This is a genomic window from Microbacterium enclense, from assembly GCF_001456955.1.
GTDB classification, from domain to species: Bacteria; Actinomycetota; Actinomycetes; order Actinomycetales; family Microbacteriaceae; genus Microbacterium; species Microbacterium enclense.
On record NZ_KQ758471.1, the window covers coordinates 153918 to 340703 of the forward strand.

177 protein-coding genes, 4 tRNA genes, 5 pseudogenes and 2 riboswitches (1 of these 188 cut by a window edge) are annotated in these 186786 nt (G+C 70.8%); of the genes and pseudogenes, 85 read left to right on the forward strand and 101 right to left on the reverse strand.

Translation table 11 applies throughout. The features are described 5' to 3' along the window. Positions 1–830 carry the 3' end of a transglutaminase TgpA family protein gene (locus AS029_RS10815; protein ID WP_058232609.1) on the forward strand. It extends 1474 nt beyond the left edge of the window, so the window shows 830 of its 2304 coding nt (coding positions 1475–2304); its start codon lies beyond the left edge, outside the window; the stop codon is at positions 828–830. A gap of 55 nt (positions 831–885) precedes the next feature. On the opposite strand, the gene AS029_RS10820 is transcribed toward AS029_RS10815, so the two are convergent. The 4 genes from AS029_RS10820 to AS029_RS10835 form a co-directional block, all read right to left on the reverse strand. Continuing rightward, positions 886–977: transfer RNA gene (locus AS029_RS10820), tRNA-Ser, on the reverse strand. A gap of 58 nt (positions 978–1035) precedes the next feature. After that, a complete protein-coding gene (locus AS029_RS10825) occupies positions 1036–1512 on the reverse strand; it encodes an NUDIX hydrolase (protein WP_058232610.1) in 477 nt (158 codons plus the stop codon). Between the two features lie 162 nt (positions 1513–1674). Next, positions 1675–2247 (reverse strand): GNAT family N-acetyltransferase, encoded by a 573-nt coding sequence (locus tag AS029_RS10830; RefSeq protein ID WP_058232611.1) that lies wholly within the window; start codon positions 2245–2247, stop codon positions 1675–1677. Continuing rightward, positions 2244–2615, reverse strand: coding sequence for a MerR family transcriptional regulator (locus AS029_RS10835; protein ID WP_058232612.1), 372 nt, complete (start codon positions 2613–2615; stop codon positions 2244–2246). The genes AS029_RS10830 and AS029_RS10835 overlap by 4 nt, the downstream gene beginning before the upstream one ends. Before the next feature lie 118 nt (positions 2616–2733). Here AS029_RS10835 and AS029_RS10840 point away from each other — a divergent pair, with 118 nt between their 5' ends. Next, positions 2734–4227 (forward strand): SulP family inorganic anion transporter, encoded by a 1494-nt coding sequence (locus AS029_RS10840; RefSeq protein WP_058232613.1) that lies wholly within the window; start codon positions 2734–2736, stop codon positions 4225–4227. A gap of 168 nt (positions 4228–4395) precedes the next feature. On the opposite strand, the gene AS029_RS10845 is transcribed toward AS029_RS10840, so the two are convergent. Beyond that, complete coding sequence (locus tag AS029_RS10845) at positions 4396–5331, reverse strand: AraC family transcriptional regulator (RefSeq protein ID WP_058232614.1); 936 nt, start codon at positions 5329–5331, stop codon at positions 4396–4398. 416 nt (positions 5332–5747) lie between these two features. Here AS029_RS10845 and AS029_RS10850 point away from each other — a divergent pair, with 416 nt between their 5' ends. Beyond that, complete coding sequence (locus tag AS029_RS10850; protein WP_074615932.1) at positions 5748–6104, forward strand: hypothetical protein; 357 nt, start codon at positions 5748–5750, stop codon at positions 6102–6104. Between the two features lie 93 nt (positions 6105–6197). On the opposite strand, the gene AS029_RS10855 is transcribed toward AS029_RS10850, so the two are convergent. Then, positions 6198–6650 (reverse strand): MarR family transcriptional regulator, encoded by a 453-nt coding sequence (locus AS029_RS10855; protein WP_058232616.1) that lies wholly within the window; start codon positions 6648–6650, stop codon positions 6198–6200. 270 nt (positions 6651–6920) lie between these two features. Here AS029_RS10855 and AS029_RS10860 point away from each other — a divergent pair, with 270 nt between their 5' ends. The 7 genes from AS029_RS10860 to AS029_RS10890 all read left to right on the forward strand — a co-directional run bounded on the left by AS029_RS10860 (position 6921) and on the right by AS029_RS10890 (position 11617). Further along, complete coding sequence (locus tag AS029_RS10860) at positions 6921–7736, forward strand: hypothetical protein (protein WP_058232617.1); 816 nt, start codon at positions 6921–6923, stop codon at positions 7734–7736. After that, on the forward strand, positions 7714–8127 hold the full coding sequence (locus AS029_RS10865) for a phage holin family protein (protein WP_058232618.1): 414 nt from the start codon (positions 7714–7716) through the stop codon (positions 8125–8127). The genes AS029_RS10860 and AS029_RS10865 overlap by 23 nt, the downstream gene beginning before the upstream one ends. Continuing rightward, positions 8124–8687 carry a DUF3618 domain-containing protein gene (locus tag AS029_RS10870; protein ID WP_058232619.1) on the forward strand — a complete coding sequence of 188 codons (564 nt, stop codon included), beginning with the start codon at positions 8124–8126 and terminating at the stop codon, positions 8685–8687. Before AS029_RS10865 ends, AS029_RS10870 begins: the two co-directional genes overlap by 4 nt. 185 nt (positions 8688–8872) lie before the next feature. Further along, positions 8873–9058 (forward strand): hypothetical protein, encoded by a 186-nt coding sequence (locus AS029_RS10875; RefSeq protein WP_058232620.1) that lies wholly within the window; start codon positions 8873–8875, stop codon positions 9056–9058. A 204-nt stretch (positions 9059–9262) separates the two neighbouring features. Further along, positions 9263–10459 (forward strand): glycosyltransferase, encoded by a 1197-nt coding sequence (locus AS029_RS10880; protein ID WP_058232621.1) that lies wholly within the window; start codon positions 9263–9265, stop codon positions 10457–10459. Between the two features lie 104 nt (positions 10460–10563). After that, the gene (locus AS029_RS10885) at positions 10564–11403 is read left to right on the forward strand and encodes an SDR family oxidoreductase (RefSeq protein ID WP_058232622.1); all 840 of its coding nucleotides are present in this window, start codon (positions 10564–10566) and stop codon (positions 11401–11403) included. A gap of 22 nt (positions 11404–11425) precedes the next feature. Beyond that, positions 11426–11617, forward strand: coding sequence for a DUF2795 domain-containing protein (locus tag AS029_RS10890; RefSeq protein ID WP_058232623.1), 192 nt, complete (start codon positions 11426–11428; stop codon positions 11615–11617). Between the two features lie 57 nt (positions 11618–11674). Here AS029_RS10890 and AS029_RS10895 read toward each other — a convergent pair whose 3' ends face one another. Continuing rightward, on the reverse strand, positions 11675–12007 hold the full coding sequence (locus tag AS029_RS10895) for a hypothetical protein (RefSeq protein WP_058232624.1): 333 nt from the start codon (positions 12005–12007) through the stop codon (positions 11675–11677). 191 nt (positions 12008–12198) lie between these two features. Between AS029_RS10895 and AS029_RS10900 the strand changes: the two genes are divergently transcribed. The 3 genes and pseudogenes from AS029_RS10900 to AS029_RS10910 all read left to right on the forward strand — a co-directional run bounded on the left by AS029_RS10900 (position 12199) and on the right by AS029_RS10910 (position 15294). After that, positions 12199–13293: a type III polyketide synthase gene (locus tag AS029_RS10900; protein WP_058232625.1), complete on the forward strand. Its 1095-nt coding sequence runs from the start codon at positions 12199–12201 to the stop codon at positions 13291–13293. Positions 13294–13295: 2 nt separating this feature from the next. Next, positions 13296–13997 (forward strand): annotated as a pseudogene (locus AS029_RS10905) (methyltransferase domain-containing protein); the annotation flags it as partial. Between the two features lie 169 nt (positions 13998–14166). Further along, on the forward strand, positions 14167–15294 hold the full coding sequence (locus AS029_RS10910) for an FAD-dependent oxidoreductase (RefSeq protein ID WP_228375933.1): 1128 nt from the start codon (positions 14167–14169) through the stop codon (positions 15292–15294). Positions 15295–15308: 14 nt separating this feature from the next. On the opposite strand, the gene AS029_RS10915 is transcribed toward AS029_RS10910, so the two are convergent. The 5 genes from AS029_RS10915 to AS029_RS10935 form a co-directional block, all read right to left on the reverse strand. Next, on the reverse strand, positions 15309–17567 hold the full coding sequence (locus tag AS029_RS10915) for a discoidin domain-containing protein (protein ID WP_058232627.1): 2259 nt from the start codon (positions 17565–17567) through the stop codon (positions 15309–15311). Positions 17568–17738: 171 nt separating this feature from the next. After that, a complete protein-coding gene (locus AS029_RS10920; protein ID WP_058232628.1) occupies positions 17739–18578 on the reverse strand; it encodes a UbiA family prenyltransferase in 840 nt (279 codons plus the stop codon). Between the two features lie 106 nt (positions 18579–18684). Beyond that, complete coding sequence (locus AS029_RS10925; protein ID WP_058232629.1) at positions 18685–19245, reverse strand: hypothetical protein; 561 nt, start codon at positions 19243–19245, stop codon at positions 18685–18687. A 14-nt stretch (positions 19246–19259) separates the two neighbouring features. Next, the gene (locus AS029_RS10930) at positions 19260–20408 is read right to left on the reverse strand and encodes a zinc-dependent alcohol dehydrogenase (RefSeq protein WP_058232630.1); all 1149 of its coding nucleotides are present in this window, start codon (positions 20406–20408) and stop codon (positions 19260–19262) included. Positions 20409–20431: 23 nt separating this feature from the next. Next, positions 20432–21193 (reverse strand): MBL fold metallo-hydrolase, encoded by a 762-nt coding sequence (locus AS029_RS10935; RefSeq protein ID WP_058232631.1) that lies wholly within the window; start codon positions 21191–21193, stop codon positions 20432–20434. A gap of 234 nt (positions 21194–21427) precedes the next feature. On the opposite strand from AS029_RS10935, the gene AS029_RS10940 reads away from it, so the two are divergent. Then, positions 21428–22345: an SDR family NAD(P)-dependent oxidoreductase gene (locus AS029_RS10940; RefSeq protein WP_058232632.1), complete on the forward strand. Its 918-nt coding sequence runs from the start codon at positions 21428–21430 to the stop codon at positions 22343–22345. A gap of 67 nt (positions 22346–22412) precedes the next feature. Here the strand turns inward: AS029_RS10940 and AS029_RS10945 are convergent, their stop codons facing one another. Together AS029_RS10945 and AS029_RS10950 are read right to left on the reverse strand one after the other, a co-directional pair. Then, entirely contained in the window at positions 22413–22958 is a 546-nt protein-coding gene (locus tag AS029_RS10945; protein ID WP_228375934.1) for a DUF2231 domain-containing protein, read from the reverse strand. 17 nt (positions 22959–22975) lie between these two features. Then, complete coding sequence (locus AS029_RS10950) at positions 22976–23857, reverse strand: manganese catalase (RefSeq protein WP_058232633.1); 882 nt, start codon at positions 23855–23857, stop codon at positions 22976–22978. Positions 23858–24111: 254 nt separating this feature from the next. Between AS029_RS10950 and AS029_RS10955 the strand changes: the two genes are divergently transcribed. The 4 genes from AS029_RS10955 (at position 24112) to AS029_RS10970 (ending at position 26960) form a co-directional block, all read left to right on the forward strand. Further along, the gene (locus AS029_RS10955; RefSeq protein ID WP_058232634.1) at positions 24112–24567 is read left to right on the forward strand and encodes an Hsp20/alpha crystallin family protein; all 456 of its coding nucleotides are present in this window, start codon (positions 24112–24114) and stop codon (positions 24565–24567) included. Between the two features lie 109 nt (positions 24568–24676). Then, positions 24677–25723 (forward strand): iron-containing redox enzyme family protein, encoded by a 1047-nt coding sequence (locus AS029_RS10960; RefSeq protein ID WP_228375935.1) that lies wholly within the window; start codon positions 24677–24679, stop codon positions 25721–25723. Further along, positions 25720–25920: a CDGSH iron-sulfur domain-containing protein gene (locus tag AS029_RS10965; RefSeq protein ID WP_058232635.1), complete on the forward strand. Its 201-nt coding sequence runs from the start codon at positions 25720–25722 to the stop codon at positions 25918–25920. Before AS029_RS10960 ends, AS029_RS10965 begins: the two co-directional genes overlap by 4 nt. Continuing rightward, on the forward strand, positions 25920–26960 hold the full coding sequence (locus AS029_RS10970; RefSeq protein WP_074615921.1) for a glycosyltransferase family 2 protein: 1041 nt from the start codon (positions 25920–25922) through the stop codon (positions 26958–26960). The genes AS029_RS10965 and AS029_RS10970 overlap by 1 nt, the downstream gene beginning before the upstream one ends. 64 nt (positions 26961–27024) lie before the next feature. On the opposite strand, the gene AS029_RS10975 is transcribed toward AS029_RS10970, so the two are convergent. Continuing rightward, positions 27025–27384, reverse strand: coding sequence for a hypothetical protein (locus AS029_RS10975; protein WP_058232636.1), 360 nt, complete (start codon positions 27382–27384; stop codon positions 27025–27027). A 179-nt stretch (positions 27385–27563) separates the two neighbouring features. Here AS029_RS10975 and AS029_RS10980 point away from each other — a divergent pair, with 179 nt between their 5' ends. From AS029_RS10980 to AS029_RS10995, 4 genes are all read left to right on the forward strand, one after another. Next, complete coding sequence (locus AS029_RS10980; protein WP_058232637.1) at positions 27564–28496, forward strand: helix-turn-helix transcriptional regulator; 933 nt, start codon at positions 27564–27566, stop codon at positions 28494–28496. A 109-nt stretch (positions 28497–28605) separates the two neighbouring features. Continuing rightward, positions 28606–28932 (forward strand): DUF7882 family protein, encoded by a 327-nt coding sequence (locus AS029_RS10985; RefSeq protein WP_058232638.1) that lies wholly within the window; start codon positions 28606–28608, stop codon positions 28930–28932. Between the two features lie 69 nt (positions 28933–29001). Next, complete coding sequence (locus tag AS029_RS10990; RefSeq protein ID WP_058232639.1) at positions 29002–30210, forward strand: NAD(P)/FAD-dependent oxidoreductase; 1209 nt, start codon at positions 29002–29004, stop codon at positions 30208–30210. Between the two features lie 260 nt (positions 30211–30470). Next, positions 30471–30923 (forward strand): SRPBCC family protein, encoded by a 453-nt coding sequence (locus tag AS029_RS10995; RefSeq protein ID WP_058232640.1) that lies wholly within the window; start codon positions 30471–30473, stop codon positions 30921–30923. Between the two features lie 151 nt (positions 30924–31074). Here AS029_RS10995 and AS029_RS11000 read toward each other — a convergent pair whose 3' ends face one another. After that, a complete protein-coding gene (locus tag AS029_RS11000) occupies positions 31075–32067 on the reverse strand; it encodes an aldo/keto reductase (RefSeq protein WP_058232641.1) in 993 nt (330 codons plus the stop codon). Between the two features lie 152 nt (positions 32068–32219). Here AS029_RS11000 and AS029_RS11005 point away from each other — a divergent pair, with 152 nt between their 5' ends. The 3 genes from AS029_RS11005 (at position 32220) to AS029_RS11015 (ending at position 33664) form a co-directional block, all read left to right on the forward strand. Then, entirely contained in the window at positions 32220–32690 is a 471-nt protein-coding gene (locus AS029_RS11005; RefSeq protein WP_058232642.1) for a hypothetical protein, read from the forward strand. A gap of 213 nt (positions 32691–32903) precedes the next feature. Then, positions 32904–33212 (forward strand): hypothetical protein, encoded by a 309-nt coding sequence (locus tag AS029_RS11010; RefSeq protein WP_139168092.1) that lies wholly within the window; start codon positions 32904–32906, stop codon positions 33210–33212. A 62-nt stretch (positions 33213–33274) separates the two neighbouring features. Further along, positions 33275–33664 carry a GNAT family N-acetyltransferase gene (locus tag AS029_RS11015; protein WP_228375936.1) on the forward strand — a complete coding sequence of 130 codons (390 nt, stop codon included), beginning with the start codon at positions 33275–33277 and terminating at the stop codon, positions 33662–33664. Here AS029_RS11015 and AS029_RS11020 read toward each other — a convergent pair. After that, a complete protein-coding gene (locus AS029_RS11020; RefSeq protein WP_058232644.1) occupies positions 33638–35071 on the reverse strand; it encodes a PepSY-associated TM helix domain-containing protein in 1434 nt (477 codons plus the stop codon). The two genes, AS029_RS11015 and AS029_RS11020, sit on opposite strands and share 27 nt — an antisense overlap. Positions 35072–35327: 256 nt before the next feature. Then, positions 35328–35921: a hypothetical protein gene (locus AS029_RS11025; RefSeq protein ID WP_058232645.1), complete on the reverse strand. Its 594-nt coding sequence runs from the start codon at positions 35919–35921 to the stop codon at positions 35328–35330. A gap of 86 nt (positions 35922–36007) precedes the next feature. Here AS029_RS11025 and AS029_RS11030 point away from each other — a divergent pair, with 86 nt between their 5' ends. Then, a complete protein-coding gene (locus AS029_RS11030) occupies positions 36008–37012 on the forward strand; it encodes an epimerase (RefSeq protein WP_058232646.1) in 1005 nt (334 codons plus the stop codon). A gap of 181 nt (positions 37013–37193) precedes the next feature. On the opposite strand, the gene AS029_RS17630 is transcribed toward AS029_RS11030, so the two are convergent. Next, positions 37194–37352 (reverse strand): hypothetical protein, encoded by a 159-nt coding sequence (locus tag AS029_RS17630; protein WP_167345260.1) that lies wholly within the window; start codon positions 37350–37352, stop codon positions 37194–37196. A gap of 139 nt (positions 37353–37491) precedes the next feature. Between AS029_RS17630 and AS029_RS11035 the strand changes: the two genes are divergently transcribed. Beyond that, positions 37492–37752 carry a hypothetical protein gene (locus tag AS029_RS11035; protein WP_058232647.1) on the forward strand — a complete coding sequence of 87 codons (261 nt, stop codon included), beginning with the start codon at positions 37492–37494 and terminating at the stop codon, positions 37750–37752. Positions 37753–37756: 4 nt separating this feature from the next. Here the strand turns inward: AS029_RS11035 and AS029_RS11040 are convergent, their stop codons facing one another. Next, a complete protein-coding gene (locus AS029_RS11040; protein ID WP_058232648.1) occupies positions 37757–38686 on the reverse strand; it encodes a helix-turn-helix transcriptional regulator in 930 nt (309 codons plus the stop codon). An 88-nt stretch (positions 38687–38774) separates the two neighbouring features. Here AS029_RS11040 and AS029_RS11045 point away from each other — a divergent pair, with 88 nt between their 5' ends. Next, a complete protein-coding gene (locus tag AS029_RS11045; protein ID WP_058232649.1) occupies positions 38775–39236 on the forward strand; it encodes a GNAT family N-acetyltransferase in 462 nt (153 codons plus the stop codon). A gap of 156 nt (positions 39237–39392) precedes the next feature. On the opposite strand, the gene AS029_RS11050 is transcribed toward AS029_RS11045, so the two are convergent. The 6 genes from AS029_RS11050 to AS029_RS17910 form a co-directional block, all read right to left on the reverse strand. Further along, positions 39393–40286, reverse strand: a complete 894-nt coding sequence (locus AS029_RS11050) for an SDR family oxidoreductase (protein WP_058232650.1) — start codon at positions 40284–40286, stop codon at positions 39393–39395. 55 nt (positions 40287–40341) lie between these two features. Then, positions 40342–42150, reverse strand: a complete 1809-nt coding sequence (locus tag AS029_RS11055; protein WP_175456655.1) for a glycoside hydrolase family 15 protein — start codon at positions 42148–42150, stop codon at positions 40342–40344. Between the two features lie 148 nt (positions 42151–42298). Continuing rightward, the gene (locus tag AS029_RS11060; protein ID WP_139168093.1) at positions 42299–42742 is read right to left on the reverse strand and encodes a hypothetical protein; all 444 of its coding nucleotides are present in this window, start codon (positions 42740–42742) and stop codon (positions 42299–42301) included. A 20-nt stretch (positions 42743–42762) separates the two neighbouring features. Continuing rightward, positions 42763–43305 carry a hypothetical protein gene (locus AS029_RS11065; protein ID WP_058232652.1) on the reverse strand — a complete coding sequence of 181 codons (543 nt, stop codon included), beginning with the start codon at positions 43303–43305 and terminating at the stop codon, positions 42763–42765. Continuing rightward, positions 43302–49706 (reverse strand): RHS repeat-associated core domain-containing protein, encoded by a 6405-nt coding sequence (locus tag AS029_RS11070; protein WP_058232653.1) that lies wholly within the window; start codon positions 49704–49706, stop codon positions 43302–43304. Before AS029_RS11070 ends, AS029_RS11065 begins: the two co-directional genes overlap by 4 nt. Continuing rightward, a complete protein-coding gene (locus AS029_RS17910) occupies positions 49703–50320 on the reverse strand; it encodes a hypothetical protein (protein ID WP_228375937.1) in 618 nt (205 codons plus the stop codon). Before AS029_RS17910 ends, AS029_RS11070 begins: the two co-directional genes overlap by 4 nt. Before the next feature lie 208 nt (positions 50321–50528). On the opposite strand from AS029_RS17910, the gene AS029_RS11080 reads away from it, so the two are divergent. Beyond that, entirely contained in the window at positions 50529–51089 is a 561-nt protein-coding gene (locus AS029_RS11080; RefSeq protein WP_058232654.1) for a Dps family protein, read from the forward strand. A 151-nt stretch (positions 51090–51240) separates the two neighbouring features. Here AS029_RS11080 and AS029_RS11085 read toward each other — a convergent pair whose 3' ends face one another. From AS029_RS11085 to AS029_RS11095, 3 genes are all read right to left on the reverse strand, one after another. Further along, the gene (locus AS029_RS11085; protein WP_058232655.1) at positions 51241–51600 is read right to left on the reverse strand and encodes a hypothetical protein; all 360 of its coding nucleotides are present in this window, start codon (positions 51598–51600) and stop codon (positions 51241–51243) included. Positions 51601–51717: 117 nt separating this feature from the next. Further along, positions 51718–54312, reverse strand: a complete 2595-nt coding sequence (locus AS029_RS11090; protein WP_058232656.1) for a DEAD/DEAH box helicase — start codon at positions 54310–54312, stop codon at positions 51718–51720. Between the two features lie 169 nt (positions 54313–54481). Next, positions 54482–55249, reverse strand: coding sequence for a hypothetical protein (locus tag AS029_RS11095; protein WP_058232657.1), 768 nt, complete (start codon positions 55247–55249; stop codon positions 54482–54484). Positions 55250–55338: 89 nt separating this feature from the next. On the opposite strand from AS029_RS11095, the gene AS029_RS11100 reads away from it, so the two are divergent. The 3 genes from AS029_RS11100 (at position 55339) to AS029_RS11105 (ending at position 57095) form a co-directional block, all read left to right on the forward strand. Continuing rightward, positions 55339–56373, forward strand: coding sequence for an LLM class flavin-dependent oxidoreductase (locus tag AS029_RS11100; protein WP_058232658.1), 1035 nt, complete (start codon positions 55339–55341; stop codon positions 56371–56373). 96 nt (positions 56374–56469) lie between these two features. Continuing rightward, positions 56470–56619: a hypothetical protein gene (locus AS029_RS17635; RefSeq protein WP_167345261.1), complete on the forward strand. Its 150-nt coding sequence runs from the start codon at positions 56470–56472 to the stop codon at positions 56617–56619. After that, a complete protein-coding gene (locus AS029_RS11105; protein ID WP_074615922.1) occupies positions 56616–57095 on the forward strand; it encodes a GNAT family N-acetyltransferase in 480 nt (159 codons plus the stop codon). The genes AS029_RS17635 and AS029_RS11105 overlap by 4 nt, the downstream gene beginning before the upstream one ends. A 3-nt stretch (positions 57096–57098) precedes the next feature. On the opposite strand, the gene AS029_RS17640 is transcribed toward AS029_RS11105, so the two are convergent. Beyond that, complete coding sequence (locus tag AS029_RS17640; RefSeq protein ID WP_167345262.1) at positions 57099–57251, reverse strand: hypothetical protein; 153 nt, start codon at positions 57249–57251, stop codon at positions 57099–57101. A gap of 306 nt (positions 57252–57557) precedes the next feature. Between AS029_RS17640 and AS029_RS18040 the strand changes: the two genes are divergently transcribed. Then, complete coding sequence (locus tag AS029_RS18040; protein WP_074615923.1) at positions 57558–58391, forward strand: GNAT family N-acetyltransferase; 834 nt, start codon at positions 57558–57560, stop codon at positions 58389–58391. 4 nt (positions 58392–58395) lie between these two features. On the opposite strand, the gene yiaA is transcribed toward AS029_RS18040, so the two are convergent. From yiaA to glyA, 3 genes are all read right to left on the reverse strand, one after another. Then, positions 58396–58863, reverse strand: coding sequence for an inner membrane protein YiaA (gene yiaA, locus AS029_RS11115; RefSeq protein WP_058232780.1), 468 nt, complete (start codon positions 58861–58863; stop codon positions 58396–58398). Between the two features lie 196 nt (positions 58864–59059). Continuing rightward, complete coding sequence (locus AS029_RS11120; RefSeq protein WP_058232659.1) at positions 59060–60433, reverse strand: L-serine ammonia-lyase; 1374 nt, start codon at positions 60431–60433, stop codon at positions 59060–59062. Further along, positions 60433–61728 (reverse strand): serine hydroxymethyltransferase, encoded by a 1296-nt coding sequence (gene glyA, locus AS029_RS11125; RefSeq protein ID WP_058232660.1) that lies wholly within the window; start codon positions 61726–61728, stop codon positions 60433–60435. The genes AS029_RS11120 and glyA overlap by 1 nt, the downstream gene beginning before the upstream one ends. Before the next feature lie 52 nt (positions 61729–61780). Next, positions 61781–61868, reverse strand: a riboswitch (glycine riboswitch). A gap of 1 nt (position 61869) precedes the next feature. Beyond that, positions 61870–61967, reverse strand: a riboswitch (glycine riboswitch). 292 nt (positions 61968–62259) lie between these two features. On the opposite strand from glyA, the gene AS029_RS11130 reads away from it, so the two are divergent. The 5 genes from AS029_RS11130 to solA all read left to right on the forward strand — a co-directional run bounded on the left by AS029_RS11130 (position 62260) and on the right by solA (position 70252). Further along, a complete protein-coding gene (locus AS029_RS11130) occupies positions 62260–63333 on the forward strand; it encodes a quaternary amine ABC transporter ATP-binding protein (protein ID WP_058232661.1) in 1074 nt (357 codons plus the stop codon). After that, positions 63330–65417: an ABC transporter permease subunit gene (locus AS029_RS11135; protein ID WP_074615924.1), complete on the forward strand. Its 2088-nt coding sequence runs from the start codon at positions 63330–63332 to the stop codon at positions 65415–65417. Before AS029_RS11130 ends, AS029_RS11135 begins: the two co-directional genes overlap by 4 nt. 53 nt (positions 65418–65470) lie before the next feature. Next, positions 65471–66451: an ABC transporter substrate-binding protein gene (locus AS029_RS11140; protein ID WP_058232662.1), complete on the forward strand. Its 981-nt coding sequence runs from the start codon at positions 65471–65473 to the stop codon at positions 66449–66451. 107 nt (positions 66452–66558) lie between these two features. Continuing rightward, the gene (locus AS029_RS11145) at positions 66559–69051 is read left to right on the forward strand and encodes a GcvT family protein (protein WP_058232663.1); all 2493 of its coding nucleotides are present in this window, start codon (positions 66559–66561) and stop codon (positions 69049–69051) included. A gap of 34 nt (positions 69052–69085) precedes the next feature. Next, positions 69086–70252 carry an N-methyl-L-tryptophan oxidase gene (gene solA / locus AS029_RS11150; protein WP_058232664.1) on the forward strand — a complete coding sequence of 389 codons (1167 nt, stop codon included), beginning with the start codon at positions 69086–69088 and terminating at the stop codon, positions 70250–70252. A gap of 77 nt (positions 70253–70329) precedes the next feature. On the opposite strand, the gene AS029_RS11155 is transcribed toward solA, so the two are convergent. The 4 genes from AS029_RS11155 to AS029_RS11170 form a co-directional block, all read right to left on the reverse strand. Further along, positions 70330–70971, reverse strand: coding sequence for a GNAT family N-acetyltransferase (locus AS029_RS11155; protein ID WP_058232665.1), 642 nt, complete (start codon positions 70969–70971; stop codon positions 70330–70332). Positions 70972–71105: 134 nt separating this feature from the next. Continuing rightward, on the reverse strand, positions 71106–72185 hold the full coding sequence (locus AS029_RS11160; RefSeq protein WP_058232666.1) for an FAD-binding oxidoreductase: 1080 nt from the start codon (positions 72183–72185) through the stop codon (positions 71106–71108). After that, the gene (locus tag AS029_RS11165) at positions 72182–73459 is read right to left on the reverse strand and encodes an aromatic ring-hydroxylating oxygenase subunit alpha (protein ID WP_058232667.1); all 1278 of its coding nucleotides are present in this window, start codon (positions 73457–73459) and stop codon (positions 72182–72184) included. The genes AS029_RS11160 and AS029_RS11165 overlap by 4 nt, the downstream gene beginning before the upstream one ends. Positions 73460–73682: 223 nt before the next feature. Continuing rightward, complete coding sequence (locus tag AS029_RS11170; protein ID WP_058232668.1) at positions 73683–74477, reverse strand: IclR family transcriptional regulator; 795 nt, start codon at positions 74475–74477, stop codon at positions 73683–73685. A gap of 197 nt (positions 74478–74674) precedes the next feature. Here AS029_RS11170 and AS029_RS11175 point away from each other — a divergent pair, with 197 nt between their 5' ends. Continuing rightward, entirely contained in the window at positions 74675–75631 is a 957-nt protein-coding gene (locus tag AS029_RS11175; RefSeq protein ID WP_058232669.1) for an NAD-dependent epimerase/dehydratase family protein, read from the forward strand. Between the two features lie 51 nt (positions 75632–75682). On the opposite strand, the gene AS029_RS11180 is transcribed toward AS029_RS11175, so the two are convergent. Continuing rightward, complete coding sequence (locus AS029_RS11180) at positions 75683–76249, reverse strand: ribonuclease H family protein (RefSeq protein ID WP_058232670.1); 567 nt, start codon at positions 76247–76249, stop codon at positions 75683–75685. 164 nt (positions 76250–76413) lie between these two features. Here AS029_RS11180 and AS029_RS11185 point away from each other — a divergent pair, with 164 nt between their 5' ends. After that, the gene (locus tag AS029_RS11185; RefSeq protein WP_058232671.1) at positions 76414–76941 is read left to right on the forward strand and encodes a hypothetical protein; all 528 of its coding nucleotides are present in this window, start codon (positions 76414–76416) and stop codon (positions 76939–76941) included. A gap of 10 nt (positions 76942–76951) precedes the next feature. On the opposite strand, the gene gnd is transcribed toward AS029_RS11185, so the two are convergent. The 3 genes from gnd to AS029_RS11200 all read right to left on the reverse strand — a co-directional run bounded on the left by gnd (position 76952) and on the right by AS029_RS11200 (position 78863). Further along, positions 76952–78013 (reverse strand): phosphogluconate dehydrogenase (NAD(+)-dependent, decarboxylating), encoded by a 1062-nt coding sequence (gnd, locus tag AS029_RS11190; RefSeq protein WP_058232672.1) that lies wholly within the window; start codon positions 78011–78013, stop codon positions 76952–76954. Positions 78014–78098: 85 nt separating this feature from the next. Then, positions 78099–78599 carry a bifunctional nuclease family protein gene (locus AS029_RS11195; protein ID WP_058232781.1) on the reverse strand — a complete coding sequence of 167 codons (501 nt, stop codon included), beginning with the start codon at positions 78597–78599 and terminating at the stop codon, positions 78099–78101. A gap of 96 nt (positions 78600–78695) precedes the next feature. Continuing rightward, on the reverse strand, positions 78696–78863 hold the full coding sequence (locus AS029_RS11200) for a response regulator transcription factor (protein WP_414683040.1): 168 nt from the start codon (positions 78861–78863) through the stop codon (positions 78696–78698). A 17-nt stretch (positions 78864–78880) separates the two neighbouring features. On the opposite strand from AS029_RS11200, the pseudogene AS029_RS11205 reads away from it, so the two are divergent. Continuing rightward, positions 78881–79195, forward strand: a pseudogene (locus tag AS029_RS11205) (ABC transporter permease); the annotation flags it as partial. Positions 79196–79199: 4 nt separating this feature from the next. On the opposite strand, the gene AS029_RS11210 reads toward AS029_RS11205, so the two are convergent. After that, positions 79200–79559, reverse strand: coding sequence for a hypothetical protein (locus AS029_RS11210; protein WP_058232674.1), 360 nt, complete (start codon positions 79557–79559; stop codon positions 79200–79202). Between the two features lie 231 nt (positions 79560–79790). Here AS029_RS11210 and AS029_RS11215 point away from each other — a divergent pair, with 231 nt between their 5' ends. Together AS029_RS11215 and AS029_RS11220 are read left to right on the forward strand one after the other, a co-directional pair. Further along, the gene (locus AS029_RS11215; protein ID WP_058232675.1) at positions 79791–80072 is read left to right on the forward strand and encodes a metal-sensitive transcriptional regulator; all 282 of its coding nucleotides are present in this window, start codon (positions 79791–79793) and stop codon (positions 80070–80072) included. Between the two features lie 10 nt (positions 80073–80082). Next, positions 80083–80415, forward strand: coding sequence for a heavy-metal-associated domain-containing protein (locus AS029_RS11220; RefSeq protein ID WP_074615925.1), 333 nt, complete (start codon positions 80083–80085; stop codon positions 80413–80415). Between the two features lie 167 nt (positions 80416–80582). Here AS029_RS11220 and AS029_RS11225 read toward each other — a convergent pair whose 3' ends face one another. Together AS029_RS11225 and AS029_RS11230 are read right to left on the reverse strand one after the other, a co-directional pair. Next, on the reverse strand, positions 80583–80894 hold the full coding sequence (locus tag AS029_RS11225) for a hypothetical protein (RefSeq protein ID WP_058232676.1): 312 nt from the start codon (positions 80892–80894) through the stop codon (positions 80583–80585). Positions 80895–80994: 100 nt separating this feature from the next. Then, positions 80995–81540 carry a PadR family transcriptional regulator gene (locus AS029_RS11230; RefSeq protein ID WP_058232677.1) on the reverse strand — a complete coding sequence of 182 codons (546 nt, stop codon included), beginning with the start codon at positions 81538–81540 and terminating at the stop codon, positions 80995–80997. A 133-nt stretch (positions 81541–81673) separates the two neighbouring features. On the opposite strand from AS029_RS11230, the gene AS029_RS11235 reads away from it, so the two are divergent. The 4 genes from AS029_RS11235 to cydC are packed head-to-tail and all read left to right on the forward strand — an operon-like array spanning position 81674 to position 87551. Continuing rightward, positions 81674–83113, forward strand: coding sequence for a cytochrome ubiquinol oxidase subunit I (locus AS029_RS11235; protein ID WP_058232678.1), 1440 nt, complete (start codon positions 81674–81676; stop codon positions 83111–83113). Positions 83114–83122: 9 nt separating this feature from the next. After that, entirely contained in the window at positions 83123–84148 is a 1026-nt protein-coding gene (gene cydB / locus AS029_RS11240) for a cytochrome d ubiquinol oxidase subunit II (RefSeq protein WP_058232679.1), read from the forward strand. After that, the gene (cydD, locus tag AS029_RS11245) at positions 84145–85854 is read left to right on the forward strand and encodes a thiol reductant ABC exporter subunit CydD (RefSeq protein ID WP_082642272.1); all 1710 of its coding nucleotides are present in this window, start codon (positions 84145–84147) and stop codon (positions 85852–85854) included. The genes cydB and cydD overlap by 4 nt, the downstream gene beginning before the upstream one ends. Next, a complete protein-coding gene (gene cydC, locus AS029_RS11250; protein WP_058232783.1) occupies positions 85851–87551 on the forward strand; it encodes a thiol reductant ABC exporter subunit CydC in 1701 nt (566 codons plus the stop codon). The genes cydD and cydC overlap by 4 nt, the downstream gene beginning before the upstream one ends. Before the next feature lie 17 nt (positions 87552–87568). Here cydC and AS029_RS11255 read toward each other — a convergent pair whose 3' ends face one another. The 8 genes from AS029_RS11255 to AS029_RS11290 form a co-directional block, all read right to left on the reverse strand. Continuing rightward, positions 87569–87922 carry a VOC family protein gene (locus AS029_RS11255; RefSeq protein ID WP_058232680.1) on the reverse strand — a complete coding sequence of 118 codons (354 nt, stop codon included), beginning with the start codon at positions 87920–87922 and terminating at the stop codon, positions 87569–87571. A gap of 74 nt (positions 87923–87996) precedes the next feature. Continuing rightward, entirely contained in the window at positions 87997–88842 is an 846-nt protein-coding gene (locus AS029_RS11260) for a MerR family transcriptional regulator (protein ID WP_058232681.1), read from the reverse strand. An 80-nt stretch (positions 88843–88922) separates the two neighbouring features. Beyond that, positions 88923–89315, reverse strand: a complete 393-nt coding sequence (locus tag AS029_RS11265) for a hypothetical protein (protein ID WP_058232682.1) — start codon at positions 89313–89315, stop codon at positions 88923–88925. A 125-nt stretch (positions 89316–89440) separates the two neighbouring features. Then, positions 89441–90520 (reverse strand): sulfate/molybdate ABC transporter ATP-binding protein, encoded by a 1080-nt coding sequence (locus tag AS029_RS11270; RefSeq protein WP_228375938.1) that lies wholly within the window; start codon positions 90518–90520, stop codon positions 89441–89443. 65 nt (positions 90521–90585) lie between these two features. Further along, positions 90586–91365: a molybdate ABC transporter permease subunit gene (gene modB / locus AS029_RS11275; protein WP_058232684.1), complete on the reverse strand. Its 780-nt coding sequence runs from the start codon at positions 91363–91365 to the stop codon at positions 90586–90588. After that, a complete protein-coding gene (modA, locus tag AS029_RS11280; protein WP_058232685.1) occupies positions 91362–92120 on the reverse strand; it encodes a molybdate ABC transporter substrate-binding protein in 759 nt (252 codons plus the stop codon). Before modA ends, modB begins: the two co-directional genes overlap by 4 nt. Before the next feature lie 175 nt (positions 92121–92295). Beyond that, positions 92296–92691 carry a TOBE domain-containing protein gene (locus AS029_RS11285; RefSeq protein ID WP_058232686.1) on the reverse strand — a complete coding sequence of 132 codons (396 nt, stop codon included), beginning with the start codon at positions 92689–92691 and terminating at the stop codon, positions 92296–92298. 62 nt (positions 92692–92753) lie between these two features. Continuing rightward, the gene (locus tag AS029_RS11290; protein WP_058232687.1) at positions 92754–94025 is read right to left on the reverse strand and encodes a hypothetical protein; all 1272 of its coding nucleotides are present in this window, start codon (positions 94023–94025) and stop codon (positions 92754–92756) included. 483 nt (positions 94026–94508) lie between these two features. Here AS029_RS11290 and moaA point away from each other — a divergent pair, with 483 nt between their 5' ends. From moaA to AS029_RS11315, 5 genes and pseudogenes are all read left to right on the forward strand, one after another. Beyond that, positions 94509–95798 (forward strand): GTP 3',8-cyclase MoaA, encoded by a 1290-nt coding sequence (gene moaA, locus AS029_RS11295; protein ID WP_058232688.1) that lies wholly within the window; start codon positions 94509–94511, stop codon positions 95796–95798. Beyond that, on the forward strand, positions 95795–96565 hold the full coding sequence (locus AS029_RS11300; RefSeq protein WP_058232689.1) for a HesA/MoeB/ThiF family protein: 771 nt from the start codon (positions 95795–95797) through the stop codon (positions 96563–96565). The genes moaA and AS029_RS11300 overlap by 4 nt, the downstream gene beginning before the upstream one ends. Positions 96566–96704: 139 nt before the next feature. After that, complete coding sequence (locus tag AS029_RS11305) at positions 96705–97928, forward strand: molybdopterin molybdotransferase MoeA (RefSeq protein WP_058232690.1); 1224 nt, start codon at positions 96705–96707, stop codon at positions 97926–97928. Beyond that, positions 97925–98395, forward strand: a pseudogene (gene moaC / locus AS029_RS11310) (cyclic pyranopterin monophosphate synthase MoaC); the annotation flags it as partial. The gene AS029_RS11305 and the pseudogene moaC, both read left to right, overlap by 4 nt. An 89-nt stretch (positions 98396–98484) precedes the next feature. After that, positions 98485–98721 (forward strand): MoaD/ThiS family protein, encoded by a 237-nt coding sequence (locus AS029_RS11315; protein WP_058232692.1) that lies wholly within the window; start codon positions 98485–98487, stop codon positions 98719–98721. 116 nt (positions 98722–98837) lie between these two features. Here AS029_RS11315 and AS029_RS11320 read toward each other — a convergent pair whose 3' ends face one another. The 5 genes from AS029_RS11320 to AS029_RS11340 all read right to left on the reverse strand — a co-directional run bounded on the left by AS029_RS11320 (position 98838) and on the right by AS029_RS11340 (position 104303). Then, entirely contained in the window at positions 98838–100625 is a 1788-nt protein-coding gene (locus AS029_RS11320; protein ID WP_167345263.1) for a DUF262 domain-containing protein, read from the reverse strand. 60 nt (positions 100626–100685) lie between these two features. Beyond that, positions 100686–101048: a hypothetical protein gene (locus tag AS029_RS11325; protein WP_139168094.1), complete on the reverse strand. Its 363-nt coding sequence runs from the start codon at positions 101046–101048 to the stop codon at positions 100686–100688. 406 nt (positions 101049–101454) lie between these two features. Further along, complete coding sequence (locus AS029_RS11330; protein WP_058232695.1) at positions 101455–101883, reverse strand: molybdenum cofactor biosynthesis protein MoaE; 429 nt, start codon at positions 101881–101883, stop codon at positions 101455–101457. Then, positions 101880–102362 carry a MogA/MoaB family molybdenum cofactor biosynthesis protein gene (locus tag AS029_RS11335; protein ID WP_058232696.1) on the reverse strand — a complete coding sequence of 161 codons (483 nt, stop codon included), beginning with the start codon at positions 102360–102362 and terminating at the stop codon, positions 101880–101882. Before AS029_RS11335 ends, AS029_RS11330 begins: the two co-directional genes overlap by 4 nt. Before the next feature lie 336 nt (positions 102363–102698). Next, positions 102699–104303: an SDR family oxidoreductase gene (locus tag AS029_RS11340; protein ID WP_058232697.1), complete on the reverse strand. Its 1605-nt coding sequence runs from the start codon at positions 104301–104303 to the stop codon at positions 102699–102701. Positions 104304–104421: 118 nt separating this feature from the next. On the opposite strand from AS029_RS11340, the gene AS029_RS11345 reads away from it, so the two are divergent. After that, the gene (locus AS029_RS11345; protein ID WP_058232698.1) at positions 104422–105879 is read left to right on the forward strand and encodes an MFS transporter; all 1458 of its coding nucleotides are present in this window, start codon (positions 104422–104424) and stop codon (positions 105877–105879) included. Positions 105880–106151: 272 nt separating this feature from the next. On the opposite strand, the gene AS029_RS11350 is transcribed toward AS029_RS11345, so the two are convergent. The 3 genes from AS029_RS11350 to AS029_RS11360 form a co-directional block, all read right to left on the reverse strand. Continuing rightward, on the reverse strand, positions 106152–108167 hold the full coding sequence (locus AS029_RS11350) for a helicase HerA-like domain-containing protein (protein ID WP_058232699.1): 2016 nt from the start codon (positions 108165–108167) through the stop codon (positions 106152–106154). A gap of 10 nt (positions 108168–108177) precedes the next feature. Continuing rightward, complete coding sequence (locus AS029_RS11355) at positions 108178–108891, reverse strand: phosphatase PAP2 family protein (protein ID WP_058232700.1); 714 nt, start codon at positions 108889–108891, stop codon at positions 108178–108180. Positions 108892–109012: 121 nt separating this feature from the next. After that, positions 109013–110377 (reverse strand): multidrug effflux MFS transporter, encoded by a 1365-nt coding sequence (locus AS029_RS11360; RefSeq protein WP_175456656.1) that lies wholly within the window; start codon positions 110375–110377, stop codon positions 109013–109015. Positions 110378–110606: 229 nt separating this feature from the next. Between AS029_RS11360 and AS029_RS11365 the strand changes: the two genes are divergently transcribed. Then, positions 110607–111314, forward strand: coding sequence for a DUF3105 domain-containing protein (locus tag AS029_RS11365; protein WP_058232701.1), 708 nt, complete (start codon positions 110607–110609; stop codon positions 111312–111314). Continuing rightward, positions 111314–111985 carry a DUF305 domain-containing protein gene (locus tag AS029_RS11370; protein WP_058232702.1) on the forward strand — a complete coding sequence of 224 codons (672 nt, stop codon included), beginning with the start codon at positions 111314–111316 and terminating at the stop codon, positions 111983–111985. Before AS029_RS11365 ends, AS029_RS11370 begins: the two co-directional genes overlap by 1 nt. A gap of 583 nt (positions 111986–112568) precedes the next feature. Here AS029_RS11370 and AS029_RS11375 read toward each other — a convergent pair. From AS029_RS11375 to AS029_RS11385, 3 genes are all read right to left on the reverse strand, one after another. Further along, a complete protein-coding gene (locus AS029_RS11375) occupies positions 112569–113546 on the reverse strand; it encodes a carbohydrate ABC transporter permease (RefSeq protein WP_058232703.1) in 978 nt (325 codons plus the stop codon). Next, positions 113543–114895: a carbohydrate ABC transporter permease gene (locus AS029_RS11380; protein WP_082642273.1), complete on the reverse strand. Its 1353-nt coding sequence runs from the start codon at positions 114893–114895 to the stop codon at positions 113543–113545. Before AS029_RS11380 ends, AS029_RS11375 begins: the two co-directional genes overlap by 4 nt. 126 nt (positions 114896–115021) lie before the next feature. Then, a complete protein-coding gene (locus AS029_RS11385; RefSeq protein ID WP_058232704.1) occupies positions 115022–116353 on the reverse strand; it encodes an ABC transporter substrate-binding protein in 1332 nt (443 codons plus the stop codon). A 237-nt stretch (positions 116354–116590) separates the two neighbouring features. Here AS029_RS11385 and AS029_RS11390 point away from each other — a divergent pair, with 237 nt between their 5' ends. Next, entirely contained in the window at positions 116591–117601 is a 1011-nt protein-coding gene (locus AS029_RS11390; RefSeq protein ID WP_058232705.1) for a LacI family DNA-binding transcriptional regulator, read from the forward strand. Positions 117602–117766: 165 nt separating this feature from the next. On the opposite strand, the gene AS029_RS11395 is transcribed toward AS029_RS11390, so the two are convergent. The 5 genes from AS029_RS11395 to AS029_RS11415 form a co-directional block, all read right to left on the reverse strand. Next, positions 117767–122392 (reverse strand): ExeM/NucH family extracellular endonuclease, encoded by a 4626-nt coding sequence (locus AS029_RS11395; RefSeq protein ID WP_228375939.1) that lies wholly within the window; start codon positions 122390–122392, stop codon positions 117767–117769. A 370-nt stretch (positions 122393–122762) separates the two neighbouring features. Then, positions 122763–123149 carry a 50S ribosomal protein L7/L12 gene (gene rplL / locus AS029_RS11400; protein ID WP_058232706.1) on the reverse strand — a complete coding sequence of 129 codons (387 nt, stop codon included), beginning with the start codon at positions 123147–123149 and terminating at the stop codon, positions 122763–122765. Between the two features lie 38 nt (positions 123150–123187). After that, positions 123188–123703 (reverse strand): 50S ribosomal protein L10, encoded by a 516-nt coding sequence (gene rplJ / locus AS029_RS11405; RefSeq protein ID WP_058232707.1) that lies wholly within the window; start codon positions 123701–123703, stop codon positions 123188–123190. A gap of 476 nt (positions 123704–124179) precedes the next feature. Further along, complete coding sequence (locus AS029_RS17335; RefSeq protein ID WP_139168096.1) at positions 124180–125166, reverse strand: type IV toxin-antitoxin system AbiEi family antitoxin domain-containing protein; 987 nt, start codon at positions 125164–125166, stop codon at positions 124180–124182. A gap of 195 nt (positions 125167–125361) precedes the next feature. Beyond that, complete coding sequence (locus tag AS029_RS11415; protein ID WP_058232709.1) at positions 125362–125763, reverse strand: SIP domain-containing protein; 402 nt, start codon at positions 125761–125763, stop codon at positions 125362–125364. Positions 125764–125866: 103 nt separating this feature from the next. On the opposite strand from AS029_RS11415, the gene AS029_RS11420 reads away from it, so the two are divergent. From AS029_RS11420 to AS029_RS11435, 4 genes are all read left to right on the forward strand, one after another. Further along, a complete protein-coding gene (locus AS029_RS11420) occupies positions 125867–126541 on the forward strand; it encodes a YqaJ viral recombinase family protein (protein WP_058232710.1) in 675 nt (224 codons plus the stop codon). Between the two features lie 98 nt (positions 126542–126639). Next, complete coding sequence (locus AS029_RS11425; RefSeq protein WP_058232711.1) at positions 126640–128334, forward strand: MDR family MFS transporter; 1695 nt, start codon at positions 126640–126642, stop codon at positions 128332–128334. Between the two features lie 4 nt (positions 128335–128338). Further along, on the forward strand, positions 128339–128800 hold the full coding sequence (locus AS029_RS11430) for a MarR family winged helix-turn-helix transcriptional regulator (protein ID WP_058232787.1): 462 nt from the start codon (positions 128339–128341) through the stop codon (positions 128798–128800). 320 nt (positions 128801–129120) lie between these two features. Then, the gene (locus AS029_RS11435; protein WP_058232712.1) at positions 129121–130140 is read left to right on the forward strand and encodes an NADP-dependent oxidoreductase; all 1020 of its coding nucleotides are present in this window, start codon (positions 129121–129123) and stop codon (positions 130138–130140) included. A gap of 2 nt (positions 130141–130142) precedes the next feature. Here the strand turns inward: AS029_RS11435 and AS029_RS11440 are convergent, their stop codons facing one another. Beyond that, the gene (locus AS029_RS11440; protein WP_058232713.1) at positions 130143–131027 is read right to left on the reverse strand and encodes a LysR family transcriptional regulator ArgP; all 885 of its coding nucleotides are present in this window, start codon (positions 131025–131027) and stop codon (positions 130143–130145) included. 69 nt (positions 131028–131096) lie between these two features. Between AS029_RS11440 and AS029_RS11445 the strand changes: the two genes are divergently transcribed. After that, positions 131097–131780: a LysE/ArgO family amino acid transporter gene (locus tag AS029_RS11445; RefSeq protein WP_058232714.1), complete on the forward strand. Its 684-nt coding sequence runs from the start codon at positions 131097–131099 to the stop codon at positions 131778–131780. A 411-nt stretch (positions 131781–132191) separates the two neighbouring features. Next, positions 132192–132467 (forward strand): acylphosphatase, encoded by a 276-nt coding sequence (locus tag AS029_RS11450; protein ID WP_058232715.1) that lies wholly within the window; start codon positions 132192–132194, stop codon positions 132465–132467. A gap of 45 nt (positions 132468–132512) precedes the next feature. Here the strand turns inward: AS029_RS11450 and AS029_RS11455 are convergent, their stop codons facing one another. The 6 genes from AS029_RS11455 to rplK all read right to left on the reverse strand — a co-directional run bounded on the left by AS029_RS11455 (position 132513) and on the right by rplK (position 137348). Next, entirely contained in the window at positions 132513–133574 is a 1062-nt protein-coding gene (locus AS029_RS11455) for an NAD(P)H-dependent flavin oxidoreductase (protein ID WP_058232716.1), read from the reverse strand. A gap of 31 nt (positions 133575–133605) precedes the next feature. Further along, on the reverse strand, positions 133606–134406 hold the full coding sequence (locus AS029_RS11460; protein ID WP_058232717.1) for an amino acid ABC transporter ATP-binding protein: 801 nt from the start codon (positions 134404–134406) through the stop codon (positions 133606–133608). Then, a complete protein-coding gene (locus tag AS029_RS17785; protein WP_058232718.1) occupies positions 134393–135058 on the reverse strand; it encodes an amino acid ABC transporter permease in 666 nt (221 codons plus the stop codon). The genes AS029_RS11460 and AS029_RS17785 overlap by 14 nt, the downstream gene beginning before the upstream one ends. Before the next feature lie 132 nt (positions 135059–135190). Further along, complete coding sequence (locus tag AS029_RS17790; protein WP_058232719.1) at positions 135191–135997, reverse strand: amino acid ABC transporter substrate-binding protein; 807 nt, start codon at positions 135995–135997, stop codon at positions 135191–135193. A 215-nt stretch (positions 135998–136212) separates the two neighbouring features. Next, positions 136213–136905 (reverse strand): 50S ribosomal protein L1, encoded by a 693-nt coding sequence (rplA, locus tag AS029_RS11475; RefSeq protein ID WP_058232720.1) that lies wholly within the window; start codon positions 136903–136905, stop codon positions 136213–136215. A gap of 11 nt (positions 136906–136916) precedes the next feature. Beyond that, positions 136917–137348: a 50S ribosomal protein L11 gene (gene rplK / locus AS029_RS11480; RefSeq protein WP_058232721.1), complete on the reverse strand. Its 432-nt coding sequence runs from the start codon at positions 137346–137348 to the stop codon at positions 136917–136919. A 521-nt stretch (positions 137349–137869) separates the two neighbouring features. Here rplK and AS029_RS11485 point away from each other — a divergent pair. Continuing rightward, positions 137870–138820 (forward strand): hypothetical protein, encoded by a 951-nt coding sequence (locus tag AS029_RS11485; protein ID WP_058232722.1) that lies wholly within the window; start codon positions 137870–137872, stop codon positions 138818–138820. A gap of 1031 nt (positions 138821–139851) precedes the next feature. On the opposite strand, the gene nusG is transcribed toward AS029_RS11485, so the two are convergent. The 8 genes and pseudogenes from nusG to gabT form a co-directional block, all read right to left on the reverse strand. Further along, positions 139852–140955, reverse strand: a complete 1104-nt coding sequence (gene nusG, locus AS029_RS11490; protein ID WP_058232723.1) for a transcription termination/antitermination protein NusG — start codon at positions 140953–140955, stop codon at positions 139852–139854. A 60-nt stretch (positions 140956–141015) separates the two neighbouring features. Next, positions 141016–141279 (reverse strand): preprotein translocase subunit SecE, encoded by a 264-nt coding sequence (gene secE, locus AS029_RS11495; RefSeq protein WP_058232724.1) that lies wholly within the window; start codon positions 141277–141279, stop codon positions 141016–141018. 42 nt (positions 141280–141321) lie between these two features. Continuing rightward, a tRNA-Trp gene (locus AS029_RS11500) sits at positions 141322–141394 on the reverse strand. A 330-nt stretch (positions 141395–141724) separates the two neighbouring features. Continuing rightward, positions 141725–143086: an NAD-dependent succinate-semialdehyde dehydrogenase gene (locus tag AS029_RS11505; RefSeq protein WP_058232725.1), complete on the reverse strand. Its 1362-nt coding sequence runs from the start codon at positions 143084–143086 to the stop codon at positions 141725–141727. 58 nt (positions 143087–143144) lie between these two features. Beyond that, positions 143145–144704 carry an APC family permease gene (locus AS029_RS11510; RefSeq protein ID WP_058232726.1) on the reverse strand — a complete coding sequence of 520 codons (1560 nt, stop codon included), beginning with the start codon at positions 144702–144704 and terminating at the stop codon, positions 143145–143147. Continuing rightward, entirely contained in the window at positions 144701–145573 is an 873-nt protein-coding gene (locus AS029_RS11515; RefSeq protein ID WP_058232727.1) for a universal stress protein, read from the reverse strand. Before AS029_RS11515 ends, AS029_RS11510 begins: the two co-directional genes overlap by 4 nt. Next, a pseudogene (locus AS029_RS11520) lies at positions 145570–147027 on the reverse strand (flavin monoamine oxidase family protein); the annotation flags it as partial. The gene AS029_RS11515 and the pseudogene AS029_RS11520, both read right to left, overlap by 4 nt. Before the next feature lie 76 nt (positions 147028–147103). Continuing rightward, positions 147104–148453, reverse strand: a complete 1350-nt coding sequence (gene gabT / locus AS029_RS11525; RefSeq protein WP_058232729.1) for a 4-aminobutyrate--2-oxoglutarate transaminase — start codon at positions 148451–148453, stop codon at positions 147104–147106. A 92-nt stretch (positions 148454–148545) separates the two neighbouring features. On the opposite strand from gabT, the gene AS029_RS11530 reads away from it, so the two are divergent. Together AS029_RS11530 and AS029_RS11535 are read left to right on the forward strand one after the other, a co-directional pair. Next, positions 148546–150081, forward strand: a complete 1536-nt coding sequence (locus AS029_RS11530; protein WP_058232730.1) for a PucR family transcriptional regulator — start codon at positions 148546–148548, stop codon at positions 150079–150081. A 420-nt stretch (positions 150082–150501) separates the two neighbouring features. Next, positions 150502–151443 (forward strand): endonuclease domain-containing protein, encoded by a 942-nt coding sequence (locus AS029_RS11535; RefSeq protein ID WP_228375940.1) that lies wholly within the window; start codon positions 150502–150504, stop codon positions 151441–151443. Between the two features lie 280 nt (positions 151444–151723). Here the strand turns inward: AS029_RS11535 and AS029_RS11540 are convergent, their stop codons facing one another. Beyond that, on the reverse strand, positions 151724–153199 hold the full coding sequence (locus AS029_RS11540) for a helix-turn-helix transcriptional regulator (protein WP_058232731.1): 1476 nt from the start codon (positions 153197–153199) through the stop codon (positions 151724–151726). 130 nt (positions 153200–153329) lie between these two features. Between AS029_RS11540 and aceA the strand changes: the two genes are divergently transcribed. Then, a complete protein-coding gene (aceA, locus tag AS029_RS11545) occupies positions 153330–154646 on the forward strand; it encodes an isocitrate lyase (RefSeq protein WP_058232732.1) in 1317 nt (438 codons plus the stop codon). Between the two features lie 216 nt (positions 154647–154862). Beyond that, positions 154863–156476 carry a malate synthase A gene (gene aceB / locus AS029_RS11550; protein ID WP_058232733.1) on the forward strand — a complete coding sequence of 538 codons (1614 nt, stop codon included), beginning with the start codon at positions 154863–154865 and terminating at the stop codon, positions 156474–156476. A gap of 221 nt (positions 156477–156697) precedes the next feature. Here aceB and AS029_RS11555 read toward each other — a convergent pair whose 3' ends face one another. Continuing rightward, positions 156698–157990 (reverse strand): chloride channel protein, encoded by a 1293-nt coding sequence (locus AS029_RS11555; protein WP_058232734.1) that lies wholly within the window; start codon positions 157988–157990, stop codon positions 156698–156700. A gap of 53 nt (positions 157991–158043) precedes the next feature. Here AS029_RS11555 and AS029_RS11560 point away from each other — a divergent pair, with 53 nt between their 5' ends. The 3 genes from AS029_RS11560 (at position 158044) to AS029_RS17650 (ending at position 160634) form a co-directional block, all read left to right on the forward strand. Beyond that, positions 158044–158364 carry a hypothetical protein gene (locus AS029_RS11560; RefSeq protein WP_139168097.1) on the forward strand — a complete coding sequence of 107 codons (321 nt, stop codon included), beginning with the start codon at positions 158044–158046 and terminating at the stop codon, positions 158362–158364. Between the two features lie 39 nt (positions 158365–158403). Beyond that, positions 158404–159603, forward strand: a complete 1200-nt coding sequence (locus AS029_RS11565) for a pyridoxal phosphate-dependent aminotransferase (protein ID WP_058232736.1) — start codon at positions 158404–158406, stop codon at positions 159601–159603. Positions 159604–160295: 692 nt separating this feature from the next. After that, on the forward strand, positions 160296–160634 hold the full coding sequence (locus AS029_RS17650) for an endonuclease domain-containing protein (protein WP_167345264.1): 339 nt from the start codon (positions 160296–160298) through the stop codon (positions 160632–160634). 75 nt (positions 160635–160709) lie between these two features. Here the strand turns inward: AS029_RS17650 and AS029_RS11575 are convergent, their stop codons facing one another. Genes AS029_RS11575 through AS029_RS11590 form a run of 4 tightly spaced genes read right to left on the reverse strand, consistent with a single transcriptional unit; the run spans position 160710 to position 163528 of the window. Beyond that, complete coding sequence (locus AS029_RS11575) at positions 160710–161846, reverse strand: UDP-N-acetylmuramate dehydrogenase (protein WP_058232738.1); 1137 nt, start codon at positions 161844–161846, stop codon at positions 160710–160712. Beyond that, entirely contained in the window at positions 161846–162250 is a 405-nt protein-coding gene (locus AS029_RS11580; protein ID WP_058232739.1) for a MaoC/PaaZ C-terminal domain-containing protein, read from the reverse strand. Before AS029_RS11580 ends, AS029_RS11575 begins: the two co-directional genes overlap by 1 nt. After that, complete coding sequence (locus AS029_RS11585; RefSeq protein WP_058232740.1) at positions 162247–162696, reverse strand: FAS1-like dehydratase domain-containing protein; 450 nt, start codon at positions 162694–162696, stop codon at positions 162247–162249. The genes AS029_RS11580 and AS029_RS11585 overlap by 4 nt, the downstream gene beginning before the upstream one ends. A 34-nt stretch (positions 162697–162730) precedes the next feature. Then, entirely contained in the window at positions 162731–163528 is a 798-nt protein-coding gene (locus AS029_RS11590) for a sulfite exporter TauE/SafE family protein (protein WP_058232789.1), read from the reverse strand. Between the two features lie 363 nt (positions 163529–163891). Here AS029_RS11590 and AS029_RS11595 point away from each other — a divergent pair, with 363 nt between their 5' ends. Then, positions 163892–164527 (forward strand): NADPH-dependent F420 reductase, encoded by a 636-nt coding sequence (locus AS029_RS11595; RefSeq protein ID WP_058232741.1) that lies wholly within the window; start codon positions 163892–163894, stop codon positions 164525–164527. Positions 164528–164638: 111 nt separating this feature from the next. Here AS029_RS11595 and AS029_RS11600 read toward each other — a convergent pair whose 3' ends face one another. From AS029_RS11600 to AS029_RS11625, 6 genes are all read right to left on the reverse strand, one after another. Next, positions 164639–165799, reverse strand: coding sequence for a cystathionine gamma-synthase (locus AS029_RS11600; protein ID WP_058232742.1), 1161 nt, complete (start codon positions 165797–165799; stop codon positions 164639–164641). Beyond that, positions 165796–166800, reverse strand: a complete 1005-nt coding sequence (locus AS029_RS11605) for a pyridoxal-phosphate dependent enzyme (RefSeq protein WP_058232743.1) — start codon at positions 166798–166800, stop codon at positions 165796–165798. Before AS029_RS11605 ends, AS029_RS11600 begins: the two co-directional genes overlap by 4 nt. A 127-nt stretch (positions 166801–166927) precedes the next feature. Continuing rightward, positions 166928–167776, reverse strand: a complete 849-nt coding sequence (locus AS029_RS11610) for an SDR family oxidoreductase (RefSeq protein ID WP_058232744.1) — start codon at positions 167774–167776, stop codon at positions 166928–166930. Positions 167777–167846: 70 nt separating this feature from the next. Further along, entirely contained in the window at positions 167847–168167 is a 321-nt protein-coding gene (locus AS029_RS11615) for a hypothetical protein (protein WP_058232745.1), read from the reverse strand. Then, positions 168164–168736 carry an Asp23/Gls24 family envelope stress response protein gene (locus AS029_RS11620; RefSeq protein WP_074615938.1) on the reverse strand — a complete coding sequence of 191 codons (573 nt, stop codon included), beginning with the start codon at positions 168734–168736 and terminating at the stop codon, positions 168164–168166. The genes AS029_RS11615 and AS029_RS11620 overlap by 4 nt, the downstream gene beginning before the upstream one ends. A 5-nt stretch (positions 168737–168741) precedes the next feature. Beyond that, positions 168742–169284: an RNA polymerase sigma factor gene (locus AS029_RS11625; RefSeq protein WP_058232747.1), complete on the reverse strand. Its 543-nt coding sequence runs from the start codon at positions 169282–169284 to the stop codon at positions 168742–168744. 122 nt (positions 169285–169406) lie between these two features. Between AS029_RS11625 and AS029_RS11630 the strand changes: the two genes are divergently transcribed. The 5 genes from AS029_RS11630 (at position 169407) to AS029_RS11650 (ending at position 173259) form a co-directional block, all read left to right on the forward strand. Further along, complete coding sequence (locus tag AS029_RS11630; protein ID WP_058232748.1) at positions 169407–169835, forward strand: Asp23/Gls24 family envelope stress response protein; 429 nt, start codon at positions 169407–169409, stop codon at positions 169833–169835. 113 nt (positions 169836–169948) lie between these two features. Then, positions 169949–170791: an NAD-dependent epimerase/dehydratase family protein gene (locus AS029_RS11635; RefSeq protein WP_058232749.1), complete on the forward strand. Its 843-nt coding sequence runs from the start codon at positions 169949–169951 to the stop codon at positions 170789–170791. 79 nt (positions 170792–170870) lie between these two features. Then, positions 170871–171140 (forward strand): hypothetical protein, encoded by a 270-nt coding sequence (locus AS029_RS11640; protein WP_058232750.1) that lies wholly within the window; start codon positions 170871–170873, stop codon positions 171138–171140. 76 nt (positions 171141–171216) lie between these two features. Then, the gene (locus AS029_RS11645; RefSeq protein ID WP_058232751.1) at positions 171217–172623 is read left to right on the forward strand and encodes a dihydrolipoyl dehydrogenase family protein; all 1407 of its coding nucleotides are present in this window, start codon (positions 171217–171219) and stop codon (positions 172621–172623) included. 12 nt (positions 172624–172635) lie between these two features. Further along, on the forward strand, positions 172636–173259 hold the full coding sequence (locus tag AS029_RS11650; RefSeq protein WP_058232752.1) for a TetR/AcrR family transcriptional regulator: 624 nt from the start codon (positions 172636–172638) through the stop codon (positions 173257–173259). A gap of 172 nt (positions 173260–173431) precedes the next feature. On the opposite strand, the gene AS029_RS11655 is transcribed toward AS029_RS11650, so the two are convergent. Then, positions 173432–174754 carry an MFS transporter gene (locus AS029_RS11655; RefSeq protein WP_058232753.1) on the reverse strand — a complete coding sequence of 441 codons (1323 nt, stop codon included), beginning with the start codon at positions 174752–174754 and terminating at the stop codon, positions 173432–173434. A 120-nt stretch (positions 174755–174874) separates the two neighbouring features. Between AS029_RS11655 and AS029_RS11660 the strand changes: the two genes are divergently transcribed. The 4 genes from AS029_RS11660 (at position 174875) to AS029_RS11675 (ending at position 177408) form a co-directional block, all read left to right on the forward strand. Beyond that, positions 174875–175267 carry a PaaI family thioesterase gene (locus AS029_RS11660; RefSeq protein ID WP_058232754.1) on the forward strand — a complete coding sequence of 131 codons (393 nt, stop codon included), beginning with the start codon at positions 174875–174877 and terminating at the stop codon, positions 175265–175267. A 277-nt stretch (positions 175268–175544) separates the two neighbouring features. Then, positions 175545–176057: an RNA polymerase sigma factor gene (locus AS029_RS11665; RefSeq protein WP_058232755.1), complete on the forward strand. Its 513-nt coding sequence runs from the start codon at positions 175545–175547 to the stop codon at positions 176055–176057. After that, entirely contained in the window at positions 176047–177039 is a 993-nt protein-coding gene (locus AS029_RS11670) for a hypothetical protein (protein WP_058232756.1), read from the forward strand. The genes AS029_RS11665 and AS029_RS11670 overlap by 11 nt, the downstream gene beginning before the upstream one ends. 168 nt (positions 177040–177207) lie before the next feature. Further along, positions 177208–177408: a zf-TFIIB domain-containing protein gene (locus tag AS029_RS11675; RefSeq protein WP_058232757.1), complete on the forward strand. Its 201-nt coding sequence runs from the start codon at positions 177208–177210 to the stop codon at positions 177406–177408. Between the two features lie 19 nt (positions 177409–177427). Here the strand turns inward: AS029_RS11675 and AS029_RS17350 are convergent, their stop codons facing one another. Then, a complete protein-coding gene (locus AS029_RS17350) occupies positions 177428–178108 on the reverse strand; it encodes a TetR/AcrR family transcriptional regulator C-terminal domain-containing protein (protein WP_167345265.1) in 681 nt (226 codons plus the stop codon). Between the two features lie 30 nt (positions 178109–178138). Here AS029_RS17350 and AS029_RS11685 point away from each other — a divergent pair. From AS029_RS11685 to AS029_RS17660, 4 genes and pseudogenes are all read left to right on the forward strand, one after another. After that, positions 178139–179812 (forward strand): annotated as a pseudogene (locus tag AS029_RS11685) (amidase); the annotation flags it as partial. A 386-nt stretch (positions 179813–180198) separates the two neighbouring features. Beyond that, complete coding sequence (locus AS029_RS11690) at positions 180199–181218, forward strand: agmatine deiminase family protein (protein ID WP_082642283.1); 1020 nt, start codon at positions 180199–180201, stop codon at positions 181216–181218. Positions 181219–181363: 145 nt separating this feature from the next. After that, positions 181364–181510, forward strand: coding sequence for a hypothetical protein (locus AS029_RS17655; protein ID WP_167345266.1), 147 nt, complete (start codon positions 181364–181366; stop codon positions 181508–181510). Positions 181511–181612: 102 nt separating this feature from the next. Beyond that, positions 181613–181987 (forward strand): hypothetical protein, encoded by a 375-nt coding sequence (locus AS029_RS17660; RefSeq protein ID WP_058232760.1) that lies wholly within the window; start codon positions 181613–181615, stop codon positions 181985–181987. 105 nt (positions 181988–182092) lie between these two features. On the opposite strand, the gene AS029_RS11700 is transcribed toward AS029_RS17660, so the two are convergent. From AS029_RS11700 to AS029_RS11715, 4 genes are all read right to left on the reverse strand, one after another. Beyond that, positions 182093–182166: transfer RNA gene (locus AS029_RS11700), tRNA-Met, on the reverse strand. 35 nt (positions 182167–182201) lie between these two features. Then, positions 182202–182273, reverse strand: a tRNA-Thr gene (locus AS029_RS11705). A 65-nt stretch (positions 182274–182338) separates the two neighbouring features. Then, the gene (locus tag AS029_RS11710) at positions 182339–183676 is read right to left on the reverse strand and encodes a M23 family metallopeptidase (RefSeq protein ID WP_058232761.1); all 1338 of its coding nucleotides are present in this window, start codon (positions 183674–183676) and stop codon (positions 182339–182341) included. A 252-nt stretch (positions 183677–183928) separates the two neighbouring features. Further along, on the reverse strand, positions 183929–184726 hold the full coding sequence (locus AS029_RS11715) for an inositol monophosphatase family protein (RefSeq protein ID WP_058232791.1): 798 nt from the start codon (positions 184724–184726) through the stop codon (positions 183929–183931). Positions 184727–184788: 62 nt separating this feature from the next. Here AS029_RS11715 and AS029_RS11720 point away from each other — a divergent pair, with 62 nt between their 5' ends. Further along, positions 184789–186378: a phytoene desaturase family protein gene (locus tag AS029_RS11720; protein WP_058232792.1), complete on the forward strand. Its 1590-nt coding sequence runs from the start codon at positions 184789–184791 to the stop codon at positions 186376–186378. Positions 186379–186786: the final 408 nt, after the last annotated feature.

Below are 186786 nucleotides of genomic sequence, written 5' to 3' on the forward strand. Positions count from 1 at the left end.
CGTTCGCCGTGATGGCGCGCTCGCTGGGCATGCCCGCCCGCATCGTCATCGGCTACCTCCCCGGCACCGCGACCAGCAGCTCGCCGGAGGACGGCAGCGAATACACCGTCACCTCGAGCCAGTTGCACGCCTGGCCCGAAGTGTCGTTCGAGGGCATCGGGTGGGTGCCGTTCGAGCCGACCAACAGCCTGGGAGTGCCGACGAACTTCGCCTCGGGTTCGGGGTCGGGCGGCTCGACCACGCCCGACACCCCGGAACAGGATGCCGCTGCGCCCGAGGATGCCCCCTCGACGGCGCCGTCGCAGGCCGCGCGGCCCGACATCGACGCGCAGAACGGCCCCGGGGTCGCCACGGGTGCACGGGCCTCCACCTCGTGGGTCGCGCCCTCGCTGGTCGGTGCGGCGCTGCTCGTGCTGCTGATCGTCCCCTCGGTCGTCCGCGTGCTGCGCCGGGGCCGCCGTCTGACGGCCGCCCGCGCCGGGGATGCGGTCGCGGCGTGGCGGGCGTTGCAGGAGGAGGCGGTCGACCTCGGCATCCCGGCATCCGGAGCGGAGTCGCCGCGCGCGTTCGCGGCCCGTCTCATCGCCGACCACGGTGTCGACGCCGCAGACGTCGATCTGTTGCGCGCCGCCGTCGAGCGCGTCAGCTACGCGGAGGATGCCGTCGACCCCGCGAGCGGTCCCGCTCTGGCGGAGGCGGTGGAGCGCCTTCGCAGCCGACTTCGGGCGGGCGTGCCGCCGACCCGTCGCCTGGTCGCGGCACTGCTCCCCCGGTCGCTGGTCGTCCGTCCCGGAGCGGTCGAGGCCGAGCGCGAGACGGTCGGCAGCTGAGCGCGCCTCGGCACGCAGAAGCCCCCGGCGAGCAATCGCTCACCGGGGGCTCATCTGGCGGAAGTGACAGGATTTGAACCTGCGAGGCGAGTTACCCCGCCTACATGGATTCCAGCCATGCTCCTTAGGCCGCTCGGACACACTTCCAACAGAAGAGCTTACACGGCGCCGGGGCTCTCCCCCGCCGTCGTCCGGCGCAGCGATGTCATACCTGTTCCGTCCCGTCGAGGGAGGCGACGATCTCCCGGACGCCCTCGGGGTCGAACGCATCCTGCGACGCCGCGAGTTCTGCGGGTGAGAACCACCGCACGTCCACGATGTCGTCCTGCTCGCTCTCGGTCCACGCATGACGGGCGATCTCGAACCGCGGGACGCGCACCACGAAATACACCGCCGTGCGGCGCTCGTACTCCTCCGCCGGAGGGAGTGCGATGTCGCGGAACGCGACCGGTCGGCCCACGGCATCCACTCGCAGGCCCGTCTCCTCGAAGAGTTCTCGAACCGCCGCCGTCGCGGCGTCCTCGCCCGGTTCGATGCCACCGCCCACCGTCAGCCAGCGCGCCGGCCGCACGCGCCGACCCCAGTGCTGCTTCATCAGCAGCAGCGCGCCGTCCTCGTCGAAGACGAGGACGCGGGCCGTGGTGCGGGTCTTCGGTTCACCCGTCGTCGTGTGGTCGCTCACCCCGGCAGTCTTCCAGAGCGCGCGCCGGGATACGCCGGGTAGTCGCACGGATGCCGTGGGCAGCGGCCGGCGGGAGGGGAATCGGCGAGCGGAGGACAGCGCCGCCTCGCGGGATCCTCCCCCGGCGTTTTCTCCTCCCGACGCCGAACCCGGCCCGCGAGCTCACCCCAGGCGCCGCTCCAGCCCCGCGCACACGGCCGGCCACTCTTCGCGCAGGATCGAGAAGTACAGCGTGTCGCCGATGGAGCCGTCGGGCGCGATCCGGTGGTGGCGCAGCCGCCCCTCGGGCGTGGCGCCGAGGCGCTCGATCGCACCGGCACTGCGCGTGTTCCGCGCGTCGCAGCGCAGCGCCACGCGGTTGAGCCCCCACTGCTCGAAGGCGTGCCGCAGCAACAGCAGCTTGGTCGCGGGGTTGGTCCGACCGCCCTGGAAGGCCCGGCCGTACCAGGTCGTGCCGATCTCGACCCGCCCCTGCGCCGGCGCGTACTCGTAGAACGTCGTCGATCCACGGATGCCGAGGGTCTCGGCATCCCGAACCATGAAGGCGAACACCCCCGGCGTCGCCTGCTGCTGCGCGATGCGCGCGGCGTACGCCTCGACCGAGTCGGGCCAGGGCGTCGTCATCCCCGCCCACAGGCCCGCGTCGGTCAGGGCCCAGGCATCGGCGGCGTCGTCGGGCACGGCGGGGGTGAGCCGGATGCCGTGCCCCTCGAGCGCGAGATCGTGGGCGGTCACCGTGCCTCCAGCTGCGCGACGAACTCGTCGGCGGCGTCGAGCTTGCGGCGCAGGTCGTCGCGGCGCGTCAACGCCTCGTCGCGGATGTCGGCGAATCGCGCGGCGAGCGCCGCGTCGGCGGGATCGGCGTCGAGGCCGTCGACGACCGCGAGCAACTCGCCCATCTGCTCCAGCGAGTATCCGAGCGGCTTCATGCGGCGGATGAGCAGGAGCCGCGACTCGTCGTCGGCGGTGTAGAGGCGGAACCCGCCGTCGCTGCGCGCCGACGGCCGGAGGAGTCCGATCTCGTCGTAGTGGCGGAGCGTGCGGATCGACAGGCCGGTGCGCTCGGCGAGCTCGCCGATCTGCATCGGTCGCTGGGCGGTCATGGCATCCCCCGTTCCGCAACCCTCTCGTTACGGTAGAGTTTGTCTCGGTCGCGATCGCGACCCCCCCCTATTCTTCCCCGCGTCGACGCGGGGCCCCTCCCACCTTCCGGAGCGTCTCATGACCGACGTCCTCGCGCGCCCGCGCCCCGAACCCACCGTGCTCCAGGCCCTGCGCTCGCCACGCCTGCTCACCCGCGAGGTGCTGGCCGGACTCGTCGTGGCCATCGCGCTGATCCCCGAGGCCATCGCCTTCTCGATCATCGCCGGCGTAGATCCCCGCCTGGGCCTGTTCTCGTCGTTCGTGATGGCCGTCGCCATCGCCTTCCTGGGCGGCCGCCCCGCCATGATCTCGGCCGCGACCGGAGCGATCGCGCTGGTCATCGCCCCCGTCGCGCGCGAGCACGGCGTCGATTATCTGCTCGCGACGGTGATCCTGGGCGGCATCCTGCAGGTGGCGCTCGGTCTGCTGGGCGTGGCCAAGCTCATGCGGTACATCCCGCGCAGCGTCATGGTCGGGTTCGTGAACGCGCTGGCCATCCTCATCTTCGTGGCGCAGGTGCCGCAGCTCATCGGCGTGCCGTGGGCGGTCTATCCGATCGCCGCGGCGGGGCTCCTGATCATGTACCTGCTGCCCCGCGTCACCAGAGCCGTGCCGGCGCCCCTCGTCGCGATCGTGCTGCTCACCGGTGCCGCGGTCGTGTTCGGCATCTCGGTGCCGACGGTCGGCGACCAGGGCGCCCTGCCCGAGAGCCTGCCCGCCCTGCTGATCCCGAACGTGCCGTTCACCCTCGAGACCCTCGGCATCATCTTCCCGTTCGCGGTGGCGATGGCGGTCGTCGGGCTGCTCGAGTCGCTGATGACGGCGGCCCTCGTCGACGACATCACCGACACTCCCTCGTCGAAGACGCGCGAGTCGCTCGGCCAGGGCGCGGCGAACGTGCTGTCGGGACTGTTCGGTGGGATGGGCGGCTGCGCGATGATCGGGCAGACGATGATCAACGTGAAGGCCTCGGGCGCCCGCACGCGCATCTCGACGTTCCTCGCCGGTGTCTTCCTGCTCGTGCTCGTGCTCGCGTTCGGCGACGTCGTGGCGATCATCCCGATGGCGGTGCTCGTCGCGGTGATGATCGTCGTGTCGGTCGCGACCTTCGACTGGCACAGCATCCGACCCTCGACCCTGCGCCGGATGCCGGTGAGCGAGACGGTGGTCATGGTGCTGACGGTGGCGGTCACCGTGTGGACGCACAACCTCGCGATCGGTGTCGGCGTGGGCGTGGTCGCCGCGGCGGTGCTGTTCGCCCGGCGCGTCGCTTCGCTGACGAGCGTGACCCGCACCGTCGAGGGTGACACGGCGCGCTACGTCGTGGAGGGCGAGCTCTTCTTCGCCTCGAGCAACGACCTCACCACGAAGTTCGCGTACCACCGCGACCCCGCACGCGTGGTGATCGACCTCTCGCGCTCGCACGTGTGGGATGCCTCGACGGTGGCGGCTCTGGATGCCGTGCAGACGAAGTACGCGCACCTCGGCACCGCCGTGCAGCTCGAGGGGATGAACGACACCGCCCGGCGCTTCCACGGGCGCCTTACGGGAGGGCTCGGCGCCGGCCACTGACGGCGCGCCGCGGTGCGGGCGGCGTGGGCGGCGTGGTCGAGCGGAGGATTCAGGGCGAAGGGAGGATGCCACGGCGGAGTTCGTCCTCCGCCCGCCCCGACTCCTCCCTTCGGCACGCCAGGCTCACCGCCCATGGAATGACCACCCGCGAGGGTCACCGCCCGCGCGTCAGGAGCGCAGCGTCGTCGACGGCGTCTCGCCGAACTCGCCCCGGTACATGGCGGCGAAGCGGCCGAGGTTCGAGAAGCCCCACCGCGCGGCGATCGCGGCCACGGTCTCCACCGACGGGTCGGCGCTGCGCAGTTCCGCACGGGCGGCGTCGAGGCGCACACGACGCAGATACTGCATCGGGGTGCGCCCGGTGGCCGCGCGGAACGCGTACTGCAGACCGCGGGGCGACAGCCGCGCCGCCTGGGCGATGTCGGCCAGCACCACGGGCTCGGCGGCGTGCGCCTCGACGTAGGCCTTGGCCCGGCGCACCGGCGCGGGCAGCGGCCGCGACGGGCGACCCGCAGCCAGGGCGTCGGTGAACGTGGTCGGGAAGGCCAGCAGCGACGCCTCCAGCATGAGGGTGCGGGCCTGCTGCTCGATGATCGGGGTGCGCTCGGGCGAGCGCAGCAGAACGTCGCGGGCGTACTCCCACGTGCGCGTCCAATACCGCAGGCGCTGCTCGTTCACCGGCGCGTAACCGGTCGCCCGCACGCGCAGACTGTCGTCGCCCGAGAGGCGGCGCGCCGCCTCGTCGAAGTCGGAGCGCGCGAACGACACCGCGGTGGCGGCGATGCGTCCGGTGAAGGCGATCTCGAGCGGGCGGTCGACGACCATGAACGGCACGGCGGTGTCGATGCGTTCGCGACGGTAGGTCCCCGCCACTCGGGGTCCCGCGATGCGCCCGACCACGACCTGGTCGAGGGGGTCGGACTCGACGAGCATGGTGGAGCCCATCGTGTAGTCGCAGAACCCGAAACCGGGCTCCGACGCCGCGTGCCACGCGAGGGCCGGCTGGATGGCCTCGGCACGGTTGATGCGCGCCCCCGGCACGATCGTCTGCCACAGGTGCTCGACGGTCTCCGCGTCTCGCGTTTCGATGTTGGTGTGCTCCACGGGTGTTTCCTAAATCGTCCGAGAATGTGCGGCAAGGCCATTGCGTCGTCCGCCGAGAGCGAGTATGGGAACGCTCTCACGCAGTCGACAGAACGGCCGGCGATCGACACCGATGCCCCCGCACCCGCACTCCACCGTAACCTTTGCATCGGCTGTGGCGCGCATTCGCCGCTCGCGGCCGTTTGACGCGACCGGTCGTCCGGCGCACGCATTCCCGCGGTTTCGTCTTTGCATTCCCTGCGTGCGCGGGCCAGCATGTCCTCGCAGCCCGGCTGCATCGACCGGACGGCTGTCGTTCCCCGGCGGACCCGGTCGGACGCCGTCTCGGCGCGGTGCTCGTGACCCCGCGTCGAGACGTCCGTCCGCCCGCCATAATGAGGGGGGTCGCTTTTCGCGCCCGATTCGAAGGGATGCTGATGCCGTTTCGCACCATGACGACACTGCAGACGTGGGTCGACGATTTTCGCGCGCTCGGTTACGACGATGCCGAAATCCTCCGCGTCATCCCGCAAGACAGCGAAGACGGCGAAGATGCCGGATTGATCGCCGCGCGCCTGCGCAGCGTGTCGACCACCTTCTACGTCGCACCCGGCTCCGACCATGAATCGACCGAGTGGGCGGTCACCTTCGAACCCCGCGAAGACGCCGCTCCCCTTCCCGCCGGGCGCGTGATGGCCCTGTCGGGCGAGCTCGCGACCCTGGCGGCGCTCTGCTCCTTCCTGCAGGCGCGGTCGGAGGCGTTCCTCGCCGCGGCACGCGACGGAGTCGGCTGATCCGACGCGGCGTCCACCCGCGGGCTCGCACACCGGGGGCGTCGACGCGTCCGCCGGACCGTGCCGCCCGCCCCGACGGGGTGGGTGAGCGCCTCAGGCCGAGACGGCCTCGACGATGCGCTCGAGAAGCTCGGCCGTCCGCCGCGCATCCGCGGGGTCGATGGTCGCGATCGCGGTCTCGATACCGTTGTCGAACGCGCGCAGCGCGGACCAGGGCGGCGCGTCGAGGTCGACGATCGCGGTGATGTGGTTCACGCGCCTGTCATCGTCGTCGAGGTCGCGGCGAACCGCCCCGCGCTGAACGAGACGGTCGATCAGGGTCGTCACGCCGGCCGACGTGATGCCGAGGTGATCCCGCACGTGCGACGGACGAGCCCCCGGGTTCTCGGCCACGAACAGCAGCGCCCGTGCATCGAGCTCGTTCAGCGACAGCTCGCGGCGCGCCTCGATCGCGGCGATGCGCCGAGCCTCCCCGTACGCGAGCAGGGCGCGCCCCAGTGCCGACCCGGCGACGGGCGGCGAGGTGATCTCGGAAGAGGTGCGCACGACCCACGATCGTACTCAGTTCCGCGGGGCGGACGTGCGGGTTGCGTTCCGCGCGTCGCGCGCTGTCACCCGGACGCCTCGCATCCAGACGCACGGCGTCGGCAGGCTCGGCCGCGCCTCCGCCGGAAGAGGACGCTCCGCCCGCTGGCCGGAACGCGCGGACGCGCGGACGCGACGCGCGTTGCATGCGGCCGGAGGCGGCGCAAGGCCCGCGGCGAAGGAGCGATCTCGCACCTAGACCGGAGTCCCTCAGACACGGAAGGAGCGACCATGTCGCAGTTCAACATGTCGAACGACGAGGACACCGGCGCATCCGGTAAGGCCCAGACCGCCACGCACGAGGCGTCCGAGGTGACCCGCACCGCGGGTGAGGCCGCACGTGGTGTCGCCCAGACGGGCGCGCACGAAGCGGCCGCCGTCGCCGGTGAGGCGAAGGCCCGACTCGGCGACGTGGTGGCGCAGTCGGGCAGGGAACTGTCGGACCACGCCGCCACCCAGCAGCGTCGGCTCGCCGACGGCCTCGGATCGATGGGCACCGACCTCTCGCGCATGGCCGAGGCCGACGACAACGGCGGCATGGCCGGCGACCTCGTCCGGCGGGCGGCGGGACACCTGTCGACCGTCGGTACCTGGCTCGGCGACCGTGACCCGCAGCAGCTCCTGCAGGAGGTGACGTCGTTCGCGCGGCGCCGTCCCGGCACCTTCATCGCGGTCGCCGCCATCGCCGGGGTCGTCGTGGGGCGGTTGAGCCGCGCCATCGCCGCCGGCGCGGCATCCGGAACCTCGTCGTCGGGCGAACGGGACGCTCTGGGCGGACCTCGCTTCGCCGAGGCCGACGCAGCGGCCCGCACGGTCGGCGACCCGCCGCCCCTGCCGAGCGGGGCGGGCACCGTGCCCGTGGGGGTCGGCACGAGCGCGCCGGCGTTCGCGGACACCGCTCCCGACGGCATCGTCGGTGCGGAGATCGACGACACCGGGCTGACCACCGGCGCGGACGGCGGCGACCCGCCCCTGTACACCGAATCCGCAGCCCGACTCGAGGGCATCCGTGAGGAGGGATCGCATGACCGACCCGACACCGTCTGAGCGCCGCGCCGCGACCACGTCGCTCGGCGAGCTCGTCGGCGAGGTCACGCGTGACATGTCGACGCTGATGCGTCAGGAACTCGCCCTCGCCAAGGCCGAGGTCAAGGAGTCCGCCTCGCAGTCAGCGAAGGGCGCGGGTCTGCTCGGCGGGGCGGGATACGCCGCCGGCATGGCCGTGCTGTTCCTGTCGATCGCGCTGTGGGCCGCCCTCGCGCTGCTCGTGGGCGACGCGTGGTCGGCCGTGATCGTCGCCGTGATCTGGGCCGTGATCGGCGGCATCCTGTTCGCGGTCGGTCGCACGCAGTTGAAGAAGGTGCAGGGCGTGCCACAGACCGCCGCGACCCTGCAGGAGATCCCGGAAGCATTCACCAGGAACGAGGAGAACCGATGACCGATTCACCGGAAGCCATCCGCGCCGACATCGAGCGCACCCGCGCCGAGCTGGGGTCCGACGTGGACGCCCTGGCCGACAAGGTGACCCCCGCCAAGATCGTGGAGCGGCAGAAGAGCAAGGTGCACGCCGCCGTGGGCCGCGTGCGGGACCGCGTGATGGGTGTCGCCGACGACACGGGCTCGGCGGCATCCGATCTCGCCCACCACGCCGGCGACGCCGCGCACCACGCGACCGAGAAGGTCAAGGGCAACCCCCTCGCCGTGGGTCTGGTCGCCTTCGGGGCGGGTCTCGTGCTGGCGTCGCTGATTCCCCCCACCCGCGCGGAGCGCGACGCGGCGGCGAAGGCGAAAGACAAGGCGCAACCGCTCGTCGAGGGCGCCAAGGACGTCGCGCGCGAGATCGCCGACGACCTGAAGGAGCCGGTGCAGGACGCCGCGGCCGCTGTCAAAGACCGGGCGACCGAAGCCGTCGCGCACGTCAAGGACGAGTCCTCCGACGCGGCCTCCGCCGTGCGTGACCGCGCGCAGGACGCGGGGAGCACCGTCCGCGACGCGTGAGGGGGCGCCGCGGGGCGGAGCACCGGGCTCGCTCCGTCCCGCGGCTCGCTCCTGCACCCCCGCTCAGCGGCGCGCCGTTGTCAAGCGGGTCCTGCGCGGTGTCGGCGGGGCATAGGACTGATGCACAGCCGGCGTCGGGAGACGGGCGGACGGCCCGTCGGGAGACGAGGAGCAAGGAGAGCACCATGATCTACGGACAGCAGAGCGGTCAGCAGGCGGGCTCGGTGTGGAGCATCGCGATGTCGACGGCCATGGGCAACGGCATCGTGCCCCGTTCGACCGAAGAGCCGCAGACGCGCACCGCGCCCCGCTGGTTCTGGTCGCGTACGCGCGACCTGAGCGACCGGGTGGCGGCGGCACCGCGACCCTGACCCCGGCCCTTCCCCCCGGCGCGTCGACTCCCACCCCCTGAGTCGGCGCGTCGGTTCGTGTTTTCCGGGGCCGGTCCGCGAACGGCCGGTCGTGCGCTCGCGTTCACTCGATGGTCGTCCGGGCGTAACCCACGACCCGGGGTCGAGCCTCCAGCATGGGACGACCGCGACCGCGGTGCTCGATCCCCACCCCGGAGGCGCCCGATGACCCGACCCGTTCGCGTGCTGTCGCTGTACGAAGGCTTCTTCGCCGGGGGTGCGCGCATCCTCCACTCCGACGTCGTCGCGGGGCTGGCTCGCGGCGGCGCACAACAGCACCGCGTGCTCTCGCTGACCTCGGCGGCGCGCCGCGACGCGTCTGTGCAATTCGCCCGCGACGACGCCCGGTTCCGCCGGCTGCACACGGCGGGCGTCGCCGTCGACACGTTCGACCGCGTCGCCGGCGACCGCCCGCTCGCGCCCGAGGACTTCTCGTTCGAAGAGCTGACCCGCGCGGCGGTGCTGTTCGCCGAGGCCGACGTCATCCTCTCGCTCAAAGAGCAGCCCCTGAGCCTCGTCGTCGCCCTGGAGCGCGCGGGCCTGCTGCCCGACCGCCCGATCGCCGCGTGTCTGCACCGCTCCGACCCCGCGCATTCCGGTCCTGCTCTCGGCTGGCTGTGCGACACCGCCGCTTCCGGCGCCGTGACGGCGACGATCGCGTGCGCCGACTCGACGTCTCTCGCCTACGCCCGCGCGGGTGTCGCCGGCGAGAACTCGTGGGTGATCGACAACGGCATCGACACCCGGCGCTTCCGCCCGGGCACGCGCGCGGAGCGCGGGCGGATCCGCGCGGGCCTCGGCATCCCCGAGGCCGCCGATGTCGTCATGCTCGCCGCGCGGTTCGACGCGATGAAGGACCCCGGGCTCTTCCTCCGATCCGTCGCGCAGCACGCCCGCCGTGCCCCCGGGGCGCACTACATCGTCTGCGGATCCGGCATGACGCCCGCCAACCCGGCGTTCCTCGCCCTGCGGGCCGAGAGCGGAGTGGATGCCGCCGTGCCGCTGCACGCCCTGGGTCTGCGCGAGGACATGCCCGCGTTGTACCGCGCCGCCGATGTCGTCGCCCTCACCAGCGCCTACGGGGAGGCCTCCCCGCTCTGTCTCGCCGAGGGCGCGGCATCCGGAGCGATCCCGGTGACCACCGACGTCGGCGACGCCGCGCGCGTGGTGCAGGGCTTCGGCCTGGTCACCCCGCGGAACGAGGATGCCATCGGTGCGGCGTGGACCGATGCGCTCGATCGCCGAGCGGTTCTGCGCGCGGCGGCCCTCGACGCGCGCGCCCGGCTCGACCGTCGCCGCATGATCGACGACTACCGCGATGCCATCGCGGGACTGCTGATGCCCCGCGCCCTCGCGGCCTGAGCGGGCGGGCCTCCCGGCGGGGGCCGGCGGCTGTCAACCCTCGTGCGCGATCCGCCGCGGACGGGTGGGGTGGTGAGCCCGACCCCGACCACGAGGAGGCAGAGATGTCACAACCCGCCCAGCAGCAAGAGGTGCCCGGCTCCGACCACGAGATGGACCCGCGACCCGACTACGGCGCCGAGACCTACCGCGGCTCCGGACGGCTCGAGGGGAAGGTCGCGCTCATCACCGGCGGCGACAGCGGCATCGGCAAGGCCGTCGCCCTCGCCTACGCCCGCGAGGGCGCCGACGTCGCCATCGCGTACCTGAACGAGCACGAGGATGCCGAGGAGGCCCGGCGATTCGTCGAGGACGCGGGCCGTCGCGTCATCCTGCTCCCCGGCGACGTCTCCGACCCCGCGCACTGCCGCGACCTGATCGCGCAGACCGTTCAGCAGCTCGGGAAGCTCGACGTGCTCGTCGTCAACGCCGCGTTCCAGATGAGTCACGACACCCTCGAGGAGATCGAGGACAGCGAGTGGGACTACACCTGGGCGACGAACGTCAGCGCCTACTTCCACCTGGTCAAGGCCGCGCTCCCGCACCTCGAGGAGGGCGCGTCGATCATCGCGTCGAGCTCGGTGAACTCCGACATGCCGTCGCCCCAGCTGTTGCCGTACGCGGCGACCAAGGCGGCGATCGCCAACATGACGGCCTCTCTGGCGCAGCTGCTGGCGGAGCGCGGCATCCGGGCCAACAGCGTCGCACCGGGACCGGTGTGGACACCCCTGATCCCCGCGACCATGCCGCCGGAGAAGGTCGAGAGCTTCGGCGAGCAGGTGCCGATGGGCCGCCCCGGGCAGCCCGCCGAGCTCGCGCCCGTCTACGTGCTGCTCGCCTCCGACGAGGCCAGCTACGTCTCGGGCGCCCGCGTCGCCGTCACCGGCGGCAAGCCCATCCTCTGACCCCTACCGAAGGAGAAACACCGTGGCCGAACTGCCCGACGCCATCGAACTGCAGAAGTACCTCGCCGGAGTCGATTACCCCGTCGGCCGGCACGAGCTCATCGGCATCGCCGAAGACAACGGCGCGCCCGAGGAACTGCTCGCGCGCCTTCGAGACGCCAAGACCGACGAGTTCGACAGCCCGACCGAGGTCAGCAGCGCGCTGCGCGACTGACCCCGTACGCACGAGCGCCGCCCGACGCACAGCCGGGCGGCGCTTCGTCGTGAGAGCTCAGCTCGTCGGCAGCCACGCGGCGACCGCGATCACCACGATCACCAGCAGTGCCACCGCCGCCTGCACGCACATCAGCACGGCGAAGATGTAGCCCTGGTACGAACTCCGGCGCCCGGTGAAGCCGTTGGCGAGCAGCGCGGCGAAGATCGCCACCTGGAACGCGATGCCGATCCACGCCCACGCGGCGACGATCGGTATCGAGAACGCGAACAACACGATCGAGATCAGGGCGAGGAACCCGGATGCCAGGAGCCAGACCTTGCGGTTGGGGTTCTGCACGGCGCTCTGGTTCGTCACCCGGGTGGGGTCGGTGTGGGAGTGACCCGTCATGGCGGCGTCCTTTCACGGGGGAAGCGCCACCGTAGGCCCGTGCGGACCGCGTGTCCGAGTGGGTTGACAGGTGGGCCGTGCTCGTCGACCCGGGAGCCGCCGCCGGGCGACGGCCTCGCGGCACCATAGACGCCGGATACCCGGCGCGCCATCCCCGCGCCGGGTGTCGGATGCCGTGCCTACAGTGGGGCATGACCGCGCGCATCCTCTCGATCGGCACGGCGCTGCCCGACACGCGCGTGGAGCAGTCCACTCTGCGCGACCTCTTCGCCGCGCAGCCCGGCTTCGACCGCAAGAGCCAGCGGCTGGTGGGGGCGGCCTTCGACGCCGCAGCCATCGACACACGGCACGTCGTGCTGCCGCAATTGGCGGGGCGGGCCGCCGACGGGCTCGGCGTGCGCGACGGCGACACCCTGCTCATGCCGCCCACCGGCGCCCGCAACGACGAGTATCGCCGCACCGCGCCCGCCCTGTTCGCCGAGGCCTCGCGCGCGGCCCTCGCCGGCTCCGGGTATGAAGCGGATGCCGTGACGCACGTCGTGACGGTGTCGTGCACCGGCATGTTCGCACCCGGCCCCGACTACCACCTCGTGCGCGATCTCGGTCTGTCGCCGACCGTGGAGCGCTACCACCTCGGCTTCATCGGCTGCGCGGCCGCGATCCCCGCGCTGCGTCTGGCCGCGCGCATCGTGGGCGCCGACCCCGCCGCGGTGGTGCTCGTCGCCTGTGCGGAGCTGTGCTCCCTGCACTGGCAGACCTCGTCGCATCCGGATCAGATCGTGGCCGCCTCCGTCTTCGCCGATGGTGCGGGGGCCGCGGTCGTGGCATCCGGGGACTCCTCGCACGACGGCCTCGACCTCGACGACTTCGCCACGCACGTGACCGACGAGGGCGAGAAGGACATGGCCTGGACCGTGGGCGACTCGGGCTTCGAGATGACCCTCACGCCCGAGGTGCCGCGCATCATCGGCCGGGAGATCTCCGCCATCGCCGCCGACGTCGTGGGAGAGCTCGACCGGGTCGACGCGTGGGCGGTGCACCCGGGCGGGCGCAGCATCCTCGACCGCGTCGAGAACGCCCTCGGACTGGATGCCACGGCTCTCGCGCCCTCGCGGGACGTGCTGCGCCGACACGGCAACATGTCGAGCGCGACGCTGCTGTTCATCCTGCGCGACCTGCTGGCCGACGCCGCCCGTGTCGAGGGCGACCGCATCGCGGCCCTGGCGTTCGGACCGGGGCTCACCGTCGAGGCGGCGAAGATCACCGTGCGTCGCGCGGCGGGGTGAGCGTGGCCGCGCGCCGACCCGGGCTCTCGCGGCGCGACACGGCGCTGCGCGAGCTGATGGACGACCCCGACTGCGACCCGCGCGCCCTCGCCGCGACCTACCGGCGGTTCGACGTCGTGAACCGGCTCGTGTCGGCGTGGGGGCACGTCTACCGCACGCGTGTCGCTCCCGAGCTGCGCGCCCTCGGTCGCCCCGCCCGCGTGCTCGACCTCGGCTGCGGCGGGGGCGATGTCGTCGTGCGCCTCGCCGGTCTCGCGGCGCGCGACGGTCTCGACGTCGAGTGGGTGGGAGCCGATCCCGATCCGCGGGCGATCGCCGCGGCCCGGGAGCGCGGACGACCCGGCGTGCGGTTCGTGACCCGGGACTCGCGCGAGCTGCTGGCGGCAGGCGAGCGCTTCGACCTCGTCGTGTCGAACCATGTGCTGCATCACCTCGACGCCGACGCGCTGCGGACCTTCACCGACGACTCGCTGGCCCTGTCGAGCGGAACCGTGCTGCACGCCGACATCGCGCGCGGGCGTCTGGCCTACGGCCTCTACGCGGTCGGCATCGCGCCGCTGTCGGCGGGGACGTTCCTGCGCGTCGACGGCTTGCGTTCGATCCGGCGCAGCTACCGCGCGGGGGAGCTGGCCGCGGCCCTCGGCGCGCCGTGGCGGGTGGAGACTCCCGCGCCGTTCCGAGTGCTCGCCGTGGCGCGTGGACGGGCAGGCGTCGTCGCCTCGCGCCGGGCAGGTGACGTCGTCGCATCCTCTCGTCGGGAGGGCCACGGCGGAGGCGAGTCGACGACCGGTCGCGCGGATGCCACGGTCTCGACCCGTGGCGCAGGCTCCGCCGTCTCGCCGCGACAGAACCGGAGCGCCGCAGACGGGGCGGATGCCGATGCCTGAGGTGCTCGTCGTCGGCGCGGGTCCTGTGGGCCTGGCGCTCTCGGCCGACCTTCGCGCGCGCGGTGTCGACGTCGGGGTCGTCGAGCGCCGGGGGGATACCGGAGGCGGCACGCGGGCGATCGGCATCCACTCCCCCGCCCTCTCGCTTCTCGAGGCGTGCGGGGCGACCGACGGCCTGCGCGCCGAGGCGGTGCGCATCGACCGCGGCGAAGCGCGGGCCGACGGCCGGATGCTCGCCGAGATCCGCTTCGACCGCGTGCGGGCCCGGCATCCGTACGTCGCGGCCCTTCCGCAGAGCGACACGATGCGGGTGCTCGCCGCGCTCGCCCCGCCGGTTCGCCGCGGGGTCACCGTCACGGCGCTGCAGCACGACGGCGACGGGGTGCACGCCCGGACGTCCGGACCCGACGGACCGGCCGAGATCCGGGCGGGCGTCGTCGTCGTGGCATCCGGATGGGCGGGGCGCGATCTGGTCTACCGGCCGGGTGCCGTGCGCACCCACCACTACCCCGATCGCTACGTCATGGCCGACGTCATGGCATCCGGAGGTCCGGTGGCGCGCGTGCACCTCGAGCGCGGGGGCGTGGTGGAGTCGTTCCCGCTGCCCGGCGGTCGACGACGGCTGGTGGCGTGGGCCGGGTCCGACGAGGTGACGGATGCCGATGCGTTCCTTCGCGACGCCGTCGCCCTGCGCACGGGGGTCGAGGTCGACATCGCGGATGCCTCGACGTTCGGCGTGCGGCGCGCGGTCGCGCCGGCCTTGCGGCGGGGTCGCATCGTCGTGGTCGGCGACGCGGGACACGAAGTGAGCCCCATCGGCGGGCAGGGCATGAACCTCGGCCTGCTCGACGCTCTCACCCTCGCGCCGCTGCTGGCGCCGTGGGTGCGGCGGGGCGACGACGCCGGACTCGCCCGGTGGGAGCGCGACCGGCTCGCGTCGGCGCGACATGCGGCGCGACTGGCGTTCCTCAACACGGTGCTGGGCCGGGCGGCGGGCCCGGCCCCGCATGCCGTGCGCACCGGCGCGCTGCGGGCGCTGCTGCGGGGCCCGGGCGGCGCCGTGTTCACCCGCGCCTACGCGATGCGTCTCGACCGCGCGGCTCCGGGGACCTGACCGGGGGCCTTCACTCAGGTGCGTGGGTACGGCGCGGGGATGGTGACCTGGCCGCCGTTCGAGGTCACGGTGACCTGTGCCGTCCCCGCGGGGATGCTGGCCTTTCTCGTCGAGAAGAGCTTCGTCACCGTCTTGCCCGGCGCCACCCGTTCCGCCGACGCGGTGCCGTACGGCGTGACGATGTTCACGTCGGCCGGGGCAACCCCGGTGTTCACGGCGGTGACCACGAGCACGACGGTGCCGGCGACGACGCGTGTCGACGCCTTCGCCGTGCCGGACGCGCCCGCCATGACCGTGACGCCGGGCAGATCGACGGCGAGCGCCCCCGTACGCGCGACGAGGGAGGCGGTTCCCGCAGTCGTGCCGGTGCGGATGCTCGGCGCGAGGGCCGTGCCGTCCGAGCCCGTGAGGACGGAAGCGGTCGTCGCGCCCGCCTCGAACGTCGCCGCCCCGGTCACCGTGAAGTCGACCACACGGCCGGGGAGGACACCGCCGCGCGCATCGCGGACCACGACCGCGTAACCGAGAGCCGACGTGGTCGCCGTCGGGACGGACTGCGTCGAACCGCGCGCCTCCAGCGTGGCGGCCGGAGCGACCGCGTTGACGGCGACCTCGGCGACTCCTGTCGAGCCCTCGTACTCGTTCGCGCCCCAGGCGGTGAAGACCAGGCGCAGAGCGGTCGTCGCGACAGGCCTGAACGTGATGGTGTTCAACACGTCACGGTCGCGACCCCCTTGCGCCGGGGCCGCTCCGGCGACGGGCGCCCACGAATCGCCGAGGCGATACTCCACACGCCAGGAGCGGGAGGGGATGAGACCCCGCCCCTCCGAGTCGGCGGCGTCGGAGGCGAAGAGCACCGACGCGCTGTCGACCGTGACCTCGGACGGCCAGCGCAGTTCGAGCGACTGCTCCCCCACGCGCGGCCAGGTGCCCCAGACCGACCCCGAGTCCCCGTCGACGGCCGACTCCGCGGCGGTCCAGGGCGAGGTGTACGACGCCGAGGTCGTCGAGGCGAGCGACGCGATGTCGCCGACGTACTCCGTGCAGGGCACCGTGACGGTCACCGTGGCGCGGCGCGTGGCTGCGTCGATACGGTCGACGCGCACGGACATACCGGTGTTCAACGCCGCCGTCTCGCCCGCCACGATGAACTCGTTCGCCTCGCTCGCGTCGCCGGGCCGCTCGAGCAGATCGCCGGCGTACGGCTGGTCGGGGTTGGAGCGCAGAACCTGCACGCCGGAAACGGTGCGGGCGACCGCCCAGGGACTCCGGTAGGCGCCCCCGTCGGATGTGGTGTCGGCGCGGTCGTTGTACTGCAGCCAGTAGCGCACCGACGAGTCCTGCGGGTCGGTCCAGGTCAAGGCGCGCTGCCCGGCGGTGCCGGCACCGAGGGTGTCGAGCACCGTCGTGCGCGGAGCGCCGCAGACGGGCTGGCGGGTGTGGGGAAGAGTCCCCAACCGCGCGAGCGTGGGTGCCGACAGCGGAAGGAATGACCACGAGTCGCCCATCACGTCCGTGCGATTGCCGTATTCCTCCCGCCGGCAGTCGGCCGGGAGGGAGCCGGACGGGTAGTCACGCGACGTGCCGCACTGCACGCTGAAGGCGTGGGGCAGCGACAGATTGTGTCCCAGCTCGTGAGCGAGCAGGTACGCGTCGGGCCCCGGCTGGAAGGTGCGTCCGCCGTCGTCGGGGTCGCCCGGCTGCTCTCCGTTGGCCCAGCCCGGGCACGGGTCGCCCTCCGGCACCATCGCCACCAGGTGCTTGCCGGGGCCCGGCGTCCACCCCGTCTTCCGGCTGAGCCAGTCGTGCAGTCCCCCGGTGTCGGTGCAGTCGATCGGCTCGTCGACGCTCTGCCAGTCGATGACGCGCTCCAGCGCAAAGCGGATCGCCCCGCCGGTCTCGCGATCGTAGAAGCCGTCGACGATCTGCAGTGAGCGGACGGCGTCGGCGGTCGTGAAGCGTCCGGGCGCGGTGCCCTGCGGCGCGACGAGCGCGATCGTGACGCGGTGGTCGCGGATCTCGGCCCTGCTCGGGATGTCGACGTCGATGAAGTCGGCGGCGAGAGTGCGCGCCGCCTGACGCGTGGTCGCCTCGGCCTCGGGCTCGATGAGGGTGGGCTCGGAATACGGGGCCGTCTGCGGCAGATCGGGCGACGGCGCGTCGACGGCCGGCGGAGCCGCCTGAGCCGCCGCGGCCGGCTCCCCGGCGATGAGGGTGGGCAGCAGGAGCAGACCGGCGAGGGTCGCGGAGAGCAGAGCGGTGCGTCGCATCATCGTCCTTCTGATCGGAGCCCCCGCGGGTCGAACTCCCCGACGCTGGGTCACCTGATGTTAGCGAGAACATTGATGAGATGGGCAGAATTTTTTCCTCGGGCGGCAGTGGGCGTCGGGCTCCGGACACGGCGCTCATCACTCGCGAGGTGCGCACCCCGTTCGCGGCGAGGCTCAGGCGACGACGAGCTGGGCGGCGAGAAGGAGGGCGGCGAACATTGTCAGCTGGAACACGGCCCGACCCGGGGGTCGCACGAGCACCAGCACGGCCGTCGCCAGCGCCACGACCACGACAGCGACGAAGAACGGGATGCCGAGCACTGTCGCCTCGGCGCCCAGAAGCACCGCGACCGCACCGACGACGATCCCCACCGCGGCGAGCAGCACCGACGCCCGCGCACCGAGGCGGTGCGGGAGACCGCGGACGCCGGTGCGGCGGTCGTCGTCGAGATCGCGCACGACGTTGGTCAGGTGCACGGCCGCGCCCAACGCCGCGCCGGCGACCGTCGCCCAGGGTGCGGCGAGCGCGGGCGTGGCCGTCGAAAGGGTCGCGAACGAGGGGAACAGCCCGAAGCTCAGCAGGAACGGCGCGATCGAAAGCGGCGTCGACTTCAGCCCCGCGTTGTACGCCCACGCCGAGGCGAGGGCGATCGCGTGGGCCGCGACGAGGCCGGGCCCGAGCGGCAGTGAGAGTCCGAGGGCGACGACGACGGCGCCCACCGCCACGGCGAGGGCCCGACCGGCGGTGACCCGCCCGCCGGCGATCGGCTTGTCGGTCCGGCCGACGGCGGCATCCCGCGCCGCATCGATGGCGTCGTTCGACAACCCCACCGACACCTGCCCGGCGAAGACCGCGGCCACCAGCAGGCCGAGGGGCACGGCCTCGACACCCGCCGCGACACCGAGCGCGAGAGAGAGGACGGTGACCACGACCGTCGGGCCCGGGTGGGTCGATGCCCATAAAGACCGAACGAGCGACGCTCTCGCGCGCGGTGTGGCCGTGGCATCCGTCATCCGTCGACGCTACCGCGCGCGGCGCCGTCGCCCGACAGCGGCCGCGACGGACCCCCACGCGCCATCCTGGCGCCCGCAGGACGACCCCGCACCCGCCCCGCGGGCGTCAACGGCGACGCAGGAGGCGGCGCGCCACGGCCACGACCCCCGCCGCGCCCAGCACCCACGGTCCCGCCACGAGCAGCGGGTCGATCCACTGGTGACGCGCGTCGACGCGACCGCGGCGTCCGCCCCACGGCGACCAGCGCCGTTCGGCCGCGATGCCGGTCTCGGTGAGCGGATTATCGGGATGCCGCGACACCAGCGACCGCAGATGCGCGCCCGTGGCATCCACCCGATCCGCCGCGAGCAGCAGCAGCCAGTGCGCGGCGCGCGCCTCGCTGAACCGGGCGTAGGCGTAGCCGCGGATCGCGCCGGACGCACCGTGCAGCGGTTGGGCGGTGCCGAAGACCGGCGTGAGGCGGCCGTGCTCGATCGAGCGTTCGCGTCCTTCGGCGGGCTCGGGCTGCTCATCGGGGAACGACCAGTGCGCGCCCAGCTGCTGCGCCTGTTCCTTGGGGAACGAGGGCCTGTCGGCCGGGTCGAGGTCGGCGCCCCAGCCGGGAATGCGGGCGCGCAGCTCCTCGGCCGTCGGGGGCGGAGTGGGCTTGTCGGCGGTGTAGGCCATGATGACGGCTCCTCTCAGGCGGCGGGCGGCTCGATGACGGCCTTGATGCAGCCGTCGATCTTCGCCGAGACCATGTGATATCCCTCGGCGATGTGCTCGAGGGGGATGCGGTGCGTGATCATGTCGCGGGGCGAGATGCGTCCGGCCTGGATGTGCTCGAGCAGGCGCGGCCACTGCCGCGCGACCGGCGCCTGGTTGGTGTGGATCGTCAGGCCCTTGTTCATCGCGTCGCCGAATTTCACGGCGCTGAACAGGGGACCATAGGCGCCCATGACCGAGACGGTGCCGCCCTTGCGGACGGAGTCGATGGCCCAGTTCAACGCCACCGGCGACCCCGCCTGCAGCTTCAGCTTCGCTCCGGTGAGGTGCTGCAGGAAGTGTCCGTCGGCCTCGGCGCCGACCGCGTCGATCACGACGTCGGCCCCGATGTGGTCGGTCTGCTTCTTCAGCTCGACCACGATGTCGCGGTGCTCGCGGTAGTCGAGCGTCTCGGCGAAGGCGAAGGTGCGGGCCTTGTCGAGGCGCTCGGGCAGCTGATCGACGACGATCACCCGCCCCGCCCCCATGAGCCACGACGAGCGCGCAGCGGCCAGCCCCACCGGACCCGCTCCGAACACCACGACGGTGTCGCCCTCGACGATGTCGCCCAGCTGGGCGCCGAAGTAGCCGGTGGAGAAGGCGTCGGTCAGAAGCAGCGCGTCCTCGTCGTGCAACCACTCGGGGATGACCCGCGGCCCCACGTCGGCGAAGGGCACGCGCACCATCTCGGCCTGGCCGCCGTCGTAGCCGCCCGCGGTGTGCGAGTACCCGTAGATACCGCCGAGCGCGGTGGCGTTGGCGTTGACGTTGTGGCAGTTGCTCAACAGCCCGCGGGCGCAGAAGAAGCACGTGCCGCACGAGATGTTGAAGGGCACCATGACCCGGTCGCCGACCGAGAGACTTTCGACCGACGATCCCACCTCGATCACCCGCCCGATGAACTCGTGGCCGAAGGTGTGGCCGATCCGGGTGTCGGGGATCATGCCGTGGTACAGGTGCAGGTCGGAGCCGCAGATGGCCGCCCGCTCGACGCGCACGATCGCGTCGTTCGGATGCTCGATGCGAGGATCGGGCTTGTCTTCGACGCGCACCTTGTACGGCCCGCGGTAGGTCATCGCTCGCATTGTCGTCTCCTGTCGTCTCGTGGTCAGTGCGCGCCCCGCGCGAGCGCTCCGCCGACGGCATCGCGGATGCCGTGCACCCACGCATCGCCGTGTCCGGGGAGCACGGTCGCGGCCGCGGTGGCGGTCAGAGCTGCCAGCGCCGCGAGGGCGGCGTCGCTGTCGGCGGTGGCGGCGCGGGCGACGATCTGCGGCCCCGAACCCCCCGTGTAGGGGTCGAAGGTCACCAGGGCGTCACCGGTGAAGACGACATCGCGGTCGGGCAGGTGGAAGGCGACGTGGCCGTACGTGTGCCCCGGAGTCGCGATCGGCACCAGTCCCCCGAGCAGGGGGGTGCCGGGCACGATGCTTCCTTCCGCGTCGACGCCGTGCACCCCCAGTGCGCCCGCGAACGTCATCCGCGCCAGGCTGGGCAACCCGCCGGGATGCCGCAGGGCATAGGCGGTGCGCGGCGATTCGCGGTCGTAACGGTACGGATGCCGCACCAGCGGCCGATCCGCCGCGTGCACGTGGACGGGCACGTGGTGCTCGCGCTGCAGACGCTCGAGCGTTCCGACGTGGTCGAAGTGCCCGTGGGTGAGGTACACCGACACGAGGTCGCCGGGGGCGCCCCGGACGGCCGCGAGCGCTTCGACCAGCAACGACCAGCTGCGCGGGAGCCCCGCGTCGATGAGCACGAGCCCCTCGTCGGTGGCGACGACGTAGCTGTTGGTGACGGCGCGCGTGATCATCATGACGCCGTCGGCGACCTCGCGGATGCCATCGCCCGATGACCCGTTCGCTCTCATGCGGGCCACCTTCCGCGCGGGTGCGACGGTCTCACCACGGGGTTGCGGGGCGGGGACGGCGGCGGTATCGCGCGACGCGTCGGTGCCGGGCGGTGCGTGGCGCGATGCGCGAACCCCCGTCCGCGACGCGCCGCCCGCGCCCGCCCGCGCGTCAACCCCCGCGGCATCCGTCGCGCACCCGCATAGCGTCCGTCGGGGTCCACCGTCCCGTGGGCCACGGTCGAGAGGAAACGCATGCGCCAGGTCGTCGTCGTCACGGGGGGCTCTCGCGGCATCGGCCGCGCCGCGGCCCTGCGCTTCGCGAAGAAGGGCTCGCGGCTCGTGCTCGTCGCCCGCGATGAGGTGGCCTTGGCATCCGCCGCCGACGACTGCCGGGCCCGCGGCGCCGAGGTGCACACGGTGTCGATCGACCTCGCCCTGCCCGACGGGCCCGAGCGGGCGGCCGACGCCGCCATCGACCGGTTCGGGCGCATCGACGTGTGGGTGGCCTCGGCCTCCGTCTTCTCGTACGGCTCGGTCGAAGACACTCCGGATGCCGTGCGCGACCGCGTCATCGAGACCAACCTCGTCGGCCACATGCGCGCGGCGCGGGCCGTCATCCCCCACTTCCGCGCCCGGGGCGGCGGCACGCTCGTGTTCGTCGGCTCGCTGTACTCCCAGGTCGCGGGGCCGTACGTCTCCTCGTACGTCGCGGCGAAGCACGGACTCCTCGGCTTCACCCGGTCGCTGCGCCAGGAGATGCTCGCGCATCGCGGCATCCGCATCAAGATCGTGCTGCCGGCCAGCATCGACACCCCGATCTACCAGCGCGCGGCGAACTACACCGGCCGCACCGCGTTCCCGCTGCCGCCCGTGGTCGCCGCCGATCGCGTCGCGCGGGCGATCGTGCGGGTGGCGCGCGGACGGCGGCACGAGGTGGGAGTCGGCGCCGCCCAGTTCGTGACGCGTCCGCTGCAGTTCCTCGCGCCTCGCGTGTACGACCGGTTCATCCGTGCGTTGCAGCACCTGCTCGGCCTGCGCCGGCGGCACGCCGCACCGACGCCCGGCGCCGTGCTCGACGCGCAGCACGACCCCGGCGCGGTGAGCGGCGGGTGGGGACGGGTTCCGCTGCGGCGGCCGCGCGAGCGCCGAAGTTCCGTCGCAGGAGGCTGAGCCCGTCAGCGCCTTCCGGCCCCACGGCGGGTACCGGTCCCTTCGACAGGCTCAGGGACCTGCCGCGTCACGCCGCCTCGAAGCCCTCGCGCTGGGTGTTCTCGTCGGCGACGCGCACGCCCCAGCGGTAGGCGAGCTTGCCGCCGAGCCACCCCGACACGCTCAGACCGAGCGAGGCGATCACACTGAGCCCGAACGCGACGACCGGCACGCGGGCGAGATCGAGCATCCGCAGCACGAGGCTGAGCGAGAAGAGCACCATCGCGGTGACGTTGAGCACGAGGTGCACGAGCGCCGTGCGCCGCGCGGGCGTGCCGGCGGGAATCCGCGACATGTCGAGCAGCCCGAGCACCGAGGCGCCGACCGCCCCACCGAGCCCGATCGCGATGAGCCACCTCGAGCCCGTCGCGAATGCCCGCGGGTCATCGGCGGCGAGCCCGAGCAGATCGAACACGAGGCTCGACGACCACGCCCCGATGGGAATGGTCACCGCGACCGGGTGGAACGGGTGCCCGTAGGGTCCGGCCACGATCGCGCGCGGGACCTTCGCCGCGCGCATCGCGGGAAAGCTCGCTCCGCTGCGCGGTGCCGAGACCGTCGAGGGTCCCGGCACCGCGGCATCCGCCCCGCTCATTCCTTGTGCAGCGCGTCCTGCGCGCGTCCGGCGAGCTTCTCGACGGTGTTCGGCAGCTCGGTGGTGCCGTAGAACCGCGCGTCGGGGTGGGTGGGCGGGGGCATCGGCACGCCCGCGGGAGGCTCGGGCAGGTACGAGAACTCGCCCTTGCCGTCGGGGGTCGGACCCGACGCCCAGGAGCCGTCGCCGGCCTTCTTGCCGTCGCTGAAGTTGATGTACTGGTACGCCACGTCGCGGTCCTCCTTGTCGAGGGGGAAGTTGCTGGGCACGGGGAGCTTCTCGAGGCCCTCCTCCTGCAATTCGGCGGCGGCCGCCATCCACTGGTTCTGGTGCATCGTGTCGCGCGCCAGCAGGAAGGCGAGAAGGTCCTTCACGCCGTGGTCGTCGGTCTGGTGGTAGAGCCGCGCGACCTGCACACGACCCTGCATCTCGGCGTTCGCGTTGGCGGTGAAGTCGGCCAGCAGATTGCCGCTGGCCGTGATGAAACTGCCCTGCCAGGGGTTGCCCATCGAGTCGACCGGGCGCGCGCCCGCTCCGGCGACGATGCCGTGCTGGATGTCGGTGCCGCCGATGACCGCGGCGACGGTGGGGTCGTTCTGCACGGCCTCCTCGGTGATGCCGAGCGGGGCCTTCTCGAGCAGCTGGGCGATCATGATCGCGAGCATCTCGACGTGGCCCATCTCCTCCGCACCGATGCCGAAGACGAGGTCGCGGTACTTGCCGGGCATGTGCATGTTCCACGCCTGGAACTGGTACTGCATCGCGACCGAGATCTCGCCGTATTGGCCGCCGAGCACCTCCTGGAGCTTGCGGGCGTAGACGGCGTCGGGCTTCTCGGGGGTGGCCGAGTGCTGGAGCTCTTGCCGGTGGAAGTACATCGTCTCTCCTCACCGCGCCGCTCGAGGGGACGGGCGGTCGGACGACCGCGGCGACGCGTGACGCTACGAAACGTCCGCGACAGGGGGCTCGGCACGGGGGTTGCGGCGCGTCGCCGAGGGCGTCACAATCGCGCGCCCGGGTCTTGGCACTCTCCCATCGAGAGTGCTAATCTGAACGCAGTTGAGCCGACAGTACTCAACTTCACCGAACCATCGGGATGCCACGTCCCGACCGATCGATAAGGAGAACGACCATGGCCACCTACGACCCCTTCCGCGACCTCGACCGCCTCGCGTCGACCCTTCTCGACGCGCGCCGCGGCGGCGGTCCGCGACGGATGCCGATGGACCTCTACCGCGACGGCGACCATTACGTGCTCGCCGCCGACCTCCCGGGGGTCGACCCGGGCTCGGTCGACATCGACGTCGACGGCCAGCTGCTGACCATCCGCGCCGAGCGCACGCTCGGCAGCGGCGACGGCGTGAAGTGGATCACGCGCGAGCGCGAGACGGCATCCTTCGTCCGTCAGCTCAACCTCGGGCAGGGCATCGACACCGACCGCATCAGCGCCTCGTACCGCAACGGCGTGCTGAGCGTGACCATCCCGGTCAGCGAGAAGGCGAAGCCACGCCGCATCGCCGTCTCGACCGACGAGCACGACGGCGTCATCGAGGCGCACGAGAGCACCCCGCAGCTCATCGAGCAGTGAGCCGACACCACCGAGGGAGCGGTCCCACCCGGGGCTGCTCCCTCGGTGCGCACCCCCGATCTTGTCAAGGGTCTGTGCGCGGGCGCGGCCGAGACCGCACAGTGCGGGGGTGCCCCCCACCCTGACCACCGCCGCGCCCGCCGTCGCCGCGCCGTTCCGCGCGCGAGGGCCGGTGAGCGCCGCGGTCCTCCAGCACCTCGTCGACGGCACCGCCACAGCGCACACCGCCCTCGCCGACGCTGCCGTCGTGGCATCCGTCGACATCGAGCGCGACGACGACCTGCAGCTGGCCCTCTTCACCCTGTACGCCTCGGCGTACGGGTCGATCGAGGCCCTCCGCGCCGACCTCGAATGGGACCCCGCGCTCATCGCCACGCGCCGGGTCATCGAGGACGCGTTCGAGCGGTCGCTGCGGCGCAGCGTCGTCGTGCCCACCCTTCCCGAGCCGACCGCGGATGCCGTGGCCCGCGCGCTCTTCAGCCTCACCGGCGCGGAGGGCGGACCGAGCCTGTCGCGCTTCCTCGCGCGCAAGGCCACCGTGGACCAGGCACGCGAGTTTCTCGTGCACCGCACCGTGTACACGCTGCGCGAGGCCGATCCGCACTCGTGGGCCATCCCCCGCCTGAGCGGACGCCCGAAGGCGGCGCTGGTCGAGATCCAGTCCGACGAATACGGCGGCGGCCGGCCCGACCGTGTGCACGCCGCCCTTTTCGCACGAGCCGTTCGCGGCGCGGGACTCGACGACGTCTATGGCACCTACATCGACGACGTGCCCGCCGTGACGCTGGCCTCGCTGAACACGATGTCGATGTTCGGCCTGAACCGGCGTCTGCTCGGCGCGATCGTCGGGCATCTCGCGGCGTTCGAGATGACCTCCTCGATCCCCAACCGTCTCTACTCCGAAGGGCTGCGACGCCTCGGGTACGGCGACGACGTCTGCGAGTACTTCGACGAGCACGTCGAAGCCGACGCCGTGCACGAGCAGATCGCCGGCCGCGACCTCGCCGGAGCCCTCGCCGAAGACCGTCCCGACCTGCTCGCCGACATCGTCTTCGGCGCGGCCGCCTGCCTCGAGGTCGACGACCGCGTCGGGCGCCACATGCTCGACGCCTGGTCGCGCGGCGAATCGTCGTTGCGTCAGGTGGCCGGTCGATGAGCGAGACCCCGGTCACCATCACCGCCTACCCCGACGGGCCGCTGCTCGTGCGCGGCGACGCGCGGATCGAAAGCAGCGACGGACGGGAGGTGGTGCGCACGCGCCGGACCGTCGCCCTCTGCCGGTGCGGGCTGTCGACGATCAAGCCGTTCTGCGACGGCACGCACAAGGCATCCGGCTTCCGCACCGACGACTGATGCGCCTCGATGCCGAGTACATCCTGCCGCTGCGCTGGACCGACGACACCGGGCTCGACGAGCTCACCGCCTACCTGACGCGCTTGGAGCGGTGGATCGACGTCACCGTCGTCGACGGATCCGACGCCGCGCTGTTCGCCGCGCACGCGCGGACCTTCCCCGCCGGAGTGCGTCACCTCCCGCCATCGGTCGTCGAGGGTGTGAACGGCAAGGCGCGGGGCGTGCTGAGCGGGCTGAGGGCCAGCCGCCATGAGATCGTCGTGACCGCCGACGACGACGTGCGCCACGACCGCGCGACGCTGCGGGCGCTGCTGTACGAGATGCGGGATGCCGACCTCGTCGCCCCCCAGAACGTCTTCGAGCCGCGGCCCTGGCACGCCCGCTGGGACACCGCGCGGTCACTCGTCAACCGCGCGACGACGGGCGACTACCCGGGCACCTACGCCCTGCGGTGCAGCGCGCTCCCCCGCGGCTACGGCGTCGACGCACTGTTCGAGAACCTCGAGATGGAACGCACGGTGCGTGCCGGCGGCGGCCGCGTGCGTCACTGCCACGACCTGTACGTCGTGCGCCGGCCGCCGAGCGCGCGACGATTTTGGTCGCAACGAGTGCGCCAGGCGTACGACAGCCTCGCGCAGCCGCGGCGCCTGGCGCTGGAGCTCGCCGTGGCGCCGACGGCGTTCGCGCTGCGTCGGCATCCCGGCATCCTGTGTCTGGCCGCCACCATCGCCGTCGGTGCGGCCGAGGTCGGGCGGCGGCGTGCTCGTGGAGGCGCCGTCTTCGCCCGCACCGCCGCGCTCTGGGCACCGCTGTGGGCCGCCGAGCGGGCGGTCACGAGCTGGATCGCCCTGGCGATGCGCGCAACCGGGGGCGTTCCCTACGCGGGGCGTCGAGTGCTGCGGGCAGCGACCCCGCTGCGCGTGCTGCGGCGTCGGTCCGTCGACCACATCCGTGCGCAACAGCCTGCCGGGGTCGACACGACCACGCCGTGCGCGTTGCCGCGCCCAGGGGAATTGCAGGGCGAGGCGACCGATGCATAGGCTCTCCGCTCGCGCACGCGGCGTCCCGGTGACCGCGACGGGCTCCCGGGACGCCGCGGGTTCGTCAAAGGTCTTCGGGAGCGAGGTCGCCCTGGCCCTCCTCGCCGAGTTCGACCACGCCCGGGTCCTCGCCCTGCGAGTCCGTGCCGGTCGCGAGGGCGTGGATGTCTTCGAGCGGGATGTCGCTGTCGTCGGCGGGGATCTCGGCCGGGTCGGCGCCCGTGGCGGTGGCCGGGTTGACGTCGCCGGGTTCGGCGCCCTCATCGAGGGCGGTGGTCGCGTCCCACTCGGCCTGCGCCGGATCGAGCGCGGGGTCGGGCTCGATGGAGGTGTCGCCGTCGCGCAGGGGCTGGACGCCCGCGACACCCACGTCGGTGGCGGGGTTCGTCGAGGCGCGGTTCGGGTCGATCGAGGCGTCGCTCATGGGGGGTCCTTCCGTCGGACGAGGGTCTCCACCGGAATCGGCGGTGCTCTCATCCCACACGCCCAGCCGGCCACCGGCCCGCCCCTTGACACGCCTCACCCCCGACGACCGGCGACGGATGCCGAGCCTCCGACGCCCCCACGACGAAAGCCGCACCTCGCCGCGGCGAAAGGAAGATCATGGGACATGTCCTGACCGTGCGCTCACGCGGGATCGACGACGTCGATCGCGTCTGGAAGCGCTTCGTCCCCAGTGCCCGCTTCGAACGCGTCAACCCGCGCAATGTCGCGTTCACCTGGAACTCGGTCGAATTGCCGCGGTTTTCGGTGGTGTCGTACGAGCTGACGGCATCCGTGCATTCCTCCGTGCTGATGGACGACCAGATCATGGCCTGTCGCATGATTGGCGACGACGTACGCCTCGAGGCCGAAGGTCGCCCGCTCGACCCGCGTCGCCCCTGGCTCGCGTCCGACGGCCGCACCGAGGCGCACTGGACGGGCTCCGCGCGCGTACGCGCGTTCGTGTTCGACCGCACCGACGCCGAACGCGTCGCCCGCGTGGCCTCGGGCGACGATCGTCTCGTGCTCCGACGCATCGACCCGTCCCCGCGCGGCCGCGACGCCGCGACCCAGTGGGAACGCACGTTCGCGCACGTGTCCGCCTCGCTCGGTGCCGCGCACGACGACGACATCCTCGCCGAAGAGATGCGGCGCCACGCGCTCATCACGACGCTCTCCGCCTTCTCGACCCCGTACGTCGAGGCCGTCGCCCGCGCCCACCAGCGCGCGGCCGCTCCGCGCACGGTGCGCCGCGCGATTGCGCACATCGAGGCTCACGCACAGCAGCCGCTCGCGCTCGAGGACATCGCCGCGGCATCCGGGATCTCCTCCCGCGGACTGCAGCACGCGTTCCGGCGCGAGCTCGACACGACACCGACCGAGTACCTGCGGCGGGTGCGCCTCAGCGCCGCGCACGACGAGTTGCGCGCCGGCACCGCGGTGTCGGTGGCCGAGGTGGCACGGCGCTGGGGGTTCTCGAGCGCGTCGCGCTTCGCGCGGTACCACCGCGAGCACTACGGGCAGAATCCGGCGCAGGTGATCCGCATGTCGTGAGCCGCACGCCTTCGGTGCCACCGTTGCGCCGAGGGTGTCGGCTCCTCGCCGGTGCCTCACAGCGCTTGCACAGTAAGAAGGTTGGGCACCGTGCCCGCAGGAGGAACACGTGGGCAAGTTCATTTACGAGGGCGGCATCCGCAACGACTTCGAAGACCGTCTGCTGGCACACCTGCAGGTGGTCGTCGGCAACAAGCTGCGACGCGGTGAGCCGTTCTACTTCGTCTGGAAAGACGACCTCAGCACGGGCGGCGGCCGCACCTCGGTGTGGGTGCACCCGCGCGCGAACCTCGTGTTCAAATTCAGCGGTGGGCGCCCCCCGGCCCTGAACCGCGCGTGGCTCGAAGCGCTGATGTCGACCGCCAACTCCCCCACCGGCCTGTACGTCGTGCCGGAGCCGTCGGAAGACACCGTCTCGCCCGAGTCGTTCGCCTGACCCACCCTGTCAAGGCGCTGGCGCGGTGGCGGGCGGCGGGTGAGCGTGAGGGAGACGAGAGGATCCCCCATGACTGACCCCCGCTCCGCCGCGCCGCCGCGCATCGTCGTCATCGGCGGCGGCAACGCCGGGCTCTCGGTGGCCGGCCGCCTGCATCGTGCCCGCGCCGGCGAGATCTCGGTGATCGAACCACGCGAACGGCACGTGTTCGCGCCCCTGCAATCGCACATCGCCGGGGGCGCTGCCCGCGCCTCCGAGGCCGTACGCTCGCAGGCCGACGTCACCCCTCCGGGGGTGCGGTGGCTGCACGACGAGGTCTTCACGGTGGATGCCGACACCCGCCGCGTGCACCTCGTCTCGGGCGGGCAGCTCGAGTACGACCAACTGGTGGTGTGCGCCGGCATGCGCATGGCCTGGGAGCAGGTTCCGGGACTCCCCGACGCGATGGCGGCGCCCACCGGCATCTCGAACTACGACTTCGACCTGGCGGCGAAGGCCTCGCCGGTGCTCCGCGACCTCCGCTCCGGCACCGTGGTCTTCACGCAGCCGCCGGAGCCCGCGTCGTGCGGCGCCTCGGCGCAGAAGCCGATGTACCTCGCGTGCGACTGGTGGCGCGCCATCGGAGTGCGCGACGACATCCGGGTCGTCTTCGTGTGCCCCGATCCCGTGCCCTTCGGCATCCCCGCCATCGACCGCGAACTGCAGCGCAAGCTCGACGAGTACGGCATCGAGGTGCGCTACAGCCGGGAGCTCCGATCGGTGGATGCCGCAGCCGGCACGCTCGTGATCGGGCACGGCGCGGCCTCGGAAACGCTGTCGTACGACGTGCTGCACGCCGTTCCGCCCCAGCGGGCACCGGAGTGGATCGCGGGCAGCGGGCTGGCGGCATCCGATGACCCGCACGGCTTCGTCGACGTCGATCCCGAGACGTTCCAGCACGTGCGGCACCCGGAGATCTGGTCGGTGGGCGACGCGGCGACCGTCGCCACCCGCCGGTCGGGCGGTGCGATCCGCCAGCAGGCGAAGGCACTGGTGAAGAACATGAAGGCCGTTCTCGCCGGGCGCGCCCCGACGGCGACCTACAACGGCTACAGCGTCGTGCCCTTCACGGTGTCGCGCGGCACGGTGGTCTTCGCCGAGTTCGACCGCGCGGGGAAGCTGCAGCCGACGATCCCGTTCTGGCGCTCGCTGTACCGCGAGCGCCGCCTGTCGTGGATCGCCGACCGCCGCATCCTCCCCTGGGTCTACTGGCACCTGATCTTGCGCGGCCGCGCCTGACCCGCCGGCCTCTCGTGGCACCCCTGCCCCTGGGCGTGCTGCACCCCGGTGTCGGCGCCCGCCCGCCCGCACACCGCGAGAAACGTCATCCGCGGCGAGAAACGCCCTCGCATCGCGTTTCTCGCCGCGAACCGCGTTTCTCACGGGGAGGAGACCGCGCCTATAGGGCACCGACGCCGATCCCTCAACCCCGGGGGCGTGGTCGCGACAAGGCGCGAAGACTGGGGAACGCCCCGGAAGCCACACGAAAAGAGGACACCATGGCACAGGTCATCGAAACCATCGACGTCAACGTTCCCGTCCGCGTCGCGTACAACCAGTGGACGCAGTTCGAGGAGTTTCCCCACTTCATGAGCTTCGTGGAGTCGATTACGCAGAAGACCGACACCCTGACGCACTGGAAGGTCAAGATCGGCGGCGCGGAACGCGAGTTCGACGCCGAGATCACCGAGCAGCACCCCGACGAGCGCGTCGCGTGGAACAGCGTGGGCGGCGACGAGAACCACGCCGGTGTCGTCACGTTCCACCGCCTGTCCGACGACGAGACGCGCGTCACCGTGCAGATCGACTGGGAGCCGACCGGCGTGCTCGAGAAGCTCGGCGCCGCGTTCGGGGCCGACGACCACTCGGTCAAGAAGGACCTCGACAACTTCAAGGAGTACATCGAGTCGCGCGGTGCCGAGTCCGGCGCCTGGCGCGGCGACGTCAGCTGACGTCTCCCCCTCTCACGAAAGCCGGGCCCGTCCACGGGCCCGGCTTTCGTCGCTCCCGGCCGCGGGGGCACCGAGACGGCATCTCCCCGAAGAGACGTTTGGCGGATGCCGTCTCTCGATCAGGATGCCGTCGCGGCCCCGCCGCGACCTATCACCACTGCGGGTGGATCTCCGACCGCAGGCGACGGTCGTACACGTCGCGCACGAGGGCGTCGAACGCGTCGGGGTCGAAGCCTGCGTCGAGCAGGTCGGCCGCGCCGGCGTTGGCCTCGGCCTGCGCCGTGGAACGGGCCCCCGGGATGACCGAGGTCACGCCCTCGCGCGACGCGATCCACGCCAGCGTCGCGGCCGGAAGCGTCACGCCCTCGGGGAGCGACGCCTTCAGCTCGTCGGCCGCCGCCACCCCCTCGTCGAAGGGGACGCCCGAGAACGTCTCGCCCTTGTCGAACGCCTCGCCGTTGCGGTTGTAGGAACGGTGGTCGTTCTCGGCGAACGTGGTGTTGCGCGAGTACTTCCCCGACAGCAGGCCGCTGGCCAGCGGAACGCGCGCGAAGACGGCGACGTTCTTCTCGGCGGCGAGCGGGAGCACCTCGTCGAGCGGCTTGAGGCGGAACGGGTTGAAGATGATCTGCAGGTTGGTCAGGTTCGGACGCCGCAGAGCCGACAGCGCCTGGTCCATGGTCTCGACCGACGCGCCGTACGCGGCGATCACGCCCTCCGACACCAGCTGGTCGAGGGCATCCCACGTCGCGTCGTCGTCGATCACGGCCGAGGGCGGGCAGTGCAGCTGCACGAGGTCGAGCGTCTCGGTGTCGAGCAGACGCCGCGAACGGTCGACCCACCCGCGGAAGTTCTCCATGACGTAGTTCTCGGGCACCTGGTCTTCGCGGCGGCCCATCTTGGTCGCCACGGTGATGTCCGCGGCATCCGGGCTCTTGAGGAACGCGCCGATGATCTGCTCCGACCGGCCGTCGCCGTACACGTCGGCGGTGTCGAAGAGCGTGACGCCCGCCTCGGCCGAGGCGGCGAGCACGGCGCGGGCGTCGCTCTCGCTGACGTCGCCCCAGTCGGCGCCGAGCTGCCAGGTGCCGAGGCCGATGGCCGAGACCTCACGGCCGGTACGGGAGAGAGGGCGCTGCTGCATTGCGGTTTCCTTTCGAAGCGTGCTCCGAGCCTAACCAGCACCTCCGACCCCGGGGCGCGTCACGCGTGAAGCGCCCACCGCCCGAGCGCAACCCCGGGTCGCCTCGTCGACGCCGCGCCTAGCGTGGCGGCACACCCACGGAAAGGACCGCCATGAACACTCCCGCCGACCGGCTCCCCGGAGCCGACGAAGAGAACATCGTCCCCGATTCCGAGGGCGCTGCCGCAGACGTCCCCGCGGGCGCCGCCGGAGCCGACACGGGAGCCGTCGGAGCCGCCGAGATCGATGCCGACGACGAAGCGCGCATCCAGGGCATCTCGAGCCAGAACGACCTGCCCGGCGTGGGCACGCGGGCGGCCGACGGCCTCACGGAGAGGGGCACCGACGACGCGCGCGGCGAGAACGGTTCGACGTCGCGGCACACGGAAGACACCGGACGGCCCGACCACGACGCGGTCGAGACCGACAACCGCACCCCCGCGTCTCCCCCGCCGGCGGACGGCGGCGGCGAGCCGCACGTCGACGGTGACGACCCCATCGCGAAGTTCCAGCCCGGTGTCGGCCGCGACTCCGCCGCGTCGAGCCGGATCGCGCAGAACCTCCCCGACCCCGAAGACGCCTGATCGCCCGCCCCGGAAGACGCGTTCCGGTCGGTTCCGCCGCGCCGGCCGGCCGGGACGCGCCGCTGCCCAGGGGTGCGGACCCGCGAGGTCGCACCCCTGCCCGGGTTCGAGGGCGCTCCCCCTCTCCGACCCCGCCGTGCGCAGTGTGAACGACCGGACACGTCGGCGCAACGGGGTGACCGAGACCCCCACACGGTATCTAGCGTCGTGTGCATGTCCCCCTCCATCGAACGGCTGATGATCAGCGTCGGCGGTGTGACATACGCGCTCGCGCCCACGGAGCACGTCGACGACCTCAAGGCGGAGATCACCCACCAGGTGCGCAGCGGCGGGGGGTTCGTCGACGTCACCATCGACGACGGCCAGCGCCTCAGCTTCCTCATCACGCCCGCATCGACGGTCACCATCGCCGCCAAGACCGTCCACCTCGACATCGACGGCGCGGATGGTCAGGGCGACGAGAGCTGGGGCGCGGGCGCACCGATCACCTACGACGGCGACAGCCCCTACGACCTCATCTGACAGTCACCGCGTCCCAGGCGGCGATCGGCCGCGATCGGCCACCGCACTGTCAGGCTGAAGCCATGGACGATCTGCGCCTCGAGCCCCTCGCCCCCTCGCTCGACGACTACCTCGAACTCCGCCGCGCCTCGGGACTCACCCCGAAGCGCCCCGATCAGGGCGCGCCCGCCCTGACGAACAGCTGGACGTGGCGACGGATCACGGATGCCACGGGTCGCTCCGTCGCGATGGGCCGGGTCGTCGGCGACGGAGGGTGGTACTTCCCGATCGCCGACATGGCGACCCGGCCCTCGCATCAGCGACGCGGTCTCGGGCGCCGCATCCTCGAGGACCTCCTCGCGGAGATCCGCGCGAAGGCCCCCGAGGGGGCGTACGTGACGCTGCTGGCCGACCCTCCCGGTCAGCGCTGTATCGCAGCCTGGGCTTCACCGAGCCGTCGACGGGCTCGGTGACGATGCATCAGCTGCTCGACTGACGCGCTCCCCCCGCCGCGCCCGCCATCCGAGCAGCAGGTCGATCACGACGAAGGCCGCCAGCGTGTAGCCGACCAACGGCAGCACCAGCCCGATCGCGACCGCCGCCGCCAGCACGGCTCCGGTCCCCCACCACGGCGCCTGCCGCAGCGCACCGCGCGCCGGCGCCGCGGCGACCCCCTTCGTCGGCCGCCGCCTCCACCACATCGCGTACCCGAGCACGACGAGCGCGCCGATGCCGAGGGCGAGCGCGACCAGCACCAGCTGATTCGCCAGGCCGAACATCGTGCCCATGTGCAGATCGATCCCCCAGCGCGACAACTTCGCCAGCAGCGGGTAGTCGGCGAAGTCGACCCGGTCGATCACCCGCATGTCCGCGGCGTCGATGGCCACGGCATCCACTTCGGTCGGGAAGCTGCGGTGGACCTCCTGCACGACCCAGGCCGTGCCGTCGGTTGCGGGCGGGCGGATCTCGACGTCGCCGGAATTCGCGTTCACCGTCCGCGCGACGGCGAGCACGTCGTCGAACGACGCGGCATCGACGCTGTGCCCGCCCTCCCGCGCTCCGCCGTGATGGGCGTGGTCGCCGGTCCCGGCGGATCCGTCGAGGGTCGTCACGAGCGTGGGAGTGCCCCCGCCGACGAGCGCCCGCAGGTCGGCCACGTGCGCCCCGGCGTACGGCGACCAGGTGATGCCGGTCGCCGAGAGGAACAGCGCCCCCAGCACCGCCGACACGCCGACGGCCGAGTGCCACGTCGACAACCGCCGGTAGCCGCGGAGGGGTCGTCGCGTCCGACGCCGACGCCGCACCGCGAGACGGCCGACCCACAGCCCGAAGCCTGCCAGTGCGACGATTCCGAGCCAGGATGCCGCGAGCTCGCTGTACCAGCGGCCGACATCGCCGAGGTGCAACGAACGGTGCAGATCGCTGATCCAGTGCCGCAGCGGCAGCGCGCCGCTCGTTCCGTAGACGGGCAGGTCGCCACGGATCTCGGTGGTCGCCGGGTCGACGAAGACCGCCCGTGTCGTGCTCTCGGGCAGCGTGTCGTCGGCGAACATCACGCGGGTGGTGTCGCCGGGCGCGGGCGCCGGACGCACGGCCACCGGCGTCCCGCCGCCGACGTAGGCCTCGGCGGCCCGCACCTGTTCGGCGAGCGGCGTGGACCCCGTCGTCGCGGGTGCCGTCAGCTCGTGCGCGTACATCCCGCGCTCGAGGGTCGGGGTGAGGGCGTAGAGCGCGCCGCTGAGGGCCGCGACGAGGATGAACGGACCGACGAGGAGCCCCGCGAAGAAGTGCAGGCGACGAAGGAGCGGCAGCAACCACCCTCTCCGCCTCGGGTCGGGCGGGGTCGGGGCGCCCACGGGGGCGGAGGCGGTGGCGGTCACGGGCGGACCGCCTCGGAGGCGGAGGAAAAAGACATGCGCAGATCGCTTTCCGGGTGCGCGGAGCACCCGTCATCCGGCGGCCGTCGCGGCGCTGCCGGGACCGCTCCGCGCGGAGACGGCTCAGGGCGCGTCGCTCACGGCGGAGGGCACAGAAGGGAGGGGGCGTCCGGAGAGGACGCGGAACGGCGTCGGCGAGCGCACGACGGCGCTCGACCCGACGGCCGACCACCCCGCCGTCAGCCGGGCGGGGTGGGACTCAGGATGCCGCGACCGGCGGCCCGCGACGCGCTCGGGCGCGCACGACGAGCACCGAGATGGGCCGCACCTCGGCGAGGACCGCTGCGCGCAGGCGCCGGAGGGGCACCGGCGAGAAGCCGACGGCGCGGAGGCGCGCACGCATCCAGGCGACGCAGCGAACAGCAAGGGAGCGCAGGGCCGCGAACGCGCGTTCGCCGCGATGCAGCGCCGCGGCGGTCACCGCGGCCGCGACGAGGTGGGCGCCCGCCATGGCGGCATCCATCGTCATCGCCGGAGCCGACGCTGCGGCGACGGGGATCGAGACCGCCGCGCCGTGCACGTGGCCCACGCCGCCGAGGTCGTAGCTGCCGAGCACGAACAGCGTGTGGAACAGTCCCTGACTGGCCGCGACCGCGAGGACCGACCGCCAGATCGACGGGGCCCGACCGGCGAGCGCCGTGCACACGACGAACGACAGGGCGAGCGGCACGACGACGCCGACGACGCCGGGGATCGCTCCCCCGGCCGACACGTGCGACACCAGCGCGACGAAGGTGGCGACGGATGCCGCGACGGCACCGCTCGCGACGCGTGAACCCCGGCCGTGTCGCATGGCATCCATTGTGTCAGCCCGGTCGGCGCGCCCGGACGCGCGACGCGTCGCCCCTAGGCTGAGGCCACCGACCCTTGGAGGATGCCGTGCCCCGACCCCGCGTCGTCATCGCCGGAGCGAGCGGCTTCGTCGGGCGCGCCCTGACCGCCGCGTTCGCGGACGACGGGTACGACGTCGCCACCGTCGGACGCTCCGGCACGGCGGTCTGGGGTGACGCCGCGGCCATCGAGGGCCTCGTCGACGGCGCCGACGTCCTGGTGAATCTCGCGGGCAAGATCGTGTCGTGCCGGTACACCGACGCGAATCGCGACGAGATCCTGCGCTCGCGCGTCGACACGACACGCGAGCTCCACGCCGCCGTGGCCGCCGCGCGGCGCCCGCCGCGCGTGTGGATGAACGCCTCGACGGCGACCATCTACCGGCACGAGACGGAGCGCGGCAACGACGAGGTCGACGGGACGATCGGCGAGGGATTCTCGGTCGACGTCGCCACGAGCTGGGAGCGAGCCTTCTTCGCCGGCGACCTGCCGACCACCCGGCGCGTGGCGCTGCGCATGGCGATCGTGTTGGGCGACGGCCCCGCCACCCGCATGCTGCTCGCGCTCGGGCGGCTGGGCCTGGGCGGCCCGCAGATCGACAGCTGGTGGTTTCCGCACCGCCGCTACCGCGGGATCGGCGCGCGACCGACGGGCTCGGTGTGGTCGTCTTGGCACCGCACGTCGGGTCGCCAGCGCTTCAGCTGGATCCATATCGACGACGTCGTGGCATCCGTGCGCTTCCTCCGCGACCGCGACGATCTGGCCGGTCCGGTGAACCTCGCCGCTCCCGGCGTCAGCGACAACCGCGCAGTCATGCGCGAGGTGCGACGGGTGGCCAGGATGCCGCTGGGCCTCCCGGCCTTCCGCTGGATGCTCGACCCGGCGATGGCGCTGCTGCGCAACGAGCCCGAACTCGTGCTGAAGAGCCGGTGGGCGGTGCCGCGCGTGCTCACCGACGCCGGCTTCACCTTTCGTCATCCCGAGCTCGGCCCCGCACTCGACGCCGTCGCCGCGGTGCGGCGTCCGCGAGCACGCGACCTCTTCTCGGCCTGAAAGCCCGGACGCCGCTCCTCGCGCCGATAAGGGGCGCGGGAAGCGGCGTTTCAGACCGTGCGGGGCGGGCCGTTCGCGTCACGAGAACAGGGGATGCCACGAGAACAGGACGATGTGCGCTCGAACGACCTGTTCTCGGCGCATCACCTGTTCTCGGATCGGCGCGGCCCGCGCGCCCCGGTCAGACCTGTCGGCGGATGAAGCGCATGAGCGCCGCGATGATGCCGATGATCAGGACGATGATGCCGATCCACAGCAGGAACTTCACGGCCTCGACGAAGACGCCGAGGAACAGGAGCACGAGACCGACGATGACGAGGATGATGGCGAGAGCTGGCATGCCTCTACCCTGCTCCCGCCCGAACGCCGCTCCCACCGCCTTGACACGCGCCCTCCGCCGCGACAGCGGCCGTGTCAAGTCCGCTGCGGGCGGGCGCACCGAGGTCTAGCGTCGAGCCACCACGACCCAGGAGGCGGCAATGGCTGAACGCGACGTCAACGGACACGGCACGGGACCCGACGAAGGCGAATACACCGACCTGGAGCTGCCGGACGGCACCGCCGATCGCGGCAGCGCAGACCTCCCCGGCGTGTACGTCGACCGCCAGAACGCCGACGGCACCGAGGACCGGCCCCGCTCCGACGAAGCCGGCGCCTACACCGACGTCGAGCTGCCCCACGGGGACGAGTCGCGCGAGGACCTCGACGACCCCGGCGAGTACACCGACCGCGATCAGTGACCGCTCAGCGCTCGAGCGTCGACTCGGGCGCCACGCCGTAGGCGGCGCGGTAGGCCGCCGAGAAGGCGGCACTGTCCACGAAGCCCCACCGGGCTGCCACGTCGTCGATCGTGACGCAGGTGGGATCCGCCTCGATCAGGTCGGCGTGCGCCGCACTGACCCGCGCCGCGGTGAGATACCCCTCCGGGGTGTCGGTGAGCTGGCCGTTCGCGGCGAACGCGCGCCGCAGGCCCTGCGTCGAGGTACCCACCGCCCGTGCCGCATCGTCGACGGTCACGGCCAGCGACGCATGATCGTCGATCCACGCCGTGGCCGAGGTGTAGATCGATGCCTGCTCCAGCGCCGATGCGCGTCGTTCGCGCGGATCGCCCAGCAGCGGGAAAGTCTCCAGCGTCGCCGCGACGAGCGCGCGTCGCACGTGCGCACGAGCCAGCGGCTCCGCCATGACCGGCACCTGGGTCAGCGACCAGCGGACCGTGGCCAGCCAGTAGTCGCGCATGCGGCGCGACACGGGACCTGCGCCGGCGAAGCGGACGGTCAACGATTCGTCACCGTAGATCGCCCGCGCCGATTCCGTGAGCCACGCGGTGTCGAACGCGATGAGCTGCACCATCGTGTCGTCCGGGCGCCCGACGAGGTCTTCGCCGGGCTGGACGAGGCCCGGTTCGACGCTGTACTCCCCCGTCTGCGACCCGACCGTCCAGGCATAGCCCGGGGTCGAGGTGGCGAAATAGAACCGATCCGCCTCGTAGATGACCTCGGCCCGGCAGTTCCACGTCAGCCGTCGCATCGAGAACGCCTCATCGCCGACGGCGATCTCGGCGAACGAGGCGCGCTCGGCCTGCACGTCGACGTGACCGTAGTGCGCCTGCAGCCAGGCCTGGGTCTCGGCGACGTCGGCGGTGCGGACGCTCGTCGTGAAGAAGTCGTTCATGGGGGGATTCGTCCGCCAGCGGAAAGTCGGGGGCTCGGAGCCCAATGATAGTTAACCTGCACCCTCACCCCCTCGCGAAGGAAACCCGATGTCGAACTCGCCCCTCATCCGCCCCATCAGCCCCTATGACGCCGGGGAGGTGTTGACCATCCAGCGCGCCGCTTTCGCGAGCGAGGCGCTCATCTACGGCGACCCCGACATGCCTCCGCTCACCCAGACGCTGGAGGAGCTCCGGGCCGAGCTCGTCGAGAACCTCGGCTGCGTGGCGGTCGCCGGCCATCGCGTGGTCGGCGCCGTTCGCGCCCGTCTCGACGGCGAGCTGCTGCTCATCGGCCGCCTCGCCATCGCCCCCGACCAGCAGGGCGAGGGCCTCGGTACCCAGCTGCTCACCGCCGTCGAAGATCGCGGCCGAGAGGCGGGAGCGACCGAGGCGGAACTGTTCACCGGCGGCCTGAGCGAGGCGAATCAGCGACTCTACGAGCGCGAGGGCTATCACCGCACCGAAGAGACCGCCGACGGCGAGATCTTCTACCGCAAACCGCTCGTCTGACCTGCCGGGCACCGTCACGAGAACAGGGGATGCGACGAGAACAGGGGGATCCGGCCGAGATCGGCCTGTTCTCGTGACATCCCCTGTTTTCAACCACACGGATGCCGAAGGGCCGCCGCCCGCACCCGGACGACGGCCCCTCGTGAGTTTCGCTGCTTACGGCGTCGGCATGCCGCCGTTGACGTTGAGCGTCTCGCCGATGACGTAGCTCGACTCCGCCGAGGCGAGGTAGACGTACGCCGGGGCGAGCTCCGCAGGCTGACCCATGCGGCCGAGCGGCGTCTCCTCGCCGAACTCGTCGACCTTCTCGTCGGGCTGTCCGTCGGTGACCTGCAGCGGCGTCCAGATCGGGCCGGGCGCGACGGCGTTCACACGGATGCCCTTCGGCGCGAGCTGCTGGCCGAGCGCCTTGGTGAAGGTGTTGATGGTCGCCTTGGTCGAGGCGTAGTCGACCAGGATCGGCGCCGGCGAATACGCCTGGATCGACGTGGTGTTGATGATCGTCGAGCCGGGCTGAAGGTGCGGCACCGCCTCTTTGCAGATCCAGAACATCGCGTAGACGTTCGTCTTGAACGTGTCGTCGAACTGCTCGTCGGTCAGCGTCGTGACGTCCTCGTTGAAGATCTGCTTGCCGCCGTTGTTCACGACGATGTCGAGGCCCCCGAGACCTGCGACGGCTTCCTCGACCAGGGTCTTGGCGTACTCGCGCTCGCGCAGGTCGCCGGGGATCTGCACGACGGTGGCGCCGGCCTCGCGCAGGATGCCGGCGATGCGGTCGGCATCCACCTTCTCCTCGGGCAGGTACGACATCGCGACCGAGGCGCCCTCGCGGGCGAAGGCGATCGCGGTGGCCGCGCCGATGCCCGAGTCGGCGCCGGTGATGAGGGCCTTGCGTCCTTCCAGACGTCCGCTGCCGACGTAGGTGTCCTCACCGAGGGCGGCCTTCGGCGTCAGCTCGGCGTCGAGACCGGGCTCCTTCTGGTCCTGCGACTGCGGGTCGATGTCGGCATAGAGCTTCGCCGGGTCGGTGAAGGTGTATTGCGTGCTCATGGCGAGTCCTTTCTGAGGGGGATGGATGCCGGGACGGTGGGCCCCGGCGGAGGGGTCAGCGGTCGCCGAGCTCGGCGTCATCCACCAGTTCGCGGATGACGAGGGCGGCGTTGATGAGGGCGAGATGGCTGAGCGCCTGCGGGAGGTTGCCCCAGAAGGCCCCGTCGGCCTCGGCGATCATCTCGGAGTAGATGCCGACGTCGTTGCCCTGGGCGACGAGGGCGTCCATCGCCTCGATCGCCTCGGCGTGCCGACCGACGCACGCCAGCGCGGTCGCCCGCCAGAAGGCGCAGGCGACGAAGGTCTGCTCCTCCTGGTCCATGCCGGTGTAGCGGTAGACGAGGTGGTCGTCGGTGGTGAGGCGCTCGGTGATGGCATCCAGGGTCTTCGACATGCGCTCTCCCCGGTCGAACCCGGTCGGGGCATGCAGCAGCACCGAGGCGTCGAGGTCGGGGCTCCCCGGGGCGATCGTGTAGGCCTCGAGCTCCTCCGACCAGCACCGCTCCTCGACCCAGGCGTGGATGCGATCGCGCTCGGCGCGCCAGCGATCGCCGTTGTCGGGGATGTGTCCCCCGTCGGCGAGCCACTGCGCGTCGTCGAGGGCCTTCCAGCAGCCCATCTTCGACGAGGTGTAGTGCCGCAGCTCGGGCAACTCCCACATGCCGGAGTCCTCGCGGCGCCAGAGATCGCACGTGCGGTCGGCGACATCGGCGAGCAGGCGTCCCGTCTGGGTGTCGAGACGGTTGCCGGCCTCGACGTACGTGCGGCACAGCGCGATGAGGTCGCCGTAGACGCCGAGCTGGAGCTGGCCCTGGGCGGGGTTGCCGGTGACGACCGGTTGGTTGCCGTTCCACCCCGGGACTTCGTGCTTCTCGAGACCGATCTCGGCGTCGCCGTCGAGCGTGTACATCACCTGCACCTCGGGACCGTTCCGGCGAATGGTGCGCAGCAGCCACGAGATCGCCGCGTGCGTCTCTTCGCGCAGGCCGAAGCCCACCCAGGCGTGCGCGGTGTACGCCAGGTCGCGCACCCAGGCGTAGCGGTAGTCCCAGTTCTTGCCACCCCGGGGGTTCTCGGGCAGCGACGTCGTCGCGGCCGCGGCGATCGCACCGGTGGGGCTGAAGAGCAGGAGCTTCAGGGCGAGGGCACTGCGCTGCACGTCGTCGGCCCACGGGCCTTCGTACGAGAACTCGTCCGACCACATCGTCCAGCCGCCGATGGTGCGATCGATTCCGCGGTCGACGTTCTGCGCGTCCGGGATGCGAAGCGGTTCCCCCTCGGTCGCAGCGATCACGAGCAGGTGTCGCGACCCCTTCGACGTCGTGAAGCCACCGTCGATGCTCTCGTCACCGGCATCCGGTTCGCCCTCGACGCCGTGCTCGTGACCCGTGACCGCGAGCGAGACGTGTCCGATGCGCATGATCGAGAAGCCGTCGATGCGCTCGGTCCACGGCGCCGCTGACCGCAGCATCGTCCCCGGCTGCACGCACCACGCGAACTCGACCTCGCCCTTGACGCCCTCTACCCGTCGCGCGAGCTCCGCCCACGGCAGGCGGCCGGCGATGCCGGTGACCATGGCATCCGTCAGCGTGGCGACGCCGGTCTCGGTCGTGAACGTCGTCTCGAGCACGTTCGTGCGGGGGATGTAACGGCGGGTGACCTCGTACTCCCCCACTGGGGCGAGCTGGATGCAGCCTCCCGCCGACTCGTCGACGAGCCGCGCGAACACGGGTCGCGAGTGGATGTTCGGCAGCGGGAGCCAGTCGACCGACCCGTCGAGGCCGATGAGCGCCACCGTGCGACCGTCGCCGATCGCCGCGTAGTCGCGGAGCGGCCGAGACGGCGACGGGGGTTCGATGGGCACGTCTTCACGCTAGGAACGGTGCGAGACGGTCAGGCCGGGGTTGTCGTTTGGTTGCCGAGCGGCTACGGGCCATGCGCTCGTGTCATTGCGACCCGTGGGCCCGAGGCGTTGTTCTCGACGCGCATGACCTCGATGCAATCGTCGGTGCTCAGTCTTTCCCCGCTTCACCTTCGGGGACGGCCCCACCCACGTCAGTGCCCGCCAGAGGGACACTGCGCGAGAGACGTCGAATAATGAGCCAGAAAGCGAGTGTCGCGAATGCCGAGATGAGCACGACGTAGACGAGACCCGGCACCCCGGTCACGCCACCGAGCAACCACAAAGCCGGCAAGAGGACTGCGACCGGGCCCGCGACCGCCGCCGCGAAGGGCGCTCGGTCCCGTGAGCGCGAGAAGACCCACCCGCGCGCCGCGTAGGACGTGACCGCTGCCGCGACGATTCCCCCGCCGACGAAGAGCGCGAGGATGTTCCACGCCGCTCCGACCTCATACGCCCGCTCAGGGTACGGAGAATAAAGGACCCAGACAAAGATCGGCATAGCCACGGCCGCCAGCATCGCGGCCGCGATCAACAGTTGTACCGTCGCCACCATGTGGACTCGCCTCGACATCGTCAATTGGTCCCCCTCACACCTTCTTCTGTAGGCATTCCCGACGAACCGTCCCTGGTGAAGATCAACGCCTGATCCAGAGTGTCGTCATCGAGAGCACCCACCTGATAGACGATTCGGAGGTCCCCTGATCGCGCGTTCTGTTCGACAGTGAAACGCAGGCTTCTTGGACACGACTCGTCCTCGTAGCTCCTGAGATGGAGCACCGGAGCGCCGTCCGGTGGAAAAGCGTCCGCCTGGAAGGACGAGCTAGGTGTCCATTCGATGTCACCCAGGTCGGAGGGGCCGTCGATTCTTCCTACATTGCAGTCCAAATTCGCCGGCCAGTGGTTCACTTCGGCCCGATGTCCCTTCCCGTCGAGGAATATCTCGACAGCGTTCTCGGCGGGCGAGACACCGATCCAACGGCCGGCGAGGTCCCCCGCGTGGACTTCGGAGACGGGATTCCACACGCGCGCGAGCACCTCGAGCGTTGCGAAGGTCAATCCAGCGACGATCGCTACAGCAGTAGCAATCACTCCCATCGAAATCCAGAAGTATTTCACCGAGCCTTCTCCTCCCACACCAGAGTCTCCCTGACGGGCGCCAACGGCCCGCCGCCGTCCGCCGCATGCAAGACCTCCGACGGGAGATTCAACCCCCGGAGTGCGGATGAAAGTTGAGTCGTATTTGTAGCTTGATAGGTCACCCAAACCTCCCCCGATTTGTCGCGTCTCACGGCAGAGACGGTCAGTTCGTAGCTCCCAAGGGCCACCATCGTCCGGTTCGCGTCGCCGGCGCCCGACCAATAGACGGTGGTAGCGATATCGCGGACGAAATTGGAGTTGGGGGGAGAACCTGCGGAGTATCCGCCTGTCAGTCCGACCGGGCTCTGCCCTGCATCAAGGGCGGCCTTCACGTCCCGCCGAAGGTCCGCGGTCTCGACGGCATTCTTGACCGACGCGACCATCCCCCCTCCCCGGTATGTAACTTCTTTTGGAAGTAGTCCGGCAGCCCATCCAGCCAGCAATGCACCCTGATCTGTGGAGGTGAATGACAAGATGTCCACGACGGTCGAGCTTCTCGGAGGAGCTCCGACCGAAATAGCCGTCAATAGAACTTTGCTCATCGCGTTGATTCCAGTTACCGCGGCGGGCCGCGCAGGTGTCCGACAACCCCAATCCATGTACCCGCAGCCGCGAACGGTCCGAAGATGCCTGAGGGACTGCAGCTCCCCTGATCGCGACCTGGGCTGTTTCACCGTTCCCTTGGGCACCGGCCCGCCAAACCGTCCGTTCGTCGTCCTCAAGGTCTGGACCGGCAGCTGACCGATTGTGGACCGGTGGGCGTTGACCCGGTTGAGCATGCGCGTCTGCTCGCGCTGCGCCTCACTCCGATACGCCGGCGACCGACCCGACCCGCCGCCGCCGTCGAAGCGCGTGTGCACGAACCCGAAGGCATCCGCGTACGACACCGGCGAGTTCTTCACGTACGCGTAGCGGTTCAGCGACTGGGGGTCATCGAGGTCGCCGCGCCACGAATCCGCCTCCAGCCACGACCCCACCGTGGGGTCGTACGAGCGCGCGAAGTACTCGTCCAGGCCGAGGCTGGCATCACCGGGCTGAGCGTCGTAGCCGACAGTGGCATCCCACCCGGACGTCTCGAACGTCGCACCGCCGAAGTCGCCGTACGACACCAGGTCGTCGAGCACTCCCCCGCTCGTCGCCGTCGCCGTGACGTCGCGGGCGTCGCCGAGCAACCACGACACCCCCGACGCACCCGACTGCACCAGCGCGTCGCCGTCGGCGTCGCGCAGAAGGCTCGACGCCCCGTGACGAGAACTCGAACCCGCGACCGGCAGCAGCCCGTCCCACGCCCGCGTCGACTCGTCTGTGCCGAACGCCTCGGTGTCCTTCGCACCGACTCGGCGATCGAGACCGTCGTACACGTATGCGGTCGAGCGGCCCTCCGCCGACGTCCCGGTCAACCGGCCGGCGGCGTCGTGCGCGAATGTCGTCCGCTGCCCGTCCACCACTGCCGACGACCTCGACCCCGCGGCGTCGTACGCGTAGCTTGCGCCGTCTGAGGTGGATGTCACCCGGCCCGCGGCGTCCAGAGTCGTCGTGACGGCGCGGTCGCCGGTCGCCCAGCTCGTGCGATTGCCCGCGGCGTCGTACCCGTAGCGAGAGGTCTCGCCCCCGCCCGTCGCCGACTCGATGAGCCGCGCGAGGTCGTCATAGTCGTACGACTGCTCGGTGGCATCCGTCGCGCCGTCGGGTGCGGTGATCGTGCGCGCCCGCGAAGCGACCGACCCGTCAGGGTTCCACGCGTAGTCGTACGTCAGCGACGCACCGGCGGGAGCGGCCGTCTCCGGCGACGGCAGCGTGCGCCGATCGAGGTAGGCCGCGGTCTTGACGCACTTCTTCGCGGCACCCGCGGCGGGGACCGCCCGCTTGTCGAGGTAGTCCGCGACGCCGCGGCATCCATCGACCTGCGTAATCAGGGCGGGGACGGTACTCGCCGCAGCAGTCGCCGCAGCGTCACCCGCAGCAGGCGGTGTCGCGTGCGATACCCGCGTGACCTGACCGACCGCGTCGTACGCGACCGTCGTCGACACCCCGTTCGGCCGCTCGATGCCCGTGCGCCGCCCGGCCGCGTCGTACGCGTACGCGACGTCGCCGAACGGTGTCGACTGCGTCGTCGCGCGGCCGGCGGCGTCATACGTGAACCGGGTGACCGTGCCGTCGGGCAGGGTCGTGGCGGCCGTGAGACCTGTGGCGGTGTATTCGTGCGTGAGCTTCTGCCCGTTCGAGTCGAGCTGCTCCAGAACCCGGCCGGCCTTGTCATAGATCCACCCGGTGACGCCGGTGGGGTCGGTCATCGCGATCGGGCGCTGCTCGGCGTCGTACTCGAAGCCGACGTCGCCGTCAGACCGCGTCATCGAGGCGACATCGCCACGCACGTCGTAGCGGTACGCGGCGATGAGCCCGACCGCGTTCGACTCCCGCAGCACCCGCCCGGCGGCGTCGTACGCCGTCTCGGTCCGCTCCCCCGCGGGACCCGTCTCGACGATCGGCCGGCCCGCCGTGTCATACTCCCAGCCGGTCATCGCCCCTGTCGGACCGGTGATGCCGGTCAGCAGCCCCGTCGCACTGTAGGCGTAGGTCGTGGTGACGTTGGTGTCGCTGTCGGCGGGAGCTGCGGCATCCGCTGCTTCGACGACGGTGGTCAGATTGCCGAGCGGGTCATACGCGTACGTCGTGGTGATGCCGTTCGCGTTCGTCGCACTCGTGCGGCGCCCGGCCCGGTCGTAGCCGAACCGCTGCTCCGCGTCGAGCGCATCGACGATCCGCACGACGCGACCCACCGCGTCGTACTCCACATGGGCCTCGGCCCCCACGGGGTCCGTTTCGACGACGACCCGTCCCACCGCGTCGTAGGTGTTGCGGGTCACGGCACCGAGCGGGTCGGTGACGCTCGTCGTGCGACCGGCGGCGTCGTACGTGAACGTCGTCCGCGCGCCGTCGGCGTCGACGACGGCAGTGATCTGACCCGCGGCGTCGTACTCGTAGTGTTCGACGGCACCCGTGGCATCCGTCATCGCGAGGACTTGTCCCGCCGCATCGACCTCGAAGAGCGTCGGATTGCCGAGACGGTCGATCGTGCCGATGAGGTTGCCGTCGATGTCGTAGACGAACTCGGTGGTGTATCCCGCGGGGTCGGTGACCGTGGTCACCCGGTCCAGCGGGTCGTACGCGTAGGTCGCGACCTCTCCCGCGGCGTCGGTCTCGGTCGCCACGCGTCCGACCTCGTCATACGTGACACTCGTCGAGACGCCGGTCGGGTCGGTGGTCCGCACGGTCCGGCCGAGCTGGTCGAGCTCGAGCGACGTGACGGCCCCGGCGGCATCCATGACGGCGGTAGGGATTCCGGTGGCATCGACCTGCTGCTCCCAGTGGCCCCCATTCGGGTCGACGACGCCGGTCTCGCGGTACGCGGCATCCAGCAGAAGCTGCGTCGCCGCGCCCTCGGGGTCGGTCGTCGAGACGAGGTTGTCTTCGCGGTCGTACGCATACCGCGTTTCCGCTCCGTCCGCCGCGACGCTCTTCGCCATCCGCAGCAGGGCGTCCCACTCGTAGCGCGTCACCGCGCCCGTGGCATCCGTCGCCGAGGTCAGGTTGCCGGTCCGGTCGTAGGTGAAGGTCGTTCGCGCACCGGTGGGGTCGACGGTCGCGACGATCCGGTCGGCGGCATCCCACTCCCACGTCGTGACCGCGCCGAGCGGATCGGTCACGGCGGTCAGTCGGTTGCTCGCGTCGTACGCGTACGCGGTGCGGTGCCCGAGCGGGTCGATGAGCGCGGTGAGGTTGCCGCGGGCGTCGTACTCGTAGCGGGTCGTCGCCCCCGAGGGTGCGATCGCCGCCGACAGGTCGCCCCCGGGCGTGTACTCGTACCGCATCGTCGTCCCGTCGGGGCGGTCTTCGGCCGTCACCAGGCCCCGCGCGTCGTGCGCGTACGCCCAGGTGCGCCCGAGCGAATCGGTTCGGGATGCCACCTGACCCGACGGCGTCGAGGTGTACCGGGTCTCATGGCCCGCGGCATCCGTCTCGCTCGCCAGATTCCCCGCCGCGTCGTAGACGTACCGCGTGGTGCGTCCCGCCTCGTCGGTGTGCGTGGTGACATCGCCCCGGGAATCGAATTCCCACCGTGCGACCTGGCCGTCGGGGTTCTCGACGCTCGTGATGCGGTACCGGTCGTCGAAGCCGAAGATGCTCTGACGGCCCTCGTTGTCGGTGTAGACGGTGCGGCCCGGCTCGTAGACGAATCGGCGCTCGGTACCCTCGGCGTCGCGCTGCGAGACCACGCGTCCCTGGTCGTCGTAGGCGTTGACGAGGTAGGTCGAACCGGCCTCGTCGGTGGCGGTGAGCATGCGGTGCGCCGCGTCGTACGTGAAGGAGCGGGTGCCGCCGCTGGCATCGGTGATCGACACCAGGTCTCCCGCGCCGTCGTAGGCGAGTCGCCACGTGCGTCCGTCGGGGAGGCGGAATGCCGTCACGCGCCCGACGCCGTCGCTCTCCAGCGCCACCGTCTGCCCGGCGGCGTCGGTGACCGACGTCAGGGGCACGAACTGGTGAACGTTCGGATCGGCCGCGCCGTACGTGAGGGTGGTGGTGGCGCCCGAGGCGTCGGTGTGGCTGACGAGTTCGCCGATCCCCTCGATATCGGCCGCGTCGAACACCCACGACGCCCCCTCACGGTCGGCGAGGCGAAGGCGCCCCGACCCGGCCTCGACGAGGGTGAGGTCGGGATCGTCGGCGGAGGTATAGCCGCCCGCGCCGTCGGCGGTGAAGACGTACGACGCGCCGTCGCCGCGCACCGTGAGGACGGATCCGTCGGAGAACCGCTGCGCGCGCGCTCCGAGGCTGAACGACCACCCCGCTCCGACGCGCGAAAGTCGACCGTCCTGTGCGTTGTAGACGAGGGTCGCCTCGATCGCCTGCGCACCCGGCCCGCTGAGCGAGAACAGGGGGAAGGACTCGACGAGGTTGCCGGTCGAGAACGACACGGGGTCGGCGCCGTAGATCTGGTGGTTCTGGTAGCCGAGGTGTCGCCAGCGGGCGAGCTCCGCCTGCGACGGCGGCGAGGGCCATCCGCCGGTCGCCGGGTCGGAGCAGTCGAACCCCTGCGATTCGAGGTAGCCGCCGAGAGAGCGGAACGCGCCGTCGACGATGCTCCCGAACCCGTGATCGATCACGGGCCGGTCGAAGTTGTTGTCGAGGTAGAGCGCCTCGACGTGCGCGTACGCGCCCGGGAGATTTGCGTACTCCGCGAACGGGAAGTTGCGAGTGGATGCCGCCCGCTTGGCGGGCCTGCCGGTGTAATCGGGCAGATGGTCGACGAACGACTGCGCGAGCGCGTTGTCGCCGCCGCGGGAGCGCGAGAACGCCAGCGTCCCGCCCTCACGCTCGGTGCCCCACGCGAACCCGCGCCAGGTGTTGAAGCCGAAGGCCACCGTCGCGTCGGGGTTCGCCGCCTCGGCGACGCGTGCCCGCGTGTCACGAGACACGAAGCGCACGCCCGCCGGTCGCGTCACCGTCACTCGGGCGAGGCACCGCTCCTCGAGCATCCCGCGCAGACGGTCGACAAGATCCCAGTTGTAGGGGAACTCCGACGCCGGCGCGGGCGTCTGCACCGAGCCTTCGTCGTTGTCGGGGTCGAGCACGACGCGTGGGCCGGGAGCGGGGACGAAGGGGATGCCGATGACCACGAACTGCGACAGGTGATCCGACTCGCCTCGCACGGTGTTCGTCTCGGCGTCGAAGTACGACGGCAGCAGCGACCACGGCTCGCCCGGGTCGGAACGGGTGTAGATCTGCAGCGTCGCGGGGTCGACACCGGCGTCCTGCACACGGTCCGCGTCGACGGCGAGTGCAAGCGAGATACCCGGGGTGACGTCGTAGACCGGGGGTCCGTCTGCGGATACATCGTCGGGCACCTCGCGCAGCTCGGCTGGGAATGACGTGAGCCGCTCGCCGCCGGCATCCGTCGCCGTGATCTCGACGACCTCGGACACCACGGTGCCGGCCGTCTCGGCCGCTGCGGTGCGCAGGGCCATCGCCTCGCCGACGGGTTCGCGGGCCTCGAGCGTGACGCTGCGGTGGATGTCGTGTCCGGAGAAGACCGCGCTCACGCCGAGCTGGTCGGCACGGAGCGTGGAGGCGACGCCCGGCTCGAGGTGCGCCGAGCCCGCGGGCGCGGCGGGCGTTTGGTCTCGAATCAGGCCGACGCCGGGGAGGGATGCGACTCGGTCGGGCGTCACGGGGAGCGCGGCCTCGCGCACACGCTCGAGCACCTCGGCACGTGCGACGGCGGCCAGCTCCGCCGCGGTGGCGGGCGGTTCGGCAACGACCCCGCCGCCGATGATCACAACGGCAGCGACGAGGGCCGCGACGAGGCGCCGGATCACGCGTCCGTCTCCGCGTCGGCGTGACGGCGGCGTGCGCGCATCGCGATACCGACGGCCAGAGCGATCGCAGCAACGACGCCGACCCACAGCGCTACGTTGCCGCCGGTGATGGCGAGACCGTTCACGCTCTTCACGCATGCCGCGAGCTCTGCCGCATCCGAGACCCCGTTGGCGTCGAAGTCCTCCGTGCCGTCGGCGCACGTGCGCGTTCCGCAGATGACGAACTCGACCCAGTCGCCGATCCGGTCGGCGTCGGCATCTTCTTTGGCGTTCGAGCACGTGTCGGAGTCACACACCAGACGCTCCGCGTAGTCGGGGATGCCGTCGTCGTCGCGATCGGCCGTCGGCGAGGCGCAGGTGGTGTCCCCGCACGCCGGCACTTCGGTGGCATCCGGGATACCGTCGCCGTCGCGGTCCTCCACCCCGGTAGCGCACGTCGCCGACCCGCAGACGGCGCGCTCGACCGCGTCGGCGATCGTGTCGCCGTCAACGTCGGCTGTCTCGACGGCCGCCGCGGGAAGTGGTGCCGCGGTCGCGACGACCACCCCCGCGAGCGCCGCGATGGCGACAGCGATCGCCAGGGACAGCGAACGGAACAGGGGAGCAGAGCTCATGGAGGTCCTCTCGAAGCGACACGGCTGAGCGTCGGCCCTTCGAACCTGATGAATGCGCCGAGCGCCATCCGGCCAGAGGCGCGGGATTGCACCGCTTTAGATCGCAGAATTCACCCGGCTACCGCGCCGTCCGTGGCCCCGCAACCCCCCGGGCGCACCCGAGCGCCGCGCCTAACGTCGCTACCGACCGCGAGTGAAAGGAACGCGCATGTCCACCACCACGAAGGACGCCCCGACCAAGAACCGTCGCCGCCCGGCCCGCGGCGGCAGCGGCCCCGAGACCACCGACGAGCAGAACGCCGAGAAGGGCTTCCAGGCGTCGGAGAAGCTCACCGACAGCCTGCAGGCCGTGCTCGTCGACCTGATCGAGCTCTCGGTCCAGGGCAAGCAGGCCCACTGGAACGTCGTCGGCAAGAACTTCCGCGACACCCACCTGCAGCTCGACGAGATCATCGACGCCGCCCGTGAGTTCAGCGACGAGGTCGCCGAGCGCATGCGCTCGCTGCACGCGCTGCCCGACGGCCGCAGCGACACCGTCGCCGAGACCACGACCCTGCCCGAGTTCCCCCAGGGCGAGGTCGACACCGCCGAGGTCATCGACCTCATCACCGAGCGCCTGGATGCCACGGTCGGCACCGTCCGCGACGTGCACGACGACGTCGACGACGAAGACCCCACGAGCGCCGACATCCTGCACGGCGTGCTCGAGCGCCTCGAGCAGCTGTCGTGGATGGTCAGCGCCGAGAACCGCGTCGCCCGCAAGTCGTAAGCGCGAGCGAGAACACCGGATGCCGGGGCCTCAGGGCCTCGGCATCCGTCGTTTCCGTGAGCGTTCCGCCGGGTTCGACGGGCCCAGCCATTGCGGCTCGGCACGTTCGGTGCCGGAGCCGGTCGAAGGGCGGTCGCAGTCCGCCGCAGGGCTAGCCCCGAGCGATCAAGAACGGCGGGTGGGGACCCTCCAGCCGCGCGAGAGCGACTTTCACCTCACCGAGAGAGTGCCCCACCGCGGAAAAGCGCTCGTCGGTGCGCGTCTCCAGCCGTACGAGACCGAGCTTGACCTCCATCAGGGAGCCACCGACCGTGGCGAAGCGCTCAACCGTGTGATCCTCCATCCGATCGAAGCGCGCGTCCATCCGATCGAAGCGCGCGTCCACGCGCGAGAAGCGGGCGTCAGTGCGCTGCTCGACACGGCCCAGCATCCACTTCACTCCGCCGAGCAGAGTGGCCGACATAGACAGGAAGAGGCCGATGGCTGTCGCGATGAGCGGGAGGGCTTCCACGTCGGTCTCCTTCTCTGAGCGGCAATGCACCGACTGTAGCGGTCTCGACGAGAGCGCCCAGCGAGATGTTCGCGGCTCGTGCAGAAGTTCACCCGCCTGCACGACGTGGAGAAGGCCTCAGAGCCGCAGCACCTCGGTGACCCGCACGATCGCGGTGCCTTCCTCTTCAGACGCGGCAAGGTCGACCTGCGCGCGGATGCGCCAATCGTGGTCGCCGGCGGGGTCGTCGATCGTCTGCTCGACGCGCCACACGCCCTCGGCGGCGGCGGACTCGTCGATGTCGACCAGCGCCGACGAGCGCGACGCTCCGCCGGTGCCGATCGCGTCGTGCTCGTCGAAGTAGCGATCGAGCGCGCCCGGCCAGTCGACGTCGGGGTCGAGCTCCACCAGCTCGTCGTCCTTCTGCAGCGCGGCGAGCTGCACGCGACGGAACATCTCGTTGCGCACGAGCACGACGAACGCGCGCCGGTTCGTGAGGATCGACGGCGGCGCCGGCGGCACGACGGGTCCGTCCGGATCGTCGGCAGGGTTGATCAGCTGCTCCCACTCGTCGACGAGACTCGAGTCCACCTGGCGCACGAGCTCGCCCAGCCAGGCGATCAGGTCGAGCAGATCGGGCGTCTGTGCATCCACCGGCACGGTCTGGCGGATCGCGCGATACGCATCGCTGAGGTACCGCAGCACCAACCCCTCGCTCCGGGCGAGCTGGTAGAGCGACACGTACTCGCCGAACGAGCAGGCCCGCTCGAACATGTCGCGCACGACCGACTTGGGCGACAGCTCGAAGTCACGGATCCAGGGCTGGCTCGACGCGAACACCTCGTACGCCTGGGCGAGCAGCTCGTCGAGAGGCTTCGGCCAGGTGATCTCCTCGAGCAGCTCCATGCGCTCGTCGTACTCGATGCCCTCGCGCTTCATGGCCGCGACCGCCTCGCCGCGGGCACGGAACTGCTGCTGCGACAGGATGGGGCGCGGGTCGTCGAGCGTCGCCTCAATAACGCTGACGACATCGAGCGCGTAGTGCCCCGTGCCCACGCTGCCGGCGGCCGCCGTGGCATCCGGCCCCCGCCCGAGCTCGACCTCGGGATCGAGCATCTCGATCGCGGCGAGCGCGAACGGCGACAGCGGCTGGTTGAGCGCGAAGTTCGGCTGCAGGTCGACGGTGAGCCTGATGCGCGAGTCGCCAACATTCGTCGCTTCGGGTCCGCTCGAAGCGACAGATTCTGGCGACTCACGCGGCGAGGGGACGACCTCGACCACGCCGGCCTGAACCAGCGTGCGGAAGATCGCGAGCGCGCGGCGGGCGAGGTCGAACTGGCGGGGGCGGGGCTCGTGGTTGTCGAAGACCAGCGAGCGGACGTTGCCGAACACGTCTCCGCCGCGCGCGATGACGTTGATGAGCATCGCGGCGCTCAGCTTCATCTGCGGCTGAAGCGGTTCGGGCTCGGCGGCGACGAGGCGGTCGTAGCTCTGCTCGGTCCAGTTGACGAAGCCCTGCGGCGCCTTCTTGCGCACGATCTTCTTCTGCTTCTTCGGGTCGTCGCCGGCCTTGAGGATTTGAGCTGCGTTCTCGATCTCATGGTCGGGCGCCATGACGACCACGGTGCCCGCGGTGTCGTAGCCGGCCCGACCCGCGCGGCCGGCGATCTGATGGAACTCGCGCGCGGACAGCTGGCGCATGCGCGTGCCGTCGTACTTGGTGAGCGCCGTCATCAACACGGTGCGGATCGGCACGTTGATGCCGACGCCAAGGGTGTCGGTACCGCAGATGACCCGCAGGAGCCCGCGCTGGGCGAGCGTCTCCACGAGCCGGCGGTAGCGGGGCAGCATGCCGGCGTGGTGCACGCCGATGCCCGCCCGCACATAGCGCGACAGCGTCTTGCCGAAGCCCGTCGTGAAGCGGAAGCCGCCGATCGCCTCGGCGATCTCGTCGCGCTGCTCGCGCCCGATGATGCGGATGGATGACAGCGCCTGCGCCCGCTCCATCGCGGCGGCCTGCGAGAAGTGCACGACGTAGATCGGCGCCTGCTTGGTGTCGAGCAGCTCCTGCACGGTCTCGTGCACCGGGGTCCGGGCGTACTCGAAGTGCAACGGCACGGGGCGTTCGACGCCGGTCACGCGGGCGGTCGGCCGGCCCGTGCGGCGGGAGAGGTCGTCGGCGATGTCGGTGACGTCGCCGAGGGTCGCCGACATGAGGATGAACTGCGCGCGGTTCAGCAGCAGGAGCGGCACCTGCCACGCCCAGCCGCGGTCGGCCTCGCCGTAGTAGTGGAACTCGTCCATGACGACCTGGTCGACGTCGGCGTCCGCTCCCTGGCGCAGGGCGAGGTTCGCGAGGATCTCCGCCGTGCAGCACACGATCGGCGCGTCGGCGTTGACCGAGGAGTCACCCGTGACCATGCCGACGTTCTCGGCGCCGAAGATGTCGACGAGCGCGAAGAACTTCTCGCTCACGAGGGCCTTGATCGGCGCCGTGTAGTACGTGCGGCCGCCCCGCGAGAGGGATGCCGCGTGCGCGGCCACCGCGACCAGCGACTTCCCCGTACCGGTCGGTGTGGACAAGATCACGTTCGCGCCGGACACGATCTCGATGACCGCCTCGTCCTGCGCGGGGTAGAGCGTGAGCCCGCGCGAGCCCGCCCAGTCGACGAAGCCCAGGTAGACGGCATCCGGGTCGGCGCCGACGGGGACGTGCTCGAGAAGGGGGGTCACTCCCCCACCCTCTCATCCGCGAGACGGCGAGTCCTTCGTCGGGCTCGGGGTCCCCCGGGTGGCAACCCGCGGCGCGCACCCCGCACCGTCGAGATCGCCGGGCATGTCGAAGAATCGACACGACCCGGGTGACCAAGCCCGTCCCGGCCGCCGGGACCGCTGCGGCGCCTCATCCCCGGTCGGCGAAGACGCCCACGTTCTCACCGTCGAACACGAACTGCACGCTCGTGCCGATAGGGAACCTCTCGACGAAGGCATCCGGCATCCCCTCGGCGACGACGAACTCCACCGTCGCGGGGAAGATCCCCGCGCCGCACCCGCCGTAGACGAAGTTGCCGCTGACGCCGCGCGCCTCCTGCTCCGACACCTCTCGCGTCTCGAGCAGGTAGACGCAGGGGCTGCGGTTCTCCGTCGCGTCGACCTGCGCGTATCCGGCGAAGGCGGTCACGCCGTAGAAGTCCTTGAAGGCGCGCTCCGCGCCCGTGCGCTGACCGAAGACCGCGGGGGTCTCGGCGTCGGGGTCGGGCTCGAGGGTTCCGACCTGCGGTGCTCCCACCGAGGTGGGCACCGGCACGAACGTGAGGGTGAGCGCGGTCGCCGCGCTCGCCAGGGCGGTGACGGCGGCCAGCGAGATCGCCCACACCCAGAGGGTGCGCCGCGAGCGCACCAGCGGACGGTGCTCGCGGGGGTCGTCGTCATCATCATCGGCGCCGTCGTCTTCGGCACCGTCGCCCTCGGCGCCGTCGTCTTCGGCACTGGATGCCGCCGGCTCGGCGTCCGGAGGGGGTGGCGGCGCGGTCGCAAGCCGTTCCCGGCGCTCGAGCTCCTCGAGGGCGGCGAGCCGCGCAGCGGCGACCGGGTCGCCGGAGATGTCGGCGTCGGGCCCGTACGCCCGCGCACGGAGGCGACGCAACTCCTGGCGTACGTCGTCGTCCATGCTGTGAATGCTTCCACACCCCGGAGGCCCCGGGGCCGGCCTCACTACATGCACGGGAATACAGTGCCCGGCTCCGCGTTGCACCGGGTATGCGCTCCTTCGGCACCCTCTCCTTCGGCCACTACGGCCCCCTCGGTGGCGGACGCCAGCTGACCGCCGGCGACTCGATGCTCCAGGCGATCGACCTCGCCCAAGGCATGGACGACCTCGGCGTCAACGGCATCTCCTTCCGCGTGCACCATTTCGCCCGACAGCAGGCGGCGCCCATGCCGCTGCTCGCGGCGATCGCCGCTCGCACCTCGCGCATCGAGGTGGGCACCGGCGTCATCGACATGCGTTACGAGAACCCGCTCATGCTGGCCGAGGAGGCGGCATCCGTCGATCTCATCAGCGGCAACAGACTGGCCCTCGGCGTCAGCCGCGGCTCACCCGAGACGGTCGTGCGCGGCTACGAGGCGTTCGGTTACACCGGCTCGCAGGACCCCCGCGGTGGCGACATCGCCCGCGAGCACTTCGATCTGTTCCTGCGCGCGATCGACGGCGAAGGCCTCGCCGAGCGCGACCCGATGAGCCCCTTCGGCGGGGGCACCGGCCTGCAGCGCATCGAGCCGCACTCCCCCGGCCTGCGCCAGCGCATCTGGTGGGGCGCCGGCACGACGGCGACCGCCGAGTGGGCGGGCCGTATCGGCGTGAACCTCATGTCGTCGACCCTCCTCACCGAAGCCGACGGCACCCCGTTCGACCTCCTTCAGGCGCAACAGCTCGACGCCTTCCGCGCCGCGTGGCGCGAGGCGGGGCACGCCGGCGAACCCCGCACCTCGGTGAGCCGCAGCATCTTCCCGATCGTCACCGCCGAAGACGAGATGTACTTCGGCGGATCGGCGGGCAGCGATCAGATCGGCGTCATCGACGGAATGCGCTCGACCTTCGGCAAGACCTACGCGGCGTCCCCCGACGTGCTCGTCGAGCAGCTGCAGAACGACGCCGCGGTGATGAGCGCCGACACTCTCATGCTGACCATCCCGTCGCAGATGGGCGTTGCGTTCAACCTGCGCCTCGTCGAGAATTTCGCGAAACACGTCGCTCCGGCGCTGGGGTGGCAGCCGACGCTCGCGACGGTCTGAGTTGCAACGAAACCGGGATGCCGACACCATCGGCATCCCGGATTCTCGTACGAGCCGCGTCTCGCGATCTGCGCCGCGGCGTGAAAGCCTGGATGCATGGACGCACTCACCCAGCTCGTTCTGCTCGTGACGCTGGCGGCCATCGTGCTCTACGCCCTGTACTGGGTGGTGCGCCGAGCCGTTCGCGATGAGATGGCCGCGGCCGCGCGCGAGGGCCGACGCGGGACGGACGGCCAGCGGTCGTGACCGACCGCGCCGTGGCGGTGCGTACCGCCGTCTTCCCGCGCGACACCGCGACCGTCTCGCGCCTCGCCGCGGCCTATCACTCTCAGACGGAGAGCGAGAAGGTCGAGCGTGCGCTGACCGACGGCGACGCGCCGCTCCCCGAGCGGTACGCGCGCGAGATCGCCGAACCGGCCACCGCCTTCCACGGGCGACGCGTGGTAATTGCGTCGGTCGGCGACGACGACTGCGGCATGGTGGTGGTCGCCGCAACTCCCACCGGCACCGACGTCTCGCGGCTCTGGACGACGCCGGACGCGCGCGGCCACGGTGTGGGGGCGGCACTCGTCACCGCCGCCATCGACGACGCCGCGGTGCCCGTGCGTCTGTCGGTCTGGGAGTGGCGGGAGCCCGCCATCCGGTTGTACCGCCGACTCGGCTTCGAACCCGTCGCGTCGTGGGACGACCGCGAGAAGATGGTGTGCCTCGAGCGCCGGTGAGGCTCAGCGCACCGCCGACGACGCGCGAGAGCGCCCGATGGTCTGCGTGACGAGGTACTCCGCCCACGCGACGGCATAGGCACCGAGGGCCGCCCAGAACCACGCGGACGGCAGCACCCCCACCATCCCGAGCATCGCCGCAACGGTCAGAGCCACCACGACGACGAGTACCGGAAGCGCGGAGCGGGCTCCTACCAGACCTCCCTCGCCCCGCCACGTCACCCAGACGGCGCCGGCCGTGGCGAGGAGCAGAATGACCGGTGTCCACCACGGCCCGAGCGCCCCCGTCGTGATCGAGGCGCCGATGGCGGCGATCGTGAGGGAGGCGGTGCGGACGGAGCGAACCGTCTTCGCTCGATCGGCGGGGGTTCGCGATGCAGAGGGGATGACGGACTCCTTGTGCGGTGGATGGTCTCCTCAGCGTAGACAGGATGCCGCGATCCGGCTGTCTACGCTGGAGCGATGTCGCTCACGATCACTCGCATCGACCCCACCGGCCGCGACCGCGACGAACTGCTCTCGTTCCTCACCGCTGAGGAGTTCCCCTTCCACGTCCGGCGGCGGCCGACGACTGCCCAGGTGACGGCCGACATCGACGCGGGGGCGTGGGGCGGCGACGACGTCGAGGCCTTCTGGCTGGACGATGACGAGTGGGGACGCGTCGGGCTCATGCGTCTGCACGACCTTGGCGACCCAACGGCGATGATCGACCTGCGTCTGGCGCAGCGGTGGCGCGGCCACGGCATCGGCACGCAGGCACTCGCACTCGCGACCGACCGCGTCTTCCGCACCCGCCCGAGCGTCGTACGTCTGGAGGGGCAGACCCGCGAAGACAACGCCGCCATGCGACGCACCTTCGACAAGAGCGGCTGGGTGCACGAGGCGTACTACCGCGACGGCTGGCCGGTCGAGGGTGGAACTCCCCTGGCATCCGTCGCCTACAGCGTGTTGAGACGCGACTGGCTGAGCGGAGTGACGACGCCCGTGCCGCGCGAAACCGAGGTCACGTTGTCGGGCGAGCTGGTCTGCGCGGACGAACAGGAGGCGTCGCGCGTGCGCCGCCTCCTTACCGAGCACATCGCCCTCACCCGCTCCGAGCCCGGATGCATCGCCTTCGACGTCACCCCGACGGCCGACCCTCTGATCTGGCGGGTCGACGAACGCTTCATCGACGAGGCGGCCTTCGACGCTCACCAGCGCCGCGTCGCGGCCAGCACCTGGGGCTTGCAGACCGCCGGGGTGGAACGTCGCTACGTCGTCCGCGGACGGGTCGCCGGTCGAGGACGCCGTCCCTGAGGCGTCAGAGGCCGGATGGGAAGGCCGGACGCTCGATCGGCGCCGGGTCGGGGTGCACGCGACGGAATGCCGCGAGGTCGCGCACGTTCTTCTGCACCGCCACGACGGCGAAGAGGCTCATCGCGAAACCGATGCCGTAGAAGCCCTTCTCCGACAGCAACAGTTCGGCGTTCCACAGGCCGATCGTCATGAGGGTCAGCGCCATCAGCAGCATCCCCCATGCCACGCCGAGGTAGGCACCCGTGACGGGGATCTCCTCGGCGCGGTCGCGCACGGCCTTCTGCACCGAGATCGCGGCGAACAGTCCGAGCAGGAACACCGCCACGAAGAAGCCTTTCTCCGCCAGCAGCATCCGCGCGTTGTAGAGCCCGATGAAGTACACCGACGCCCCGAGTCCGAGCGCGACCCACGACGCTCCGACGAATGCTCCGGTCGGTCGACCGAGCACGTGCTGCTTCTGCACATCCGACATGATCTCCACCCTTCGATCGGCCCCCGCGGGGACGTATTCCGTGGCGGCGAACCTAGCGCTTCCCGCATGCACGTGGAGACATACGGCCTGATCTGTGGATGAATCGCGGCAAGCTCCGCGCTTGTGGAGGAGCGGCGGACGGGCACCGATGAAGGCCGACGGACCCCGCCCGATCGACACCGGGCGGGGTCCGTAGTCAGCACTCGACGACGTTGACGGCGAGGCCGCCGCGCGACGTCTCCTTGTACTTGTCGTTCATGTCCGCTCCGGTCTGCCGCATCGTCTGGATGACGTTGTCGAGCGACACGATGTGCGTGCCGTCGCCGCGCAGCGCCGTGCGGGCGGCGGTCACGGCTTTGACCGCCGCGACGCCGTTGCGCTCGATGCACGGGATCTGCACGAGACCGCCGATCGGATCGCACGTCATGCCCAGGTGGTGCTCCATGCCGATCTCGGCCGCGTTCTCGATCTGGCGGGGCGTCCCCCCGAGGACGGCCGCGAAACCGGCCGCCGCCATCGAGCACGCCGACCCCACCTCGCCCTGGCATCCGACCTCCGCACCCGAGATCGACGCCGTCTCCTTGTAGATGGAGCCGATGGCGGCGGCCGTGAGCAGGAACGTCACCACCCCCCTGTCGTCGGCGCCCGGGATGAACCGGCGGTAGTACGCCAGAACGGCGGGGATGACACCGGCGGCGCCGTTGTTGGGCGCGGTCACGACCCGTCCGCCGGCGGCGTTCTCTTCGTTGACGGCCATGGCGAACATGGTCAGCCAGTCGGTACCGCGCAGGGCGTCCGTCGACGCCGTCTCGTCGGCGAGCTGACGCGCCAGCTCGGGCGCGCGGCGCGGAACCCGCAGACGCCCCGGCAGCACTCCCGGCGTGCGGGCACCCCGGTCGATGCACCCGCTCATCACCGTCCAGATCGAGAGCAGCCCCTCGCGCACCGCGTCGCCGTCGCGGTGGGCGAGCTCGTTCTCGAAGGCGATCTCGGCGATCGACAGCCCGGTCTCCTCGCACCGGGCGAGCAATTCGTCGGCCGTGCGGAACGGATGGGCGACGAAGACCGGCTCCGCCTGCGTGACGGCGCCGTACGCCTCCTCCTGGGTGACGACGAACCCTCCGCCGACGGAGTAGAAGGCCTTCTCCGCCAGCGTGACGCCGGCGGCGTCGAACGCCGAGAAGACGACGGCGTTGGGGTGGAAGGGCAGTGATCGCAGACCGTCGAGCACGAGGTCGGCATCCACGTCGAACGACACCGGGTACCGACCGCGGAGCCAGAGCATCCCGTCGGCGCGAACGCGGTCCTCGATGTCGCGCAGCAGGTCGGGGTCGCACGTCTCGGGGCGCTGCCCCTCGAGACCCACCAGCACCGCGCGGTCGGACGCGTGGCCGCGACCCGTGGCACCGAGGGATCCGAGCAGATCGACGCGCAGACGAGCCACCCGCTCGTCGAGATGGGCGTCGCGCAGATGCTCGGCGAACGCGAGGGCCGCACGCATCGGTCCGACGGTGTGCGAGCTCGAGGGGCCGACGCCGATGGAGAAGAGGTCGAACGCACTGACGACCATCAGAGGACGTTCTCGTAGAGGGGGTGAGCGGATGCCAGCTCCGCCACCGTCGCACGCAGCTCGGCGATCCGCTCCACGGGTAGGTCGGCGCGCAGCGCCTCGGCGATCACGTCGGCCACGACCGCGAAGGCCTCGTCGCCGAAGCCGCGCGTGGCCAGGGCGGGGGTGCCGATGCGCAGACCCGACGTCACCATCGGGGGGCGGGGGTCGTTCGGCACGGAGTTGCGGTTCACCGTGATGCCCACCTCGTGCAGGCGGTCCTCGGCCTGCTTGCCGTCGAGCGTCGAGGCGACGAGATCGACGAGCAGCAGGTGCACGTCGGTGCCCCCGGTGAGCACGCGTACGCCCTCGGCGGCGACGTCGGGCTGCGTCAGGCGGTCGGCGATGATCCGTGCGCCGCGAAGGGTCCGCCGCTGTCGGTCGGCGAAGTCGTCGCCCGCGGCGATGAGGAACGACACCGCCTTGGCGGCGATGACGTGCTCGAGCGGGCCGCCCTGCAGTCCCGGGAAGACCGCGCGGTCGATCTTCTTGGCGATGTCGGGATCGTTGGTGAGCACGATGCCGCCGCGCGGACCACCGAGGGTCTTGTGGGTGGTGGAGGTGACCACGTGGGCGTGCGGCACGGGGTTGGGGTGCACGCCCGCGGCGACGAGGCCGGCGAAGTGCGCCATGTCGACCCACAGGTACGCACCGATCTCATCGGCGATCGCGCGGAACGCCGCGAAATCGAGCTGACGGGGGTAGGCCGACCAGCCGGCGATGATGAGCTTCGGACGACGCTCACGGGCGAGGGCGGCGACCTCTTCCATGTCGACCGAGCCCGTGGCATCCACGTGGTACGCGACGGCGTCGAAGGCCTTGCCGCTGTAGCTGAGTCGCATGCCGTGGGTGAGGTGTCCACCATGGGCGAGGTCGAGGCCGAGGATCGTGTCGCCGTGCTGCAGCAGACCGAAGAGCACCGCGGCGTTCGCCTGTGCGCCCGAGTGCGGTTGGACGTTGGCGTATGCGGCGCCGAAGAGGCCGCACACGCGCGAGATGGCGAGGCTCTCGATGACGTCGACGTGCTGGCAACCGCCGTAGTAGCGACGGCCGGGGTATCCCTCGGCGTACTTGTTCGTGGCCACCGATCCCTGCGCCTGCATCACGGAGAGCGGCGCGAAGTTCTCGGAGGCGATCATCTCCAACGTGTCACGTTGGCGATCGCGTTCGGCGTCGAGGGCGGCGGCGACGGCAGGATCGATCTCGGCGAGCGAGGCGGTCAGCACGGGGGCGGTGGTCGAGGAGAGAAGGGTCATGGCGGGAGGCTCCCTGTCAGTGCCGCGGGCGCGGCGGCGATCGGATGGGTCACCTCCCCGCTCTGTCATCGGGCCTGAGAGCTTCACCGCTGGTAGCGGTTTTCTCCGTCGGCGCAGGCAGACCTGCTTTCCAGAGTTCGCCTCACCCCCGCGGTTCCAGGCCTGAGAGATTGTGCGGGGAGGGCTTGCTCCTTCGGCGCCGCGTCCGGGTCGGACGCGGACTCTCCCGCGGGGATTCGAATGGCGTGTGTCGTCGTGACGGTTTCACGCTAATGCATCGCATGGCGCAACACGGGTCGCGATACGCAACACGAAACATGACCGTTCGCCGAGGCGGGCGTACGTATCGCGCGTGTAAACATCGCGTCACACCCCCTCGATTTCGACGGAATCCCCCGCACGCGGGCTCTACTGTTGCGCTCAACGCACAACTGTTTCTTTGAGCGCAACAGACATCCCGAGTCGCGTCGTGCTCCCACCCCGATCTCCGGATCGACCCGTGACTTCTCCTCGCGAAAGGGATCTCCATCGATGAGCACCATCACGGCACCACCGCTGTCACCCGCGACCACCGCGGCGGTCGCCGACTTCGCGGTCGACAACCTCTGGAAAGTCTTCGGCCCCGGTGCCGAGAATGTCGTCGACAACCCGGACTTCACGGAACTCACCACCGCCGAGATCCTCGAGCGCACCGGCAATGTCGTCGCCGTCCGCGACCTCAGCTTCCAGGTCGGCCGCGGAGAGGTGTTCGTCATCATGGGCCTGTCCGGCTCGGGCAAGTCCACCCTCGTGCGCTGCCTGACCCGGCTCATCGAACCCACCGCCGGCCGCATCGCGATGCGCGGCGACGACCTGCGAGGACTCGGGCCCGCGGCACTGCGCGAGTTCCGCCGCACCAAGGCCGCCATGGTCTTCCAGCACTTCGGCCTGCTCCCGTTCCGCACCGTCGTCGACAACATCGCCTACGGCCTCGAGATCCGCGGCGTCGGCAAGGCCGAGCGACGCGCACGAGCGCTGGAGATGGTGTCACTGGTCGGCCTGGAGGGATACGAGTGGCGTTATCCGTCACAGCTCTCCGGCGGCATGCAGCAGCGGGTCGGCCTCGCGCGCGCCCTCGCCGGCGACCCCGACGTGCTGCTGTTCGACGAGCCCTTCTCGGCCCTCGACCCGCTCATCCGTCGCAACATGCAGGCCGAGATCGTGCGACTGCACCACGAGATGGGCAAGACCATGGTCTTCGTCACCCACGACCTCTCCGAAGCCCTCAAACTCGGCGATCGCATCCTCATCATGCGCCACGGCGAGCTGCAGCAGATCGGGACGGGCGCGGAGCTCGTGGGCGCCCCGGCCAATGACTACGTCGCCGACTTCGTCTCCGACGTGCCCATCGCGAGCGTCCTGACGCTCCGCTGGATCGCTCGTGCGGGCGACACGGCCGCAGATGCCCCGCACCTTCCCGCCGAGACGGTGATCTCCGACGCCATCCCGGTCGTGCTCGCCTCCTCCGTGCCCGTCCGCGTCACGGATGCCACCGGCACCGTCATCGGTGTGGTCGATCGCGACGCCGTCCTGCGCGCGGTCGCCGGCGAACGGCACCCCGCATGAGCGCCTCCGCCGCCCCGACGACCGTCGAGATCACCAAGATCGAGGCATCCAACCTGCAGGAGGCTCCGCGACCGCGGCGGATCTCCGCGCGGACGGCGATCCTCGGCGGGGTGCTCGTGCTGTGGCTCGTCGTCTTCGCCCTCTGGAACGGTCGCGGAACCGACGCCCTCCCCACCGCCGCACTCAACGACGTGCACCACTTCTTCGACGCCGTGAAGGACTGGGTGGCCGCCAACCGTTCGTCCAACGTCGTCCTCGTGGCGCTCGACGGGGTACGCGTCGTGGTCAACGCCGTGGTGCAGGCGATGCTCGCCGTGTTCGCCGCGACTCCGTACGGACTCGGCTATCCCGAGATCGGCTGGCTCGGAAGCGTGCTGCTGTTAGGCTGGATCGCCTGGGTGAGCGCGAACGCCCGCGTCGCGGCCCTCACCGTCGGCTTCCTCCTCGTCATCGGCGTGCAGGGACTGTACCTGCCGGCGATGCAGACCCTCGCGATCACGCTGTCCGCGGTGTTCTTCGCGCTGCTGGTCGGCATCCCCCTGGGGATCTGGACGGGGCGCTCGCCCCGCGTGGAGAAGGTCGTCACGCCCGTGCTCGACTTCATGCAGACGATGCCGACCTTCGTCTACCTCGCCCCGCTGGCCCTCATCTTCCTCATCGGGCCCGCCGCCGCGGTCATCGCGACACTGATCTACGCCGCTCCCCCCGTCATCCGCCTCACCGCCCACGGGGTGCGCGACATCCCGGAATCGATCGACGAGAGTGTGGCGTCGCTCGGCGCGACACCGCGGCAGCGTCTGCGCACGGTGGTGCTCCCCCTGGCCCGCACCTCGATCGTGCTCGGGATCAACCAGACCACGATGGCCGCGCTGTCGATGGTGACCATCTCGGCACTCATCGCCGCTCCCGGGCTCGGCCAGGCGGTCGTGCAGGCGCTGCAGTCGCTCAACGTCGGACGCGCCTTCAATGCCGGTCTCGCCGTGGTGCTGCTCGCGATCGTGCTCGACCGTGTGACCACCGCGATCGGTCGCCGCGCCGATCCGGCCGTCGCCGCGGCACGCCGGGTCGCCGATCCGAGACCGCGTCGGATCGCCTTCGCCGTCGGTGCCGCGATCGTCGTCACGGGCATCTTCCTCTCACGGTCGCAGGTCTGGGCGGCGGTGTTCCCCGCCCAGGTCGAGATCGGCGACGTCATCGAAACGTCGGTCAATGCGGCATCCGGTCAGGTCAACAGCGTGCTCGGCGGCGTCACCTCCGCGGTGCAGGCGATCGTGACGAGCACGCTCATCAACCCGCTGCAGGCGCTGCTCGAGCAATCGCCCATCGCGGTGATCATGGCGGTGTTCACCGTGATCGCCTTCGTGGCGGGTCGCTGGATGCTGGCGGCAGGCACCCTCGCCGGCATGGTGGCGGTCTGGACGCTGGGCGTTTGGGGACCCTCGATGGTCACGCTCGCCTCGACGCTGGTGGCGACCACCTTCACCGTCGCCATCGCGCTCGTCGTCGGCGTGTGGATGGGCCGCGCTCCCCGCGTGGACGCCGCCATCCGCCCGATCCTGGATGCCGCGCAGACCATGCCCGCGTTCGTCTACCTCGTGCCCTTCCTCGGCCTGTTCGGCACCAATCGCTTCACCGCGATCGTCGCGGCCATCGTCTTCGCCGCCCCCGTGGCGATCAAGATCATCGCCGACGCCATCCGACAGCTCCCCGAGACCCTGGTCGAGGTCGCCCTGTCGACCGGATCGAGCCCCTGGCAGGACGTCACCAAGGTGCAGCTGCCCATGATCCGCCAGGCCATCACACTGGCCGTGAACCAGGCGCTCATCTACGTGCTGTCGATGGTCGTCATCGGCGGTCTCGTCGGCGGAGGCGGACTCGGCTACCTCGTGGTCGCCGGCTTCGTGCAGATCGAGCTCTTCGGGAAAGGCCTCGCCGCCGGTCTCGCGATCGTCATCTGGGGCATGCTGCTCGACCGCACCACCCAGGCCTTCGCCCACCGCGCTCCCCGCGCCCCCGCAGCTCCCGCGGCGCCGACCCGACGCCTCCGGAGATCCACCACCCGACGCACCACTGCCCACGCATGAACCGGGCTCCGGCCCGGCCGACCGAGACGCCGCGTCTCACCAAGGGAGTATCCATGCACCACGCACCGAAACGTCCTGTCCGCACCCTCGCCGCGCTCGTCGTCATCTCCGCCGGAGCCCTGACGCTGGCCGGCTGCGGATCATCGCTCAACGACACCGCCGGCGGATCCGACTCCGCCGCGTGCGGCACCACCAACCTCGCCATGAACAACTGGGTCGGTTACACCGCGGATGCCGCCGTGTACACCTACCTCGCCGAGAACGAGCTGGGCTGCACCGTCACCCAGAAGACCGTGTCGTCGGAGGTCGCCTGGCAGGGCTTCGGCTCCGGCGAGATCGACGTCGTCCTCGAGAACTGGGGGCACGAGGCTCTCAAGGAGAAGTACATCGAGGGCGACAAGACCGCCGTCGAGGTGGGCCCCACCGGCAACGACGGGATCATCGGCTGGTACATCCCCGAGTGGATGACGACGGAGTACCCCGACCTGAAGACCTGGGAGGACCTCAACAAGTACGCCGACCTGTTCGCGACGAGCGAGTCCGGCGGCAAGGGCCAGCTGCTCGACGGCGACCCGAGCTACGTCACCAATGACGAGGCGCTCGTGACGAACCTCGGCCTGAACTATCAGGTCGTCTACGCAGGCTCGGAGGCCGCACTCATCGAGGCGTTCCGCTCCGCCGAGGCCAACCGCACGCCGCTGCTGGCCTACTTCTACGAGCCGCACTGGTTCTTCACCGAGCAGAAGCTCGGGCACATCACGCTGCCGGAGTACACCGAGGGCTGCGACGCCGTCCCCGAGCAGGTCGCGTGCGACTACCCGCCCTACGTCCTCGACAAGATCGCCTCGTCGACCTGGGTCGAGAAGGACACTCCGGCCGTGAAGCTGCTGCAGAACTTCACGTGGACCAACGACGACCAGAACACCGTCGCGGCCTACATCGCGAAAGACAACATGTCGCCCGAGGACGCGGCGAAGAAGTGGGTCGACGACAACCCCGACAAGGTCTCGGCGATGCTCGAGGGTCTCAAGTAAGAACCCTGCCCCACCGGAGGGGGCGGCGCACCCGCCCCCTCCACCCCCGCTCCACCCCGCGCCCACGGCTTCGTGGTGCCCACGCTTTTCGAACCCGAGGAAATCCCATGGTCTCGTCCTCCCTCCGCTCCCCCCGCGTCGTCATCATCGGCCTCGGTGTCGTCGGCGCCGCCCTCGCCGACGAGTTGACTCAGCGCGGCTACACCGACGTGACCGTGTTCGATCAGGGTCCGCTCTACATCACCGGCGGTTCGTCGTCGCACGCCCCCGGTTTCGTCTTCCAGACCAACGGCGACCGCACGATGACGCAGCTCGCGCAGCGCACGCTCGACAAGCTCGACGGCGTCTCACTGAACGGCCAGTGGCTGCTCAAGCGCGTCGGCGGGCTCGAGATCGCCACCACCGACGAGCGTCTGCACGACCTCAAGCGCCGCCGCGGCCTCGCGGCATCCTGGGGCGTGCCGGGCGAGCTCATCGACCCCGACGAGTGCGCGCGACTGTGGCCCGGCCTCGACGTCTCGGGCGTGCTCGGCGGGTACCGCACCCCCACCGACGGCATCGTCAAGAGCGCGTTCGCCGTGCAGTGGCAGGCCGAGCGCGCACAGGACCGCGGCGCCCGCATCGTCGGCAACACCCGGGTCGTGGGCATCGAGCGCTCCGGCGGCCGCGTGACGGGCGTGAAGGTCGTTCCGGTGCCCGCGGGCTCCGTCGAGCCGGAGTTCGTCGCCGCCGACATCGTCGTCTCGTGCGCGGGCCTCTGGGGCCCCGGCGTCTCGCGCGACCTGCTCGGGTTCGAACTCCCGATGCAGCCGATGGAGCACGGCTTCGGCTACAGCGCGCCCGTGCCCTCGCTTGCGGGCGTGAACGTGCTCACCGACGAGGCGAAGCGGCCCATGCTCCGTCACCAGGACTTCTCGCTCTACCTGCGCGAGTACGTCGACCGCATCGGCATCGGCGCGTACAACCACCGCCCCATCCCCCTCGAGCAGTCCGAGATCGCGGATGCCGACACCTTCGCCGCCACGGGCGTGCACCCGGCCATCCACCCGCTGACGTGGGAGGACTTCGCCCCGTCATGGGAGGAGGCGCAGCGGCTCCTGCCCGAGCTGCGCGGCGTGGAGTTCGAGTCGGGATACAACGGCATCTTCTCGTTCACCCCCGACGGCGGACCGATGCTCGGCCCCGTGCCGGGAGCCGACGGGCTGTGGCTCGCGCAGGCCGTCTGGGTGACGCAGTCCGCCGGCGTCGCCCAGGTGATGGCCGATTGGATCGTCTCGGGCGACCCGGGCGTCGACACCCACGGCCTCGACTTCAACCGCTTCGACCCGGCGGTGGTCAGCCGCCGCTTCACCCGCGAGCGCTCGTCGGAGTCGTACGACGAGGTCTACGACATCCGCCACCCCCACACGGCGACGCGGTGCTCGCGCGGCCTTCGCCGCACGCCGTTCCACCAGCGCTACGAAGAGCTCGGCGCCGTCTTCGGCGAGGGCGGCGGCTGGGAGCGGCCGCTGTGGTTCGAGGCGAACGCGGGCCTGCTCGACGAGCTCGACATCGTGCCAGTCCGCGACGATTGGGCCGCGCAGAACTGGTCGCCCATCGCCGCGGCAGAGGCTCACATCACCCGCACCTCCGTCGCGCTCTACGACCTGACCGCCCTCCCCCGCGTCGAGGTCTTCGGCCCCGGCACCACCGCCCTGCTGCAGCGTCTGCTCACCACCAACGTCGATGTCGCCATCGGCCGGGTCGTCTACGGCATGATGCTCGACGAGCAGGGCGGCATCCTGTCGGATGTCACCGTCACCCGCCTCGACACCGAGCGCTACATGATCGGCACCAACGGCAACCTCGATCTCGTGCACCTCACCCGTCAGGCACCCGAAGGTGTCTGGGTGCGCGCACTCTCCGCCGGTCAGGGGGGTCTCGGCCTCTGGGGTCCGAACGCCCGCGCGGTGCTGGAGTCGCTCACCCACGACGACGTCTCGAACGAGGGTTTCGGGTTCTTCCGGGCGAAGCAGATCGACATCGCGGGCGTCAGCGTGCTGGCCCTGCGCGTCAGCTACGTCGGCGAGCTCGGCTGGGAGCTGTACGTCAGCGCCGACAACGCGGTGTTCCTCTGGGACGCCCTGTGGGAGGCGGGCCGCGCGCACGGCATCATCGCCGCCGGCCGCCGGGCGTTCAACGCCCTGCGCCTCGAGAAGGGCTACCGTGCCTTCGGCCACGACATGACGCGCGAGCACTCCCCCGCCGAGGCGGGCCTGAGCTTCGCCGTCCGCATGGCCAAGGACGACTTCCTCGGCAGGGCGGCCCTCGCGGAGCGCCCCGTCACGACGCGTCTCGTCCCGCTCACCCTCGACGACCCGACCCGGGTGGTCCTGGGTTCGGAGCCCGTGTTCGTTCCCGGGACGACGGATGCCGTGGGCTACGTCACCAGCGCCGACCAGGGCTACACGCTCGGCGTCTCGATCGCGTACGCGTGGCTGCCGCCCGAGCTCGCCAAGCCCGGCACGACGCTGGAGGTCGAGTACTTCGCCGAGCGCCTGCCGGCGACCGTGCGCACCGAACCCCTCTTCGACCCCGAGATGGCCGCGATCCGCCGCTGAGCGGCCCCGCCCACGACCCAAGGAGAATCAGTTCATGGAGCACTACGACGTCATCGTCCTCGGCCTGGGGTCGATGGGCGGGGCCGCCGCCAACACCCTCGCCGAGCGGGGAGCGAAGGTCCTCGGCCTCGAGACGTTCGAGCCCGGCCACGACCAGGGCGCCGCCCACGGCGGCACGCGCATCATCCGTCAGTCGTACTTCGAGAGCCCCGAGTACGTGCCGCTGCTGCAGCGCGCGTACGAGGGGTGGCGCAAGCTCGAGGCCGAGTCGGGCCGCGAGATCATGGAGCTGTGCGGCGGCATCTACATCGGCGACCCGGATGACATCACCTTCCGCGGCAGCAAAGAGGCGTCCGAGCTGCACGACCTGCCCCACGAGATCCTGGATGCCGACGAGATCCGCCGACGCTTCCCGACGATGAATCCGGCCGACGACGCCGTGGCCGTCTACGAGGCGAACGCCGGGTACGTGCGCCCCGAGGAGACGACCATGGCCAACGCGGAGGTCGCCGCGAAGAAGGGAGCGACCCTCCGCTTCCACGAGCCGGTGACGCACTGGCAGGCGACGCCGAACGGCGGCGTCGAGGTCGTGACGACGCAGGGCGCGTACGGCGCCGACCGGCTCGTCATCACCCCGGGACCCTGGGCCCCGCAGGTGCTGCCCGAGCTGCGCCTCCCCCTGTCGATCGACCGCATGATCTTCTACTGGTTCTCGCCCGAGTTCAGCGACGCGGTGCCCTACGAGCGCTACAGCGACGCGCAGCATCCCGTCTACATCGAGGAGACCCACGGCAATCAGCAGATCTACGGCTTCCCGATGACCGACGGCCCCGCCGGTGGCCTGAAGCTCGGTTTCTTCCGCAAGGGCTCGCCGACCACGGCGAACACCATCGACCGGAACGTCTACGACCACGAGATCGCCGAGATGCGCGAGCGCGCGCTGCAGCTGTTCCCGTACCTCACCGGCCCGGTCGTGCAGGCCAAAACGTGCCTGTACTCGGTGACCCCCGACGAGCACTTCGTCATCGGCGCTCACCCTCTGCACGAGCAGATCCAGATCGCGTGCGGCTTCAGTGGCCACGGCTTCAAGTTCGTGCCGGTCGTGGGCCAGATCCTCGCCGATCTCGCCCTCGACGGGCGATCGGCCATGCTCCCCCCGACGCTCTTCGACCCGACCCGGGCGGTGCTGCAGGGGGCGTAACCGCGCGCCGATGCGGCGTCCCGGGGCGCGGCGTGCATTCGCCCCGGGACGCCGCTCGCCGCGTCCCCGGGCAGCGTCTACGTCGTGGCGCGAGCCGCTCGCCGGGGCAGCGTCCGCGGGGCGCCGCCAGCCGGGGGCGCGGCATAAACGTGATTCACTCGCATGAACGCGCGGAGCACGTGTTTCTGAGCGCGGATCGCGTTTCTTCGTGTGCCGCCGCGGCCCGTCGCTCGACGCGACGGCGACACAGCGCGCACCCAACGCGTCTCGCCGAGCCCGGTGTCGACGTCGACCTGCGCCTCGGCCGTCGCGACGAATTCGTGCTTCGTGTAGAAGCGCTGCGCCCGGACGTTCACGTCGAACACCCACAGATGGGCGGGCGAGGTACCGATCGCCCGCTCGAGGAGCGGCGACGCCACCCCACGCCCATGCCAGGCCGCATCAACGTAGAGGGATGCGAGTTCGGTCGACGGCAGGTCGGGGCGATCCGAGCGGGTCGGCTGCGTGCTCGCGACACCGATCAGCTCTCCGTCCACTTCGGCCAGCCACACCGCACGCCCGCCGGATGCGATCCTGTCGAACCAGCGCGCGGCGCGGACGTGCCACTTCGTGGCATCCAGATACTCGTCGGGGACCAGGCCGCGGTATGTCTGCTCCCACGCCCGCGTCTGGAAGCGCCCGATCGCGTCGGCGTCGGCGGTCTGCGCGCGTCGGAACATCCCTCAACTGTCGCACCGGTCCAGACGACCGGTCGCGACGCCACGCGACCCGGACGACCGATCGCGCCCACGTGCGACACGGACGACCGATCGCCTAGGCGCGCGGCCTGGACGACCGGTCGCCGGGGCGCGGCTCAGACGTCGACCTCCACCGGCCCCTTCGGTCGCGAGCAGCACGCGAGGATCTTGCCGGCGTCGATCTCGCGCTGGCGGATGCCGCCGTTGTGCGCGATGTCGACCTCGCCCGCGATCTTGACGATCTTGCACGTGCCGCACAGGCCGTTCTGGCACGAGGTCATGATGCGGATGCCGACCTGCTTGGCCGCCTGCAGCACGGTCTCGCCCTCGGCGATGACGACGCTCTTGCCGCTGCGAGCGAAATGCACCGTGTGACCGGGTGCCCCGGCGGTGTCGTTCACCTCGGGCGGGGCGATCTCGGCCAGGACGAACGATTCGACGTGGATACGCTCCGCGGGCACGCCGAGCTCGCCCAGCAGGGCGACCGTATGCTGCATGTAGGCATCGGGGCCGCACACGAACACCTCGCGGGTCGTGAGGTCGGGCACGTGCTGCGTCAGCATGTCGGCATCCAGTCGTCCGACCGGGCCGGCCCACGTGCCGGCGGGGTCGACCGAGACGGCCTGGACCACGCGGATCGTGTCATTGCCCTCCGCCAACGCCGCAAGCTCTCGCTCGAAGACGACGGAGGACGGATCGTGCGAGTTGTGCAACAGCACCGCGTCGGTGGCATCGCCCAGGTCGTGCAGCGCCTCGAGCACGGCGATCATGGGCGTGATGCCCACGCCCGCGGCCAGCAGCAAGACGCGCTCGGAGGGATGGAAGGCGGTGGAGAACTCCCCCGCCGGACCGCTCAGCTCGAGACGGTCGCCGACGCGCAGGGTGTCGTGCAGCCACCGCGAGAAGACGCCGTCCGCCTCGCGCTTGACGGTCAGCTGCACCGAGTACGGGCGGGTCGGCGGAGAGCTGACGGTGTAGCAGCGGCTGACCCGCTCGCCGTCGATGTCAGCGCTCACGGTGACGTACTGGCCCGCCGCGCGGGGCAGCGCGCGCCGGTCGTCCGAGACGAACTCGAACGTCGACACGTGCGGCGTCCGCGCGACGATGCGCGCGCAGCGCAGCATCCGGGGCGAGGGGTCGTCGTCCCAGCGGTCGTGATCGTGCAGCAGAGCCCCGGGGGCGAAGGCCGTGCTCACTCTGCGGCCTCGGCGTCCAGGTGCGTGTTGAGCTTGTCGATGTACCAGTTGCAGAACGCGTCGACCTGGTACTCGCTCGGCACGTACGGTCCGGGGATGTAGGCGGGATCGGTCACGCCGATCTGAGCGAGCTCGACGAAGGCGGCATCCTGGGCGTTGGTCTCGCGCCAGACGTAGGTCAGGTCGTCGACGTTGTAGTCGACGCCCTCCACGGCGTCTTCGTGCACGAGCCACGTGGTGCGCACGAGCGTGCGGCCGGGGGCGATGGGCAGCACCGCGAAGGTGATGGCGTGGTCGGCCATGAAGTGGCACCAGAAATTCGGCTGCGTGTGCATCGACAGTCGGCCGAGCTTGGCGTCGTCGAAGTCGCCGAGAAGCTTGTTCACGAGCTTCGCCCCGGTCATGCTGTACGACTCGCCCTCGCCGTCGAGCGCTTCGCGCTGCACGCGGAAGCCCATCGTTCGTGTGTCGAGCTCTTCGATCCCCTTGAAGGCGAGGTTCCGCTCGACGCACTTGCGCTCGAGCTCGGCCTCGGCCGACAGGTAGCGCTCGTGCGTCTCCTGCAGGTGCGGCGGGATCGCGTCCTCGGGGTAACCCCACGTGATGAAGTACGTGCAGCCGAGCTCAGGGTGCATGTCGCAGTGGTAGCACTCCCGGTTGTTCTCCATCGTGAGCTTCCAGTTGCCGAGCTCGATGAGGTCGATCTGCTTGGCGACCTTGGCACGCTTCAGCTGGTGCTGTTCAAAGTACGGCTCGACGATGGATGCCACCTCGTCGATGTCGTCGTTCGGCTCGTCGGAGAGATTGACGTAGATGAGGCCCGCGATCGAGCGGAACGCCACCTTGCGCAGGTTGTGGCAGCTCGTGTCGAAGTCGTCGGCCGCGGATGCCGCCCAGATGAGGGTGCCGTCGGGCTTGTACGTCCACTGGTGGTAGCCGCAGACGAGGTTGCCCACCGAACCGGATCCGGGGGTGAGGATGCGCGCCCCACGGTGGCGGCAGACGTTGTGCAGCACCTGGACGTTCTCGTCGTCATCGCGGATGACGAGCAACGAGGTCTTGCCGAACTCGACGGTGACGTAATCGCCGGGCTCGCGGATCTCCGCCTCGGAGGCCACGAAGATCCAGTGCCGGCCGAAGATGGCGTCGAGGTCGAGGTCGAAGATCTCGTCGCTGGTGTAGAACGGCGCGGGCAGGCTGTGGCCGGGCGTGCGCTCGGCGATCAGGCGGCGGGTGGTGAGGTTGTCCTGGTGTCGGACGACGGTAGCGGGCATCTCGTGATCCTTCGACGAAGGGCGCGTCCGATCCCCCGGGACCGTGACACTTCGGGTGAGGTTCGTCGCGCGTATGACGCGACATGTTGCGCATTACGCGCGACAGGATGATCATCGAGCTCGCCCTGACGCAGTGTCAACGTCACACGCACCTCCGCCGCGATTCTTCTCTCGACGGAAACACCCGCGTCACATCCGCTTCGTCGCGGCGCGGGAGAAGGGGTCAGGCGACGGCGCCCAGACGAGCGCCCAGCTGCCGGGAGTGACGCAGCAGAACACGTACGAGATCGGGGAACACCGACTCGGGCATGCGGAAGCTCGGTGCCGTGATGCTGAGCGCCGCCACGACGCCGCCGTCCTGGCCGAACACCGGCACGGCGAGCGCGTTGGTGTCGTACTCCCACTCCTCCATCGCCGCAGCCCACCCTCGGTCGCGCACGAGCGTCAGGTGATCCTCGAGGGCGGCGGGGGCGGTGAGGGTGTTCTCGGTGCACTTCTCCAGCGGTTGCGACAGCGCCTGCCGCAGCGTCGCGGCGGGTGCGTAGGCCAGGAGCACCTTGCCGGTCGAGGTCGCGTGCAGGGGGGTGCGTTGGCCGACGTACTGCCGGGTGACCGACACCAGCCGGGTGCCGGTGGCCTGCGTCACGTTCACCGCCGCCCCCGCGTCGAAGATCGCGACGTTGCTGGTCTCGTTCAACTCGGCGGTGAGTTCGTCGCACACCTGCTGCGCGTCTTTCACGATGTCCATGCGCGCCGTGATGCGCCCGGCCAAGCGGAGCACGCCGAAACCGAGCTGGTACTCGCCGCGCCGCTCCTCCTGCTCGACGAGATTGCGTGCCTCCAGGGTCGCCAGCAGTCGGAACGCCGTCGAACGGTGCACCCCGAGGCGTCGTGAGATCTCACTCACGCCGAGCGTCGAGGCGTCCGACAGCATCTCGAGGATCTGAATGGCGCGGTCCACCGACTGCACGGCTCCACCCACGCCCGAGACGTCGTCGACCCGGTCCATGTCGGTCATGGCTACTCCTCTTTCGTAGAGTGCCCAGCCTATCCCGGTTGTTGCGCCAGGCGCACAGCTGTGCGCGATGTGTCCCGCTTCGGTGGAGATGAAATCCGCTGCGCCGGTCCCGCCCGCGGCGGACGCGAACGGGCGAGGCACGTCCGCCGTCCGCGAACCGCCTCGTCGCCGTCGCGGACCGGTGGTTGGCTGACACCATGGAACGCATCCTCATCCTCGGCGGCACCGCCTGGTTGGGTCGCGCCATCGCGACGGCGGCCGTGACCGCGGGTGCCGACGTGACCTGTCTCGCCCGCGGCGAATCCGGGTCGGTCCCCGCCGGCGCGCGACTGGTGCGGGCGGACCGCCGCGAGCCCGACGCCTACGACGCCCTCGACGGCGACTGGGACGACGTCGTGGAGCTGTCGTGGGACCCCGCGTTCGTGGCATCCGGTCTCGACGCCCTCGCCGACCGCGCGGCGCACTGGACACTCGTCTCGAGCGTCTCGGTGTACGCGCACTCCGACGCGCCGTTCGCCGACGAGGATGCCGAGCTCGTCGAGCCCGCCGACCTCGAGCGGTATCCGGATGCCAAGGTGCACGCCGAACGGCTCACCACAGCGCGCGCGGGAGACCGCGCCCTCCTCGCCCGTGCCGGTCTCATCGTGGGCCCGGGTGATCCGACCGACCGCTTCGGATATTGGCCGGCGCGCTTCGCTCGCGGTGGTCGTGTCGTCATCCCCGAACCGGCCGACCGATACGTTCAGGGCATCGACGTCGACGACCTCGCCGCGTGGATCGCGGGCGCCGGCCACGCGGGGATCACCGGCACGGTGAACGCGGTGGGCGAGGAGTACCCGCTGGCGGCGGTCTTGGCGGCGGCACGGGATGCGTCGGGTGAGAACAGCGAGACGGTCGCCCTCGACGACGCCGCGCTCGAGTCCCGGGGCGTGCAGTACTGGATGGGTCCGCGCTCGCTCCCCCTGTGGCTGCCCGTCGAAGCCCGGGGTTTCTCGCGCCGGAGCGACGCGGCGTTCGTGGCATCCGGTGGTCGGCGACGATCACTCGCCGAGACGATGCGCCGCACCCTCGACGACGAACGCGCAAGGGGCCTCGACCGCCCCCGCGGCGCGGGGCTGACTCTCGCCGAAGAGGCCGAGGTGCTCCGCGGGTAGCGGGGCGGGCCGCCCGCTCGCGCTCGGCAACGGACGGCCGCGGGGCGCTGGTCAGCGCCCGTTACGGTCGGCCGCCGAACGCGGCGGGGCCGACGACACCTCGAGCTTGTCGAGGCCGCGCAGCGACGTCCAGATCAACTCCTCGCCCTTCGCGGCATGCTGCGACGCCCGCACGGCTCGTTCGTCGGCCCACGAGTTCAGCACATGGCCCGAGTGCCCGCGCACGTGCTCGAGCACCACGTCGGGCAGTCCCGCCTCCCGCCGGGCGTCGCGTGCCGCGATGAGCGCCTCGAGGATGCCCCGATTGGCGACGGGCTTCTTCGCGCTCGTCACCCACCCGCGGCGACGGTGGCCGTCCATCCACGACGAGTACGTGTCGATGGCGTACTTCGAGTCAGCCTGCACGACGAGGTCGCGCACGTCGGCGTGATCCGTGATCGCGTACAGCAGGCCGAGCAGCTCGCCGATGTTGTTCGTCCCCGACGGGATCGAACCCGCCGCCCAGTGGCCGTCCTCCCCGACCCAGGCCCATCCGGCCGGCCCGGGGTTGCCCTTGCAGGCACCGTCGGTGGCGACGACGTAGCGGTCGGATGGATCGGACGCCGGGGAACTGCTCATCCCTCTAGTCTCTCGCGTCCGACGGACGTTCCCCGCCTGGTGACTACGCGGGTGAAGCTCTCCGCGATCGCGCGCTCAGCGCCGTCGCCCCCACCGGCGCGCCTGCCGGCCCGTGCGACCCTGGCGCCCACGCCCTGCGCTCGCCACCGGGAAGGTCCGCCGTCATGTCCGAGAAGTCGCCCACCCGATCCCGCCTCCACCCCGCCGCCGTCACCGCGCTCGCCCTCGCGGGCGTCTGCATCGCCGGGGCCGCGGGCTGGCTCGTCTGGTTGCTCGCGCAGCCGGTCGATCCGAACGCCGAGGCGTCGCAGCGACTCGTGCAGTGGCAGGAGGTGTTCGAGCGCTATCGGGCGGCGAATGGATCCCTGCCCGACATGCCGTTCGGCGGGTACTGCCTGGGCGACGGATTCCCCGTCGGCACCGGCGGCACGACGAACTGCCGCGACTACGAGAGCACGACGTACTACACCGAAGAGGCCAGCGCGCCGCTGATGGACGCCCTCGCGTCGGTCGCCGAACTGCCCCGCGGCGCGACGACCCCGGTGCGCGGCACGGTCGGGCCGTACGCGCTCTACGACGAGACGGGTGTGCGCCTGCTCACCGCCGAGAACGGCACGTGCGAGGCCCCCGCCGTCGAGGTGTGGCGCGACGGCGGAGGCCTGTTCGTGTGTCAGATCCTGCTGGAGCGCTGAGCCGGCCAGATCAGCCGCGGCCGCTCTCGGCCTTCTTCTGACCCGCCTCGAGCACGTCGCCGGCCGGCAGCTCCTGGTGCCCGCCGAACTGCAGGCGCATTGCCGAGAGCACCTGGTTGGCGAAGTGGTCCTCACCGCGCGAGGCGAAGCGCTCGAACAGCGACGCCGCCAGCACCGGAACGGGCACGCCCGTGTCGACCGCGGCCTTGACCGTCCACCGTCCCTCGCCGGAGTCGGACACGCGGCCGGCCAGGCCGTCGAGAGTGGGGTTCTGCGCGAGGGCCGCGGCGGTCAGATCGAGCAGCCACGACGAGATGACCGAGCCTCGTCGCCAGAGCTCGGTGACGCGCGCCGTGTCGATGTCGAACTGGTAGAACTCCGGCTCCTCGAGCGGGGCCACCTCGGCCGAGTGCTCACCCTGGTGCAGGCCCGCATCGGCGTTGTTCAACACGTTCAGACCCTCGGCGAGCGCGGCCATGATGCCGTACTCGATGCCGTTGTGCACCATCTTCACGAAGTGCCCGGCACCCGAGGGGCCGCAGTGCAGATAGCCGCGCTCCTCGGTGGTGTAGTCGCCGGTGCGACCGGGCGTGCGCTCGACCTCGCCGGGCCCGGGCGCGATCGTGCGCAGAACCGGCTCGAGGTGCGCGACAGCCTCCTCGTGACCTCCGACCATGAGGCAATATCCGCGCTCGAGGCCGAACACGCCGCCGCTGGTTCCCACGTCGACGTAGTGGATGCCGCTGTCGTCGAGCTTCTTCGCCCGGCGCACGTCGTCGCGGTAGTTCGAGTTGCCGCCGTCGATGATGATGTCACCGGGCTCGAGCACCTCGGCCACCTGGTCGACGACCTTCCCCGTGAGTCCCGCGGGGATCATCAGCCACACGGCACGCGGCTTCTGCAGCTTCGAGGCGAGGTCGGCGATGCTGGTCGCCCCGGTCGCACCCTCTGCGACCAGTGAGGCCACGGCATCCTGGTTCACGTCGAACACGACGCAGTCGTGACCGTCTCTCATGAGCCTGCGGACGATGTTGGCGCCCATTCGTCCGAGTCCGACCATGGCGAGTTGCATTGGTTCCCCGTTCGTCGTGGATCACGGACCGCGCGACGCGGTCCCCTCGCGAGTCTAGGAGCGCACGGCGCCCCCGGCTTCGGTGCTAGCCCTGGAAATCGTCGGGATCGACGTCGTCGAGGAAGCGGCGGAACTCCTCCACCCGCTCCTCTTCGGCCGACGGGTCGAGTTCGACCGCCTCGTCGGGCACGCCCGCGTCGTCGAAGACCGCGTCGGCCACCCAGATCGGTGCGTCGACGCGGGAACCGAGAGCGATGGCATCCGATGGGCGGGCGTCGAAGGTGCGTTGCCCGCCAGGGGTGTTGAGCACGACCCGGGCGTGGAAGGTGCCCTCGTCGAGGTGCGTGACCTCGACGCGATCGACCGACGCCGACAGCTCGCCCAGCATCGCCGTCATCAGGTCGTGGGCGAGCGGGCGCGGCGGGGGCGTGCCCTCGATCGCGACGAAGATCGACATCGCCTCCTGCGCGCCGATCCACACGGGAAGCACCCGGTCGCCGCCCGCGTCGGTGTCGACCGGCTTCAGCAGGATCACGTGCTGCTGCGCAGGGTCGAGCGCCACTCCGACCACACGCACCCGGATCATGTGCCCCATCGTACGTGCCTCCCCGCTCGCGGCGGAGGTCGCGCGACGGCCGCGGCACGGGTTCCGGACCGGCCCGCGTCGCGCGTAGCCACGGCCTCAGCGCAGGATGCCGAGGCCGCGCGCCGCCGACACCGCCGAGGTGCGCGAAGAGACGCCGAGCTTGGAGAACACGTGCGCGAGGTGGGATTTCACGGTCGCGTCGGTGATGTGGAGGCGGTGGGCGACGTCGGCGTTCGACGCCCCGCCGGCGACGAGGCGCAACACGTCGATCTCGCGCGCCGACCATGCTGTCGGTGATCGAGCGCGTCGGCGAGATCGGGCTGCGCCGCGCGCTGGGTGCGACGCGTCGCCAGATCGCCGCGCAGTTCGTCGTGGAGTCGGTCACCATCGGGCTCCTCGGCGGGTTGATCGGTGCCGCCCTGGGCACCATCACGGTCGTCGGGGTGTCGATCGTGCAGGGGTGGACGCCTGTGCTGGATCCGCTGCTCGCCACCGGCGGCGCGCTCCTGGGCGCATTGGTCGGGCTGATCGCGGGCGGGCTCCCCGCGCGACGAGCGGCGCGGATCGAGCCCGTCGCGGCGCTGCGCGGTTCGTGACCCGTCACCAGCCGAAGCTGTTGAACCACTCCCGACGGCGATCGGACTCCTCGCGCGTGTCGTCACCGCGCCAGGAGTCGTGCGGGGCGAGCACGCCGTCGACCGGCGTCACGAACGCCCAGCAGACCGGGCAGAGGGCCCGCCCACCGGGATAGCCGTCGGGAAGGGTGGGCGCGGGCTGTGCCGGCGTGCCCGCTCCGGCGCATTCCGGCGGGTCGGCCTGCAGGTCGCTCCAGAGCAGCCGACCACCCGTGCGGTGGTGCAGACCGCGATGGCCGTCCTCACGCGTGCAGATCTCGCCGTTTCGTCGGCTGAGACACAGTCTCCGCGCGGCGCCCGGCAGGGCTGCCAGTGTTCGCGTCATCGTTCGATTGTCCTCGCTGCGAGCGCAACGGGGGCAGGTGCGGGATGCGCACGGGGCGGTGGGGTCCGGTGGGGAAAGGTTCGGTGGTCATCGCCGACCACCACCGGTACGACGGTAGAGCATGTCGACCTCCTGATGATCCGACTTTCCGCCACCGGGGCCGCCGGGCCGAGGGGGTTGACAGAATCGCGAACGACGCTAGGCATACCCCATGGGGGTATCATGGGCCCCATGCACGGATACGAAGGCCGCAAGGACGAGCTCCTCAAGCGCCTGCGCCGCGCGGAGGGCCAGGTGCGCGGGATCGCGCGCATGGTCGACGACGATCAGTACTGCATCGACATCCTCACCCAGGTGTCGGCCGTGACCAAGGCGCTCGAGAACGTCGCCCTCTCGCTGCTCGACGACCACCTGTCTCACTGCGTCGCCGAAGCCGCAGCGCAGGGCGGTCCCGTCGCCGAAGAGAAGCTCAAAGAAGCCAACCAGGCCATCGCCCGTCTGGTCCGTTCCTGAAGGAGAACCCATGACCGAGCAGCGCATCGACCTCGGACTCACCGCGTCGGCCCCCGCCGGCGGAGGATGCGGCGACGGCTGCGGCTGCGGCGGTGGTGGCGCCGCGGCATCCAGCGCGTCGATCACACCCGCGACGAGCGAACTGCGGGTCGAGGGCATGACGTGCGGGCACTGCGTGCGCGCCGTCACCGAGGAGCTGAACGCGCTCGACGGCGTCGAGGTGGTCGACATCGACCTGCGCGAGGGCGGCACCTCGCTGGTGCGGATCGCGTCGACCGGAGCGGTGACCGACGACGCGCTCGCGACGGCGATCGACGAAGCCGGCTACACGCTCGCCCGCTGACTCGCGCCACACGCGCACCTCGAACCCGTCGCGTGCCCGCCAACCCCGGTGACTTGCGCCTCGTGCGCGCCCCAAGCCCCGTCCCACGAGCACGAGGCGCACGTCACGCTCGAAGAGTCGGAGCGCCGTCGCGCGAGTTGCGGCGCCCGGGTACGCCGCCGGCGGAATCAGAGCACGCGACGCACGAGCGCGTCGACGGCCGCGTGGAAGGTGAGGTGCTGAGACACCTCGACCGCGCGGTCGTAGCGCGCTCCCCCGAGGGAGACGAACACGGCGCCGACGACCTCGACGTATCCGACGATGTAGCCGTCGCGGCTGACCTCGTAGAGGTCGAGGTCGATGCGCGTCCAGGGGATCTCGGTGACCGTCCCCGGCACCTCGATCGGAGCGGACGCGGTGTCGGTGAGCGCGGCGGCGACAGTCGCTGCACGCGCGGCCTTCGACGATCCCCGGCGGCTGAGCGGTGCTTCCATGACCATGTGAGAACTCCTTCGGTCGTCCGGGGTGTTCTCAGGGTGGAGCGTTCGTCGATGAAGCGCTCCGGGCTTGACGAATCACCGCGACCGCGGTACTCGCGCGTCAGATCCCGGAGCGGGCCGGTCGCCCACGCCGAGGGCGTTCCTCTGACAGGGCGAACGGGGTCGCCGCGGCGGTGAGCCGCTCGACCTCATCGAGCCAGCGCAGGTCGGCTTCGAGTCGCGACCGTCGCGCCGCTCGCACGATGGCCGCGGGCACGGCATCCGGGTCCTCGACGTCGCGCTGCGCGAGCGCGGCGCGCACGGCCTCGCGCTGCGCGGACAGGATGCCGCCGATGTCGGCACCCGGCAGCGTCACGGCGAGGGCGATCTTGAGCGCCACCTCGTCACGCCCGTCGGCGAGCGACGCCGTGGACAGCCACGCGCGGGCCTCGGCGCGGCCGGCCGGGGTCGGCTCCCACAGCACCCGGGCCTCGTCGTCGACGCCGGCACCGGCCACCAGCCCGTCGCGCTCGAGTCGTTCGAGCGTCGTGTAGACCTGGCCGACGTTGACCCGCGCGCCCGTGCGCCGCTCGTACTCGGCGCGCAGCTGGGAGCCGTAGCACGCGCCGCGATCGAGGATCGCGAGCAGGCTCTGACGCACCGACACGGGGGCCTCCAGGCGAACTCGGAAATGACATACCCAGCATATGGTTCGACGCCGAGGCAACGCGGGACGACGCTCGCGACCCGCGCGTAGCATGTGGTCTGACCACACAATCCGGTTCGATCGGAGGCTCCTGATGGAGTGGCTCGACCCCCTCGCCCTCGCCCGCTGGCAGTTCGGGTTGACGACGCTGTACCACTTCCTCTTCGTGCCCCTCACCCTCGGCATGTCGCTGATCGTGGCGGTCTTCCAGACCGTCTGGTACCGCACGGGAGACGTGCGCTGGCTGCACATCACGCGCTTCTTCGGGAGGATCTTCCTCATCAACTTCGCCATGGGCGTGGTGACCGGCATCGTGCAGGAGTTCCAGTTCGGCATGAACTGGTCGGCGTACTCGCGCTTCGTCGGCGACGTCTTCGGCGCCCCGCTCGCGTTCGAGGGGCTGCTGGCCTTCTTCCTCGAAGCGACCTTCATCGGTCTCTGGATCTTCGGGTGGGACAAGCTCCCGCGCCTCGCACACCTCGCGAGCATCTGGATGGCATCCATCGGCGCCACCCTCTCGGCGTACTTCATCATCGCCGCGAACGCCTTCATGCAGAACCCGGTCGGCTACCAGATGTCGGCCGAGGGGCACCGTGCGGAGCTCGTCGACTTCTGGGCACTGCTCACCAATCCGGTGGCCCTGGCCGCCTTCCCGCACACGATTTTCGCCGGGTGGATGTTCGCGGCCATGATCGTCGTCGCCGTCTCGGCCTGGCACCTCGCCCGCGGGCGCAACACCGACATGATGCGCCCGACGCTCCGGTTCGGTCTGTGGGCGACGCTCGTGTCGTTCGTGCTCGTGGCGATCGTGGGCGATCAGTTGAGCCTGGTGATGGTGGCGACCCAGCCCATGAAGATGGCCGCCGCCGAGGCGACCTTCAACACGGTGTGCGGTCAGGACGCCTCGTTCTCGATCTTCACCCTCGGCACCCCCGACGGCACAAGCGAGCTGTTCAGCATCCGCGTGCCGTTCCTGCTCAGCATCCTGTCGACGCACTCGCTCGACGGCTGCGTCGAGGGCATCAACGACCTCAACACCCTCTACAGCCAGGAGATGTTCCCGCAGTTCGCCGACCAGGTCGACGGCAACTTCGCGCCCGTGCTGTGGGTCACCTACTGGGCGTTCCGCTGGATGATCGCGCTCGGTGGCATCACCGCCCTCGTCTGCGTCGCCGGCCTCTGGGTCACGCGCAAGAAGGCCACCCGCCCGGTGGCGCCCTGGATGTGGCGCGTGGCGATCTGGGCGGCTCCCCTGCCGATGCTCGCCAGCCTCGTGGGTTGGGTCTTCACCGAGATGGGCCGACAGCCCTGGATCGTGTTCGGCCTGATGCTCACGCAGGACGGGGTCTCGCCCAGCGTCCCCGGCTGGAGCGTGCTCATCTCGCTCGTCGCCTTCACACTCGTGTACGCCAGTCTCGCCGTCGTGGAGTTCGGACTCATCAAGAAGTACGCGCAGAAGGGGCCCGACCCGTTGCCCGACCCGGATGCCGAACACGACGACTCCGTCGAGAACACCCCGACCACGGTCTACTAGGAGCCCGTCATGGATCTCGCATATCTCTGGTTCTGGATCGTCGCCTTCCTCTTCGTCGGCTACTTCGTGCTCGACGGGTTCGACTTCGGCGTGGGCATGTCGATCCCCTTCCTCGGCAAGGACGACATCGCCCGCCGGCAGATCATCAACACCATCGGCCCCGTGTGGGACCTCAACGAGACCTGGGTCATCGTCGCCGGTGCCGCGCTGTTCGCGTCGTTCCCCGAGTGGTACGCAACGCTGTTCAGCGGCTTCTACCTACCCCTGCTGGCGATCCTCCTCGCCCTCATCGCCCGCGGCGTCTCGTTCGAGTACCGCCACCAGCGCGACTCCCTTCGGTGGAAGCGCGGCTTCGACCGCATGATCTTCTTCGGCTCCGCGGTCCCGGCATTCCTGTGGGGCGTCGCCTTCGCGAACATCGTGCAGGGCGTGCCCCTGGATGCCGAACACGAGTACGTCGGCACCGTGCTGACGCTGCTGAACCCCTACGGCATCCTGGGCGGGCTCACGACCCTGGCTCTGTTCTTCCTGCACGGGCTGTACTTCGTCGCGCTGAAGACCGACGGTCAGGTGCGCGCCGACGCCCGACGCCTCGCGGGCCGGGTGGGGCTCGCGACGATCGCGCTGGCCGCGCTGTTCCTCGCCTGGACGATGATGGATGCCGCTGACGCACCGCTGTTCCTCGGCGTGGTGGGCCTGTCGGCCGCCGCAGCGCTCACCCTCATCGGCTCGTGGATCGCGAACACGCGCGATCGCGAGGGCACCGCGTTCTCCCTCGGCGCCGTGACGATCGTCGCGGCCGTCGCCGCCCTGTTCTTCGCGTTGTTCCCGAATGTCATGCCGTCAACCCTCGCCGAGGGATCGAGTCTCACGATCGACAACGCCTCGAGCACCGACTACACGCTCACGATCATGAGCTGGGCGGCGCTGATCTTCCTGCCGCTGATCCTCGCCTACCAGGGCTGGACGTACTGGGTCTTCCGCAAGCGCGTCACCCGCGCCCGCATCGAGAAGGCCGCCCTGGTCGCGCATTGAAACCCGTCGATCCGCGGCTCGTCCGCTACGCCACCGCCTCGCGGAGCTTCTTCGCCGTGACGGCGGCGATCGTGCTCGCCCAGACCGGCGTGATCGTCGGGTTCGCGTGGGCGCTCACGAGCGCGCTGGTCGGCGCGATCCAGGGCCGGCCGCTCGGCGAGCTGTGGGGGTACGTCGGGGTCGCGGCATCCCTCGTTCTTCTGCGCGGGCTCTTGATCGCGGTGTCGGAGCGGGTGTCGGCACGAGGAGCGGCCGCCGCGTCGCTCCAGCTGCGCGCGGCGCTGGTCGGCGCGATCGGGCGCCTCGGCCCAGGCTGGCTGGCCCGACGTAACGCCGCCTCGCTCTCGCTGACCGCGGGGCACGGCCTCGAAGCGCTCGACGCGTACTTCGGGCGATACCTGCCGCAACTGGTCGCGACCGCGATCACGATGCCGATCCTGATCGGCGCGATGACGCTCGCCGACCCGCTCTCGGGGCTCATCGTGGCGTTGACGATCCCTCTCATCCCGCTCTTCATGGTGCTGATCGGCCTGGCGACCCGCGGGGTGCAGCAGAAGCAGTACCGCACGCTCGGGCGGCTCGCCGCACGCTTCGCCGACACCGTCGAGGGGCTCGGCACGCTCAAGGCGTTCGGTCGCCAGCACCGGGCAGCCGCCTCGATCGAGGCGATCACGCGCGACTACAAGCGCGAGACCATGACGGTGCTGCGCGTGTCGTTCCTCTCGGGCTTCGCGCTGGAGTTCCTGGCATCCATCTCGGTGGCGATCGTCGCGGTGACCATCGGGTTCCGCCTGCTGTCGGGCGATCTCTCGCTGCTCGTCGGACTGTTCGTGCTGCTGCTGGCGCCCGAGGCGTACCTGCCGCTGCGGCAGGTGGGGGTGCAGTTCCACGCCGCCTCGGAGGGCGTCGCCGCGACGGAGGAGATCTTCAACGCGCTGGATGCGGCGCGGACGCTCGACGCCCCCGAGAACCGGATCCCGGATGCCGACGCCCCGGCGCTCGGATCGACGATCACGCTCGATCGGGTGCGGGTGCACCGCGAGGGGCACGCCCTGCCGACGGTGTCGCTGTCGGTGTGGCCGGGGGAGATCGTGCTGGTGACCGGGCCGAGCGGTGTCGGAAAGTCGTCGCTGATCGCCGCCCTGCTGGGGTACGCGTCGCACGACGGGGAAGTGCGTGTCGACGGTGTCGCCGTCGCCCATGCCCGCGGGTCGGTGGCCTGGGCGGGCCAGCGCCCGGGACTCGTGTCGGGCACGGTGGCCGACAACGTGGCGCTCGGCTCCCCCGCCGACCCCGCCCGTATCGCCCGCGCGTTGGCCGAGGCGGGGGCCGGTGACCTCGACCCGGCGATTCCCCTCGGCGTCGGTGGTTCGGGACTCTCGGGCGGGCAGGCGCAGCGTGTCGCCGTCGCGCGGGCGCTGTACCGCGCGCGGGTGACCGGGGTGCCGGTGCTCGTGCTCGACGAACCCTCGAGCGCCCTGGATGCCGACACCGAGGCGCACCTGTGGGCGACCCTCCGCCGCGAGGCCGCGACCGGACGCGGGGTGCTGCTCGTCTCGCACCGCCGGTCCGCCCGTGCGATCGCCACCCGCGTGATCGATCTCCCCCTCGCCCCCTCGCGTGAGTCGCCAGAATGTGTCGCTTCGGCGGACGCCCCGGCGACCAATTCTGGCGACTCACGCTCCCGCGGGGCGGTGCGCGCATGAACGCCCGGGTGCGCGGCATCCTGCGCTCGGCGATGCCCTCGCGGCGCCGCTTCGCGCCCGCGGTGCTCTCGGGCTTCGGCACGGCGGCGAGCGCGATCGCGTTGCTCGCGGCGAGCGCGTGGCTCATCGCGCGGGCTGCCGAGCAACCGCTCGTGATGTACCTGTCGGTCGCGGTCGTGGGCGTGCGGGCGTTCGCGCTGTCGCGCGGCGTCTTCCGTTACCTCGAGCGCCTGACCGGACACGATGCCGCCCTGCATCAGCTCGCCGGCGTGCGCGCCGACCTCGTGCGCGACATCGTGCCCCTCGCCCCCGACGGGCTGGGGCGCTCCCGCCGCGGCGGCTTGCTGTCGAGCGTCGTCGACGACGTCGAGGAACTGCAGAACCTCCCGCTGCGGGTGGTGTTGCCCCTGGCGACGGCGGCGGTGACGTCCCTGGCCGCCGTGGCGTTCACCGCATTCGTGTCGTGGCCCGCGGCCCTCGTGCTGCTCGGGTGCCTCGGGGTGGCATTCGCCGTCGCCGTGGCCGTGGGGTGGGCGGCGGGTGCCCGCGCGGAACGGTCCATCGCGCCGCGGCGCGCGGCCGTCGCCGACGCCCTGCACGATCTGCTGACGAATCTCGACGTGCTGACCGCGTACGGGGCGGTGGATGCCGCGTCCGCACGCATCCGCGAGGCCGATCGTGCGCTGCGTCGGGCCGTCATCCGCCGGGGTGGTGCGCAAGGCCTGACGTCGGGGGCGGTGTCGGTGCTCGCCGGGGCCGCGTCGCTCGGGGCGCTGTTCGTCGCCGCGCCGGCGGTCACGGGAGGAGCGCTGTCGGGTCCCGGGCTCGCCGTCGCCGTGCTGCTGCCGATGGCCGTGTTCGAGGTGTTCGGCCCGGTCCCGCTGGCCCTGGCATCGTGGCGCCAAGTGCGCGCGGCGGCGGAGCGCATCGCCGAGGCGGTCCCCGAGACCATCCCCGACGGCCTCCCCCGGGACGAGCCCGCCCCGACCGGGAGCGCACCGGCCCTCGGCTCGGGCCTCGAGCTGCGCGGTGTGGGCGCGCAGTGGCCCGCACGCGGTGACGACGCCCCCGACGCGGGACGTCTCGACGACATCGCTTTGCGCGTCGCGCCCGGCGAGCGTGTTCTCGTCACCGGACCCAGCGGCGCCGGCAAGACGACCCTCGCGCACGCGCTCGTGCGCTTCCTCGACTACGAGGGTTCGTACAAGATCGGCGGCGTCGAGGCCCGCGAGCTCTCGGGCGACGACCTGCGCCTGACCGTCGGCCTCGTCGAGCAGTCGGCGTACCTCTTCGACGAGTCGGTGCGACAGAACCTGCTTTTCGCCCGCGACACGGCCACCGACACCGATCTGTGGGACGTGCTCGCTCGCGTGGGACTCGACGGCTGGGTCGCCGAACGCGGCGGCCTCGACACTCCCGTCGGCGATCGCGGCGCCCTCGTCTCGGGCGGCCAGGCTCAGCGCCTCGCCCTCGCGCGGGCTCTGCTGCGGGGCTTCCCCGTGCTCGTGCTCGACGAGCCGACCGCGGGCGTCGACCCCGCGGCATCCGACGCCCTGCTCACCGACCTGCTCGGCGCCGTCGAACGCGATCAGGCCGTGGTGCTCGTGTCGCACGTCGAGGTGCCGGGGGGCCTCGTCGATCGCGAGGTGCGGCTGGAGGGCGGGCGGGTCGTCGGCTCGGGGTCGAGGCCGCTCTGACCGGCGTCCGCACCACGTCAACCGCCGACCTTGCGCTGCCACACCCCGAAGCGGTTGCCGGCCGGATCAGCGAGATGGGCGAACAGGATGACGCCGTTGTCGACGAGCGGGCGCACGGTGGCCGCGCCGGCAGCGGTCGCGTGTGCGAGCGTGGCGTGGATGTCGGCGACCTCCACGTAGAACACCGCCCACGACCCTCCGCCGATGCCGGAGCTGTCCCACAACCCGCCCGCGTTCTCGTTGACCGTGGCGTAGCCGCCGGGGTTCGCGGCGCCGAACGTCCACCCGAACACCTCCCCATAGAAAGCACGAGCCGCCTGGGGGTCGGTGGTGCCGATCTCGAAGTAGTTCACCGTGTTCGTGTCGCTCATGAGCCTGGCCTTTCGTATCCCGGGCGGTCCGTCCGCCCGCTGTTTCGAGAGTGCGACCTGCCACAGTGAGAGGGTCAAGCGATCGGCACGTTGACCTCGGTGATCCATTTCGCCGGGTCTTTCTCGCGCCCGGGTCCGACGACGTAGACGTTGAAGGGGGCTCCCGCCCGGGTGAAACCGCGCTCGGCGATCCAGGCCCCGAGCGTCTCGGTCGCGTTCGAGATCGTGTCGAAGTCACCACGGTGGGTGGTCCACGCAACCCGCTGTGCGGGCAGCTCCACGATGTCGAATCCGTCTCGAGCGGTGAACGGGCCGTCGTAGTCGCGCCAGATCGCCATCTCGACGTCGTCGTCGCGGAACTCCTCGTCGAAGTACGTGGCACCTATGAGATCGCCGAATCGAGCGGGGTCGACGGCGTCCGGGCGGGCCATGAGTTCTCGGAGGTCGGCCCACATCTCCCCCTCCGCCGGGTAACACGCGACCGTGCGACGCAACCACAGCGTCCGGACGGCCGGGAAGACCCGTTCACCGACCTGCGCCGACGGGGTGTCGAGCGCATCGGCGAGAGAAAGCGTCAGACGCTTCTGAGCCTCCAGCTCGGCGGCCGCCGCCTCCAGGGAGGCCGCGTGCTGGGCGAGCCGCGCACGCAGTGCATCGGGCGCGGCGAAGAGCGGGAGCAGCTCCTCGATGAGGGGAATACCGCAACCTGCATCGCGCAGGGTGCGGATCCGGCCCGCGATGCGTAGCTGCTCGGGTGCGTATCGCCGGTAGGACGTGAAAGCGTCGACGGACGCGGGCGTGAGCAGACCGCGCTCGTCGTAGTGACGAAGCATTCGCACGCTGATGCCCGCATAGCGTGAAAACTCACCGATGCTCAGCAGGCGCGAGACTGCCGCGCCGGTGACGCTCGAGTCGCTCATACGCCGATTGTGACGCAGGCCTCCGACATCGCGACAACCCGGGCAGCAGCGGATTGCTGACCGCTCCCGGACCGAGCTGGTCAGATTCGAGGCGTCGGCCGAAGGAGCGATGTCATCGACGCGAGACTGTGCACCAGCAGACCGACTCCCCAGAGGCCGATCATCCAGACGAGGCCGCCGTTGGACGTCGCCGGCCACGCTGCAGCGACGAGGTGCACCGCAATGGTTCCCACGACCACGAGGTACGTCACGACATGAAACAGCAGGAACGCGACGGGTTGGCGCTCGAAAGTGTCCTGCAGGCGCCGCAGTGCCGTCGTGGTGATCGCTGCGGCGAGCAGCAGTAGAGCGAATGCCCACGCGTCGACCATGCCTCGCATCTCGATGACGACGTGGAACAGCGTCATCGTCGCGATCAACGCCGCGATCGAGACGACGACGACGGAGCGCGGGGCGAGCGGGGCTGCGGTCATGGCGGAGATCCTTCGTGAGCGGACGGATGGTTCTCGTATTCCACAACGGCGCCCGGGCGCGCGGAACCTGCCGCCGGGGGGTTTCACCCTCGGGGTGCGGCGAATCACGACCGTACGCACTCTGTTCAGGATGCCGCGACGAACCGCACGCTCTCCGGCGCAACGTCCACCCGCACGCCGTCTCCCGGCGCGAGACCCGCGGCGACCGCGGGCGGGACCTCGACCACGCCACCGTCCGTGCTCACGCGCACGCCGGTCGGCGTCGGCTCGAGGTGCGACACGATCGCCGGCGCCCCAACTCCGAGGCGGGCGTCGGTCGCGCGGTAGACGGCGGCCAGCGGGACCCCGTCGACGTCGGCGAGGGCGCGGGAGCCGGCATCCGTCGTCTCGAGCCTCAGCCCACCCCGTACGAATGCGCCGCCGCGCGCCTCGCCCGTCAGCCACTCGAGACCCGCGATCCGCGCCGCGACCTCGGTCGCGGGGGCCGCGAGCACCTCGCGCACCGCGCCCTCCTGCGTCACCCTGCCCCGCTCGACGATCAGCAACCGGTCGGCGAGCGCCGCGGCATCGACCGCGTCATGGGTCACCGCGACGGTCGTCACCCCCGCCAGGCGCTCTCGCAGCATGGCCCGGATCTCCGACGCCGTGACCGCGTCCAGCGCGACGAGCGGCTCGTCGAGCAGCACCACCCGCGGGGCGGCCGCGAGCGCGCGCGCCACGGCGACGCGCTGCTGCTCGCCGCCCGACAACTGCCCCGGCCGGCGGTCCCCCGCTCCCGGGAGCCCGACGCGCGCCAGCCACTCGTCCGCAGAAGAACGGGCGATGGATGCCGCGACCCCGGCCGCGCGCGGACCGAAAGCGACGTTCTCGCGCGCGGTGAGGTGCGGGAACAGTCGGGCGTCCTGTCCGAGCAGCACGATGCCCCGGTGCATCGGGTCGGTGCGCGTCCGCGGGGCCTGATCGAGCACGCGACCGTCGACGCTGATCTCGCCCCCATCGAGCGGCGTGAGCCCGGCGAGCGCGCCGAGCAGCGTCGACTTACCCGAGCCGCTGCGACCCATGACGGCGACGGTCTCGCCCGGGGCGACCTCGAGCGGGATGTCGACGGTGAAGGCGCGCCGGCGCACGACGACGTGGGCGCGCAGGGCGGCGGCGGCCCGTCTCGTACCGGCGTCCACCCCGACGTCTCGGCTCGGGCCGTGCACGGCGGCATTTGAACCCGCCTCGGCCTTCCGCTGTCGCCGGCCAGGCGTCCCGGCATCCGAACCCGTCATCGCCCCACCCCCGGCCGCCACCCTCGCACGAGCAGCAGCACCGCTACCGCCGTGACGAGCAGCAGCAGCGACAGCGCGACGGCCGTGCCCTGCGAGACGCCCGCGCCGTTGAACGCGGTGTAGATCGCCAGCGGCATGGTCTGGGTGACGCCCGGTCGATTGCCCGCGAACAGCGCGGTCGCCCCGAACTCGCCGATCGCGCGAGCGAAGCAGAGCACGACCCCCGCCACGATGCCGGGGGCGGCGAGCGGCAGGGTCACCCTGCGCAGGATCGTCGCGCGCGACGCCCCGAGCGAGGCGGCGGCGCGCTCGAACTCCACCCCGGTGCTTCGCAGGGCGCCTTCGACGGCGAGCACCAGGAACGGCAGCGCCACGAACACCTGCGCGAGCACGACGGCGGGGGTCGTGAAGGGCAGGCCCAGGATGCCGAGGGGTCCGGTGCGACCGAACAGGTAGAGCAGCGCGACACCGCCGACCATCGGGGGCAGCACGAGCGGCACCGTCACGAGCGCCCGCAGCAGGGCCGCGACGCGGGCAGGGCTCCGCGCGATCAGCAGGGCGAGGGGGATGCCGACGACCGCGCACAGCACGGTGGCCACCGCCCCGGTCCCTAGCGAGAGCCCGAGCGCGGCGATCGCCGCCGGAGAGGTGATGTCGCTCCACACCGTCGCCCACTCGACGCGGGCGATGAGCGCGGTCAACGGTACGAGAAGGAACAGCAGCCCGGCCACCGCCGGCACGATCAGCCAGCGCGGGACGTACCCCGCCGTCGTCACGGCGCCCGGAACCCGGCGTCGGCGAGGACCTTCTGCCCCTCGTCCGACAGCACGAACGTGACGAAAGCGGATGCCGCTGCCGGGTTCGGCGCGTCGGTCAACGTCGCGATCGGGTAGCGATTGACCACGGCGTCGGCTCCCTCGGGAACGATCGCCTCGACGTCATCGCGACCGACCACGTCGGTCGCGTAGACGAGACCCGCGTCGGCCTCGCCGGCGGCGACCTTCGTCAGCACGGCGGTGACGTTCTGCTCCGCGCTCGCGGGCGCCACCGTCACGCCGGCGTTGGAGAGCAGGGTGGCCGACGCCGCCCCGCACGGCACCTCGGCCGCGCACAGCACCGTCGTCACCCGCGCGAGGTCGGCGAGGGACGCCACCGCGCCCGGGTTTCCCGCCGGCACCGCGACGACCAGCGTGTTCGCGGCGAACAGCTGCGGATCGGGCGCGGACGCTTCGACCTTCGCCATGTTCTTCTCGTCGGCCGAGGCGAACACGTCGGCGGGCGCACCCTCGCCGATCTGGGTGGCGAGCGTGCTCGAGCCGTCGTAGACCGTGCTCACGGTGACACCGGGGTGGACGGCCTCGAATGCGGCCGCGATCTCGTCGAACGAACGCTGCAGGGAGGCGGCCGCGTAGACCTCGAGGGTGCCGGAGAGCTGGTTCTCGGATGCCGCGGGAGCGGGCGCGGCGCTCGCGCAGCCGGCGAGCACGGCGGCGGTGCCCAGGAGGGCGAGCAGGCGGAGAGAGCGGGACATGGCATCCTTTCGGCGACGCCGGCGGGCCGCTCCCGTTCGATTATTCCGCATGTGCGGCTTCTCAGGGTCTTACGCTCCGCGCGCGCGGACACCTGGCCGGTGGGCCTGTCGCCAGGGCGGTGTCCCCCAAGCCACCGCAAGACCCGGGACGGATGGACATCGGCGCGTCACCGCTTCACCCGCGCGGAGCCTCCACCGTGACGACCGTCGCCTTGACCGACGCCACAGCCAGCGCGCCGGGTTCGAGGGCCAACTCCTCGGCCGCCTCGGCGGACATGAGCGAGACCACGCGATGCGGCCCGCACTGCATGTCGACCTGCGCCATGATGCCGTCGATCTGCACGCGCGTGACGATCCCCACGAAGCGGTTCCGTGCACTCGAGGCCGCACCGGTCGGGTCGGCGGGCTCGTCGGCCAGCGCCACCGCCCGCTCCGCGAGCGCCGCGCCCGGGATCTCGGTGGGCGACGTGTCCGTGGTGGGCAGCACGCCCTGGTCGATCCAGCGACGCACGGTGTCGTCGCTGACCCCCAACAGTCGCGCGGCCTGGGCGATGCGAAAGGTGCTCGGCATGCGATGACGGTACCGCGCCGCCCCTCGACTCCGCGGCCGACCGGCGGCCGGCGCGTGCGGGATCAGGCGTTCGCGTCTGCCGCGATCAGAGCGTGCAGTCGGCCCTCGAAGCCGTTCAGGTCGAAGGCCCCCGTCTCGTCGCGGACGATCACGTGCAGACCTCCGCGGAGGGGGGTGATCTCCACCCACACCCCCAGCGGCAGGCGGAGGTGCTCCGGCAGGCCGCCGACGAAGGTGGACGCGTCCACGTATGGCATGAGCGCTTCGTCGACGACGACCTCGGTCGTCGGCAGCGACACGTGGATCTCCAGCGGCACCCGCGGGGTTTCGTCGGGAACGCGTCTCGATGCGACGGGGTGGCGCACCGCGTTCTTGAGCGAGATCAGCGTGGTCGCCAGAAGCCAGGCGACGGGTACGCCGGATTTCGTCGCCGCCGAGATGCGCTCGGTCAGGGCCGTCGCGCTCCACTCGTCGCTCATCAAGCGCCCCATCGGTATGGACGGGGCGAAGTTCCCCTCGACGTCGAACCCGCGGGGCACCCAGCGTCGCGCGTCGATCGGGATCACGACGCGGAAGTCCGCCCCGTCGTGACTGCTGTCGCGCAGACACCGCAGCACCAGACTCGCCGCTTTGAGAGACACCGGAGGCCGTGCCGGACGGCGTCCCTCGACGGCCTGCTCCGGGATGCTCGCGATCGCTCGCACGCCGTCGGCCGGCAGCATGAACGACACCGTGCGGGTGCGTGCGACCGACTCGGTCTTGGTGAGCGTGCGTGAGAACGGGTACGCGGTCTCCGTCTGCGCGTTCCGGGAGCGGAAGATCTGCCGGGCCGTTCGGATACCCGCCGGTCCCGTCAGCCCGAGCCGCTTCATCGCCGTGCGAAGCGGCGCCTTCGCCCAGGGGACCGCCGGCACGGTGTCCACGCCCGGGGTGCCGAGCTTCTCGACCACCAGGCTTGCCACGGAGGTGGCGCCGCCGCCGTCGTAGAGGCTGTGGGGGAAGCCGAAAGCGATCAGTCCCTGGTTGATGAAGATGCGCACCGGCAGTTCGCCGGGACCGAAGACCCGTTCCATCGCGCGATCCGCCAGCTCGGCGCGGTCGATGGCCCCCTCCACCGACTCGACCGCGCGGGTGCTGGCGGCCAGGGCCGCAGACGGTTCGGCGCGGCGCCAGCGTCCGCCCCGGGTGCGGAGGTAGTGCAGCCGCGCCCCTCGCGGAGAGGCCAGGGCGTCTCGCAGCGCGGCGAGAACCCGCTCGTGCGTCAGATCGACCAGCGGCCCGAGGATATAGCAGGCGTGGAGATCGTCGTACCCGAGATTGCGCAACCCGCTCATGCGCGGGCCGCCCTCGACATCGTTCCTCGAACGACGTCGATCGCGGCGTGGCGTTTTCGTACGGCCGACGGCGCAGCGACGCGGCGCCTCGTCGTCTCGATAGTCACCATGCTCATATTCACGCCTTCGTCCCCCGGCAAACGGCCCGTCAGCGGCGTGCGAGCACCACCACTGCGTTGTCAGCTCGTCTCCCAGCCGGGAAACGAAAAGACTCTACCGTGGGCGAAGAGCTCCGATGGAGCCGTAGCCTACACCCGACAGTCTCCCGGGCGCTGGCAGACGAGGGGAATGGCGGCGTCCGCGCCCGCGACCGACCGCGCTGCGGCTCGTTCGGGTACCGGTCGACGGCACGCGACGTCGACCGGTGCGGTCGAGGAATTCTGCCCTCGGGCACACACGACCCGGGGTTTTTCCGTGGCCCCGACGAGCGAGGTTCGGGGACCGCGCCGCCCCATCCGCTTTCCACTGACCTAGGCTCGACCCATGGATGCCGAGCACGCGCACACGACGCCGCGTCCGGTGCCCCTATCGCTCGGCGCCACCGTCACAACGCGCGGCCCGGCGGCCCAGCTCGGCGCGATCCGCACCACCGGTGGCCCCCGCCCGACCGCGCCCTCGCACGAGCAGGGCCTGGCGCACGACGCCGACCGCAACCGCGAGCCCGGCGGGGCGCTCGGCACCGACGCCGCCCGCGATCCCCGTGCACCGCAGCGCGACCCCCGCGCCGACCGCCTCCTCGGTGCCCCGCAGGAGGGCGGCCTGCGCGACCGCTTCGGCCGCGTCGCGACCGACCTGCGCGTCTCGGTGATCGACAAGTGCAATCTGCGCTGCACGTACTGCATGCCGGCCGACGGGATGCCGTGGCTCCCGCAGTCGCAGCTGATGTCGACCGACGAGATCCGGCGTATCGTCCGCGTGGCCGTTCAGTCGCTCGGCGCCGAGGAACTGCGGATCACCGGCGGAGAGCCGCTCGTGCGCAAGGATCTCGAGTTCATCATCGCGGGCATCCGGGCCGACAATCCCGACCTGCCGATCTCGCTCACGACCAACGCCGTGGGTCTCGACCGCCGCGCCCAGGCCCTGAAAGACGCGGGTCTGGACCGCATCAACGTCTCCCTCGACACCCTGCACCCCGAGACGTTCGCCGAGCTCACCCGACGCCCGCACCTCGACAAGGTGCTCGCGGGGCTCCAGGCCGCCCGGGCCGCCGGGCTCGGGCCCATCAAGATCAACGCCGTGCTGCTTCGGGGCATCAACGACACCGAGGTGGTGCCGCTGGTCGACTGGGCCGTGTCGAACGGTTTCGAGATGCGCTTCATCGAAGACATGCCCCTCGACGGCGACCGCTCGTGGAGCGCCACCAACGTCATCCCCGCCCGCGACATCCGTGCCGCGATCGAGGAGGCCTTCACCCTCACCGCCGACCCGCGCGGTCGCGGCGCCGCCCCGGCTGAGCGCTGGGAGGTGCGCCGCCCCGGCGACCCCGCCCTCGCGGGACACGTCGGCATCATCTCCTCCGTCACTGAACCGTTCTGCGCCGCCTGCTCGCGCACCCGGGTCACCGCCGACGGCCGCATCCGCTCCTGCCTCTTCTCGCACGAAGAGACCGACCTGCTGACCGCCCTGCGCGACGGCGCCGACGACGCAGGTCTCGCGCAGATCTGGCGGGATGCCATGTGGGCCAAGCCCCGTGCGCACGGCTCCGACCGCGTCGGATTGGCGCGCGCCGACTTCGTCCAGCCGGAGCGCACGATGAGCGCGATCGGCGGATGAGGGCGCTGGTCGAGCCCGTGGCATCCCTCGCCCCGGAAGAACTCATCCGCACCGCCCGTCATGCGGTGCTGGCCGGTATCGGCGAAGAGGGGCAGCGACGCCTCGCAGCCGCGCGCATCGCCGTCGTGGGCGCGGGTGGTCTCGGCTCCCCCGTGCTCCTGTCGCTCGCCGCCGCCGGAGTCGGCGAGCTCGTGATCATCGACGACGACGTCGTGGAGCGCACGAACCTGCAACGCCAGCTCGTGCACCGCGTCGACGACATCGGCACCGCCAAGACGGCATCCGCCGCCCGCGCCGTGCGCGACCTGTCGCCCGTCACCGTCGTCCATGAACGCACCGTACGACTGACGTCCGACAACGCCGTCGACCTGCTCGAGGGCGCCGACCTCGTCATCGACGGCAGCGACACCTTCGACACGCGTGAAGCCGTGGCGGCCGCCGCTGAAGCTGTGGGCATCCCCCTCGTCTGGGGTGCTGTGCAGGAGTGGTCGGCGCAGGTCACGGTGTTCTGGTCGAAGCCGCCCGAGGGCTACTCACCAGTCGTGCTCGGCGACCTCTTCCCGCCCGGATCGGCCGGAGAGCCGCCGACGTGCGCCCAGGTCGGCGTGCTCGGATCGCTCTGCGTGCAGGTGGGCGGGCTGCTCGCCACGGAGGCGATCAAGCTCGTCACCGGCGCGGGCGAGCCGTTGCTCGGACGCCTGATCGTCGTCGACGCACTGCGCGCCCGTCAGGACGTGATCCCCCTGAGCTCGGCGAGGCGACCGTGACACCTCACGGTGACTCGCGAGAAATGTACGCGCGCACGCATTCGCGCCGAGCAGAAGACGCAAGTCAGCGCTCTCCGGGGGCGGCGCAGAACGCGCGAGAGTCCGTCGCGCCCAGCGCATCGGTTGGAAGGATCCGTACGTGACCGAACTCCTCACCGTCGAAGAGCACCGCGCCGGCGTGCTCGCCGCCGTCTCACTGCTCCCCGCCGAGACCGTGTCGCTGTCCGAGGCGGCCGGCCGCACGCTCGCCGAGCCCGTGCTCGCCGCCCACGACGCACCGGGCTTCGACAACTCCTCGATGGACGGCTTCGCCGTGCGCTTCCGCGACGTCGAGGGGGCGGATGCCGCGCGCCCGACCACGCTGGAAGTGGTCGCCGATCTGCCCGCCGGCGCCACCGACGACCCCGCCCTCGCGGCCGGCGAGGTCGCGCGGATCATGACGGGTGCCCCCGTCCCCACCGACGCCGACGCCATCGTGCCGTTCGAAGACACCGCCGGGGGCCTCGCCGACTCGCTCGACACCGTGCGGGTGCTCCGCGCCCCCGCTGCGCCGGGTGCGTTCATCCGCCGACGCGGCGGCGACACCCGCACGGGCGACACCGTGCTCTCGGCGGGCGAGCGTCTCGGCCCCTTCGCGCTCGCGGCCGCCGCCGCGGCGGGCGCGGCAGAGGTGCGCGCGCATCGCCGCCCCCGCGTGGCCGTCGTCTCCACCGGCAGCGAATTGGTGGCTCCGGGCACCGTCCCCGGCCGCGGGCAGACGCCCGACTCGAACGCGACGCTCCTCGCCGCCCTCGTCGCCGGCGCCGACGCCGACCTCGAGCTCGTCGACCGCATCGGCGACGACCCCGCCGGCATCGATGCGGTGCTGGGTCGCGCCGCCCGGGCCGACGTCGTCGTCTTCACCGGCGGCGTCAGCGCCGGCGCCTACGAGCCCGTCCGGCTGGCCCTGTCCGACCGCATCGCCTTCGAGAAGGTGGCGATGCAGCCCGGCAAACCACAGGCGTTCGGTGTGCTCGATGACGGGCGCATCGTGTTCGGCCTCCCCGGCAACCCGGTGAGCGTCGCGGTGTCGTTCGAGGTGTTCGTGCGGCCGGCGCTGCTCGCCCTCCAGGGACGAGCGGTCATCGACCGCCGCGTCGCCCGGCTCACGGCAGCCGAATCCTGGACGACCCCGCCCGGTCGCCGCCAGTACCTCCCCGCCGCCGTCGATCTGGTCGCGGGCACCGTGCGTCCTGCGACCGCGGGTGGCTCCGGGTCGCACCTCGCGGCATCCCTCGCCCGTGCCGAGGCGTTCGCGATCGTCCCCGCCGAGGTGTCCGCGGTGTCGGTGGGCGACCCGCTCGATGTCATGCTGATTCCATGACCTTCACCCACCTGGATGCCGCGGGCCACGCCCGCATGGTCGACGTCACGCAGAAGCAGCCCACGGTGCGCACCGCCACCGCCCGCGGTTTCGTGCGCTGCGCGCCCGAGGTGGTCGCCGCTCTGCGCGACGGCACCGCCCCCAAGGGCGACGTGCTCGCGGTGGCGCGCATCTCCGGCATCCAGGCCGCCAAGTCGACGCCCACGCTCCTCCCCCTCGCCCACGTCATCGGCGTGCACCGCGCCTCGATCGACCTCGCGATCACCGACGACGGCGTCGAGATCGAAGCGACCGTGGGCACGGCCGACCGCACGGGCGTCGAGATGGAGGCGCTCACCAGTGTGTCGGTGGCGGCCCTCGCCATCGTCGACATGGTGAAGGGCATGGACAAGGGCACGTTCATCGAGAACGTCCGCATCGTGTCGAAGACCGGCGGAAAGTCGGGCGACTGGCTGCGCCCGGGCGAGCCCGACGTCGGCGTGGCCGGCGCCTCGCGCCACCCGGCACCCGCCGCCGACACGACCGGCGCCCCCGCGCCCGCGGAAGGGGTGACCGCGTGAGCGTTCGCGTCCGTTACTTCGCCGCCGCCGCCGAAGCAGCCGGCACCGATGCCGAGGACCGTGACGAGACGTCGCTCACCGCCCTGCGCGCCGCCGTGCTGGCAGACCACCCCGCGCTCAGCGGCATCCTCGACCGGTGCGCCGTGCTCCTCGACGGCACCCGTCACGACGACGACGCGCCGCTCGCGGGTGTGACGCACGTCGACGTCCTGCCACCCTTCGCCGGCGGCTGAGCCGGTCTGCATCGCATCCTCTCCCCCGGCGCTACTGGTCCGGTGGACCGGGGCGGCGAGAGAGAGTCAGAGGCTGGTGAGGGCGGACTCCTGCGCCACCCTCACCAGCACTCTTCTCAGGGGTATCGACGAATCAGGTCGATAACGGCCGAGCCCTGGACCTCCCGCGTGGAGTTGCCTTCACGGACGTGGAATTTTCCATCCCAAGGGGTTGGTGCGGATAGGGCTTTGGGTCGCATCGTCCAGATGAGGTAACCCTGATAGTCGAACGGCACGAGTGTTCCCGCCAACTGCGAAGCAAAACCTTCGTCGAGCTTGGACTGCTTGATCCGCTGAACCAACCACCGCATCTGCTCGTCTCGGTTTCGACCTAGCGCAGTGAGCTCGTGCTGAGTCCCCGTAACGAAGAATTCGCTCACCTCGAGCGGTGCGACGTCGTAGATTTCCTTGATACGATCCGCGTGCTCCTTGCGGTCGGCCACACCAAAGATGATGAAGCCGTGCGCATCCGGCCCGTGGTTGGCCATCGCGGAGGCCGTCCGCAGCACTGACTCGAATGCGGCGTCATCCCATGCCTTCGATTCGTCCAAGCGGGTGAACCCCTGCTTGAGTTCGAAGAGCGCCGTTTCAGTCAGCGCCATCTGCAGTTCGATCTCGAATTCGGTGGCAGTAGCCTTCGTGCGAAGCGAGATGGGATCATCACTCGGCTTGAAGTACGAACGCAGGATTCCCTTCACCGCGTCGAACAACGGTCTCTTTCGATTCGCTCCCCAGTTTCCGCCACCGCCCGGAATCTTGAGGTCACCGTCCCAGAAGTGGTCAAGCCGCTTAGTGAGGCCGTCGACATCCGCGACCTCCAGGCCCTCACCAACGATCAGCTCGTGGATAGCTACGAAGGTGGCGTGGAAGTACCGAGGTATGCCCCTGGAGTTCTTCTGGGTGATGACGAACTCGGCCCAGGGCTTGCCTGCTGCCCTGATCGTCTGCTTGATGACGTCGAGCGTGAGCAGGAAACTCCGCTCGACGTTCTCGGCTCCGAGCGTATTCAGACGGGAGGCCACAACTCCTGCCGAGGTTGTAGCGTTGTCGTCGCGCCCGTATGCAGAGTTCCTGTATGCGCTGCCGCTACCACGGGTGGTGTCCAGAATCAGATCCAGCAGGATGTCGAGCACAAGCTCCTCATCGCGCGACTCGCGAACGGCCTCCTTGTCGAGGATTCCGTTCGCTACCCAGAAAACTGAGTCGCTCGAGATGCCGTAGGGCAAGTCACGGTTCGTGATGCTAATCCGAGGCATCTCGGAGAGCGCGACGTTATCTGACAGCGACGCATCGCCTCGGACGCTCGCGCTGATCCGACGCACAAGGTTTGCGAAGTCGGAAGTGACGCCAGCCTGACGGATCTCCTGCAGGCTCAGCTTGCGCCCCGATGAATTGATCCTCCGGAAGACCTCGTCCACGGACTCTTCCGTGGCGGACCGATAGGTCGAGACAGGCAACTGATAGTTGACAATCGCCAAGCACATCTCGCGGTCGAGGACCGGGGTCTTCTGGACGAGCTCACCGCGGTCGCGTTTGAACTTCGTATCGGCCAGCGTCTCCAGGTCGAAGTAGCCGTCAGCGTACGGATACTCGTTCTCGATGAACGAGAAGATCGCATTCAGGCGCTGCAGCCCATCGATGATCTCTAGCCGAGATGCACCGTCGGATGAGTTCTCTGCGAGCAGCACGAGCGGTATGGGCAGGTTGTTCCGCACCGAGTCGACGAGCGACTGCTTCTCTTCGACCGCCCAGACAAGCTTGCGTTGATAGCGGCGGTTCACCACGAAGGTGCCGGAAGAGTATTGAGTGAACAGGTTCTGCAGACTCTGCCCTAGAACAGTCAGCTCGGTCGATTTACGTGCCACAACGATTCCCCCCATTTTGGATCAACCTGCCTAGTATGCCGGGGAGCGAGCGGCGGACGTCTACCTACGCCGCAATCTCGTCTTGCGCACGACCAGGAGCGCTATGCAGGTCGTCAGAGACAAGAGGATGCCACCGAAAACCCCGAAGCGCTCCCGCCGGACGCTCACATGACGGTCCTGGATGACGCCCATGCGTGAGAGCGCAACCAGGCCGCCAGCGGGCAATGCCGCCGCGAACACGAGTGCGAGAAGCCCCGCCCAGGGTGCGCCGTAGACAACCCCCGATTCGAGAAGGAGAAGCGAGGAGTCCACTGCGGGACCCGCCACCGTCGAGAGCAGCCGCGCGGCAGGAAGCGTCCAGGCTGTAAATGTCTTAGAGGAGGGAGTCGAGGCGGCGATCCAGCTCGTGCCCCTCTGCCGCATCGATTCTCTCCTGTTCGGTCGCTTGGGCGATCGTTTCGCGGAGCACCGTAGTCGAATCCCAGCCCATGGCCTCACAGATCAGATGCAGCTCGGATGCTGTCCTTCACGCTCTCCATGGCGCAAACGGCGAACTGCCTGTGGGCGAATCCCCGTGGCCTGGCTCAGTAGCCGGGCCGACAATCCAAGCTTGGACATCTCTGCGTTGAGTGAGGCGGAGAATATTCTTGACGACGGCCTGCTGAGAGGCGTGCCTCATCTTCACCCCGCTGCTCCCCCGGGGCCCGCTGATCGCACGCCAGCCGAGAGGAGCGACACCGACCATCTCGCGTTCCTTCAACATCTGCGAGCCGCTACGTCCGCCGTCGTGACTTCTTCCAAACCGCACCTGCGGAGCGCGACCGCAGGCCTAGCCGCCCAGGCCCTTCCACTGCGTGGTGCCGTCGGCCTCGACCTGGCGCTTCCACACCGGCAGGTCGGTCTTGATCGTCTCGATCACCCGGCGGCAGACCTCGAACGCCTCGGCGCGGTGACCGGATGCCACGGCGATCACGACCGCGGCCTCGCCCACGTCGAGCCGCCCGACGCGATGGCTGACGGCGACGATCGCGTCGGTGCCCTCGGCGGCGGCGGCGGCGATGCGCTCCAGAACGGCGGGAGCATCGGGGTGTGCGCTGTACTCGAGCGCGATGACGGCGTCAGCGGCATCCGGATCGGTGTTGCGGACGCGACCGACGAAGGTTGTGACCGCCCCCGACGCGTCGTCTTCGACGGCACGCAGGTGCGCGTCGAGGTCGAGCGGCTCCTCTGACAGGCGGGCGATGCGGACGGCGCTCATGCGTGGTCTCCTCCGGCGAGCTGGTCGAGCACGTGGGGGGCGATCTCGACGATCACCGCGATCCCGGATGCCACGGCCCTGGTCGATCCGGGAAGGTTGACGATCAACGTGCCGGGGTCGACGATGCCGGCGAGACCCCGCGAGATGACCGAGAGGGGGGTGTCGGAGAGGCCACGGCGGCGCAGCTCCTCGGCGATGCCGGGAAGCTCGCGGTCGAGCACGCGCGCCGTTCCCTCGGGCGTGCGATCGCGCGGGGCGATGCCGGTGCCGCCGGTCGTGACGATCAATCCGGGACCCGCGGTGACCGCGACCCGCAGTGCGGCTTCGACGCTGTCGGCACCGTCGGCGACCACGGCCGCGTCGGCGCAGTCGAACCCGGCGTCGCGCAGCAGCGAGACGGCGAGCGGCCCGCCGCGGTCCTCGCGGAGTCCGGCGGCGGAACGGTCGGACACGGTGATCACCCGGGCGACATGCGGCACGGGATCAGCCTAGGTGCGCGCGGCGGCAGCGCGGCTCGACGCGCCCCTCGCCGTACGCGCGGCGGGCGGGCTGCCTGTCGTGCCCCTCGCCGTGTGCGCGGCGGGCAGGCGGCTCGCCCCGCCCCTTTCCGTGTGCGCTACGCGCAGGCGGCTCGCCGTGCCCCTCGCCGCGCGCGCGGCGGGCAGGCGACCGGCCGCGCCCATCGCCGAGATCACCCGGCATTGCCGAGATCACCCGCGTTTCGTCGCAAGAACGGGTTGCCTCGGCGAACAAGGGTGATCTCGTGACTGCGCTGAGCGGCGCGACCGCGCCGACCCGCAGCCGCCCGCTCCGCGTCACCCGCCGATGGTCTCGACTTCGGGCACCTCGGGCGCGATGCGCCCCGCCTCGGCCCGCGGCTCCGGCTCTTCGCGCTGCACGTGCTCGGCCGCTGCAGTGATGCGCCGCGCCATACCGCTGAAGATGAGGCCGTGGAACGGCAGCACCGCCATCCAGTACAGGCGTCCGGCGAGCCCGGTCGGGAAGAACAGCGCGCGCTGGTCGAAGCGCGCCCCGTCGCCTTCGGGCGTCGCGCGTAGTTCGAGCCACGCGCCGCCGGGAACCTTCATCTCGGCGCGCAGGCGGAGCAGGTGGCCGGGTTCGATGGCCTCCACGCGCCAGAAATCGAGCGCGTCACCGACGGTGACGACCGAGCGGCTCCGACGACCGCGGGCGAGCCCCACCCCGCCGACGAGCCGGTCCATCCAGCCCCGGATCGCCCAGAGCAGCGGCGAGGAGTACCAGCCGTTCTCACCGCCGATCCCCTCGATCACCGACCACAGCTGCTTGGCATTGGCGGTGGTGGTCATCGTGCGCACGTCGGTGTAGACGAGGCGCCCGGCCCAGTCGGGGTCGCTCGGCAGCGGGTCGCTCGGAACGCCCGAGACCTCGGCATCCAGCCAGCTCGTCTCGATGTCGTCGTCGTTCACGCGCCGCAGCGCCAGGCGCACGGCGTCGCGGTAGGGCATGAGTCCCGCCTCGGGCCGCGGGATGAGGTCGTCGACGGCACGGTCTTTCACGATGCAGTCGTTCTGCAGCGACTCGACGAGGGGACGCGCGATCGACTTCGGGATCGGCGTGACGAGGTTGACCCAGTGCGACGCGAGCCGCGGCGTCAACACGGGCAACGACGCGATCGGCCGCTGGTGAAGCCCGGCCTCGAGGGCGTAGCCGTTCATCATCTGGCCGTAGCGCAGCACGTCGGGGCCGCCGATGTCGACGGCGCGGTTGACGTTCGGCGCCACACGCGCGGCCCCGAGCAGGTAGTGCAGCACGTCGCGCACGGCGATCGGCTGGATGCGGTTGCGCACCCACTTGGGCGCCGGCATGTAGGGCAGCACGTCGGTGAGATGACGCACCATCTCGAACGACGCCGAGCCCGAGCCGATGACGACGCCCGCCTGCAGCACGACGGTGGGCACGCCGCTGGCCAGGAGGATGTCGCCGACCTCGACGCGCGAGCGCAGGTGCGCCGACAACGGCGTGTCGTCGGGGTGCAGACCGCCGAGGTACACGATGCGGCGTACCGATGCCGCCGCGGCCGCGTCGGCGACCGTCTGGGCCGCTCGGCGATCGGTGCTCTCGAAGTCTTTGCCCCCGCCCATCGAGTGGATCAGGTAATAGACGACGTCGACATCGTCGACAGCCTCCTTCACCGCCGAGGCGTCGGTCGCGTCGCCCTCAACGACCTCGACCTCGGCGCCCCACGGGAAAGCCGCCGCGCGCTGCGGATCGCGGGCCAGGACGCGCACGCGGTAGCCCGCGGCGATGAGGCGCGGAACGAGGCGGCCGCCCAGGTAGCCGGTGGCTCCGAGCACGAGGGCGCGCGGTGCAGACCCGTCGTCGCGGGGCTGCGCGATGAGGGCGGGTTCGCGGCCGGTGGGTGTGGTCAGCTCGCTCATGCCCGACACGGTACGCCGGGCCTCCGACATCGCCGGGGGCTTGACGTCGGGCGTAGCACGCCGCCGCCGTCACCGCCCCGACTGGCATCGTCGCGCCGATGGGGGTACGGCTAGAAGGATGAACGACAAAGCCCCGGCACCCCGTCTCGAGGTCGACGACGTCATCGTCGTCGACACGAAGCGCGTACGCACCGCGATCGGCGGTACCGTCGTCGGCAACTTCATGGAGTGGTTCGACTTCGGCATCTACGGCTATCTCGCCGTCACGCTCAGCGCCGTCTTCGCCTCGAACGTGCCCGCCCCGTGGGACCTTCTCGTGACGTTGCTGGGCTTCGCCATCTCGTTCCTCGTCCGCCCCTTCGGCGGTTTCGTGCTCGGTCCCCTCGGCGACCGCATCGGGCGGCAGAAGGTGCTGTTCCTCACGATGGCGATGATGGCCGCGGCGACCGCGCTCATCGGCATCCTGCCCACGTCCGCGCAGATCGGGCTGTGGGCGATCCTGCCGCTCTACCTGCTCAAGATGGTGCAGGGCTTCTCCACCGGAGGCGAATACGCCGGGGCGACCACCTACGTCTCGGAGTTCTCCCCCGATCGCCGGCGCGGTTTCTGGTCGTCGTGGCTCGACGTCGGCTCGTACGTCGGGTTCGCCGCGGGCGCGTCGGCCGTGGCCGTCACCACCGCCATCACCACGGCGGTCTCGGGCGAGAACGCCATGGTCGAGTACGGCTGGCGCATCCCGTTCCTGCTCGCGATCCCGCTCGGCATCGTGGCGATCTACTTCCGCCTGCGCATCCCCGAGACGCCCGCGTTCGAGCAGGGCCACACCGCCGAGATCGACGCCGACGATCCGATGTCGCGCCAGGGGCTGCGCGGAATCGTCCGTCACCACTGGAAGCCCCTGTTGATCGGCATCGCCCTGGTGGCCGCCACCAACACCGCCGGCTACGCGTTGACCAGCTACATGCCGACGTACCTCGAGAAGGAGGTCGGCGTCTCGAACCTCACGGCCGCCGTCGCCACGGTGCCGGTGCTGCTGGTGATGTCGGCCGCGCTGCCGTTCATCGGCCGCCTCAGCGACCGCATCGGACGCAGACCCGTGTACGCGATCGCCGCGGGCTCGGCGCTCGTCCTCCTCGTGCCGGCGTTCCTCGTCATGCAGATCGGCGAGCTGTGGGCCGTGATGATCGCCCTGTGCATGGCGGCGGTGCCGGTGGCGTTCTACGTCGCGATCTCGGCATCCGCCCTGCCGGCGCTGTTCCCGACGGCCTCGCGCTTCGGGGCGATGGCGGTGGCGTACAACGTCGCCGTCTCGCTCTTCGGCGGAACCACGCCCCTCTTCAGCCAGGCGCTCATCGACTGGACCGGCAACACGCTCATGCCGGCGTTCTACATCATGTTCTTCGCCGCCCTCGGGCTCGTCGCTCTGCTGTCGATGCGCGAGACCGCCCGGCGCCCGCTGCTCGGATCGGTGCCGACGGTCGAGACGCCCGCCGAGGCGGAGGCGCTGGTCGAACGTCAGGACCGCGACCCGCTCATCGACACCTCGACGATGCCGCTGGCGGTCCGCCGGCCCTGAGCGGGCGCGGACATCGTCGCCGTCGGACGAGAGCAATGGATGCCGGGCCCGTGGCATCCGCGGTCGTCGGGCTCGCCGCGGTCCGGTGTGGGTTGTGCGCCGACGCCGCCGTGCCGGTGAGCATGAAGTCAGCGATGCGCACAACCTCAGCCCGCACAGCCGAATGTCGCTGACTTTGCGCACATCACTGACTTTGTGCACACCGCACTCCGCCCACCCGAGCCGCTCCTGCCACCCGAGTCGTACCCCGCCCCGCCCGAGCCGACCGGTGACTAGCGCCGACGACCCGTGCCGAAGATCCCGCGGATCACGCCCGTCACGATGCTCTTCGTCGCCCCGCGTCCGAGCAGTCCGTCGAGCCCGGGAGCGGGGGTGCTCGCGCGACCGCGCGGCGCCGCCGTCGACCGGAGGATCCGTTCGTACTCCTGCTGCGCCTTCTTCTGCGCGGCGGCGTTGGCCTTGTCGATCGCGGCCTTCTGCTTGGCGTACTCGGCCTCGTCGGCGGCGGCCTTCTTCGCCCGCTCCTCGGCCTCGCGCGCCTCGGTCGCCGCCTGCATCCGGGCCCCGAGGATCTCGCGGGCCGATTCCCGGTCGATCGGGGTTCCGTAGGTCGAGAAGAGGGGGGATGCCGTCACGGCCGACGCCATCGCCTCGGCGGTGATCGGCGACATCGAGGCCCGCGGGGCGAACATGCGCGTCCACGCGACCGGCGTCGGTGCGCCGCGCTCGCTCATGACGGTGATGATCGCCTCACCGGTGCCCAGTTCCTGCAGCACGCGCTCGAGGTCGTAGCCGGAGTCGGGGTAGGTGCGCACCGACGCCCGCAGGGCCTTGGCGTCGTCGGGGGTGAAGGCGCGCAGCGCGTGCTGCACCCGCGAGCCGAGCTGGGCGAGCACGTCGCCCGGCACGTCCTTCGGCGTCTGCGTGACGAAGAACACGCCCACGCCCTTCGAACGGATCAGCCGCACGGTCTGCGTGATGGCGGCGAGGAACGCCTTCGACGCGTCGCGGAAGAGCAGGTGCGCCTCGTCGAAGAAGAACACCAGCTTCGGCTTGTCGACGTCGCCCACCTCGGGCAGCACCTCGTACAGCTCGGCGAGCAGGTACATCAGGAAGGTCGAGTACAGCTCCGGGCGGGATGCCACGTTCGGCACCTCGAGCAGGCTCACGATGCCGGCACCCGTGGCATCCGTTCGCAGGAATGCGCGCACGTCGAGTTCGGGCTCGCCGAAGAACGACTCCGCGCCGACGCCGGCGAAGGCGACCAGCTCCCGCAGGATGACGCCCGCCGTCGCTGCCGACAGCCCGCCGATGCCCTTCAGCTCGGCCTTGCCGTCGTCGCTGGTGAGGTAGGTGAGCACCGCGCGCAGGTCGGACAGGTCGACGAGGGCGAGGCCCTTCTCGTCGGCGTAGTGGAAGACGAGACCGAGGCTCGACTCCTGCGTGGCGTTCAGCCCCAGCACGCGACTGAGCAGGAGTGGGCCGAAGCCCGACACCGTCGCCCGCACCGGGATTCCGGATGCCACGTCGTCGCCGAGCGCGTAGAACTCCGTGGGGAAGGCGCGGGGCGACCAGCCCTGGCCGAGGGATGCCGTGCGAGCGGCGAGCTTCTCGCTCGGGGTTCCCGGCGCGGCGACACCCGACAGGTCGCCCTTGATGTCGGCGGCGAAGACGGGCACGCCGTTCTCCGACAGCTGTTCGGCGAGCAGCTGCAGGGTGCGCGTCTTGCCCGTACCGGTCGCTCCCGCGACCAGACCGTGACGGTTGACCATCGCCAGCGGAATGCGCACCGGAACGGATGCCACCGCCCCTCCGTTCACGAGAACCCCGAGGTCGAGCGCGGCACCGTCAGCGGCGTAGCCCGCGGCGATCTGCGCGACCTGCGCGTCGGTGAGAGGGGCTGGGGATGCCGCGGGCGACGGCGCGGATGCCGGAGGGGTCGACGCCGATGCGGCGGACGTGGATGCCGCCGTTCGCGGCTCTGCCGCCGGAGCCGATGCGGCGGGCGTCGGTGCAGGGCTGTCGTTCGGGACTGACGCGGCGGCGTCGTTCGGGACCGACACAGCGGGCGCCGACGAGGCCTCCGACGCCGACGCCGCGCGAGGTTCGCCCGCCTCGCCCGCGGCAGCGGCCCGCGCGGCGGCAGCGGCGGCCTCGGCCGCGGCCAGATCGGCGCGCGCCCGCGCCAGACGCAACTCCGCTTCCGCGGCCTCCGCCTCGGCTCTCAGGCGCGCCAGTTCGGCTTCGGCCGCGGAGGGAACGGGGGCGCGGTCACCGGGCTCGCTCATGCGCGTCAGCCTACGACGGGGTCGCCGCCTCGGCGTCCGTCTTCCGCGCGCGTCGGATCGTCAGGCGATCCTCGTCGCGGGCCCGCAGACGCGAGAAGGCGGCTGCGAGCACGAAAGCCGCACCGGCGCCGATGAGGGCACCGCCGACGGTGTCCGACAGCCAGTGCGCATGAAGGTACGTGCGGCTGAACGCCATCAGCACGACCCAGGCGACGCCGACGATGCGCACCCACAGGTGGGGGAAGAGCACCGCCGCGACCACCGCGATGGTGGCGGCGTTGGCCGTGTGGCCGGAGGGGAACGAGCCGTAGTCGCTCAAGATCAGGATGTCTTCCGGCCGCGCGCGACCGAAGGTGTGTTTGACCACCTGCACGAGCAGCGCGCTCCCGACCGATGCGGCGAGGAAGTAGACGGCCGACCATCGTCGGCGCGACAGGAAGAGCGCGAGGGCCCCCAGCAGGGGCACGATGAGCACGGCGGTGAGGTGACCGCCCACCGTGTCCATCACGATCGCGAAGACGAAGACGGGCTGCGACGGCGCCGCCGCGAACAGCTGGTTCCACCAGACGTCGACCGCGAACGGGCTCGGGCCGCGGAAGTAGACCCACGCGCCCAGCGCGCACGCGAGGGCGATGAGCACGACACCCACGACGGCACGGAAACGCTGCGGACGGGTGTCGAGCACGAACTCGACCGCTCGGTCGTTGATCGCCCTGTCATCCATCGCCTCATGATGCCGCGTCCGGTGGGCCCGACGGAATGGTCGGGCCCACCGTCGGGCTGAGACGCCGGCTCTGCTACTGTTCGCCGCCACACGCGGCATCCGGAGTCCGCCGCCGGGTAGGTCAGGGCGCGAGACGCTCCACCGTGCGCGGGCGCACGAGCGTCCACAGCGCGATCACGCCGATGACCGCGCAGCCCACCATGACCGACGCCATGGTGGTCGCCGTGATGCCCGACCCGGTCGCGAGCAGTCCGACCAACGGCGAGATGATGCCCGCGACGCCGAAGTTGGCGGCGCCGATGATCGACTGCGCCGTGCCCGCGGCCTTGCCGTGCCGGTCGAGGGCGAGCACCTGCGCGCACGGGAAGGTGAAACCGCAGGCCGTCATGAAGAAGAACAGGGGGATCACGGTCCCCCACAGTCCCAGGCCGAGCTGGTCGGTGAGCACGATCGTGCCTCCCGCGAGCACGAGCACCGCGGTCGACACCGCGAGCACCCACTGCGGACCGAACCGCGCCGCGAGGCGCGAGGCCACCTGCACGCCGACGACGACGCCGACCGAGTTCACGGCGAACAGCACGCCGTACTGCTGCGGGTTGAAGCCGTAGGTCACCTGGAACAGGAACGAGGATGCCGACAGGTACGAGAACAGTCCGCTGAACGCCATCGCCCCGATCACGAGCACGCCGATGAAGACACGGTCGCGGAACACGCTGCCGTACCGCTGCCACACCGTGGTGGCGCCGGGTCCGCCGCGGCGGGCGGGGGGAAGCGTCTCGGGGATGAAGATGATGGCCGACACGAGCATGACCGCGCCGTAGACGGCGAGCACGACGAAGATGCCGCGCCACGGCATCACGAGCAGCAGGGCCGACCCGGCGAGCGGGGCCAGCACCGGAGCGACGCCCGAGACCATCGCCATGCGCGAGAGCATGACGACGAGACGGCGCCCGCCGAAGAGGTCGCGGATGATCGCGGCCGCGACGACACCGCCGGCGGCGGCCCCCGCGCCCATCAGGACGCGGGCGACCGAGAGGGTGCCCAGCGTCGGCGCGAGAGCGGCGAAGATGCTCGCCGCCACGTGCAGCGCGGTGACCGTGAGTAGCGGGATGCGACGCCCGACCTTGTCGCTGAGAGGACCGACGATCAACTGCCCCAGCGCGAAGCCGATCATGGTGCCGGTGAGGGTGAGCTGGATGGCGGCCGCGGTCGTCTGGAAGTCGGCCTCGAGCACGGGGAAGGCCGGCAGGTACAGGTCGATCGTGAACGGGCCGAGGGCGGTCAACGCGCCCAGCAGCACGATGTAGAGCACGCGGCGCGACGACGGGATGGCGTCGCCCGGGTGGAGCACGATCGGCGCGGTCGCCGGGTTCTTGCCGAGCGTCCGGATGGCTCCGGTGGTCGACGGAGCCGGGCGCGAGGGCGTGGCGGAGGGGGCCGCCGAGGCGGACGGGGTGATCACGGGGTGGGAGGAGGTATCGAGCACGCGTCTGATTTCGTTTCGCAACACGGACAGCCCGACGAATCGGGCTGAGAAAGTGGGGGGATCATCGAACCTCGAATCGATTCGACCTCGTCATACTATCGCGACTCCCCCACCGGCCACCATCCCGGCTCGGGGGTTCCTCCCAGGCCATCGGCCCATTCGCCCGAATAGGCTGGAGATGTCGGCGGATGCCGATGTGTCCCGCCCCGAAGAGAGACGAACACGACGCATGACCCCCTCCCCCGACAAGCGCGCCAGCGGAAACCCCGCCACCCAGGCTCAGATCGACCTGACCGTCAAGCAGCAGCGCGAGCAGAAGCGCCAGGAGAAGCTGGCCGAGTACCAGAAGCAGATGGCGCGCCGTAAGCGCGGCAAGCTCGTCTGGTGGGTCGTGGGCTCCGTGGCATCCCTCGCGGTGATCGGCCTGGTCGTGGCATCCTTCGTGCTCGCTCCCGCCCCCGCGCCCACCTATCAGGCGCAGAACAGCACGGGCGAGGTGCCCGACGGCGTGCAGACGTACGAGAACCGCTCCGACCACGTGCAGGGCGCGGTGACCTACGAGCAGAACCCGCCCGCCGGCGGCCCGCACAACCCCTACTGGCTGAACTGCGGTGTCTACACCGAGCCCCAGCAGAACGAGAACGCGGTGCACTCCCTGGAGCACGGCGCCATCTGGATCACGTACGACCCCGCGCGCGTCGACGAGGCCGGGATCGACGCCCTGAAGGCCGTCATGCCCTCGAGCTACGCGATCCTCTCGCCGTACCCCGACATGGACACCGCCGTCGCGGTCAGCGGCTGGAACCACCAGCTCAAGGTCGACGACCCCACCGACTCGCGCATCAAGGACTTCTTCACCGAGTTCTGGCGCAGCCAGAACGTGCCCGAGCCCAACGCCGCCTGCTCCGGCGCGATCGACGGCCCGGGCAAGGCTTGATGACCGACGACGCTCCCGCGGCGCGGCCCGCGGTCCGCTGGATCGTCGTCGCCGTCGTCGCCGTCGCGGTGATCGCCGTGGCCTTCGCGGTCGGACGCTTCACGGCGTTCGGCGCGACGGCCGCGCCCGCGCACCCGTCCGAGACGTCGGCGGATGCCGGCTTCGCCCGCGACATGCAGGTGCACCACACGCAGGCGGTGCTCATGGCGATGGAGATCTACCGCAAGACCGACGACGACGAACTGCGCACCCTGTCGTACGACATCGCCACCGGCCAGTCCGGCCAGCGCGGCGAGATGTACGGCTGGCTCGTCGAATGGGGCCTCCCGCAGGCGTCGTCGCAACCGCTGATGACGTGGATGGAATCGTCGGGCGAGCACAGCCACGGCGACACCGCCGCGCTCACGCAGGAGCAGCTCATGAGCGAGATGGGCATGGCGACGGATGCCGAGCTCTCCGAGCTCCAGACGCTCGACGGTCGGCCCGCCGACTGCCTGTTCCTCGAGCTGATGATCCGGCACCACCAGGGCGCGATCCCCATGGCCCAGGCCGTCATCGAGCTCGGCGACGACGAGCGCGTCAAGGCCGTCGCCGGCACGATCGTCAGCGGCCAGTCCGCCGAGATCGACGCGATGCGCGACATCCAGTCGCGCCTCGGCTGCAGCGCCTGACCGCCCCTGCCGCCCCGGGCGCCCCGCGCCTGCCGCCCCGCCCTGGCTCGGCGCCCGGGCCGGCGCCCGGCGCGGCTCACCCCCCGCGAGAAACGCCATTCACCGCGAGAAACGCCGCCTCACAGCGTGTCTCCCCGCGGATGCCGTTTCTCGCGACGCCCCGTCCCCCTTTGCCCCGCCGCGCGCACCGGACCGGCGCTGCGCGCACCGCGCGGACCGGTCCGGCGCTGCGCGCGCCCTCCCCGGACCGGCGCGGCGCGGCGCCCAGGCCGGCGCCCGGTGCGGCCCACCCGCGCGAGAAACGCCATTCACCGCAAGAAACGCCGCCTCACAGCGTGTCTCCCCGCGGATGCCGTTTCTCGCGCACCCACCGCAACGCCGCGCCACCGCAGTCCCGCCACGCCCCGCGCCGCGGGCATCCCCGCCACCCCCCGCCACGCCCCGCGCCGCCCCGCCGCGCCCGCGCCGCCCCACGACGCCCCACACCCCGCCGCGCCCGACGCCGCCGGCACCCTGCCCGGCGCGCACGGGAAAGGGGCGCGACACCCTCAATGGATGCCGCGCCCCTTCGGTCGAACCGGGCTCAGCCCTTCGTCGCACCCGCCAGCAGACCGCGCACGAAGAAGCGCTGCAGCAGGAAGAACACGATCAGCGGAACCAGGATGGAGATGAACGTTCCCGCCGACTGCAGGAACCACTGGTCGCCCCACGTGCCCGAGAGCGAGTTGAGCGATTGCGTCAGCGGCAACGACGACGACGGCGCGAAGATCGTCGCCACCAGCAGGTCGTTCCACACCCAGATGAACTCCAGCACCGCGAACGATGCCAGCGCCGGAGCGGCCAGCGGCAGGATGATGCGGAAGAACACCTGGCCGTGTCCGGCACCGTCGACGCGCGCCGCCTCGATCACCTCGTGCGGGATCTCGGCGATGAAGTTGTGCAGCAGGAAGATGGCCAGCGGCATCGCGAAGATGACGTGCGCGATCCACACGGTGGCGAAGCTGTGCTCCACACCCCGCAGGTCGAAGCCCGGGAAGATCGTCACGTCGTTGATCGTCAGGCCGCGCGAGAACAGGCTGAGCAGCGGCACGAGGGCCATCTGCAGCGGCACGATCTGCAACGCGAAGATGAAGATGAAGAAGAAGTTGCGGCCCTTGAAGTCGATCCAGGCGAACGCGTACGCGATGAGCGAGGCCACCGCCAGAGCGAACAGCACCACCGGGATGGTGATCGCCAGCGAGTTCAGGAACGACTGCGCCAGCGTCAGGGCGGTGCCGCCCGAGGTCAGCGCGAGCCGGTAGTTCTCCAGCGTGAACGACGGGTCGGTGAACACGGTCCACCAGCCGGTCGACTGGGTGTCGGAACCCGGTCGGAACGAGGTGATGAACAGGCCGAACGTCGGGATCGTCCAGAAGAAGGCGATCACGATGGCCGCGATCGTCGCACCCTTGGAGGTGAGCCGCTTGCGCGCCATCGCCTCGTGCTTGCGCGTGTCGCGCGCGACCTGGCGGGCGGTGCGGGTGTCGGATGTGGGCTCGAGCACCACGGTGGAGGTGGTCATCGCACTTCCCTCTGCTTCCGGATCTGGCGCACGTTGAAGATGATCAGCGGCAGCACGAAGAGGAACAGCACCACGGCCAGTGCCGCGGAGTGCCCGTAGCTCTGGAACCGCTGCTGCTGGTTGACCATCTCGAAGGCGAGGACGGTCGAGTCGTTGCGACCACCGGTCATCACCGCGACGATGTCGTAGATCTTCAGCGCGCCGATGGCGATGGTGGTGAGCACGACGATGAGCGAGGAACGGATGCCGGGAACGGTGACGTTCAAGAAGCGCTCCCAGGCGCTCGCCCCGTCGAGCTCGGCCGCTTCCATCTGCTCCGGCGGTACGGCCTTGATGGCCGCCGACAGGATGACCATCGCCAGCCCCGTCTGGCTCCAGATGAAGACCACGACCAGGAGCAGGGTGTTGACCAGGGGCGCCGCCGACAGCCACGAGATCGGCTGGCCGCCGAAGGCGGTGACGATGGCGTTCAGGATGCCGAGCTGGTCGCCCTGACGGAAGTCGTACACGAACTTCCAGATGATGCCGGCACCGACGAAAGAGATGGCGAAGGGCATGAAGATCAGCACCTTGAGGTACTTCTCCCCCGCCGCGCGGTCGATGAACACGGCATAGGCGAGGCCGATGGCCGTCGCGATGGTGGGCGCGAGCAGCACCCAGATGAGGGTGTTGATGACCGACCAGAAGCCCTCGGGGTTCGTGAACGTCCAGATGTAATTCTCGAAGCCGACGAAGTTCTCACCGGTCTTGTCGAAGAACGACTGGAAGAAGGTCGTGATGGCCGGGTAGACCAGACCGATCAGCAGCAGGATCGCGGCGGGAGCGGCGAAGAGCACGAGCTGGAAGAGGTAGCCGGCCCCCTGGCGGGAGCGGTAGTCGGCGTAGAAGAGGATCGCGCCGAGCAGCACCGCGATGCCGAGCACGTAGATGACGGCGTTCTGGTAGGGCCGCAGCAGCATGAACGCCAGCACGGGGATGGCGAAGCAGGCCACGAGGCGGAGCCAGAAATAGCCCTTGCCGGGGCGCGGCGCGTACTCGATGAGCAGCAGGAGCAGACCCACGACGGCGCCGAAGACCAGGATGACGAGCGGAATCTGAGCGATGGGGCTCAGGCCGCCCAGCCAGGTGAAGAAGCTGTTGAGTGAGAAGCCGAGCGTGGTCGGCCGGGTCTCCGCCGCGGGGCGGGTGACCATGAAGAGGAAGAGCGCCACCACCAGGATGAGCCCTCCGGCGACCACGAGGAACGTGGTCCTGCGCGCATTCGCGGAGTCGCGCGTCGCGGGCCTGGCCCGCTCCCGCGGCGGCGGCGACGCCGTCGGCGTCGACTCCGCATTCTTGATATCGGTCATGACGTCCCTCCCGAACACGCCTTCGTGCTCATCGATGAGTGCCCGCGGAGTGCGCCGGGCGGGTTAGAAGTATGGACCCGGATGGGCCGCCCGCGCAGCGGGCGGCCCATCATCGGTCGGCGTCGATCAGTTGTCGTAGCCGGCCTGGATGTCGCTGAGCACCTGGTCGGTCGGCGTGCCGTCGATCCAGCTGACCATGCCCTTCCAGAACGAACCCGCGCCGACGGTGGCCGGCATGAGGTCGGAGGCGTCGAAGCGCAGGGTGGTGTTGGGGTCCTGCAGCGTCTTCATCGCCTCGGTCAGGAACTCGCTGGAAGCGAGCGAGGGGTCGGCGCCCTTGTTGGCGGAGATCACACCGCCGAGCTTGACGCGCGCGTCGGCGAACTCGGGCGACGACATGTACTCGACGACCTTCTGCACGTTCTCGTCGTCCGAGAAGGCAGCGACGAACTCGCCGCCGCCCTCGACCGCGAGCTCACCCTCGGTGACACCGGGGGTCAGGAACGCGTAGACGTCGCCGTCGGGGGCGACCGTGGGCGTCTCACCCGCGGCGTTGGTCACCGTGAGGAAGTTGGCCGAGAGGAACGAGGCCTGGTGGGTCATCGGGCAGCTGCCGTCGGCGACCTTCGCGGCGACGTCGGCGAACGCGGTCGAGTTGATGCTGCGGACATCACCGAAGCCGGCGTTGACGTAGGACGGGTTGAGCAGGATGTCGCCCACCGCGTCGAAGGCCTGCTTGATCTGCGGGTCGGTGAACTTCACCTCGTTCGCGACCCACTGGTCGTACACGTCGGGGCCGGAGAGGCGGAGGACCATGTCTTCCACCCAGTCGGTTCCGGGCCACCCGGATGCGGCGTCGGACGCGAAGCCCGCGCACCACGGAGCGGCGCCGGTCTTCTGCTGGATCGTCGCGGTGAGGGTCATGAGCTCGTCGAGCGTCTTGGGGACCTCGACGCCCCACTCCTTGAACTTCGCCGGCGAGTACCAGACGTAGCCCTTGAGGTTGGCGAGCATGGGGGCGGCGTAGAAGGTGCCGTCCTCGGTGCCGTACGACTTCCAGTCCTCGCCCCAGTACTCATCGACGTTCGACGAGACGGCGTCGGATGCCGCCTGAACCTCGCCGGTGCCGATGAGGGTCTTGAGCAGACCCGGCTGGGGGACGATCGCGATGTCGGGGGCGTCGCCACCGGACACCTTCGTGACGATGTTGCCCTCGAAGCTCTTGTCGCCGGTGTAGACGACCTTGATGCCGGTGTCGGCCGTGAACTGCTCGAACGTCTGGTTCAGCGCGTCGGCCTCGGTGCCGGTGATACCGCCGGAGATGCGGACCGTGGTCTCGCCCCCGCCCGATCCGCTCGTGCCGCCGCTGTCACCTTCGGCGCAGCCCGCGAGAGCGATCGCACCGACCGCCAGCAGCCCGACGGGCGCGAGCAGGCGAGTCCGCTGTGACATACCCATGTGGTCTCTCCTCTTTGAGTTCTGTGGTGCACCGGATCCCCTCGGGAACCGATTCCAGGCAACCGTAGAGGTAATCCACAAGAGTTGCAACCGTGACTTGATCACGAACCGATAACTGGCGGATTCCCGCGGAACGGCGGACGTGCGACCGGCCGGAACCGGTTCCACTTTCCGGGAATGTCGGATACTCTTCTCAGCGTCGACACGGACGTCGATGGATGACGAGGAAGACCACGAATGAGCGGAATCGCCGAGGTGGCGCGCCTGGCAGGCGTGTCCAAATCGACTGCCAGCCGCGCGCTGACGGGCGGCGGCTACGTGTCCGACGGCACCCGTCGACGGGTCGCCGACGCGGCGGCATCCTTGGGCTACGTCCCTTCGACGAGCGCTGTGAGTCTGGCGACCGGCCGCACCCGCACGATCGCCCTCATCGTGCCCAAGGTCAACCGCTGGTACTTCGGTTCGATCGTCGAGGGCGTCGAACGCACGCTCATCCCGCTCGGCTACGACGTCACCCTGTACGTCGCCGAACCCGGCTCGAACGACCGGGAGAGTCTGTACTCCACGTACCTCGCGCGCAAGCGGTTCGACGGCATCATCGCCGTCGCCCTCGAGCCCGACGACGCCGACCTCGAGCGCCTGGCGAACATCGGCAAGCCCGTGGTCAGCATCGGCAACGCCCTCTCCGGGGTGCCGACGCTCGGGCTCGACAACATCGCGATCACCCGCATCATCACGCAGCACCTCATCGCGTTGGGCCACACCGATATCGCCTTCGTCGGCAGCACGCCGCGCACCGACGCCCCCGCGAAGGACGTCGACGAGAGATCGATCGGCTACCGCGACGCCATGAACGACAACGGTCTGGCCGTGCGGATCCGGAGCGTGCCCTCCACCCTGACCATCACCGATGCATACGCCGCGGCGGCGTCGTTCCTCGCCGACGCGGCGTCACGCCCGACGGGGGTCGTCGCCGCATGCGACGAGGTCGCGATCGGCGTCATCATCGCCGCCCGCCGGATGGGCATCTCGGTTCCGAGCGAGCTCAGCGTCGTAGGCATCGACGGCCATGACTACGCCGAGATGTTCGCCCTCACGACGGTCGAGCAGTTCCCCCTCGCCCAGGGCATCGAGGCGACGCGCATCCTCGTCTCGATGATCGAGGGCACCGGCGACGCCCCACGTCGCACCGAGGCCGAGACGCGTCTCGTCGTTCGCGCGTCGACCGCTCCCCCGCGCTCCGCGTGACGTTCGCGCGCCCGGGCGGCGCCTCGCAGAGAAGCCCGGATGCCGCGGAACCCCGCTATAGGGTGGATGACGATCACGTCCCGGATGCCATCGCACCCGGTGTCACCTGCCGGAAGCCGAAGACCCCGGATGCCGTTGCATCCGGGGTCTTCGTCATGGTGCGGATCAGTCGCTCTGGCGCACCGCCCGGCGACGTGCGATCACGCCGAGTCCGAGCAGGGCGAGTGCTGCGAGAAGGCCCGCACCCATCCAGCCGGTGTCGGCGCCCGTCGCGGGCAGCGAACCGGCCTGACCGGCCGAGCTGCCCTGGCCGGCGGATCCACCGTTGCCTGAGCCGGAGTCCGATCCCGAACCCGCACCGCCGGCGGACACGCCCACCTGCAGCGGAACCGTCACGTCGGTACCGCTCGGCTGCGCCACCAGCTGCAGGGCGACCTCCCCGGCAGCGCCCGCCGGAACTTCGACGGTGACCGTCGCCGCGCCGTTCGCGACGGGGAACGACGTCGTGGCGTCCGAGCCCCAGGCTGCCGACAGCGACGTGTTCGCGGGAGCACCGAGCGAGGTGAGGTCGAGGTTCGAGACTGTGAGCGCGACGTCACTGCCCGGCTGGACCTCCGAGGGCACACCCGAAACCTGCACCGCGCGCGCGGTGAAGTCCGGCGTGAGGCCGGGGTTCGCCTTCAGGTATGCGATCCATCCGTCACGGTCGATGAGGCCCGAGTCGCGGGTGTCGGCACCCTGGCCGAGCGCCGCGAACGCGTCGCCGCCCTGCAGCAGGAAGCTGAACGAGCCCACGCGGTATGTCGCCGCCGGGTCGACGGCCACGCCGTCGATCCAGATGCCGGTGATGCGCTGCCCGGGGCCACGCGACACGTCGTAGGTGACGCGGACGTTGTCGGAGACGCCGAGCGCCAGATCGCGGTCGCGGCCGGCGGTGTCGCCCCACTGCTGCTCGAGCGCGCTCCGCAGCTGTTCTCCGGTCAGCGTCGTGGTCCAGAGGTTGTTGACGAACGGCAGCACCGCGTTGGCCTCGGCCAGCGTGATGACCCCGTCCTCTCCGTAGAACAGCTCGGCCCGCAGACCACCCGGGTTGACCAGGGCGATCTCGGCTCCGCCGCGGGCGGGGTCGTCGAGGGTGTCGAGCAGGGCGTCGGCGACCAGACCGCCGAGAGCGGACTGCTTCGAGCGATCGTCGCGCTGGCCACCGGTGTAGACACCGTCGACGTACGATCCGCCGCGGTAGGCGGTGGTGATGTCGGCGGTGACCGATCCGACGGGCTGCGCGCCGACGCGGTCGGCCTCGGCCCGAGCGAGCTTCACGATCTGATCGACCTCGGCCACACGCGGGTAGGTCCTGATCAGCTCAGCGTCCAGCGCGGCGCTGTTCGCGGCCGTCTGGGCGGGGTCGTTCGGCACGGTGGCAGCGGCGAGACGGGGCACGTTGCGCGCGGAGTAATCGACCACGTCGCCGTTCTGCCGGTCGACGGTCAGCACGATCTCACCGATGTTCTCGCCGTAGCTGCCGGTCTGCACGATCGGGCGGGTGCCCGCAGCGCCGGGGATGGGGGCGTTCCACGCGTACTTCTGGTGGGTGTGACCCGTGAAGATCGCGTCGACTGCCGCATCCGTCTCGTTCACGATCTTCGCGAAGGCGCCACCCGCCGCGACCGCCTGCTCGAGCGTCTCGCCCGTGGAGTCGCCCTCGGCGGCACCCTCGTGGTACTCGGCCACGATCACGTCGACCTGGTCGCGGATCTCGGCGACCACGCGATTCACCTCGGCGACGGGCTCGCGGAACTCGATGCCCTCGATACCGCCCGGCGAGACCAGCTGCGACGTCTCCTGCGTGACGGCGCCGATGACGCCCACGCGCACGCCGTCGACCTCGAAGATCGCGTACTCGTCGAGCAGGGGCTGCCCGTCCTTGTACACGTTCGCCGCGAGGTAGGGGAAGTCGGCCCATCCGCTCACCTCGCCGACGAGCTTGTCCGCACCCCGATCGAACTCGTGATTACCGGTGGCGGATGCCGCCAGGTCGAGCGCGTTCAGCACCTCGATGGTCGGCTCGTCGTCGAAGTACGCCGAGGCGAAGAGCGAGGCGCCGATGTTGTCGCCGTTGGAGAGGAACAGGGTGTTGTCCTCGCCGCCGGCCGCCCGCAGCTGCTCGATGGTCCCCGCGAACTTCACCGTGTTGGCGTCGATCCGACCGTGGAAGTCGTTGATGCCGAGCAGGGTGATGTCGGTGGTGTCCGAACCGAGGTCGAGACCGACGATGACGGGGTCGTGATCGCTGGAACGATACGGCGTCGGCTCGTAGAAGTTCAGCGCGTTGTAGTTGTAGCGGCTGTACTCCAGGGCGAGCGCCTCGACGGCGTTGATGTTCCAGATGTCGGTGCCGGTGACCAGCTCGCGAGCCGACGGCGACGCCAGCACGTGGTCGAGCGAGCCGGACTGGCCGCTGAACGAGTACGAGTACTTGCCCGTGCCCGCCTCGAGCGGCTCGAAGCCGTACTCGCGCAGCTTCAGGATCGGATCCTCCTGCGTGTAGGCGTTGAAGTCGCCGAGCAGGAACACGTCGTCGGTGCCGACAGCGGCCGCGCGAGCGGCGGCGAAGGTTCCGAGAGCGTCGGCCTGGCGCACACGGTCGCCGTTGAAGGCGCCCTGGATGCCGTTGGCGTTGTCACCGGTGGCCGCGGGGCGGCTGTCGCCCTTCGACTTGAAGTGGTTCACGATGGCGAGGATCTTGGCATCCGGGTCCGTCAGCGGAGCGAACGCCTGCGCGAGCGGCTGACGGGCGTTGCGGAACGCCGGGTCGTCGAGGATGACGCTGTCGCCCGAGGGGGCGACGACGCCCTTCTTGTAGATGAAGGCGGTGCGGATGACGTCTTCGGATGCCGGCAGCACGGCGGGCGACGGAACGAAGGCCCACTGCGGCGAGCCGAGCGCGGCGTTGAGCGCGTCGACGAGGGTCGACAGCGCGGCATCCCGGTTCTTGCCGAAGGCGGCGGAGTTCTCGATCTCCTCCAGCGAGACGACGTCGGCGCCGAGTCCGTTGATCGCCGCGACGATCTTGTCCTGCTGGCGCTTCAGGTTGGCGTCGTCGGCCGCACCGCGGGGTCCGGGAGCCGGGCAGGTGTCAGCCGTGACGGGGTTGCCCTCGCGGTCCTTGTAGGTCGAGGTGCAGCCCACGCTCGCCGCCGTCGTCGTGAAGTAGTTGAGCACGTTGAAGCTCGAGATCTTCACGTCGCCGCCCACGGGCTCGGGAGCCTCGGTGCGGGTGTTCTCGAACGACGCCGGCTGTACGGTGTCGGCGTTGTCGACGGTCAGCTGCTCGGTCGGCTGGAACTTCCAGGCGTTGTTGCGGTAGTCGAGGATGACGGGCTCGTCGAAGGTGACGGCGGCACCGACGCGCACCGGCTCGGTGAGCGAGACGTACGGCAGCGGGATGCCCTTGTTGGCGTCGTTGAGGAAGTTGATCGAGGCACCGTCGTCGAGCACGACAGCACGGGCTCGGTTGTCGGCCACGGCGGCGACGTACTCCGGGGTGTCGGGGCGCGCGACGTCGGTGGGTGTGCGCAACGGGGTCGTGCCGGCGGCGAGGCCGACCTCGGCGTACTGGTTTGTCGAGTACGTGTTGGTGACGGTGAAGTCGCCCTGCGGCGCGAGCAGCATGCCCTCGAAGCGCTCGCGCTCCTCGTCGGTCTTCGGCCATGCGACCTCGGCCGGCCGCACCTCGGCTGCCTGCTCGGTGAGGATGCTCACGGAGGGGGCGTCGACGGTGATCTGCGTCTGGCCGCCGAACTCGCCCGCCGTGCCGGTGACCTCGACGTGCTGGCCGATCGCGACCTCGGCGGTCGCGGCGGATCCGTAGACGAAGACAGCGTCGGAGGCGAGGTGGGTCTGGGGGTCGAGCGGCCCGCCCGTGCCGGGCGTCTGGATGAAGAACCCGTTGTATCCACCCGTCGGATACGCGGCGGTGACGACACCGCGGGTGGTGACGGTCTGGCCTGCGAGGGGCGTCGTGGCGCCGGTGCCCTGGATGTCGCGGATGGGCGTGACGACACCAGGGGTGACGGTCGGCGTGGGAGCGGGCGTGGCCGTCGGCGTCGCCGTGGCGGTCGGCGCCACCGTGGGCGTGGGCGTGATCGCGCCGCCCGAGCCCTGGGGCGTCACGGTCGTCGTGTTGGTGAAGTCGACGGAGTTGTCGTTCGTGTCGACGAAGTCGGTGCGCACGAGGGCGTTCGGGGTGCCGTTCGGGCCGTCGACGGACGCCGCCTTCGTCTCGAAGCTGGCCGCGGAGCCGTAGCCGAGGAAGTCGACGACACGGCTGTCGGCGACGGGACCGCCGGGCAGGGCGAGCGACTCGGTCACGTTGGCGAGGAACAGCTGGCCGTTCGTGCCCGAGGGGTTCAACCCCGCGCTCGTGATGTCGGCGGCGGGGAGGTCTGCGCCGTTGGTGTCGTTGCCGGGCAGGCCGATGAGGTAGTAGCCGCCGGGGGCGATCGACCCGGTCAGCGGCTGGGTGTTCGCACCGGTCGGAGCCTGCACGCTGCTGGCGGAGCGATACTGCAGCGACCACCCGCTGAGGTCCTGCGCGGTGTCGCCGGCGTTGTAGAGCTCGACGAACTTCTTGTTGAAGAAGGCGCCGTTGCTGCCGCCCTTGAGGTAGGCCTCGTTGATCACCACCCGCGGGCCGTCTGCGGCGAAGGCCGGGATCGGGACGAGGGCGGATCCGAGCAGGGCGGCGCCGAGGGCGGCGCTCAGCGCGGTGGTGAAACGGCGTGCGGGCACGCGCGAAGCAGCGTTGAGCATGAGTCTCCAGGTACCGACGCGCGAACGATCGACGTCGGATGGGGGGATCGACGGGGGTTCCCCACGACCGTAAACGATCCGCATACCCTTTTCCCAGACTCGAACGTTTCGATCTGGTGAACATCGGTTCCTCGCCCGGTGAAACCGGGTCTCACACTGCGCGGATCGTCCGGATACCCTGACGTCCTCGCCGGCGCGCCCCGCCCCGCGTGAGGGGTCACGTTCTGTCGCCTCGAGCTGTCCTCGGCGACGAAAACCGACCCCTCACGCGTCAGGAAACGACGAAGACCCGGATGCCAGTGGCATCCGGGTCTTCGTGTATCGCGTTACCGCGACCGATGAAGCGTGATTACTTCAGGGTCACCGTGGCGCCGGCAGCCTCGAGGGCCTCCTTCGCCTTGTCGGCGGTCTCCTTGTTCGCGCCCTCGAGCACGGCCTTGGGGGCACCGTCGACGACGGCCTTGGCCTCGCCGAGGCCGAGCGAGGTGAGCTCGCGGACGACCTTGATGACCTGGATCTTCTTGTCGCCGGCGGCCTCGAGGACGACGTCGAACGAGTCCTTCTCCTCGACCTCTTCGGCGGGGGCGGCGCCACCGGCGGCGGGGCCGGCCACGGCCACGGGGGCGGCAGCGGTGACGTCGAAGGTCTCCTCGAACGCCTTGACGAACTCGGACAGCTCGATGAGCGTGAGCTCCTTGAACGCGTCGAGCAGCTCTTCGGTGCTGAGCTTAGCCATGTTGTATCTCCTTGATCGGGTTAATCAGCCGGGCCGGGTCAGGCCGCGGTGTCCTGCTTCTCGCGCAGCGCGTCGACCGTACGAACGGCCTTCGACGGAAGCGCCTGGAAGACGTATGCCGCCTTGGTCATCGTCGCCTTCATCGCACCGGCGAGCTTCGCCAGCAGGACTTCACGGCTTTCGAGATCGGCGAGCTTGTTGACCTCAGCAGCGGTCAGCGGGGCGCCATCGAAGTAGCCGCCCTTCACCACGAGCTGAGGGTTAGCCTTGGCGAAGGCACGCAGGCTCTTCGCGACGGCGACGGGGTCGCCGTGCACGAACGCGATGGCGGACGGGCCCTTGAGCTCGTCATCCAGTCCCGTGACCCCCGCGTTGGACGCGGCGATCTTGGTCAGCGTGTTCTTCACCACGGCGTAATCCGCGTCCTGACGGATGTCGTTGCGCAGCTGCTTGAGCTGGGCAACCGTCAGACCGCGGTACTCGGTCAGCAGAACGGCGGTCGAGTTCTCGAAGTTCTTCGTGAGCTCGGCGACCGATGCATCCTTCTGCGCCATGGCCACTCCTTGTGTGTACGAGGCGCTCCGCGATGGCGGGGCGCCGGCCGAAGACACCGGGGTCTGGGCAAAAAGAAGAGCTCCGGCGCAGGCGCACGGAGCTCGAGAGGAGTTTCGTTACCTGCGTAGGTCCCCTGCTTTTCAGCAGACGCTTCGATCGACGTGCACGCACGACGATGACCGACGGTCTTTGGCTTGACCCCCACCATACCCGACCCATGCCCCCGGCGCCAATCCGCCCCCGCCCGACCCCGGACCCGCACGCGCCCCGCACGCCGCCCCCGACCCAACCAGGCCCGCGACCCGCGCCTACCGCCGCCGCATTGGCGAGGACGCATACGTTCGCCGATAACGCATCCGAATGCCCCCGAATGACTGCGTCCTCATCAAACGCGTGCGTCTTGACGCGTGTCAACGCGGCGAACGCGTGCGTCTTGACGCGCGTCAGCGCGGCGAACGCGTGTGTCGAGCGCGCGTCAGCGCGGCGAACGCACCCCGAAGGCAGCGAGCCGGGCGTCAAGCGCCTCCGGCGAGACGATGTCAGCGAAGCCTCCACGACACAGCCGCCACTGTGTGACTCCGCGAATCCAGTCCTCGCGCCGCTTCTCGTCCAGCACCACGTCGTCGACGGACCGCCCCCGGCGCATCGCGCTATCTCGATACTTCACTTCCCCATCGAATTCCCAGAACGTCCGTACGTCGCGCAAGCCGATGTCTACGAAGTAGTCGAACCCGTGGGGGCCCTTCACGGGCACCTGCAGGTCGAGATCACGGAAACCGAGCCGGTGCAGCTGCAATCGGCTGACGCTCTCGCCGGGAAGCTCCGCCCGACCGTCCGAGAACGCGACGATCCATGCGGCGTCACGAACGCCGCGCCTTCCCTTCGCGCGGGCGATCCGGTCGAGCATGGCCTCACGCCAGAGCGCCTGCGCGTCGGGGTCGAACCGCCGATCCGTGACCGCGGCTCGACGCAGTGCTGCATCAGCGCAGCTCAACGCCGCCTCGCGCGGCTGCGTGCACGCGATGTCGAACACCGTCCTCTCGAGAGAGGTGCAGAGGAGGCCATCGACGATGACGACATCCGCCGCACCGAGCGCCCCCGTATGCCGCCGCACCGCCCGTCCACTGGGAGGATGCGAAGCCCGTGGAACCGTTGTATGCACCGGACCATCACTGAACCGATAGAGCGGCAGACCGTGCAACACGGCTGCTGAGAGGTGGGAGATGACTCCACCGGCCTCGCGCGCCCGATTCTCAGCGGCCAGGATGGCGAAGCGATGGCGATCTGTCGGCCGCGCTGTCTCCCATTCCTCGCGAGCGACATACACACCTGGCTGTATCCGATGCCATTCGCCGCCAGCGCTGGCCTTGCGCAGATCGGCCTCCGTCACACCCCGCTCGCGCAGCTCGGCTCGCGAGAACAACGACCGTCGAGCGCGGGCAACCGCCGATTCCGCGAGCATCCACCCACCATGCCGACTCCCGCGGACCGCCGTCGCGGACTGTCCACAGGCGCGCGCTGGGCCGGGGCCTCAGCCACGGTCGAAGACGCATCGGATCGTCGAAGACGCACCGCTTTTCGATTAAACGAATGCGTCCTCGCGGATCACGTACGTCCTCGGCAGAAAGGTCCACCCCACCCGCCCGGGCACCCGCCGTCAGGAGACGCGCGGCTCGGGCAGCAGCGCCTGCGTCATGCGCACGATGCGCGAGGGCGTGCGGGCGCCGAGCCAGACGGTGCAGACCGGGTCGTCGCCGCAGGCCCACTCGGCGCACCAGGCGTGGATCGCCTGCGCCAGCCGCTCGCCCCGCGGCCGGAACCCGCCGTCACGTGACCGGTCGAGCCAGCTCACCCGGCCCTCGTGCGCGTCGATCACGCCGACCTGCGCGGAACCGCACACCTCGACCAGCACCGTCACGTGCGCCGCCGGCGACAGGGCCGCGGCGATGCGCCGCATCTCCGGGATGTTCTGCGCGTCGCCGCCCAGCAGCACCGCGCCCTCGAGGTCGCACCAGCGACCGCCGTCGGGGCGGCGCAGCGAAGCGGCATCCGGAGTCATGCGCAACAACTTAGGTCACCCTTACTTCGCGCACAAGACCCTGGATGCCGACGCGCCGGGCTTCCGATCCGATCCACGGCCGGGCGGGGTTAGGGTCGAACGCATGTCCCCCGAGCTCGTCGCGTCGCGCAGCGCCGACCTCGACGCTCGCATCGTGGCGGATTCGCGCGACCGCGTCGCCTGGATCCGCGCGCGCTCGCGCGGCATCACCGCGACCGACGTGGCGACGTTGACGAGCCACAACGCGATCTCGCGGGCAGCGGATGCCAAGCTCATGGGCTCGACCTTCTCGGGCAACGCCTTCACCGCGCACGGCCGTCGCCGCGAGCCCGAGATCGCCGCCTGGGTGGCCGCGACGCACGGCATCCGCCCGTCGTCGGCGCTGTATCACGCGGTCGTCGAGAAGCGACACCTCGCCACCCCCGACGGGGTCGTCGTCGACGGCGAGGGGCGCATCGTCCTGGCCGAGATCAAGACGACGAACAAGGCGTGGCGCTCGATTCCCAAGACCTACATGCGGCAGATCTGGTGGCAGCAGCACGTCCTCGGCGCTGAGCGCACCCTGGTCGCCTGGGAGCAGCACGACGGCTTCGTGCCGATGCACGACGAGCCCCGCTGCCAGTGGGTCGACCGCGACGAGCGCGAGATCGCCAAGCTCGTGGGACTCGCGACCTCGCTCATCGACGAGCTCTACCGCCGCACCATGGAGGCGCGTCGACCGGCGCCCGCACGACAGCAACCCACGGAGATGTACCGCGCCCTCGCGCTGCTCGATTGATAGTTGACGCAAGTCAAGCATCAGGCGTATCGTTGACGTCAGTCAACTAATCGCGCCATCGTCGTCGCGGCATCCGTCCCCCTTCCGTGGAGTTCCGCATGGCAACCACCTCCGTCGACGCGCCCGCCCAGCGCCGCGTCCTCCCCGCCCTCATCGGGCTCTTACTCGGCACGTTCGTGTCGATGCTCGCCTCGACCGTCGTCTCGACGTCGTTGCCGGTCATCGTCCACGACCTGGCCGGCGATCAGAACGCCTACACGTGGGTCATCACCGCGACCCTGCTCACCACGGCGATCTCCACCCCCATCTGGGGCAAGCTCGCCGATCTGTTCAACCGCAAGGTGCTCATCCAGATCGCGATCGCGATCTTCGTGCTCGCCACCGCCGCCGCCGGCTTCTCGCGGAACACCGACATGCTCATCGCGTTCCGCGCGGTGCAGGGCCTCGGCGCCGGCGGGCTCGCCGCGCTCAGCCAGGTGATCATGGCCGACATCATCAGCCCGCGCGAGCGCGGCCGCTACATGGGCCTCTTCGGCGCCGTCATGGCCGTCGCCACCGTCGGCGGGCCGCTGCTCGGCGGTGTCATCACCGATGCGTTCGGCTGGCGCTGGAACTTCTTCGTCGCGCTCCCCTTCGCCGTCGCCGCTCTGCTCATCCAGCAGCGCACCCTGCACCTTCCGGCCCGCGCCAAGCGCACGGTCAAGATCGACTACGTCGGCATCGTGCTGCTGTCGACCGCGGTCTCGCTCATCCTCATCTGGGTGACCAACGCCGGAAGCTCCTTCGAGTGGGCCAGCACCGAGACGCTGCTCATGGTCGGTGGCGCCGCGCTCGCCGCGATCCTCTTCGTCATCGTCGAGCTGCGCTCCTCCGAGCCTCTCGTGCCGCTCACGCTGTTCCGGGATGCCACCTTCACCCTCGCCACGATCGCCTCGATCGCGACGGGACTCGCGATGTTCGGCACGTCGGTGTTCCTCAGCCAGTACATGCAGATGGCGCGCGGCGCCACGCCCACCGAGGCCGGCATCATGACCATCCCGATGATCGGCGGCCTGCTCGTGGCATCCATCGTCGTCGGCGCGCTCATCTCGCGCTTCGGGCACTGGAAGCCGTTCCTGATCGCCGGCGGCGTGCTGCTGATCGCGGGGTCGTTCCTGCTGTCGACCATCCACTACGACACCAACTTCGCCCTGGTCTCGCTGTACATGTTCCTCCTCGGCGCCGGCGTCGGCATGACGATGCAGAACCTCGTGCTCGTCGTGCAGAACACCGCGAACCCCACCCAGATGGGTGCGGCGAGCTCCGGCGTGACGTTCTTCCGCAGTCTCGGCGGCACCATCGGCGTCTCGGTGATGGGCGCGGCCCTGGCCAGCATGGCGACGAGCCTGTTCACCGACCGTGCGGCCGACCTGCAGGCCGCGATCATGGGGCTCGGCCCGAACGGCGCCGCGGTCGCCCAGTCGCTGCAGTCGGGAGCCATCCCCCAGGTCTCGACCCTTCCCGAGAGCGTCCGCGTCATCGTCGAAGACATCTACGCGCAGTCGATCGCGCACTCGTTCCTCATCGCGGTGCCCGTCGCGGTGGTCAGCCTCATCGCGATCGTGTTCCTGCCGAACCGTCCGCTGACCCGCATGACCACGACCGAGCGCGTGGCGGCGAGCGAAGCCGACCTCGCCACCGTCTCCGTCCCCGCCGCCATGGCCACCCTGTCGGCCACCGGCACGGTGCGGACCCAGGATGCCGCCGGCTCGCGTCGCGCGCACCGCGACGCCGAGATGGGAGAGGATGGCTGACGTGATGAGCGACGTGACCGATGACCGCCGGGAGGCCGTGCAGGCCCTGGAATCGTCGTTCTCGGAGCTCATGACCGTGTTCCGCCGCTTCGTGTCGGAGGCGGCGGAACGGGTCAGCCCCGGGATGCTCCCCGCGACGTTCAAGGCGCTGTCCGTGGTCAGCCGGTTCGGCCCCCTCACCCTGTCGGCCCTGGCCGAGCGTCTGGCCGCCGACAAGGGCTTCCTGAGCCGCTCGATCACCGAGCTCGAGGAGCTCGGGCTCGTCACCCGCACCCCCGACCCGAATGACGGACGCTCACGCCTCATCACCGTCACCGAGCTGGGCCACACCCGCCTCGCCGAGGCGCGCGCCCCGCACGAGAGCCGCCTGTTCGAAGCCATCGCCGATTGGACGATCGACGACATCCGGCATCTGTCGACGCTGCTGCACGCGCTCGCGGTGGGCGAGGTCCCCGCGCGCGACTGAGCGCCGGCAGACCCGGCGTCGTCGCGCCGACGACGCGAGACGGCGCGGCGGGCACGACGCCGACGACGCGAGACGGCGCGGCCGGCCCGGCGCCGACGACGCGAGACGGCGCGGCGGGCACGGCGCCGACGACGCGAGACGGCGCGGCCGGCCCGACGGTCGAAAGCGTCCGGGCGGACCGCGAGCCGAACGATCCCGATGCCCGGAGATTCGCGACACGGTGACGGCGGCGAAACACCGGCGAGACAATGGGGCGCTTGACTGGAGGGGTCGCGGCGGAGTCGCAGCGACCTGCGACCATCCGCGAGAGAGAGCGCACGATGAGATTCCGATCGACGCGTCCCGAGACCACCCTCCACCCCGCGCCCGCCGTGCCCGAGACGATGAACGCGGTGGTCTACGACGCGCCGGGCTCCACCGAGGTGCTGCGTTCCGCACGCATCGCGGTACCCACACCGGTGCTCAGCGAGGTGCTCGTGCGCGTGGTCGCGGCGGGCGTGAACCCGATCGACGCGAAGACCCGCGCCGGACGCGGCATGTCAGGGGCCATCGACGCGTGGCCGTCGGTGCTCGGCCTCGATGTCAGCGGCGTGGTGGTGCGCACCCCGTTCGACGCTCATCCCTTCCCGGTCGGGACCGAGGTCTACGGCATGCCCGCGTTCCCGCGCACGGGCGGCGGGTATGCCGAGTACGTCGTGGTGCCCACCCTCTCGCTCGCGCGGAAGCCCCTGTCCCTCTCGCACGTCGAGGCCGCGGGCGTTCCGGTCGCGGCGCTGACCGCGTGGGGCCTCGTCGTCGAGACGGCCCTCGCACACCAGGGCCAGCGCATCCTCATCCACGCGGGCGCCGGCGGGGTGGGCCACTTCGCCGTGCAGTTCGCGGCGTACTTCGGCGCACACGTCATCGCCACCGGCTCACTCCGCAACCGCGACTGGCTGCGCGAGCTGGGAGCCGCCGAGGTCGTCGACTACACCTCCACCCGTTTCGAAGACGTCATCGCCGACGTCGACGTGGTCATCGACCTGATCGGCAACGTGTCCGACGACACCGGCACGCGCTCGCTCGACGTGCTCCGCCCGGGCGGCATGCTCATCGAGGTGCCCACCGGCGCCTGGCCCGGGTTCCGCGAGGCGGCCGCCGCCCGCGGCATCCGCTCCACCGATTACAAGGCGATCCCCGACGGTGGCGCCCTCGCGACGATCGCCCGGCTGCTGGATTCGGGCGCGATCCGCGTCTACGTCGACCGCGTGTTCGACCTGGCCGATGCCGCGGCCGCACACACCGAGCTCGAGCGCGGTCACACGCGCGGCAAGATCGTGCTGCGCGTCAGCGACGACTGAGGTCATCCGGCGAGCACGCGCCGCCCCTCCCCCACGATCTCGTCGGCGATGTCGTCGAGCAGCGGCGAGGTGAGGTTCCACTGCTGCCAGAACAGCGGCACATCGACCGGGTCGTCGCCGAGGCGCACGAGCGCGCCCGTCGCGAGCCCGTCCCTCGACTGGAAGCCGGGAAGCAGCCCCCACCCGAGGCCCAGTTCGATGGCGGTGGCGAAGTCCTGGGATGCCGGCACGCGATGCCGGGGCGGAGCCCCCTCCGCGACTCCGCGACGCGCGAGCCAGCGGGTCTGAAGGTCGTCGCGACGGTCGAAGTCGACCACGGGCGCCGCGTTCAGGGTGTCGACATCGACCCCCTTGGGGAACCACCGGGTCGCGAACGCGGCCGTCGCCACCGCTTCGTACCTCAGCACGCCCAGCCGTCGAACGCGACACCCGGCGACCGGTGCCTCCCGCGAGGTCACCGCGGCCATGACGGTGCCCGACTCCAGCAGCCCTGCGGTGAAGTCCTGGTCGTCTCGATGCAGGTCGAACACCACCGCCCGGCGGGCGGCGACCCGGGCCAGCGGCGGCAGGAACCACGTCGCGAGCGAGTCGGCGTTCACCGCGAGGGGAACGGATGCCACGGCCCCGCCGTCTGCGCCCATCGCGGCGAGCGCGTCGTACTCGAGCAGCGAGAGTTGACGCGCGAGACGCACCACCGCGTCTCCGGCTTCGGTGGTGCGCACGGGTTTGGATCGCACGAGCACGACGCGCCCGAGCTGGTCTTCGAGCGCGCGGATACGCTGGCTCACCGCCGAAGGAGTGATGTGCATGCGACGTGCCGCGGCATCCAGGGTCCCCGCCTCGACCACGGCGGCGAGCGTGCGAGCGAGATCGAGCGGAATCGACATGAAGTGATGCTAATGGTGCTGCAGAATCTTGAGCTGGTCTTCGCAGGGTCACGACCGTAGCGTCGGAGTGTGCTCACCCCCCTGCTCGCCGGCCTCGGCCTCGGCTTCTCACTCATCGTCGCCATCGGTGCGCAGAACCTGTTCGTGCTGCGGCAGGGCATCAGACGCGAACACCTGGTCGCGGTCGTCGCGGTGTGCGCGGTGTCGGACGCGGCGCTGATCGTGCTCGGCGTCTCCGGTGTCGGTCTCGTGCTGCAGGCCGTGCCGTGGCTGATCGTCGTCGTGCGCTGGGCGGGCGCCGCGTTCCTCGTCGGCTACGGCGTGCTCGCGGCGCGGCGCGCCCTGCGGCCCAGCGGCGAAACGCTGCGCCTGGATGCCCCGGCGCCCTCGGTTCCGGATGCCACGGCATCCTCCCCCGGCGTCACGACGCGGACCTTCGGCGGCACGGCGCTGCGCGTCCGCACGACGTTGACCGCCACCCTCCTGACCTGCCTCGCGTTGACGTGGCTCAACCCGCACGTCTACCTCGACACCGTGTTCCTGCTCGGGTCGGTGGCATCCACGCACGGCGACGGCCGATGGGCGTTCGCGATCGGCGCGTGCATCGCCAGCCTGGCGTGGTTCTCGGCGCTCGGCTTCGGCGCACGCTACCTCGGCCGCTGGCTCGACACCCCTCGCGCGTGGCGCATCCTCGACGCGGTCATCGCCGTGGTGATGTTCGCCATCGCGCTGTCGCTCGTGCTGCCGCACTGAGGCAGCGTCGGTGCAGACGGCGTCCTGCGGGCGGCGTCTGCGTCGGTCCACGATCCGCCCGGATGCCGGTGCGGGACGGAGTTCGCAGGTCAGGATCGCCCGTCGCAGGCGGGGTCGCCCGTTTGGGGCGGAATCGGCCGTTCGGGGCGGAATCCGCCCGCCCCAGAACGCCGAATCCGCCCCGAACCCGATCCGCGCACTGCCACCCCCGCCACCACCTTGCAGAGTCGCTCGAACCAGCGGCACATCCCGCCCGCCTCTCCCCGCCCCCTCCCCGCACCGCGAGCGCCGTTCGGGGCGGAATCGGCCGTTCGGGGCGGAATCCGCCCGCCCCAGAACGCCGAATCCGCCCCGAAACGCCGAACACGCCCCGAACCCGACCGCCCCGGCACCGTCCGCGAGAATGAGCCCATGCGAACGGTGACGATCACGGTGCACGGACGGGTTCAGGGCGTCGGCTTCCGCTACGCACTGCACGCCGCCGCGCAGCGTGCGGGCGCCCGCGGCTGGGTGCGCAACCGTCGAGACGGCACGGTCGAGGCTCTCATCGCCGGAGACGCGGCGACCGTCGACGCGGTCATCGCCTGGGCGCACGACGGGCCGCCGTCGGCGCGGGTCGAGCGTGTGGACGCCGCTGACAGCGACGAGACGGCTCCCGAAGGTTTCGAGATCCGAGCCACCGCCTGACCGGGTCGGAGCCCAGGGTCCGGGATCGATGCGCCTCAGCGAGTTTCACACGGCGCGGGCAGGGTCGGCCGGAACACCGGCCCGCAGCTCGGCGAGCACCTCGGCAGCATCGTCGAGACGAGCCAGCCCGGCCGCCTGGCCCGCCCACAGCGACACGAGATCGGCGTCGCCCGCGGCGCCCGCCGCCGCGCGGAACACGCCCGTGAGCCAGTTCTGCGCCGGGAACGGGGCGATCATGCCCGACGCCTCCAGCTCGCGCATCGCGCGGTTCGGGATGCCACGGGCCAGCCGCCCGCTCAGCGCTCGCGTCAACACGGTGTCGGTGTCTGCGGCCGCGGCGATCGCCTCTCGATGGCCCTCCGTGGCCGCGGATTGCCGGGTGCGCAGGAACGCCGTCCCCACCTGCACGCCGGAGGCCCCCAGCGCGAAGGCCGCCGCGACGCCCCGGCGATCGGCGATACCGCCGGCCGCGATCACGGGGATGCCCACGGCATCCACCACCTGCGGCACGAGTGCGAACGTGCCGACGAGCGAGTGCCCGGCGTCGCGCAGGAACGACACGCGGTGCCCTCCCGCCTCCGCCCCCGTCGCGACGACTGCGTCGACGCCCGCAGCCTCGAGCGCAACCGCTTCGGCGACCGAGGTGGCGGTGCCGATCACGTGGATGCCGAGGGCCTTCGCGCGCGCGAGGGTGTCGGCATCCGGAACCCCGAAGACGACGCTGAGCGCATCGGGGCGCGCGTCGAAGACCGCATCGAGCTGATCCGACAACGCGGGCAGGAAAGCGGCGGGGGGCTCGGGCGCGACGACGCCGGCGGCGGCGAAGAGCGGGTCGGCGGCGCGGAGGAACGGCGCGATGTCGACGTCGTCGGGTGTCGCCTCGTCGCCGCGGGGCCACCACAGATTGACCGCGATACGGCCCGATGTCGCCGCTCTCAGGGCGGTGACCGCGTCGTGGATGCGCGCGGGCGTGTACCCGTACAGTCCGAACGAGCCGAGTCCCCCACCCTCGCTGACCGCGGCGGTCAGCGCGACGGATGACAGCCCGCCGAACGGGCCGAGGACGATGGGCGTGTCGAGACCGAGGAGGTGTTCGAGGCGGCGCATGTTCCGACGCTACTCCGCCCCTCCGACAGTGTTACGCGTCGTCCCCCGCCGCGGGTTCGGGGCCGTCGAGCGGGCGCAGCAGACGGTTGAGGAAGCGTCGGGTGCGCTCCTTCTTCGGCTGGCGGAGCAGCTCCGACGGTGCACCGCGCTCGACGATCACGCCCTCGTCGAAGAAGAGCACCTCGTCGGCGACCTCGCGGGCGAAACCGAGTTCGTGCGTGACGATGACCATCGTCCATCCCTCGTCCGCGAGTTCGCGCAGCACCGTGAGTACCTCGCCGACCAGCTCGGGGTCGAGGGCACTGGTCGGCTCGTCGAACAGCAGCAGCTGCGGCTGGAGAGCGAGCGCACGCACGATGCCGATGCGCTGCTGCTGACCGCCGGACAGTTCCGACGGATACGCGTCGCGCTTCTCGGCCAATCCCACGCGAGCCAGCAGCGTCTCAGCGCGGGCGACGGCTTCCGCCTTGGGAACACCGTGCGCCTGCACGGGTCCCTCGATGACGTTCTGGATCACCGTCAGGTGCGGAAAGAGGTTGTGGTGCTGAAAGACCATCGCCGAGCGGTCGCGTAGAGCGGTCCGGTCGGCCTTCGTCACCTTCATCGAGAAGTCGACGGACGGACCTCCGTCGAACGCCACGACGCCGGCATCCGGGGTCTCCAGGCCGTTCAGGCAGCGCAGCACCGTCGTCTTGCCCGACCCCGAGGGTCCGATCAGCACGAGCACGTCGCCGCGGCGCACCTCGAGGTCGACGCCGGCCAGCACGCGGTTGGGGCCGAAGCTCTTCTCGAGGCCGGTGACCTGCAGCAGCGGGATGTCAGTGGGCGACATGGCGGTCCAATCTCTTCTCGAGAGCGTTCTGCCCGAACGACAGCACGAGGCAGAACAGCCAGTAGATGAGCGCCGCTTCGAGGTAGACGGCCATGAACTCGTATGAGAAGGCCGCGATGTTCTGCGCCTGGCGGAAGAGCTCCGACACCAGGATGAGGGATGCCAGAGAGCTGTCCTTCACGAGCGAGATGAAGGTGTTCGACAGCGGCGGCACCGACACCCGCGCGGCCTGCGGCAGGATGATGCGCGTCAGCGTCTTGGCCGGGGAGAGACCGACGGTGTGCGCCGCCTCCCACTGCCCCCGCGGCACCGAGAGGATGGCCGCGCGGATGACCTCGGCCGCATACCCGCCGACGTTCAGCGAGAAGGCGATGACGGCCGCGGGGAACGGCTCGATCGTCAACCCCACGGCGGGCAGGCCGTAGAAGATGACGAACAGCTGCACCAGGAGCGGTGTGCCGCGGATGACCGAGATGTAGAACCGGGCGATCGCCGACAGCACCACGTTCGGCGACAGGCGCAGCAGCGCCATGAACAGCGCGATCACGAGACCGATGGCGAACGAGGCCAACGACAGCGGGATGGTGCCCCGAAGTCCTGCCAGCACCATCGGCCAGAACGAATCGAGCATCAGCGTCCAGATGTCGTTCATGGGCCTCCTTCCTTCGGTGGGCTCCGCGCCCGGATCCTCGTCGCGGGCGCTCGCGCACACGCGGACGCGGACCGATCGCCTCCCACGCTAGGGGCGGGAGGCGATCGATCCGCGGGGCTTTACAGCGAGCGCTTACTGGGTGACGTCGGCGCCGAAGTACTTCTGGCTGATCTCGGCGAGCGTGCCGTCGGCACGCAGCTCCTCGAGGGCGCCGTCGACGGCCTGGGCGAGCGCGTCCTGGCCCTTCTTGAACGCGAAGGCGCTCTCGGAGGTGTCCTCGGTCTCGGCGGCGATCTTCAGGCCCGTGGGGCTGTTCGTCTTCTCGTAGTCGAGGTAGGTGAGCTGGTCGTTGACCGTGGCATCCACGCGTCCCTGCTTGAGCAGCGCGACGGCCTGCGCCCAGCCCTCGACGGCCTCGACCTGGGCGCCGCTCTCGGTGGCCAGCTCGTACCAGTTGCTGGTGAGCGACTGCGCGGTGGTCTTGCCCGACAGGTCGGCGAAGCTCGAGATCGAGGTGTCGCCGTCAGTGGTGACGATCACGCCGCGCGAGACGGTGTAGGGCGCGCTGAAGGTGTACTTCTCTTCACGCTCGGGGTTGATCGACACCTGGTTGGCGATGACGTCGAAGCGTCCGGCGTCGAGGCCGGCGAAGATGGCATCCCACTGGGTCTCCTGGAACTTCACCTCGAGACCGAGCTTCTCGGCGACCGCCCGGGCGATCTCGACGTCGAAGCCGGTCAGGTCGCCCGCCCCCTCGTGGAACGAGAACGGGCGGTAGGTGCCCTCGGTGGCGACGGTCAGGGTGCCGTCGGAGACGAGGCCGTACTCCGACCCCGCTCCCGAAGAAGCCTCGGAGCTCGCACCGCCGCTGCAAGCGGTCAGCGCGAGGGCGCTCAGGCCCAGGGTGGCGGCGAGGACGGTCAGACGACGACGGGGCATAGCTGTTCCAGACATGGGTGATGTGGGGGACATGTGGTGGGGGGTGGCGCTGTGCGCGCACCCTCCAGCACAACACGGACGGATGCCGGGCTCTTCCCGGATGACGCCATGTTGCACGTTCGTGCGGCTCGGGGTGTCCGCACCGGCGCGGCTGGCACGGACGGCGAAAGCCCCGCCGGCGCGAGGCGCGGCGGGGCTTCCGAATGACGGGATCGTCAGACGAGGACGTTGACGTCCAGCGGGATGCCGGGACCGAAGGTGGTCGAGACGGCGCCCTTCTGGATGTAACGGCCCTTCGAGCTCGACGGCTTGAGGCGGACGATCTCCTCGAGCGCGGCCTTCAGGTTCTCGTCGAGCTGCTCGGCCGAGAACGACGCCTTGCCGACCACGAAGTGGACGTTGGCGTGCTTGTCGACGCGGAACTCGATCTTTCCGCCCTTGATCTCCTCGACGGCCTTGGCCGGGTTGGGGGTCACGGTGCCGGTCTTGGGGTTCGGCATGAGGCCGCGGGGTCCGAGGACCTTACCGAGGCGACCGACCTGGCCCATGAGCTCGGGCGTGGCGACGGCGGCGTCGAACGACGTGTAGCCGGCGGCGACCTTCTCGATGAGGTCAGTGCCACCGACCTCGTCGGCACCGGCGGCGAGAGCCGCCTCGGCCGCGGGGCCGTTGGCGAAGACGATGACGCGCGCGGTCTTACCCGTGCCGTGGGGCAGGATGACCGTGCCGCGGACCATCTGGTCGGCCTTGCGGGGGTCGACCGAGAGCTTCAGCGCGACCTCGACGGTCGAGTCGAACTTCTTCGAGCCGGTCTCCTTCGCGAGGGCGACGGCCTCGCTCGGGGTGTAGAACGTGTCGGCCGCGATCTTCTCAGCAGCGGCGCGGAATGCCTTGGACTTGGTAGCCATTGTTCTCTCCCTCAGTCCTCGACCGTGATGCCCATGGAGCGGGCGGTGCCGGCGATGATCTTCGAGGCGGCCTCGATGTCGTTCGCGTTCAGGTCGGGCTGCTTCGTGGTGGCGATCTCGCGGACCTGCTCCTTGGTCAGCTTGCCGACCTTGGTGGTGTGCGGCGTGGGCGAGCCCTTCGCCAGGCCGGCCGCCTTCTTGATGAGCTCCGCCGCCGGCGGGGTCTTCAGGATGAAGGTGAAGCTGCGGTCTTCGTAGACCGTGATCTCAACGGGGATGACGTTGCCGCGCTGGGCTTCGGTCGCCGCGTTGTAGGCCTTGCAGAACTCCATGATGTTGACGCCGTGCTGACCGAGCGCCGGACCGATCGGCGGCGCGGGGTTGGCCGCGCCCGCCTTGATCTGGAGCTTGATCAGGCCGGTCACCTTTTTCTTGGGTGCCATATCCTTTTCCTCTCTCGAGCGGGAACCTCGCGGCTCCCTCTCTCCCGCACGCCCGGCGGTTCCGGGCAGCGGTCGTCACGCGCTGACGCACGCAACCTCCCCATCATACGCGACGCCGGAGCCCGCGGCATCCATCGTCCTCCCCCGCTGGCGTCTTGCGGGTGACGGTGTCGGCGCGCAGGAGTCCGTGAGAAACGCGATCCGCGGGCGAAAACGGCAGGACGGCGCGTTCATCGGTGCGGATGCCGTTTCTCGCGGGGAGCGCGGGGCCGTCGACGCTGCACGGCGGCGTGCCGACGTCAGCGCGGGCGGGCGGATCGGGCGGGCGCCCGCGTCCCGGCGCGAGAAACGCCATTCGCGCACGCAAACGGCGTGACGACGCGTTTCCGCCTGCGGGTGGCGTTTCTCGCTGGGAGGGCCGTCACGCATGCGTTGACCCTGCCGGGGCGATCGGATGCCGCGGCCGAACAGTTATCCACAGGGCGCATCGCCCGCGGACGCGCCCCTGCCATCCTCGGCGCATGGAGACGTATGTGCGCCTGCAACCCCCGCCCCTGCCCCTGATCCGCGCGGTCGACGCGGCCCGAATGGGGCGATACCCGCATGCAGACCGAGCTCTCCGGCGGCTGCGCCCGGGCGTCTACGCCGAGAAGGTCGCCTGGGACGCGCTGCCCGAGTGGAATCGCTATGCGGCGCGCGTGCACGCCTATGCGCTCACCAACCCTCGGGCCGTCTTCTCGCACGAGTCGGCTGCAACGCTTCTCGGACTGCCGGTGTTCGGCCACCCGCGCATGATCCACCTGTTCGACGCGCGACGGACGAGATCACTGGTCCATGGAGACGTCGTCGTTCACACGAGTCTCGACGGTCGAACGATGTGCAATGTCGGCGACCTCCGGACGATATCTGCGTCCGAGACGGCGATCGATCTGGGCCGCTGCCTGCCGCCGGCGCTGGGTCTCGCTGTCGCGGACGCCACCATCCGCGTCCACGGTGTGACCCGCGAGCAGCTCCGCGAAACGGCCGATGCCCAGCGCAGCATTCGAGGGAGACGTCGACTCCAGTGGGTCCTCGCGAACGCCGACGGCGCAGCCGAATCACCCGCGGAGTCCATCAGCCGGGCCGTCGCGCAGTGGTGCGGGTTCCCCGCGCCCATCCTGCAGGCAGAACACCGCATCGGACCGCGTCGGTACCGGTCCGACCTGTGCTGGCCGGAGTTCCGCGTGCTCGGCGAGGTTGACGGCTGGGGCAAGTACACCTCAGGGGATTCCCCCGAGGCGGTGCTGCGCGAAGAGAAGCGTCGAGAAGACGCCCTGCGCCGGATCGGGTGGCGTGTCGCGCGCTGGGAGTACGCCGACGCGCTCACGGTCGACGCGATGCGCGAGTCGCTCCTCGCCGCGGGTCTGCCCCTGACCGGCAAGCCCGACACGACCAGTCTCCATGCCGTCGGGCGCAACCCGCGTTCTTGGTGACCGGCGCGCGGTTCGATCGAACCGCGCGAAAAACGGCATCCACCGGTGCAAACAACGCGTAGGAGCGTTTACTCAGGCGGATCCCGTTTGTCGGTGCACTGTTCGCCGATCCGCGGTGATCCCTGGACGGCGGGCCGGCGGGCGGGCGGGGCGAGCGGCCGAGCGGCCGAGCGGGCGGGCGCGGCGGGCGGGCGCGACGGGCGCGGGCGCGGTGTCGGGCGGGCACGACGGGCGCGCACGCGGGCGCGGGCGCGGCGGGCGGGCGGGCGCGACGGGCGCGCACGCGGGCGCGGGCCCGGTGTCGGGCGGGCACCGTGGCGCGCGCCCGGCGGCCTCGGCGCCGGTGAGAAACGGCATTCGTCGGAAGAAACAACGCGGCGGAGCGTTCCTCACCGCGGATGCCGTTTATCAAGCGGACGCCCACGACCTCTCCCCGCCGCTCGGCCACACACCGACGCGCCGCGACCCACGAGGCCGTCGCGAGAAACGGCATCCGTCACTGAAAACAACTCGATGGGGCGTTTGCGCACGCGAATCCCGTTTGTCGTTGCACTTACGCCAGTCCGCGGTGAGCGCCGGCGGGCGGCGAGACGCGCGCGGGCAAGGCCCTCCGCGCCCCGCGCAGCCGTGCCGTGACCCGTGACCCGCGACGCGGACACGAGAAACGGCATGCGCCGAGAGAAACAACGCAGTGGAGCGTTCCTCGCCGCGGATGCCGTTTATCGGCGCATACACCACGAGCAGCGAGCCGCCCCCGTCACGCGCCCGCCCACGCCGCCCCGGTCGCACGAACCCGCGACCGAACCGCAGCAGCCCCGTCGCGCACCGACGGGCGGCGACCCCCGACGCAGACACGAGAAACGGCATCCGCCGCGAGAAACAACGCGGCGGGGCGTTTCCTGCGGCGGATGGCGTTTCTCGACGCCTGACGCGCAGGGCGCTCGCGCGCCCCGCCACCGGGCCGCGCCCGCGAACGGCGAACGCCCCGCGCGGCCGGAGCCGGGCGGGGCGTTCGCGAGACGCAGGACGCGTCAGACCATCTTGGTGACCTGGTCGAACGACAGCTCGACGGGGGTCTCGCGCTCGAAGAGCGACACCAGCACCGTGAGCTTGCCGCTCTCGGGCTTGATCTCGCTGATCGTGCCGGGGAGACCCGCGAACGAGCCCTCCTTGATCGTGATCGTCTCGCCGGCCTCGAAGTCGACCTCGGCGGGGATGACGCGCTGGGCGGTCGGGGCGCCCTTGGCGGCACCGGCCTTGGCGGGAGCGGACTCCTTGACCTCGACCAGGCTCTTCAGCATGTTGAAGGCCTCTTCGAAACGCAGCGGCGTGGGGTTGTGGGCGTTGCCCACGAAGCCGGTGACACCGGGGGTGTGACGCACGACCGACCAGGTGTCTTCGTTGAGGTCCATGCGCACCAGCACGTAGCCGGGGATGCGCACGCGGTTGACCATCTTGCGCTGGCCGTTCTTGATCTCGACGACGTCCTCCATGGGGACCTCGACCTGGTAGATGTCGTCCTCGACCTCGAGCGTCGACTTGCGCTGCTCGATGTTGGCCTTCACCTTGCGCTCGAAACCGGCGTAGGAGTGGATGACGTACCACTTGCCCGGGAGCGACCGCAGCTCGGCGCGGTACGCCTCGTACGGGTCGGCATCCTCGTCGGCGGGCGCGTCGGCGGGCGACTCGCCGGCCTCGACCTCGTCGACCACGCCGGCGGCCGCGGAGACCTCGTCGACGAAGTCCTCGTCGAGCACGGGCTCGTCGGGCTCGCCGTTGATGTCGGGACCGTCGTAGGGGGTGACCTCGTCGGCGGCGTCGGCGGCCTCTTCGGCCTGCTCCTCGGCCAGGGAGTCGTTCAGGACCTCGGCGGCGGCCTCGGCCTCGCTGGTCTCGTCGATCTCGAGTGCGTCGTTCACGATCGCGTCGGCCTCCGGGTCGGTGATGTCGATGTCGCCGAGGCCGGCGTCGTCGACCTCCGTCTCGTCGTCGACGATGTGGACGGCCGCGTGCTCAGCGGAGTCGGAGGCACGCTCCTGGGACTCAAGCACGTTGCCCTCCTGGGCTTCGTCGTCCTCGCTGGACTGCTCGGCTGCCGTCGCCCAATCGGCGTCGTCGACATATCTTTCAGACACTGTGATCTCTTCCGTTCAGAGGCGGCCGCTCTTGGCGCCGCACGTCCGCTCGAACGCCGGTCAGGCGCCGGCGGTACCGGGGACGCCGAAGACGGCGGTGGTGATCCACACGAACAGCACGTCGAGGCCGTAGACGATCGCCATCATGACGACGACGAAACCGAGGACCACGGCGGTGAACTTCAGCAGCTCCTGCCGGGTCGGGGTGACGACCTTGCGGAGCTCTGCGAAGACCTGACGGATGAAGAGGGCGATCCGCGCGAAGAAGTTCAGCTTCTTCTCGCGGGGGGCGTCGCGCTCGGCGACGATCTCGTCCTGAGTCATCGAACCACCTTGGTCTGTGTCTGTGCCAGCGTGCGCTGTGCGCAGGGCGGACAGGAATCGAACCTGCAACCTGCGGTTTTGGAGACCGCTGCTCTGCCAATTGAGCTACCGCCCTAAGATCCCGAGGATCCAGGATTCGAAACCCGCGCTCTTCCGCCTGGAATCTCTCAGGGGAGGATGCCGCGTACCCGAGGGCACGGCGAAAGAATGCAGATTTCGACTGCACTCCCCAGTCTATGCCATGTCCCCCGCCCTGGCGAACCGAGCCGGGCCGGTGCACCCGTGTCGCCGGGCTCGCGCCCGGCTCCGCCGAGCGGATGGGGACGCTCCGGACGCCCCGTCCCGACGCGCGCGGGAGCCCCCGACGCGGCGGACCGGGTCAGGGGCTTCGACGCGCGCGGGAGCCCCCGACGCGGCGGACCGGGCCGGGGGCGCGCACACGGGATCAGGCCGTGCGGATGAGCTTCTTGTTCACGAACTCGTCGGCCGCGAGCAGCCCCAGCTCGCGCGAGGTCCCGCTGCGCTTCACCCCGCCGAACGGCAGCTCGGGCGAGTCGGCGAGCACGAGGTTGACGTAGACCATGCCGGCCTCGATGCGGTCGGCGATGCGCTGCGCCTGCGCGGCATCCGTCGTGAAGACGTACGACCCCAGGCCGAACCCGGTGCCGTTGGCGACCTCGATCGCCTCCTCCTCGTCGGACACCCGGTAGACGGTGCCGACAGGGCCGAAGAACTCCTCGCCGTACGCGTCCATGTCGCTCGTCACGCCGGTCAGCACCGTGCCGGGGTAGAACGCGCCGTCGCGCGTGCCACCCACCTCGACCGTGGCGCCCTGCGCGACGGCGCGCTGCACCTGCTCGTCGAGGCGCTCGGCGGCCGCGAGCGACGACAGCGGGCCCAGCACGGTGTCATCGGCGAACGGGTCGCCCACCTTCGCTTCGCCGAGGGCCGCGGCGAACTTCGCCAGGAACGCGTCGTACAGCTCGTCGATGACGACGAAGCGCTTCGCGCCGTTGCACGACTGGCCGTTGTTGTCGAGGCGGGCGTCGACGGCGGCCTGCACCGCGGCATCCAGGTCGTCCGTGGACAGCAGGATGAAGGGATCGGAACCGCCGAGCTCGAGGGCGACCTTCTTGAGGTTGCGGCCCGCGATCTCGGCCACCGCGGCGCCGGCGCGCTCGGAGCCGGTGACCGAGACGCCCTGCACGCGCGGGTCGGCGATGATGGTCGCCGCCTGGTCGTTCGTCGCGCGGATGTTGACGTACGCTCCCTCGGGGAGGCCCGCGTCACGGTAGATCGCCTGCAGCGCCTCGGCGGACTCGGGGCACTGGGGGGCGTGCTTGAGCAGGATCGTGTTTCCGACCGCGAGGTTCGGGGCGGCGAAGCGGGCGACCTGGTAGTACGGGAAGTTCCACGGCATGATGCCCAGCAGCACGCCGAGAGGCGACCGGCGGATCACCGCGGTGCCCTCGCCCAGGATGTCGAGCGGGGAGTCGCCGGTGATCCGGTCGATGACGTCGGCGTAGTACTCGGTGATGTCGGCGGCGAAGTCGACCTCGCCGAGCGCCGCTTCCAGCGGCTTGCCCATCTCGCGCACGATGATCGCGGCGAGGTCGTCGCGGCGCTCGCGGTGCAGGCCGGCGACCCGGCGGAGGGCGTCGGCCCGCTCGGCGGGGGCGGTGAGGGACCAGGCGCGGTAGCCGTCGTGGGCGGATGCCAGGGCCTCCTCGACTCCGGCATCGGTCAGCGTGTCGTACTCGGCGAGGGTCTCCCCCGTGGCGGGATTGACGACGGCGTAGTCGCTCATGGTGCTCCTTGTCGTTCAGGGTGTCGGGACATGCCGCGGAGGGCGGTTCGAGAGGGTCTCAGGGGGTGCGACGCCGGCGGGCGCTGGCGGGCGCCTCCCGCCCCAGGGTCTCACCGCGGAAGAAGGCCGGGCTTGCGATGCGCTGCGCCACCATCAGCACGAGGCCGACGACGATGATCACCACGGTGATGACGAACACCAACCCCACTCCCCCGATCTCGGATCCCGAGCCGTAGGAGGGGTCGGCGCTGTCGATCAGGGTCGTGACGAACAGCACCGCCAGGATGACACCGCCGACCAGCGGGGCGAGCAGGGTCAGCAGGACGTTGCGCGCCGAGTCGAACCACTGTTTGCGGAAGTACCAGACGCAGGCGAACGCGGTCAGGCCGTAGTAGAAGCAGATCATCGCGCCCAGCGCGGTGATGGTGTCGGTGAGCACGCTCTCGCTGAGCACGCGCATGATCGCGTAGAAGGCGGAGGCGACGATCGCCGAGACGATGGTGGCGTAGCCGGGCGTGAAGAACCGCGGGCTGACCTTCGCGAACGTCCTCGGCAGGGCGTCGTAGTGCGCCATCGCGAGCAGGGTGCGGGCGGGACCGACGAAGGTCGCCTGGAGCGAGGATGCCGAGCTGGTGAGCACGGCGAGCGACACGAGGAACGCCAGGGGCCCGAGGATCGGCCCGGAGAGGTGGAAGAAGACGTTCTCCTGGATGTCCTCGTTGCCCAGGCCCAGCTCGCCCGTGCCGTTGCCGGCGAACATCAGCAGGGCGACGGCGATGAGCAGGTACAGCGCGACGATGAGGAACACCGTCACGGTGGCAGCGCGGCCGGGCGTCTTGTCGGGGTCCTTCGTCTCCTCGTTCATGGTGAGGATGACGTCCCACCCCCAGAAGATGAAGATCGACAGTGAAAGACCGGCGGCGAAGGAGCTGAACGAGTCGACCTCGAACGGGTTGAACCACGACGCCTGCACGGGGCTCGCGTCGAACGCGTTGCCGTGCAGCATCTCGATGACCGCCGCCCCGGCGAACACCAGCAGCACGAGGATCTGGAAGCCGACCAGGCCGTACTGCAGGCGCTGGGTGGTCTGAAGGTCGCGATACGACACCACGGTCGCGAGGAACATGAACAGCAGGCACACCGCGATGTTGATCGGCACCACGCGGGTGAGCTCGGCGATGTCGGCGTTGCCGGTGATCTGCGCGATGAGCAGGAAGAGGAAGTCCACCGCGATACCGGCGAGGTTCGACAGCACGATGACGGTGGCGGCGACCAGCCCCCAGCCCGCCATCCAGCCGACCCAGGGCCCGAAAGCGCGGGCGGCCCACGTGAACGAGGTCCCGGCATCCGGCATCCGGGAGTTCAGCTCGCGATACCCCAGCGCCACGAGAAGCATCGGGATGAATCCGACGAGGATGATCGCCGGCACCTGGAATCCGACGGCCGAGACCGTGGGGCCGAGGGCACCTGTGAGCGTGTAGGCCGGGGCGATGGTCGAGATGCCGATGACGACGGCGCCGATCATGCCGATCGTCCCGACGCGCAGGCCCTTGTTGGAGATGCCGGTGGTGACGGCGCTGTCGGGAGCCGGGCTCGCACCGAGGGGCGACTGGGTCATGACGAGACCTCCTGGGTGCGGGGCACCACGATCATCGGAACGGGCAGGGCGCGCAGGATCCGCCCCGCGGTGGAGCCGAGGAAGAGCCGACGCGGCTGCGCGAGCCGGCTCGAGCCGACGAGGGCGATCTCGCCGGGCTGCCAGTCCAGGCGCGAGACCGCGTCTTCGATGTCGCTGCCGGTGCCGACGACCGCTTCGGCGGGCACCTCGTCGGCGAGCGACGCGCGCACCGTGTCGAGCACGCTCGCGGCGTGGGTCTGGCCGGTGAGCCGGGTGAGGCCGGCATCGACGCGATCGGGCAGGTCGACGCCCGCGAGCGAGACCAGGCGCAGGGGCGCTTTCGCCCGGCGGGAGAGGGATGCCGCGGTGTCGAGGAGCACGTTCGCTCCGGGGCGCGTGCCGATCGCGGCGGTGACGCGCGGCAGGCCGACGGAGGGGTCGACGCCGCGCGCCCCCTCGGGGGCCAGGGCGACGGGGACGGGAGCCGAGTGCACGAGCTCCTCGGCCGTGGTGCCGAGTCGGTGACGACCGCGGGGCCCTCCCCCGCCGGTGCCGACGACGATCACTCCCGCATCGAACTCCTCGGCGGCCGCGACCAGCCCCTCCGACACCGACTGCGCGACCCGCACGTGACCGCGGATGCCGGGGTGCGGTGCCACCGCATCGCGCAGCCATCCGCGGGCGGTGTCCTGCACGAGGCGCTCGTACGCGGCGTCCACCGGGATCGAGACGTTGTTCTCGGCCGACGGCAGCACGACCACGACGTGCACCGACGCGTCGAGCGCGTCGCCCAGACGGGCGCCGAGGGTGACGGCATCCGTCCCCGCCTCGGTGGCGGTGTAGCCGACGACGATCCGGTCGATGCTCATCCGCGGGCCCGCTCGAGGATCTCGTCGGCGGCGCGATGACCCTGACGGATCGCGCCGTCGACGTGCTGGTAGCCCGCGCCGGCCATGTCGCTGCACGCCAGGTGGATGGCGCCGACCGGCTCGCGCAGCTCGGCGCCGTAACGGTGGAGGCCGCCCAGGTCGAAGCTCGCCGCGTAGGCGCCGCGGGTCCACTCCTCGGTGCCCCAGTCGCTCTCGTAGTAGACGACCGGGTTCTTCGCCTCGGGCCCGTAGTAGTGCGACAGCGACTCGAGGATGCGCTGCTTGCGCTCCTCGGCGCTCAGGCGGAAGACGTCGTCGGCGTTCTGGTCGGACACGAAGCCCACGAGCGTGCCGCGCTCGTCGCCGTGGTTGGTGTTGTCGTAGGCCTCGTGGCACAGCTCGTACGGGCTGAAGGCGGTGCCCGACAGGCCCTGCTCACGCCAGAACGGCGTCTCGTAGACCGCGTGCACCTTGATGACGAAGCCCATCGAGATGTGCTGGTGCATCTGGTGCTGCAGACGCGGCAGCGGCGGCTCGAACGAGATGCGGTTGTAGAGCACCGGGGCCAGCGCCAGGATCGCGAAACGGGCACGGACGGTGACGCCGTCGGCGATCACGGTGACGCCGTCGGTGGAGGATGCCGCGGCCTCGACGCGGGCGGTCAACGCCTGGAGGTCGGCGACCCGCCGGCCCGTGCCCTCGGACCGATCTGGCGACGCCGGGTCGGCGCCCCAGATGACGCGCCGGACCGGCTGGTTCAGCAGCACGTCGTCGCCGAGGCGCTCGGCGAGCAGCTCGGGCACCTGCTGCAGACCGCCGGTGACGCGCTTGTCGAGGATGAAGTCGGCGTCGACGAGGTTGGAGTACGAGCCCGCGGATGCCGCCATGAGCAGCGACTGCAGCAGTGAGAACGTGTGCGTGGGCTTCGTGAGCATCGCGGAGCCCGTCGCGAAGGCGAGGTTGCGCACGGCCTCGTCGTCGTCGGTCTGCTGTCGGAGCCAGGCGTCCCACGAGATCCGGTCCCACTCGGCGGCGTTCGGGTGCTCCCACGGCCTGTCGGGGTCGATCTCGGCCACCATGGCATCCAGTCGCGCGGTGACCTCGTCGATGACCTTCTCGGTCTCGGGTGCGACGGGGAACATCTCGCCGGTGAAGCGCTTGGCCTCTCCGTCGGCTCCGACGTAGACGCTCTCGCCCTCGCGGTAGCGGCTGTAGGTCGACAGGCCGAGGTCGGCGACGGTGTCGATGAGCGCGGTCTGGTCGGGCGAGACCCACTGTCCGCCCAGCTCGAGCATCGCGCCCTCGACGGTGTCGGTCCACAGGCGCCCACCCACGCGGTCGCGTGCTTCGAGCACCACGACCGAGAGCCCGGCCTTGCGCAGGTCGTTCGCGGCGGTGAGGCCGGCGGCGCCGGCGCCGATCACGACCACGTCGCGGGTGATGTCATCCATGAAAGCGTCCTTACTTCTCGTGCGGAGTCGAGGGGTGGCCCCGGCGTCGGCGGAGTCGGCGCCGCCGCCGGGAGGTCCGTCAGATGCGGTCGAGGGCCGCCGCGACCACGTCGAGGCCTTCGTTCAGCAGGTCGTCGCCGATCGACAGCGGCGGCAGGAACCGGATGACGTTGCCGTACGTGCCACACGTGAGAACGATGACTCCCTCGGCGATGGCGGCCTTCGCGACGGCGGCGGTGAGGGCGGCGTCGGGCGCGCCGGTGGTGGGGTCGACGAACTCGGCGGCGATCATCGCGCCATGTCCGCGCACGTCGCCGATACGCGGGTCGTTCTGCTGCAGCTGGTGCAGACGTCCCTTCAGCACGTCGCCGATCTGCCGCGCGCGCTCGATGAGCCCCTCGTTCTCGAACGCGTCGATGGATGCCAGAGCGGCGGCGCACGCGATCGGGTTGCCGCCGTAGGTTCCGCCGAGTCCGCCGGTGTGGGTGGCATCCATGATCTCGGCGCGTCCGGTGACAGCGGCGAGGGGAAGGCCCGCGGCGATGCCCTTCGCGGTGGTGACGAGGTCGGGCACGATGCCGAAGTGCTCGCTGGCGAACATCGCGCCGGTGCGGGCGAAGCCCGACTGCACCTCGTCGGCGATGAAGACGACGCCGTTGTCGCGGCACCAGTCGACGATCGCGTTCAGGAAGCCGTCGGCGGGGACGATGAAGCCGCCCTCGCCCTGGATGGGCTCGATGATGACCGCGGCGAGGTTGTCGGCGCCGACCTGCTTCTCGATGAGCGAGATGGCCTTCGCGGCGGCCTCGGGACCGGTCAGACCGTCGCGGAACGGGTACGACAGGGGCGCGCGGTAGACCTCGGCGGCGAAGGGGCCGAAGCCGCTCTTGTACGGCATGTTCTTGGCCGTGAGCGCCATGGTGAGGTTGGTGCGGCCGTGGTAGGCGTGATCGAATGCGACGACGGCCTGACGCCCGGTGAACTTGCGGGCGATCTTGATCGCGTTCTCGACGGCCTCGGCGCCGGAGTTGAACAGCGCGCTCTTCTTCGCGTGGTCCCCCGGGGTGAGGCGGTTGAGGGCCTCGGCGACGGCGACGTACGAGTCGTAGGGCGAGATCATGAAGCACGTGTGGGTGAAGGCGGCCACCTGGTCCTGCACGGCCTTGACCACCGCGGGGTGCGCGTTGCCGACGCTGGTGACGGCGATGCCCGAGCCGAGGTCGATGAGCGAGTTGCCGTCGGCGTCGACGACGACTCCCCCGCCCGCGGCGACGGCCTGGATCGGGACCGTGTGGCCGACACCGGATGCCACGGCCGCGGCCTTGCGGTCGAGCAGCTCCTGCGAGCGGGGGCCGGGGATGGCGGTGACGAGGCGGCGCTCCTGCGGGAGCGAGGGACCGCCGACGAGGGGAAGGGTGTCGAGGCTCATGGCGGCGATGCTACGGACGGCGCAACGCGGGCCGCACTCTCCTGGCTGTACAGTCGCTGGCACCGTCGTATACGTCTCGTACAGGAGGAAGCATGGTCGCCGACGCCGTGACCCCGCCCAACCTGCGGGCGTTGCTCGCCCGGCGCGACCTGCACCTGCGTCTGGTCGTCGACGAGCGCGACCTGGCGCCCGGCGCCGTCGACCGCCCGGTGAGGTGGGTGCACTCCAGCGACCTCGCCGACCCGACCCCCTTCCTCAGCGAGGGGCTCGTGCTGCTGACCACCGGCACGCAGTTCGCCGACGCGACCGCCGCGGACTACACCGCCTACGTCGGACGCCTGATCGCTCGCGGCGTGCGCGCCCTGGGCTTCGGCACGGAGGTCGTGCGCGATGGCATCCCCGCCGGTCTCGTCGACGCGTGCGTTGAAGCACGGATGCCGCTGTTCGAGGTGCCCTATCGAACGCCCTTCATCGCGGTGGCCCGGGCCGGCGCCGAAGCAATCGCCGCCGACGCCTACGCACGGCGCAGCTGGTCGCTCGCGGCGCAGCGGGCCGTGTCGCTGGCCGCGCTGCGTCCCGACGGGCTGTCGGCCACCCTCGCCGAGCTGTCGCGTCAGCTCGACTGCTGGGTGGGGCTGTTCGACGCGGCGGGCGCCGTGCGCGACGAGCATCCGGCGGGCGCCCTGGCATCCCCCGCCGTCGACGCCGTCGCCGCCGAGGTGACGACGATGCTCCGTCGCGGCACGCGGGCCGCGGGCGCCGTGCGCGTCGGCGATGCATCGGTGACCGTGCAGACACTGGGCCGCGGCGGGCACCTGCGGGGAGCCCTCGCCATCGAGGCCTCCGACCTCGACCACGAGGCCCGCAGCGTCGTGACCGCGGTCGTCGCGATGGCCGCGCTCGCGCTCGAGCAGCAGGACGGCCTCGGCCGGGCGATCGGAACGTTCCGTGCGGGCCTCGTGCAGTCGTTGAGCGGTGACGATCCCTCGCTCGCCCGGCGGGCGGCCCGCGACCTGCTCGGTCCGCTTCCCACCGCCCCGGTGATCGTGGCGGTGACGCCCGCGGCATCCAATCGCTCGACGGCGCTGACCGAATGGCTCGAACGTCGTGCGCAGGAGCGGCGCGGCGAGCTGTTCTTCGGTCGCGGCGACGACGGTCTGGTCGTCGTCGTGCCGGCACGAGCGCGCGAGCTGCTCGTCGAGATCGCCGATCGGTTCGAGACGGTGGTCGGGTGCTCGGCGCCGACCGGCTACGACGGGTTCTCGGGTGCCCTCACCCAGGCGCGTACCGCCCGCGACCGGGTCACGACGCCGGGGGTCGCCGACTTCGCCGACACCGCGCGCGCCGGGCTCATCGCCGCGCTCGGTTCGGAGGGGGCGCGAGCGGTGGCCGCCGACGCCCTGGCACCGCTGCGCTCCTACGACACGGCGCAGGGCTCCGCGCTGGTGGAGACGCTCGACGCGTGGCTCTCGAACGACTGTTCGCACGAGGCCACGGCGCACGCGCTCGGCATCCACCGCCACACCGTGCGCGCCCGCGTCGCCCAGGCCGAGCGGGTGATCGACCGCGACCTGTCGTCGTTCGCCGCCCGCGCCGAGCTGTGGGCGGCACTGCGGCTGGCGGAGTAGGCGGCCCCGACAGGCGGGCGGAGTCTGCGAGCACAACGGCGGAGTTGTCGAGCGCCGCGCCGAGTCGCGGGCTTCAGGCCCGGCGTGTCGCCCAAACTCCCTGCCGTTATGCACACCGCGCCCCGCGGCCGACCCGTGGAGCACCCCGCCGCCCCGCGGCCGACCCGTTGTGCACAACGGCAGGACTTCTTCGCGGCACGCCGAGCCGCGGGCGTCAGGCCCGGCGTGTCGCCCAAACTCCCTGCCGTTGTGCACACCGCGCCCCGCGGCCGACCCGTGGAGCACCCCGCCGCCCCGCGGCCGACCCGTTGTGCACACCGCCGACCCGCGGCCGACCCGCGTGCACAACGGCCGGACTCCTCTGCGGCACGCCGAGCCGCGGGCGTCGGGCCCGGCGTGTCGGCCAAACTCCCTGCCGTCGTGCACACCGTCGCCCGGCGGCCCGCGGATGCGGCGGTCCTCCCCAGGCGCGACCTGTCCACAGATCACTCCGACCGGTGCCTCGTCGCTCTGACGATCACGCAGCGTGGACGCATGTGCGTCGGCGACTCGGCAATTCGTACGTTCAGCGAGCTGCGGAGCGCGGGGCGCTCCCGCCGGACGATCGCGGCCGAAGTGGCATCCGGATCCCTCCTCCACCTGCGTCGTGGTGTCTACGCCGAACGCGGAACCTGCGAACCCGTCGTCGCGGCCGCCCGGCACGGGGGAACCCCCGCGTGCGTGACAGCAGCGAGGCACCTGGGTCTCTGGGTGCTCGAAGGAACGGACCAGATTCACGTGTGGATGCGCGAAGCCGGGCACGGCTACCCGCACGACGGTTGCTCGTGCATCCTCCATTGGAGCGACATCCCCCTCGAGCGGGCCTTCGCGCCCCTCTCGATCGCCCACGTCCTCCGGCAGATCCTGCGGTGCCGCGGAGTCGAGCAGTTCTTCGTGGCCCTCGAATCCGCGTTGCGATTGCGGCTGCTGACCAGCGCGGACCGCGCCTGGCTGCACGACCACACGAATGCGCACGGGCGCGAGGCGCTCCGCTTGGCGCGGTCGGATGCCGATAGCGGACTCGAATCGCTCGTGCGGTGGCGCCTGCGGAATCGGCGTCTGCCCGTGCGAACGCAGGTGAGAGTCGTATCGGTGGGGCGCGTGGACCTCATCATCGGCGACGTGCTCATCGTCGAGGTCGATGGCGCGCCCTTCCATGACGGTGAGAGCCATCGCCACCGCGACCTCCGGCGCGACGCCCACGCCGCCGCGTGGGGGTTCATCACGCTGCGATTCGACTACGCGCTCGTCGTGCACGACTGGCCGACGGTCGAAATGGCCATCCTGGCGTACGTCGACCGCGATCTGCACCTCGCGCGCTGACCTCCGGCGGCCAGATCGTCGTCCGGCGCGCGCCGGCGCACCCGCCGCGGAACCGACACCCGGGCCACCTCCACCGGAGCACACGACGCGAGATCGCCGTGCGGTGCAGCCACCGCCACCGCCACCGGCGAGCACAACGGCAGGACTCCTCACCGACACGCCGCCCCACGGCATCCACACCCCGCGCGCCACCGAAAACCACCGCCGTTGTGCACCCCGCACCCGCCACCGCACCCGCCGCGCACCGACACCCCAGCCGCGGCCGTGCACGGGGGCGTGGTCACGACGGGGCGTGCGCCTGCAGGAACTCGTACAGCTCGGTGGTGTCGACGCCGGGGAACGCGCCCGTCGGCAGCGTCGCGAGCAGGGTCCGCGGCGTCCGCACGTTCGGCCAAGCCTGACCGCGCCAGGCGTTCTCGAGCTCGGCGGGCGCGCGACGGCAGCAGGTCTCGACCGAATGCCGCGACACGCCGCGGTTCGGAGTGTCGCGACCGCGGAACCACCGCGTGTCGTCGAAGCGCACGCCCACGCTCACCGAGTGCGCGCCCTCGCTCGACTGCTCCACGCGCGCGGTGCACCAATAGGTACCGTTCCCGGTGTCGGTGTACTGGTAGTACGGGTTGAAGAGGTCGTCCTCCTCGAAGACGACCCGGCTCGTCCAGCGGCGGCAGCACATCTGCCCCTCGATCGAGCCGAGGCGGTCGGTGGGGAAGTTCACGTCGTCGTTCTCGTACGCCTTCGTGATCGTCCCCGACTCGTGCACCTTGAGGAAGTGCACCGGGATGCCGAGGTGCACGGTCGCGAGGTTGGTGAAGCGGTGCGCCGCGGTCTCGTACGACACCGCGTAGGCGTCGCGGAGGTCTTCGATGCTGATCGCGCGCCGCTCTTTCGCCTCGCGGAGCGCGGTGACGACGTGGGCCTCGGGCATGAGCAGCGCGCCGGTGAGGTAGTTCGTCTCGACGCGCTGGCGAAGGAACTCGTCGTAGCTCGTCGGCTCGCCGTGGCCGAGGATCCGGCTCGACAGCGCCTGCAGCACGGCCGCGCGCGGATCGCCCTTCGCGACCTTCGTCGAGAGGTAGAGCCGTCCGTTCTTGGCATCCGCGATGCTGCGCGTCGACGAGGGGAGGTCGGGCACGTAGTGCAGCGTGAAGCCGAGGTGGGCGGCGATGTCGCTCGCGCCGCGCTGGGTCAGCGGCCCGCCCGGGTGCGCGGTCGCTTCGAGCATTTCGGATGCCACGCGCTCGAGCTCCGGAAAATGATTGTCCTGCGTGCGCATGAGCCGTCGGAGCGCGACGTTCGCGCGTCGCGCCTCTTCCGGTGTCGCCGACCGCTCCTCGCGCAAGCGCTCGATCTCGGCCTGCAGCGCGAGCATCGCGGCGAGCGCCTCATCGGGCACCGACCGTCCGACACGGAACGGTGCGATGCCGAGGGCTTGGAAGGTCTGCCCCCGCATCGCTCGTTCGACCGACAGCTCGAGGGTGGCGCGGGCGTCGAGGGGCTCGGCATCCAGGATCTGATCGAGTCTGCAGTCCAACGCCCGCGCGATCGCCTGCAGCAGCGTGAGCTTCGCCTCCCGCCGACCGTTCTCGATCATCGACATCTGGCTCGGCGCGCGCCCGACCGCTCCGGCGAGATCGTCGAGGGTCATGCCGCGCGCGGTGCGCAGCTGGCGGATGCGGCGGCCGATGGTGAGGGTGTCCACCTCTTCATGGTCGAGCGAGAGGGGTGACGGAGAGATCGAGACGCCGGTGTCCATACGCCAGAGTCTCACAGCCGCAGAAGATCGGGCGATCTTCACATGGCCGGTGCGGTTTCGAGGCCTTGATCTTCGCTCACAGTGGTCGTCACGGGGCACCGCCGCCCCGGCATCCGAGAGGAGAACGCTCATGACGATCCAGGCCACCCCCGCCCAGCAGCCCCTGCGTCCCGGCGACCAGACCGAGACCGCCGATGAGATCCGCGCCGCGTGGGAGAACGACCCGCGGTGGGACGGCATCGAGCGCACATACTCGGCGGAGGACGTCATCCGCCTCCGCGGCAGCGTCCGCGAGGAGGCGACGCTCGCCCGCCGCGGCGCCGAGAACCTGTGGAACCTCATCCACACCGAGGAGTACGTCCGTGCGCTCGGCGCCTACACGGGCGGCCAAGCCGTGCAGCAGGTGCGCGCGGGACTCAAGGCCATCTACCTCAGCGGCTGGCAGGTCGCTGCCGACGGCAACCTGGCCGGCCAGACCTACCCCGATCAGAGCCTGTACCCGGCCAACAGCGTGCCGGCCGTCGTCCGCCGCATCAACAACGCCCTGCTGCGGCAGGACCAGATCGAACGCGCCGAGGGCGAGGTGACGCAGGACTGGCTCGCCCCCATCGTGGCGGATGCCGAGGCCGGCTTCGGCGGTCCGCTCAATGCCTACGAGCTCGCGCAGTCGCTGATCGCGGCGGGGGCCGCCGGCATCCATTGGGAGGACCAGCTCGCGAGCGAGAAGAAGTGCGGCCACCTGGGCGGCAAGGTGCTCGTGCCCATTCAGCAGCACATCCGCACGCTCAACGCCGCGCGGCTCGCCGCCGATGTCGCCGGAGTGCCGACCGTGATCATCGCGCGCACCGACGCGCTGGCCGCCGACCTGCTCACGAGCGACGTCGACGAGCGCGACCGGGAGTTCCTCACCGGCGAGCGCACGAGCGAGGGCTTCTACCGCGTGCGTCCTGGATTGGATGCCGTGATCGCCCGCGGCCTCGCCTTCGCGCCCCACGCCGACCTGCTGTGGGTCGAGACCGGCGAGCCCGACATCGAGCTGGCCCGCCGCTTCGCCGAGGCCATCCACGCCCGCTACCCCGGCAAGAAGCTCGCCTACAACTGCTCGCCGAGCTTCAACTGGAAGCGCCACCTCGACGATGCGCAGATCGCGACGTTCCAGGCGGAGCTGGCGGCGATGGGCTACGCCTTCCAGTTCATCACGCTGGCGGGGTTCCACGCCGTGAACCACTCGATGTTCGACCTCGCCCGCGGCTACGCCGAACGCGCCATGAGCGCGTACGTCGAGCTGCAGGAGGCCGAGTTCGCCGCCGAAGCCGTCGGCTACACCGCGACGCGCCACCAGCGCGAAGCGGGCACCGGCTACTTCGACGTCGTCTCGACCGCGCTCAACCCCGACAGCGCCACCCTGGCTCTCGCGGGTTCGACGGAGACCGCGCAGTTCCACTGACCGCCGCTCCGCGCTCTCCCTCCACCCGGCGCCCCGGCCGCGCGACAACACCTCGCGCTGCGGCCGCGGGACACCACCCGGCGCCAGGCCGCGCGACAACACCTCGCGCCCCGGCCGCGCGCCCCCTCGTCACCGACTCGGAAGAAGGCCACGACCATGACACTCATCACCTCTCCCCCGCCCACCTCGACCCGCGCGGACTCCGGAGGATCCCGGATGCCGAGCACTCCGGCATCCATCCCCCACCTGCGCCTCGAGCGGCCCCTCGACGGACGGGATGCCGAGATCCTCACCCCCGCCGCGACCGCGTTCCTCACCGAGCTGCACGACCGCTTCGCCCGGCGCCGACACGACCGGCTCGCCGCGCGCCTGCGTCACCGGTTCGAGATCGGCAACGGCGACGACCCGCACTTCCGTGCCGACACCGCGCATATCCGGGACGACCCGTCGTGGCGCGTGGCCGGAGCGGGCCCGGGCCTCGAGGACCGCCGCGTCGAGATCACCGGACCCACCGACCCCAAGATGACGATCAACGCGCTGAACTCCGGCGCGCGGGTGTGGCTCGCCGACCAGGAGGATGCCACCAGCCCCACCTGGCGCAACGTCATCGGCGGGCAGCTCTCGCTGTTCGACGCCATTCGCGGTCGGCTGTCGTTCACGAGCCCCGAGGGCAAGCGCTACGAGGTCACCGCCGAGCGCACCCCCACGATCGTGATGCGCCCGCGCGGGTGGCACCTCCCCGAGAAGCACGTGACCTTCACCGATCGCGCAGGGCGCGAGCTGCCGGCATCCGGATCGCTCGTCGACTACGGGCTCTACGTCTTCCACAACGCGCACGCCCTGATCGAGGCGGGCCGGGGGCCCTACTTCTACCTGCCGAAGATCGAGTCGGCCGAGGAGGCACGGCTCTGGGATGACGTGTTCTCGTTCACCGAGGAGCGTCTGGGGCTGGCGCACGGGACCATCCGGGCGACCGTGTTGATCGAGACGCTGCCCGCGGCGTTCGAGATGGAGGAGATCCTCTTCGCCCTGCGAGACCACTGCGCGGGCTTGAACGCCGGGCGCTGGGACTACATCTTCTCGATCATCAAGACCTACCGCGGGCGCGGGGCGCGGTTCGTGCTCCCCGACCGCAGCGAGGTGACGATGACGGTGCCGTTCATGCGGGCGTACACCGAACTGCTCGTGCAGACGTGCCACAAGCGCGGCGCCTATGCGATCGGCGGCATGAGCGCGTTCATCCCCAACCGCCGTCGTCCCGAGGTGACACAGGCGGCGTTCGAGAAGGTCGCCGCCGACAAGCGGCGCGAGGCCGGCGACGGCTTCGACGGCACGTGGGTGGCGCACCCCGACCTCATCCCGGTGGCCCGGGCCGAGTTCGACGCGGTGCTCGGCGATGCGCCGAACCAGCTCGAGCGCACCCGTGGGGAGGTCTTCGTCGACCCCGCCGACCTGCTCGACCTGCGCATCGGCCTGCCGATCACCAGGGCAGGCGTGCGTGGCAACGTGTCGGTCGCGATCCGCTACGTCGAGGCGTGGTTGCGGGGCCTGGGGGCCGTCGCGATCGACGACCTCATGGAAGACGCCGCCACCGCCGAGATCTCGCGCTCGCAGATCTGGCAGTGGATCCATCAGGACCGCGAGACCGCCGAGGGGGATGCCATCACCCGCGCCTTCGTCGAGGGACTCGTGGAAGACGTGCTCGCCGAGGCGCACCGTTTCGACGGCGACCGCTTCGACGACGCCGCCGAGGTGTTCCGCGACGTCGCGTTGCGCGAGGAGTTCCCGGCGTTCCTGACGGTGCCGGCGTACGCGAGATACCTCGACTGAGTTCGGGAACGGCGCCCCTTCCGCGCGATCGACGGAGGGGGCGCCGTGGCGCGCGGGGGCACGGGGGCGCGCGGCGCGCGGGACCGGGGTGCCGAGGCGCGCGGGGGCGCGGGGGCGCGGGGGCGCGGGGCCGGGGTGCCGTGGGGCGCGGGGGCGCGGGGCCGTGGCATACAGGCGCGCCGGCAGCCGTGGCGGGGCCGACCGCTGCCCGGCGGGTCGCCCTACGCCCGCGAGGGATCGACCGGCGCGAAACCGCGCAGGCTCTCACGCGAGGTCAGCCGCGAGGCGGCGAGCGAGCCCGCCACGGCGAGGAAGATCGGCAGCAGCAGCGTGAACCCGGTGTCGGTGAACTCGATGACGAGCGCGATCGCGGTGAACGGGGCCCGCATATTGGATGCCAAGAACGCCGCCGCCGCGACGATCGCCAGGGCCGTGCCGTCGGCTCCGGGCCAGACGAACGCCCATCCCGCCGCCGCGGCGGCACCGAGGGCCGAGCCGATCGCGACCGACGGCTGCAGCGTGCCGCCGATGGCCCCGGCTCCGAGCGAGACGGTCGTCGCGACGTACTTCAGCGCGGCCAGCGCGATCAGCAGCAGCGCCGGCTGCGACAGATCGAATCCCGCCGCGGCGAGCGCCCGACCGTTGCCGAGCACGAGGGGGAAGACCGTGCCGAGGGCACCGACGGCGGTGAAGACGAGCGGCAGCGCGACGAGCAGTCCCCATCCCTCGGGGCGGAACCGCGCGAGCTTCTTCGTCACGGTCGAGAAACTCGTCGCGCCCCACCCCATGAGCGGGCCGATGAGGATCGCCGCGACGATGAGCGACGCGTTCACGTCGACGGATGCCACGGTGTACAGCGAGCCGTCGCCGACGAGCGGACGCGCGACGAGGGTGGCGATCGAGCTCGCGGCCAGCGCGACCACCGCGGCGCCGACGCTGAACTGGGCGAGCAGGATCTCGATCGCGAAGAGCGCGCCGCCCAGCGGCACGTTGTAGACCGCCGCGAGACCCGCCCCGGCTCCCGCGGCGATGAGGATCCGGCACCAGCGGGCATCGAGACGCAACCAGCGCACGAGCTTCGAACTCGCCATGGCCGACAGTTCGCGCGGCGCGACCTCCTTGCCGATCGAGGCACCCAGGGCGACCGAGCCCACCTGCAGGATCGTGTCGGCGAGCGTCTCCCACCACGGCATCCTCGCCCCGTCGACGCCCTGCTCGACGGTCGCGATGCGTCGGCCGAAGCGGCGGAGCAGATACCACCCGACGCCGGCGGCGACACCCGCTCCGCCCACCGTGACGATCGGCAGCCACCAGGGGTCGGGGTACGCGAGGCCGTCGAGGAACGGTCCCTCCTCGTGACCCCACACGAGGTGTTCCAGACCGTGCACGATCCACACCAGAAGGAGCACCGCGACGCCTGCGGCCACGCCCACGAGCGCGGTGGCGAGGCCCAGCCGGAGCAGGAAACCGAGCCCGCGGCGTCGGGAGCGCAGGGGGTCGGCGGGGGCTGTCACCCGCCCACGGTAGCCGACGCGCGTGACGCGGACGGGCGCGCTAGCGTGTGCGCATGACGCCTCCCCCGCCACCCCGGTCCGGTGTCGACGTGCTCGGCATCATCGCACTGTGCCTCGCGAGTCTCATCGCATTGCCCACCCTGGCGGTGTTCCTCATCGGGCTCGTCCCCGAGATGAACGCGATCTGGTGGCTCGGCATCGTGCTCTACCCGCTCCTGGTGATCGACGGCGTGCTCGTGGTGGTGCTGGCCATGGTGGGGCTCGTGGTCGCGGTGAGGCGCCGCGGTCCGCGCGCGCTCTCGGTCATCGCGCTGGTGATCGGCATCCTGATGCTCGTCCCCCCGTTGCTGCTGGCGGTGGGATCGGCGATCTGACCCTCGGCGCGCCGGGGGCGAAACAGTAGGCTCGGGACCGTGACTTCCCGTGCCCCGCTCTCTCGCAAGCTGTCCGCCATCGCCGAGTCCGCGACCCTCAAGGTCGACGCCAAGGCCAAGGCCCTCCAGGCCGCCGGCCGCCCGGTGATCTCGTATGCGGCGGGCGAGCCGGATTTCGCGACGCCGTCGTTCATCGTGGATGCCGCCGCCGAGGCGCTGCAGAACCCCGCGAACTACCGCTACACCCCCGCCGCCGGTCTGCCGGTGCTGCGCGAGGCGATCGCCGCCAAGACGCTGCGCGACTCGGGTCTCGAGGTCGCTCCGTCGCAGGTCATCGTGACCAACGGCGGCAAGCAGGCCGTGTACCAGGCGTTCCAGACCGTGGTGAACCCCGGCGACGAGGTGCTGCTGCCCGCGCCGTACTGGACCACCTACCCCGAGGCGATCGCGCTGGCCGACGGCACGCCCGTGGAGGTCTTCGCCGGCGCCGACCAGGACTACAAGGTCACCGTCGCCCAGCTCGAGGCCGCCCGCACCGACAAGACGACGGTGCTCGTCTTCGTGTCGCCCTCGAACCCGACCGGCTCGGTCTACACGGCCGAGGAGACCGCCGAGATCGGCCGCTGGGCGCTCGAGCACGGCATCTGGGTCATCACCGACGAGATCTACCAGAACCTGACCTACGAGGGCGTGCGCGCCGTCTCGATCGTCGAGGCCGTTCCCGAACTCGCCGAGCAGACGATCCTGCTCAACGGCGTCGCGAAGACCTACGCCATGACCGGATGGCGCGTGGGCTGGATGGTGGGACCGGCGGATGCCATGAAGCTCGCCGCCAACCTGCAGTCGCACCTGTCGAGCAACGTCAACAACGTCGCGCAGCGCGCCGCGGCGGCAGCGCTCACCGGCCCGCAGGACGAGGTGGAGCAGTTCCGCCTGGCGTTCGACCGCCGTCGCAAGCTGATCGTGTCGGAGCTGTCGAAGATCGACGGCGTGCAGGTGCCCAACCCGCTCGGCGCGTTCTACGTCTACCCCGACGTGCAGGGCCTGCTGAACCGTTCGTGGGGCGGGGTCACCCCGACCACGTCGCTGGAGCTCGCCGACCTCATCCTCGAGCAGGCCGAGGTCGCCGTCGTGCCGGGCGAGGCCTTCGGCCCGAGCGGCTACCTGCGTCTGTCGTACGCCCTCGGCGACGAGCAGCTCCTCGAGGGCGTCCAGCGCCTCCAGCGACTGTTCGCCTGAGCCGCTCTCGCGCGAGTCGCCAGTATTTGTCGCTTCGGGCACCGATGAAGCGACAAATATTGGCGACTCGCGCCTGAGGCGTTGAAGGCTGTGGAAAGGGAACGGGGCGGTCTCGGCGAAGAAGACATGATCGGCGGATGCCGCACAGTTCCCGCCTCGTCGGACCCGCCGCCGCGTTCACCGTCACCGAGGGTGCAGCACACGGTCTCTCGCCGAGCTCGCTGAGGGCGTCCGACTGGATCACGCCCCATGCCGGCGTCCGCGTCGAGCGAACGTCGACCCCGCGGCAGAGACTCGCGGCGCTTGTGCGCGCACTTCCTGCGCACGCGTTCCTCTGCGGTCCGACTGCGGCCGTCCTGCACGGACTCCCCCTACCCGGCCCCTTGGCAAGCCGCGCGTGGGAAGAACCCTTCATCGGCGTGCCGGCGGGCCGCAACCGCATACGCCGCCCGGGAACGACGGGGCGCGCACTGACCGTCGAGCCCGACGATGTCGTGGAGACCGATGGCATCCGATGCACTTCCCTTCTGCGTACCTGGGCAGAGCTCGCCGAATTCCTGGGGGTCGGGCAGCTGACGGCCGTCTCGGACCACGTGATCTCCCGGCATCATCGGCGTGCGACACGCGAGGATCTCGAGCGGACGCATCGGCGCTTTCTCGGCGGTCGCGGGTCGAAGAGGCGACGGCTCGCCGTGGACCTCGCTGACGAGCGGGCGGAGTCGCCCCGTGAGTCGGAAGTTCGCGTCCTGCTCATCCAGGCGGGACTGCCGTGCCCCGCAGTGAACGTGGAGATCTTCGACGGAGCGCGGTTCGTCGCACGTGTCGACCTCCTCTATCCGGATCAACGCCTGATCATCGAGTACGACGGCGACCACCATCGCGACCCGCACCAGTGGAGCAGAGACCAGTCGCGCCGGGCTGAGCTGGAATCGCTCGGCTACCGGATGACAGTGGTGACCGCCCGCGACTTCGACGATCCCGCCGCGCTGATCGCCCGCATCCGTCGCCTCCTCGCGCGAACCCCCCCGTGAGTCGCCAGTATTTGTCGCCCAGGCCGCCGACGAAGCGACAATTCCTGGCGACTCGCGGGGGGCGAAGGAGGGGGGCTAGAGCTCGACGTTTACCAGGACGGGCTCGGGCTGCAGGACCAGGCCGAACTCCGCCGCCACACGGCTCTGCACGAAGCGGGCGAGTTCGGCGATCTCGGCGGCGGTGGCCTCGCCGCGGTTCGTCAGCGCGAGCGTGTGCTTGGTCGACAGACCGGCGCGCGAGCGCGGGAAGCGGAAGCCGCGCGACAGCCCGGCGTTCTCGATGAGCCACGCCGCGCTCACTTTCACCTCACGCTGCTCCACAGGGGGCGGGGGCAGGATGCCGTCGAACGCGGCGAGCGGGATGACGGTCACCGGATCGAGCACCGGCGACATCGGCCACCGCGGGCACGCCGCGGGAAGCGTCCGGGCGAACGCCTCCGAGACGATCGCGTTCTGGAAGAACGAGCCCGCGCTCCAGGTGTCGGGGTCTTCGGCGTCGAGGACCATGCCCTTGCGGGCGCGCGTGGCGAGCACGTGATCGCGGATCCAGCGCAGCGACACCGCGTCAGCGGCATCCAGTCCCAGGGCGGAACGCAACTGGTCGCCCGCGATGGGCCGCTCGCCGTCGCCGACGCGCTCCAGTTCCAGCGTCACCGAGAGGATGACGGCGGAACGCTCGGGCACGGAGCCGTAGTGCTGCTTCAGCACGGAGGTGCGGAAGCCGAGCCCCAGCTCGCCGGCCGGCACCACCGAGACGTCGCCGGTCGCCTCGTCGATCAGCTCCACCTCGATGAGCGTCTGCACGATCTCCTGACCGTAGGCACCGATGTTCTGCACCGGTGCCGCGCCGACCGTGCCCGGAATGCCCGACATCGCCTCGATACCCGCCAGGCCCCGCTCGACGGTCTCGGCGACCAACGCATCCCAGTCGTGCCCGGCCTGTACGCGAAGTCGCACGGTGTCGGGCCGCGACCCGGGCAGCTCCTCGATACCCGTTGACCGTACGCGGACGACCGTGCCGTCGAACGGCTCGTCGCCGACGAAGAGGTTCGACCCGCCGCCGAGCACGAGCCACGGCTCGCCGACGGCCCACGCCTCGCGCAGCGCGCGGATGAGCTCGTCGGCGGAGTGCACCTCGACGAGGCGCGCCGGCTCGCCGCCGGTGCGCAGTGTCGTCAACCGGGAGAGCGGGATCGGGGCGACCTCGGGCATCAGCTCAGCCGCACCCGCACCTGCGCCTTGCCGAGCACCGAGGTGTCGGCGAACGTGACGGTGAGGTCGACGCGCGCGATGTCGTCGTCGACCGCGCCGACCTTGGCGCTCACGTGGATGTCGGCACCGGTCTCGGTGTCGACGACGACGGGACGGGTGAAGCGCACCCCGCATTCGGCGATGCGCGCGGGGTCTCCCAGGGCGTCGGAGACGATGCCGACGGCGATTCCCATCGTGAGCATGCCGTGCGCGAGCACGCCCGGCAGGCCGACGGCGGCGGCCACGTCGTCGTTGTAGTGGATGGGGTTGAAGTCGTTCGAGGCTCCGGCGTAGCGCACGAGCGACTCGCGCGTCAGGTGCACGGAGCGTTCGGCGATGATCTGGCCCACGGTGAAGTCGCTCATGCGTCGGAATCCCCCACGAGAAGAATGCTGGTGGTGGTCACGACGTGGGCGCCGTCGGCATCCACGACCTCGGCCTCCATGGTGACCATGGCGTTGCCGCCCATCGCGCGGATACCGGCGACCGTCAGCGTCGCGACGAGTTCGTCGCCGGCGACGATGGGACGCGAGTAACGGAAGCGCTGTTCGGCGTGCACCACGCGCGAGAGTTCGATGCCGGAGTCGGGGTAGGCCAGCATCTGCTGCAGCGTGATGTCCTGCATGACGATGGCGAAGGTCGGCGGAGCGACGACGTCGGCGTAGCCGAGCGCGGCAGCCGCCTCGGGGTCGACGTACTGCGGGGCGTCGGCGAAAACGGCGCGCGCGAATTCGCGCACCTTCTCTCGACCGACCAGGTACGGCGCGGTCGGCGGGAAGGCGCGACCGACCAGTTCGGGATTCACGGGCATCCGGTCAGTCTACCGACGGCCCCGGCGAGCCCTCTCAGCGCTGGTGGCGCCCCTTCACGGCCTTGATGGCCATCTGCATCGCGATGAAGACGAGGAAGAGCGAGAAGAGGACGTTGCCGATGAAGGGGTCGACGAGCGTGGCGACGAAGGCGCCCAGCGCGGTCGTCGTGCATGCCGCGAGCCCGACGCACGCCGCCGCGCGCAGGTCGACGTTGGAGCGGCGGACGTTGCCGACGGTCCCCGAGATCGCGGCGGGGATCATCATGAGCAGCGACGTGCCCTTGGCGACGAGGTCGCTCGTGCCGAAGAGCAGCATGAGCGCGGGCACGACGATGATGCCGCCGCCGACCCCCAGCAGGCCCGCCAGGATGCCGGTGATCACGCCGAGCACGCCCAGCAGCGGACCCGTGATCCACGTGAGCACCAGCTCGGCGTCGCGCGAGGGGATGACGAAGTAGAGGCTGACGATGACGACGGCGAGGAACGCCACGAACGACCACCGCAGGGCGGTCTGGGAGAGCTTCGGCAGCAGCCACGTGCCGATCTGCGCACCGATCACCGCTCCCGCGGCGAGGATGAGCGCCGGGATCCACGCCACCGACCCGTGCACCGCGTAGGAGATGACCCCGACGGATGCCGTCGGGACGATGGCCGCGAGAGAGGTGCCCGCGGCGAGGCGCTGATCGAATCCGAGGAGGAGCACCAGCAAGGGCACGATGACCGTGCCGCCGCCGACGCCGAAGAGTCCGGACATGAGGCCGGCCAGAAGGCCCACGCCGATGCAGACGACGAAGAATCGGGTGGAGCGGACGGGGCGGGTGTCGGAGGTCACAGACTCGGGTCCTTCGCGAAGACGTTCCACGGTGGGCGAGGCGCCACCGAACACCAAGTCTTCCATCTGCGCGACAGCCGCCCGGACACGCCGCTGCCACGCGCGTACCGGAGAAAAGAAGCGGCCCCCGGTGGTCCGAAGCCGCGTCCACCGGGGGCCGTCGCCCTCACAGGTCAAGCAGGACGGTGACCCGAACACCGGCCGGCGACCACTCGCGTGAGGGTGCGACAAGATGACGATAAAACGCGGCGTCTCCGCGGTCCCCCCGGTTGACGGCGGTAGCTCGGAGTGCTAATTGTTTATGCCGCTGATTTCTTCCCCACTCCGGGAATGACTCCTCGACCCCCTCGGTTGAGGTCGAGCATGACAACCGTGGGAATCATCGGAGCAGGACACATCGGCTCGACGCTCGCCAAGGGCTTCGCGAAGAACGGCTACGACGTCGTCATCGCGAACTCGCGAGGGCCCGAGACCCTCACCGACCTCGTCACGTCGGTCGGCGATCGCGCTCGCGCGGCGACGGCCCAGGATGCCGCCGAAGCCGGCGACATCGTCGTGGTCACCGTGCCGCTGAAGGCGATCGGCGAGATCCCCGTCGCCCCACTGGCGGGCAAGACCGTCCTCGACACGAACAACTACTACTTCGAGCGCGACGGTCGCATCGCCGACCTCGACGAGAAGAAGACCACCACCTCACAGATGCTCCAGGAGCACCTCCGCGAGTCCACCGTCGTGAAGGCGTTCAACCACATCATGGCCGCCGACATCCTCACCGACGGCTCCCCCGCCGGCACCGAGGACCGGCGCGCGCTGGCGACCTCGAGCGACTCCGACGAGGCGGTCGCCCTCGTCACCCGCATCTACGACGAGTTCGGGTTCGACACCGTCAACGTCGGTCCCCTCGGCGAGAGCTGGCGCGTCGAGCGCGACCAGCCGGCCTACGTCGTCCGCCAGAACGCGGCGGAGCTGCAGCAGAACCTGGCCCGCGCCGAGCGCTGACCAACACCGATAAACGGCGTTCGCGCCGAGACACGTCGTGGCGCGGCGTGTCTCGGCGCGAATCGCGTTTCCGGATGCCGAACGCCCGGTGCCGCTCCTCTGTCGCCCCCGTCAGAGGGACGCGAGCGCCTGGTCGACGTCGGCGACGAGGTCGTCGACCGACTCGATGCCGACCGACAGGCGCACGATGGTGTCGGGTACCGCCAGCTCGGTGCCGCGGACGGACGCGTGCGTCATGGCATCCGGGTAGTTCACGAGCGACTCGACGCCGCCCAGGGACTCCGCCAGCGTGAACAGCCGCGTCGACTCCGCGAAGCGCCGAGCCGTCGCGCCGTCGGCGAGAGCGAGCGAGACGATGCCGCCGAAGCCGCTCATCTGGCGCGCGGCCAGATCGTGCCCGGGGTGCGAGGGCAGACCCGGGTAGTACACCCGCGCGACACGGTCGTGACCGGCCAAGTGTTCGGCGACGGCCTGCGCGTTCGAGCTGTGGCGCTGCATGCGCACCCCGAGCGTCTTGATGCCGCGCGTGGTGAGGTAGGCGTCGAAGGGACCCGACACCGCGCCTGCGGCGAACTGCAGGAACTGCGTCTTCTCGGCGAGCTCCGCGTCGGCGAAGGCGAGCGCCCCGCCCACGACGTCGCTGTGGCCGCCGAGGTACTTCGTCGCCGAGTGCACGACGACGTCGGCGCCGAGCGCGATCGGACGCTGCAGGGCGGGCGAGGCGAAGGTGTTGTCGACGACGACGACGGCGCCGGCCGCGTGACCGAGGCGGGCGAGGCCCTCGATGTCGGTGATGCGCAGCATCGGGTTGCTGGGGGTCTCGACCCACACCATCTTCGGCGCGCGCTCCTCGATGGCCGCTGTCACGGCATCCAGGTCGCTCATGTCGACCACGCGCAGCTTCACGCCCCAGGGGCCCAGCACGCGGGCGAGCAGGCGGTACGTGCCGCCGTAGACGTCGTTGCCGAGCAGCACCTCGTCGCCGGGCACGAGCGCGGCGCGCAGCAGGGCGTCTTCGCCGGCGAGGCCCGAGGCGAACGAGAGGGCTCGTACGCCCCCCTCGAGCGCCGCGATCTGGGTCTCGAGCGCGGTGCGGGTGGGGTTGCCGCTGCGACCGTACTCGTAGCCGCCGCGGAGCCCGCCGATGCCGTCCTGGGCGTAGGTGGTCGAGACGTGGATCGGCGGGATGACTGCGCCGGTCGTCTCGTCGGGCTGCTGTCCCGCGTGGACGGCGAGGCTGTCGAAGCCGCGGGCGGCGTCGTGGGTGCTCATGCGGAGTGCTCCTGGGTGCTCGGGGGGATGACGGATGCCACGGGTGCAACGTCGTAGCCCCGCTGGATCATCCAGTCGTCGTCGAAGATCTTGCTGAGATAGCCCCGCCCGTGGTCGGGGAGGACCACGACCACCACGGCATCCGCGGGCAGGTCGCGGGCGACCCGAAGCGCCGCGACGACGGCCATGCCGCTGGACCCGCCGACGAGCAGCCCCTCTTCGCGGGCGAGGCGGCGCGTCATGGCGAACGACTCGGCATCCGAGACGCGCTCGTACCCGTCGACGACGCTGGGGTCGAACGCCGGGGGCCAGAAGTCCTCGCCGACGCCCTCGACGTCGTAGCCGTGGATGTCGTCGCCCGAGTAGATCGAGCCGACCGGGTCGGCGCCGACGATGCGCACAAGGTCGCCCGCGACCTCGCGCAGGTAGCGGCCGGCGCCGGTGATGGTGCCGCCCGTGCCCACGCCCGCGACGAAGTGCGTGAGCCGCCCGTCGGTGTCGCGCCAGATCTCGGGACCGGTGGTCTCGTAGTGGCTGCGCGGGCCGTTGGGGTTGGCGTACTGGTTGGGCTTGAAGGCGCCCGGGATCTCGCGCACGAGCCGGTCGGACACGCTGTAATACGAGTTCGGATCGTCGGGCTCGACGTTCGTGGGGGTCACGACGACCTCCGCGCCGTAGGCCCGGAGCACGGCGCGCTTGTCTTCGGCGACCTTGTCGGGCACCACGAAGACGCAGCGGTATCCACGCTGCTGAGCGACGAGGGCGAGGCCCACGCCGGTGTTGCCGCTGGTGGGCTCGACGATCACTCCGCCGGGGCGCAGCAGACCGTCGCGCTCGGCGGCATCCACGATGTTGGCGGCGATGCGGTCTTTCGCCGAGCCGCCGGGGTTGAAGTACTCGATCTTGGCGAGCACCGTGGCGGCGATGCCGTCGGTCACGCGGGTGAGACGGACGAGGGGGGTGTTGCCGACGAGGTCGGCGACGCTCTGGGCGTAACGCACGATGGAATCCTGAGGATGAAGGCGCCCGAGGGCGCTGCTGACGGGGTCGTCGAGAAGAACGCGGGAGGCGTTCAGCGACAACAGCGACAGGTCAGCACGCCGCCAGCATACCCCCGACCCGCCCCGGTCACGACACGGCGCCGAGGAACTCGTCGAAACTCTGCGCCGCGCGGCCGGTCACGCGCTCGACATCGTCGGAGACCGCGGCCAGGTCGCCGCTCGCGATCGAGGTGTAGGTGCTCACCCACGCGTCGACCTGCCAGCGCGGGGCGCCGAACGCCGCCCGCGACACGTAGGCCTCGTCGACGCTCTCGTCGACGAACCGCACCGGGTGGCCGCGCACCGCGGAGATCTTCTCGGCCACCTCGGCCATCGTCAGCGCCTCGGGACCGGTGAGATCGTAGGCGGTGTCGGCGTGCGCAGCGGGATCGAGCAGAACCGACACCGCGGTGGCGGCGACGTCGGAGCGCGAGACGAGAGAGCAGCGGCCCTGTCCCGCGGGCCCGCGGATCACGCCGTCGTCGCCGGCGAAGAGCTCCATCATGTCCATGTAGAAGTTGTCGCGCAGGAACGTCCAGCGCATGCCCGACGAGCGGATGATCTCCTCGGTGGCGGCGTGGTCGCGCCCGAGGGTGAACACCGCGTCGGGGGCCGCCGCGAGGAACGACGTGTAGACGATCGAGCGGACACCCGCGCTCGCGGCGGCCTCGACGAAGGTGCGGTGGTGCTCGACGCGGTCGGAGGTCTCGGACGCCGAGACCATGAAGAGCGTCTGCACCCCCTGCAGGGCCGCGCGGGCGGCATCCGCGTCGGAGTAACGGGCGACGTGAACCTCGGCCCCGTCCAATCGCGGCGCGCGCGATGCGTCGCGCACGAGAAGGCGCTGGGGGATGCCGCGGGCGGCGAGGTCGCGGGCGACCCGGCCTCCTACGGCGCCGGTGGAACCGGTGACGGCGATGACGGGCGGCGTGGGCATTCGGCCTCCGGGAACGATCGAGCGGTGCTCCCAGCGTAAGCCGCCGCGGACCGGCGAAACCGTGAACGGCTCAGGTCGCGGGGACGACCAGACGCGAGACGCGCACCCTCACGCGCGAAGGTGTGTCGTCGCCTCCCGCACCGCGCGCGGCCACCGCGACCGCGGAGGCCACCGTGGCCGCGTCGTCGACCCGGGAGACGCCGATGCAGACCGTGATCGTGCGGACTCCCCCCGCCTCCTCGACCGCGGCGAGCGAGCCCTCGACCTCTGTGACGTGCTCGAAGGCGCGAGCCACGACCGGGCGGGCGGAGTACACCTCGCGCACGCCCTCGACGGCCGTCACGGCGAGGTCGACGCGCGGCGCCAGTTCGGCGGCGGTGATGGGGGTCATTCGTCTTCTTCCTCGTCCGTGTGCACGTCGCCGACGGTGACGTCGACGCGGCCCACCTTCAGGTCGCCGTGCTGCTCGATGGCGGAGCGGATGCCGTCGCGCATCTCGTCGACCGCGGCGGTCATGGCGCGCCCGAAGCGCACGCTGACCGTGACGCGCACGTCGAGCGGCGCGTCCGGCTCGGGCTGGTCCAGCCGCACACGACCGACCAGGACACCCTCGACCCCGTCGCCGACGCTGCGGATCAGTTCGTACAGCGCACCCTCGGTCACGACGATCTCGGTGCCGTCGTCGGCGCGGGCGAGCGGGATGTCACGGCCCGCGCGGAACTCGCGCATGACCTGGCGCATGATGCTGTCGTACCAGGAATCGGCGAGGGGCTCGGCGGCCTGCTCCTCGACGATCTCGCGGGAAAGACGCCCCATCCGCTCCATGGACGCCAAGATGGCCTGACACTCGGCGTTGCGCTCGATGGCGGGAATGCGGGGGGTCCGCCCGCGATCGAGATACGCCGAGAGATCCTCGAGGGAGTACCCCGAGCCTCCGATGTCGTCGCTGTGCTCACTCATACCGGTCACCTCCACTCCTGCATGCGTTCCAACACGGTCTTGCGCGCGCGGGCCAGACGGCCTCGCACGGTCGCGGCGGTCTCTCCGACCTCGACGGCGATCTCGTCGTAGCTGTGACCGCCGACCTCGCGCAGCACCCAGACGACCCGCAGTTCCTCCGGCAGCTCGCCGAGGATCTTCTTCAGCGCGTCCATCTGCGACGATGCCACAACCGCACGCTCCGGGTCGTCCTTCGCCGAGACCATCTGCTCGTCGATCTGCTCCGAGACCTTGCGGGCGCGCATCCGGTCGGTCGCCTTGCGCGACACGATGGTCGTGAGCCAGCTGCGCACCTTCTCGGGGTCGGTCAGATCGGGCAACCGGCGCCACGCGGTGATGAGCGCTTCCTGCACGCAGTCGTCGGCGTCGGCACGCGAGCCGGTCAGCCTCGTCGCGAAGGCGACGAGGAAGGGCGCGTGCCGGCGCACCAGCACCCCGAAGGCGAGCTGGTCGCCGTCGGCCGCGCGCGACGCGAGGAACGCGTCGGTGGCGGAGGACAAAGAGGGCATCGCAGTTCCTGTCAGCGGATTTCCAGCCGCGGATCCGTGACGTTTCGCGAACCCGGCTCGTCCCCATAGCGAAACACCCCGGGCCGTCCGGGGCTTCGGAGCTTGACGAAAGGACCCTGCTCATGGCACAGAACGACTCCACCCCGACCCGCACCCGCACCGACGGCGGCGGCGGCGGCGGCGGCAAGACCGTCGTCGTCGACCCCGTCGTCGCCAAGGTCGCCGGCATCGCCGCGGCCGAGGTAACGGGCGTCCACGCCCTCGGTGGAGGCGCCGCCCGCGTCATCGGCAACATCCGTCAGGCCGTGGGCGCCAAGGACTACGCGCAGGGTGTGAGCGTCGAGGTGGGCGAGACCGAGGTCGCCGCCGACATCGCCATCCAGGTCGACTACCCCGAGCGCATCCAGCGCGTCGCCGGCAACGTGCGCTCGGCCGTCGAGAAGGCGATCACCGAGATCGTCGGCATGAAGGTCGTCGAGGTGAACGTCACCGTGGTCGACGTGTTCATCCCCGGCGACGACGACGAGCAGGACGAGGCGCGCGTCCACTGACCCGTCGCGAACGGCCCGCGCGGACCGGCTCGCGGGCCGTTCGCCGTCAACCCACCGCGTGATGTCGGAGATCGGCACTACTTTCGATCTCATCCCCGATTCGAAGGACCCCCATGCGTATCGCCCTCACCGGTTCGTCCGGCAAACTCGGCACCGTCGTCGCGCGCGAACTGCGCGCAGCGGGCCACGACGTCATCGGCCTCGACCTCCACGGCGAGCGCGGGCCCGGCTTCGTGCAGATCGACCTCACCGACTACGGCCAGGTGATCGACGCCCTGGCCGGCGTCAACGACCAGCACACGGGTTTCGACGCCGTCGTGCACCTCGGAGCGATCCCCGCCCCCGGCATCCGCTCCGACATCGCCACGTTCCACAACAACATGACCGCCACGTTCAACGTGTTCTGGGCGGCCGTGCGTCTCGGCATCCAGCGGATCGTGTACGCCTCGAGCGAGACAGTGCTGGGGCTGCCCTTCGATGTGCCGCCGCCGTACATCCCCGTCGACGAGGAGTACGCCCCGCGGCCCGAGTCGGTCTACTCGCTCGTGAAGACGCTCGAGGAGCGCCTCGCGACCGAGCTGGTGCGCTGGAACCCCGAGCTGTCGATCACGGCGCTGCGCTTCTCGAACGTCATGGTGCCCGACGATTACGCCGAGTTCCCCTTCGATGCCGACGCGCGCACGCGCAAGTGGAACCTGTGGGGCTACATCGACGCCCGCGACGGGTCGCAGGCGATCGAGCGTGCCCTCGAGACCGCACCGGCCGGCTTCGACACGTTCATCATCGCCGCCGCCGACACGGTGATGACGCGCGCGAACGCCGAGCTCGTCACCGAGGTCTTCCCCGGCGTCGAGACCCGGGGAGAGCTGGGCGAGCACACCACCCTGCTGTCGATCGACAAGGCCCGACGTGTGCTGGGGTACGACCCCCAACACTCGTGGCGCGATCACCGCTGACCGCTCGACCACGTGGGCGCGGCCCGGCGCCGCGCCCACCGGCCCCGCACGGGCGCCGGTGACGCAGAAGGAAGACACGATGCCCGACTCCCCCGCCGCCGACGATCAGCCGGTCATCCCGCTGCCCACCGCGCACGAGAAAGAAGTCAGCTTCCTGGCGCGCAGCGGTGCGGTCGTGACCCTGCGACTGATCGACACCGGGCGTTACGAGGTCAAGCTCGACACCCGGGGCGACTACACCGCCGTTCTGCTCTTCGACGGCGAGACGTTCGAGCTGCACCCGGCCCCGGGGGTGCACGCGCTCGGCGGTACCGGACTGTCGGCGACCGAGATCTACGAGGGGTTCTGACCCGCGGGCGCAAGCCCCGCGGCGCCGGCGCCGGCGCGGGCTTGACTGGGGCCATCGACCAGCCGGGAGGAACACCGTGAGCGACCACGCCGACAGCTACGACATCGCCGTGATCGGCGCGGGACCGGCCGGAACCGCCGCTGCGCTGCGGGCGGCCGAGCTCGGTGCCTCGGTCGTGGTGCTCGAGGCCGGCCGCGTCGGCGGCACGTGCGTCAACACGGGCTGCGTCCCCACGCGGGTGTTGGCGAAAGCCGCCCGCCTGATGCGCGAGACGCGGTCCGCCGACGACTACGGGATCGTCGTCGATGAACCGCGGGTGGACTGGCCGGCGGTGGTGGCACGGGTGGGCGAGCGGGTGGATGCCGTGCGCTCCATCAAGCGCGAGGCGGAGCGTTTCGCCGCCGCCGGCGTCGACCTGATCCACGAGGGGCGCGCGCGCTTCGTCGACGACCACACGCTCGAACTCGACAGCGGACGGCGCGTCCGCGCGGAGTCGATCCTGGTCTGCGTGGGCGGGCACTCCCGGCGCCTGCCGGTCACGGGCGCCGAGCTCGCGACCGTTCCGGAAGACGTGCTGTCGCTGAGCGACCTCCCGCGACGCGTCGCGGTCATCGGGGCGGGCAACACCGGCGCGCAGCTGGTCACGGTGTTCCGCTCCTTCGGATCGGAGGTCACGCTGCTCGACGTCGCGCCGCGCGTCCTCATGGCATCCGACGCCCGCATCTCGACCGCGATCGCCGAATCGTTCACCGCGCACGGCGTCGACGTGCACACGGGCATCGAGACGGTCGAACGCCTCGACGAGCACGACGGCGCGATCCGCCTCGCCTGGCGCGAGGACGGTGAGACCCGCACCGTCGACACCGACGTCGTCATCATGGCCACCGGCTGGCCCGCCGACGTCGAAGACCTCGGCCTCGACCGCGCGGGCATCGCCGTGGAGCGCTCGGCCATCCCCGTCGACCGCTACTTCCGCACGATCGTGCCGCACATCCTCGCCGTGGGTGACGCGAACGGACGCGACATGCTCGTGCAGGCGGCGCAGTTCGAGGGCGAGGCCGCCGCCGAGAACGCCGTGCTCGGAGCCAACCGCCGCACGCCCCATCACCTGCTCCCCGCGGGAGGGTTCACCGATCCCGATTACGCCGGTGTCGGCCTCACCGAGGAGCAGGCGCGCGACCGGGACCCCTCGTGCGTCGTCGCGACGGTGCGCTTCGCCGATCTCGATCGAGCGGTGATCGACGACCGCGAGCGCGGCTTCCTCACCCTCATCGCCGACCGCCGCCGGGAACTGATCCTCGGAGCGCACGCGGTGGGCGAGAACGCCGTCGAGGTCATCCAGTCGGTCACCACGGCCATGGCCGCGGGGATCGACGTCGCCACCCTCGCCGGGGTGCGCTTCGCGTACCCCACCTACAGCGCCGTGATCGGCAACGCGGCGCGGGCGCTGCTGCACGCCGACGCCCCCGCGCTCCTGGAGTGACACACTGACATCGTGACCGCCGCCGACTCCGCCACGACGACCGCCGACGCCCCCGCCCGGCGCGGGCGTCCCGGATACGACCGCGACGGCATCCTCGCCGTGGCCGTGCAATTGTTCAACGAGCAGGGATACGACGCCACGAGCGTGTCCGACCTGGCGCGACGCCTGGGGCTTGCGAAGTCGGCGCTCTACCACCATTTCTCCTCGAAGGAGGAGCTGCTCTCGGTCGCGCTGGAGGCAGCCCTGGGCGGTCTCGAGGCCGTGCTCGACGATCCCCGGGCCTCCGCGGGAGCGGCATCCGACCGCCTCCGCTTCGTGCTCACCGGCGCCACCGACGTGCTCGTCGCGCAGCTCCCCTCCGTCACCCTGCTGCTACGCGTGCGCGGCAACGGTCCCGTCGAGCAGGCGGCGCTCGAACGCCGCCGCGTGTTCGATCACCGCGTCACCGACCTCGTCGCCGCAGCCCAGGCCGAGGGCGACGTGCGCGACGACGTCGACGCCGCCGTCGCCGCACGTCTGCTGTTCGGCATGATCAACTCGGTCGTCGAGTGGTATCGGCCGGGCGGCGGCGTCGACGGCGGCCGCTTGGGTGCCGACATCGTGCGCATCGCCCTCGACGGCCTGCGCACGTCCTGACCCGGCGTGGCGCCGGGCCCCGGCGCGTCCCGCCCTGCGCCGCGGTCGCACGTCCGAGATCGCCCGCCGCAGGCGCCCGGCGTGCGCGCTCCCGCCGGTCGTGGAATGTCGCCGCGAACGACGAAGAGGGGCCCCGCGCCGACGCACGGGGCCCCTCCGACGGCATCCGGGATCACGCCCGCAGGTCGACGCCCTTCGGCTCGCGGATCATCGAGACCGCGGCGAGCGACACGAGGGCGGCCACGGCGATGTAGAGGCCGATCGTCCACGATGCCCCCGTGGAACGCAGCAGCGCCTCGGCGATCATCGGGGCGAAGGCGCCGCCCATGATGGCGCCGAGCGCATAGCCGATCGAGACGCCGGAGTACCGCACGTTCGCGGGGAACATCTCGGCGTACAGCGCCGCCTGCGGTCCGTACGACAGGCCGAGGCCGAGGGTCATGACGAACAGGGCGACGAAGTACCAGACGATGTTCGCGGTGTCGATGAGGAACCACATCGGCACGGCCCAGACCGCCAGCAGCAGGTAGCCGAGCTGGAAGGTGCGCACGCGTCCGAGACGGTCCGAGAGCCATCCGCCCCACAGGGTGAAACCGAGCCACCCGAAGGATGCCAGGGTCGTGGCGAGAAGGACGGTGGGTCGCTCCAGCCCGAGAACCGACACCGAGTACGTCGCGAAGAACGCGATGAGCAGGTAGCCGGCGGCGTTGTTGCCGATGAAGACGAACGCGGTGAGCGCGACCTGACGCCAGTTGCGGCGGAACAGCTGCCCGAGCGGAGCCGACGACTCCTTGCGGCGACGCACGAGGTCTTCGAACACGGGGCTCTCCTCCACCGCGCGGCGGATGACGTAGCCGACCACGATGAGCACGATCGAGAACAGGAAGGGCACGCGCCATCCCCACTCCAGGAACGCCTCGGCCGACATCGACGACGTGAGCACCCAGAGGGTCGCGGTGGCGAGGATCATGCCCACCGGCACACCGATCTGGGGGTAGGCGCCGAAGTATCCGCGGCGATTGACGGGGGCGTGCTCGACCGAGAGCAGCGCCGCCCCTCCCCACTCGCCACCGGCCGAGAAGCCCTGCAGCACCCGCAGGAGGATCAGCAGGATGGGCGCGGCGATGCCGATGGCGGCGTAGGTGGGCAGCAGGCCGATGAGCGCCGTCGAGACGCCCATCATGATGAGGGTCAGCACCAGCATCTTCTTGCGGCCGAGTTTGTCGCCGAGGTAACCGGCGACCACGGCCCCGAGCGGGCGGAACAGGAACGAGATGCCGATCGTCGCCCATGACAGCACCTGGGCGATGGCGGGATCGCTCTCGGCCAGGGGCGCGAGGAAGAGGGGCGCGAGCACGAGTCCCGCCGCCTGGGCGTAGATGAAGAAGTCGTACCACTCGATCGAGGTGCCCACGAGGGTGCCGGCGAGCACGCGGCGCTCCTCCCGGGTGACGCCGGCGGTAGGGGGTGCGGATGCCGCTGTGTGCGAGGCCATGAGAACTCCGTCGTTCCGTGGGGCGGGTGGGACGCCGACCGACACTGTTACCGACCGAGCGTTCAGTAATAGTGTCAGAGCGAGACCCGTCCGACAAGAGGACGGCGGAAGGAGCCGACCATGACCCCGTGGACCATCGTGCCGGGCGCCCTCGACGAGCGCCTGGGCATCACCGTCACCGCGCAGTCGGCGGACCGCGTCGAGGCCTGGATGCCGGTCGAAGGGAACACGCAGTCGCTCGGGCGCCTCCACGGCGGAGCGACCGCGGCCCTCGCCGAAGCGGTCGGGTCGTGGGCGGCCATGATCCACGCGTCGACGCTGGGACGGGTCTGCGTGGGCGTCGATCTCAACATCACCCATCACCGCGGCGCGCGCACGGGTCGCATCCACGCCGTGGCGACCCCCGCGCACCGCGGTCGACGCGTGGCGACCTACGACGTCATCGTGCGCGACGACGCCGAGCGGCTCATCGCGACGGCGCGCATCACGAATCTCGTCGTCGATCCGGACTGACGCCGACGCTCTGGCATCCTGGACCGGTGGCGGAGGTCGGAGGGGTTGCACTGCCCCCACGCAGTACAACCCCTCGCCCGCCGAGGTCAGTCCCGAACATCTGTCGACGGGCATGCGGGTGTCGTCTCGAAGCCGGAGAGGACACCCACCCCCACCACTGCGGTGTCTGGCGAGGAGCGTTCCTTACACGCCCCGGGAAAAAACTTTCGTCACGTCGGCGTGTAAGGATTCCCCTCGGCCTGACACTTCCCTTTCGACAGCACGGAGACGCACACCGGTGATCGACGAGTCGGAATTCGTGGCGCTCTTCCGTGAGCACCACAACGCCGTTCTTCGATTCATCGAACGGCGCGTTTCGGATCGCGAGGCCGCTGCCGATCTCACGATGGACTGCTTCGAGATCGCCTGGCGCAAGCGCGACCCCCGTGATCCGTTCGGGCTCCCCTGGCTGTACCGCACCGCACGCAATCTCATTGCAAACGAATACCGACGACGAGACCGGGAGGGAGCCCTGTGGACGCACATCGAGGACCACGTGAGAACCCTGTCGAGCGAGGCGGAGCCGGTGTTGGTCGGGCAGCTGCTCGACGTCGTGCGCGCGCTGCCCGAACGCGACCGGGAGATCCTCTGGTTGACGTACTGGGAGGACCTGCCCGCGACCGAGGTCGCCGTCGTGCTGTCGATGAGCGAGGGCGCCGTGTGGACGAGGCTGAACCGTCTGCGTTCGCGTCTTCGTCCACTGCTGCGACCCCCCGCGTCGCCCGGCGAGGAGGTGCGCGATGACCAATGACGACCTCGGCCGTCTGATGCGCCGACTCGACACCGCCACGACGCCGATCGATGCGCCGATCCCCCTCGAGGCCGAACGTCGGCTCCGCGAGATCGTCGGGCGCCCGGCCGCGCCGCGGCGCCGCCGCAGCCTCGCCTGGACGTCGGCCGCCGCCGCCGTCGTGCTCGTGCTGACCATCGTCACCGGAGTCTTCTGGATGCCGGCACCCGCGGCATCCGCCCTCACGCCCAAGCCTTTGACCTATGCCGCCGTCAGCGACGACCCGTCGCGGGTGATCGCCGAAGCGCAGCGACTGCTGGCCGAATCGACGACCCCTCTCATGCCGGAGCGTCGATCGCTGTCGCTCGGGTGGTACTTCAGCGGCTCCCCCGACGACGCCGACGCCACGGTCTTCCGTCGCGAGTGGGTCGACGTGAAGTGGAACGAGAACCTGTCGGGCTCGGTCGTCACGACCGCGGCGGAAGCCACCAACGCCGATGGCGACACGGTCCCCGCCGACGATCCGACACCGGGCACGGTCGTGGGCGATCTGCAGTTCGTCCAGAACCAGTTCTCGCCGGTGGTGCGCACGCCCCCCGCGCCGACGGCCGACGCCATGCGCGCCATCGCGCTCGCCACGACCGGAGCGGGCGATCAGCTGACGGCCGGCGACGTGATGCTCGCGGTGCGCTCGCTGCAGAGCGAGTGGACGCTCACCGGAGCACAGCAGTCGGCCCTGCTCGACGTCGTGGCCACGGCGCCCGGGCTGCGCGTGCTGGGCGAGACGCACGACCGGCTCGGACGCCCGGTGATCGGACTCGGCGGCATCCCGTCAGCTCCGGTCAACAGCGACATCTCGTTGCTGCTGTCGACGGAGACCGGGCGCATCGTGGCCTACGAATCAGCCCTCGTCGAAGACAGCAGCACCCTGAACCTGCCCGCCGGATCGATCACCGACTACATCCTGTGGGACGTTCGCGACAGAGAGGACGCCCCGCGATGACCGAGCCCGACGGCATCCACCCCGACATCGCCGACGCACTCGAGCGAGTTCGCCGTCCCTCGATGCCCGGCGTCGACCGCCCGAGGGAAGACGCGGAGCGGCGGTGACGTTGTCGTGCCTCGACGTCCGGCGCGACCTGCCGGCACCATCGGCACGAGCGGAACGACCATGACCTTTCGAGACCCCTACGACGACGGCGCGCAGCCGATCTGCCCCTCCTGCGGCGTGACGATGCATCCCCTGCTCGAGCAGGGCGGAGGAGCCGATGAGTGCCGGGAGTGCGGCTTCCAGCTGGAGTGGTCGTCCGCGGAAGCAGCCCGCGACGACGACGACGACCGTCCCCGGGACCGCTGGGCGGAGGAGTCCTAGGGCATTCCCGGATGCCGCCTCAGCGGGGCCGAGCCGCGGCGATGAGCATGTCGAGCCCGAGCTCGAACGCGCGAGTGGCGAGCGGGTCGTCGGGGTCCTCGTCGATGAGGGTCTCGAAGGCCGCGGAGAAGCGTGGGAACGACTCCTCCTGCCCCGTCGGGTCGAACACGACGGCGGGGCCCGACATGTCGAGGACGCTGCCGAGGATGAACGACTCGAACGCGGTCAGCAGCGGGAGCACGTCACGCGGCGTCCACCCGGCGTTCTCGGCCGCCGCCGCGAAGTCCTCGTACTGCGCGAGGAGCACGGGCGCCGAGGCGCGCTCGGTCATCAGCAGGGGCACCGCCCCCGCGTGGCGGGCGAACGCCTGACGATACGACCGCGCCCACGCGCGGAGACCGTCCTCCCACCGCAGTCGTCGCAGCGGAGTCGCGTCGATGGGCGCCGAGACGAGGGCGCGGACGTCCTCGACCATCGCCGCCCGGTTCGGGACGTGGTTGTACAGCGATGCCGGGTTCACCCCGAGGCGCGCGGCGACACGGCGGATGCTCGCGCCGTCGGGACCGTGCCGGTCGACGAGCGCGAGGGCCGTCTCGGCGATGAGCTCGCGGCTGAGCAGCGGTGTGCGCGGTCTGGCGATGGCGGCCTCCCCGGGTCGGTGCGAGCCTACGGGCGCAGGCTCGGAAACCCACTGTCGCACACCTAAAACAAACGGTGTATGTTTACGGCCATGAGTCCCGAGGCCTTCACCGTCGTCGAAGCCGACATCGCCGACCTGCGCGCCGCCCTCGACGCCGGAACCGTCACCAGCGTCGAGCTCGTCGCGCGCTACCTCAATCGCATCGCGGCCTACGACCGGGCCGGCATCCGCCTCAACGCCGTGCCGGTGCTCAGCCCGCGCGCCTTCGCGGAGGCCCGCGACGCCGACCGGCGCCGCGCCCGGGGAGAGCTGCTCGGCCCGCTCGACGGCATCCCCTTCACCGCCAAAGACAGCTACCGCGTGACCGGCATGACCGTCGCCTCGGGCTCGCCCGCCTTCGCCGATCTGGTCGCGGCCGACGACGCCTTCGCGGTTGAGCGGCTGCGCGCAGCGGGAGCGGTGTTCCTCGGCCTGACGAACATGCCCCCGATGGCGGCCGGCGGCATGCAACGCGGCGTCTACGGGCGCGCGGAATCGCCCTACAACGGCGATTACCTCGCGTCGGCGTTCGGCTCCGGCTCCTCCAACGGCTCGGGCACCGCCACGGCGGCCAGCTTCGCGGCCTTCGGGCTCGGCGAAGAGACGTGGTCGTCGGGTCGAGCCCCCGCCTCGCACAACGCGCTCGTGGCCTACACCCCTTCGCGCGGCGTCATCTCGGTGCGCGGCAACTGGCCGCTCGTGCCGACCATGGACGTGGTCGTGCCGCACACCCGCTCGATGAACGATCTACGGCTTGTGCTCGACGCCGTCGTCGCCGACGATCCGCTGACCGACGGCGACCTGTGGCGCACGCAGCCGTGGATCGCTCTGCCGCGTCCCTCGGAGGTGCGCCCCGCCTCCTTCGCCGACCTCGAGCCGCTGCCGCTCGCCGGACGGTGCTTCGCCGTGCCCCGCATCTACGTCAACGGCGACCCCGGCACCTCCTCGCCCATCGTCACGCGCGACAGCGTCATGCGCCTCTGGAGCGAGCTGCGGGCCGACCTCGAGGCCGCGGGCGCCGAGGTCGTCGAGACCGACTTCCCCGTCGTCGACCGGTACGAGAAGCTGCACCCCGGCGACGAGGATTTCGTCGACCGCGGCTTCGTCACGCGCGCGTTCCTCGACGACGAGGTCGGCGATCTGGCGGTGTGGGCCATGGACACCTTCCTGCGCCGCACCGGCGACCCCGAGCTGAACCGCCTCGCCGACGTCGATGCCGACCGCATCTTCCCCCACCCGCCGGGTTCCCTGCCCGACCGCTACGGCATCTGGCACTACGACATCTCGTACGACATCGGCGACTACGTGACGCGCGCGCAGGAGTGGGACCCCGACTGGCGCGAGGTGGCGAGCCTGGAGCAGGGGCTGCGCGGCCTCGAGCACACGCGCCGCGTCGACTTCGAGGAATGGATGGATGCCGGCGGCTTCGACGCCGTCATCTTCCCGACGCAGTCCGACGTGGGCCCCGCCGACGCCGACGTGAACCCCTCCTCCGCCGAGATCGCGTGGCGCAACGGCGTGTGGGTGTCCAACGGCAATCTCGTCCCGCGCCACCTCGGCATCCCGACCGTGACGGTCCCGATGGGGACGATGGACGACACGGGGATGCCGGTGGGTCTGACCATCGCCGGGCCCGCGTACAGCGACACCCGACTCGTGCAGCTGGGCTCGGCCGTGGCCGCCCTGGGCGACCGCCGGACCGTGCCGCCGCGCACGCCGGCGCTGCCGGACGAGACCCTCTTCGACACCGCGCGACCGGTCGGCGCGGGAGAGCTCCGCGTCGTGGTGGACGATGTCGTGACCGAGCACGACGGCGACGAGACCGTCGTGCGCTTCACCGCCACGGTCTCGGGAGGAGTGGCGCAGGACCACACCGCCTATGTCGACGGCGTCCGCGTCGAGACGCACCTGGACGGTGGGCGCCTCAGCGGCAGCGGACGCGTCGCGACGGCGGAGCACGCGACCCCCGTGAGCGCATGGATCGCTCCCCACGGACCCCTCGTCGTCGTGGTCGTGCGCGACGCGGGCGGCGTGGTCGCCGGCGACCTCGCCACAACGGCCGCCTCCCCCCTTTGACGCCCCACTCGCAGAAAGAGCACACCATGTGGCGCATGCCCGCAGAAACCGCCCCGCACGAGCGCACCTGGATGGCGTTCCCGCGCGAAGGTCTCACCCTCGGCGAGGGCGCGGAGTTCCGCGAACAGGGCTATCAGGCCTGGACCGACGTCGCACACGCGGTGCGGGAGTTCGAGCCGGTGACCATGGTGGTCGACCCGACCGAGATCGCGCGGGCTCGGCGCATGCTCTCCTCCGACGTCGAGGTCGTCGAGGCCCCGCTCGACGAGTTCTGGATGCGCGACATCGGCCCCACCTTCGTCGTCGATCCCGACCGCCCGGGGATCCTCGGGGCCGTCGACTGGATCTTCAACGGCTGGGGCGCCCCGGACTGGGCGGAGTGGCAGGTCTCAGCCGGTATCGCCCGCGTCGTCGCGGAGCATCTCGGCGCCGAACGCATCGACTCGCTCCTCGTGGCCGAGGGCGGGGGCCTGCACGTCGACGGCACCGGCACGGTGCTGCTCACCGAGACCGTGCAGCTCGACCCGCGCCGCAACCCGTTCGCCGACCGCGCCCGCGTCGAGGCCGAGATGGCCCGCACGATCGGGGCGACGGATGCCGTCTGGCTCTCGCGCGGCCTGACCCGCGACTACGACGACCTCGGCACGAACGGGCACGTCGACATCGTCGCCACCTTCGCCTCGCCCGAGCACGTGCTCATCCACGAGCAGACGGATGCCGCTCATCCCGACTTCGAGGTCTCGCGCCTCGTGCGCCGGGAGCTGGAGACCGCGTTCGCCGAGCGGGGTCGCCGCATCACCATCACCGGCATCCCGGCTCCGAGCGCTCTTCGCGACGACGAGGGGTGGCTCGACTGGAGCTACATCAACCACCTCGTCACGAACGACGGCGTCGTGCTCTGCGGGTTCGGCGACGATACGGCCGACGCGCGCGCTCGCGAGATCGTCGCCGACGCCTACCCCGGTCGGCGCGTGGTCATCGTCGATGCGCGGCCCATCTTCGACCGCGGTGGCGGCATCCACTGCATCACCCAGCAGCAGCCGACGCTCGGCTGAGCAGCGGCGAGGCACTCTCGCCTTCCCCCGGCCCGCCCGCGCGCAATCCGTCAGAGGCCCCGCGACGAAGACACCTCGGGAGCGAGAGCGTCCTCCCCGGGCGTTGGGGGCGGGGAGGACGCCTCCCCGGATGTGAGGAGGGGTCGTGACCGCGATCTTCGGGCGCCTGTCGCAGCGGGCACTCATCAACTGCGAGACCTGCGGGCGGAGCGTGCGCGTGTGGGACTCGGTGTGGCGGGGCTCACGGGCGTACTGCTGTGCCAGCCACGAGCACGCCGACTGGGACATCTGATCTCGTCGGACGGCGTCTCCCGCGGCGCCGTAGCCCCGGCGTCGGGTACGGAGGGGAAGCGATCGATCATGCGGGACGATGCCCGGGTGAGATGATTCGTGGATGGAGAAGCTGGAAGACTCGCCGCCGCGCCGCTCTCGCGAGCAGCTCGAAGCCTGGGTCGCGGAGTTCGAGCAAGAACAGCACTGCATCGCCGGATCGATCTCCGTCGCACCGCAGGAGGATGCGGCGACGGAAGACACCGGCCTCGTGCTGCTGCGCCTGCGCACGACGTCGGCATCCGTGATCATCAAGCCGCGAGGCTATGACGACCCCTACTGGGAATTGATCCTCACCGAGCAGTCCGAAGATTTGACGATGTCGGTCCACGACATCGCCAGTCTCGCCGCCGAATACAGCGTCGCCAGCAACCTCTGCGCCTTCCTGCAGTGGAAGTCGCTGGACTGGGACCGCCAGAGCGGTCAGCGCGCCGGCTGAAACTCCGCGTGAGAAGCGGCTCCTCCCGCGCTGACGTGAGTCGAGTTGGGCGGCGCCGCAGACGACGAAAGCCCCGGCGCGAGCCGGGGCTTTCATAAACTTCCGTAGCGGGAGCGGGGCTTGAACCCGCGACCTCACGATTATGAGTCGTGCGCTCTCACCAACTGAGCTACCCCGCCGCGACGGCATCCATCCTCCGAAAGAAGATGCCTTGAGCCCCGAGTCAGGATTGAACTGACGACCCCTTCCTTACCATGGAAGTGCTCTGCCACTGAGCTATCGGGGCGTTCCCGGATCTCTCCGGGCAACTTGAAGAGGATATCAGACTGCGACACCCTCTCACCAATCGAGTCAGCCGCCGGTGTGCTGACGCAGCCACGCGATCGGGTCGATCGGCGTGGTGCCGTTCTGCAGGATCTCGACGTGCGTGTGCGCGCCGAACGAGCGGCCCGTGTTGCCGGTGCGGCCGAGGAACTGACCGACCGACACGTGCTGCCCCTGCGTGACCTGCAGCGAGCCGTACTGCATGTGCCCGTAGCGGCTCGAGACGAGCTGACCGTCGATCTGGTGATCGATCAGCACGGTCACGCCGAAGGCGCCGCCCTGCTCGGTCGCGATGCGCACGGTGCCGTCGGCGATCGCCTGCACGGGCGCGCCCTCGCCGGGAACGAAGTCGGCGCCCTCGTGCATCCCGCCGTCGCGCATACCGAAGCCGTAGGTGATCGGGACTCCGACCGCGAAGGGCCACTGGATGGGCGCCGTCGGGTCGTTGACGTAGAAGTTCGACGGGTTCGAGATGCCGGAATCGGCGGCCATCTTCGCGTAGGTGGTGGCGCTGTAGCCGTCGGAACGGTCGACGACCGCCGACTGCGCGGCCGCCGGGGCCACGTACGCCTGGATGGCACCCTCGGATGCCGAGACATCGCCGCCCACCGCCAGACGGGTCGTGGCGGTCTCGGCCGACGCGACACTGTCGGTGCCGCTGGCCGAGGCGAGAGCGCTCACCGGCATGGTCATGCCGACCGTCAACAGGCCCACGACGCCCATGACGCCGACCGAAAACGACGTCGCGGCCACCCGGCGGACGTTGCGGCGCGAGCGCGTCGTCGCCGCGGCCGGGAGGCCCTCGGCGACGGGCTGGGCGGGAGCGACGACGGAGGGCGTCTGCACGGCGGTCTCGCCGGTGAACGCGAAGAGGCGTGCGGCGGAGGTGAACTCGTCGTCCACGGCGTCCGCGTCCGTCTCGGTGCCGACGGCGCCCTTCGCGGACGTGGACCGCTCGATCGACGCCGGAGCCTCGACGGCGCGGGTCTCGGGTGCCTGAGCACTGTCGAGGATGACCGACTCCTGCGGACGCCGACGCGAGCGTCGCGACGACGACGGCAGGGTGATGGGCGACGTCGGCAGCGTGACGGGCGTCGTGGCGACGTCGCTGTCGGCGCTCTGCAGGATCACGGCGACGTCGTCTACCGAGCGCTCATCGACGACCGCGACCTCGAGGGCGTCGCCCGGGGTGGGCGTGGCATCCGTTTCGGGGAGCGTGGGCTCGATGGTCGCGGCCATGACCGTCTCGAGGACCGCTACGGCGACGTTCTCGATGAGCTCGGGCTGCGCGGCGTTCGCGGCGTCGACCGGAGCCGGGTCGAGGGCCTTCGCCGGGGCCGTCTCGCTCGCGCCCAGGCGGCGCATCTCGGCTCGGGTCAGCCGTTCAGCGGGTTCGGGGGCAGGGGCGGCGAGGGGGCGACGCGACCGCCGGGTCAGGGCGGGCTCAGTCGAGGGGGTGTCAGACGGCAACGCGCGGGGGCTCTCGTGTCGTGTCGCACGACGGCGACGGCTTCGGGCTTTGGGGCTTGGCCACTTCCGAGGTTCGGGTCACGGAAGATAACGAACTGGTAAACACCCTAACCCCCGTCCGCTGAGAAAGCGATGAGCAGGGTCGATTCACCGGTCGTAGTCGAGCAGCGGCTCCAGGCGCGAGAAGAAGTCCGGACCGGCGGCGATCACCATGCCGTTGCCCGGGCGGCCACCCGGCGCGCCACCGAGCCGGCCGCCGGCCTCCTCCACCAGCAGCGCCCCCGCCGCGTGATCCCACGGGTGCGTGCCGCGCTCGTAGTACGCGTCGATGCGCCCCGCTGCCACGGATGCCAGGTCGAGCGACGCTGCTCCGATGCGCCGCACGTCGCGGGCGATGGGCATGACGCGCGCCAACTGCGCGAGCGCGGGCGCGTGGGTCTCGGGGTCGTACCCGAAACCCGTGGCGACCAGGCCACCGGCTTCTCCCACCTCGCTGACCGAAAGGCGCTCGTCGCCCAGCCAGGCCCCACCACCGCGAACGCCGCGGAACATCTCGCCCGTCACGGGGTTGAAGACGACTCCGGCGAGCGCCGTCCACGCCGACGTCTCGGCCGGGCCCTCGACGGCCGCGATGCTGATCGCCCACGCCGGGATGCCGTACGCGTAGTTGACGGTCCCGTCGATCGGGTCGACGACCCACGTGATGCCGCTCGTGCCCTCCTCGGCGCCGGACTCCTCACCGAAGAACCCGTCGCCCGGGCGGGCTTCGGCCAGCTTGGCACGGATGAACGCCTCGACCTCGCGGTCGGCGGCGGTGACGATGTCGGCCGCGGCGGACTTCGTGGCGGCGACCGTCACCCCCTCGCGACGGCGACGGTGGGCCAGTTCACCGGCCTCTCGGGCGATTCGCGTGGCGAGGTCGAGCAGGTCCGCGGGAGAGGTCATGGCATCCACGCTACTGCGCCACCCCCCGCGGAGATTCCGCGCCCGTCATTACCGTGGAGAACATGACCGCTTCGGATTCTCGCCGGTACGACGTCGTCATCGTGGGAGGAGGACACAACGCCCTCGTCGCCGCGGCCTACCTCGCCCGTGCGGGGCGTCGGGTGGTGGTGATCGAGAGAACGGATGCCGTGGGCGGCGCCGCGGTCTCGGAACGCCCGTGGCCGGGAGTCGACGCGCGCCTGTCGCGTTACTCCTACCTGGTGAGCCTGCTGCCGCAGAAGATCATCGACGACCTGGGCCTGCGCGTCGACCTGCGGCGCCGCCGTTACTCCTCCTACACGCCGGATCCCGCCGACCCGTCGCGCGGCATCCTCATCGACACCCAGGATGCCGAGGCGACGGCGGCGTCGTTCGCCCGCACCCTCGGCGACACCGGCGAGGCCGCGCGCTTCGCGGCATTCGGCGAACGGCTCGCGCCCCTGGGCCGTGCGGTGTTCCCCACGATGACCGAGCCGCTGCTGACGGCCGACGAGGTGCGCGAACGCGTGGGCGACGACGAGCTGTTCTCGGCGGTGACCGAACGCCCGCTCGGCGACCTGCTGCGCACATCGCTCGAGAGCGACCTGGCGCGGGGCATCGCCCTGACCGACGGACTGATCGGCACCTTCGCGTCGTCGGACGACCCCTCGCTGGTTCAGAACAGGTGCTTCCTCTATCACGTGATCGGCGGCGAGACCGGGCACTGGGACGTGCCGGTCGGCGGCATGGGCGCGGTGACGGCCGAGCTCGAACGCGCGGCGCGGGAGGCGGGGGCGCAGATCGTCACGGGTGTCGAGGTCATCTCGATCTCGCCCGACGGTGATGTGCACACCATGACCGACCGCTCCGAGGTGTTCCACGGTGATCTCGTGCTCAGCGGCGTCGGGCGGGCGGTGCTCGACCGACTGCTCGCGGCGGGAGGGGCGGCCACGACCGGCGCCGATGAGCCGGAGGGCGCCCAGGTCAAGGTGAACATGCTCCTGTCGCGTCTTCCGCGCCTGCGCGACGAGTCGGTCACGCCGGAGGCCGCGTTCTCGGGCACCTTCCACGTCAACGAGACCATGACGCAACTGGATGCCGCGCACGCGGCGGCATCCGGAGGACTCATCCCCGAGCCACTCCCCGTCGAGATCTACTGCCACTCGCTCACCGACCCCTCGATCCTCGGCGAAGACCTGCGCGCGTCGGGGGCGCAGACGCTGACGATGTTCGGACTGCAGGTGCCGCACCGGCTCATCGACGACACCGACCCCGTCGCCGCGGGCGCGCGGTTGCTCGCCGCGGCGCAGGCGTCGCTCGATTCCGTGCTCGCCGAGCCGCTGCGCGACTGCATCTTCGTCGCGCCCGATGGGCGGCTGTGCATCGAGGCCCGCACCACGAGCGATCTCGAGCGGTCGCTCAACATGGTCGGCGGTGACATCTTCCACGGCGCGCTGTCGTGGCCGTGGCTGACGTCTGCCGCGTCGACCCCGGCGGAGCGGTGGGGCGTCTCGACCCCGCACCGGCGGGTGCTGCTGTGCGGTTCGAGCGCGCAGCGCGGCGGAGCCGTCAGCGGCATCGGCGGGCAGAACGCGGCCATGGCGGCGTTGGAGATCCTCGGCGGGTGCGGGTGAGGCGGGCTGCGGGCTGCGGGCGGCGGGGGTGTTGGTGGCGTTGCCGTGAGGCGGCGGGGGTGTTGGTCGCGCTGCAGTGAGGCGGCGTGGGTGCTGGTGGCGTGGCAGTGAGGCGGCGGGGGTGTTGGTGGCGTGGCAGTGAGGCGGCGGGGGTGTTGGTGGCGTGGCAGTGAGGCGGCGGGGGTGTTGGTGGCGTGGCAGTGAGGCGGCGGGGGAGATCCTCGGCGGGTGAGCGCGAGGCGGGGGCGTTGGTGGCGCTGCAGTGAGACGGCGCGGGGTGTTGGTGGCGCTGCAGTGAGGCGGCGCGCCGGTGACGCGTCGGGCGCGTGGCGGGTGGCGGTGGCTTCGGGGGCCTCCTTGCATCGCGATACAGCGGCGCGGTGCTGATGCTGGCGCTGACGCTGTGAG

Coding starts and splice junctions, on each gene's coding strand:
- AS029_RS10835 (WP_058232612.1), bottom strand. CDS start 2,615: ATGACCGCCCAGCGACCGATGCAGATCGGCGAGCTCGCCGAGCGCACC.
- AS029_RS10840 (WP_058232613.1), top strand. CDS start 2,734: ATGACCGACGTCCTCGCGCGCCCGCGCCCCGAACCCACCGTGCTCCAG.
- AS029_RS10850 (WP_074615932.1), top strand. CDS start 5,748: ATGCCGTTTCGCACCATGACGACACTGCAGACGTGGGTCGACGATTTT.
- AS029_RS10860 (WP_058232617.1), top strand. CDS start 6,921: ATGTCGCAGTTCAACATGTCGAACGACGAGGACACCGGCGCATCCGGT.
- AS029_RS10865 (WP_058232618.1), top strand. CDS start 7,714: ATGACCGACCCGACACCGTCTGAGCGCCGCGCCGCGACCACGTCGCTC.
- AS029_RS10870 (WP_058232619.1), top strand. CDS start 8,124: ATGACCGATTCACCGGAAGCCATCCGCGCCGACATCGAGCGCACCCGC.
- AS029_RS10875 (WP_058232620.1), top strand. CDS start 8,873: ATGATCTACGGACAGCAGAGCGGTCAGCAGGCGGGCTCGGTGTGGAGC.
- AS029_RS10880 (WP_058232621.1), top strand. CDS start 9,263: ATGACCCGACCCGTTCGCGTGCTGTCGCTGTACGAAGGCTTCTTCGCC.
- AS029_RS10885 (WP_058232622.1), top strand. CDS start 10,564: ATGTCACAACCCGCCCAGCAGCAAGAGGTGCCCGGCTCCGACCACGAG.
- AS029_RS10895 (WP_058232624.1), bottom strand. CDS start 12,007: ATGACGGGTCACTCCCACACCGACCCCACCCGGGTGACGAACCAGAGC.
- AS029_RS10900 (WP_058232625.1), top strand. CDS start 12,199: ATGACCGCGCGCATCCTCTCGATCGGCACGGCGCTGCCCGACACGCGC.
- AS029_RS10910 (WP_228375933.1), top strand. CDS start 14,167: ATGCCGATGCCTGAGGTGCTCGTCGTCGGCGCGGGTCCTGTGGGCCTG.
- AS029_RS10915 (WP_058232627.1), bottom strand. CDS start 17,567: ATGATGCGACGCACCGCTCTGCTCTCCGCGACCCTCGCCGGTCTGCTC.
- AS029_RS10920 (WP_058232628.1), bottom strand. CDS start 18,578: ATGACGGATGCCACGGCCACACCGCGCGCGAGAGCGTCGCTCGTTCGG.
- AS029_RS10925 (WP_058232629.1), bottom strand. CDS start 19,245: ATGGCCTACACCGCCGACAAGCCCACTCCGCCCCCGACGGCCGAGGAG.
- AS029_RS10930 (WP_058232630.1), bottom strand. CDS start 20,408: ATGCGAGCGATGACCTACCGCGGGCCGTACAAGGTGCGCGTCGAAGAC.
- AS029_RS10935 (WP_058232631.1), bottom strand. CDS start 21,193: ATGAGAGCGAACGGGTCATCGGGCGATGGCATCCGCGAGGTCGCCGAC.
- AS029_RS10940 (WP_058232632.1), top strand. CDS start 21,428: ATGCGCCAGGTCGTCGTCGTCACGGGGGGCTCTCGCGGCATCGGCCGC.
- AS029_RS10950 (WP_058232633.1), bottom strand. CDS start 23,857: ATGTACTTCCACCGGCAAGAGCTCCAGCACTCGGCCACCCCCGAGAAG.
- AS029_RS10955 (WP_058232634.1), top strand. CDS start 24,112: ATGGCCACCTACGACCCCTTCCGCGACCTCGACCGCCTCGCGTCGACC.
- AS029_RS10965 (WP_058232635.1), top strand. CDS start 25,720: ATGAGCGAGACCCCGGTCACCATCACCGCCTACCCCGACGGGCCGCTG.
- AS029_RS10970 (WP_074615921.1), top strand. CDS start 25,920: ATGCGCCTCGATGCCGAGTACATCCTGCCGCTGCGCTGGACCGACGAC.
- AS029_RS10975 (WP_058232636.1), bottom strand. CDS start 27,384: ATGAGCGACGCCTCGATCGACCCGAACCGCGCCTCGACGAACCCCGCC.
- AS029_RS10980 (WP_058232637.1), top strand. CDS start 27,564: ATGGGACATGTCCTGACCGTGCGCTCACGCGGGATCGACGACGTCGAT.
- AS029_RS10990 (WP_058232639.1), top strand. CDS start 29,002: ATGACTGACCCCCGCTCCGCCGCGCCGCCGCGCATCGTCGTCATCGGC.
- AS029_RS10995 (WP_058232640.1), top strand. CDS start 30,471: ATGGCACAGGTCATCGAAACCATCGACGTCAACGTTCCCGTCCGCGTC.
- AS029_RS11000 (WP_058232641.1), bottom strand. CDS start 32,067: ATGCAGCAGCGCCCTCTCTCCCGTACCGGCCGTGAGGTCTCGGCCATC.
- AS029_RS11005 (WP_058232642.1), top strand. CDS start 32,220: ATGAACACTCCCGCCGACCGGCTCCCCGGAGCCGACGAAGAGAACATC.
- AS029_RS11010 (WP_139168092.1), top strand. CDS start 32,904: ATGTCCCCCTCCATCGAACGGCTGATGATCAGCGTCGGCGGTGTGACA.
- AS029_RS11015 (WP_228375936.1), top strand. CDS start 33,275: ATGGACGATCTGCGCCTCGAGCCCCTCGCCCCCTCGCTCGACGACTAC.
- AS029_RS11025 (WP_058232645.1), bottom strand. CDS start 35,921: ATGCGACACGGCCGGGGTTCACGCGTCGCGAGCGGTGCCGTCGCGGCA.
- AS029_RS17630 (WP_167345260.1), bottom strand. CDS start 37,352: ATGCCAGCTCTCGCCATCATCCTCGTCATCGTCGGTCTCGTGCTCCTG.
- AS029_RS11035 (WP_058232647.1), top strand. CDS start 37,492: ATGGCTGAACGCGACGTCAACGGACACGGCACGGGACCCGACGAAGGC.
- AS029_RS11040 (WP_058232648.1), bottom strand. CDS start 38,686: ATGAACGACTTCTTCACGACGAGCGTCCGCACCGCCGACGTCGCCGAG.
- AS029_RS11045 (WP_058232649.1), top strand. CDS start 38,775: ATGTCGAACTCGCCCCTCATCCGCCCCATCAGCCCCTATGACGCCGGG.
- AS029_RS11050 (WP_058232650.1), bottom strand. CDS start 40,286: ATGAGCACGCAATACACCTTCACCGACCCGGCGAAGCTCTATGCCGAC.
- AS029_RS11060 (WP_139168093.1), bottom strand. CDS start 42,742: ATGGTGGCGACGGTACAACTGTTGATCGCGGCCGCGATGCTGGCGGCC.
- AS029_RS17910 (WP_228375937.1), bottom strand. CDS start 50,320: ATGAGCTCTGCTCCCCTGTTCCGTTCGCTGTCCCTGGCGATCGCTGTC.
- AS029_RS11080 (WP_058232654.1), top strand. CDS start 50,529: ATGTCCACCACCACGAAGGACGCCCCGACCAAGAACCGTCGCCGCCCG.
- AS029_RS11095 (WP_058232657.1), bottom strand. CDS start 55,249: ATGGACGACGACGTACGCCAGGAGTTGCGTCGCCTCCGTGCGCGGGCG.
- AS029_RS11100 (WP_058232658.1), top strand. CDS start 55,339: ATGCGCTCCTTCGGCACCCTCTCCTTCGGCCACTACGGCCCCCTCGGT.
- AS029_RS17635 (WP_167345261.1), top strand. CDS start 56,470: ATGGACGCACTCACCCAGCTCGTTCTGCTCGTGACGCTGGCGGCCATC.
- AS029_RS18040 (WP_074615923.1), top strand. CDS start 57,558: ATGTCGCTCACGATCACTCGCATCGACCCCACCGGCCGCGACCGCGAC.
- yiaA (WP_058232780.1), bottom strand. CDS start 58,863: ATGTCGGATGTGCAGAAGCAGCACGTGCTCGGTCGACCGACCGGAGCA.
- AS029_RS11120 (WP_058232659.1), bottom strand. CDS start 60,433: ATGGTCGTCAGTGCGTTCGACCTCTTCTCCATCGGCGTCGGCCCCTCG.
- glyA (WP_058232660.1), bottom strand. CDS start 61,728: ATGACCCTTCTCTCCTCGACCACCGCCCCCGTGCTGACCGCCTCGCTC.
- AS029_RS11130 (WP_058232661.1), top strand. CDS start 62,260: ATGAGCACCATCACGGCACCACCGCTGTCACCCGCGACCACCGCGGCG.
- AS029_RS11135 (WP_074615924.1), top strand. CDS start 63,330: ATGAGCGCCTCCGCCGCCCCGACGACCGTCGAGATCACCAAGATCGAG.
- AS029_RS11140 (WP_058232662.1), top strand. CDS start 65,471: ATGCACCACGCACCGAAACGTCCTGTCCGCACCCTCGCCGCGCTCGTC.
- AS029_RS11145 (WP_058232663.1), top strand. CDS start 66,559: ATGGTCTCGTCCTCCCTCCGCTCCCCCCGCGTCGTCATCATCGGCCTC.
- solA (WP_058232664.1), top strand. CDS start 69,086: ATGGAGCACTACGACGTCATCGTCCTCGGCCTGGGGTCGATGGGCGGG.
- AS029_RS11155 (WP_058232665.1), bottom strand. CDS start 70,971: ATGTTCCGACGCGCGCAGACCGCCGACGCCGACGCGATCGGGCGCTTC.
- AS029_RS11165 (WP_058232667.1), bottom strand. CDS start 73,459: ATGCCCGCTACCGTCGTCCGACACCAGGACAACCTCACCACCCGCCGC.
- AS029_RS11170 (WP_058232668.1), bottom strand. CDS start 74,477: ATGACCGACATGGACCGGGTCGACGACGTCTCGGGCGTGGGTGGAGCC.
- AS029_RS11175 (WP_058232669.1), top strand. CDS start 74,675: ATGGAACGCATCCTCATCCTCGGCGGCACCGCCTGGTTGGGTCGCGCC.
- AS029_RS11180 (WP_058232670.1), bottom strand. CDS start 76,249: ATGAGCAGTTCCCCGGCGTCCGATCCATCCGACCGCTACGTCGTCGCC.
- AS029_RS11185 (WP_058232671.1), top strand. CDS start 76,414: ATGTCCGAGAAGTCGCCCACCCGATCCCGCCTCCACCCCGCCGCCGTC.
- gnd (WP_058232672.1), bottom strand. CDS start 78,013: ATGCAACTCGCCATGGTCGGACTCGGACGAATGGGCGCCAACATCGTC.
- AS029_RS11195 (WP_058232781.1), bottom strand. CDS start 78,599: ATGATCCGGGTGCGTGTGGTCGGAGTGGCGCTCGACCCTGCGCAGCAG.
- AS029_RS11210 (WP_058232674.1), bottom strand. CDS start 79,559: ATGACGCGAACACTGGCAGCCCTGCCGGGCGCCGCGCGGAGACTGTGT.
- AS029_RS11215 (WP_058232675.1), top strand. CDS start 79,791: ATGCACGGATACGAAGGCCGCAAGGACGAGCTCCTCAAGCGCCTGCGC.
- AS029_RS11220 (WP_074615925.1), top strand. CDS start 80,083: ATGACCGAGCAGCGCATCGACCTCGGACTCACCGCGTCGGCCCCCGCC.
- AS029_RS11225 (WP_058232676.1), bottom strand. CDS start 80,894: ATGGTCATGGAAGCACCGCTCAGCCGCCGGGGATCGTCGAAGGCCGCG.
- AS029_RS11235 (WP_058232678.1), top strand. CDS start 81,674: ATGGAGTGGCTCGACCCCCTCGCCCTCGCCCGCTGGCAGTTCGGGTTG.
- cydB (WP_058232679.1), top strand. CDS start 83,123: ATGGATCTCGCATATCTCTGGTTCTGGATCGTCGCCTTCCTCTTCGTC.
- cydC (WP_058232783.1), top strand. CDS start 85,851: ATGAACGCCCGGGTGCGCGGCATCCTGCGCTCGGCGATGCCCTCGCGG.
- AS029_RS11255 (WP_058232680.1), bottom strand. CDS start 87,922: ATGAGCGACACGAACACGGTGAACTACTTCGAGATCGGCACCACCGAC.
- AS029_RS11260 (WP_058232681.1), bottom strand. CDS start 88,842: ATGAGCGACTCGAGCGTCACCGGCGCGGCAGTCTCGCGCCTGCTGAGC.
- AS029_RS11265 (WP_058232682.1), bottom strand. CDS start 89,315: ATGACCGCAGCCCCGCTCGCCCCGCGCTCCGTCGTCGTCGTCTCGATC.
- modA (WP_058232685.1), bottom strand. CDS start 92,120: ATGTCCCGCTCTCTCCGCCTGCTCGCCCTCCTGGGCACCGCCGCCGTG.
- AS029_RS11285 (WP_058232686.1), bottom strand. CDS start 92,691: ATGCCGAGCACCTTTCGCATCGCCCAGGCCGCGCGACTGTTGGGGGTC.
- AS029_RS11290 (WP_058232687.1), bottom strand. CDS start 94,025: ATGAGCGGGTTGCGCAATCTCGGGTACGACGATCTCCACGCCTGCTAT.
- moaA (WP_058232688.1), top strand. CDS start 94,509: ATGGATGCCGAGCACGCGCACACGACGCCGCGTCCGGTGCCCCTATCG.
- AS029_RS11300 (WP_058232689.1), top strand. CDS start 95,795: ATGAGGGCGCTGGTCGAGCCCGTGGCATCCCTCGCCCCGGAAGAACTC.
- AS029_RS11325 (WP_139168094.1), bottom strand. CDS start 101,048: ATGCGGCAGAGGGGCACGAGCTGGATCGCCGCCTCGACTCCCTCCTCT.
- AS029_RS11330 (WP_058232695.1), bottom strand. CDS start 101,883: ATGAGCGCCGTCCGCATCGCCCGCCTGTCAGAGGAGCCGCTCGACCTC.
- AS029_RS11340 (WP_058232697.1), bottom strand. CDS start 104,303: ATGAGCGAGCTGACCACACCCACCGGCCGCGAACCCGCCCTCATCGCG.
- AS029_RS11345 (WP_058232698.1), top strand. CDS start 104,422: ATGAACGACAAAGCCCCGGCACCCCGTCTCGAGGTCGACGACGTCATC.
- AS029_RS11350 (WP_058232699.1), bottom strand. CDS start 108,167: ATGAGCGAGCCCGGTGACCGCGCCCCCGTTCCCTCCGCGGCCGAAGCC.
- AS029_RS11355 (WP_058232700.1), bottom strand. CDS start 108,891: ATGGATGACAGGGCGATCAACGACCGAGCGGTCGAGTTCGTGCTCGAC.
- AS029_RS11365 (WP_058232701.1), top strand. CDS start 110,607: ATGACCCCCTCCCCCGACAAGCGCGCCAGCGGAAACCCCGCCACCCAG.
- AS029_RS11370 (WP_058232702.1), top strand. CDS start 111,314: ATGACCGACGACGCTCCCGCGGCGCGGCCCGCGGTCCGCTGGATCGTC.
- AS029_RS11375 (WP_058232703.1), bottom strand. CDS start 113,546: ATGACCACCTCCACCGTGGTGCTCGAGCCCACATCCGACACCCGCACC.
- AS029_RS11380 (WP_082642273.1), bottom strand. CDS start 114,895: ATGACCGATATCAAGAATGCGGAGTCGACGCCGACGGCGTCGCCGCCG.
- AS029_RS11385 (WP_058232704.1), bottom strand. CDS start 116,353: ATGGGTATGTCACAGCGGACTCGCCTGCTCGCGCCCGTCGGGCTGCTG.
- AS029_RS11390 (WP_058232705.1), top strand. CDS start 116,591: ATGAGCGGAATCGCCGAGGTGGCGCGCCTGGCAGGCGTGTCCAAATCG.
- rplL (WP_058232706.1), bottom strand. CDS start 123,149: ATGGCTAAGCTCAGCACCGAAGAGCTGCTCGACGCGTTCAAGGAGCTC.
- rplJ (WP_058232707.1), bottom strand. CDS start 123,703: ATGGCGCAGAAGGATGCATCGGTCGCCGAGCTCACGAAGAACTTCGAG.
- AS029_RS17335 (WP_139168096.1), bottom strand. CDS start 125,166: ATGCTCGCGGAATCGGCGGTTGCCCGCGCTCGACGGTCGTTGTTCTCG.
- AS029_RS11415 (WP_058232709.1), bottom strand. CDS start 125,763: ATGACTCCGGATGCCGCTTCGCTGCGCCGCCCCGACGGCGGTCGCTGG.
- AS029_RS11420 (WP_058232710.1), top strand. CDS start 125,867: ATGTCCCCCGAGCTCGTCGCGTCGCGCAGCGCCGACCTCGACGCTCGC.
- AS029_RS11425 (WP_058232711.1), top strand. CDS start 126,640: ATGGCAACCACCTCCGTCGACGCGCCCGCCCAGCGCCGCGTCCTCCCC.
- AS029_RS11430 (WP_058232787.1), top strand. CDS start 128,339: ATGAGCGACGTGACCGATGACCGCCGGGAGGCCGTGCAGGCCCTGGAA.
- AS029_RS11435 (WP_058232712.1), top strand. CDS start 129,121: ATGAGATTCCGATCGACGCGTCCCGAGACCACCCTCCACCCCGCGCCC.
- AS029_RS11440 (WP_058232713.1), bottom strand. CDS start 131,027: ATGTCGATTCCGCTCGATCTCGCTCGCACGCTCGCCGCCGTGGTCGAG.
- AS029_RS11450 (WP_058232715.1), top strand. CDS start 132,192: ATGCGAACGGTGACGATCACGGTGCACGGACGGGTTCAGGGCGTCGGC.
- AS029_RS11455 (WP_058232716.1), bottom strand. CDS start 133,574: ATGCGCCGCCTCGAACACCTCCTCGGTCTCGACACGCCCATCGTCCTC.
- AS029_RS11460 (WP_058232717.1), bottom strand. CDS start 134,406: ATGTCGCCCACTGACATCCCGCTGCTGCAGGTCACCGGCCTCGAGAAG.
- AS029_RS17785 (WP_058232718.1), bottom strand. CDS start 135,058: ATGAACGACATCTGGACGCTGATGCTCGATTCGTTCTGGCCGATGGTG.
- AS029_RS17790 (WP_058232719.1), bottom strand. CDS start 135,997: ATGCCCCGTCGTCGTCTGACCGTCCTCGCCGCCACCCTGGGCCTGAGC.
- rplA (WP_058232720.1), bottom strand. CDS start 136,905: ATGGCTACCAAGTCCAAGGCATTCCGCGCCGCTGCTGAGAAGATCGCG.
- rplK (WP_058232721.1), bottom strand. CDS start 137,348: ATGGCACCCAAGAAAAAGGTGACCGGCCTGATCAAGCTCCAGATCAAG.
- AS029_RS11485 (WP_058232722.1), top strand. CDS start 137,870: ATGGAGACGTATGTGCGCCTGCAACCCCCGCCCCTGCCCCTGATCCGC.
- secE (WP_058232724.1), bottom strand. CDS start 141,279: ATGACTCAGGACGAGATCGTCGCCGAGCGCGACGCCCCCCGCGAGAAG.
- AS029_RS11505 (WP_058232725.1), bottom strand. CDS start 143,086: ATGAGCGACTACGCCGTCGTCAATCCCGCCACGGGGGAGACCCTCGCC.
- AS029_RS11510 (WP_058232726.1), bottom strand. CDS start 144,704: ATGACCCAGTCGCCCCTCGGTGCGAGCCCGGCTCCCGACAGCGCCGTC.
- AS029_RS11515 (WP_058232727.1), bottom strand. CDS start 145,573: ATGAGCATCGACCGGATCGTCGTCGGCTACACCGCCACCGAGGCGGGG.
- gabT (WP_058232729.1), bottom strand. CDS start 148,453: ATGAGCCTCGACACCCTTCCCCTCGTCGGCGGTCCCTCGCTCCCGCAG.
- AS029_RS11530 (WP_058232730.1), top strand. CDS start 148,546: ATGGTCGCCGACGCCGTGACCCCGCCCAACCTGCGGGCGTTGCTCGCC.
- AS029_RS11540 (WP_058232731.1), bottom strand. CDS start 153,199: ATGGACACCGGCGTCTCGATCTCTCCGTCACCCCTCTCGCTCGACCAT.
- aceA (WP_058232732.1), top strand. CDS start 153,330: ATGACGATCCAGGCCACCCCCGCCCAGCAGCCCCTGCGTCCCGGCGAC.
- aceB (WP_058232733.1), top strand. CDS start 154,863: ATGCCGAGCACTCCGGCATCCATCCCCCACCTGCGCCTCGAGCGGCCC.
- AS029_RS11560 (WP_139168097.1), top strand. CDS start 158,044: ATGACGCCTCCCCCGCCACCCCGGTCCGGTGTCGACGTGCTCGGCATC.
- AS029_RS11575 (WP_058232738.1), bottom strand. CDS start 161,846: ATGCCCGAGGTCGCCCCGATCCCGCTCTCCCGGTTGACGACACTGCGC.
- AS029_RS11580 (WP_058232739.1), bottom strand. CDS start 162,250: ATGAGCGACTTCACCGTGGGCCAGATCATCGCCGAACGCTCCGTGCAC.
- AS029_RS11585 (WP_058232740.1), bottom strand. CDS start 162,696: ATGCCCGTGAATCCCGAACTGGTCGGTCGCGCCTTCCCGCCGACCGCG.
- AS029_RS11595 (WP_058232741.1), top strand. CDS start 163,892: ATGACAACCGTGGGAATCATCGGAGCAGGACACATCGGCTCGACGCTC.
- AS029_RS11600 (WP_058232742.1), bottom strand. CDS start 165,799: ATGAGCACCCACGACGCCGCCCGCGGCTTCGACAGCCTCGCCGTCCAC.
- AS029_RS11610 (WP_058232744.1), bottom strand. CDS start 167,776: ATGCCCACGCCGCCCGTCATCGCCGTCACCGGTTCCACCGGCGCCGTA.
- AS029_RS11615 (WP_058232745.1), bottom strand. CDS start 168,167: ATGACCCCCATCACCGCCGCCGAACTGGCGCCGCGCGTCGACCTCGCC.
- AS029_RS11620 (WP_074615938.1), bottom strand. CDS start 168,736: ATGAGTGAGCACAGCGACGACATCGGAGGCTCGGGGTACTCCCTCGAG.
- AS029_RS11625 (WP_058232747.1), bottom strand. CDS start 169,284: ATGCCCTCTTTGTCCTCCGCCACCGACGCGTTCCTCGCGTCGCGCGCG.
- AS029_RS11630 (WP_058232748.1), top strand. CDS start 169,407: ATGGCACAGAACGACTCCACCCCGACCCGCACCCGCACCGACGGCGGC.
- AS029_RS11635 (WP_058232749.1), top strand. CDS start 169,949: ATGCGTATCGCCCTCACCGGTTCGTCCGGCAAACTCGGCACCGTCGTC.
- AS029_RS11640 (WP_058232750.1), top strand. CDS start 170,871: ATGCCCGACTCCCCCGCCGCCGACGATCAGCCGGTCATCCCGCTGCCC.
- AS029_RS11655 (WP_058232753.1), bottom strand. CDS start 174,754: ATGGCCTCGCACACAGCGGCATCCGCACCCCCTACCGCCGGCGTCACC.
- AS029_RS11660 (WP_058232754.1), top strand. CDS start 174,875: ATGACCCCGTGGACCATCGTGCCGGGCGCCCTCGACGAGCGCCTGGGC.
- AS029_RS11670 (WP_058232756.1), top strand. CDS start 176,047: ATGACCAATGACGACCTCGGCCGTCTGATGCGCCGACTCGACACCGCC.
- AS029_RS11675 (WP_058232757.1), top strand. CDS start 177,208: ATGACCTTTCGAGACCCCTACGACGACGGCGCGCAGCCGATCTGCCCC.
- AS029_RS11690 (WP_082642283.1), top strand. CDS start 180,199: ATGCCCGCAGAAACCGCCCCGCACGAGCGCACCTGGATGGCGTTCCCG.
- AS029_RS17660 (WP_058232760.1), top strand. CDS start 181,613: ATGGAGAAGCTGGAAGACTCGCCGCCGCGCCGCTCTCGCGAGCAGCTC.
- AS029_RS11710 (WP_058232761.1), bottom strand. CDS start 183,676: ATGCGCCGCCTGGGCGCGAGCGAGACGGCCCCGGCGAAGGCCCTCGAC.
- AS029_RS11715 (WP_058232791.1), bottom strand. CDS start 184,726: ATGACCTCTCCCGCGGACCTGCTCGACCTCGCCACGCGAATCGCCCGA.
- AS029_RS11720 (WP_058232792.1), top strand. CDS start 184,789: ATGACCGCTTCGGATTCTCGCCGGTACGACGTCGTCATCGTGGGAGGA.